Source organism: Streptomyces sp. NPDC057280 (assembly GCF_042668605.1).
Lineage (GTDB): Bacteria > Actinomycetota > Actinomycetes > Streptomycetales > Streptomycetaceae > Streptomyces.
On record NZ_JBHUYR010000001.1, the window covers coordinates 2092233 to 2322918 of the forward strand.

The window sequence follows — 230686 nt, forward strand, 5'->3', positions numbered from 1 at the left end:
TCACGGAGATCGACGTGGCCGGGCAGCGGGTCCGCGCGCGTGACGTCGATTCGGGGGCCGAGTCCTGGACGTCGTACGACAAACTCGTGATCGCGACCGGCGCCCGCCCGATCCGCCCGGAGATGCCGGGCGGCGACGCACCCGGTGTCCATGGGGTGCAGACTCTGGACGACGGTCAGGCGCTGCTCGACACGCTGGCACGCACGCGTGGCCGCAGGGCGGTGGTGGTCGGCGCCGGGTACATCGGCGTCGAGATGGCCGAGGCGCTCATCAACCGCGGCTACGAGGTGACCGTCGTCAACCGGGGCAGCGAGCCGATGTCGACGCTCGATGCGGACATGGGCCGCCTGGTGCACGAGGCGATGGAGGGCCTGGGCATCACCATGGTCAACGACGCCACGGTCACCAAGATCCTCACCGGTGAGGACGGCCGGGTGCGGGCGGTGGCCACGGAGGACGCCGAGTATCCGGCGGACGTGGTGGTGCTGGGGATCGGGGTGCGCCCGGAGACCTCGCTGGCCAAGGCGGCGGGACTGCCCGTGGGCCGGCACGACGGGCTGCTGACCGACCTGGCCCTGCGGGTGCGCGGGCACGAGAACATCTGGGCCGGCGGCGACTGCGTGGAGGTCCTCGACCTGGTCTCCGGCCAGGAGCGCCACATCGCGCTCGGCACGCACGCCAACAAGCACGGCCAGGTGATCGGCGCGAACGTGGGCGGCGGTTACGCCACCTTCCCGGGCGTGGTCGGCACGGCGGTGAGCAAGGTCTGCGACCTGGAGATCGCCCGTACCGGCCTGCGCGAGAAGGACGCGCGCAGGGCGGGCCTCCAGTACGAGGCGGTGACCATCGAGTCCACGTCCCGCGCGGGCTACTACCCCGGCGCCTCCCCCATGACGGTGAAGATGCTCGCCGAGCGCCGCACGGGGCGGCTGCTCGGGGTGCAGATCGTCGGGAGGGAGGGCGCGGGCAAGCGGGTGGACATCGCGGCGGTGGCGCTCACGGCCGGGATGACGGTGGAGCAGATGACGGCCCTGGACCTGGGCTACGCCCCGCCGTTCAGCCCCGTGTGGGACCCGGTGCTGGTGGCGGCCCGCAAGGCCGCTGCCGCGGTGCGGGCCGCGTGACGGCTACGCCGATCCGTTGATGCGTTCGATGGCCTGGCGGGTCTGCTCGGCGGGCGGCCGGGCCGGCAGGGAGGAGACGGAGGCGCTCGGGGCGGGCACCGCGGCCGGCTGCTCCCCCGCCGGTTTCGCGTGGGCCGCGGGCCGGGTGGACCGCAGCCGGTGGCTCACCGCCTCGTCCAGCGTCACCGGCCGCTGCATCTGCGTGGCGAGCCGCCCCGCGTCCTGGCCCAGCCGGGCCACGTCTTCCCAGGGCAGTCTCAGCACCACGGCGACCTCGGCCTCGCCGTCGGGCAGGGCGTGGATCGGAGGAGTAACTCGGTCGTTCATCGCCTGTTCCTCACGTTGACCCCGCGACCCGCCTTCCCCGTGCCGCGGGCAGTTGCGAAGTCATACGCACGCGCGCGTGCGGGCGTTCATCGATTCGCGGAGCGCATCGCGGGCACTACTTCCTTGTGGTCATCCCCGTCCATGACGTGAACCCGGTGCGCCGCACCCCTGTGGTGACGTACGCACTCATCGCCGCGAACGTGCTGGTCTTCCTGTACACGCCCGGCCTGGCCGGCTCCGTGGCGGGCGACAGCAGCCTGTCCCAGCTCTGTCATCTCCAGGCCTTCCTGGACCACTACGCGGCGGTACCGCAGGAGCTGATCCACCATCAGCTGCCCCGGCTGGTGCCCACCGGCGAGGTGGGTCCGGGCGGCAGGGGCTGCGTCGTCGGGCCGCCGGGCTACGACAAGTCCCCGTTCCTGTCCGTGTTCACCGCGATGTTCCTGCACGGCGGCTGGCTGCACCTGCTGGGCAACATGCTGTTCCTGCTGATCTTCGGCAACAACGTCGAGGACCGCATGGGCCATGTGCGCTTCGCGCTGTTCTACGTCGTCTGCGGCTACGCGGCGTCGTACGGCTTCGCGTTCCTCAACGCCGACTCCGCCGACCCGCTGATCGGCGCGTCCGGCGCCATCGCCGGGGTGCTGGGCGCCTATCTGGTGCTCTATCCGAAGGCCAGGGTGTGGGTGCTGGTCCCGTTCCTGGTCTTCCTGCCGCTCAGGCTGCCGGCCTGGCTGGTGCTGGGCTTCTGGTTCGCGCTGCAGGCCGTCTACTCGTCCGGCGAGGGCGTCTCCGAGGCGGGCACGGTGGCGTACGCGGCGCACGTCGTGGGCTTCCTCGTCGGCATGCTGCTGGCCTGGCCGCTGAAGGCGGGCACGACCCCGCCGCCGGAACCGCGCGGTCTGCTGTTCGGCAGGAAGGCGCGGCCCCGGCACACCTGGTAGGTCAGCGGGCCGTCTGCGTGTGGACGTACTCCACGAGCCGGGTCAGCGCGTCCGGGTCGGTGGACGGCATGACGCCGTGGCCGAGGTTGAAGACGTGGCCCTCCAGGCCCTTCGCCGTCTGAAGGACCTCGTGGGTCTTGGCCTCGACGGCCTCGGTGCCGGCGAACAGGACGGTCGGGTCGAGGTTGCCCTGGAGCGCCTTGCCGGGGCCGACGCGGCGGGCGGCCTCGTCCAGCGACACCCGGTAGTCGACGCCGACGACATCCGCGCCGGCCTCGCCCATGAGACCCAGCAGCTCGCCGGTGCCGACGCCGAAGTGGATGCGCGGGACGCCGTATCCGGAGACGGCGTCGAGCACCTTCGCGGAGGCGGCCATCACCGAGCGGCGGTAGTCGACGGGGGCGAGCGCGCCGGCCCAGGAGTCGAAGAGCTGCACCGCGGAGGCGCCCGCCTCGATCTGCACCTTCAGGAACGCGGCCGTGATGTCGGCGAGCCGGTCCAGCAGGTCGGCCCAGAGCTCCGGGTCGCCGTACATCATCGCCTTGGCGTTCTCGTACGTGCGCGACGGGCCGCCCTCGACGAGGTAACTCGCGAGGGTGAAAGGCGCGCCCGCGAATCCGATGAGGGGGGTGGTGCCGAGCTCGGCGGTCAGCAGGCCGATGGCCTCGGTGACGTAGGAGACGTCCTCGGGGGTGAGGTCGCGCAGCTGGGCCAGGTCGGCGCGGGTGCGGATCGGCTTCTCGACGACCGGGCCGACGCCGGGCTTGATGTCGAGGTCGATGCCGATGGCCTTCAGCGGGACGACGATGTCGCTGAAGTAGATCGCCGCGTCCACGCCGTGCCGCCGCACGGGCTGGAGGGTGATCTCGGTGACCAGCTCGGGCCGCATGCAGGACTCGAGCATCGGGACGCCCTCGCGGACCTTGCGGTACTCCGGCAGTGAGCGCCCGGCCTGCCGCATGAACCACACCGGCGTGTGCGGCACGGGCTCGCGCCGGCAGGCCTTGAGGAAGGCGGATTCGTACGTGGCGGACGGCGGCGTCTGGTTAGCACTCACGTCGGCAAGTTTCGCACGGCGTCCCGAGTGCCCGGTGCCCGGCGTCGGTGCCGGTTCCCCGGTGACGTGGCGCCCGTTGTCCGGGTGTCTAGGCCCGCACCGGGCCCCGCTTCCCCTTAACCTTCCGGCATGGCTGCGGCTCAAGGACGACTGTCGGACGGCACTGGCGGAATGGACGACGCGAAGGAGGGGGACCGGGATACGAGCAGCGAGGCGCCGTTGCCCTTCCGGGCCGCCGTCGACGCGCTGAGGGCCGCGCGGCTCAGGCCGCAGATCGAGGTGGAGCCGACGCGCGCCCCGCAGCGGCTCGCGCCGTTCGCGTACGCGCTGGAGGCGACGGTCGTCGACGGCGACCAGGACCTGGCGGACGGCCGGCTGGTGCTGCTGCACGACCCGGACGGGCACGACGCCTGGCGGGGTGCGTTCCGGCTGGTCACGCTGGTGCGCGCGGAGCTGGAGCCGGAGATGGCGGCCGACCCGCTGCTGCCCGAGGTGTGCTGGTCGTGGCTGACCGGTGCGCTCCAGGCGCGCGGTCTCGCGTGCGGGGAGCCGAGCGGCACGGTCACCCGGGCCGGCTCCCACTACTTCGGCGGTCTCGCCGAGCGCCCGGCGGCCTCGCAGATCGAGATCCGCGCCTCCTGGACGCCCCGCGAGGGGCTGGGCGGGGTGCCGGACACCGCGGGTCATCTGGCGGCCTGGTGCGATCTGCTCGCGCAGGTCGCGGGGCTGCCGCCGGCCGGGCCGGGCGACGCGTCGGTGGTGACGCTGCCGCAGCGGCGCGGTCCGCAGTCACGCTGACGTTTCCCCTCGGTGTCACCTTTTCGGGCGCAGGAATTTTGTCGTCACTTTGTCGATACGGCCACTTTCAGTCGAGAGTGATCCCTCGAACGAACCGATTCGTTCACCGAACGATCGACCACACGTCCGAATTGCACCAATTGTTACTCACTAGATCGTGATCATTCTCTAAAGGACTCGTGATCCGGTGCCGAAGACGACTGTGACCTTCCAAGTCGTCCCCGCACTCCAGGAGGCCTGGTGTCCGTTCTTCTCGAGCAGCCCGCAAGCCTGGTCGCCTACCGCCCGAACAAGCCCACCGCGATGGTGGTCGTGGCCGACCCGCGCGTCCGCTCCACCGTCACCCGCCACCTGTGGGCGCTCGGTGTGCGCGATGTCATCGAGGCCTCGTCCGTCGCGGAGGCTCGTCCCCGCATCGGCAACCCCCGCGACATCTGTGTCGCCGACGTCCACCTGCCCGACGGCTCCGGCCTGACCCTCCTGTCGGAGACCCGCGCGGCAGGCTGGCCCAACGGCCTCGCCCTGTCCGCCGCCGACGACATCGGCGCCGTCCGCAACGCCCTCGCGGGCGGAGTGAAGGGCTACGTCGTCACCGGCACCCGCACCAACGTCGGGCTCCCCACCCGACCCGGTGCCGCCCCCATCGGTTCCCGCGCCGCCGGGATGCACCGCCGCCCCCCGGGTGCCCCGAGCCACCCGGGCGGCTACCGCGAGCTGTCCGGCCGTGAGGTCGAGGTACTGCGGCTGGTGGCGGAGGGCCAGTCGAACAAGGCCATCGGCGTCTCGATGGGCCTGTCCGCACTGACCGTCAAGAGCCACCTCGCCCGCATCGCCCGCAAGCTCGGCACGGGCGACCGTGCCGGAATGGTGGCGGTGGCCCTGCGCACCGGCATCATCCACTGAGAATCCACTGAGCCTCCCACCGAAGATCACATCGAGGGATCCCCGCCCTCCTCGTTCAAGGACGTGAACCAGAGCTTTCACCGTACTGACTGGTTTACGACCCTCAGGCGCCCGTCGACGGAACGTTCCGTCGGCGGGCGCTGTCCATCCACAGATACCCTTGACAGGTGACCGACGCCCAAGACACCGCAGCAGACAGCTCACTGCGAACCACCGGAGGCGCCCCTCCGGACGACGGCGGATCTTCTGTTACGGGGGCGCCGAACCCTGAGGCCGTTCCGCTACTGGAACCGCGTGAAGGCATCCCGCCCGTGATCGCGGACGAGACCGCGCTCGCCGAGATGATCGCCGCGTTCGCCGCCGGCACCGGCCCCGTCGCCGTCGACGCCGAGCGCGCCTCCGGCTACCGCTACGGACAGCGGGCCTACCTCGTCCAGCTGCGCCGCGAAGGCGCCGGCAGCGCCCTGATCGACCCCGTGGCCTGCCCCGACCTGTCCGGGCTCGGCGAGGCGCTCTCCGGTGTGGAGTGGGTGCTGCACGCCGCCACCCAGGACCTGCCCTGTCTCCGCGAGATAGGCATGGTTCCGACATCGTTGTTCGACACCGAGCTGGCCGGACGGCTCGCCGGGTTCCCCCGGGTCGGGCTCGGCGCGATGGTCGAGGGCGTCCTGGGCTTCGTACTGGAGAAGGGCCACTCCGCCGTCGACTGGTCGACCCGGCCGCTGCCCGAGCCGTGGCTGCGCTACGCCGCGCTGGACGTGGAGCTCCTGGTCGATCTGCGGGACGCGCTGGAGAAGGAGCTGGACCGGCAGAGGAAGCTGGAGTGGGCGCGGCAGGAGTTCGCCGCGATCGCGGCCGCGCCGCCCGCCGAGCCGCGCAAGGACCCCTGGCGGCGCACGTCCGGGATGCACAAGGTGCGGCGGCGTCGGCAGCTGGCCGTCGTGCGGGAGCTGTGGCAGACCCGGGACCGGATCGCGCAGCGGCGGGACGTGTCGCCGGGCAAGGTGCTGTCCGACGCGGCGATCGTGGAGGCCGCGCTGTCGCTTCCGGCCAATGTGCACGTGCTGACCGGGCTGAACGGGTTCGGGCAGCGGATGGGGCGGCGGCAGCTGGAGCAGTGGCAGGCGGCCGTGGATCGCGCCAAGGCGCTGCCCGAGGCGCAGTTGCCTGCGCCTGGGCAGCCGGTGACGGGGCCCCCGCCGCCGCGCGCGTGGGCCGACAAGGATCCCGCGGCCGCGGCTCGGTTGTCTGCGGCTCGTGCGGGAGTCTCGGCGTTGGCCGAGCGGCTCAACATGCCTCAGGAGAACCTGATCACTCCGGACACGGTGCGGCGGGTTTGCTGGGAGCCGCCGAAGGTGGTGGACCTTGAGTCCGTCGGGGATGCGTTGAGTGGGCATGGGGCCCGGCCGTGGCAGGTCGAGCTTGTGGCGCCGGTTCTGGTGAGTGCGTTGTCCGCCTAGAAGCCGTAAGGGTTCGGTTGCGAGGCGGCTGCGGGTCCGTTGTGGTTGATCGCGCAGTTCCCCGCGCCCCTAGAGGCCCTTTACCTGGTCGCGCCTTTTGTGAAGCCGTTGTAGATGTAGCGCTGCAAGGCCAGGAAGACGATCAGTGTCGGCAGGATCACGACTATCGCTCCTGCCGAGATCGTTTCCCAGTGGGCGCCGTACGGGCCCTTGAAGCGGAACAGGGACGTCGAGATCACGCCAAGATCCTGGGACGGCATGTAGAGGAACGGGATGTAGAAGTCGTTGTAGACGGTGATCCCCTTCACGATCACGACCGTGGCGATGGCCGGTTTCAGGAGCGGGAAGATGATCTTTCGGTAGATCGTGAAGGCGTTGGCGCCGTCCAGGCGGGCCGATTCGTCCAGCGAGACCGGGATCGAGCGCACGAACTGCAGGAAGATGTAGATCGAGACGATGTCGGTGCCCATGGAGAGGGCGATGGGCGCCCAGAGCGTGTCGAACATGCCGAAGCCGTTGACGATCTGGAAGGTCGCGACCTGGGTCGTGACGCCGGGGACCAGCGCCGCCAGCAGGAACAGGGCCACGACCAGTTTCCTGAAGCGGAACGTGAAGCGGTCGATGGCGTACGCCGTCATCGAACCGATCAGGACCGTGCCGGCGATGGCGAAGACCAGGATGAGGGCCGTGTGGCCGAAGGCCGGGAGCATCCGGCCGTCCTGGAACGCGGTCACGTAGTTGTGGAAGTTCAGCGGGTCGTCGGGGAGGGTCAGGGCTCCGCTGCCGCCCGTCATCTCCTGCTCCGTCTTGAGCGACGCCAGGAGGACCACGCCCAGCGGGAGCAGGACGACGAGGGTCGCGAGGATCAGGGACGCGTACACGAGGGTGCGGGCCACGGCTCGGCGGGTCATACCAGGTCCACCTTGTCGTCGGGGACGAGCCGGCGCTGGAGCCAGGTCACCAGCAGGATGATCAGCAGGAGGACCAGGGCGGCGGCCGAGGCCAGGCCGGTCTTGTTGAACTGGAAGGCGAGCTTCACGGTCTGGATCACGAAGGTCTCCGTGCCGGTCGCGCCGCCCGTCATGATGTACGGGATCTCGAAGGCGGACAGGGAGCCCGACACCGAGAGGATGACCGTCAGGGTCAGCACGGGCTTGATGCCCGGCGCGATGATGTGGCGGAACTGGTGCCAGCGGTTCGCCCCGTCCAGTTCGGCCGCCTCGTACAACTCCCCCGGGATCGACTGGATCGCGCCGAGGAACAGGACGAAGTTCAGGCCCAGATAGCGCCAGATCGAGACCGCGGCCAGCGAGGAGTTGGCGGCGAACGGGGTGCCGAGCCAGGCGTGGTCGGAGTGATGGCCGAACAGGGCGAGGACCGAGTCGAGGGTGCCGCCGTCCTGGAAGAAGTAGAGGAAGACGAAGCCGATCGCCACCCCGTTGATCAGGTACGGGAAGAACAGCACGCCCTTGAAGAAGTTCCGGAAGCGGACGTCGAAGCTCAGGACGGTGGCGAAGTAGAGGGCCGCGACGATCTGGATCGCGGAGGCGGCCAGGTAGTAGCCGCTGACGAAGAAGACCTCGAACAGCTCGGGGCGGGTGAAGAGTTCGGTGTAGTTCTCCAGGCCCGTGTAGTGCAGCTCGGGGCTCACACCGTCCCAGTCGGTGAAGCTGTACGCGATCATGTTGACGATCGGCGCGTAGGTGAAGGTGATCAGGAGGGCGAGGGGGGCGATCAGGAAGATCCAGGGGGTCAGGTGGCGCCACATGCGGGCCCGGCGGGGGGCCGGAGCCGGCACCGGGTTGTCGGGCACCGGCTCCTTCGTGACGGGCGGCCGTGCGGTGGTGTCCGTCATCAGGACCCCATGGTCTTCTGGGTCTCGGTCCACTTCTGGCCCAGACCCTCCAGATAGTCGTCGAGCGAGCCCTTCTTGGCGCCGCGCGCCAGGTCGACCAACTCCTGCCGGTAGTCAGGGGTGTTGATGCCGACCTCGGACTCGGTGTCGATCGCCTTGACCTCGGCGCCCTTGCTGTCGTCCAGCTCGATGAGCTTGACGCCCTGCTCCTCGTACGGCTTCAGGACGGTCGGCATCGGCGCGTCCTTGACCGGGGAGATGGCGAGGTTGTCGTCGGCGTAGCCGGACTTGTCGGTGAACCAGTCGAGCCAGGCGCGGGCGGCTTCCTTGTGCTTCGAGTGGACGTTGACGGCCTGGTTGTAGTCCGGGCCGACCGTGGCGCAGAACCTGCCGCCGGTTTGGGCCGGGAAAGGCATGAAGCCGATGTCGTCGGGGTCCGCCCCGGCCTTCTTCGCGGCGTCCCTGAACTGGATGATCGCCCAGGTGCCGAGCCACTGCGTGGCGATCCGCCCCTTGGCCAACTGCCCTTTGGACGCTTCCCAGTTGGAGGTGGTCGGGTCCTTCTCCGCGAGGCCCTCGTGGACGATGTCGTACAGGAGCGTGTCCCCGACGCGCAGGTCGGCGCCCGCGGCCCAGGGGTCGCCCTCGGCGATCTTCGTGGTGGCCTGGGGGTCGCAGTGGACCGTGCCGTTGACGGAGGTCCAGGAGGTCAGGGGCCAGCCGGCGGCGAAGTTGGTGTAGTACGGGGTCGCGTCGGTCCTGGACTTGATCGCCTTCAGGTCCGCGAGGAACTCGTCCGGGGTGGCGGGCCAGTCGGTGACGCCGGCCTCCCGCCAGACCCGCTTGTTGTAGAGGAAGCCGGGCATCACACCGTCGGCGGTCTGGCCGTAGACCTTGCCGTCGACCGCGGTGTAGTCGGTGAACCGGTACTTCGCGCTGCGTTCCGCGACCGTGCCGAGCGAGGCGAAGAACTTGGGGTAGTCGCTCTTCTTGATGACCCCGGGGATCATCAGGACGTCGCCGTAGTTCTCCGTGTTCATACGGATCTTGACCTCGGCCTCGTAGTTCGTCAGGCCCTCGAACTCGACCTTGACCTTCGGGTAGGTCTTGTTGAACTCGGCGGCGTACCGGCCCATCGTGCCGTCCTGCACGAGGTCGGTGCGCACGGTGAGGACCTTGATGGTGCCGGTGACCTTGGCCGGGTCGTCGGGCGCTTCGGCGTCGGCGCCTTTCGAGGTGCCTGCGGTGCCGGTGCAGCCGGCGGCCAGCAGGGCCGATCCCGCGGCCAGGGCGAGGATGTGACGGCGGTTCATGTGCATCAGCTCCGTTCTCGGGACGTTCGCGGGACGGACGAGCACGTTCGGGTTGCCTTACCGGTGAGGGGGGTTGGCTGGTTCGGAACTCTGACAACGTTTTCTTAACCGGTAAAGTCCGTATCTCGCCAACGATGCCAAAGGTGTTCCCCGTACTGGACTTGATCGGTTTAGGGAGTGCGTACATGCTTCAGGCCACACCGCTCACCGAGGGATGGATCCTGCGGCACGACGGGGAGGCCTTCCCCGCCTCGGTGCCGGGCTGCGTCCACACCGACCTGCTGGCGGCCGGGGTGATCCCGGACCCTTTTCTCGGGCGGAACGAGACCGAGGTCGCGTGGGTGGGGCGGCGGGACTGGACCTACGAGACCGACCTGCGCACCGGATCGGGCCACGAGCAGACCGACCTCGTCTTCGAGGGGCTGGACACCGTCGCCGAAGTCCTGCTGGACGGGCGGGTGTTGGGGCGGACGAGGAACATGCACCGCTCGTACCGCTTCGACGTGACCGGGCTGTCGGGGCGGCTGGTGGTCCGGTTCCGGTCGGCGTACGCCGAGGCCGAGGCGGTGCGGAGCGCGCTAGGCGAGCGGCCCGCCGCCTATGACGAGCCCTTCCAGTACGTCCGCAAGATGGCCTGCTCCTTCGGCTGGGACTGGGGGCCGACGCTGGTGACGGCCGGGATGTGGCGGCCGGTGCGGCTCGAGCAGTGGTCGACGGCCCGGATCGCCCGGGTGCGGCCGCTGGTGACGGTCGAACAGGGCGTAGGGGTCGTGGAGTTGGCGGTCGAGGTGGAGCGGACCCGGGCCGAGGCGCCGCTGACCGTCGAGGCGACGGTCGCCGGGGGGCGGGTGCGCGCCGCGGTCGACGGCACCCAAGGGGTCGTACGGCTCGAAGTGCCCTCCCCGCGCCTGTGGTGGCCGCGCGGGTACGGCGAACAGCCCATGTATGACGTCGAGTTGACGCTTCTGCACGGCGACTCGGTGTTGGACGTCTGGCGGCGGCGGGTCGGCTTCCGCAGCGTCGGGCTGGACCGGTCGGCGGACGAGCACGGCACCGGGTTCACGTTCGTGGTGAACGGGGAGCGGCTCTTCGCGCGGGGTGTCAACTGGATCCCGGACGACGTCTTCCCGTCCCGGATCACCCGGGAGCGGTACCGGGAGCGGCTCACCCAGGCCGCCGACGCGGGCGTGGATCTCGTCAGGATCTGGGGCGGCGGGATCTACGAGAGCACCGACTTCTACGACGTCTGCGACGAGTTGGGGCTGCTGGTCTGGCAGGACTTCCCGTTCGCGTGCGCCGCCTATCCGGAGGAGCAGCCGCTGCGGGGCGAGGTGGAGGCCGAGGCGCGGGAGAACGTCGTACGACTGATGCCGCATCCCTCGCTCGTGCTGTGGAACGGCAACAACGAGAACCTATGGGGGTTCCGGGACTGGGGGTGGGAGGAGCGGCTCGCCGGGGCGTCGTGGGGCGAGGCGTACTACCTGGGCCTGCTGCCGCGTGTGGTGGCCGAGTTGGACCCCACGCGGCCCTACACGGCGGGCAGTCCGTGGTCCGGGTCGTGGGATCACCACCCGAATGATCCGGCGCACGGGACGCGCCACTCGTGGGAGGTGTGGAACCGGGAGGACTACGCCGCATACCGGCGTGAAGTGCCGCGATTCATGGCCGAGTTCGGCTGGCAGGCGCCGCCCGCCCATGCCACGCTGCGGCGGGCGCTGCCGGGTGAGGAGCTCGCGGCGGACTCCCCCGGCATGCTGCACCACCAGAAGGCCGACGACGGGAACGGGAAGCTGCGGCGCGGGCTGGAGCGTCATTTCGTGTACCCCGAGGGGGACTTCGACCGGTGGCACTATCTCACCCAGGTCAACCAGGCGCGGGCCGTGGCCACCGGGATCGAGCACTGGCGGGCGAACTGGCCGGTGTGTGCGGGCACGGTCGTCTGGCAGCTCAACGACTGCTGGCCGGTGACGAGTTGGGCGGCGATCGACGGGGACGGACGGGAGAAGCCGCTCTATCACGAGCTGCGGCGGCTCTACGCCGATCGGCTGCTGACGGTGCAGGGGCGGGTGTTGGCCGTCGTCAATCAGGGTGCGCAGGCGTGGGCGGGGGTGGCGCGGTTGCGGCGGATGACCGTGGAGGGGGCGGTGATCGGCGAGGCGGGGGTGGAGTTCGGCGCCGCGGCGCGGGCGGTGGCGCGTCTCGACGTACCGGAGGAGCTGATGCCCGCCGGGCCCGAGGAGTTCCTCGTCGCGGACGCGGAGGGGGTGCGGGCGTGGCATTTCCCCGCGCCTGACCGCGACATCCCCTATCCGCGGCCCGAGTTCGACGTGACGGTCACGCCGGACGGCTCGGTGACGGTCGGGGCTCGTAGCCTCCTACGGGATCTGCTGCTGCAAGCCGACCGGCTGCACCCGGACGCGCGGGCCGACCGGGGGCTCGTGACGCTGCTGCCCGGCGAACGGGTGACCATCGGGGTCAGTGGCTGGAAGACTCCCGACGCGGACGCCGCCCGCGCCGCCCTGTACTGCCTGGAGCCCTCACGATGACTGCCCAGCCGGCCTCCCGCGTCACCATCAAGGACGTCGCCGCGCGCGCCGGGGTGTCCAAGGGTGCCGTGTCCCTCGCCTTCAACCACAAGCCGGGGCTGTCCGAGGCGACCCGGGACCGGATCTTCCGGGCCGCGCGGGAGCTGGGCTGGGCGCCGAACCTCACCGCGCGGACGCTGGCGGGGTCGCGGGTGGACGTCGTGGGGCTGGCGATCTGCCGGCCCGCCCGGCTGCTCGGGCTCGAACCGTTCTACATGGAGTTCATCTCGGGGGTGGAGAGCGTCCTCACCGAGCATGCGTGCTCGCTGCTGCTGCGGCTCGTGCGGAACGTCGAGGAAGAGGTCGGACTGCAGGAGACCTGGTGGCGGGGGCGGCAGATCGGCGGGGCGATCCTCGTCGACTTCCGGCCCGACGACCCGCGGGTGGCGGCGGCCCGGCGGCTGGGGATGCCGGTGGTCGCCGTAGGGCATCCCTCGCTCACGGGTGGGCTGACGTCGGTGTGGACCGATGACGCGACGGCCGTCACGGAGGCGGTGCGGTACCTGGCGGCGCTGGGGCATCGGCGGATCGCGCGGGTGGGCGGGGCGGCGGCGCTCGGGCACACGGCGGCGCGGGGCACTGCGTTCGCTGAGGCGGCGAGGGTGTTGGGGCTGGCCGGGGCGTGGCAGGTGACGACCGACTACTCGGGGGAGGCGGGGGCGCGGGCGACTCGGTCGATGCTGACGGCCGCGCCGGACGACCGGCCGACGGCGATCGTGTACGACAACGACATCATGGCGGTGGCGGGGCTGTCGGTGGCCGCGGAGATGGGGTTGTCGGTGCCGGGCGATGTTTCCTTGCTGGCGTGGGACGACTCGCAGCTGTGCCGGCTTACCCATCCGACCTTGTCCGCGATGAGTCATGACGTGCACGGGTTCGGGGCGGATGCGGCTCGGACCTTGTTCGGGGTGATCATGGGGGATGGGGCCGAGTCGCATCCCGTGCCTACTCCGGTGCTGACGCCTCGGGGGTCCACTGCGCCGCCGTCCCGGTGAGCGCCGTTCGTGGCTGCGGGTCCGTCGTGGCTGGTCGCGCCCGGCGGCGGAGCCGCAGTTCGAGACAGTTCCACGCCCCTTCGCGGCATCACCCTGCCCCTTGTGGGAATGTGACCTTCGCCGCTCCCGCCCCCAGGACTGGGCAGCTACGTTACCCACAAGTAGCATGGGCCTGAGCGCGTGCTCAGCGCTTGCGCCGTGCAGCCGTGCAGCCGTGCCAGCAGTGCCATCCCGCATCTGGAGGAGAGCCATCGTGCCTCGTACCGTCAGGGACGTCGTCTTCGTCGACGGCGTCCGCACCCCGTTCGGCAAGGCGGGCCCGAAGGGCATCTACCACGAGACCCGCGCCGACGACCTCGTCGTGAAGGCGATCCGGGAGCTGCTGCGCCGCAACCCGGCTCTGGAGCCCGCCAAGATCGACGAGGTCGCCATCGCCGCGACCACGCAGATCGGTGACCAGGGCCTGACCATCGGCCGTACCGCCGGCATCCTGGCCGGTCTGCCGACCTCCGTGCCCGGCTACTCCATCGACCGCATGTGCGCCGGCGCCCTGACCGCCGTCACGACCGTCGCCGGTTCCGTGGCCTTCGGTGCGTACGACGTCGCCATCGCCGGCGGTGTCGAGCACATGGGCCGCCACCCCATGGGCGAGGGCGTGGACCCGAACCCGCGGTTCGTGAGCGAGAAGCTGGTCGACGAGTCCGCCCTGTTCATGGGCATGACCGCGGAGAACCTGCACGACCGCTACCCGACCATCACCAAGCAGCGCGCCGACGAGTACGCCGTGCGCTCGCAGGAGAAGGCCGCCAAGGCGTACGCCAACGGCAAGATCCAGGCCGACCTGGTGCCGATCTCGGTGCGCCGCACCAACCCGGAGGCCGGTGAGACCGGCTGGGGTCTGGTCACCGCCGACGAGCCGATGCGCCCGGGCACCACCCTGGAGAACCTCTCCGGTCTGAAGACGCCGTTCCGTGTCCACGGCCGCGTCACCGCCGGTAACGCCGCCGGTCTGAACGACGGTGCCACCGCCTCGATCATCGCCTCCGAGGACTTCGCCCGGGAGAACGACCTCCCGGTGAAGATGCGCCTCGTCTCCTACTCCTTCGCGGGCGTGGAGCCGGAGGTCATGGGCTACGGCCCGATCCCGGCCACGGAGAAGGCCCTCGCCCAGGCGGGGCTCACCATCGACGACATCGGCCTGTTCGAGATCAACGAGGCCTTCGCCGTCCAGGTGCTCGCGTTCCTGGAGCACTACGGCATCGCCGACGACGACGCGCGCGTCAACCAGTACGGCGGCGCCATCGCCTTCGGTCACCCGCTGGCCTCCTCCGGTGTGCGTCTGATGACGCAGCTGGCCCGCCAGTTCGAGGAGCAGCCGCAGGTCCGCTACGGCCTGACCACCATGTGCGTCGGCTTCGGCATGGGCGCGACGGTCATCTGGGAGAACCCGCACTTCGAGGGGGACAAGTGAGCACCACCGCTGAGCTTTTGAAGGGTGCGGCCGAGCTGTTCCCCGACGAGGTCGTGACGTCCGCGCACGTACGCCACCTCGACCTGCCGTTCGGTGCCGGGCGCTTCGCGCTCATCACCCTCGACAACGGCTTCGACCACACCAAGCCGACCACCTTCGGCCCGGCGTCGCTGGCGAACCTCAACACCGCCATCGACCAGGTCGAGAAGGAGGCCTCGGCCGGCGAGATCGTCGGTGTCGGCATCACCGGCAAGCCGTTCATCTTCGCGGTCGGCGCCGACCTCAAGGGCGTCGAGCTGCTGAAGGAGCACAAGGACGCGCTCGCCATCGGCAAGGGCGGCCACGAGGTCTTCAAGCGCCTCGCGGGCCTCGCGGTGCCGACCTTCGCGTACTACAACGGTGCCGCCATGGGCGGTGGCGTCGAGGTCGGTCTGCACTGCACGTACCGCACGGTCTCCGCGGCCCTGCCCGCCTTCTCGCTCCCCGAGGTCTTCCTCGGTCTGGTCCCCGGCTGGGGCGGCTGCACCCTGCTGCCGAACCTGATCGGCGCCGAGAAGGCCGTCTCGGTCATCATCGAGAACTCCCTCAACCAGAACAAGCAGCTCAAGGGCGCCCAGGTCTACGAACTGGGCATCGCCGACGCGCTGTTCGAGGGCGCGGACTTCCTGGAGCAGTCCCTGCTGTGGACGGCGTCCGTCCTCAAGGGCGAGATCGTCATCGACCGTCCGGTGATCGACCGCGGTGAGGCCTGGGACCAGGCCGTCGCCAAGGGCCGCTTCATCGCGGACTCCAAGGTGCACGGCGCGGCCCCGGCCGCCTACCGCGCCCTGGACATCATCGCCGCCGCCAAGAACGGCGACCTCCAGCAGGGCTACGACGCCGAGGACAAGGCGCTCGCCGACCTGATCATGGGTGGCGAACTGCGCGCCGGCATCTACGCGTTCAACCTGGTGCAGAAGCGCGGCAAGCGCCCCGCGGGCGCCCCGGACAAGTCGCTGGCCCGTCCGGTCACCAAGGTCGGCGTCGTCGGCGCGGGCCTGATGGCCTCGCAGCTGGCGCTGCTGTTCCTGCGCCGCCTCGAGGTCCCGGTCGTCCTCACGGACATCGACCAGGAGCGCGTCGACAAGGGTGTGGGCTACGTCCACGCCGAGATCGAGAAGCTGCTCGGCAAGGGCCGTATCAACCAGGACAAGGCCAACCGCCTCAAGGCCCTGGTCACCGGTGTGCTGGACAAGGCCGAGGGCTTCTCCGACGCGGACTTCATCATCGAAGCCGTGTTCGAGGAGATCGGCGTCAAGCAGACGGTGTTCGCAGAGGTCGAGGCGGTCGCCCCGGCGCACGCGATCCTCGCGACGAACACCTCGTCGCTGTCGGTGTCGGAGATGGCGTCGAAGCTGCAGCACCCCGAGCGGGTCGTCGGCTTCCACTTCTTCAACCCGGTGGCCGTGCTTCCGCTCCTGGAGATCGTCCGCGGCGAGAAGACCGACGACGCCTCGCTGGCCACGGCCTTCGCCGTCGCCAAGAAGCTGAAGAAGACCGCGGTGCTGACGAAGGACGCCCCGGCGTTCGTCGTGAACCGCATCCTCACCCGCTTCATGGGCGAGATCCAGAACGTCATCGACGAGGGCACGCCGGTCGAGGTCGCGGAGAAGGCGGTCGAGCCGCTGGGTCTGCCGATGTCGCCGCTGGTCCTGCTGGAGCTGGTCGGCCCCGCGATCGGTCTGCACGTCTCCGAGACCCTGAACCGGGCCTTCCCGGACCGCTTCACGGTCTCCCCCAACCTCGCGGCCGTCGTCAAGGCGGGCAAGCGCGGCTTCTACGTCTACGACTCCGGCAAGCCGGAGCTGGACCCCGAGGTCGCCGCGCTGCTGAAGCAGGGCGATGTCGTCCTGACCGAGGAGCAGGTGCGTGACCGCGTCCTCGACGCCGTCGCCCAGGAGATCGGGCTCATGCTCGACGAGGGTGTCGTCGCCGAGGCCCAGGACATCGACCTCTGCCTGATCACGGGCGCCGGCTGGCCCTTCCACCTGGGCGGCATCACGCCGTACCTGGACCGCGAGGGTGTCTCGGAGCGCGTGAACGGCAAGAAGTTCCTGGCGCCGGGCGTGGCGAGCGTCCCGGCGTAGCCGTCGCATTCGCTTGTGAACGGCGGTGCCCCGCAGGCCGGTCGGCCTGCGGGGCACCGGTGTTTCGGTGAGCCTGGCGGCTTGCGTCAGCGGGTGTCCTCGACGTGTACGACCTGGAGGTCGGTGCCGTCGCGGTGGCGCTTGCTGCGGCCGTGAAGGCCCACGGCGAGGTCCGACGGGTCGGCGGGCTCGTCGGAGCCGACGTAGGTGACGACGTCCGGGTGGTGGCCGGTGACCAGCCAGCCGGTGCCGTCCTTGAGCGGGTGCGTGCCGAAGTCGCCCGCGGGGCCGCCGGCGCGCACGGGACCGTACTGCCGGAGGATCTCCACGGCCTGTCCCGCGAGTTCGCCGTCGGGCTCCTTGAGCATCACGCACGTGCCGTTCTCGAACAGCACCCAGGACACCCCGGAGGGCTCCAGGATGCGCTGCCAGACCTCGACGAGGTGTTCGGTGTCGTCCACGCGGTCATGGTCGCGCACCCGGCCCCGGACGGTCATGTGAATTAGGCCGGGTTCAGGCCTCCCGCCACGCCTCCAGCGCCAGTCCCGGTTCGTCCTTGCGCCGGGTGAGCAGGAGTCCGCCGGTCGACGGGGACAACGTTGCCGCCACGACCCGTTCGTCTTCGTCGGTCGCGAGCGACACCCGTGCGTCCGACGGGAGTTGGGGCCCCGACTCCGTCCACCACGCCCCCGCGGCCTCCTGTTCCGTCGGATACGCGGCGAAGGCGACCCGGCCGCTCGACGAGCGCTGGGCGAGCAACGTGCAGTCGTGGCCGTCGAGTTCGCAGCGGACGGCGGAGACCGGGCCGGGACCGGCCGAGGCGAGGAGGGCGACGGGTTTGCCTCCCGGACGCCAGGCGCACAGCTCACCGGAGTCGTCGGTGTAGAAGAGGGTGGTGCGGCCGGCGGAGGTGGCCAGGGCGCGGAGCGTGCCCGGACGTACCGGGGTCTCGACGGCCTCCTCCAGGACCGGTGGGGTGCCCGGTTCGCCCTGCCGCCAGTACAACAGGCCCCCGGGGACGGCCGCGTACAGCTCCACGCGCCCGGACTCCCCCGTCACCGCGGCCAGATCCTCCTGTACGTCACTTCCCTTGAGGTCCCGCCACGGGTCCCATCCGCCCTTCTCCTTCTGCGCGACCATGCTCACCCCGCCGCCCTTGTTGCGGACGAACACGTGAGCGCGCCCCTCGCCGTCCACCGCGACGGCGGGCGCGCCGGTACGGTCGCCGGTCTTGTCCGGGTGGCCGATCGGCACCCAGTCGAGGGCGGCGAGCCGGGGACGGAAGTGCGTGGAGTGCACGAGCCCGGCCTCGCCAGGTTTGGTGGGCCGCCAGGAGACGAGATGGGCGTAGCCGTCGGCGCCCTGACCGACGGCCGGGCCGGGGCGGAGCTTCTGGTCGCCGCCCACCTTGCGCGCGGACGCCTCCCAGGGGCCGCCAGGGCCGAGCTCGGCCCGGCACAGGACGGCGTCGCCCGAGGGCAGATAGACACTGAGCCGGCCGTCGCGGCCGCGGAGAAGCCAGTCGCCGTTCACCGGTTCACTCTATGCGGGGGCGGGCGGGCGCCGACGGTCCGGGGGCCCGCCTGGTCGCCTGGCCACCCCCTGCCCACGCGTCTACGTTTGGCTGCATGACCGACAAGCTCACCGTCACCGTTCTCGGCACCGGCATCATGGGCGCCGCCATGGCCCGCAACCTCGCCGGGGCCGGGCACACCGTCCGCGCCTGGAACCGCACCCGCGCCAAGGCCGAGCCCCTCACCGCCGACGGCATCCGTGTCACCGACTCCCCCGCCGAGGCGGTGGAGGGCGCGGACGTCGTCCTGACCATGCTGTACGACGGCCCTGCCGCCCTGGAGGTCATGGAGGCGGCGCTGCCCGCGCTGCGCCCGGGTATGGTGTGGGCGCAGTCGACGACCGCCGGCCTCGAGGGGCTCGCCGAACTCGCCGCCTTCGCCGCCGCGCACGGCCTGGTCTTCTACGACGCCCCCGTGCTGGGCACCCGGCAGCCCGCGGAGGCCGGGCAGCTCACCGTGCTGGCGGGCGGCCCCGAGGCCCACCGGTACTCCGTGGCCCCCGTCTTCGACGCGGTCGGCGCCCGCACGGTGTGGACCGGCGAGGCGGGCAGCGCGACCCGGCTGAAGCTGGTCGCCAACAGCTGGGTGCTGGCCGCGACCGCGGCGACGGGCGAGGTGCTGGCGCTGTCCCAGGCGCTCGGCGTGGACCCGCAGGACTTCTTCGCGCTGATCGAGGGCGGCCCGCTGGACATGGGCTATCTGCGCGCCAAGGCGGGGCTGGTCCTGAACGGGCGGCTGGCCCCGGCCCAGTTCGCGGTGTCCACGGCCGCCAAGGACGCCCGCCTGATCGTGACGGCGGGCGAGGAGAACGGCGTACGCCTGGACGTGGCGGCGGCGAGCGCCGCGCGGCTGGAGCGGGCCGCGGCGCAGGGGTACGGGGACGAGGACATGGCGGCGGCCTACTACGCCAGCTTCGACGAGAAGGACGGGGACTGACACCCTGACTCCATGAACACCGATGCCCCGCTCCTCGTGATCGTCGATGCCGCCAACGTCGTCGGGTCGGTACCCGACGGCTGGTGGCGCGACCGGCGCGGCGCCGCGGAGCGGCTGCGGGACCGGCTGGCGGCGGAGGGGGTGCCGGGGCGGGAGGGGCCTGTGGAGATCGTGCTGGTGGTGGAGGGGGCGGCGCGGGGGGTGGAGTCCGTGGCGGGGGTGCGGGTGGAGTCGGCGCCGGGGAGCGGGGACGACCGGATGGTGGAGCTGGTGGCCGAGGCGGGTGGACGGCCCTGCCTGGTGGTGACCGCGGATCGGGAACTGCGGCGGCGGGTCGGGGAGTTGGGGGCGGAGGTGGCGGGGCCTCGGAGTGTGCGCGGCTAGCGCACACGTTCCGCGGCCCCGCACAGGGCGTCGTAACGCCTCGTGCGGGGCCGGGCCGGGTGATTGCGGACCGGGCTACTCCGCGCTCCCGTTCGGCTGCCCCACCCCCGTCCGCTCCCCCTTGGCCAGCCGGCTGTGCGACCGCCCGTACAGGAAGTACACGAGGAACCCGAGGACCATCCAGCCCGCGAAGCGGAGCCAGGTCTCGGTGGGCAGGTTGAGCATCAGCCACAGGGACGCCAGCACCGACAGGATCGGCAGGACCGGGACCCACGGGGTGCGGAAGGAGCGGGGCAGGTCGGGGCGGGTGCGGCGGAGGATGATGACGCCGATCGCCACGACCACGAAGGCGAACAGGGTGCCGATGTTGACCAGTTCGGCGAGTTCGCTGAGCGGGGTGAAGCCGGCGACGATCGCGATGATCACGCCGAGCAGGATGGTCGGGCGGTGCGGGGTCTTGAACCGCGGGTGGACGTGGGAGAAGAACCGGGGCAACAGACCGTCGCGGCTCATCGCGAAGAAGACGCGGGTCTGGCCCAGCAGCAGGATCATGCAGACCGTCGTCAGCCCCACCGCCGCGCCGAAGCTGATGAAGCCCGCGAACCACGGGTGTCCGATGGCCTTGAAGGCGTCGGCGAGCGGGGCCGTCACCGACAGGTCGGTGTACTTCTGCATACCGGTCACGACGATCGACACGGCGACGTAGAGCGTCGTGCAGATGAGCAGGGAGCCGAGGATGCCCCGCGGCATGTCGCGTTGCGGGTTCCTCGTCTCCTCCGCGGCCGTCGCCACCACGTCGAAGCCGATGAAGGCGAAGAAGACGACGGACGCCGCCGTGAAGATGCCCATGACGCCGAAGTTGGACGGTGCCCAGCCGAACATCAGCTGGATGAGCGGGGCTTGCAGGTCGCCGCCTGCCTCCACCGGCTGGGACTTGGGGATGAACGGGTCGTAGTTGTCGCCCTTGATGAAGAAGGCGCCCGCGATGATGACGACGAGGACCACCGTCACCTTGACGGCCACGACGATCGACGTCACGCGCGCGGACAGCTTCGTGCCGAGGACCAGGATGCCGGTCAGGACCAGGACGAGCGCCGCCGCGAGGATGTCGAAGCCGAAGCCGTCCGCGCCGTCGCGGCCGCTGAGTGCCTCCGGAAGGTGCCAGCCCGCGTTGTCCAGGAGCGAGGCGATGTAGCCCGACCAGCCGACGGCGACCACCGCCGTGCCGAGCGCGAACTCCAGGACCAGGTCCCAGCCGATGATCCAGGCGGGCAGTTCGCCCAGGGAGGCGTACGAGAAGGTGTACGCCGATCCCGCCACCGGGACGGTGGAGGCGAACTCCGCGTAGCAGAGCGCGGCGAGCGCGCAGACGACGCCGGCGACGACGAAGGCCAGGGCGACCGCCGGTCCCGCGTTGTTCTTGGCGACCGTGCCGGTCAGGACGAAGATGCCGGTGCCGATGATGACGCCGACACCGAAGACGGTCAGATCCAGCGCGGAGAGGGATTTCTTCAGCGCGTGTTCTGGTTCCTCGGTGTCCTGGATGGACTGCTCGACTCTCTTCGTCCGGAAGAGTGTGCTGCTCACGGGCGTACCTCCCACGCTGTCTCGTCCTCGACATGATCGAGAGGGGGCGTACTGCGTATGCCCCGGCGCGTGGGGATTCACGCAAATGGGCCGGTCGTACCACCCTTGACGGTGGTACGACCGGCCCATTCAGGCGTGTCAGTCGCGCGCGGGCTCCGGCTCCTCGGCCGCCGCCGCACTGCTGTACCTGCCGTCCAGCTTGGAGACCAGACCGGTGACCTGGCGGGCGATGTCCGGCGCGGTCAGACCGATCTCCGCCATCACCTCGGCGCGCGAGGCGTGGTCGAGGAAGCGCGGGGGGATGCCGAAGTCACGCAGCGGGACGTCGACGCCGGCGTCACGCAGCGCCTGCGCGATCGCCGAACCGACGCCGCCGACGCGGGAGTTGTCCTCGACCGTGACGACCACGCGGTGCCGTTCGGCGAGCGGGGCCATGGCCTCGTCCACCGGCTTGACCCAGCGCGGGTCGACGACGGTGGTGGTGATGCCCTGCTTGTCGAGGAGCGAGGCGATCTCCAGGCACATGGGGGCGAGGGCGCCCACGGAGACCAGGAGCACGTCCGGGGTGTCCGTGCCGGGCTCGCGCAGGACGTCCATGCCGCCGACGCGTCCCACGGCGGGTACGGCCGGGCCCACGGCGCCCTTCGAGAACCGTACGACGGTCGGCGCGTCGTCGACCTGGACGGCCTCGCGGAGCTGGGCGCGGACCTGGTCGGCGTCGCGCGGGGCGGCCAGCCGCAGGCCGGGGACGACCTGGAGGATCGACATGTCCCACATGCCGTTGTGGGAGGCGCCGTCGGTGCCGGTGACGCCCGCACGGTCCAGGACGAAGGTCACGCCGCACTTGTGCAGGGCGACGTCCATCAGGACCTGGTCGAAGGCGCGGTTGAGGAAGGTGGCGTAGACGGCGAAGACCGGGTGCAGGCCGCCGTGGGCCAGGCCCGCGGCCGACACCGCGCCGTGCTGCTCGGCGATGCCGACGTCGTAGATCCGGTCCGGGAAGGTGTCCGCGAACTTCTTCAGGCCGACCGGCTGGAGCATCGCCGCCGTGATGGCCACGATGTCCGCCCGCTCCTTGCCGAGCTGCACCATCTCGTCGCCGAAGACGGAGGTCCAGTCGGCGCCGGAGGCCTTGATCGGCAGGCCGGTGTCGGGGTGGATGGGGCCGATGCCGTGGAAGCGGTCGGCCTCGTCCTGGAGGGCGGGCTGGTAGCCGCGGCCCTTCTCGGTGAGGACATGGACGATGACCGGCCCGCCGAAGCGCTTGGCGCGGGCCAGCGCGGACTCCATGGCCTCGATGTCGTGGCCGTCGATGGGGCCGACGTACTTCAGGCCGAGGTCCTCGAACATGCCCTGCGGGGCGATGAAGTCCTTCAGGCCCTTCTTGGCGCCGTGCAGGGTCTCGTAGAGGGGCTTGCCGACGACCGGGGTGCGCTCCAGGAGGTCCTTGCCGCGGGCCAGGAAGCGCTCGTAGCCGTCGGTGGTGCGCAGGGTCGCGAGGTGGTTGGCGAGGCCGCCGATGGTCGGCGCGTAGGAGCGCTCGTTGTCGTTGACGACGATGACGAGCGGGCGGTCCTTGGCGTCGGCGATGTTGTTCAGCGCCTCCCAGGCCATGCCGCCGGTGAGGGCGCCGTCACCGATCACGGCGACGACGTGGTCGTCGCGTTTCTGGATCTGGTTGGCCTTCGCGAGGCCGTCGGCCCAGCCGAGGACGGTCGAGGCGTGGCTGTTCTCGATGACGTCGTGCTCGGACTCGGCCTGCGAGGGGTAGCCGGACAGGCCGCCCTTCATCTTCAGCCGGGAGAAGTCCTGCCGGCCGGTGAGCAGCTTGTGGACGTAGGACTGGTGTCCGGTGTCCCAGAGCACCTTGTCCTTCGGGGAGTCGAAGACACGGTGCAGCGCGATGGTGAGCTCGACCACGCCCAGGTTCGGGCCGAGGTGGCCGCCGGTCTTGGAGACGGCGTCGACGAGGAAGGTCCGGATCTCCTCTGCCAGCTGGTCCAGCTGCTCCAGGCTGAGCCGGTCCAGATCGCGCGGTCCCCTGATGCGGGTCAGCAGCGGCACCCGTGCCTCCTTGCAGTAGAGCTGTTGCCGGGCTTGTCGAGTCTAATGTTCCGCCTTTGCGGACGGCGCTCGGGAGGTGCGTCATACGTCACGCGATCGGCTGTACCCACGATCCATCGTTCGTACGACATGAAAACGGCCCGGCGCTGGATTTTCAGCGCCGGGCCGTTCTCGGACGTGCTAGCCGCGTCCGGCGGCCTTCTGGCTGCGACGCGACACCGAGTCGATGACCACGGCGCCGAGCAGAACGCCACCGGTGATCATGTACTGGATCGAGGTGTTCATGTTCAGCAGGTCGAGGCCGGTCTGGATCGACTGGATGACGAGCATGCCGAGCAGGGCGGACCACACGTTGCCGCGACCGCCGAACAGCGACGTACCACCGATGACGGCCGCCGCGATGGCGAGCATCAGGGTGTTGCCGCCACCGGCGTTCAGCGTCGCCGACGCCGTCTGGCCGGCGAAGAACATGCCGCCGACGGCCGCGAAGCCGCCGGAGATCGCGAACACGGTGATGCGGATCATCGGCACGTTGATACCGGCACGACGGGCCGCCTCGATGCCGCCGCCGACCGCGAAGACCTTGCGGCCGTACGTCGTACGACGCAGCACGAAGTCCACGATCACCAGCGAGGCGAGGAAGATCACCAGCGCGTTGGAGACACCGGCGGAGTTGTTCAGCACCACCGCGGCGGCGAAGGACGCCACGGCGAGCAGGCCGACGCGCAGCAGGATCTCGCTGGTCGGCCGGAACGGCACACCCGCGGCCTTGCGGCGGCGCTGGTCCATGAACGAGCCCACCAGCATGGACAGGACCGCGAGACCGGCCAGCAGGTAGGCGCCGATGATGGCCTGGTCCATGAAGAAGGAGCTCTGGCCGAGCAGCTGGATCGGGCCGCTGTCGGACGGGATGTTGATCGTGCCGCTGTCGCCGAGCAGCCACAGCATCAGACCGTTCCAGCCGAGGAAGCCGGCCAGGGTCACGACGAACGCCGGGACGCCGATCTTGGCGAAGAACCAGCCGTGCAGGGCACCGATGGCGACACCGGTCACCACGGCGAGGATCAGGGCCAGCCACTGGCCCATGCCGTGGTTGACCACGAACACCGCGAAGATCGTGGACGCCAGACCGCTGACCGAGCCGACCGACAGGTCGATCTCGCCGAGCAGCAGCACGAACACCAGGCCGATGCTCAGCATGCCGGTGGCGGCCATGAAGTAGCTGATGTTGGACAGGTTGTCCGCGCTCAGGAACAGGTCGTTCTTCACCTGGAAGATCGTCCAGATGACGATGAGGCCGACGACCACCGGCAGCGAGCCGAGCTCACCGCCCTTCACCTTGCGCTTGAACTCGGTCCAGTAGCCCTTGAGACCCTCTTCGCGGATCAGCAGGCGCGGGTCGACGACCGCGACCGGGGCGGCCGTGGGGTCGTCGGCGGGGGCGACCGTGGTCTGTTCCTCGACCACGCCGTCCGTCTTCTCTACCTTCGACGTGTCGCTCACTTTGCCGCCTCCGTGCTGCGACGCCCCGCACGACGGGTCACGGCGTTGTCCGTGGCGCCCGTGATGGCGGCGATGATCTCTTCGTGGGTGGTGTCCTTCACGGAGAAGGAACCGTTGTTCTTACCCAGGCGCAGCACGGCGACGGTGTCGGCGACAGCCTTCACGTCGGCCATGTTGTGGCTGATGAGGATGACGCCGAGGTTGCGCTCGCGCAGCCGCTCGACGAGGTCGAGGACCTGCGCGGTCTGCTCGACGCCGAGGGCGGCGGTGGGCTCGTCGAGGATGACGACCTTGGGGTCACCGATGAGGGCGCGCGCGATGGCGACGACCTGACGCTGGCCACCGGAGAGGCTCGCGATCGGGATGCGGACGCTCGGGATGCGGATGGAGAGCGTGGACAGCAGCTCGCGGGCCTTCTGCTCCATCGTGACCTCGTCGATGACGCCGCGGTGCAGCAGCTCGCGTCCGAGGTAGAGGTTGCCGACGACATCGAGGTTGTCGCACAGCGCGAGGTCCTGGTAGACCGTCGCGACGCCGAGTCCCTGGGCGTCGTGCGGCCGGTTGATGCTGACCGGCTTGCCGTCCCACTCGATGACGCCCTCATCGATGGGGTGGACACCGGCGATCGTCTTGACCAGCGTGGACTTTCCTGCGCCGTTGTCGCCGACCAGGGCGACGACTTCTCCGGCGTGGACCTCCAGTTCGACATCGGTGAGTGCCTGCACCGCACCGAATCGCTTGGAGACTCCGCGCAACGCCAGCACGGGCGTAGCGGACACGTGAACCATCTCCTTCGCCGCCTGACCGGCGGGGATGCCGCGCTTGGGGTAAGGCGCGGAGGATGTGCTCGAAGCACGATTTACTAGATGAACTTGCGCGCAGTCCGGCCGAGTTGGCAACGGGCGCGCACGGGATGTTTCCGTCCGGCGCCCGCCCCGCAGCGGGGTATGGAGGCGGGGTGGGCGCCGGAGGGGCTTGCACCTGCCGACGGGGCGTGCCGTGGCTCAGGCACGCCCCGGAAGGCGGTGGGTTACTGCAGGCCGGCCTTCTTGCACGCGGCGGCGTAGGCCGAGGTGCAGATCTGGTCGACGGTGTACAGCTTGTCCTTGACCACCGTGTCGTTGATGTTCTTCACGGTGACGGAGACCGGGGTCAGCAGCTGCGACGGGACCTTGTTGCCGGAGCCGTTGGTCATGGTCGTGGTGGCGAGGTCGCTGATGCTCTTGCCCTCGACCAGGTTGACCGCGAGCTGGGCGGCGGCGTCGGCCTCGGGCTTGAAGGCCTTGTAGACCGTGCTGGACTGGGTGCCGGCGACGATGCGCTGGATACCGGCGAGCTCGGCGTCCTGGCCCGTCAGCGGGATACCGGAGATGCCGGCGCCCTTGAGGGTGGTGGCGATACCACCGGCCATGCCGTCGTTGGCGGCGTAGACGCCCGCGATGTTCTTGGCGCCCAGCTGGGTGATGGCCGCCTTCATCTTCTGCGCGGCGACCGAGTCCTTCCACAGGCCGGACTGCTCGTAGGCGATGTCGACCTTGCCGTCGAGGACGCTGTGGGCGCCCTTCTTGAACAGCGCGGCGTTCGGGTCGGCGTCGTCACCGTTGATCATGACGACCTTGGACTTGGGGGTCGCCTTGGAGCCGAGGGCGTCCAGCAGGGCCTGGCCCTGGAGCTGGCCGACCTTCTCGTTGTCGAAGGAGACGTACGCGGAGACCGGGCCCTGGGCCAGACGGTCGTACGCGATGACCTTGACGCCCTTCTTGGTCGCGGCCTCGATCGAGGACTTGATGGCGGCCGAGTCCTGGGCGGAGATCGCGATGACCTTCACGCCCTTGGTGACCATGGTGCTGACCTGCTGGGCCTGCTTGGCGGCGTCCGCTCCGGCGTTGGCGTAGGAGACGGTGCAGTCGCTGCACAGCTCCTTGACCTTGGCCTCGAAGAACGGCTTGTCGAACTGCTCGTACCGCGTGGTGACGCTGTCGGGCAGGAGCAGGCCGATCGACTTGTTGCCCGAGCCGGAGCTGCTGCCGCCGTCGGAGTCGTTGTCGTCGCCGGCCTTGCCGCAAGCGGCGGCCGTGAGGGCGAGGGCCGAGACCAGAACGGGGACAGCCGCACGACGCATAAGCGTGTTCACTTCAGAAACCTCCCTGACGAGGCCGCGTCGTTGCGGCCGAGGTGGCTGGAAGTCAACTCGGCCACACGTGCGACGTCAAGAAGTAAATACTTAACGGGTTGGCAACGGCGGGTTTCGTTCTCTAAGTGAAGGCAGGAGCCGCTGAGTGCAGCGTGCCGTCCAAAAGGGTCGAATCACCCATCTCGCTGAGCGCGAGGGCGAGTGCTCCGAGCACCTCCGCACGGCCTCCAAGTGCCCCGGGGAGAACGGTGAGTTGACGTGCCGCGCTGGGAATGGCGTAGCGGCTGACGGACTCCCTGATGGGCCCGAGAACCAGCTCGCCCGCCTCGGCGAGATCACCGCCGAGGACCACCCTGCTCGGGTTCAGGAGATTGCAGAGATTGGCCACTCCACTGCCGATATGGCGGCCGACGTCGGCGATCACCCGACGGCAGCCAGGGTCTCCGTCCCTGGCCAGCCGCACGACGCCTTCCATCGTCAGGTCCGTGCCGTGACTGGACTGGAGGAGCGGCAGCACATAGCGCGCGGCCGCGAAGGTCTCCAGGCAGCCCCGGTTTCCACAGCGGCAGACCGGTCCGGATTCATCAAGAGTAATATGCCCGATTTCTCCCGCTGTGCCACCCGGACCCCGGTAGATCTTGCCGTCGATGACCAGACCTGCGCCGACACCGCTCGCGACCTTGATGTACGCGAGGTCCCTGACGCCCCTGCCGCTGCCCCAGACCATCTCGCCGAGGGCGCCCAGGTTGGCGTCGTTGTCGACGTGCACGGGGACGCCCAGGCGGCCTCTCAGCTCCTCGGCGGGCTTGGTGCCGATCCAGCCCGGCAGGATCGCGGAGGAGCCCAGGGAGCCGGACTCCAGGTCGATCGGGCCGGGGACGCCGAGGCCCACTCCGGCGATCTTCGACCGGTCCACGCCCGTTGCTGCGATCAGGCGGTTGACCAGCTCTTCGGCCCGGTCGAAGCCCTGTGTGGAGGAGGCGTCGACGTCCAGCGGCTCGGACTCCTCGGCGAGCACCTGGTGGGCGAGATTTCCTACGGCGACCCGTAGGTGCGTATGGCCGAAGTCGACGCCGATGACGATGCCGGCGTCGCCGCTGAGCGAGACGCTGCGGGCCCTGCGGCCACCGGCCGACGTGGGCGTGACCTCGACGGTTCCGCCGTCCTTGAGCTCGCGGACGATGTTGGAGACGGTGGCCGCGGACAGACCCGTGGTCCGTGCGATCTCCGCCTGGGTGAGCGACCCGGCCAGCCGGACGGCCCGGACGACCCGTTCCAGGTTGGCTCGGTGCAGCGACGACTGCGACCCCGGAGTCTCCACGACGACCTCCTGCGCGCGGGACCGCTTCGATGAGGCCCCGTCTATGTCCAACTAGTGAACTCTAAGCTGAGCCGTTCGGGTCGCCTCCCGTCAAGAGGTTGAACAGTATCCGGGGCTGTGGACACGCCTCGGCGCACCGTCACCTGGGGCGGGGACGGTGCGCTCACGGGCGCTCTCGGAGCGCTACTTCAAGGTCGCGGACGTAAGGCCCGCCTGCACCTGCCGCTGGAAGGACAGATAGACGACCAGCATCGGGATCATCGCGATGGTGACACCGGCGAAAAGCACCGGAAGGTCAGAGGCGTACCCCTGTTGCTGCTGGAGCTGGATGAGGCCCTGGGTGAGGACGTAGCGCTCGGGATCGTCACCGCTCTGCGGCTGCATGAGGACCGTCGGCAGGATGAACTGGTTCCACTGGCCGAGGGTGTTGAAGATGCCGACGCTGATCAGCCCCGGCTTCGCCATCGGCAGCATCACCTGGAAGAAGGTGCGGCTGTGCGAGGCGCCGTCCAGGATCGCCGCCTCGAAGACGGCCGTGGGCAGGGTCCGGAAGAAGGCGTGCATGAAGAAGACCGTGAACGGCATCGAGTAGGCGACGTACACCAGGATCAGCCCCTGGTAGGTGTTCAGCATGTCCAGCCGCTTGACCATGAAGAACAGCGGGACGAGGGCGAGGAACACCGGGAACATCGCGCCGGCCACGAAGAAGTAGTACAGGAACCGGTTGCCCCAGAACTCGTAGCGGGCCAGCACGTACGCCGCCATCGAGCCGAACAGCATCGTCAGCGGCACGGAGAAGACCAGCACGATGACGGTGTTGAGGAAGTAGTCGCCGATGCCCTTGTCCCAGGCCCGTCCGAAGACGTCCAGCGACCAGTTCTGCGGCCAGCCGAAGGCCGAGCCGCCGATCTGGCCGTCGGTCTTGAAGGAGCTCAGGACCAGCCAGAGCAGCGGCAGGATGATCAGCAGGGCCCACAGGGCGAGGAAGCCGTGCGAGAAGACGTTCAGGACGACGCCCTCGCTGCGTTCGTCGCCGGGGCGGGCCGGGGTCTTGGCCACGGGCCGCCGCACGGGGGCGTCCGCCGTCTCCTTGATGGGTGCGCTCATCGTCGTATCTCTCCCGCTCAGAACTCGACGCGGTCGCGGCGGGTGGCGCGCAGCATGACCACGGACAGGACCAGGGTGAGCAGCAGCATGACGACGCCCATCGCGCAGGCGTATCCGCTCTTGCCGAAGTACTGGAAGTTGCGCATCATCACGGTCGACATCACGTCGCTCCTGTGATCGGGACCGCCGCCGTAGGCGCCCATGTTCTGGGTCATCGAGGAGACGAGGACGAACATGTCCATCGCGACGATGCCCAGGTACACCCAGGCGGTCTGCACGCTCTCCCAGAGCAGCGGCAGGGTGATGCGGAAGAAGGACTGGTTGCGGCCTGCGCCGTCGATCAGGGCGGCCTCGTAGATGTCCTTCGGGATGGACTGCATGGCGGCGGAGAACAGCACCAGGTAGAAGCCGACGCCGTGCCAGACCACGGCGATCATCAGCATCCACAGCACCAGGTTCGGCTCGTTCAGCCATTCCATCGGGTTCTGGGCGTCGACCAGTCCGAGTTTGATCAGGATGCCGTTGAGGAGACCGCCGCCGTCACTGCGGTACACGGCGTTGAAAAGCACCGCGACGATCGCCAGTGACAGCACCTGCGGAAAGAAGTAGACGATCTTGTAGAACGACGATCCGGCGACGCCCGAGACCCCGCCGGCCCGGCTGCGTCCGCCCGCGTTCAGCATGAAGGCGAAGAACAGCGCGAGCAGGATCGTGATCGCCGGGATGAAGATCAGGAACAGGATGTTGTGCCAGATGGCCTGCATGAAGACGTCGTCGTCGAACAGCGCCTTGTAGTTGTCCAGGCCGACGAACTTGAAGGTCTGCGACTGTCCCTTCCAGTCGGTCAGCGAATAGCCGAACGTCTGGATGTACGGCCAGATCACGAAGATCAGATAGAGCGCCACGGGGACGAGAAGAAATCCCGCGACGAACCTGTGCTGCCCTTTGCGCATTGGCGTTCCCTGCCCCTGATGTCCTTTCCCGGGCCGGAGCGGATCCGGCCCGGGAAACGGCGTTGGTCAGTCCCGGTGGTTCTTCTTGGAGGCCGGGTCCTTGGCCTGCTTGTCGACCGCGGCCTGGGCGCGCTTGAGCCACTCCTTCGGCTGGATGCGCTTGGCCATCAGCTCGTTGGAGGCGGCCTCGATGGCCGCTCCCATCTCGCTGTACCAGTCGACGTACAGGTAGCGGAAGGTGTTGTCACCCGCCGCCTTGGACGCCTCCACCGTGGACTGGGTCCCCGGGCGCAGCGTGACGCTGGAGTCGACGCCGTCCTTGAGGATGGTCAGCGAGTTGGCCTCCTTGGCGAACTGCGTCGACCACTCCTTGGAGAGCATGCGCCGCATGAACTCCTTGGCACCGGCGAGGTTCTTCGCCTTGCTCGGGATGATGAAGGGCTCGCCGGAGCCGGCCCGGATCGCCTCGAAGGGCAGCTTGCTGTCGGGCAGCAGCGGCATCGGCAGGAACTTCATGTCGAAGTCCGCCGGGGTCGTCTTGAGCTGCTCGTTCTCCAGCCAGGAACCGCAGGTGATGAACGCGGCCTTGTACTGGTTCCAGCGGGTCTGCGACTCGGTGTGGGTCAGGCCGTTGGTGCCGGGCATCAACAGGCCCTTCTCCACGACCTCGTAGATCGCCTCGACGCCCGCCTGGGCCGCGTCGGAGCCGACGAAGGCCTTGGGGTCGAGGTTGTCGATCGCCTTCATGGCGTCCAGACCGCCGGTCTTGGCGATCAGGTCCATGATGGCCACGTTGATGTAGTACGGGTACTTGCCCTGGTGGGCGAGGCCACCGATGCCCTGCTTCTTGGCGTCGGTGCAGATGGCGAGGAAGTCGTCCCAGGTCTTGGGCTCCTCCCAGCCCTTCTCCTTGAAGAGCTTGCCCGAGTACCACAGGCCCCAGACCGTGTAGATGTAGTTCAGGGCGACGACCTTGCCCTCGAACGTGCCCGGGTCGAGGGTGCCGGGGATGAGGGTGTCGCGGACCTTCTTGGAGGGGTCGTCGACCGACGGGGCGTCCAGCACCTCGGCGAGGTCGAGGAGCTGGCCGTTCTTGTTGAGGACGTCGACCTTGATCTGCTGGGCGCCGGAGTCGTCCACGATGTCCGGCGGGTTGCCCGCGTTGAAGCGGGGCTGGAGCTTGCCGGTGATCTCCTGCGTCCCGGTGTGGCTGGAGGTGATGCCGAGCTTCTTCTGGAAGTCGGCCTCCCACACCTTCGCGTAGTTGTCGCCGTAGCCGCCCTTGAAGATGACGACGTCGAGCTTGCTGCCCTTCTCGGCGCCGAAGGGGTTGTCCTTGGTGGTCTTGCCCTTGGGGGTGTCGTTGCCGGAGTCGTCGTCCCCGCCCCCGCTGGCACACGCGGACAGGAAACTCATCGTGGGTACGGTGATCAAACCGAGCGCGGCGGACCGCTTGATCAGATCACGGCGGCCGACGGAGCCTTTGTCGTTCTCGGCGGAAGTGGATCCCATGCTCAAGTCCTCGCCTTCTCCAGGACTCAGGCGGTGAACCGGATCCTCGCCGGGCACCGCGATCGGGTCACGCTGGGTCGTGCAGGAAGTGCGGATCATGCAGATCGTGCGCGGGGTGCGCACGAACGGATCGGGTGAATCGCCGACAGGTATAGTCCACTTCCCGCCAGCGGAGCAAGATCGAATGCAAGGTTGGCCATTGGTCTTTTCCGAGTTGAGACCTCGCGGAAATATGTGCGAGCTGTGCGACGACGGACGGAAATATCACCGGCAATACCCCCGAACGCCCCACCCAACACCCTTGACATAGATCGCCACTTGGGCCACTACTGATCCTTGCGCATCGAACTGACAACGTTGTCCGCGATGGCGGGAGGGTGCTGGCACATGCGGCACAGACACAGTTCGGCGGTCGTTCTCATGGCCGCCTTCGCTTTGGCCATGAGTTCCCAGGGGGCCTCGGCCGCCCTGCCACAGGCGCCACCCGGCGCCGCCGGGGAGTTCGCGTCCTCCTTCGAGGCGGACGACCCCGCACCCGACTGGCTGAGCACCCCGGAGCGCGCCTCCGGCGTCGACGGCGGCTACAGCAGCGGCATCCCGGGCAATGTCACCGACCACGTCACGGACGTCCGCGCGAGCGCCGAGAACACCGGCGGCGGCGAGGTGAAGGAGAACCTCGCCGACGGTGAGGCGGTCACCAAGTGGCTGACCTTCGCCCCCACCGGCTGGGCCGAGTTCGACCTCGACAAGCCCTACAAAATCACCACATACGCCCTCACTTCGGCCAACGACTACGCCGAGCGCGACCCGAGGGACTGGACCCTTCAGGGCTCGACGGACGGCAAGGACTGGAAGACCCTCGACACCCGCTCCGGCGAGACGTTCGACGAACGGTTCCAGACGAAGTCGTACGACCTCCCGGAGCCGGCGGAGTACCCGCACTTCCGCCTGGAGATCACGGCCAACAACGGCGCCCAGGGCATCCTCCAGCTCGCCGACGTGCAGCTCTCCACGGGGGGCGGCGCCGGGCCGGTCCCGCAGGACATGCTGACGCTGGTCGACCGCGGCCCGATCGGCTCGCCGACGGCGAAGGCACGCGCCGGGTTCACCGGCAAGCGGGCGCTGCGGTACGCCGGGCGGCACACGGCGGACGGGCGGGCGTACTCGTACAACAAGGTCTACGACGTGAATGTCGCCGTCGGCCGGAACACCCGGCTGTCCTACCGCGTCTTCCCGTCGATGGCGGACGGCGACCGGGACTACGCCGCCACGAACGTGGCCGTGGACCTGGCCTTCACCGACGGCACCCGTCTGAGCGGGCTCGGGGCGACGGACCAGCACGGGTTCGGGCTGTCGCCGCAGGCCCAGGGGGCCGCGAAGGTGCTGTACGTCAACCAGTGGAACAGCGTGGCCTCGCGGATCGGGTCGGTTGCGGCCGGGAAGACCGTCGACCGGATCCTGGTGGCGTACGACTCCCCGCGCGGGCCGGCGAAGTTCCGCGGCTGGCTGGACGACGTGCGGATCGAGTCGGTCGCGCCGGAGCGGCCGAAGGCCCATCTGTCCGACTACGCGCTGACGACCCGCGGCACCAACTCCAGCGGCGGCTTCTCGCGCGGCAACAACTTCCCCGCGACGGCCGTGCCGCACGGCTTCAACTTCTGGACGCCGGTGACCAACGCGGGCTCGCTGAGCTGGCTGTACGACTACGCGCGGGGCAACAACGACGACAACCTGCCCACAATCCAGGCGTTCAGCGCGAGTCATGAGCCGAGCCCCTGGATGGGTGACCGGCAGACCTTCCAGGTGATGCCGTCGGCGGCCTCCGGCGTCCCGGAGACCGGCCGGGAGGCGCGGGAGCTGGCCTTCCGGCACGAGAACGAGACCGCGCGGCCGTACTACTACGGGGTGCGGTTCGAGAACGGCGTGAAGGCGGAGATGGCGCCGACCGACCATGCGGCGGTGCTTCGCTTCAGCTATCCCGGCGACGACGCGAGCGTCCTCTTCGACAACGTCACCGATCAGGCGGGGCTGACGCTCGACAAGGCGGCGGGGGTGATCACCGGCTACTCGGACGTGAAGTCCGGGCTGTCCACGGGCGCGACGCGGCTCTTCGTCTACGGCGTGTTCGACCAGCCGGTGACGGACGGCGCGTCGCAGGGGGTGAAGGGCTATCTGCGGTTCGACGCCCCGACAGTCACCCTGCGCCTGGCGACCTCGCTCATCAGCCTCGACCAGGCGAAGGAGAACCTGCGGCAGGAGATCCCGGACGGCACCGGCTTCGAGACCGTACGGGACCGGGCACAGCGGCAGTGGGACCGGCTGCTCGGCAAGGTGGAGGTCGAGGGCGCGACACCGGACCAGCTGACGACGCTGTACTCCAGCCTGTACCGGCTGTACCTGTATCCCAACTCGGGCTTCGAGAAGGTGGGTTCGGAGTACAAGTACGCATCCCCGTTCTCCCCCATGCCGGGACCCGACACCCCGACGCACACCGGCGCGAAGATCGTCGACGGCAAGGTGTACGTCAACAACGGCTTCTGGGACACGTACCGGACCACCTGGCCGGCGTACTCGCTCCTGACGCCCCGTCAGGCAGGCGAGCTGGTGGACGGGTTCGTGCAGCAGTACAAGGACGGAGGCTGGACCTCGCGCTGGTCCTCCCCCGGCTACGCCGACCTGATGACCGGCACCTCCTCGGACGTCGCCTTCGCCGACGCCTACGTCAAGGGTGTCGACTTCGACGCCGAGGCGGCGTACGAGGCGGCTGTGAAGAACGCGACGGTCGTGCCGCCGATGCCGGGCGTGGGCCGCAAGGGCATGGAGACCTCGCCCTTCCTCGGCTACACGAGCACCGAGACGCACGAGGGCCTGTCCTGGGCGCTGGAGGGCTACCTCAACGACTACGGCATCGCGCGGATGGGCCGGGCGCTGTACGAGAAGACGGGTGAGAAGCGGTACGCGGAGGAGTCGGCGTACTTCCTCGACCGGGCCCGGGACTACGTGAACCTCTTCGACCCGAAGGCCGGCTTCTTCCAGGGGCGGAACCGCACCGGGGACTGGCGGGTGGAGTCCTCGGCGTACGACCCGCGGGTCTGGGGGTACGACTACACCGAGACCAACGGATACGGCTACGCCTTCACCGCCCCGCAGGACTCCCGCGGACTCGCCAACCTGTACGGCGGACGGGCCGGGTTGGCGGACAAGCTCGACACGTACTTCGCCACCCCGGAGACCGCCTCCCCCGACTTCGTCGGCTCCTATGGCGGGGTCATCCACGAGATGACCGAGGCGCGGGACGTGCGGATGGGCATGTACGGGCACTCCAACCAGGTCGCCCACCATGTGACGTACATGTACGACGCGGCCGGTCAGCCGTGGAAGACCCAGCGCACCGTCCGTGAGGTGCTGTCGCGGCTGTACGTCGGCAGCGACATCGGGCAGGGGTATCACGGCGACGAGGACAACGGCGAGCAGTCGGCCTGGTACCTGTTCTCCGCGCTGGGCTTCTACCCGCTGGTGATGGGAAGCGGCGAATACGCCGTCGGCTCCCCGCTGTTCACCAAGGCGACCGTCCACCTGGACAACGGCAAGGACCTGGTGGTGCGGGCGCCGAAGAACAACTCCCGCAATGTGTACGTCCAGGGGCTGCGGGTCAACGGGCGTTCCTGGTCGTCGACTTCGCTACCGCACACGCTGCTCGCGAAGGGGGCGGTGCTCGACTTCGACATGGGTCCGCGGCCGTCGGCGTGGGGCAAGGACTCGGCGCCCGTGTCGATCACGCAGGACGACAAGGTGCCGAGCCCGCGCAGCGATGTGCTGAAGGGCGACGGGAAGCTGTTCGACGACACCTCGGCGACCGACGCCTCCGTGACCTCGGTGGACCTTCCGGTGTCCGGACCGGTCAAGGGCGTGCAGTACACGATGACGTCGGCCGGGGACCACACCAGGGCGCCGACCGGCTGGACGCTCCAGGGGTCGGACGACGGCACCACGTGGGAGACCCTCGACCGGCGGTCCGGGGAGTCCTTCGCCTGGGACCGGCAGACACGGGCGTTCACCGTGGGGTCTCCGGGTACGTACCGGAAGTACCGCCTGGTGCTCGACGGTGAGGCGGTGGTGTCGGAACTCGAACTGCTGGGCTGAGCAGGGCTGTTGGAGGAATCATGCGGGGTGTCGATCCGGCCTGGCTGCCGGACGGGGTGTTCCGGCCGATCGGCACCCGGCGGACGGTGATCCGCGGCTCGGGCCCGCTGGTGGACACGGTGTACGGCGAGCTGGCGGACGCGTGCGCGAAGTACGGGGGTGATGTCTCGCGCGAACCCGGGCCGCGCGACCTGCTGTTGGAACTCGGCGGTGCCGACGACTCCGAGGGGTTCACGTACGAACGCGGCGCCGGACGTGCCACCGTCACCGCGTCCGGTGCGCGCGGGCTGCTGTACGGCTTCTTCCATGTCGTCCGGCTCGGCGAGGAGGCGTTCCTCGGCGAGCCGGTGCGGCAGACCCATCGGCCGGCGGTGGGACTGCGCATGCTGGACCACTGGGACAACGTGGCCGTGCACCCGGTCATGGGCCAGGTGGAGCGGGGTTACGCGGGCGGCTCGCTGTTCTGGGAGGACGGCAGGGCGCGCGGAGACCTGGAGCGGGTGGCCGCGTACGGCAGGCTGCTGGCGTCCTGCGGGATCAACGCCGTGGCCGTGAACAACGTCAATGTGCACGCGGCCGAGGCACGCCTGCTGACCGACCGGATCGGTGAAGTCGCCGCGCTGGCAGGGGCGTTCAGGCGCTACGGCATCCGGACCCATCTGTCGGTCACCTTCGCGGCACCGGTCGTGCTTGGCGGGCTCGCCACCGCCGATCCGCTCGATCCGGAGGTGCGCGCGTGGTGGGCGGCGGCGACCGCGCGGGTCCACGAGGCGATCCCCGACTTCGGCGGGTATGTGGTGAAGGCCGACTCGGAGGGGCAGCCCGGCCCGTTCGCGTACGGCCGCAGTCACGCCGACGGGGCGAACATGCTGGCCGCCGCGCTGGAGCCGTACGGCGGCACCGTGCACTGGCGGGCGTTCGTCTACGACCACCACCAGGACTGGCGGGACCGCACGACTGACCGGGCACGTGCCGCGTACGACCATTTCACGCCGCTGGACGGGGAGTTCGCGGCGAACGCCGTGCTCCAGGTGAAGCACGGACCGATGGACTTCCAGGTACGCGAGCCGGTGTCGCCGCTGATCGGTGCGATGCCGGGGACGCGGCTCGCGGTGGAGTTGCAGGCCACGCAGGAGTACACCGGGCAGCAGCGGCATGTGTGCTGGCTGGGGCCGATGTGGAGCGAGGCGCTGCGGTTCGAGCCGGAAGACGGTGTGCGTGTCGGGGAGTTGGCGCGCGGCGGGCTCGTCGCCGTGTCGAACGTCGGTGACGACCCGTTCTGGACCGGGCATCCGCTGGCGCAGGCCAATCTCCACACCTTCGGGCGGCTGGCCTGGCAGCCGGACGCGGATGTCGACGGCATCCTCGACGAGTGGATCCGGCTCACCTTCGGGGCGGACGCCACGGCGGGCGTGCGGGCGGTCATGGCGGGCTCGTGGCGGACGTACGAGAAGTACACCGCTCCGCTCGGAGTGGGCTTCATGGTGCAGCCGGGGCATCACTACGGGCCGAGCGTGGACGGGTACGAGTACAGCCCGTGGGGGACCTATCACTTCGCCGACCGGGACGGCGTGGGCGTGGATCGCAGCGTGGCGTCCGGCACCGGGTTCGCGGGGCAGTACGGCAAGCGGTGGGCCGAGGTGTACGAGACGGTGGCGTCCTGCCCCGACGAGCTGCTGCTGTTCTTCCATCATGTGCCGTACGAGCATGTGCTCAAGAGCGGGAAGACCGTGATCCAGCACATCTACGACACGCACTTCGAGGGCGTGGACGAGGTGGCGGAGGCCCGGCGGAGGTGGGACGCGCTGGCCGGGGCCGTCGATCCGGTACGGCATGCGCGGGTGGCCGGGTTGTTCGAGGAGCAGCTGCGCAGTGCGCGCGAGTGGCGGGACCAGATCAACAGCTACTTCCTCCGGAAGTCCGGGGTCCCGGACCGGCACGGGCGGACTATTTACTGACAGATCTTGAGCGCCGTGCTTATGATGCCGCCGATGAAGACCTTCTCCTCGTTCGGATTGGGGGACTCGTTCGCTACAGGTGAGTGCTGATGGCAGCCCACCTCGCGAACGGGATTCCGACCCGCCTGTTGATGTGGCAGCGCGTGCGTGCGTACGCCGTGCCACCGTCCATGATCGAGACCTCGACGGTCCGGCGTACCGCCGGTGACTGGGCGGGCGCCTGCGCTGCCGCCCGGGTCGACGTCGATCTCGATCTGCGCGCCGTGCGTCGTCGTCACGGCACCGAAGTCACGGCTCAACTCCGTGCGGATCTGCGCCGGTTGGCGCCGGATCTGCTGCGCTGGCACATGCCCCGGGTCGCCCCCGACGGGCGGCTCCGGCCGGGCCTGACGCTCACCCTGGCCCGCTATCGGGGTGCCGTACCGCTGCAACTGGTGGTGCGGACGCCGCCGGCCTGGGCGGACGCCGGTCAGCGGATGGCGCTCGCGCTGTGGGAGGAGTCCGGGGACGGCGATCCCGGACCGCATCCGCATCCGCATCCCGACCGGCGTTTCCGGCTCGATCTGCATCGGCATCTGTGGGATGCGGGGCGCAGTCGCGAACTCGCGTGGCGCTCCTCATGGGGCAGGGCGCGTGGGGCCGACGACGCCGACTCCTCCTGGGCCAGGGAGCGTTGGGCCCCCGAGGCGGAGCTGATGTTCCGTGCCGACGGTCTTCCCCGCGGGGCCTTCACCGTGCGGCTCGGTCCGCGCAGTCGTACCGTGCTGGAACTCGTCGCGCCCGACGACAGTCATGTACCGACGGTGCGGCCGCTGCGGGAGCAGCCGCCTGCTCAGGAGGTCGCGGCGCTGCCGGTGCTGCCGGAAGCGGCGGCCCGGGTGCTGCCGGATCTGGAACTGGTGCGGGCCGGACTGGTCCCGGTCGACCGGCTGCATCCGCTCGTCGCCGCCGCGTTGGCGGTGCACCGCCCGGAGGTGGAGACGGCCGCCCCCGCCCCCGAGGTGCGCGATCCGCATCGCGTGGAGTGCCGGGGCCAGGTCCACCGGATCGCGCTGCGGGACGGCGTGCTGACGGCGGTCGATCACGACCCCGCCCAACTGCGCCGCGAAGAGCTGCTGGTGGTGCTCGGCGGACCGCCCCTGCCCTGCCTGCGGGCGATCGACGCCGTGCACCGGAATCCGGAGGAGCTGCCCGCGGTGCGGGAGCGGCTCGGTCACGGCGACGTCGTCGGGGCGCTGGCCGTCGTCGAGGCGCTGCTCGGTCCCGGTGCGGTGCTGCGTGACGGTCCGCTCCGGGAGGAGCTGGAGTCGGCCGCGGCCCGCCGCCTCGAGCACGGCCTCTACCGGTCGGGGCTGGTCCCCGAGCACCCCGCGGCCGAAGTGGCCGAGGAGGGGCGCCGTCCACGGCTCGACCGCCGTATCCCTCATGAGATGCGCCGCAAGCGCAACCGCCGGGCCCGGCCGCGTACCGGCCTGGCCGTCTGAACTCGACTTCCCCCTTCCTTTCGGGATCCCGTCCGGGACCCCCCTCCCACCCCTCAGGTGATGCCCATGACTTCGCACGCCCTGCTGCCCGCCAACCCCCAACTCGTCCTCGCCGACGACCTCCTGAAGCTGCTCCGGACCACCAGCACCGAGCCCCGCCCCGACGAGCAGCTCGAAGCGCTCACCCTCGCCGTCGCGGCCGACCTGCCCGTGCTGCTGTGGGGCGAGCCCGGCATCGGCAAGACCGCCGCGCTGACGCAGCTCGCCGCCTCCCTCGACCTCCCGCTGACGACCGTGATCGCCAGCGTTCACGAACCGACCGACTTCTCCGGGCTGCCCATCGTGGGCGACGACCCCGCGGTGCAGGGAGTGCCGATGGCTCCGCCGCAGTGGGCCGTGGAGCTGGTCCGGGCCGGACGGGGGCTGCTCTTCCTGGACGAACTGTCCACCGCCACCCCTGCCGTGCAGGCCGCGCTGCTGCGGGTCGTGCTGGAGCGCAGGGTCGGCGCGCTCCAGCTGCCGCCCGGGGTGCGGATCGTGGCCGCCGCGAATCCGCGGGCGTCGGCGGCGGACGGCTGGGAGCTGAGCCCGCCGCTGGCCAACCGGTTCGTGCACCTGTACTGGGTGCACGACCGGGACGTGGTGGTGCGGGGCCTCGGCGGGGTGTGGCCCCGGGCCGAGCTGCCCCGCCTGGATCCGGAGCGGCTGGCGGAGGCGGTGGCGTTCGCGCGGCGCGCGGTCTGCGGCTTCCTGCACGCCCGGCCGACGCTGATCCACCGGCTCCCGAGCACCGAGACGCGGCGCGGCGGAGCGTGGCCGTCGCCGCGCAGCTGGGAGACGGCGCTGACCCTGCTGGCCTTCGGCACGGCGGCCGGCGTCTCCCGTGAGGTGCTGGCGCTGCTGGTGCGGGGCGCGGTGGGGGACGGACCGGGCCTCGAACTGCTCGCCCACCTCGACCGGATGGACCTGCCGGACCCGGAGTCGCTGCTGGCCGACCCGCCGACGGCCGAGCTGCCCGAGCGCGGCGACCTGCGGCAGGCCGCGCTGGAGGCGGTGGTCGCGGCGGTCGGTGCCCGGCCGGAGCGGGAGCGCTGGGAGGCGGGCTGGGCGGTGCTGGTCCGGGCCATGGAGACCGGCGCCCCGGATCTGCTGGTCGCCCCGGCCAAGGCGCTGGCCGGGCTGCGGCGCGACGAGTGGGAGGTGCCGGCGGCGGTGGAACGGCTGGCCAGGGTGGTCGGCATCGCCGACCGGGCGGAGAAGTCGGTGGAGCGGGTGGAGGCCGGGCTGGGGCGGGGCCGATGACAAGGTCCGCGCCGCGTCCCGTACCGCGCCCCATGTCACCCCCTCCCCCACCGCGCCCGGTGCGGGCCACGCTGCCGCAACGGCCCGACACCGAACCAGGGGCACCTCACCTCCCCTTGGACATGGAGAAGTTGCTCGCCGCCCGTCTGCATGCCGTCAAGGTCCGCCCCTATCTCGCCGTCGCCCTCTTCGCGCTCCACGTCGTCGAGGACCGGTCCGTGCCGACGATGGCGGTCGACGCGCACTGGCGCTGCTACGTCTCCCCCGCCTTCGTGGCCCGCATGCCGGTGGAGGAGCTGGCCGGCGTGTGGGTGCACGAGGTGTCGCATCTCCTCCGGGACCACCACGGCCGGGGCGAGCGCTATGCGCGGGAGAACGAGGAGTACGGCCGCGGCGAGACGGGGGTCCCCCCGGCCGAAGGCTGGGGGAGGCTGCGCCGCAACATCGCCGCCGACTTCGAGATCAACGACGACATCTACGGCGACGGCCTGCCCCGCCCCCTCGGCGCGGTCCTGCCGTCGCTGCTGGGCCTGGACAACGACCTCCTCATGGAGGAGTACCTGCGGACGTCCTCCATGTCCGGGCTCGCCGCCGACCTGGCCTGGCTGGACTGCGGCAGCGGCGCCGACGGGCAGGCGCGGCCCTGGGAGCTGGGCGCCGAGGGGGCGAACGGGCTGACCCGGCAGCAGCGTGACGCGGTGCGCTTCCGGGTCGCCGAGGGGATCAAGGGGCGGCCCGGCGAGGCTCCGGAGGGCTGGCGGCGCTGGGCCGACGAGGCGTTCCATCCGCCGCAGCCCTGGCGGCAGTTGCTGGGCGCGGCGATCCGCTCGGCGGCGGGTGCGCCGGGGGTGGGCGAGAACCACACGTACCGCCGTCCGTCCCGCCGTTCGGCCGCCGTCCCGGGCGTGCTGCTGCCGAGTCTGCGCCGCACCCCGCCCAGGGTGTGCGTGGTGATCGACACCTCCGGTTCGGTGAGCGATGCCGAGCTGGGCAGCGCGCTGCTGGAGGTGGCGGCGATCGCGCGGGCCGTGGGCGGCCGGCGCGACCTGGTCTCGGTGATCTCCTGCGACGCGGCGGCCGGGCTCGCCGCCCCGCTCTGCCGTGCCGAGGACATCGAACTGATCGGCGGCGGAGGGACGGACCTGCGCTCCGGTTTCACCCGGGCCCTGCGTTCCCGGCCCCGCCCGGACGTGATCGTCGCGCTGACGGACGGCCAGACCCCCTGGCCGTCCGAGGCCCCGCCCTGCCGGACCGTCGTCGGGCTCTTTCCGCGCCCCGCGTCGGGCGCGGACGAGCAGGACCCGGACTACGTCCCGGACACCCCGCCGTCGTGGGCACGTGTCGTCGTCATCAACTGAGCAGCCGCAGCACGGCCACACCGAGCGGGTCGAGGGACAGGGGGTCGCCCTGCTCCGTCCGCTTGGCGGTGAGGAGGTCGGTGACCACGGCGGGGGCGGTCAAGTGGGCTGCTTCCGTCGCGTGGTTGAGGACGAAGAGGATGTGGGTGCCGTCGGGGGTGACGCGGGTCGCGGTCTCGACGGCCGGGTGGTCGGCGTACGGGCCGAGCAGGTCGTGACGGGCGAGGATGCGCCGGATCACCTGGTCGACGCCGGGCTGGTCGAGGGCGGTGGCGACGTACCAGGCCTCGCCGTCCCCGAAGGTGTTGCGGGTCACCGCCGGTGTGCCCGCGTAGAAGTCGCCGCCGTACGTGGCGACCGGCTCGGCGCCGCGCGGCTGGACGATCTCGAACACGAGGCGCGCCTCGGACCCCAACTCCGGTATGGCCTGCGTGATGTCAGGCGGCCGGGCGTCCCATTCGTCCACGCGGACGCCCATGAGCGGGGCGAGCGGGCCGGGGACGTCGGTGAGGAAGGCACGGTCGTGTGCGTCGACGCGGCCGGAGAGGAAGGTCGTCAGGACGGTACCGCCGCGCGCGGCGACGGCTTCGAGGCGGCTGGCGAGGTCGCCCTTGACCATGTGGAGGACGGGGGCGAGGACCACGTCGTACCCGGTCAGGTCGGCGGTCTGGGGTACGACGTCCACGTCGGCGCCGGCCTCGCGGGCGGCGCGGTAGTAGGCGTGGACGACCTCCTGGTACCTGACCAGCCGGGAGGGGCCGTCGGAGATCTCCAGGGCCCACCAGCTGTCCCAGTCGAAGAGCAGGGCGGTGCGGGCGGGGGTGCGGGCGCCCAGGGTCGCGCCGCCCAGGAGCTTCAACTCCCCTCCCAGATCGGCGACTTCTCTGAAGACGCGGGTGTCGTCCCGGCCCGCGTGGCCGATGACCGCCCCGTGGTACTTCTCGCAGGCGCCGCGGGAGGCCCGCAGCTGGAAGTACAGGGCGGCGTCGGCGCCGTGGGCGATCGCCTGGAAGGTGGCGAGGCGTAACTCGCCGGGCCGGCGCAGGGGGTTCACGTCCCGGCAGGCCGTCGTCGACGGGGTCTGCTCCATGAGCCAGAACGGGGCGCCGTCCTTGAGGCCGCGCATCAGGTCGTGGGCCAGGGCGGCCCAGGTGGGCGGGGCGTCGAGGGGCGGGTAGCTGTCCCAGGACGCGAAGTCGAGGTGGGGTGCCCAGCGGTGGTAGTCGAGGGGGCGAAACATGCCCATGAAGTTGGTGGTGGCGGGGGTCTCCGGGTCGTGCCGGCGGATCGCCTCCTTCTCGGCGAGGAAGCAGCCGAGCAGCGCGTCGGTGGTGAAGCGGAAGTAGTCGAGAGTGGTGCCCTGGAAGGCGGTGTGGTCGGGGCCCCGCCAGTGCTCGGTGAGAGCGCTGGGCGGTTCGATCTCGGCCCAGTCGGTGTAGCGGTGCGACCAGAAGGTGGTCCACCAGGCGTCGTTGAGGGCGTCGAGTGAGCCGTACCGGTTTCGGAGCCAGTCGCGGAAGGCGTCCGCGCACAGGTCGCAGTAACAGGCTCCGCCGTACTCGTTGTTGATGTGCCAGGCGAGCAACGCCGGGTGGTCGGCGTAGCGTTCGGCGAGACGTCCGGCCATCGCGGTGGACAGGCGACGGTACGCCGGTGAGCTGGGACAGAAGTTGTGGCGTTGGCCGTAGCGGTGCCGGCGGCCCTCGAAGTCGGTGCGGTTGACCTCGGGGTACTTCTTCGCGAGCCAGGGCGGGAGGGCGGCGGTGCCGGTGGCCAGGCAGACCTGGCGGCCCTCGGCGGCGGCGCGGTCGAGGATGCGGTCGAGGACGGTGAAGTCGTAGGTGTCCTCGGCGGGTTGGGTGAGTGACCAGGAGAAGACGCCGACGGTGAGGGTGTCGATGCCGGCCCGGGTGAAGAGGCGGTGGTCCTCGTCCCGGACGTCCGGCGGCCACTGCTCGGGGTTGTAGTCGCCGCCGTACGGAATCCTGCCGGTCATGCGGTGAAGTCCCTCTCGGTCTCGGCGATCACCGCACGGCTGCCGTGCAGCAGGGACAGCAGCAGCGGGGCGGCCAGCAGGGCGGGCAGGGCCTCGGTCAGCAGGGCGGTTCCCGCGGCGGCCAGGACGAGCAGCGAACCGGCGGCGAGGGTGGCGCGGCCGTGCCGGAACAGGAAGTACGCGGCCAGGCGGGCGGTGTCGCGGCTGCGGAAGCTGAAGAGGGAGGTCAGGACGAGCGCGTGCGCTCCCCAGAGCAGCGAACCGGCCCCGATCGCGCCGAGCAGCACCGCCCACCAGCCGGGCAGCCCGGTCGCGGTGAAGTGCGTGAGCGTGAACGCGATGACCGTGAGCCAGGCCAGCAGCGGCGCCCACAGGCGCAGCGCGGGCAGCGCGTTGAGCCGCCAGCCGCGCCGGTAGGCGCGGGCCGGGTGGAGGTCGGTGAGGTCGCGGTCGCGGTGGTGGAGGGCGTAGACGGCGGCGGAGGCGGCCGGACCGAGCGGGAGGAGGCATACGGCGGCCAGGGGGAGGTTCGACGGGTCGGCGCCCAGCAGGAGCAGGCCCGCGAGGCCGGGGCTCGCGGCGGCCAGCAGCAGGGCCTCGACGGTGAGGAGGGTGTGGATGAGGGCGGCGGCCCGGGAGAGGGAGCCGGCGCCGAAGGCGGCGGACGACGGTGTGCTCATCGCGGTTCCCCGCCGAGCAGCCGGCCCTCGTCCGTCCAGGGCGGCGCCTCGTCCACGACCGCGCTGACCTCGACCAGCGTCACCTCGTGACGGCTCAGCGTCAGGTCCAGCTCCACCCGCCCGTCCGCCACCGGCAGCCGCAGATGCCGCCGGCCGGGCTCGGCCGCCTCGTGGAGTACGTCGAGCTGGTGCGGGCGCGGTGACCGGGGGCTGCCCATGCGCTGCCAGGCCGTGCGGGCGTTGCCGTGCTCCTCGTCCACGCCGGACCGCCGTACGAAGGCCTCCCCCGCGGCCTTCAGCGGCACCGACAGTTTCAGCCGGTGCCGCTCCGGTCCCGGCGTCTGCCCGCTCGCGTCGACCGGTGCCCAGGCGAGGACGGTGACGCGGCCGTCCGTGTGCCGGGTGACCAGGTGGTCGTCGCCGCGGGCGAGGAGCTGGGTGCCCATGCGGGCCATGAACGCGTACAGGTGGTACGTCGGCTTCTTCACCTGCCGGTGGGTGAGCAGTCCGAAGCCGCCGTGGAAGAGCGCGGTCGGCGGGCCGGCTTCCTCGAACATGTCGCTGAACGTCCAGTAGGAGAAGGAGTCGACGTGGTCGCCGCCGTGGGCGAGGACGGGGGCCAGGTAGGCGGCGTGGAAGGCGGTGTCGTGGATCGGGTTGTCGGGGCGGTAGGAGGAGTTGAACTCCGTGATGTGGACCGGCAGTCCGCCGAGGCGGGTGCCCTTCAGCAGGTCCCGGGGCGTGGCGAACTGGTCCAGCAGGTCCTGTGCGGGCGCCAGCGTCTGATGGGTGCCGAAGGGCACGTGGTCCGCCGGGCCGGAGGTGTAGGCGTGCTTGGACACGAAGTCGACGGGCACGTCCCGGCGTTCGGCGAACTCGGCGAAACGGCCCAGCCAGTCGTCCGCGCCGGGCGAGAGGGACGGGCCGCCGACCTGCAACCCGGCGTCGACCTCCTTCACCGCGGCCGCCGTCACCTCGTACAGCCGGTGATACTCCTGTTCGTCCGCGTGCTCCCAGAAGATGGACAGATTCGGCTCGTTCCACACCTCGATGGGCCAGGTGCGCACCTCGTCGAGGCCGTAGCGGTCGACGAGGTGGGCGACGGTCGCGCGGACCAGGTCAGCCCACTCCTCGTAGGACCGGGGCGGGGTGACATTGCTCTTCCACCAGAAGACCGTCTGCTCGCCCGATGCCAACTCCGCCGGCATGAAGCCCAGTTCGACAAACGGCCGGATGCCGAGGTCGAGGTAGGCGTCGACGACCTGGTCGACGTAGGTGAACGAGTGGTGGACGTGCCGGCCGCCCTGCCACTCGTAGGGCCGGTGGACCGCCATGCCGTCGCTCAGCAGGCCGTGACCGCGGATGTACCGGAACCCGATCTCGTCCTGGAGCAGCCTCAGTGAGTCCTGGTAGTCGCGGCGCAGGGCGAGCTCGATGCGGCCGGTGCCGACGCAGTGACGCCAGGCGTCGGAGAGTTCGCCGGTCGGTTCGGCGGGGACGTGGATCATCCGTTCTCCTTCTTGAACCTGTCGTACGCCCTGTTGTGCAGGTCGACGAGCTGCTGGAGGTTCTTCGCCTTCAACTCGGTGACGTAGGCGTCCCACTCGGACATCGGGCGCTTGCCGAGGACGAACTTCAGGGTGTTCTGGATGGCGTGGTCCTTGAGCGGGGTGTCCCAGAGGGTCGCCTGTTCCTGCTCGACGGACTGCAGGGGGTGCGCCGGGTCGATGGGCAGCTGTTCGCGCTGGGACATCGCGTCCTGGAACTTCTTCTCGTCCGGGCCGAAGTTGGAGGAGACCAGCTCCCAGCTGCCGCCGTAGGTGAAGACGCCGTTGAAGAAGCCGAAGTCCTTCTGGAGGTCCTTCGGGGCGTCCGGGTCGGAGCCCATGAGGGAGATGCCGGGCTTCAGCTTGTACGTGCCGCCGGACTCGGTGTAAGTGACGCCCTCGACGCCCCACTTGCACAGCTTCTGGCCCTCGTCCGAGTACCAGAGCCAGTCCACGAACTGCATCATCGCGACGAAGCCGTCACTCTTGAGGGCCTTGCTGGAGACCATGATCCCGTTCTCCAGCCGGACCCCGCCGAGGACGACCGGGCCCGCCGGCCCGAGCGGCACCGGGACCATCTCGATCTTCGCGCCCTTGACCTGCTTCTCCAGGTTGTAGCGGTAGTTCTGCACCAGCTCCTGCGGGTTGGCGCTGATGACGTACGACTTCTCGGCGAGGAGTTTCTGCGTCGCCTGCTCGTCCTGCTGGGTGAAGCTCTCGGGGTCGAGGAGCTTCTCGGCGACGATCTTCCTCAGGTACTCGATCATCGCCCGGTAGTTGTCCTGGGTGGCGGTGAAGACGAACTTCTGCGTCTTGGTGTCGAAGGTGATGTTGTCGTACGCCCAGCCCGCCTTCACCCCGTACGCCTGGCCGAGGTACTGGAACAGCGCCCCGCAGGGGAACGGGGTGTTGGTGCTCCAGCGGTCGGTCCACGGGTACTTGTCGGGGTACTCCGTCTTGAGCGCCTTCAGGACCGCGTACACCTCGTCCCAGCTGGTGGGCAGGGTAAGACCCAGCCTGTCGAGGACGTCCGTGCGGAAGGAGAGGGAGTAGCCGGCCTTGGGCTTCTCGTGCAGGCCGGGCAGCAGGTAGTACTTGCCGTCGGACTGGCGTATGGAGTCGAGCTCGGGTTCGAGCTTCCACCTCTTCACCTTGTCCTGGTAGTTGGGCATCAGGTGCACGTACTCGCTGACCGGCAGGATCGCGCCGGAGGACACGAAGGCGACCTCGCCCGGGTGGTACGTCTTGGGGATCAGGAAGGGGGCGTCGCCCGCGCCGATGAGGACGCTGCGCTTCTTCTCGTAGTCGGCGAGCGGGACGTCGAGCGGCTTCAGGGTGATGCCGGTGCGCTGGGTGACCTCCTTCCAGAACAGCCAGTTGCTCTTGTACGGGTAGACCGGGTTGTTGTTGTGCAGCATCGAGAACGACAGCGGCTTGGCGGCCTTGAACTGCTGCCCGGCGCGGTACTCCTTCATCGCGCCGTTCTGTTTCTTCGAGAGGTCCTTGCCGTCGCCGCCGTCGTCGCCGCTGCCGCAGCCGGTGAGGCCGGCGAGACCGATGAAGCCGGCGGCGGCCAGGATCTGGCGCCGCGACAGCTCTCCTGCGTTCTTCACGGGAACTCCCTTGTTCCGTAGGTGAGTCGGGATGAGCTCTGGACGGCTCAGGCGAGTGGGGGGATCAGCCCTTGACCGCGCCGAGCATCACGCCCGAGACGAAGTAGCGCTGGACGAACGGGTACACGCAGAGGATCGGCAGCGAGGTGAGCACGATGGTCACCGCCTGGATGTTCGCGCCGACCTGGCTGAGCTGCTCGGTGCCGGCACCCGCGGTGGAGCCGCCGGTGGCGCCCAGGATCATGTTCCGCAGATAGACCGTGACCGGCATCAGGTCCGAGCTGTCCATGTAGAGGAACGCACTGAACCAGGAGTTCCAGAAGGACACCGAGTAGAACAGGACCATCGTCGCGACGACCGCCTTGGACAGCGGCAGCACGACTCTCAGCAGGGTGCCGTAGGTACTCAGCCCGTCGATCTGGGCGGCCTCCTCCAGCTCCCCCGGCAGACTCTCGAAGAAGGCCTTCATCACCAGCAGGTTGAAGACGCTGATCGCGTTGGGCAGGGCGATCGCCCACACGCTGTTCTTCAGGCCGAGGGTGGTGATCAGCACGTAGTTGGGGATCAGACCGCCGGTGAAGAACATGGTGAACACGGCGACGCCGACGAGCGCGGTCCGCCCCTTGAGGTGCTTCTTCGACAGGACGTACGCGTAACAGGTCGTCAGGATCATGGCGACGGCGGTGGAGACGACCGTGTAGAACACGGTGTTGCCGTAGTTCCGCCAGAACATCGAGTCCTGGAACACGATTCTGTACGTGGTGAGGTTGAACCCCTTGGGCCACAGCGTCACTTCACCGGCGCGGATCTGCCGCTCCCCGCTGAAGGACCGGGCGACGATGTTGACGAAGGGATACAGCGTCACGACCACGACGAGGCTGAGGATCACCCCGTTGACGCCCTGGAACACCCGGTGGGAGCGGCTCGGCCTCACCACAGGCTGGTCCCCACCGTGCGCCGCGAGAGCTGGTTCGCGGAGGTGATCAGGACCAGTCCGATGACCGCCTCGAACAGGCCGATGGCGGCGGCGTAGCTGAAGCTGTTGGACTCGACGCCCGTCCGGTAGACGTACGTCGAGATCACGTCGGAGGTCTGGTAGGTCAGCGGGTTGTACAGCAGCAGGACCTTCTCGAAGCCGACCGCCATGAACGTGCCGACGTTGAGAATCAGCAGCGTGATCATGGTGGGTCGGATACCGGGCAGGGTGACGTGCCAGGTCTGCCGCCAGCGGCCGGCGCCGTCGATGCGGGCGGCCTCGTACAGGTCCTCGTCGATGGTGGTGAGCGCGGCGAGGTAGAGGATCGTGCCCCAGCCGGCGGTCTGCCAGATCTCGGAGCCGACGTAGATCGTGCGGAACCACTCGGGTTCCTGGATGAACCGGATCTCCTCGTGCCCGAACCAGCCGAGCACATGGTTGACCGGGCCGTCGGTGGCGAGGATCTGGAGGGTGATGCCGGCGACGATCACGATCGACAGGAAGTGCGGCAGGTACGACACCGACTGCACGAACCGCTTCAGGGACCGCCGGCGCACCTCGTTGAGCAGCAGGGCCAGCACGATCGGCACCGGGAAGCAGAAGACGAGGGTCAGTCCGCCGAGCCAGAGCGTGTTGCGGAAGACCTGCCAGAAGGTCGGGTCGCTGAGGAACATCTCGACATAGCGCAGGCCGACCCACTGCTCGCCGAACATCGAGCCGCCGGGTTCGAAGCGCCGGAAGGCGATCACATTGCCGAGCATCGGCAGATAGCGGAAGACCAGGAAGAACAGCAGCGGCAGCACCGCCAGCGAGTACAGCTGCCAGTCGCGGCGCAGTGCCCGTCTCCAGGTGACGCGCGCGGAGGGCTTGCGCGGTGGAGCGGGGACGGGTGGGTCCTGGACGCCCGGCGGAGAGGCCGACTTGGTGGACGTGCTCATTGCTCGGTCCTCTCAGGAGAGGGGAGTTGAACCGAAACTTTCGAGCTCTTACCGGTAACTTCGCGGCAACCTAAAGGCACATGGAAAGCGCTGTCAATGGGTGTCGCAGCGGTCTTTTGAGGCATGGGTGGGGAGTTGAAGTCCCTTGGGCACGGGGTAGAACCCGTGGGCCAGATGCATTGATCTCCGCAAGTTTCCCTTTCGAGTCCGACTCCTGCGAGGTGTCCCGTGCCCGCGTTCGACCTGCCGCTGACGGAACTCGTGCGCCATCGCCCGCTCCCCGAAGAGCCCTCCGATTTCGAGGAGTTCTGGAGCGGGACCCTCAAGGAGGCCGCCCAGGAGGAGGTGTTGGTGTCGGTGCGGCCGGTGGAGACCGGCCTGCGGCTCACCGACTCCTGGGACGTGACGTTCCGGGGCTTCGCGGGCGATCCCGTGCGCGCCTGGTTCTCCCGCCCCGCCGGGGTGCCGGAACCCCTGCCCGCGGTCGTCGAGTACGCGGGCTACGGCCGTGGCCGCGGCCTCCCGCACGAGCGCCTGACCTGGGTGAACGCCGGATACGCGGTGCTGCTCATGGACAACCGCGGCCAGGGCGACCAGTACGGCAACGGCGGCGCCACCCCCGACCCGCACGCCCAGGCCCCCGGCGGCCCCGGCCCCATGACCCGCGGCCTGCTCGACCCCCGCGACCATCACTACCGTCGCCTCATCACGGACGCCGTCCGCGCGGTCAGCGCGGTCCGCGCCCTGCCCGGCGTGGACGCCTCCCGCACGGTCGCCGTCGGCAACAGCCAGGGCGGCGGCCTCGCCCTCGCCGTCGCGGGACTCGTCCCCGACCTGGCCGCGGCCCTGATCACCGCCCCGCTGCTGTGCGGCATCCGCCGCGCCCTCGATCTCACCGACGCCCACCCGTACGGCGAGATCAGCACCTACCTCTCCGTGCACCGGGACGCGGAGCAGGCCGCGTACCGCACCCTGTCCTACGTCGAGGGCATCTCCTTCGCCCGCCGCGCCCACGCCCCGGCCCACTTCGGCGTCGGCCTGCGCGACACGGTCTGCCCGCCCAGCGGCGCGTACGCCGCCTTCAACCGCTGGGCCGAACTGTCCGGCGCCGACCCGCGCAGGGAGATCCACGCCTACCCGTACAACGGCCACGAGGGCGGCGACGCGGTCCATGTGCGCCGCCAACTCGACTGGCTGGACGCGCTGTTCAGCGAGTCGCCAGCGTGAACACGTGCAGGTCGGGCTCGCGGGGCAGCCGCACACCCGCGACGGCCTTCCCCGCGGGCGCCCTGAACGGCTCGGTGACGAAGACGTACGTGGCGACCGCTTCCCGCCCGGCGCCAGGGACGTTCCGGTACGGGGTCCTCGCGACGACCTCGTTGCCGTACCGGACACTGCCGCCGCCCCCGCCGAGCGTCCAGTCGGTGAAGGAGAGGTCGACGGTGTCGGTGCTGCCGTCGGTGTAGGTGACGGTGGCACGAGCCCGCTGATCCCCGTTGACCGCGCTGCCGACGAAGGCCAACTGGCTGACAGGCTGGGCCAACTGCACGGTCTGCCCGTTCCCGGAGGCGTTGTCCGGCCGCCCGTTCGGCGAGCCGGGCCAGGTGAAACCGAGGCCGTCACCCACCCGGCCCCGCCCACCCGGGCTCAGCCCAGCCGCTGCCAGAGCTTGCCGGGAGTAGCTCCAGCCGCCGCCGTCGAAGTCGCCCTCGTCGTGGTCGCCGGAGTCGTCCGAGATCCCGGTGCCGTCGTAGGCGGCGAGGAGACTGCCGGGGGCGGCGACGGTCAGGAAGACCGGCTGCGCGTACGAGTCGACGGCGACCTCGACGTCGTAGAAGCCCTGCGGGGTGTCCTCGCCGGCGCTGAGCGTGATCTCCCGAGCCCCGTCGACGACCCTCCCCTCGGCGGGACTTGCCTCGATCCCCTCCGGCGTGTCGACTCGGAAGCGGACCTCGGGACCGGTACCGCCGCTCAGCGCGAGGGCGCGAACGGCGACCTTCGCGCTGCCGCCCGGGGCGAGCGTCACCGCGGTCGGCCCGATGCCGACCTGGTAGGGCTGCTCGCCCTCGCGGAAGGAGGGCGGGGCGGCAGCGGCGTCCGCGCCCCACGCGCGGTCGGGCGTGCCGGAGAGCGTGTAGTCGAGATGCCCGCCGTCCCGCACGAAAGCGGAGGATAGCCAAGGCCGTTCACTGGTGTGCCCGTTGACACGCAGGGAGTGGATGTACGGCGCGTCGGCGGCGGCTCCTTCCGCGCGGACGGAGATGCCGTTGCCGTCCGGGCGGTCGATCTCGATCCGCGGGAACAGCGGTGAGGCCAGGACGAGTTCGGCGCGGGAGGGGACCTGCGGATACATGCCGAGAGCGGCGAAGACGTACCAGGCGGACATCGCGCCGAGGTCGTCGTTGCCCGGGATGCCGCCCGGCTGTGTCGACCACAGCTGTCGCATGGCGGCGCGTACGGTCTCCTGGGTGCGGTAGGGGGCGCCCGCGTAGTCGTACAGGTAGGGCACGTTGATCGACGGCTCGTTGTCCAGCTCGGCCTTCTCGCCACCGCTCCCGGTGAAGGCCCAACTTCCGTCGCCGGCGTGGAAGAAGGAGTCGAGCCGAGCGCGGGCCGCTTCCCGCCCGCCCATCGCGGCGAAGAGCCCGGCCGGATTGTGCGGGACCATCCAGGTGTACTGGGCGGCCGTCCCCTCCACGAACCCGTTGCCGGTGACCGGGGTGAAGCCCGTGACCCAACTCCCGTCGTGCTTGCGGTTGGCGATGTAGCCGCCGCTCGGGTGGGCCCCGATGTTGAAGTTGTTCTGCCACCACTGGGAGCGCCCGGCGAACTCGTCGGCCACGCCCTTCTCCCTCGCCGCCTCGGCGAGTTGCGCGAGGGCGAAGTCGGCGCCGGACATCTCCAGCGTCTCCGCGGCACCGCCCCAGGCGTTGGACACGGACGGCATGTAGTGGTGCTTCAAGTAGCGGTCCAGAGACGGCCGTTGCCCCACCGACAGGGCCGGCTTCCCGGCGGCGGACAGATCCTGCGGGGTCGGTACGGTCGCCGCGCGGACCAGTGAGTCAAGCGCCCCGCGCAGGTCGAAGTCGGTACCGCCGAAGGCGTGGATGCCCGCCAGGGCGACGGCGGACGGATCACCGTTCATGACGTGCGTGCCGCTCGCGCCGTGCAGCCAGCGGTCCCAGATCCCGCCGTTCTGCTCGGCGAGTTCGTACAGCGACTGGGCGATGTCGGACCCGGTACGCGGCTGGAGGAGCGTGAGCAGCTGCACCTGGTCGCGGTAGACGTCCCAGCCGGAGAAGGTGCCGTACTGCGCCCGCCGCCCGGTCCGGTGCACCTCGCCGTCGGGGCCGCGATACCTGCGGTCGGCGTCGCTGATGACGTTCGGGTGCAGGAGGGAGTGGTACAGGGCCGTGTAGAAGGTGGTGCGTTCGGCGTCCGTGCCGCCGCCGACGCGGACGGCGGCGAGATCGTCCCGCCAGGCCCGGCGGGCCGCTTCCCGTACGTCGTCGAAGGTGCGGTACGGCGGGTTCTCCGCCGCCAGGTTCGCCTCGGCGCCCGCCCGGCTGACGTACGAGACACCGACCTTGACGTTCACCGGCCCGGCACCCGGCGCGAACTCCACGTATCCCCCGGCCCCCTTGCCGGCGACCGGCCGGCCGCCGTCGGCGAAGCCGCCGGTGCCGCCGCTCGCCGCGCGGGAACCGGGGTCGAGCCGGTCGTCCCGCCAGGTGCCGGTCGCCTTGAAGGCGCGGTCGAAGCGGGCGGTGAAGTGCAGGGTGTAGTAGGCGCGTCGGCCTTCCGGGTCGAGGTGGCCGCAGAAGTTGCCGGAGGTGACGGAGCCGGAGACGGTACGGGTCTCCGGGTCGATCTCGACCGTCGAATCCGTGGAGCCCACCTCGGAGTTGGCGGTGCGGATGAGCAACGAGGCGGGCCGGTCGGGCGGGTAGGTGAAGCGGGCCGATCCGGTGCGGGCGGTGGCGGTGAGGTCCGCGGTGACGCCGGAAGCGAGGGCGACCTTGTAGCGGCCCGGTTCGGCGGTCTCGTCGGCGTGGTCGAAGTCGGCGGCGTACACCGCGTCGCCGGTGTCGCTCGCGGGCGAGGAGGCGACCTGTCCGGCGTACGGGAAGAACGGGATGTCACCGCTGCCGCCCGCGCACCCGGTGCCGGACAGGTGGGTGAGGCTGAAGCCCCGGATGCGGGTGGCGTCGTAGTGGTAACCGCCGGGCGCCGCCGTGCGGGTGGCGTCGCCGCGGGTGTTCTCGGGGCTCCACGAGAGCATGCCGAACGGGGTGACCGCGCCGGGGAAGACGTTGCCGCCGTTGCGGGTGCCGATGAGGGGATCGACGTAGGGGGTGGGGTCGTCGACGAGCTCGGGAGGCGCGAAGGGTGTGGCGGGCGCGGCGGCGACACCGGCGAACACCATGGCCAGAGTGGCGGCAAGCATCAGGGGCTTCACGTGCGCCAGCCGTACCACGCGGGGTCACGGACAGCCGTGCGACGGCACCGCGGAGCCACTCTTACGGGTCAACCCAACTCGCTTGACTTCGCGGTCCATTGACGCGGTAAAGTGAGGTTTAGACCACTCGACAACGTTGTCCGGCCGCACGCTGTCGCCGTCATCAGCCACTCCACACCCGGGCAGGGACTCCCCCCTCGCCTGCCCGGCTCGCGGACCCGGTGGGGGTGTCCACCGGGTCCGCCCCTGAGCCCCGCCGCCGACCGCCCCCATCGCCGCCCGCCTCACTCCCGCCCGGTGGCGGTGACCTCCGCGACCACGCGTTCCGCGCGCTCCACCGGCACACCGACCGCGATGACACTCGCCACCGCGGCCCGTGCCCCGTCTCCGTCCCAGAGACCGGCCGAGACAGCCTCCAGCAGGCCGATGGTGTACGCCTCCATAGCGGCGCTGAGCGCGGGCGCGGGGAGCCGGTCGTGGAAGACGCCGGTCCGCCGGCCGCGCTCCAGGATCGCGAGAGCCGCGGCGCGGGCCGGCGCCACGGCTTCGGTCACCCGCGCCTGCCCCAGGTTCCGCATCGCCGGCGACAGCAGCAGCCGGTAGCGGTCGCCCTCCGGCCACACGGCGAGCACGAACCCGGCGAACGCGCGCTCCGGGCCCTCCGTCCCGTCGGGCCACACACGCACGCCAACCGACGAACCCGCCGCCGTCGCCTGCCCCGGTCACGCATGCATCTGATCGGCGGCGCGCGGTGCCGTCGTCCGGGCCCTTCGTCGGCGTACGTCATCGGCGCCGTCGGCGGGGTGCCGGCTTCCTCGGGTCGGGGAGTGGGTCCTCGCGGCCGCCTGCCAGTCGGCGGCGCCACCACAGGTCGGCCCGCCACTGGCGCTCCGCGGCGAAGGGGTCGGGGAGGGTGCGTCGCAGGTAGACGGCGTCCAAGTCGCTCACCACGCGCGAGAGTTCGGCGCGGGGTCGGGGAGGCAGCCGGGTGAGGACCTCGTCCAGTACGTCACGGGCGTGGCGGACGTCGTCGAAGGAGCAGCCGCGGCAGGAGCACTCCGCGTCCTGCGGATAGCGGGGTCGTCGGCCCGCCGGTCGCAGGAACTGGCGGTAGCGCCGCAGGGCCTGGTCGGTGGCGCCGGAGTACACGTAGTAGTCGGTCGGAAGGCCTTCAACGCGGGCTACCGCGAGGGTGGTTCGGGTGGAGAGGCCGTGGATGCGGGCCGGGGGCAGGCCCCATCGCGGGGCACTTGAGGGTCGGGCGGCGCGCAGCGCGCCGGGGCGCCTACGCGGCATCGCCCTTTCGGGACGCGGCCGGCACGGTCATGCGGAGCGTGAACGTCATGCCCGCCATCATGTCATCGCCGACGGACCCGGTGAGCGGCGGCTCGTGGCCCACCGGGTCCGCACGCCGGCCGGGGTTACCCGACGCGACAGGGCAACGTGGTCGCCGTATCACCGCCGGAGCCGGTCACGACGTACCCGAACGTCGCGCTCTTCCCTGGGCTCAGGGACCCGTTCCAGTCGGCGTTGTGGACCATCACGTCCTGGCCCGTGTAGGTGGCGTTGCCGTTCCAGAGGCTGTCCACCTTCTGCCCGCTCGGGAGGGTCCAGTCGACCATCCAGCCGAGCATCGGGACGTCGCCCGAGTTGGTGACGGTCACCTCGGACTGGTAGCCGCCGCTCCAACTGCCGGTCGTCCTGCGGGTGGCGGTGCAGGTGCCGGGGACCGGTTCGGTCGGGTTGCCCGGTTCGTGGATGCCGGTCACCTCGCCGTGGCCGCCGTCGAAGACGACGTCGGAGCAGGAGTAGAAGGTCTCCGCGCTGTCCGAGCGCTGCCAGACCATGTAGATGATGTGGCGGCCCGACTTGTTGGACGGAAGCTGCCCGGTCCAGGAGTAGTTGGCGTCGACCGTGCCCGGACTGCCGTGGAGCGGCGGGTGGTCGACCGAGAGGAAGGGCCGGTCCTCGATGTCGTTCCAGGTGAGGGTCTTGGTCGGGTCGAAGCCGTCCTTGGTGACGTAGACGTAGAACCAACCCGGGTGCGCGGCCCAGGCGTTGTAGGAGAAGTCGACGGTCGCGCCCGAGGTGAGGTGGGTCAACGGCCAGTCGTTGCGGGGGGCGTTGAAGCCGGTGAAGTTGGTGTTGCCGCCGCTGCACAGCTGGCCGTCCGGTACGAAGCCGCGGGTGCGGCCGGCGCCGTCCGAGCGGAGCACCGAGAACCAGTTGTAGAACGGCGTGGTGCCGCTGACGGCCTGCGCGTTCTTGCAGGCCGGGTTGACCGGCTTGATCTCACCGGTGTCGGTCAGCGCGTCCTGCCAGCAGAGGAAGGTACGGCTGGCGGGCTTCATCGGGGTGCCGTGGGCCTCCGCCTGCCCGCTGGTCGTGACGACCAGGGCGACCGCGGGGATGGTGGCGAGCAGCGAGACCAGGACGAGGAAGAGGGCTCTGGCGCGAGTCGGGAGCACTAATCGGCGACCCGGGGACGCCGCTGATTTTGTCAGGATCATGACAGTCCAGTCCGTTCCTTGAGGTACGGGCCGTGCGGATGCGTGTGCGGAGGAGCGGGGTGGGTGGTCCCCCTTCGGATGGGTTCCGGTCCACCCGCATGGGAGCGCTCCCACCCCGCCTGTGGCGGAAGTTAGCGCGAATAGGGGCGGGTGTAAACGGTTGGCGCAGGAGGGTTGTCCGAAGATGTGGCACTACTCTGCGCGTGACGGCTCGCGTGGCGCGCAGAACGCCGCCGCAACCGAGCCGTACGAGGTCGCGGCCGGCACCACGACGAACTCGTCACCGAACTGCCGTTCCCCGTCGAGATCGGCCTCGACGCGCTCCTCGGCTTCCGACCCCGCCGGCGCGGGTCACACGGGATACGCCCCCTGAAAGGCGAGCCGTGCCTCCGCCCCCTCCCCCACGGCCGTCAGCAGGTCGTCGAGGTCGAGGAACTCCTCCCACGCCGTCCGCCCGCTCGCCTCGGCCAGCGCCCCGACCACCAGGTCCTCCAGCTCCGCGACGCGCTTGTTCTTCCACGCCTTGTCGGCGAGGCTGACCAGCAGATCCTCGATCGTCACGTCCGGCGCGGTCCAGCTCGCGTGGGTGGCGGCGAAGCGGGCCAGGTGCGGGGCGATGCCGTGGCCCAACAGCAGGTCACGACCGGCGACTTCGTGCGCCGAACCGGGGCCGGAGAGTTCCGTGGTGTGCGCTGTCTTGCCTATGTCGTGCGTGGCCGCACCGAACAGCACCGCCTCGCGGTCGAGCGGGAGTTGAGGATGCTGCCGCGTCACCCACTCCACGAGGTCGTACGCCACGTCGTGCACCGCCCTCAGATGCGCGGCCAGTCGCGGCGGCGCGTCCAGCTCGCGCAGCAGCTCCGCCGCCGGGTCCGGCAGCGGGCGGAGGGGTGGGTCGCCGGGGTCGTGCAGGGCGCGGTGGAGAAGGGTCGGGGCGGTCACGCGGAAAGGGTACGGCGATCGCCGACGCCGTGCGGGCGGCCTCAGGTTCGACGTCGTGCGTCCCGAAACCGTTCGTCTCGGCATCGTGCGTCTCGGCATCGTTCGCCTCGGCATCGTGCGTCTCGGCATCGTGCGTCTCGATATCGCCGTAGGACCACGGCAGTTCAGGCGGGCGGCCGTGCGGCACGAGCGACCGCGTCTCATCGAGCCCTGGCCCCCTCCCCCGACAGCGCCAGCGGAGTCTGTGGCGCCAACGGCAGTCGTACCGTGAACTCCGTGCGTCCCGGCGTGCTTTCGACGTCGATGCGCCCGCCGTGTGCCGCCGTGATCGCCGCGACGATCGCCAGCCCGAGCCCCGAACCGCCCTCCAGCCCACCTGCCCTGGTACGGGACGCGTCGGCTCGGGTGAAGCGTTCGAAGACCGTGGGGAGCAGGGCGGGCGGGATGCCGGGGCCGTTGTCGCGGACGCGGACGGCGCAGTGGGCGCCCCTGGTGTCGACGACCGCGACGACCCTCGTGCCCGGCGGCGTGTGCACGCGTGCGTTGGCCAGGAGGTTGGCGACCACCTGGTGCAGACGGGCCTCGTCGCCGGTCACCAACGGCTCCGCGTCCAGGGTGAGTTCAAGCTGCCAGTCATGGCTGTCGCCCGCGGCCCGCGCGTCCCACACCGCCTCCGCGACCAGCGCCGCGACATCGACCTCGGCGGACTGCAGCGGGCGGCCCTCGTCCAGGCGGGCCAGCAGCAACAGGTCCTCCACCAGGACCGTCATCCGTGCCGACTCGGCCGAGACGCGCCGCCAGGCCGTGCCGGGTTCGATGCGGTCGGTGCCGCGGTTCATGAGCTCGGCGTAGCCCGCGATCGAGGCGAGCGGTGTGCGCAGTTCGTGGCTGGCGTCGGAGAGGAAGCGGCGCATGCGTTCCTCGGTGCGCAGGCGTTCGGTCAGCGACGACTCGACATGGTCGATCATGCGGTTGAGGGCGGCGCCGACCTGACCGGCCTCGCTGTCGGGGTCGGTGTCGCGTTCGGGGACGCGGGTGAGGTCGCCCACCCGGCCGCTGCCCAGCGGGGCACGGGAGACCTCGACCGCGGTCCCGGCGACGCGGCCGAGGGGGCGCAGCTGACGGCGGATGACGACCGCGCACACGCATCCGGCGGCGCTGAGCCCGACCGCCGCGATGACCGCCTCCGCGAGGACCATCCCCCGGATCATCTGCCGCACGTCGTCCATCGGGAGACCGACGAGGACCCGGATGCCGTCGCGGTCGAGCGCGGTGATCCGGTAGGTGCCGAGGCCGGGCACCGTCCGGGTGTGCATCGACCCGTCGGCCTCGATGTCCGCGAGGGCGGCGCGCTGTTCGGTGGTGAGCCGCCGGGTCGTGTTCTCCCGCGCCACGACCGCCGCGCTGACGATGTCGCCGTCGGCGTCGAGCCGCGCGGCCACCATGCCGGTCGGGTGGCCCTGTTCGTGCAGGAAGCCGAGGTCGGCGGTGAGCCGGGGTTGCAGCGCCGCGCCGCCCAGGCAGCGCTCGACGGCGTCGCCGACGCGGTCGTCCAAGTTGCCGTACAGATAGGCGCGTTGGACGAACACGGTGGTGAGCGCCATCGCCGCGCACACGGCGACCAGGGCGAGGGAGATGAACAGCAGCAGGCGCGAGCGCATCGAGCGCAGTCGCCGCCGGGCGGTCATCTGCCGTCCTCCGCCGGCCTGATGGCGTAGCCGAGGCCGCGCACGGTGTGGATCATCGGCGCCCGGCCGCGGTCGATCTTGCGGCGGAGGCTGGAGATGTAGACCTCGACGAGGTTGCCGCCGCCGTCGAAGGAGCTGCTCCAGACGTGGTCGATGATCTGCGCCTTGCTCAGCACCTGCCGCGGATGGTCCATCAGCAGGCTGAGCAGGTCGAACTCCTTGGCGGTGAGCTGGATCGGCGTGGCCGCGCGGTGCACCTCGCGGGTCTCCTCGGTGAGGACCAGGTCGCCGAGGACCCGTACGGTCGGGTCGGCGCGGGTGTGCCGGGCGTCCGCCCGGCGCAGCAGTCCGCGCAGCCGCAGCACGACCTCCTCCAGGGAGAACGGCTTGGTGACGTAGTCGTCGGCGCCGGCGCCGAGCCCGTCGAGCCGGTGCTCCAGGGCGTCGCGCGCGGTGAGCATGAGGACGGGCAGCCGCGGATTCTCGTACCGCGGGCGGCGCAGCACCTGGAGGCCGTCGAGGTCGGGGAGCATCCCGTCGAGCACGACGGCGTGCGGGGCGCAGCCGCGGGCGGCCTTCAGCGCGCTCTGTCCGTCCGCCGCCGGGTAGGCCCGCCAGCCCGCCTCCTCGACGGCCACGGAGAGCACGTCGGTGAGTGCGGGCTCGTCGTCGACGATGAGCACGCGGACGCGGCCTTTGCGGTACCCAGGGGTGCCAGTCATGTCCCGATTCTGTCCCCGTGAGCTGGGGGAATCCTGTGTTCAGCCTGAGGACCGGCGATGGGCGGGCGTCCGTGAACTGCCGAGGGCCGCACCCCTGGTGACCAGGGGTGCGGCCCTCGAGTGCCGTACTGAGCCGCTTACTTGCGGATCAGGCTGCGCAGCACGTACTGCATGATGCCGCCGTTGCGGTAGTAGTCGGCCTCACCGGGGGTGTCGATGCGGACGACCGCGTCGAACTCGACGCCCGTGTCGGTGGTGACCTTGACCGTGCTCGGGGTGGTGCCGTTGTTCAGCTCGGTCACGCCGGTGATGGTGAAGGTCTCCTCGCCGGTCAGGCCGAGGGAGTCGGCGTTCTGGCCGGCCGGGAACTGCAGCGGCAGGACGCCCATGCCGATGAGGTTCGAGCGGTGGATGCGCTCGTACGACTCGGTGATGACGGCCTTGACGCCGAGGAGCGCGGTGCCCTTGGCGGCCCAGTCGCGGGACGAGCCGGAGCCGTACTCCTTGCCGCCCAGGATGACCAGCGGGATGCCGGCGGCCTGGTAGTTCTGCGACGCGTCGTAGATGAAGGAGACCGGGCCGCCGTCCTGCGTGAAGTCGCGGGTGTAGCCGCCCTCGGTGCCCGGCGCGATCTGGTTGCGCAGGCGGATGTTGGCGAACGTACCGCGGATCATGACCTCGTGGTTGCCGCGGCGGGAGCCGTAGCTGTTGAAGTCACGACGCTCCACACCGTGCTCGGTGAGGTACTTGCCGGCCGGGGTGTCGGCCTTGATGGCACCGGCGGGCGAGATGTGGTCGGTGGTGACCGAGTCGCCGAGCTTGGCCAGGACGCGGGCGCCCGTGATGTCGGAGACCGGGGTGGTCTCCATGGTCATGCCCTCGAAGTACGGGGGCTTGCGGACGTACGTCGACTCCGGGTCCCACTCGAAGGTGTCGCCGGTCGGGATCGACAGGGCCTGCCACTGGGCGTCGCCCGCGAAGACGTCCTGGTAGGACTTGGAGAACATGTCCTCGCCGATGGCGTTGGCGACGACGTCGTTGACCTCGGCCTCGGAGGGCCAGATGTCGGCGAGGAAGACCGGCTTGCCGTCCTGGTCGGTGCCGAGGGCGTCCTTGGTGATGTCCACCTTCATGGAGCCCGCGAGGGCGTACGCGACGACCAGCGGCGGGGAGGCCAGGTAGTTCATCTTGACGTCGGGGTTGATACGGCCCTCGAAGTTGCGGTTGCCCGAGAGGACCGAGGTCACGGCCAGGTCGTGGTCGTTGACGGCCTTGGAGACCTCCTCCGGCAGCGGGCCGGAGTTGCCGATGCAGGTGGTGCAGCCGTAACCGACCAGGTTGAAGCCGACCTTGTCGAGGTAGGGGGTGAGCCCCGCCTTGTCGAAGTAGTCGGTGACGACCTTGGAGCCTGGGGCGAGGGTGGTCTTGACCCACGGCTTGCGGGTCAGGCCCTTCTCCACGGCCTTCTTCGCGACGAGCGCGGCGGCGACCATGACGTACGGGTTGGAGGTGTTGGTGCAGGAGGTGATGGCCGCGACCGTCACCGCGCCGTGGTCGAGCTCGTACGTCGAGCCGTCGGGGGCGGTCACCGTGACCGGGTTGGACGGGACGCCGTTGGGGGCGACCGCGGGGGCGTCGGAGGCCGGGAAGGACTCCTTGCCCGCCTCGTCCACGGCGTCGACGTAGTTGAGGACGTCCGACTTGAACTGCTGGGCGGCGTTCGCGAGGACGATGCGGTCCTGCGGGCGCTTCGGGCCGGCGATGGAGGGGACGACCGTGGAGAGGTCGAGCTCCAGCTTCTCGGAGAAGTCGGGCTCGGCGGCCGGGTCGAGCCAGAGGCCCTGCTCCTTGGCGTACGCCTCGACGAGCGCGAGCTGCTGCTCGGAGCGGCCGGTGAGCTTGAGGTAGTTGATCGTTTCGGCGTCGATCGGGAAGATCGCGGCGGTCGAACCGAACTCCGGCGACATGTTGCCGATGGTGGCGCGGTTGGCCAGCGAGGTGGCGGCGACGCCCTCACCGTAGAACTCGACGAACTTGCCGACGACGCCGTGCTTGCGCAGCATCTCGGTGATGGTGAGCACGAGGTCGGTGGCGGTGGTGCCCGGGGTGAGCTCACCGGTCAGCTTGAAGCCGACGACGCGCGGGATGAGCATCGAGACCGGCTGGCCGAGCATCGCGGCCTCGGCCTCGATGCCGCCGACGCCCCAGCCCAGCACACCGAGGCCGTTGACCATGGTGGTGTGCGAGTCGGTGCCGACGAGGGTGTCGGGGTAGGCCTGGCCGTTGCGCACCATGACCGTACGGGCGAGGTGCTCGATGTTGACCTGGTGGACGATGCCGGTGCCCGGGGGGACGACCTTGAAGTCGTCGAAGGCGGTCTGGCCCCAGCGCAGGAACTGGTAGCGCTCCTTGTTGCGGCCGTACTCCAGGTCGACGTTCTGCTTGAAGGCGTCGTTGGTGCCGAACTTGTCGGCGATGACGGAGTGGTCGATGACCATCTCGGCCGGGGAGAGCGGGTTGACCTTGGCCGGGTCGCCGCCGAGGGCCTTGACGGCCTCACGCATGGTGGCGAGGTCGACGACACAGGGCACGCCGGTGAAGTCCTGCATGATCACGCGGGCGGGCGTGAACTGGATCTCCTGGGACGGCTGGGCCTGGGAGTCCCAGCCGCCGAGGGCACGGATGTGGTCGGCGGTGATGTTCGCGCCGTCCTCGGTACGGAGCAGGTTCTCCAGCAGAACCTTGAGGCTGTACGGAAGGCGAGCCGAGCCTTCCACCTTGTCCAGCCGGAAGATCTCGTACGACTCGTCGCCCACCTGCAGCGTGCTGCGGGCGTCGAAGCTGTTCGCCGACACGACAGTCTCCTTCATTGATGTGCGCGTTCCCACCGCATCCTGCCGCCACGACGACTTGGCCGATCCGCTAAGGTCAGGCTAAGTTAGGTAACCCTAACCAGGGGTGGCGGCTGCGGTACGCCTCGGCAGATATCTCGATGTCGAGATAACTCTAGTACATGGGGTCGGACAGGTCATGCCCGGCCTCCGTTTGTGACGCCTCACACGACCTCTAGGCTCACCGTGTGATTATCCGGCGGGACGGCCCCTTCGGCGCGGGCAGACCCAAGCGCGTGGGGGACGACTCGTGAGCCGTGCCGAGTGGGTCGTCCGGCACCTGCCCGAGATGACGGCCGGACTCCGGCCCGCGCTGCGCGCCCACCTCATCCACACCCTGCGTCCGGACGACCTCACGGCCGCGGCCGCCATCGACGCCACCGCCCACCCGACCGGCCTGCACCTGCACGACGTCTCCCGGGACGGCATCCCGTACGTCGGCATCGAGTTGGCGGGCGACCTCGGTGCGCTCCTGCACGGCTCGCGGGTCGTCGCGTTCGGCGACACGGCGGTCGCCGCACGGCGCCGGCTCGCCGAAGAGGACGCCACCGGCAGCCGTACCGGCCTCGACGAGGTGCTCATCGGGCACTGGAGCAGCGCCCCGTACGACTACGGCGTCATGGAGACGTCCGAGTGCGAACTGCGGGAGTTGCGGACGGAGGGCGGTCAGGCGTCACGGCACCGGTACCTCGTCACCACCACCCCGGTGACATCGGTCACCTTCGAGGAGCCGGTCGAGCTCTGCCATCAGTACGCCAAGTCGGGGTAACCGACAGGTACGTTCCCAGACCCCCGGAAGGAGGCGTACGCATGCCCCTGACGTTCCGCAAGAGTTTCCGCATCCTGCCCGGCGTACGACTGAACATCAACCGGCACTCCTGGTCCATCACCACCGGCGGCGGAAAGAACGGTCCGCGCCACACTCACAGCAGCACCGGACGTCGTACGACATCGGTCGATTTGCCCGGACCTTTCGGATGGCGTCGCACCCGTACCCATAAGCGGCATTGACGGGGCATCACCCGAATGGCCCCATCAGAATGTGCCATCTCATATCTGAGATAGCCTCAACCTCATGGCAGACGATTACCTCGTACGCATCGGCAAGCTCATCCGTGACGCCCGGCAACACCGTGGCTGGACACAGTCGCAGCTCGCGGAGGCGCTCGGCACCAGCCAGAGCGCCGTCAACCGCATCGAGCGCGGCAACCAGAACATCAGCCTTGAGATGATCGCTCGAATCGGTGAAGCCCTGGAGAGCGAGATCGTCTCCCTGGGCTACGCGGGCCCGATGCACCTGCGAGTCGTCGGCGGGCGCCGGCTGTCCGGCGCCATCGACGTCAAGACCAGCAAGAACGCGTGCGTGGCACTGCTGTGCGCCTCTCTGCTCAACAAGGGGCGCACAGTGCTGCGCCGGGTCGCCCGCATCGAGGAGGTCTACCGCCTGCTGGAGGTGCTCAACTCCATCGGCGTGCGCACCCGCTGGATCAACGAGGGCGTCGACCTGGAGATCGTGCCGCCCGCCCAGCTGGACATGGCCGCGATCGACGCGGACGCGGCCCGCCGCACCCGCTCGATCATCATGTTCCTCGGCCCGCTGCTGCACCGCATGGACGCCTTCAAACTGCCGTACGCCGGTGGCTGCGACCTCGGGACGCGGACCATCGAGCCGCACATGATCGCGCTGCGCCGCTTCGGCCTCGACATCGCGGCGACCGAGGGGCTCTACCACGCGCAGGTGGACCGCTCGATCTCGCCGGACCGCCCGATCGTGCTGACCGAGCGCGGCGACACCGTGACCGAGAACGCGCTGCTGGCCGCCGCGCGGCACGACGGCGTGACGGTCATCCGCAACGCGTCCTCCAACTACATGGTCCAGGACCTCTGCTTCTTCCTGGAGGCGCTCGGCGTCAAGGTCGAGGGCATCGGCACCACCACCCTCACGGTGCACGGCATGCCGACCATCGACGTGGACGTCGACTACTCCCCCTCCGAGGACCCGGTCGAGGCGATGAGCCTGCTGGCCGCCGCGGTGGTCACGGAGTCGGAGCTGACGGTCCGCCGGGTGCCCATCGAGTTCCTGGAGATCGAGCTCGCGGTCCTGGAGGAGATGGGCCTCGACCACGACCGCACGCCGGAGTACTCCGCCGACAACGGCCGTACCCGCCTGGTCGACCTGACGGTCCGCCCGAGCAAGCTCGAAGCGCCGATCGACAAGATCCACCCGATGCCGTTCCCGGGCCTGAACATCGACAACGTCCCGTTCTTCGCGGCCATCGCGGCCTCCGCGCAGGGCAAGACGCTGATCCACGACTGGGTCTACGACAACCGTGCGATCTACCTGACGGACCTCAACCGTCTCGGCGGCCGGCTCCAGTTGCTGGACCCGCACCGCGTGCTGGTCGAGGGCCCGACCCGCTGGCGCGCCGCCGAGATGATGTGCCCGCCGGCGCTCCGCCCCGCCGTGGTCGTCCTGCTGGCGATGATGGCGGCGGAGGGCACGTCCGTGCTGCGGAACGTGTACGTCATCAACCGGGGTTACGAGGACCTCGCCGAGCGGCTCAACAGCATCGGGGCGCAGATCGAGATCTTCCGCGACATCTGAGTCGCACCGAGAACCACCGAATGCCGCCGCACCCCTTCGCGTGGGGTGCGGCGGCGTTCGTGCGTGTTGAGCCGCCGCCGCCCACCACCACATCACGAGCGTCGGCTCTTCCTCGAGCACAGCGGCATGTGACATAGTACTGGCGTGACCAAGCGACTGACCTGCGACGTCGTGGTAGTCGGAGCCGGGATGGCGGGCGCGGCCTGTGCCCTGTACGCCTCTCGTGCCGGCCTGGACGTCACCGTGGTGGACCGCGGCCCGGTGGCCGGGGGCACGACCGGTGCGGGTGAGGGCAATCTGCTGGTCTCCGACAAGGAGCCGGGGCCCGAGCTCGAACTCGCCCTGCTGTCGGGTCGGTTGTGGGGCGAACTGGCCGCCGAGCCGGGGCTGGGGGCCGCCTTCGAGTACGAACCCAAGGGTGGCGTCGTCGTCGCCTCCACACCCGAGGGGCTCACCGCCCTGGAGGGGTTCGCCGCCGGGCAACGGGCGGCCGGGGTCGAGGCGCTGAGCGTCGATGCTCATCAACTCCGTGAGCTGGAGCCGTACTTGACGCCGGACACGGCCGGTGGCGTGCTCTACCCCCAGGACGCCCAGGTGATGCCGACCCTGGCCGCCGCGCACCTCCTACGCGCTTCAGGCGCACGCCTGTTGACCGGCTGGAACGTGATCGACGTACCGCGCGGCGCCGACGGTGCCGTGCGCGGGGTGCGCACCGAGCGGGGCGAGATCCACGCGCCGACGGTCGTGAACGCGGCCGGCACCTGGGGCGGCGAACTCGCCGCGCTCGCCGGCGTGCACCTGCCCGTCCTCCCGCGGCGCGGCTTCGTCCTGGTCACCGAGCCGCTGCCGCGCCGGGTCCGGCACAAGGTGTACGCCGCCGACTATGTGGCCGACGTGGCCAGCGACTCGGCGGCGCTGCAGACCTCGCCGGTGGTGGAGGGCACGGCCGCCGGGCCGGTCCTGATCGGCGCGAGCCGGGAGCGGGTCGGCTTCGACCGCTCCTTCTCACTGCCCGCCGTACGGGCGCTGGCGGCGGGCGCGACCCGGCTGTTCCCGTTCCTGCAGGACGTCCGGGCGATGCGCACCTACCTCGGCTTCCGCCCGTACATGCCCGACCACCTGCCCGCGATCGGCCCCGATCCACGCGTCCCCGGCCTCGTCCACGCCTGTGGGCACGAGGGCGCCGGCATCGGACTCGCCACCGGGACCGGGCAGTTGATCGCCGAGGTGCTGAGCGGCAAGGCGCCCGCGCTGGATCTGACGCCGTTCCGTCCCGACCGCTTCGCGCCCACCGAGGAGGACGTGTGAACCCGCTGGAGCTGGTCCGGGCCCGTCCCGGGCCCCCGTTCACCGTCACGCTCGACGGGCGCGCGATCGAGGCGCTGCCCGGCCAGACCGTCGCCGCCGCGCTCTGGACGGCCGGGATCACCTCGTGGCGGAGCACCCGCGGCGAGGGGCGTCCGCGGGGCGTCTTCTGCGGCATCGGCGTCTGCTACGACTGCCTGGTCACCGTCAACGACCGCCCCAACCAAAGGGCTTGTCTCGTTCCGCTGAAGCCGGGCGACGCGATCCGCACACAGGAGGGGACGGGTCATGACGTCTGAACGGCTGCATCTGGCGGTGATCGGCGCCGGCCCCGCGGGGCTGGCCGCCACGCTGGCGGCCGCCCGGCACGGCCTACGGGTCACCCTCGTCGACTCGGCGCCCGAGGCGGGCGGCCAGTTCTACCGGCAGCCCGCCCGCGAGCTCCGCGCACGACACCCCGAGGCCCTGCACCACGAGTGGCGGACCTGGGAGCGACTGCGGGACGGCCTGCGGGAGCATCAACACCGGGGTTTTGTCGTGCACTTGACCGACCATCACGTCTGGCTCGTCGAGCGGCGCTCCGGTGGGTTCACCGTGCACGCGCTGCTCGGGCCGGAGGAGACCGAACCGGCCGAGGTGCGCGCGGACGCCGTACTGCTGGCCACCGGTGGCTACGAGAAGGTGCTGCCCTTCCCCGGCTGGACCCTGCCGGGTGTCGTCACCGCGGGCGGCGCGCAGGCCCTGCTCAAGGGCACCCTCTCGGTGAGCGGACGCACCGCCGTCGTCGCCGGGACCGGGCCGCTGCTCCTGCCCGTCGCCACCGGGCTCGCGGCGGCGGGCGTCCGGGTGGCGGCGCTGGTGGAGTCCGCCGACCCCCGGGACTTCGTACGACGGTCACGCGCGCTGTCCGCCCGACCCGCCAAGCTCGCCGAAGGCGCCCGGTATGCCGCCCGGTTGGCCCGGCACCGGGTGCGCACCCTGGTCCACCACACCGTGGTCGAGGCCCACGGCACGGACCGGCTGGAGGCCGTGACCGTCGCCGCGCTCGACCGCTCCGGACGGGTCCGGCCCGGCACCGGACGCCGTATCGGCTGCGACACCCTGGCCGTCGGCCACGGCATGCTGCCGCACACCGATCTCGCCCAGGGGCTGGGCTGCCGGATCGACGGGACCGCGGTGCACGTGGACGACGAGCAGCGCACCGATGTGCCGGGCGTGTGGGCGGCGGGCGAGGCCACCGGCATCGGGGGCGCGGCTCTCGCGCTCGCCGAGGGGCACATCGCCGGGCGGTCGATCGCCGCACGCCTGACGGGAGTCGAGCCGGACCCGCACGACTGGGCCGGTGCGGCGCGGGCCCGTACGGCGCTCCGGAGGTTCTTCGCCGCGCTCGACGAGGTCTGCGCGCCGCCCGCGCACTGGACCGGGCAGATCACCGACGACACGGTGGTGTGCCGCTGCGAGGAGGTGACCGGCGGCGCGATCCGCGAGGCCGTGACCGGGCTGGGCGCCGGGGACCAGCGGACCGTGAAGCTGCTGACGCGGGCCGGGATGGGCTGGTGCCAGGGGCGGATGTGCGGTTCGGCGGTGGCCGGGCTGGCCGGCTGCCCCGAGACGGCCGCACGCCGGCCGTTCGCCCGCCCGGTACCGCTGGGCGTGCTCGCCCGGGCCGGGGAGGCCCCGGAGGCCGTCCTGCCGGAGACCGACGTCTAGCCCTACATATCAGTGCCATGTCACACCCCATCAAAGGAGGGCTCCCGATGACCACCACCCCGCAGACCCGCCCCTGGCGCGGTGTCCTCGTCGCCACCGCGCTGCCGCTGGGCGACGACCTCTCCGTCGACTACGACAAGTACGCCGAGCACTGCGCCTGGCTGGTCGAGAACGGCTGCGACGGCGTCGTGCCGAACGGCTCCCTCGGCGAGTACCAGGTGCTCACCCCCGAGGAGCGCGCCAGGGTCGTCGAGACGGCCGTGGCCGCGATCGGCGGGGAGCGGGTGATGCCGGGGGTCGCCGCCTACGGCTCGGCCGAATCCCGCCGCTGGGCCGAGCAGGCGCGGGACGCCGGGTGTGCCGCGGTGATGCTGCTGCCGCCCAACGCGTACCGCGCCGACGAGCGTTCGGTGCTGGCGCACTACGCCGAGGTCGCGAAGGCGGGCGTGCCGGTGGTGGCGTACAACAACCCGATCGACACCAAGGTCGACCTGGTGCCGGAGCTGCTGGCGAAGCTGCACGGCGAGGGACACATCCAGGCCGTCAAGGAGTTCTCCGGCGATGTCCGGCGGGCCTACCAGCTCGCCGAACTCGCCCCGGAGCTGGACCTGTTGATCGGTGCCGACGACGTCCTGCTGGAGCTGGCGGTCGCCGGGGCGGTGGGCTGGGTCGCCGGCTACCCGAACGCGCTGCCGCGCGCGAGCGTCGAGCTGTACCGCGCGGCCGTCGCCGGGGACCTCGGCACCGCCAAGAAGCTCTACGAGCAACTGCACCCGTTGCTGCGCTGGGACTCCAAGGTCGAGTTCGTGCAGGCCATCAAACTGTCCATGGACATCGTCGGCCGGCACGGCGGCGCCTGCCGGCCGCCGCGGGTGCCGCTGCTGCCCGCGCAGGAGGCCACTGTGCGGACCGCCACGGAGAAGGCCGTCGCCGCCGGACTCGCGTAACCCCCGGCCCCCGCAGCTCGCGAAGGAGACCGCACCATGCGCAGCAAACTCGTCCTGCACGCCGTCGACTCGCACACCGAGGGCATGCCCACCCGGGTGATCACCGGCGGCATCGGCACGATCCCGGGCGCCACGATGAACGAGCGGCGGCTGTACTTCCGTGAACACCGCGACGACATCAAGCAGTTGCTGATGAACGAGCCGCGCGGGCACTCCGCGATGAGCGGCGCGATCCTCCAGCCGCCGACCCGCCCCGACTGCGACTGGGGCGTGGTCTACATCGAGGTCTCCGGGTACCTCCCGATGTGCGGGCACGGCACGATCGGCGTGGCGACCGTGCTCGTGGAGACCGGCATGGTCGAGGTCGTCGAGCCCGTCACCACCATCCGGCTCGACACCCCGGCGGGCCTGGTCGTCGCCGAGGTGGAGGTGGTGGACGGCGCCGCGAAGGCGGTCACGCTCCAGAACGTGCCGTCGTACTCCGTGGCCCTCGACCGCAAGATCACGCTCGCCGACGGGCGCACGGTGACCTATGACATGGCGTACGGCGGCAACTTCTACGCCATCCTGCCGCTGGAACAGTTCGGCCTGCCCTTCGATCGTGCCCGCAAGGACGAGATCCTCGCCGCCGGGCTGTCGCTCATGGCGGCGATCAACGCCGAGGAGGAGCCCGTCCACCCCGAGGACCCGTCCATCCGCGGCTGTCACCACGTTCATCTGATCGCTCCCGGCGCCACCGCCCGGCACTCCCGGCACGCCATGGCCATCCACCCCGGCTGGTTCGACCGCTCCCCCTGCGGCACCGGCACCAGTGCCCGCATGGCCCAGCTGCACGCGCGCGGTGAACTCCCCCTGCACACCGAGTTCGTGAACGAGTCCTTCATCGGCACCCGGTTCACCGGCCGCCTCCTCGGCACCGCGGAGGTCGCCGGACGCCCGGCCGTCCTGCCCAGCTTCACCGGCCGTGCCTGGATCACCGGCACCGCGCAGTACCTGCTCGACCCGTCCGACCCGTTCCCGGCCGGGTTCGTCCTCTAGACCGCGGGTCGGCCCTGTGGTGTGCCGCGTAGATACTGGTGGTGCGTGACATTGCACGCCCAAGGCGCCTCACGCCCGCACGAGGAGACTCCACACCATGGCCGCCACCCAGCCCAGCAGCCCGCCGGCCGCTCCGGCCACGCCCGCCCTGCCCACGCTCGGCGGCAAGAAGAGCAGCTACCGCGAGCGGGTCGCCGACGCGCTGCGGGCCGCGCTGATCGCCGGTGAGCTGCTGCCCGGCGCGGTGTACTCCGCGCCGGCCCTCGCCGCCCGCTTCGGCGTCTCGGCGACCCCGGTGCGCGAGGCGATGCTGGACCTGGTCAAGGAGGGCCTGGTCGACACCGTCCCCAACAAGGGGTTCCGGGTCAGCGAGGTCTCCGACCAGCAGCTCGACGAGTACACGCACGTCCGGCGGCTCGTCGAGATCCCGACCGTGGTGGGCCTGGCCGGGACCGCGGCCCCGGTCCAGCTGGAGGCGCTGCGTCCGGCGGCCCGCGAGATCGTGCGGGCCGCCGCGGCCGGTGACCTCGTCGCCTACGTCGAGGCCGACACCCGCTTCCACCTCGGCCTGCTCGCCCTCGCGGGCAACGCCCACCTCGTCGAGGTCGTCCGCGACCTGCGCGCCCGCTCCCGCCTGTACGGGCTGACCGCGCTCGTGGAGGCGGGCCGGCTGCTGGCCTCCGCCGAGGAGCACCTCGAACTCCTCGACGCGCTGATCGCCCGCGACGAGAAGGCGGTGCACGAGGTCATGACCCGCCACCTCGGCCACGTCCGCGGTCTGTGGGCGGCGCGGCAGGACGGCGGCCGCGAAGGGAGATGACGGTGACAGGGGGCGCCCCTTCGGGCACGCGGCCCGTGGCCGCCGGGCACCCCCTCGCCAACAGTCGGCGTCGGACTCAGCGCACGGACGCCTTGTCCCGCTCCGCCTCTTCCTCCTCCGCCGCCCCGGCCGCCGCACGTGCCGGCAGCTTCGCCCCCTCGATGTCGACGTCCGGTGTGACGCGGTCCAGCCAGCCCGGCAGTCCCCAGGCCCGGCGGCCGAGCAGTGCCATGGCCGCGGGCACGAGGGTCATGCGGACGACGAACGCGTCGACGAACACACCGAACGCCAGGGCGAAACCGATGGACTTGATGATCGGGTCGTGGTTGAAGACGAACCCTCCGAAGACCGCGACCATGATGAGCGCGGCGGCGCTGACGACCCGTCCGCTGCGTGCCATGCCCTGGGTCACGGCCTCGGCGGCGTCGCCGGTGTGCTCGTAGTGCTCGCGCATGCGGCTGACGAGGAACACCTCGTAGTCCATGGCCAGTCCGAACAGCACGCCGATGAGGAGGACCGGCAGGAAGCTGGTGACCGGTCCCGCGGAGGGGATGTCGAGGACGCCGTTCAGGTGGCCGTCCTGGAAGACCCAGACTGTGGCGCCCAGGGAAGCGGCGACCGACAGCAGGAAGCCCAGGGCCGCTTTCACCGGCACCAGCAGTGACCGGAAGGCGATGGTCAGCAGGATCAGCGCGAGGATCACGATGATGGCGATGAACAGCGGCAGCGCGTCGGAGAGTTTGCCCGCCACGTCGATCGCGGCGGCCGTCTGCCCGGCGATGTAGAGGGTGCCGCCCGCCTTCTCGACGGTGCCCGCGTTCTCCCGCAGCCGGTGCACCAGGTCGGTGGTGGCCTGGGCGTCGGGCCCGGTCTTCGGGACCACGGCGATGACGGCGAGGGTGGAGTCGGCGTTGGTGACGGGCGGGGCGGCGACCGCCACCCCTCGGTCGCCGGCGAGGGCCGTCCGCAGCCCGGTCACGGTGGTCGTACGGTCGCCGGCCGGGACCCCGTCGAGGTCGACGACGGCCGTCAGCGTGGCGTTGAAGCCGGGGCCGAAGCCGTCCGTCAGCAGGTCGTAGCTCTTGTGCTGGGTGCTGTCGACGGGCTGCGAGGCGTTGCTCGGCAGCCCGAGCCGCAGATCGCGGGCGGGCGCGGCGAGCGCGAGCAGGCCGATCACCCCGGCGAGCAGCACGAGCAGCGGCTTGCGGGTGACGGCCCGTCCCCAGGCCAGCCCCCAGGCGCCGGGCGTGCGTTCGCGCCCCTCGGTCCGCCGGGTCCGCGGCCGCAGCCGCTCGCCGAGGAAGCCGAGGGCGGCGGGTACGAGGCTGACGGCGACCAGCACCGCGAGCGCGACGGTGGCCGCGGCGGCCAGACCCATCACGGTCAGGAAGGGGATGCCGGTGACCGCGAGCGCGGCCAGCGCGATGATGACGGTCGCGCCGGCGAAGACGACCGCGCCACCGGCGGTGGCCACGGCACGCGCGATGGAGTCCTCGACGTCCTGGTCGGGGTCGGCGAGTTGCTCGCGGTGGCGGGAGATGATGAACAGGGCGTAGTCGATGCCGACGGCCAGCCCGATCATCAGGGCGAGGACGGTGGCGGTGGACGTCATCTCGACGTACCGGGTCATGAACTCGACGCCCAGGACGCCGATCGCCACCCCCACCAGCGCGGTGAGCAGCGGCAGCCCGGCGGCGACCAGGGAGCCCAGGGCCAGGGCGAGGACGGCGAAGGCGACGACCACACCGACGATCTCGGCGGGTCCGCCGACCTCGGTCTTGGCCTCCATCGCGGAGCCGCCGAACTCGACCTCCAGACCGGCGTCGCGGGCCTGTGCCATCGCGTCCGACAGGGTGTCCTTGGCCTCCTGCGTCACGTCGCTGGCCTGCTGTCCGAAGCGGACGTCCGCGTAGCCGATCCGCTGGTCGGCGGAGACGGTCCTGGCCTTGAACGGGTCGGCGACGTCCACCACACCGGGCACCCCGGCGGCCTTCTTCAGGCTCGCCTCCAGGGCCGCCGAGGTCTTCGGCCCGGTGAGCTTCTCGCCCTCGGGCGCCGCGAAGACGACCCGCGCGACGCCGCCCGCCGCCTCGGGGAAGTTCTCCTTCAGCATGTCCTGCGCCTGCTGCGACTCGATGCCCGGCACCGAGAACTCGGTCGTCACCTTGCCGTGCAGGGTGATCCCGAGGCCGCCGACGACGGCGAGCAGCAGCACCCAGGCCGCAACGACCCGGCCGCGGCGGCGTATCGCCCAGCGCGCCCACGTGTACAGGCGTGACGCCATGTTCGTTCTTCCCCTCGCTCGACTCATTACACCGTACGGCATTTTTACAGTCGACTGTAAAATCACCGTCAGTGGTAAAGTTCCGGCATGATGAGCGAGGGTCTGCGCGAACGGTCCAAGGCGCGGCGCAGGGAGGCGATCCTCCGCGCGGCGTACGAGCTGTTCGCCGACCGTGGCTTCGAGGCGACCACGATCGCCGACATCGCGGCGGCGGCGGAGGTCTCCCCGCGTACCGTCACGCTCTACTTCCCGTCGAAGCTGGAGCTGGCGATGTCCCACTTCGACGCGGCGGCGGACCGACTGGCCACGGCGTTGCGGGAGCGGAAAGACGGCTGGACGACCCTGGACGCGCTGGAGGCGTGGCTGCGCGCGGACTTCAGCGAGGCGGACGATCTGGACGACCTCCACGACCGCATGCTCGACCTCAACCCGCAGCTCAGGGCCGTCATCAACGTCCGCCTGACAGAGGTCATCCAGGAGGGCGCCCGCATCCTCGCCGAGGAACGCGGCGACGCGCCGGACGACTTCGGGCCCAGGATGGCAGCGGCCGCTGCCGCGGCGGTCGTCAGCGAGGTGTGCCATCACGCCCAGGAGGCGAACATCGACCGGGCGATCGCCTTCCTGCGCGCGGGACTCGCGACCCTCGACGGCGAGCCGGCCGGCTCCTGACGCGGTCCCGCGCTGCGGCAGCGGCGTCCGAAGCCGGTGGCGGCCGATGAGGTCGGAGCGGGGTCAGCCCGCGGTCGTCAACGTCACGTCCTGCTGCTGGGCCGCGTGGAAGCGGGGCAGCGGCAGGCCGCCCTGCGGGTGCAGTTCCATCACCGTGGCCTCGACGCGCGCCGCCCCGGGCTCCAGCGTCCCGGCGTCGACCTTGCCGGTGTTCTCCCAGCGGTGCTCGGCGCCGTCGCAGACGGCACGGGTGCCGCCGATGCCGTGGCGGACGGACGGGGACTTCTGTCCGACGGAGGAACTCACGAACGCCGGGCCGGTGTTGCCGAGGCAGCGGTAGGTGCCGGAGAGGGTGACGGTGCCGTCCTCGGCGAGGGTGCCGGTCGGGTCGACGGTCACGGTCTCGTAGGAGTCGGCGAGGGCGACAGGCGCGGCGGCCAGCAGGAGCAGGGTGGCGGCGGCGAGGGCGGGGCGTACGAACACGGGGATCTCCCAGGTCAGTGGAGTACGAGCAGGGGCCTCCACTGGTACCGGTCGGGCGCCTCGACGGGCGTGATCGTCACTCCTTCGGTGGCGAGTCCGCAGCGGTCTTCCGGGATCGGTCCGGGTGTTGTCCGCGTGTTGTCACGGTTGGCGCCGGGCCGTTCCGGTGAGTTCGCGACGGGAGCATGGTCTATCCATAGGGACGCCCCGTACGGAGAAGCCGGACGGACCGTCCACCCGATGTGGAGGTGCGCCATGTGTTCACACCAGCCTTCGTGCCCTGCCTCCGAAGCCAAGGGCTCGCACGTCGTGTCCGCCCACCCCGAGCAGGGGTGGAGCCTGCTGTGCGACGGCTCGATCGTGTTCGACGACAGCGGCGAGCTGCTGCCGGACGGGCGGGTCGTGGCGCCTCATCGTGTGCCCTTGGCCATGGCGGCCTGACCGCTCACGGCAGTACGGCGAAGCCGTCCAGCTCCAGCAACGCCCGTTCGTCCCAGAGCCTCACCACCCCCACCACCGCCATCGCCGGATAGTCCCGGCCCGCCAACGCCCGCCAGACACGGCCCAGTTCGGCCGCCCTGGCCCGGTACTCGGCGACATCCGTGGCGTACACCGTGACGCGGGCTAGGTCCGCCGGGGTACCGCCCGCCGCCCGCAGGGCCGCCAGCAGATTGGCCAGCGCCCGCTCGAACTGCTCGGGCAGCGTCTCCCCCACCACCTTCCCGTCGGTGTCCAGCGCCGTCTGACCGGCCAGGAAGACCACCCGCGATCCCGTCGCCACCACCGCGTGCGAGAACCCCGTCGGCGGTGACAGCTCGGGCGGATTGACGCGCTCGACGCTCATCGGTTCCCCTCCCGCTCGGCGCTCATCGGTTCCCCTCCCACGCGGCGTACAACTCCTTCGCGATGATCCCCCGTTGCACCTCGCTCGCCCCCTCGTAGATCCGCGGCGCCCGCACCTCCCGGTACAGGTGCTCCAGCAGATGCCCGCGCTGCAACGCCCGTGCGCCGTGCAGCTGGACGGCCCTGTCGACGACGTACTGCGCGGTCTCGGTGGCGAGCAGCTTCGCCATCGCGGCGCGCTTGGGGACGTCCGGGGCGCCTGCGTCGTGCGCCGACGCCGCCGCGTGGACCATGAGGCGGGCCGCGTCCGTGCGCAGGGCCAGTTCGGCGACCTCGTGGGCGACCGTCTGGAGGTCCTTCAACTTGCCGCCGAACGCGTCCCGTCCTGCGGTGTGCGCGAGGGTGGCGTCGAGGGCCGCCTGGGCCATGCCCACCGCGAAGGCGCCGACGCTGGGCCGGAAGAGGTTCAGCGTGCCCATCGCGACCCGGAAGCCGCGGTCCACCTCACCGAGGACGTCGTCGGCGGTGACGGGTACGGCGTCGAAGGCGAGGGCGCCGATGGGGTGCGGGGAGAGCATGTCGAGGGCGGTGCCGGTGAGGCCGGGGCGGTCGGCGGGGACGAGGAAGGCGGTCACACCGCGGGCGCCCGCGGCGCCTCCCGTCCTCGCGAAGACGGTGTAGAAGTCGGCCTCGGGGGCGTTGGAGATCCAGCACTTCTCGCCGGTCAGCCGCCAGCGGCCCGGGCCGTCGGGGCGGGCGGTCAGGGCCAGCGCGGCCGCGTCCGAGCCCGCCCCCGGCTCGCTCAGCGCGAACGCCGCCACCGCGCTGCCCTCGCCGACCCGCCCCAGCCAGCGGTCCCGCTGGGCCGGGGTGCCGTGGGCGTGCACCGGGTGGGCGCCCAGCCCCTGGAGGGCGAGGGCCGTCTCCGCCTCGGTGCAGGCGTACGCCAGGGACTCCCGCATCAGACAGAGGTCGAGGGCCCCGGAGGTGAACAGGCGGTCCAGCAGACCGAGTCGGCCCAGTTCCGCGATCAGCGGGCGGTTCACCTGCCCCGGCTCGCCCTTCTCCGCGAGCGGGCGCAGCCGGTCCGCGGCCAGCGCGCGCAACTCCGCACACCAGGCGGTTTGTGCCGGATCGAGCGAGAATGCGGGCATTGCCGGTCCTCTCTCTCCGCTGGCCCCTGCGGCGATCTCCTGGGCCCTTCGCCGACGATATCGCGTCCCATTGACTGTCGTCACCAAGACGATACGCTCGTTGCGCGAGCCCACCCACGACGCCCACAAGGCAAGGGGGCGAACCAGCATGAACCCGCGCCTGAACCCCTCGGCCCACGTCGACACCTTCGCGCGCGACCATCTGCCGCCCCCGGACCAGTGGCCCGAACTCGTCTTCGATCTGCCGGAGCTGCGGTACCCCGATCGGCTGAACTGTGCCGACGAGCTGCTGACCGGCCCGCCCGCTGACCGGCCCGTGTTCCACACCCCGTCCGGCGACTCGTGGACGTACGGCACCCTGCGCGCCCGTGTGGACCGCCTCGCGCATCTCCTCACCGGCGAGCTGGGCGTCGTACCCGGCCATCGCGTCCTGCTGCGCGGCCCGACCACCCCGTGGCTGGCGGCCTGCTGGCTGGCGGTGCTGAAGGCGGGGGCGGTCGCGGTCACGGTGCTGGCCCAGCAGCGGCCGCACGAGCTGGCCACGATGTGCGAGATCGCGGAGATCGGGCACGCCCTGTGCGACATCCGGGCCGTCGACGACCTCGCCAAGGCCGAGATACCGGGGCTGCGGATCACGACGTACGGCGGCGACGCCCCCGACGACCTGCTGAACCGGACGGCGCCGGACACCCCGTACCCGGCGGTGCAGACCTCCGCCGACGACGTGGCGCTGATCGCCTTCACCTCCGGCACCACCGGGCGCCCCAAGGGCTGCATGCACTTCCACCGGGACGTCCTCGCCATAGCCGACACCTTCGCCCGGCACGTGCTGCGGCCGCACGCGGACGACGTCTTCGCCGGCAGTCCCCCGCTCGGCTTCACCTTCGGGCTCGGCGGGCTCGTCGTCTTCCCGATGCGGGCGGGCGCGAGCGCGCTCCTGCTCGAACAGGCCGGTCCCAAGCAGCTGTTGCCCGCCCTCGCCGAGCACCGGGTCTCGGTGCTGTTCACCGCGCCGACCGCGTACCGCGCGATGCTCGACGAGCTGGACGGGTACGACCTCTCCGCGCTGCGCCGCTGTGTCTCCGCGGGCGAGAACCTGCCCGCCGCCACCTGGCGGGCCTGGCAGGAGCGGACCGGGCTGCGGATCATCAACGGCATCGGCGCGACCGAGCTGCTGCACATCTTCATCTCCGCCGCCGACGAGCACATACGCCCGGGGACCACCGGGGTGCCCGTACCCGGCTGGCACGCGCGCGTGGTCGACGAGGAGGGCCGCGACCGGCCGAACGGGGAACCCGGGCTGCTCGCCGTGCGCGGGCCGGTCGGGTGCCGGTACCTGGCCGATCCGCGCCAGCGCGAGTACGTGCGCTTCGGCTGGAACATCACCGGTGACACCTACGTCCGTGAGGACGACGGCTACTTCCGGTACGTCGCCCGCGCCGACGACATGATCATCTCGGCCGGGTACAACATCGCGGGCCCGGAGGTCGAGGACGCGCTGCTGAGGCATCCGGACGTGGTGGAGGCCGCGGTGGTGGGGCGTTCCGACGAGGCACGGGGGCAGGTCGTGGTGGCGTACGCGGTCGTCAAGGAGGGCGCCGAACGGGACGCCGACACCCTGCGCGCGTTCGTCAGATCGGAGCTGGCGCCGTACAAATGCCCCCGCGAGATCGTCTTCCTGGACGCGCTCCCGCGCACCGCGACCGGCAAGCTCCAGCGCTTCAGACTGCGCACCGAGGGTGACCAGCAGTGATGCCGACGACCTAAGATGATCAACGTGTCCGACCAGCATGCACCACGGTCTCTCATCGTCACGCTCTACGGCGCCTACGGCCGCTTCGTGCCCGGCCCGGTACCGGTCGCCGAGCTGATCCGGCTGCTGGCCGCGGTCGGCGTGGACGCGCCCTCCGTCAGATCCTCCGTGTCCCGGCTCAAACGCCGCGGACTGCTCGTGCCCGCACGCACGGCGCAGGGCGCGGCCGGATACGAACTCTCTCCCGAAGCCCGCCAGTTGCTGGAGGACGGCGACCGCCGCATCTACGCCGTCGCCCCGCCCGAGGACGAGGGCTGGGTCCTCGCGGTGTTCTCCGTCCCGGAGTCCGAGCGGCAGAAGCGGCACGTGCTGCGCTCCCGGCTGGCCGGCCTGGGATTCGGGACCGCGGCCCCGGGCGTGTGGCTCGCGCCCGCACGGTTGTACGAGGAGGCCCGGCACACCCTGGAGCGGCTGCGCCTCGATCCGTACGTCGACTTCTTCCGCGGCGAGCACCTCGCCTTCGCCGCCACCGCCGACGCGGTCGCCCGCTGGTGGGACCTGGCGGCGATCGCCAAGGAGCACGACGCCTTCCTCGACCGGCACGCACGCGTGCTGCAGGCCTGGGAGGACCGCGAGGACACCCCGCCCGAGGAGGCCTACCGCGACTACCTCCTCGCCCTGGACTCCTGGCGCCACCTCCCCTACATCGACCCCGGCCTGCCCGCCCGGCTGCTCCCCGAGGACTGGCCGGGCGGCCGCTCGGCGGCGGTGTTCCGCGGCCTGCACGCGCGGCTGCGGGACGCGGGGGCGGCCTTCGTGGGCGTCTGAGGGCTAAGGGAACCCTCAGGTTCCTCTGTCTCTCTTCTCAAGGTTCTTACCTAGCGTCCCTCGGGTCGCCTGTCGGTAAGGGAAGAGGACTGTTGCGCATGACCACCACGGCAAGGGCCTGTCGTCCGGCTCGGGGAGCCACCGTCTGGCTCACCGGGCTGCCGAGCGCGGGCAAGACCACCATCGCCCGCCGGCTCGGTGAGCGGCTGAGGGCCGAGGGGCATCGCGTGGAGGTCCTCGACGGCGACGAGATACGCCGCTTCCTCTCCGCGGGCCTCGGCTTCTCCCGCGAGGACCGGCACACCAACGTCCAGCGCATCGGCCTGGTCTCCGAGGTCCTCGCCCGCAACGGCGTCCTGTCCGTCGTCCCGGTCATCGCGCCCTACGCCGACAGCCGCGAGGCCGTCCGCAAACGGCACGAGGCGAGCGGGACGCCGTACATCGAGGTGCACGTCGCCACGCCGGTCGAGGTGTGCAGCGAGCGGGACGTGAAGGGGCTGTACGCCCGGCAGGCCGCGGGCGAGTTGTCGGGGCTGACCGGCGTCGACGACCCGTACGAGGCTCCGGTGGACGCGGCGCTGGTCCTTCGGACCCAGTCGCAGACCCCGCAGGAGTCGGCCGACGCGGTGTACGCCGTGCTCGCGGAGCGGGGGCTGGTGTGAGCGGCTTCGGCCTGTCCCACCTGGACGCTCTCGAGTCGGAGGCGGTGCACATCTTCCGTGAGGTGGCCGGTGAGTTCGAGCGGCCGGTGATCCTGTTCTCCGGCGGCAAGGATTCCATCGTCATGCTGCACCTGGCGCTGAAGGCGTTCGCCCCGGCGGCGATCCCCTTCTCGCTGCTGCACGTGGACACCGGGCACAACTTCCCCGAGGTCCTGGAGTACCGGGACCGCACGGTGGCCAAGCACGGGCTGCGGCTGCATGTCGCCTCCGTGCAGGACTACATCGACCGGGGCGTGCTGAAGGAGCGTGCGGACGGCACCCGCAACCCGCTCCAGACGCTGCCGCTGACCGAGAAGATCCAGGCGGAGAAGTTCGACGCCGTCTTCGGCGGCGGCCGACGGGACGAGGAGAAGGCCCGGGCCAAGGAGCGGGTGTTCTCGCTGCGCGACGAGTTCTCCCAGTGGGACCCGCGCCGGCAGCGGCCCGAGCTGTGGAACCTCTACAACGGACGGCACGCCCCCGGCGAGCACGTCCGCGTCTTCCCGCTGTCCAACTGGACCGAGCTGGACGTCTGGCAGTACATCGCCCGCGAGCGGATCGAACTCCCCGGGATCTACTTCGCGCACCGGCGTGAGGTCTTCCGGCGCGGCGGGATGTGGCTGACCGCCGGCGAGTGGGGCGGCCCGAAGGAGACGGAGACCGTCGAAAAGCGGCAGGTCCGCTACCGCACGGTCGGCGACATGTCCTGCACCGGTGCCGTGGACTCCGACGCCGTGACCCTGGAGCAGGTCATCACGGAGATCGCCGCCTCCCGGCTCACCGAGCGCGGCGCGACCCGCGCCGACGACAAGATGTCCGAGGCCGCGATGGAAGACCGCAAGCGCGAAGGGTATTTCTAGCCATGACCGTTGACACGCTGCGGTTTGCCACGGCCGGTTCCGTCGACGACGGCAAGTCCACGCTGGTCGGCCGGCTGCTGCACGACTCCAAGTCGGTCCTCACCGACCAGCTGGAGTCGATCTCCCGCACCGGCACCCCCGATCTGGCCCTCCTCACGGACGGCCTGCGCGCCGAGCGCGAGCAGGGCATCACGATCGACGTCGCCTACCGCTACTTCGCGACCCCGCGCCGCCGGTTCATCCTCGCCGACACCCCGGGCCATGTGCAGTACACCCGCAACATGGTCACCGGCGCCTCCACCGCCGAGCTGACGATCATCCTCGTCGACGCCCGCAACGGCGTGGTCGAGCAGACGCGCCGCCATGCCGCGATCGCCGCCCTGCTCCGCGTCCCGCACGTGGTCCTGGCGGTCAACAAGATGGACCTCGTCGGGTACGAGGAGAAGGAGTTCCAGCGGATCGTCGAGGAATTCGCCGGAGAAGCGGCCGAGTCGGACCTGCCCTCCTTCACACCGGTCCCCGTCTCCGCGCTCGTCGGCGACAACGTGGTGGACCGCTCGGCGCGGATGGACTGGTACGAGGGTCCGGCGCTGCTGGAGTTCCTGGAGAACGTCCCGGTCGGCGTCGGGGCCACGGACGCGCCCGCCCGTTTCCCCGTCCAGTACGTCATCCGGGACGGCGAAGTCCGCCACTACGCGGGCCAGTTGGCGTCCGGCACGCTGCGGGTCGGCGACCGGGTCACCATCCATCCGTCGGGCGTCACCTCCGAGATCACCGGCATCGACGTGCTGGGCGTCCCGGCGGAGGTGGCGTACGCGCCGCAGTCCATCGGGGTGCGCCTCGCCGACCAACGGGACGTCTCGCGCGGCGACATGATCACGGCCGGGGTCGATGTGCCGGCGCTCACCCGGGAGGTCCGGGCCGCCGTCTGCCATCTGGCCGACCGTCCGCTGCGGGTCGGTGACCGGGTGCTCGTGCGGCACACGACCCGGACCGTGAAGGCGATCGTCCAGGACCTGGGCGGAGCAGCCGAGTTGGGCGCGAACGACCTGGGCCGCATGGTGCTGCGCACGGCCGAGCCGCTCGCCCTGGACGACTACGCGGTCTCCCGGCGCACCGGTGCGTTCCTCCTGATCGACCCCGCGGACGGGGCGACACTGACGGCCGGAATGGTCGAGCTCTAGCCCGTCGACGGTTCCCTCAAGTCCCCAGCGTCAGCCGGGGCTTGGGGGCGTCCGTGCGCCCGGTCTGCGGGCGGCGGCTGCCCGCCCGGTACGGGGCCGGCCAGACGACGCCGGGTCCGTCGTACCCCTGCTCGGCGGCGGCGTGCAGGGTCCAGTGCGGGTCGTAGAGGTGGGGGCGGGCGAGGGCGCACAGGTCCGTGCGCCCGGCCAGGATCAGGGAGTTGACGTCGTCCCAGGACGAGATCGCGCCGACCGCGATCACCGGGATGCCGGTCTCGTGGCGGATCCGGTCGGCGAAGGGCGTCTGGTACGACCGCCCGAACTCCGGCCGCTCCTCGGCCACGACCTGCCCGGTCGACACGTCGATCGCGTCGACGCCGTGCGCGGCGAAGGCGCGGGCGATCTCCACGGCTTCCTCAGCGGTGGTGCCGCCCTCGGCCCAGTCGGTGGCGGAGATGCGGACGGTCATGGGCCGCTCGTCGGGCCATACGCCCCTGATGGCGTCGAAGACTTCGAGGGGGAAGCGCAGGCGCTTGGCGAGCGTGCCGCCATAGGCGTCGGTGCGGCGGTTGGTGAGCGGGGAGAGGAAGCCGGAGAGCAGATAGCCGTGCGCGCAGTGGAGTTCGAGGAGGTCGAAGCCCGCGCGGGCGGCCCGCCAGGCGGCGGCCGTGAACTGCTCACGAAGATCGGTGAGTTGCGCGCGGGTGAGCTCGCGCGGGGTCTGGCTGCCGGGCCGGTACGGCAGTGCGGACGCGGCCACCAGGGGCCAGTTGCCGTCGGGGAGCGGTTCGTCCATCCCCTCCCACATCAGCTTGGTCGAGCCCTTGCGGCCGGAGTGGCCGAGCTGCACACCGATCGCGGTGCCCGGCGCCTGCGTGTGCACGAAGTCGGTGATCCGCCGCCACCCCTCGGCCTGCTTGCCGTTGTAGAGGCCGGTGCAGCCGGGGGTGATGCGCCCCTCCTCGCTCACGCACACCATCTCGGTCATCACCAGGCCCGCGCCGCCGAGGGCCCGCGCTCCGAGGTGGACGAGATGGAAGTCGCCGGGCAGGCCGTCGGTGGCGGAGTACATGTCCATCGGCGAGACCACGACCCGGTTGCGCAGGGTCAGTCCGCGCAGCCGGAACGGCGTGAACATCGGGGGCGTGCCGGGCGGGCAGCCGAACTCGCGCTCCACCGCGCCGGTGAAGTGGGCGTCGCGCAGGCGCAGGTTGTCGTGGGTGACCCGGCGGCTGCGGGTGAGGAGGTTGAACGCGAACCGGCGTGGCGGCTGGTCCAGATAGCGGGCCAGGTCCTCGAACCACTCCAGGCTGGCGCGGGCGGCGCGCTGCGTGGAGGCGACGACGGGTTTGCGTTCGTCTTCGTAGGCCTGGAGTGCCGTGGGCAGGTCCGGTTGCTCCCCCAGACAGGCGGCGAGGGCGAGGGCGTCCTCGACGGCGAGTTTGGTGCCGGAGCCGATGGAGAAGTGCGCGGTGTGGGCGGCGTCCCCGAGCAGCACGGTGTTGCCGTGGGACCAGTGCGCGTTGACGACCGTACGGAAGGTGGTCCAGGCCGAGTTGTTGGACCGCAGCGGCCTGCCGCCGAGGGCGTCCGTGAAGATCTTGGCGCAGCGGTCGAGGGACTCCTGGGTGTCGAGCTCCGCGAAACCGGCCGCCTGCCAGACCTCTTCGCGCATCTCCACGATCACGGTGGAGGCGTCGGGCGCGTATGGGTAGCCGTGCAGCTGCATCACGCCGTGTTCGGTCTCGGCGATCTCGAAGCGGAAGGCCTCGAAGGCGAAGTCGGCGGCGAGCCAGATGTAACGGCAGCGGTGAGTGGTGATGTGGGGGCGGAAGGCCTGCCGGTACGCCTCGCGGGTGGTGCTGTTGATGCCGTCGGCGGCGATGACGAGGTCGTGGGTGTCGGCCAGGTCGGGCGGGGCCTCGGCGCGGAAGCGGAGGTCCACGCCGAGGTCGCGGCAGCGGGCGTGGAGGATCTCCAGGAGGCGTTTGCGGCCCAGGGCTGCGAAGCCGTGTCCTCCGGAGGTTTGGCGGGTTCCTCGGTGGACGATGTCGATGTCGTCCCAGCGGATGAAGTGCTGTTGGAGGGCCTCGTAGACCTGGGGGTCGGCGTGTTCTATGCCGCCCAGGGTTTCGTCGGAGAGGACGACTCCGAAACCGAAGGTGTCGTCGGGGGCGTTGCGTTCCCAGACGGTGATTTCTCGGGTGGGGTCCAGGCGTTTGAGCAACGCGGCCGCGTAGAGGCCGCCGGGACCTCCGCCGATGATCGCGATGTGCAGGGGGTGGCTGAGCGGGGATGGCGACTGCCGGCCGAATGTGGCTGGTCGCGCAGTTCCCCGCGCCCCTGGCGGCACCACCATCACCGTCCTTGCCATTTCGGAGCCCGCTTCTCCTTGAACACCCTGTGGAACTCCGCGTAATCCTCCCCGTTCATCAGCAACGCCTGCGTTGACGCGTCCAGTTCCACCGACGCCGCCAGGGGCATGTCCAGCTCCGCCGTGAGGAGGGCCTTCGTCTGGGCGTAGGCCAGGGCGGGGCCTTCGGCCAGGCGGCGGGCCAGGGTCTGGGAGGCCTCGTCCGCGCGGCCCTCGTCGGTGAGTTCGCTGATCAGACCGATGCGTTCCGCCTCCGGTGCGCGGACCTGGTCGCCCAGCATCAGCAGGCGGGTCGCGTGGCCGAGGCCGACCACCCGGGGCAGCAGGTAGGCCGCGCCCATGTCGCCGCCGGACAGGCCCACCCGCGTGAACAGGAAGGCGAACCGGGCGGTCGGGTCGGCCACCCGGAAGTCCGCGGCGAGGGCGAGGACCGCCCCCGCGCCGGCCGCCACCCCGTGCACCGCCGCGATCACCGGGAACGGACACTCCCGTACGGCCCGCACGACCTGGCCCGTCATCCGGTTGAAGTCGAGGAGCTGCGCCGTGTCCATCGCCAGGGTCGCGCCGATGATCTCGTCGACGTCGCCGCCGGAGCAGAAGCCACGCCCCTCCCCGGCCAGGACGAGGGCCCGTACCGAGCGCTCCCGGGACAGCTCGGCGAGGAGGTCGCGCAGGTCGGCGTAGGCGCCGAAGGTGAGCGCGTTGAGTTTGTCGGGGCGGGCGAGGGTGACGGTGGCGACGCCCGCGGTGAGGTCCACCCGCAGATGCTCCCAGCGGGCGGTTCGGGCGGCGGAGCCGGTGAAGGGACTCATGCGTGCGGCCTCCCCAGGTGAGGTGCGCTCTACCCGCGCTCTACGCGCTCTGCCCTTCGAAGTTATCACTCATCTTTGACTGTCGTCATGAGCCCGCGATAACGCCGTCCGGTTGTGACCCGGCCCCGTCACATCCGTCACGGCTCGTCAACAGGGCGGCAACGAGGGGAGCAGCCGTGCGAGGCGGGGCGTTGTCGGGGGTAAGCCGCCCGGTAGCGGGGCCGAAGGTCCCGCGCGGTGCCCCTCGGATGCCTCTGCCGGTCGGCGCCGTACCATTCATAAGGTTGAAAGCAGGACTGCCTGCTCATGAACGGAACCGCCTTGCAAGAACGCCCCTCAGCCTCCGCCTCCTGGCGTGTCGCGCTGCCGCACTCCGCCGCTGCGGTGCCCGTGGCGCGTGCGCTGGTGCGGACGGCGCTCGCCGATCTCGAGCACGGGGCCGACTGCGACACCGCCGAGCTGCTGACGGCCGAGCTGGTCGCGAACGCCGTCGAGCACACCGCCGGGGACTCCCCGATAGAGCTGGTCGTGGAGCTGCTGCCGCACGGCTGCCAGGTCGAGGTCCATGACCCGGACCCGGCGCCGCCCGGTGATCTGACCCGCCCGCACGGCGGGGAACCCGACCCCTGGCAGGAGCACGGACGCGGGCTGCTGCTGATCCGTGCCCTCAGCTCGTCCTGCGGGCACCGCCCCACCGAGTCCGGCAAGGCGGTGTGGTTCAGACTGCCAGTGGTTCCGCGGCAGTGGCGTCCGGCGTGACGGTGGCCTGCTTGCCGAGCCTGGAGTTCCGGCGGCCGTAACCGACGTAGAGCAGGAATCCGACCGCCAGGAACACCGCGAACTGGATCCAGGTCGTCCAGCCGGTCTCGTACATCAGGTACAGGCAGAAGCCGATGCCGAGCAGCGGGACGACCGGGTAGAGCGGCACCCGGAAGGTGCGGGCGAGGCCCGGTTCCGTGCGGCGCAGGGCGATGACCGCGATGTTGACGACCGCCATGACGGCGAGCGTGCCGATGGTGCACAGGTTGACCACCGCGTCGAGGGACGCGAAGGCCGCCGGGACGGCGAAGACGACCGCGACGATCAGGGTGCCGGCGACGGGTGTGGCGGTCTTCGGGGAGACCTTCTCGAAGACGCGCGGGATCAGCCCGTCGCGGGACATGGACATGAGGATGCGGGTCTGGCCGTACATCACGGCGAGCACGACGGACGCGATGGCGACGACCGCGCCGAAGGCGATGACCCCGCCCCCGACCGACGAGCCCGTGACCTCGTTGACGACGTACGACAGGGCGGCAGGCCGGCCGCCGACCTCGTCGCCGCCGATGGCGCCGATCGCGGCGAGGGCGACCGCGCAGTACAGCAGGGTGACCAGGCCGATGCAGACGAGGATCGCGACCGGGATGTCCCGGCGGGGGTTCTTCGCCTCCTCGCCGGCCGTGGTGATCGCGTCGAAGCCGATGTACGAGAAGAACGCGGCCGTGGTGCCCGCGCCGATGCCGCCGAGGCCGGCCGGGGAGAAGGGCGTGAGGTTGCCGTCCTTGAAGGCGGTGAACCCGATCGCGCAGAAGGCGACGAGGATCGCGAGCTTCAGCACCGCCATCGCGGCGGTGGCGCGGGCGCTCTCCCGGACACCGCGCACGAGCAGCACCGAGGCGAGCGCGATCACGATCACGGCGGGCAGGTTGATGACACCGCCGTCACCGGGGCCGGCGGACAGGTCGGCCGGGATCTGCCGTCCGATCAGGCTGTCGAGGAGCTCGTTGACGTACTGGCTCCAGCCGACCGCGACGGCCGACACGGAGACGCCGTACTCCAGGAGCAGGCACCAGCCGACGAGGAAGGCCGTGCGCTCGCCGAGACCGGCGTAGGCGAAGGAGTACGACGATCCGGAGACCGGGATCGCGCCGCCCAGCTCGGCGAAGGCGAACGCGGTGAAGACGCAGGTGATCGCGGCGAGGACGAAGGAGACGACGACGGCCGGGCCCGCCTGGGCCACCGAGTCGGACAGTCCGACGAAGATGCCGGTGCCGACGATCGCGCCGAGACCGAAGCTGATCAGCTGGAAGAGGCCCATCGTGCGACGGAGACCGTGGCCCTCGCGGTCGGTGCCGGATTCGGCGACCAGCAGGGCGGGGGACTTTCTGCGGGGCATGCGGGTGGTGCTCGTTTCTGGTGGTGCGGGGTGCGACGGGGTGGTGTCGCGGACGGCGGCTCCGGAAGGGGTGGCTCCGGGCCGCCGGACAGCATAAGGCCTGCGTAAGGCCCTCTTCTCAGCCTGTTCAGGCCAGCGTCGCCACCAGGACCGCCTTGATGGTGTGCAGCCGGTTCTCCGCCTCGTCGAAGACGACCGAGTGGGCGGACTCGAAGACCTCGTCGGTGACTTCCAGCGAGTCGAGGCCGTGCGCGTCGTAGATCTCCTGGCCCACCTTCGTGCCAAGGTCGTGGAAGGCCGGCAGGCAGTGCAGGAACTTGACGTCCGGGGTGCCGGTGGCGCGCAGCACGTCCATGGTCACGGCGTACGGCTTCAGCGCGGCGATCCGGTCGTTCCAGACCTCCTTGGGCTCGCCCATGGAGACCCAGACGTCGGTGGCGACGAAGTCGGCGCCGAGCACTCCCTCGTCCAGGGACTCGGTGAGAGTGATGCGGGCGCCGCTGTCCACGGCGAGCTGACGGGCGCGCTCGACGACGTCCCGGTCGGGCCAGTAGGTCTTCGGGGCGACGATCCGGACGTCCATGCCGAGCAGGGCGCCGGTGATCAGATAGGAGTTGCCCATGTTGAAACGGGCGTCGCCGAGGTAGGCGAAGGCGATCTGCGTGACCGGCTTGGTGCAGTGCTCGGTCATGGTGAGCACGTCGCCGAGCATCTGGGTGGGGTGCCAGTCGTCGGTGAGACCGTTGTAGACGGGGACACCGGCGTACGCGGCGAACTCCTCGACCTTCTGCTGGCTGTCCCCGCGGTACTCGATGCCGTCGTACATCCGTCCGAGCACGCGGGCGGTGTCCCGTACGGACTCCTTGTGGCCGAGCTGCGAGCCGGAGGGGTCGAGGCAGGTCGTCGAGGCGCCCTGGTCGGCGGCGGCGACCTCGAACGCGCAGCGGGTGCGCGTCGAGGTCTTCTCGAAGATCAGCGCGATGTTCTTGCCCTGGAGGTACCGCGTCTCGGTCCCGGCCTTCTTCGCGGCCTTCAGCTCCGCGGCCAGCTCGATGAGCCCGAGGAACTCCTCGGCGGTGAAGTCGAGCTCCTTGAGGAAGTGACGCCCGGCGAGGGCAGTGGGGACAGTCGCCATGGGGGCGCTCCAGAGATACGGGGGACACGAACTCCTGGAAGTCTATACGACGTCCGGCATTTATATACAGTCTGGCGTACGAATATGCGGCCGCCCGTTCTACACGGCCGCTCGCTCGACGGGACAGCTCATACAGCGCGGCCCTCCTCTCCCCCGCCCCAGCTCGCTGCCGGGGATCTCGATGACCTCGATGCCCTGCTTGCGGAGGTGGGTGTTGGTGGTGGCGTTCCGCTCGTAGGCGACCACCACGCCCGGCTCGACGGCCAGCACGTTGCAGCCGTCGTCCCACTGCTCGCGCTCGGCGGCGTGGACGTCCTGCGTGGCGGTCAGCACCCGGATCTCGCTGAGTCCCAGCGCGGCGGCGATCGCGCGGTGCATGTGCTCCGGCGGATGGTCGGTGACCTTCAGCTCCTTGTCGCCGACGCCCGGTTCGATGGTGTACGAGCGGAGCATGCCGAGCCCGGCGTACTGGGTGAAGGTGTCGCCGTCGACCATCGTCATCACGGTGTCGAGGTGCATGAAGGCGCGTCGCTTGGGCATGTCGAGCGCCACGATCGTCTGCGCCGAGCCGGCCGCGAACAGCTTGTGCGCGAGCATCTCGACGGCCTGCGGGGTGGTGCGTTCGCTCATGCCGATGAGGACGGCGCCGTTGCCGATGACGAGGACGTCCCCGCCCTCGATGGTGGACGGGTAGTCGGCCTGGCCCTCGCTCCAGATGCGGAACGTCTCGTCGCGGAAGAGGGGGTGGTGCCGGTAGATCGCCTCGAAGTGGACCGTCTCGCGCTGCCGGGCGGGCCAGCGCATGGCGTTGACCGAGACGCCGTCGTAGATCCAGGCGGAGGTGTCGCGGGTGAAGAGGTGGTTGGGCAGGGGGGCGAGCAGGAAGTCGTCGAGGTCCATGACATGGAAGCGGACGGAGACCGGCTCCTCGTGCGCGTCGAGGAACTCCCGCTTGGTCATGCCGCCGACCAGCGCCTCGGCGAGCTCGGGCGCGGGCAGCGTCTCGAAGGCGGCCCGGAGATGGTCGGTGGCGAGGACGCCGTACTCCTTCTCGTCGAAGACCCGGTCCAGGACGAGGGTGCGGGCCGCCGGGATCGCGAGGGCCTCGGTGAGCAGGTCGCCGAAGAGGTGGACGGTGACCCCGCGGTCGCGGAGCACGTCCGCGAACCCGTCGTGCTCGGCGCGCGCCCGGCGCACCCAGAGCACGTCGTCGAAGAGGAGGGCGTCCTTGTTGCTGGGGGTGAGCCTTTTGAGCTCGAGATCCGGCCGGTGCAGGATGACGCGGCGCAGCCGCCCGGCCTCGGAGTCGACATGGAATGCCATGCCTCCATCCTGACCATCGGCGACCGAATTCATCCCCTGCTTGACCACTTCCCTTTCTCGTCCTCTTGACGATAAACGGAACTCACGGTTATCGTCTTCCAGACGACAAGGGGGCTCTCGTGGCCGACATCACCCGGCGCCTGGGCTGGCGCCATCTCCGTGGCGCGCCGACCGCGCACATCCGGCACCACCGCGGCGGAAAGCTGCTGCACGACGGGCCCGGGCTGAGCTTCTGGTTCCGCGCACTGACCGCCGCCCTCTCCGAAGTTCCGGTCGACGACCGGGAGTTGGCGATGACCTTCCATGCCCGTACGTCCGACTTCCAGGACGTGACGGTGCAGTCGACGGTGACCTACCGGATCAGCGACCCGGCCCTCGCCGCCGCCCGCCTGGACTTCTCGGTCGACCCGGACACCGGCGCGTGGCGCGGCACGCCGCTGGAGCAGCTCGGCACCCTGCTGACGGAGACGGCACAGCAGCACGCCCTTGACGTCCTCGCCCGTACGTCGCTGTCGGCGGCGCTGGTGGACGGGGTGACGGCGGTCCGGGAGCGGGTCGCGGCGGGCCTGGCGGCGGAACCGCGGCTGCCGGCCACGGGCATCGAGGTGGTCGCGGTCCGGGTCGTGGCCCTGCGTCCGGAGCCGGAGGTGGAGCGGGCGCTGCGCACCCCCGCCCGTGAGCAGATCCAGCAGGAGGCCGACCGGGCGACGTACGAGCGGCGGGCGGTGGCGGTCGAGCGGGAGCGGACGATCGCCGAGAACGAACTGGCCAGCCAGATCGAACTCGCCCGGCGCGAGGAGCAGTTGGTCGAGCAGCGTGGCACGAACGCCCGCCGCGAGGCCGAGGAACACGCGGCGGCGGACGCGGTACGGGCCGGGGCGGAGGCGGCCCGGTCGGTGAAGCTCGCGGAGGCCGAGGCCGCGCGCTCGGTGAAGCTCGCCGAGGCGGAGGCCGCGCGGGCGGTGAAGCTGGGCGAGGCGGAGGCGGCCCGGTCGCTGAAGCTCGCCGAGGCCGAGGCGGCGCGTTCCGTGCAGTTGGCTCGCGCCGAGGCCGAAGGGGTGCGTGAGGTGGGTGAGGCGAAGGCCCAGGCGCAGGAGGCGTGGCTGCGCGTGCACGCCGACGTCGACGTGGCGACCCTGCACGCCCTCACCGGCACCCGGCTCGCGGAGAACCTGCCGCACATCGACAGCGTCACCATCTCGCCGGACGTCCTGACCGGCCTGCTCGCCCGGCTCGGCACCCCGCGGGACCCGGCGTGAGCCTCGCCCCACGGGTCGTCCTGGTCCACCGCACCACGGAGTACGAGGAGTTGGTGGCCCACCACGGCACCCACGGCCAGGCCGCGTTCTTCCTCTCCTCCCGCGGCCGGGACATCGAGGAACTGGCGGACCGCCACCGCCGTACCCGCGCCGCCCTGGCGGAGGTGACGGCGGCGATCCCGCTGACCTGGCGGCAGAGCCGGGTGGAGCGGCGGGATCTGGACCGCTTCCTGTTCGCGCCGGAGGACGTGGTGGTCGTGGTCGGCCAGGACGGCCTGGTCGCGAATGTCGCCAAGTACCTGGCCGGGCAGCCCGTGCTGGGCGTCGACAGCGACCCCGGCCGCAACCCCGGTGTGCTGGTGCGGCACCGGCCGTCGGAGGTGGCGCGGCTGCTGGCGGTCGCGGACCGGGAGGTCGACGAGCTGACGATGGTGGAGGCCGTGGCCGACGACACCCAGCGGCTGCTCGCCCTCAACGAGATCTATCTGGGCGCCGCCGGTCACCAGACCGCCCGCTACCGCCTGGGCCTCGACGACGACGGGGGTGCCGTCGAGGCCCAGGCCTCCTCCGGGGTGCTGGTGGGCACCGGGACCGGCGCGACCGGCTGGCTGCGGTCGGTGTGGCGGGAGCGCGGCGCCCAGCTGCGGCTCCCGGGCCCGGCCGAGGAGCGCCTGCTGTGGTTCGTCCGCGAGGCGTGGCCCTCGCCCGCCACCGGTACGTCCATGGTGGCGGGCGAGCTGACGGCCTCCGACCGGCTCCGGCTCACGGTCGAGTCCGAGCGGCTGATCGCATTCGGAGACGGCATGGAGGGTGACGCGCTGGAACTGACGTGGGGGCAGTCGGTACGGGTGGGGGTGTGCCGGGAGCGGCTGCGACTGGTGGGGTGACCGGCCCCGAGGGGCCCGGGACCCGCTGCGACTTATGGGGCGACCGGGCGCCCGAGGGGCCGGGGAAGCGGCTGAGACTGGTCGGGTGACCGGACCCCGAGAGGCCAGGGGTGGGGTGACCGGACCCCGAGAGGCCCGAGACCGGCCGAGACTGGTGGGGTGACCGGGCCCCGAGGGGCCCGGTCTCGTCACAGCCGGGGGTCCACCGGCTCCGACTCCAGCGCCAGTACCCCGAACACCGCCTCGTGGACCCGCCACAGCGGCTCGCCCTCGGCCAGGCGGTCCAGGGCCTCCAGACCGAGCGCGTACTCGCGGATCGCGAGCGAGCGCTTGTGGTTGAGGAAGCGTCCGCGCAGCCGGGCGAGGTTCTCCGGGCGGGTGTACTCCGGACCGTAGATGATCCGCAGGTACTCCCGGCCCCGGCATTTGATGCCGGGCTGCACCAGCCGTCCCTCGCCTCCCCCACTCTCGGCTTCGCTCGAGCGGGGGGACCCCCACCGCACGACCGCACCCAGCGGCTTGACGACCATGCCCTCGCCGCCGCGGCCGGTCATCTCCAGCCACCAGTCGACGCCCGCCTGGACCGACTCGGGGTCGGCCGTGTCGACGTACAGGCGTCGCGTGGTCTGCAGCAGACCGGTGCCGTCGTGCTCCACCAGCCGGTCGAGGAGGGCCAGTTGCTCGTCGTGCGGGAGGCCGGCGAGGCTGCGGCCCTGGACCGCGAGGATCTGGAACGGCGCCAGGCGGACGCCGTCGAGGCCGTCCGTGGTCCAGCAGTAGCGGCGGTACGCCTCCGTGAACGCGGCCGCGTCCGAGGCCCTCGCGCGCTGCCGGTCCAGCAACTCGCCGACGTCGACGCCCCGCGCCGCCGCGCCCTCAAGGGCGGCGACCACACCCGGGAACACCGCCCCGGACGCGGCACCGACGGCGGCGTACTGCGAGCGCAGCAGCCCCGACGCCTTCAGCGACCACGGCATCAGCTCGGCGTCCAGCAGGAGCCAGTCCGTGTCCAACTCCCGCCACAGGCCGGCCTCTTCGACCGCCGCGCGCACCCGCCCGAGGATCTCCTCGGTCACCGACTCGTCGTCGAAGAACGGCCGCCCGGTGCGGGTGTAGAGCGAACCTGTGGGCCCGTCCACGCCGAAGCGCTTGCGCGCCGCCTCCGCGTCCCGGCACACCAGCGCCACCGCCCGCGAACCCATGTGCTTCTCCTCGCACACGACCCGCGCGACCCCGTCCTCGGCGTACTGCTTGAACGCCTCGGCCGGGTGCTCCAGGTAGCCCTCGAGGTGCGACGTCGCCGTCGGTGCCATGGTCGGCGGGAGGTACGGAAGCAGCCGCGGGTCCACCGCGAACCGGCTCATGACCTCCAGCGCCGCCGCCGCGTTCTCCTCCCGGATGGCGACGCGGCCCTGGTGCCGGGTCTCGACGACCCGCCGCCCCTGCACGTCCGCCAGGTCCAGCGGCCGGCCGTCCTGCCCGCCCGGCGCCTCCGACTTCAGCGGCTTCGTCGGCTCGTACCAGACCCGCTCCGCCGGTACGTCGACCAGCTCGCGTTCCGGCCAGCGCAGCGCGGTGAGCTTGCCGCCGAAGACGGCACCGGTGTCCAGGCAGATGGTGTTGTTCAGCCAGGTGGCCTCCGGGACCGGGGTGTGGCCGTAGACCACGGCCGCCCGGCCTCGGTAGTCCTCCGCCCACGGGTAGCGCACGGGCAGCCCGAACTCGTCGGTCTCGCCGGTGGTGTCGCCGTACAGCGCGTGCGAACGCACCCGCCCCGACGTACGGCCGTGGTACTTCTCCGGCAGACCGGCGTGACAGACCACCAGCCGGCCGCCGTCGAGGACGTAGTGGCTGACGAGCCCGTCGATGAACTCCCGCACCTCGGCACGGAACTCGTCCGACTCGGTCTCCATCTGCTCGATCGTCTCGGCGAGGCCGTGGGTGTGCTGGACGTTGCGGCCCTTGAGGTAACGGCCGTACTTGTTCTCGTGGTTGCCCGGCACGCACAGCGCGTTGCCCGACTTCACCATCGACATCACGCGGCGCAGCACACCGGGGCTGTCCGGGCCGCGGTCGACGAGGTCGCCGACGAAGACCGCGGTCCGGCCCTCCGGGTGGACGCCGTCGACGTAGCCCAACTTGCCGAGCAGGGACTCCAGTTCGCTCGCGCAGCCGTGGATGTCGCCGACGATGTCGAAGGGACCCGTGAGGTGGGTCAGGTCGTTGAACCGCTTCTCGGTGACGACGCCGGCGTTCTCGACCTCCTCGACACCCCGCAGGACGTGTACCTTGCGGAAGCCCTCGCGCTCCAAGTGCCGCAGGGAGCGCCGCAGTTCGCGGATGTGCCGCTTGATGACCCGGACCGGCATGTCGGCGCGGTCGGTGCGGCCCGCGTTGCGCTCGGCGCACACCTCCTCCGGCACGTCCAGCACGATGGCGATCGGCAGCACGTCGTGCTTCTTGGCCAGGTCGATCAGCTGCTTGCGGGCGTCCGACTGCACGCTGGTGGCGTCCACGACGGTGCGCCGGCCGGCGGCGAGCCGCTTGCCGGCGATGTAGTGGAGCACGTCGAAGGCGTCCTTCGTCGCGCTCTGGTCGTTCTCGTCGTCGGAGACCAGACCGCGGCAGAAGTCCGAGGAGATCACCTCGGTGGGCTTGAAGTGCCTGCGGGCGAAGGTCGACTTGCCGGAGCCGGAGGCGCCGACGAGGACGACGAGGGAGAGGTCGGTGACGGGCAGCACCCGTCCCCGGGTCTGGGTCAGGTTCTCGGTCACGCGGCCTTCGCCTCCTTCTCCATGCGTACGGTGAACACGGCCATCTGCGTGGGCGGCCCCACCTCGGGGTCGTCGGGCCCCACCGGCACGAACTCCACGCCGTACCCGTGCCGTTCGGCCACCGACCCGGCCCAGGCCCGGAACTCCTCCCGCGTCCACTCGAAGCGGTGGTCGCCGTGCCGGACATGGCCGGCCGGGAGGGACTCCCAGCGGACGTTGTACTCGACGTTCGGAGTCGTCACGAGGACGGTCTTCGGGCGCGCGGCGCCGAACACCGCGTACTCCAGGGCGGGCAGCCGCGGCAGGTCGAGGTGCTCGATGACCTCGCTGAGCACGGCCGCGTCATAGCCCTTGAGCCGCTTGTCGGTGTAGGCCAGCGAACCCTGGACGAGCTGGACGCGCGAGGCCTGCCGCTCCCCCATGCGGTCCAGCTTCAACCGCCGGGAGGCGATGGTGAGGGCGCGCATCGACACATCGACGCCCACGATCTCGGTGAACCGCACGTCCTTGAGCAGCGCCTGCACCAACTGCCCCTGTCCGCAGCCGAGATCGAGCACGCGCGCGGCACCGGACGCCTGGAGCGCGGCGATGATCGCGTCCCGCCGCTGCACGGCGAGCGGTGTCGGCCTCGCCTCCTCCTCGGTCTCGGCCTCGACGGCGTTGTCGATCTCCTCGACCTCGCTGTCGTCGGACTCGGCGAGACGCACGAGCTCCAGTCGCTCCATGGCCTGGCGGGTCAGCGACCAGCGCCGCGAGAGGTAGCGGCTGGTGATGAGCTTCTGCTCCGGGTGCTCGGGCAGCCAGCCCTCACCGGCGCGCAGCAGCTTGTCGACCTCGTCGTCGGAGACCCAGTAGTGCTTGGCGTCGTCGAGCACGGGGAGCAGGACGTACAGGTGCCGCAGCGCCTCCGCGAGGGTCAGGGCAGCGGACTCCAGTTCGAGCCGCACATACCGCGAGTCACCCCACTCGGGGAACTGCGGGTCCAGCGCGACGGGTTCGACCCCGACGGTCCACCCCAGCGGCTCGAAGAGCCGTCGAACGAGTGCGGGGCCGCCCCTGGCCGGCAGCGCGGGCACCTCGATGCGCAGCGGCAGCGGCTGCGCGGCCCGCTCGGGGCGGGCGGTGCACACCCCACGCATGGCGCTGGAGAAGACCGCGCTGAGCGCCACGGCGAGCAGTGAAGAGGCCGCGTACGGACGGTCGTTGACGTACTGCGCGAGCGCCGCGTCGGGAGCCCCGCCGCGCCCCTTGCCCTTCCCCTTGCGCACCAGCGCCACGGCATCGACCTCCAGCATCAGCGCCGCCGTGCACCGCTCGGGCCGCGCCTCGGGGTAGAGGACATGGGCCTTGCCGTAGGAGGTGGAGAACGCCTGCGCCTTCTCGGGATGCTTGTGGAGCAGGTAGCCGAGGTCGGTGGCGGGGCGTTCCGGGGTGCCGGTGGTGGTGATCGAAAGGAACACGGGCGGGCCTCAAGTAGGGTCTGAACTGCTGATATGCACACCGTACAGACCGGACATCGGCAGCACTCGGGAATTATTCGCCTGGAGGCCTCACGTGGCAGACACCGGATCGGGCGCGGACCGCTTGGACACGACCAAGCCGCACTCGGCGCGGATGTACGACTACTTCCTCGGCGGTAAGGACAACTACCCCGTCGACGTGGCCGCCGCCGAGCAGGTGACGGCCCTCTTCCCCGCGGTGAGCGCGATGGCGCGGACCAACCGTGCGTTCATGCACCGCGCGTCCCGGCTGCTGGCCGAGCGCGGGATCCGTCAGTTCCTCGACATCGGCACCGGCATCCCGACCCGGCCGAACCTCCACCAGATCGTGCAGGGGATCGCCCCCGAGGCCCGGGTGGTGTACGCGGACAACGACCCGATCGTCCTGCGGCACGCGGAGGCGCTGCTGCACAGCACACCGGAGGGGCGGACGGCGTACGTCCAGGGCGACGTACGGGAACCGGGGAAGATCATCGCGGCGGCCCGGGAGACCCTCGACTTCACGCAGCCGATCGCGCTGTCGCTGGTTGCGCTGCTGCACCTGGTGGGGGACGAGGACACACCGGCCATGATCCTGCGCCGGCTGCTGCGCCCGCTGCCACCGGGGAGTTTCGTGACGCTCTCGCACGCGACCGGTGACTTCGATCCGGAGACCTGGGAACGGGTGGTGGAGGTGTACCGCAAGGGCGGCACCGCGGCCCAGGTCCGCTCCCGCGCAGAGTTCTCCGCTTTCTTCACGGGCCTCGAACTCCTCGACCCCGGCGTGGTGTTGGCCGCCGAGTGGCATCCCGAGCTCGGCGAACGGCAGGGCGGTACGGAGATTCCGCTGTACGTGGGGATCGGTCGCAAGCCGTGACGTGGGACCGTCCGGCGGCACGGCCCGCGCCGCCGGACGGTCTTACGACCCTCAGCTCAGCTGCGACTGCACCTGCGAGGCGATGAGCTCCAGGTGCTCGAGGTCGTCGAGGTCGAGGAGCTGGAGGTACAGGCGCCGCGAGCCGATCTCCCGGTACCGGCCGATCTTGTCGACGACCTCGGCCGGGGAGCCGGCCAGGCCGTTGGCCTTCAGCTCGGGCACCTCGCGGCCGATCGCGGCGGCGCGGCGGGCGACCTCCTGGTCGTCCTTGCCGACGCAGACGACGAGGGCGTTGGAGTACACGAGGGCGTCGGCCCCGCGGCCGGCCTCCTCGGCGGCGGCGCGGACCCGGCCGAACTGGCGCTCGCTGTCCTCGACGGAGGCGAACGGCATGTTGAACTCGTCGGCGTACTTCGCGGCCAGCCGCGGGGTACGGGTCGGGCCGTGGCCGCCGACGAGGACCGGGATCTTCTCCTGGGCGGGCTTGGGGAGGGCGGGGGAGCCGGTCAGGTCGTAGTACGTGCCGTGGAAGTCGAAGGTGTCACCCAGCTTGGTCTCCCACAGGCCGGTGACGATGGCCAGCTGCTCCTCCAGGCGGCCGAACTTCTCCTTCGGGAACGGGATGCCGTACGCCTGGTGCTCCTCCTCGAACCAGCCCGCGCCGAGGCCGAGTTCGACGCGGCCGCCGGACATCTGGTCGACCTGGGCGACCTGGATGGCGAGCACGCCGGGCAGCCGGAAGGTGCCGGCGGTCATCAGGGTGCCGAGGCGGATGCGCTTGGTCTCCCGGGCGAGTCCGGCGAGGGTGATCCAGGCGTCGGTGGGGCCGGGGAGGCCGTCGGCGGACCCCATCTTCAGATAGTGGTCGCTGCGGAAAAAGGCGTCGAAGCCGAGGTCCTCGGTGGCCTTGGCGACGGTGAGGAGGGTGTCGTAGGTCGCGCCCTGCTGGGGCTCGGTGAAGATGCGAAGATCCATACCTCCATCCTGCACGGTGCTGTCCCGGTCAACCCCACTGGTCCCTGTGGCCCCGCGCCGCCCCGGTCGGGTGAAATCCGTCAACGCGGGGCCCGGGGGCTGCCCGGGCCAGTGACCCGGCGGACGTGATGATCGTTGCTCGGGCGGAGCCGGACCGACCGGCGCCCGCGCCGGCCGGTCAGCGCCGGGCGTCAAGGTGTCGGCCTCCCGTGGAGGCCTGGGCCGAGGAGGCCGTCATGTCCGAAGAATCCGTCCCGCAGCAAGGGGGCGAAGCCGGCCGGCCGAAGGGCTTGCTGCAGCAGATGGAGGAGCTGATGGCGGCCCTCAACGCGGACCTCTCCGCCCTGGACGCGGACCTCCAGTCGGCGGGGCGGGGGGCGGAGGAGACCGAGGCCAAGTAGGGCTTCGGCGGGTGCTGTGCCGCCGGTGAGCCGGGGGCGGACCGGAGTTGCGGGGCCGCGCCGGCCGGCCTCACCCCGCCTCCCGTTCCGGTATCACCGGATCCCCCTCCGCCAGCTTGCGCAGCATGTCCCGGACGCGGTCCCGGGATTCGTCGGCCGCGTCGATCGCCTCCATGCACTGCCAGTACGTGCCCTCGTCGTCCGCCGCGCAGGCGAGGCCCACCAGGGCGATGCCCACCTCGCCGAGGAGGCCGCCGAGGTAGACGAGGGCCTGGCGGGCGTCGCCCAGTTCGGTCAGCTGGGCGGCACGGAGGTCGGCGGTGTCGAGGTCGGGGCGGTCCAGGACCCCGCAGCCCCGGCCCGCCAGCTCCGTCAACCCGAGCGCCTCGCCCCTCAGTCGGGGCGGTCCGAAGACCGCGAGTCTGCTCCCTATCGCCTGCGCCAGAGCCTGCGCCTGCCAGACCTCCGTCAGGATCTGCGGCGCGTCTCCGCTCCCCGCGAGGGCACGCCTGCTCGTCACGATGAGCCGCACCGCGTCCATGCCCTGCCCCCGTCCGCCCGAACTCCCTTGTTCACTACCCAGAGTGAAGGCCGCCGAGACGAAAAACCAGAGGAAGGCGGAAATCTGTGGACAACGAATCGATTTCGAGCCGGAATTTGACTGCGGAGAGTGAAAACGGACCGAGCGGCTCCCGACACCGCGCTCCGTCACCCTCGCGCACCCTCACGCTCGCTCCCACGCCCTCACGGCGCCGGAAACCTCCGCTCGTTGCGGTCGATCTTCGCGTCCAGCGCCGCCAGCGGATCGATCCCCAGCACCTCGCACAGTTGCAGCAGATACGCGAGGACATCGGCGACTTCGTCCGTGACCCGGTGCGCGGTGTCGGCGTCGTCCATGACCCGCGTCGACTCCTCCGGCGTCAACCACTGGAAGATCTCCACCAGTTCGGAAGCCTCCACGCTGAGCGCGGCGACGAGGTTCTTGGGGGTGTGGTACGGCTGCCAGTTCCGCGCGGCCGCGAACTCGGCCAGCCTGCGCTGCAGCCCCGCCACATCGAGATGCTCTGTCACGGCTCCAGGTGTACCACCGTGACCCCGTCCGTCCCCGCCGCCCAGCTCGCGTCGGCCGTCGTCCCGAGCAACCGGATGTGACCCCGTTCGCACATCCGGGCCGCCAGCCCCAGCAGTTGGGCCCGTTGCCGCGGGTCCAGTCTCCGGTCGACGTCGTCGGCGAGGACCGTCAGCGCCTGCATCGCCGCGGGCACCTCACCGGCCGGGTCGACCTCCAGCACCCCGGGCCCGGTGAACAGCACCAGGGCGAGGGCGAGATACCTCAACTCCCCGTCGCCCAGCCGCCCGAGCGCCGTACGCACACCGTCGCCACGGTTGAGCACCGCCCGCACCGTGCCGTCACCGAGCGGCTCGGCCAGCACGTCCGTCACCGGCCCCGCGCAGCCCTCACGCACGGCCGAGACGAACTGCGCATGCCGCCGGCCGCACTCCGCGCGGGTGCGCCCCAGCACTTCGGCGAGGTTGTCGCAGCCGCCGAGGAGCCGCCCGGCGCCGACCGGGACAGGCAGCCGCATCCGGTCGGGGCGCGGATCGCAGGCGAACACCGACCGCAGGGCGACCACCATCTGTTCGGCGGCGGCGAGCACCCGTCGCTGCCCGTCGGTCTTCCCCGCGACCCGTAACGGGAGCAGGGCGGTGCCGAGCCGGTCGTCGGGCAGCGGGGCCCGGGTCACCGGCGTGGCGCCGGCGGTGTGCCAGGCGGCCTGCACGGCACGGCGTGCGGGGTCGCGGAGCGCGGTCTCCAGCAGGACGAGGCCGCCGGACGTCAGCCGCTCGCCGACGATCCGCAGGTCGGGCTCGGCCTGGACGGCGACGTCGAGCCGTACCGGACCCTCGGGCCCGTCCGCCGTACAGCCGATCCGGAAGCCGCGCCGCCGCTGGGCGTCGGGGCGGGCCCGCTCCGGCACCCAGGCCGGCGGGTCGGCGAAGACCGCGCCGAGTTCGGCCCCGGCGCCCAGCCGGGCCAGCGCCTCGTACGCCCGCAGCGCGCTCGTCTTGCCGCTGCCGCTGGGCCCGGCGAGCAGGGTGAACGGCCCCAGCGGGAAGGCGGCGCCGCGGTGGGACGCGAACGCGGACAGCCGCAGCTCGGTGAGATGGGGGCGGAGCGAGCGGTGGTCACCGGACGCCGGGAACGCCGAGGAGGTTTCCGCGTTCCGCGCCCGTCCCTGTGACGGCACCACGGGATCGGCGGACGCCACCGGCACGGAAGACACTGAGAACGCTGAAGGCACGGCCATATCCGGACCGTAGGACTCCGGCCCGGGCCGAACCGTTCCTCCCAGGCACGCTTCCTACGATCGAGGGACCGCGCCGACTCGGAACACCCAGCCAACACCTCCGTGCCCCGGTCTCTCCGGCCCCGGCTCACATCCCCGTGGCCCGACCCGTCCGGCCCCCCAGCTCACGCCCCGGTGACCCGGCCGCCCCGGAACACCCCGGCTCACGCCCCGGTAGCCCGACCCCTCCGGCCCCCCCGCCTCACGCCCCGGTGACCCGGCCGCCCCGGAACACCCCGGCTCACGCCCCGGTAGCCCGACCCCTCCGGCCCCCCGGCTCACGTCCCGGTAGCCCGACCGCCCCAGCCCCCCGGCTCACACCATCGCGCCCCGGTCGCCCCGGAACACCCCGCTCACACCCCCGTGATCCGGCCGCCCCGGCCACTCCCGCTCACCGCCGTGACCGCCCCGGAGGCGCCCGGAAAGCGTCCCGGTGCGCCCCGCTCACACCCCCGTAGCCCCCGCCCCCTCCATCAACCCGCTCACCTCGGTGCCGGGCGGGGTCAGCAGGAACACGTTCCGGTCGACCCGGTGCATCCCGCTGGACAGCCCGAAGACGACGCCGGTGCTGAAGTCGAGGACCCGCTTGGCGACCTCGCCCTCCGCGCCGGTCAGGTCCAGCAGCACCGGGATGCCCGCCATGAGCGTCTCGGCGACCTCGCGGGCGTCCCCGAACACATTGACGCGGAGGACGACGAACCGGCGGCGCGGCTCCGTGGGCGCCTCCGGCATGGCCCGGTGGTCCACCGCGGACGGCCAGGCGTCCCGGCCGCGCAACGGAACGACCTGGGCGAGCCCTTCCCACTGTTCATCGGTGACGTCGTGGCTGTTCACCGGCTCCCCCCGAAATCGCTCGCCTTCATTGCCTGCACCAGCCAATTCTTACGCCAAGTCACCCGTTCGGCCCAACAGCGACACGGACCGCCACCGTCACACCCCCTCACATCGGGCCACGGACCGCTGTGTGGCCGACGTAACCCCTCGTGATCAAGCCGTGTGACACCGGCGTAATGGGCGATTCGTACGCTCTCGGGCATGAGCAGTCCGCCGAGGAAGGGCAGCGTGTGACCCCCACCACCCCCACGTCACAGGTGCGCTCGGTCTGCTCCTACTGCGGGGTGGGCTGCGGGATCGTGCTGGACATCGGGAGGGGGCCGGACGGCCGCCGTACCGTCCTGAAGGCCACCGGCGACAAGGCGCACCCGGCGAACGCGGGGCGGCTGTGCACCAAGGGCGCCACCACGGCCGAGATGCTCGCCGCGCCGGGCCGGCTGACCACCGCGCTGGTCCGGGACGAGCGGGGCGAGGAGCCGGTGCCCGCCCCGATGGCGGACGCGGTGTCCGAGACCGCGCGCAGGCTCCGGCAGATCATCGACACGCACGGTCCGGACGCCGTCGCCTTCTATGTCTCCGGGCAGATGAGCCTGGAGGCCCAGTACCTGGCGAACAAGCTCGCCAAGGGGTTCGTGCGGACGAACCAGATCGAGTCGAACTCCCGGCTGTGCATGGCGAGCGCCGGGGCCGGTTACAAGCTGTCGCTGGGGGCCGACGGGCCGCCGGGGTCGTACGAGGACTTCGACCGGGCCGATGTCTTCTTCGTCATCGGCTCCAACATGGCCGACTGCCACCCGATCCTCTTCCTGCGGATGATGGAGCGCGTCAAGGCGGGCGCCAAGCTGATCGTCGTCGATCCGAGGCGTACCGCGACCGCGGCGAAGGCCGATCTGTTCCTCCAGGTCAAACCGGGCACCGACCTCGCCCTCCTCAACGGTCTGCTGCACCTGCTGCTCGCGAACGGCCACACCGACCCCGACTTCATCGCCGCGCACACCGAGGGCTGGGAGGCGATGCCCGAGTTCCTCGCCGACTACGCGCCGGCGGCCGTCGCGGAGATCACGGGCCTGGCCGAGGACGACCTGCGCACCGCCGCCCGGCTGATCGGCTCGGCCGGGGAGTGGATGAGCCTGTGGACCATGGGCCTCAACCAGTCCACGCACGGCACCTGGAACACCAACGCCCTGGTCAACCTCCATCTCGCGACGGGCACCATCTGCCGTCCCGGTTCCGGCCCGTTCTCCCTCACGGGCCAGCCGAACGCGATGGGTGGCCGCGAGATGGGCTACATGGGCCCGGGCCTGCCCGGCCAGCGGTCCGTGCTCGTGGACGCCGAGCGCGCGTTCATCGAGGAGCTCTGGGAGCTGCCGCCGGGGACCGTCCGCGAGGACGGCGTCGGCAAGGGCACGATCGAGATGTTCCGGAAGATGGCCGACGGCGAGATCAAGGCCTGCTGGATCATCTGCACCAACCCGGTCGCCTCGGTCGCCAACCGCCGTACCGTCATCGAGGGCCTGGAAGCCGCCGAGTTCGTCGTCGCGCAGGACGTCTTCACCGACACGGAGACCAACGCGTACGCCGACGTCGTCCTGCCCGGCGCGATGTGGACCGAGGGCGAGGGCGTCTTCGTCAACAGCGAGCGCAACCTCACCCTCACCGCCGCCGTCGCCGACCCGCCCGGCGAGGCGATGGCGGACTGGCGGATCATCGCGGCCGTCGCCCGGGAGATGGGGTACGAGAAGGGGTTCTCGTACGACAGTGCCGAGCAGGTCTTCGAGGAGATCCGCCGCGCCTGGAACCCCGTCACGGGCTGGGACCTGCGCGGGGTGACGTACGAGCGGCTGCGCTCCACCCCCGTGCAGTGGCCTGCCGCCGCCGAGGACGGTCCCGCCCGCAACCCGATCCGCTACGTCGAGAACGGCGAGCTCCGCTTTCCGACGCCGACCGGCCGTGCCGTCTTCCACGCCCGCCCGCACCTCCCGCCCGCCGAGATGCCGGACGACGACTTCCCCTTCGTCCTCAACACCGGCCGGGTGCAGCACCAGTGGCACACGCTGACCAAGACCGGCAAGGTCGCCAAGCTCACCAAGCTGAACCCCGGGCCCTTCGTGGAGCTGCACCCCGAGGACGCGCGGGCGCTCGGCATCGCCGACGGCGACGGGGTGGAGGTGGCCTCACGGCGCGGCCGGGCGGTGTTGCCCGCGGTGGTCACCGACCGGGTCCGGCCCGGGTGCGTGTTCGCGCCGTTCCACTGGAACGACCTGTTCGGCGAGTATCTGAGCGTCAACGCGGTGACCGGCGACGCCGTCGACCCGATCTCCTTCCAGCCCGAGTTCAAGGTGTGCGCGGTGGCGCTGGCGAAGGTCCACGAACCGACACCCGCGGCCCCCACGGCCCCCGCAGGCGTCATGGTCCCGACCTCGGTCACACCGACCACCGTCCCTTCAACCTTTGTCACGCCGACCTCCGTCACCCCGGGCACCGACCCCTTCGGCCTCGCACCCGCCCCGCCACCCGTCCTCAGCGCGCGGGAGCGCCTCTACCTCACCGGCTTCCTCGCGGGCATCGGCTCCGGCGCCCCGGGCGTGCCCGTGCTCCCGCCGGACGCGCCCTTCAGCCCGGACCACGCGTTGTGGGTGAACGGCGTCCTCGCCGGCATGTACTCACGCTCGACGCCGGCACCGCAGGAGCAGCGGCCGGGCCGGGAGATCGTCGTGCTGTGGGCCTCGCAGACCGGCAACGCGGAGGACTTCGCCGGCGCGGTCGCCGACCGGCTCTCCGCGAGCGGCCACCGGGCCACCCTCGTCGGCATGGCCGACACCGATCCCGGCACTCTGCCCAAGGGCGCCGATCTGCTGCTCGTCACCAGCACCTTCGGCGACGGGGACGCTCCCGACAACGGCTCCGGCTTCTGGGAGTCGCTGGCCGCCGAGCAGGCACCGCGCCTGGACGGCGTCCGGTACTCGGTGCTGGCGTTCGGCGACTCGTCGTACGACGACTTCTGCGGCCACGGCCGCCGTCTGGACGCCCGTCTGGACGAGTTGGGCGCGGTCCGGCTCGCCCCGCGCACGGACTGCGAACCGGACTACGAGCCGACCGCGGACGCCTGGCTGGACCAGGTGCTGTCCGCGCTGGGCAGCACCGAGGCAGCGGAGCAGGCGCCGGGCACCACCGAGGCAGCGCGACTGGCGCCGGGCAGCACCGAGGCACCCCACCAGGCACCCCCGAAACCGAAGGCCCGCACGGCCAGGCCCGCGCCCACCACGGCTCGACTCGTCGGCAACCGGCTGCTGAGCCGGCCCGGCGCGGGCAAGGAGGTGCGGCGGTTCACCTTCGACACGAGCGGCACACCCCTGACGTACGAGGCGGGCGACGCGCTCGGCGTCCGCCCGGTCAACTCCCTGTCCCTGGTGGAGGAATGGCTGACGGCGACCGGCGTCGACGGCTCAACCCCGGTATCCCTCCCCGGAGTCGACGAACTCCCCTTCGCCGAGGCCCTGTACCGCCACCTGGACATCACCCGCATCACCCCCGACTTCCTCCGCTTCGTCGCCGAACACACCCGTGACGACCGCGAGTTGCGCCGTCTGCTGCGCCCCGACAACAAGGGCGGCCTGGCGCAGTGGAGTTGGGGCCGACAGGCGATCGAAGTCCTCACCGAACACCCGGTCCGGGCGAGCGCGGCGGAGTGGACGACGGTGCTCAGGACACTGCAACCCCGCCTGTACTCCATATCGTCGAGCCCCCTGGCCGACCCGCACCTGATCTCCCTCACCGTCTCCGTCGTCCGGTACGAGAACCTGCACGGCACACCGCGCGGCGGGGTCTGCTCGCCGTTCCTCGCCGACGCGGCCCCCGGCACCGAAGTGCCGGTCTTCGTGCAGTCCTCCCCGCACTTCCGCCCGCCCGCCGACGCGACCACACCCATGATCATGGTGGGCCCCGGCACCGGCGTGGCCCCGTTCGTGGGCTTCCTCCAGGAGCGCCGCGCGCTCGGCCACCGTGCCCCGAACTGGCTGTTCTTCGGCGAGCAGCACCGCGCCAGCGACTTCTACTACGAGGACGAGCTGACCGGGCTCCTCGCCGAGGGCACCCTCGCCCGCCTCGACACCGCCTTCTCCCGCGACCAGCGCCAGAAGGTGTACGTCCAGGACCGGATGCGCGAACACGGCCCCGAGCTGTGGCGGTGGCTCCAGGACGGCGCCCACTTCTACGTCTGCGGCGACGCCTCCCGCATGGCGAAGGACGTGGACCGGGCCCTCAGGGACATCGCGGTCACCCACGGCGGCCTGACCGAGGACGAGGCGAGCGCGTACGTGAAGCAGCTGGCCGCGGCCAAGCGATATGTACGGGATGTCTACTGACCGCACTTTTTTACCGGTCTCACACCGGACTCTTCACCTCCACCACCATCGCCCTCACCGGGCCCGATTACGTTCTCGTGCCGTGCACTTGGCAGACACGAAGCCGGTGACACCCGGTCGGCGGACGCAGTCGGCGGTGTCCGCCGCCCTGGAACACCCGGCGTCAGACCCTCCGGCGCAATGGCACCGCGTCCTCACCCTCCTCGCCGACATCAGCCTGTTCATCGGCACCCGCGCGGTGTGGACGCAGGCGGCCTCGCACCGCCCGGCGGTCGCCGCGGTCATCTCGGTCTGTTACGCCTCGATCCTCATCTGCGGCGTCCTGGCCCTGACGGTGCGCAGCCGGCGTGCGCTGGCCCGCCTGGACCTGCTGATCCTGCTGACGGCGGTGACCCTGACGCTGTGCGCCTGGGTGCTGCTCCACCAGGGCAGCGACGAGGCCCAGTTGACGACCCAGGCGGCCAGGGAACTGGCGGCGGGCCATCCGATGTACGGCAGGCCATGGCCCTGGCTGTTCGGCCGCACGGTCGCCCTCACCCCCACGGTCACCGGCACCTACGACCTCACGTACGGCTACCCCCCGCTCGCCCCGCTCCTGACCGCGCCCCTCCTCGGACTGGGTCACGGCGCGGCCCCGGCGACAGCGGTCAGCACCGGGGCACTGATCATCGGCGCCCTGCTGCTGTGGCGGATGCTGCCGACTCCTTGGCGCCCGGCGGCGACCATGGTCTTCCTGGGGTTCGGCATCCTCCCCCAGTACGCGAGGCTCGGTTACCCGGCGATCGTGGCCCTGGCCCTGCTGGTCCCGGTGGTGGTGGCCTGGCCGCGCATCGGACAGGGCGGCCGCCTGGGGGCGTCCGGCCTGGCACGGGCCGCCTGTCTCGGCGCGGCCTGTGCGGCACAGCAACTCCCGTGGTTCCTGGCCCCGTTCCTGTTGGCCGGCCTCTACGCCGTACGCCGGGGCGAACTGGGCCCCCGCCGGGCAGCCCTGCTCCTCCTCCGCTTCACCGGCACCGCGGCCACCGCGTGGCTCCTGCTCAACACGTACTTCATCGTCAGCGAACCGGCCGCCTGGCTCGACGGCATCGCCCTCCCCCTCACGCAGGGAGCGGTGCTGCACGGCCAGGGCCTGGTGGACGTGTCCCTGTACCTCACGAACGGCAGCGACCGTCTCGACTGGTACTCCCACGCGAGCCTGCTGCTGGCGGCGGGCCTCTTCGCCGTCTTCGTGCTCTTCGTCCGCCGCCTGGGCCCCACGGCGACGGTCCTGCCCTGGTGCGCCTTCTTCCTGGCGACGCGCTCGCAGGACGGCTACTACCTGATGATGACGCCGCTGTGGCTGGCCTCGGCGATCACGGCCCCGGCGTCGGAGTTCACGCGAGCCTGGCAGCCCCGCCTGGGCACCCGCCGCACCCGGATCACCCTCGCCGCCCTGGCCCTTACCCCGGCCCTGCTGGCCGCCACGCTCGCGGCGACGGGCGAACCACCCCTCCACATGCAGGTCACGACCCTGCACCGCTCCCGCCCGGTCGCCGCCTCCCGCCTGCACGTGACGGTCACGAACACGTCCGGGACCGCCCTCACCCCCCACTTCATGCTCACCGCAGGCCAGGGGATGAGCCGCTACTGGCGCATCGTGCGCGGCCCGACGACCCTCCCGCCGCACACCACGGCGAGCTACGACCTCAGGCCGCCCACCATCCCGTACGGCGGCCGGTACGTCATCCCCAGGGTCGGCGCGCACCTGCGCCTGCGCGCCTTCACATCCGGCCCGCAGACCCTGTCGACCGCCTACGTCAGCCTGCCGTCCGGGTGAACCGGAGCGTCGCGGACACCGTCGTGAGGCCACGGATCATGCCGAGCTGGTTCCAGCCCATGCCGAAGTGGTCCCGGTCGACGGAGAACTCGGCGTCCAGAGTGAGCGCGTCCGCGTCGGCGCCCACGAGCCGGGCGGTGAAGGACTGGGGGCGGCTGATGCCGCGCACGGTCAGCTGACCGATCACATGAACCTTGTCCCCGTCCCGCAGCTCGGCGCTGCGCACCGCGAAGGTGATCTCGGGGTGGTTGTCGCCGTCGAAGAAGTCGGCGCCCTTCAGGTGCGCGTCCCGCTTGGCGTTCTTGGTGTCCAGTGAGGCGACGTCCAGCGTCAGGGTGCCCACGGCGGACCCGTCGGCCCGCACCTCGCCCTGCCCGTTCACGGCACCGAAGGTGCCCTTAACGGTGACCAGGTTCCACATGGTCTTGTGCTTGATCCCGACGGTCGAGGCGGCGGTGTCGAGCTGCCAGGTCCCGGTCTCCACGGCAACGGTCATGGTCGTTCACTCCTGCGATGCTGTAGTTCAAATTTGGATGACAACGTCACCGTAGCCGACCATCCAAATTTGAACAACAGATACACTGAAACTCATGGCCGCCGACTCCACCACCCCCTCCGCCCCCTCCGACCACTCCGACTGTCCGTCATCCTCCGGTGACGGACTGCTCCCCCCGGAGCTGCACGCCTGGATGCTGATGCTGGCCGCGACCGGAGCCGTCGAGCAGGAGCTGCGTTCCGTGGTCAAGGAGCGGCTGGACGTCTCCCACGACGAGTTCCTGATCCTGTGCCTGCTGGCCGGACACCCCGGCGAGGCCCTGCGCATGACCCGCGTCGCCGAGCTCCTGGGCCGCCCCAAGACCCGCCTCACCTACCAGATCGCCTGCCTCCAGCACGCGGGCCTGGTCACCCGCCAGTCCGTCTGCGGCGACAAACGAGGCGTGGAGGTGGCCCTCACGGAAAAGGCCCGGGGCCTGCTGAAGGCGGCCTCCGCCCCCTTGGCCGAGACGGTGAAGGAGGGCCTGTCCCGCTTCATGGGCCCGGCCCAGTGCGAGGCGATGCGCGCCCTGATGCCGGAGGCGTAGAGAACCTCTGTGCACAAGCGCACAGCACAGGCCCACCAAGCTCCACTCTCTGCAGGCCACCGGCCGGGAGGGAGCCGTAGGGGCGCGCCGGTGTCGGGACGGCGAACGCGCGGAGGCCCGAAGGGTCGAGCACGATCGCCGTCCCGACACCGGCTGAGAGCGCCCCGTAGGCGACCTACCAGATATCGGGGGTACCCGGGCCCCATGCCCACCCTGGAATCAGCCCTCCGCCACCGCGTGAACGGCGAGGTCCGCTTCGACGCCGGTTCGCGGGCCGCCTACTCCACCGACGCCTCCAACTTCCGCCAGACCCCGATCGGCGTGGTGGTCCCCCGTACCCCCGAGGCCGCGGCCGAGGCCGTGGCCGTCGCCCGTGAGTTCGACGCCCCTGTGCTGTCCCGGGGCGGCGGCACGAGCCTCGCCGGCCAGTGCACGAACACGGCGATCGTCATCGACTGGTCGAAGTACTGCCATCGCGTCGAATCCGTGAACCCCGCCACCCGCACCTGCATCGTCCAGCCCGGCATAGTCCTGGACGACCTCAACCGCCGGCTGGCGCCCACCGGCCTCCGCTTCGGCCCGGAGCCCGCGACGCACGCCAACTGCACGATCGGCGGCATGATCGGCAACAACTCCTGCGGCGCCACGGCCCAGGCGTACGGCAAGGTCGTGGACAACATCGTCCGCCTCGAAGTGCTGCTCTACGACGGCACCCGGTTCTGGTGCGGAACGACCAGCGACGACGAGTACGCGGCCATCGAACGCCAGGGCGACCTCCGCGCCACCCTGTATCGCCGCCTACGCGCCCTTCGCGACACTCACGCCGACGAGATCCGCCGGCGCTTCCCGGACATCCCCCGCCGCGTCTCCGGCTACAACCTCGACTCCCTCCTCCCCGAGCACGGCTTCGACGTCGCGGGCCTCCTCGTCGGCAGCGAGTCGACGCTGGTGACCGTTCTGCGCGCCGAACTCGAACTGGTGCCGGTCGTCAAAGAGCAGACACTGGTCGTGCTCGGCTTCCCGGACATCGAGACGGCAGCCGACGCCGTATCCGAGATCCTGCCGTACGAGCCGATCGCCCTGGAGGGAGTCGACGCGCTGCTGATCCGGGACGAGCGCATCAAGCGGCTCAACCCCAAGGCACGCGCCGAACTCCCTGAGGGAAACGCCTATTTGATGGTCCAGTTCGGCGGGGAGACGGTCGAGGAGTCCGACGAGCGCGCACACCGGATGCTGGACGGGCTGCACGAGTCCGAGCACGATCCCACGGTCGCCTTCTTCGACGACCCCTCCCACGAACAAGAGTTGTGGCAGGTCCGCGAGTCCGGCCTCGGCGCCACCGCGCACATCCCGGGCCGCCCCGACACCTTCGAGGGCTGGGAGGACTCGGCGGTCCCGCCGGACCGGCTTGGCGACTACTTGCGTCGACTGCGGGACCTGTACCGGGAGTTCGGGTATCTGAGCGACACCGGCCCGAGCCTGTACGGCCACTTCGGACAGGGCTGCGTGCACACCCGTATCCCCTTCGACCTGTACTCCGCGGACGGCGTGGCCGCGTACCGCCAGTTCATGGAGCGGGCCGCCGATCTGGTGGCCGAGTTCGGCGGTTCGTTCTCCGGCGAGCACGGGGACGGCCAGAGCCGGGGCGAGCTGCTGCCCCGGATGTTCGGGGAGCGACTGGTGGGTGCCTTCAACGAGTTGAAGGGTGCCTTCGACCCCCTCAACCGGATGAACCCGGGGAAGGTCGTGGCCCCGTACCGCCTCGACGAGAACCTCCGCCTCGGCGCCGACTGGGCCCCGTACGCTCCCCGGGACCTGCACTTCGCCTTCCCCGACGACGGCGGCTCGTTCGCCGAGGCCGCCAACCGCTGTGTGGGCGTGGGCAAATGCCGCCAGCTCACCACCGACGGCTCGGTGATGTGCCCGTCGTACCAGGTCACCCGGGAGGAGGAGCACTCCACGCGAGGCCGGGCCCGGCTGCTGTTCGAGATGCTCGACGGTCATGGCGACAGCGCGATCCAGGACGGCTGGCGCTCGCAGGCGGTGCACGACGCACTCGATCTGTGCCTGGCCTGCAAGGGCTGCAAGCGGGACTGCCCGGCCGATGTCGACATGGCGACGTACAAGGCGGAGTTCCTGTCCCACCACTACGAGGGCCGCTGGTGGCGGCGGCCGCGCGCGCATCTGTCGATGGGCTGGCTGCCACTGCTGGCACAGGCCGTGGGCCGCTCCCGCCTGGCCCCGGCCGTGAACGCCCTCACCCACACACCCCTCCTGTCGCGCGCGGCGGTCGCCGTGGCCGGTGTCGAGAACCGCGAGCTACCGCTGTTCGCCGGCGAGACGCTCCAGCAGTGGTTCGCGCGCCACGAGCCGTACGGCGACGGCACGCGCGGGAGCGTCCTGCTGTGGCCGGACACCTTCACCAACCACTTCCATCCGCACGTCGGCCGGGCCGCCGTGACCCTCCTGGAACACGCGGGCTGGCGCGTGGAGTTGCCCACCGAACCGCTGTGCTGCGGGCTGACGTGGATCTCCACCGGCCAACTCGGCATCGCCGAGCGGGTGTTGGGCCGCACCGTACGGCAACTCGCGCCGCACGTACGGGACGGCGGGCTGGTGGTCGTGCTCGAACCGAGCTGCGCGGCGGTGTTCCGCTCGGACGCGCACGACCTGTTCCCCGGCGACCGGGACGTACGGCGGTTGCGCGATCAGACGGTGACGCTCGCGGAGCTGCTGACCGAGCACTCCCCCGGTTACGAACCCCCGCAGGTCCCGGAGCGTTCCGCGCACGCCCTGGCACAGGTGCACTGCCACCAGCACGCGGTCCTCGGCTGGGACGCCGACGCCGAACTGCTGCGCCGTGCAGGTGTCGACGCCGAACGGCTGGACTCCGGATGCTGCGGGCTGGCAGGGAACTTCGGCTTCGAGCCGGGGCATCTCGACGTCAGCGAGGCGTGCGCGGAACGCGTCCTGCTGCCGAGACTGCGGGACGCGGCACCGGAGACGGTGGTGCTGGCCGACGGCTTCAGCTGCCGCACCCAGGTGGCCGAGTTCGACAGCGGCGGCCACGAGGGCGTCCACCTCGCGGAGTTGCTGGCGGTGGGTCTGCCGGGCGGGGACGGTACCGCGTACGGCAGCGCGTACGGAGTGGCCCCGGACGCCCGCCCGACACCCCCGGACCGCCGAGCCCAGGCTCTCGCCCTGGCGGGCGGCGGCCTGGTCGCGGCGGGGGTGGTGGGGGCGGCGTTGAGGGTGGTGCGTGGGGTGCGGCGGTGAGGGCGGGGTTGCGGATGGCAGGTGCGGTACGGCGATGAGGGCGGGGTCGCGCACGGTAGGTGCGATACGGCAGTGAGGGCGGGGTTGCGGATGGCAGGTGCGGTACGGCGGTGAGGGCGGGGCCGGTCTGCTCCGCCGGACAGCGGTGCGATCCCCCACGGACCGCACCGCCGTCCCACACGCCCACCCCGCCCACCCTCAGGCGGCCGGCACAGCGCCGGCCCTCACGTCAGCGGCACCCCCACCCTCGCCCAGCCTCCGCCTCCGCCTCCGCCTCCGCCTCGGCCCCCGCCAGCAGCGCGGCCAGCGTCTCCCGCGCCCGTGCCACGCGCGAGCGCACGGTGCCCACCGGGCAGTCGCTGATCTCGGCCGCCTCCGCGTAGGGCAGGCCGAGCAGCTGGGTGAGGACGAAGGCCTCACGGCGTTCGACGGGCAGCGCGGCGAGCAGGTCGAGCAGGGCCACGCCCTCGTCGAAGCCGGGCAGACCGCGTGGCTGGGCGAGTTCGGCGGCCAGGTGCCAGTCCGGTACGTCGGAGAGGCGGGGCCGGGCGGCGGCGTAGCGGTAACCGTCGATCACGGCGCGACGGGCGATGGACAGCAGCCAGGCACGGGCCGAGGAACGCCCCTCGAACCGGTGCAGGCTCCCGAGCGCACGCAGGAACGTGTCCTGCGCGAGGTCGTCCACGGCCTGGGGATCGGCGCACAGATGGGCGACGTAGCGCAGGACGTCGCGATGCAGGGCGCGAACGAAGTGCTCGACGGCGACGGCGTCACCGCCACGGGCGGCCAGCGCCCAGGCGGTCGTGGACTCGTCCGGGGCTCGCGATTCCTCGCGCCAAACGGGCGGGGCAGGAGTGATCACCTGATGTCCTTCTCGGTCATCGGGAATTCCGGGGGTGCCGGGGATTCCGGGGATTCCGGGGATCCGAGGACTCCGGGGACTCCGGGGGCTGGGACTCCGGGGGCTCGGACTCTGAGGCCGCCAGGGCTCCCGGGGCTCCGGGGCTCCGGGGGGGCTCCAGGGGTTTCCGGGCTCCGGGACTCCGGAAACACCAGGGCTCCGGGGGCTCCAGGGCTCCGTAGACCCCAGGCAGGCTCCAGAGCTTCGGGGGCTCCAGGGCTCCGGTGGCTCCAGGGCTCCGGGGACGCTGGCACTCCGAGGGCTACCAGGCCTCAGGGGACCCCAGAGCCCCCAGATCCCCAGCCCCCAGCCCTTCGGGACCCCGAGGGCTCCCGGGGATGCCAGAGCCTCGGGGACTCCGAGGGCTCAGGGGACCCAGAACCTCCAGATCCCCAGCCCCCAGCCCTTCGCGACCCCGAGGGCTCCCGGGGATGCCAGAGCCTCGGGGACTCCGAGGGCTCAGGGGACCCAGAACCTCCAGATCCCCAGCCCCCGCCCTCAGGCCTCCGGGACTCCGGAGCGCCAGGGACTCCGAGCGCTCCCAGGAATGAGGCCCCCAGGCCTCCAGACCTCCACGCCTCCAGGCCTCCAGGCCTCCAGGCCTCCAGGCCTCGGTCTTCCAGGCATCCGGAGCCCCGGAAGTTCCCAGGGCTTCCACGGCCCCCGGGGATTCCAAGGCTTAACGGAATTCCGCGGGGTTCCGGACCTGCCGACGGTGCGCTGGCGCGCCGGCGGTGGCGGTCCGGGGTTGCGGGGAGTGGCCGTACGGCGCCGGAGCGGTCGTACGGCTGACGCCCGAGGCGCGCATGGGCGGCCTCGGGTCAGTGGCTGTCAGGCGACAGCGGTCCCCGCCGGAGGCCCCCGGGTGGTGATCGCATGGCTGAGAAGGAGGAGCCGCGGCGCCCGCTCGGAGCGGCGCCGGGGCCGGCCGGTGCGCGGCCGGTGGGCCGGCGTGGGAAGGGCGAGCAGCAGCCGCAGCGGCGCCGCGAGCCATCCGGCGACGGCCCGCAGCAGCCGGAAGGCGGCCCGTTCCCCGTACGCCAGCCACATACCGCACAGCAGCGCGGCCAGCAGGTGGGCGGCCAGCATGCCGAGCGAGGAGGAACCGGCGCCGGTGTGGCCCGCGCCCATGTGCGCCAGATCCATGAGATCCATGGAATCCATGGGCATCGAGCCAATGTGCGCGGAGCCCATGTGCATCGGGCCCATATGCCCAGCGCTCGTATGCAGAGCGCCCATGTCCATGGCGCCCATGTCGCCGGCGCCCGCCACGCCCGTCATGCCCGGCTCCGCCGCCCTCGGCTGCGCCAGCGAGAACCCCTCATGGAGTGCCGTCTGGGCGGCGACGGCGAGCCCGACCACCGTCGGCAGCCCGCGTTCCCGCCCCGCCAGGCCCCAGGCCGCGGCGCCGGTGAGGAGCGTGCCGCAGGCCAGGGCCCAGGCGGGTACGTGCCGGCCGGACATCAGGACGTGGCCCAGGGCGGCGAGCAGCACGCAGACGGCCGCGAACACCGCGGCCCGTACTGTGCGCGTTCCCCACCCTGACGTCATGGCGTCACATCCTCCCATCCCACCCCGGCGCTCCGCAGTGGCCCCAAGGGTTTTCCTGCGCTCAAGGTGCGCGACATCAAACTGGGAGGATTCCTTTTCTTGAACTATTCGTGTTTACGGGGGTAGGTTGTCCCGCATGACTGCACCCCAGCCCCCGACTCCCGCCGATGAGCTGCGCGGTGCCGGCCTGCGGGTGACGGCCGCCCGGGTCGCCCTGCTGGAGACCGTCCGCGCCGGGGACCACCTCGGCGTCGAGATGATCGCCGAGGGGGTGCGCGACCGGGTCGGCCACATATCGCTTCAGGCCGTGTACGACGCGCTCCACGCGCTGACCACGGCCGGGCTCGTCCGCCGTATCGAGCCGCCGGGCAGCCCGGCCCGGTTCGAGGGTCGTGTCGGCGACAACCACCACCACCTGGTGTGCCGTTCGTGCGGTGTCGTCGTCGACGTCGACTGCGCGGTCGGTCACGCCCCCTGTCTCACCGCGCAGGACGACCGCGGCTTCACGGTCGACGAGGCCGAGGTCATCTACTGGGGCCTGTGCCCCGCCTGTTCGTCCACGAGCAGTTCCTGAGGACCACCAGCAGTACCGAGCACCGAGCACCACCACCAGCAGTTCCTTGGCTCCAACGATCCGCCCCGTCCGGAAGGATTCCCCCATGTCTGAGAGCAACGCCGCCCCCGAGGGCAAGTGCCCCGTGGCGCACGACCGCGCCCTGCACCCCACCCAGGGCGGTGGCAACCGCCAGTGGTGGCCGGAGCGGCTCAACCTGAAGATCCTTGCCAAGAACCCCGCCGTGGCGAACCCGCTCGGTGAGGAGTTCGACTACGCGGCGGCGTTCCAGTCCCTGGACCTCGCGGCCGTGAAGCAGGACATCGCCGAGGTCCTGACGGACTCCAAGGACTGGTGGCCGGCCGACTTCGGGCACTACGGCCCGTTCATGATCCGTATGGCCTGGCACAGCGCGGGCACCTACCGCATCAGCGACGGCCGCGGCGGCGCCGGCGCCGGCCAGCAGCGCTTCGCCCCGCTGAACAGCTGGCCGGACAACGGCAACCTGGACAAGGCCCGCCGGCTGCTGTGGCCGGTGAAGAAGAAGTACGGCCAGAGCCTGTCCTGGGCCGACCTGATGATCCTCGCCGGCAACGTGGCGCTGGAGTCCATGGGCTTCGAGACCTTCGGCTTCGGCGGCGGCCGCGAGGACGTCTGGGAGTCCGAGGAGGACGTGTACTGGGGTCCCGAGAAGGTATGGCTGGACGACCAGCGCTACACCGGCGACCGTGAGCTGGAGAGCCCGCTCGGCGCGGTCCAGATGGGTCTGATCTACGTCAACCCCGAGGGCCCCAACGGCAACCCGGACCCGGTCGCCGCGGCCCGCGACATCCGTGAGACCTTCCGCCGGATGGCGATGAACGACGAGGAGACCGTCGCCCTCATCGCCGGTGGCCACACCTTCGGCAAGACCCACGGCGCCGGCCCGGCCGACAACGTCGGCGCCGACCCCGAGGCCGCCCCGATCGAGGCCCAGGGCCTCGGCTGGAAGAGCACCTACGGCACCGGCAAGGGCGGCGACGCGATCACGTCCGGCCTGGAGGTCACCTGGACCGCCACGCCGACCCAGTGGAGCAACGGGTTCTTCAAGAACCTCTTCGAGTACGAGTACGAGCTGACGACCAGCCCGGCCGGCGCCCACCAGTGGGTCGCCAAGAACGCCGAGGCGATCATCCCCGACGCCCACGACGCGTCGAAGAAGAAGCTCCCGACGATGCTCACCACCGACCTGTCGCTGCGCTTCGACCCGGTCTACGAGCAGATCTCGCGCCGCTTCTACGAGAACCCGGACCAGTTCGCGGACGCCTTCGCCCGCGCCTGGTACAAGCTGACCCACCGTGACATGGGCCCGAAGTCGCTGTACCTCGGCCCGGAGGTCCCGGAGGAGACCCTGCTGTGGCAGGACCCGCTGCCGGAGGCCGAGGGCGAGCCCATCGACGCCGCCGATGTCGCGGCGCTCAAGGCCAAGCTGCTCGACTCGGGTCTGTCGGTCTCGCAGCTGGTGTCCACCGCGTGGGCGTCGGCCTCGACGTACCGCAACAGCGACAAGCGCGGCGGCGCCAACGGTGCCCGTATCCGCCTCCAGCCGCAGGCCGGCTGGGAGGTCAACGAGCCCGACGAGCTGGCCCAGGTGCTGCGCGTCCTGGAGGGCATCCAGGCCGGGTTCAACACCGGCGCCAAGAAGGTCTCGATCGCCGACCTGATCGTCCTCGGCGGTGCCGCCGCCGTCGAGAAGGCCGCCAAGGACGCCGGGTTCGACATCGAGGTGCCGTTCGCCCCGGGTCGTGTGGACGCCACGGAGGAGCACACGGACGCGGAGTCCTTCGCCGCGCTCGAGCCCACCGCCGACGGCTTCCGCAACTACCTCGGCAAGGGCAACCGCCTCCCGGCCGAGTACCTGCTGCTCGACAAGGCGAACCTGCTGGGCCTGAGCGCCCCCGAGCTGACCGTCCTCGTCGGCGGTCTGCGCGTCCTGGGCGCCAACTACCAGAACACCGCGCACGGCGTCTTCACGAAGACCCCGGGCAAGCTGACGAACGACTTCTTCGTCAACCTGCTCGACCTGGGCCAGACCTGGACCGCCGTGTCGGAGGACCAGACGGTCTTCGAGTCCCGCGACGACGCCACCGGCGAGGTCCGGTGGACCGGTACCCGTGCCGACCTGGTCTTCGGCTCGAACTCCGAGCTGCGGGCGCTGGCCGAGGTGTACGCGAGCGACGACGCCAAGGAGAAGTTCGTGAAGGACTTCGTGGCGGCGTGGGTCAAGGTCTCCAACGCGGACCGCTTCGACCTGGTCTGATCGCTTGATCGACTGATGTGGGGCGGCCCGTACGGGTCGCCCCACACGCATGCCCGGGTCGCTAGTTCAGCGTGCGCACGGGGCTGCCGTCGAGGTAGGCGGCGATGTCCTCCACCGCTTCCCGGTAGTACGTGCGGTAGTTGTGCTCGGTGACGTAGCCGAGGTGGGGTGTGGCCAGCACGTTCGGGAGGGTGCGCAGGGGGTCGTCGGCGGGCAGCGGCTCGGTGTCGAAGACGTCGAGGCCGGCGCCGGCGATCCAGCCCTCGCGCAGCGCCCGCAGCAGGGCGGCCCGGTCGACGATCGCCGCGCGGGAGGTGTTGACCAGGAAGGCGTGCGGGCGCATGGCGCGCAGTTCCGGCTCACCGAGCAGGCCGCGGGTGCGGTCGGACAGCACGAGGTGGACGGAGACGAAGTCGCTGCGCCGCAGCAAGTCCTGCTTGCTGTCGGCCAGTTGGACCCCTTCCTCCGCCGCCCGCTCGGCGGTGAGGTGCTGGCTCCACGCCACCACCTCCATTCCGAAGGCGGTGGCCACCCTGGCGACCCGGCTGCCGATCTTGCCGAGCCCTAGCAGGCCGAGGGTGCGGCCGTGCAGGTCCTGCCCGACGGTGGACTGCCACGGCCCGCCCTCGCGCAGGGCGCGGCTCTCGGTGGTGACGTGCCGGGCGAGGCCGAGCAGGAGCGCCCAGGTGAGTTCGACGGGCGGGGTCGAACTGCTCGCCGTGCCGCAGACGGTGACGCCCTGGGCCGTGGCCGCGGCGAGGTCGATGGAGGCGTTGCGCATCCCGGTGGTCACCAGCAGCCGCAACCGGGGCAGCCGGCTCAGCAGGTCGGCGTCGAACGGGGTGCGCTCCCGCATGGCCACGACGATCTCGCAGTCGGCGAGCTCAGCGACCAACTTGTCGCGGTCGGCGATGTGTTCACGGAACGCCCGCACCTCGACCCTGCCGTCGAGGGCGCTCCAGTCGGCCAGGGTCAGGGCGGCACCCTGGTAGTCGTCCAGCACAGCGCAGTAAACGGTCATACGGCCATTCTGCCGCTCCGTGATCACCGGCCATCCGCCCCGCACCCCGTCACTCCGCCCCACGCCCCGCCGGGTGCGCCTCAGCGGTGCTCGGGATTCTCCGCCCCCGGCCGGCACCCGGCGTCCCACTGCGACCGCTGGTTGCCGTACGCGGGGACGCCCCCGGCGCGCTTCAGCAGCGCGGCGAGGTGCATGAGGTTCCAGGTCATGAACGAGGTGTTGCGGTTGGTGAAGTCGTTCTCCGGGCCGCCCGACCCGGCGTCGAGGTACGACGGTCCAGGCCCCGCCGGGCCGATCCAGCCGGCGTCGGCCTGCGGCGGGATCGTGTAGCCGAGGTGCTGGAGGCTGTAGAGGACGTTCATCGCGCAGTGCTTGACGCCGTCCTCGTTGCCGGTGATGAGACAGCCGCCGACGCGGCCGTAATAGGCGTACTGCCCTTGCGAGTTGAGCAGTGACGAGCAGGCGTAGAGCCGCTCGATCACCTTCTTCGTCACCGAGCTGTTGTCACCCAGCCAGATGGGCCCGGCGACGACCAGGATGTCCGCGGCCATCACCCGTTCGTACAGCGCGGGCCACTCGTCGACGGCGAAGCCGTGCTCGGTCATGTCCGGATAGACGCCGGGCGCGATGTCGTGGTCGACGGCACGGATCTCGGACGTGGTGACCCCGCGCGACATCATGATCTCCGCGCTCTTGTCGATCAGCCCCTGGGTGTGGCTGAGCTGCGGGGACGGCTTGAGGGTGCAGTTGATGTACAGGGCTGTCAGGTCGTCGAAGCGGTACGAGGCGTCGCCAGAGGACGCGGCTCCGGCTGTGGGTTCGTCTGTCATGCGGGCAGCGTCTCGCGTAGCTCCCGTTTTGTCCCGGTCCGGCGCGCAACCGCAGCCCCCTGGCACACGGCCGGCGGCCCTCGCCCGCGCGAGCGCCCTCGGTCAGGCGCCCTTGGTCACCGGCTCCAGAATCGCCACGCACTCCACGTGATGCGTCATCGGGAACAGATCGAACACCCGAAGCGTCCGCACCCGGTACCCCCCGTCCCGGAAGTACCCCAGATCCCGGGCCAGCGCCGCCGGATCGCAGGCCACGTACGCGATCCGTCGTGCCCCCAGCCCCGCCAGATGCTCCACCGTCTTCCGCCCCGCGCCCGCGCGGGGCGGGTCCAGGACGATGAGGTCGACCTCGGTGATCCCGGTGCGCGGCAGGACCGACTCCACCTTGCCCTGCTCGATGCGGACCCGGTCGAAGTCGGCGAGGTTGTGCCGGGCGTCCTCGACGGCCCGCTTGCCGGACTCGATGCCGAGGACCGCGCCCTTGTCGCCGAGCCGGTCGGCGAGCGCGCCCGCGAACAGGCCGACGCCGCAGTACAGGTCCAGCGCCATCTCGCCCTTGCGCGGCAGCAGCCCCTGCATGACCGCCTTGACCAGGGTGTCGGCCGCCATGGGGTGGACCTGCCAGAAGCCGCCGCTGCCCACGCGGTGCGTCCGCCCGTCGGCCCGCTCGCGCACGAAGGCACGGCCGTGGACGCGGTGGATGCCGCCGTCCTTCTCGTCGACGCGCATGACGGACACGGGCTTGTCGAGTTCGACGAGGGGGAGGCGGGCGCCCGGGCGGGGCTCCAGGATGACCATGCGGTCCTGCGAACCCGTCGCCGCGATCGCGTCCACCGACGCCATCCCGGACCAGTCCCGTGCCTCGATGCCCAGCTCGCTGACGCCGGGCGCCGCGATCATGCAGTGGTCGATCGGCTCGACCTCGTGCGAGCGGTGCCGGCGCAGGCCCGCGCGGCCGTCCGGCGTCACCGCGTACTGCACACGCGTCCGCCACGCGGGCACCTCACCGGCCGGCAGCTTGTCGCCCTCGGCCGGCATCACCGTGCCGTCCCAGCCGGCCTCCTCGGGCGTGAGCCCGGCGAGCCGCTGCAACTGCTCGGCGACGACCTCGCCCTTCAGCCTGCGCTGCGCACCCGGTTTGGCGTGCTGCCAGTCACAGCCACCGCAGCGGCCGGGACCGGCGAAGGGGCAGGGCGCCTCGATGCGGTCCTTGGACGCGTCGAGGATCTCCACGGCGTCCGCGCGCAGGAACCGCGCCCCTTCCTCGCCCTCGGTCACCCGCGCGACGACCCGCTCGCCGGGCAGCGCGTGCCGGACGAACAGGACCTGTCCCTCCGCCGTGCGCGCGATGCAGTGGCCGCCGTGGGCGACGGGGCCGACCTCGACCTCGTACGCCTCTCCCACCAGCGATTTCTTCGGTTCAGCCTGCATGGTGGGGTGACTCCAGAGAAGAGAGGGAAACGAGAGAGGACAACGAAACGAGCCGAGACAACAGCCCACCAGTCTACTTCGGCGCGGACGTCTCCTTCGCCCGCTCGTGCGCCGGCCCACGCCGCACCGCACCCGGCGCGTTCCACTCCTGCCGCTTGCGGGCCCGGTTCTTCGCGGCCTCGGAGGACTGCAGCTGGTAGGGCACCGAGGTCACCATGACGCCCGGCGTGAACAGCAGCCGGCCCTTCAGCCGCAGTGCGCTCTGGTTGTGCAGCAGGTGCTCGTACCAGTGGCCGACGACGTACTCGGGGATGATCACGGACACCGCGTCCCGCGGCGACTCCTTGCGCAGGCTCTTCACGTACTCGATGACGGGCCGGGTGATCTCGCGGTAGGGCGAGTCGAGGACCTTCAGCGGTACGTCGATCCCGCGCCGCTCCCACTCCTCGCGCAGCGCCTTGGTCTCGACCGGGTCGACGTTGACGCTGAGCGCCTCCAGGGTGTCCGAGCGCAGCAGCTTGGCGTACGCCAGCGCCCTGAGCGTCGGCCGGTGGATCTTGGAGATCAGCACCACCGAATGCACCCGGGACGGGCGGACGCTGTCGTCGCTCGGTCCCTCGGGGGCCGCGATCTCGTCGGCGACCCGGTCGTAGTGCTTACGGATGGCCGACATCGTCGCGTAGAAGATCACCATGCCGAGCAGGGCGACCCAGGCGCCGTGCGTGAACTTGGTGACGAGGACGACGACCAGCACCAGGCCGGTGAAGAAGGCGCCGAAGGCGTTGATCGCCCGGGAGCGGACCATGTGGCTTCGGGTCGCCGGGTCCTTCTCGGTGGCCAGGTGGCGGTTCCAGTGCCGGACCATGCCGGTCTGACTGAGCGTGAAGGACACGAACACGCCGACGATGTAGAGCTGGATGAGGCGCGTGGAGTCGGCGCCGTAGATCCAGACCAGCAGGCCCGCCGCGCCCGCGAGGAGCACGATGCCGTTGGAGAAGGCGAGGCGGTCGCCCCGGGTGTGCAGCTGGCGCGGCAGGTAGCGGTCCTGGGCGAGGATCGAGCCCAGCAGCGGGAAGCCGTTGTAGGCAGTGTTGGCGGCCAGGAACAGCACCAGCGCCGTCGCCGCCGCCAGCACGATGAACAGGAAGCTGCCCTTGCCGAAGACGGCCTCGGCGACCTGCGAGATGACCGGGTTCTGGACGTAGCCGGAGCCGATCGCGACACCGTCCTTCAGCAGGTCCTCGGCCGGGTTCTCGGCCATGCGGACCTTGGTCGTCATGGCGAGCGCGATGATGCCGCAGAACATGGTGACGGCCAGCAGGCCCATCATCGCGAGCGTGGTCGCCGCGTTCTTGGACTTCGGCTTGCGGAACGCCGGCACACCGTTGGAGATCGCCTCGACGCCGGTGAGCGCGGCACAGCCGGAGGAGAAGGCCCGCAGCAGCAGGAAGACCAGCGCGAAACCGGCCAGTCCCTGGTGCTCGGCCTTGATCTCGTAGCCGGCCGTCGGCGCCCGCATGGTCTCGTCGAGAACGAGCCCGCGGAACGCGCCCCAGGCAATCATGATGAAGACGCCCGCGACGAACACGTACGTCGGGATCGCGAACAGCGAGCCGGACTCCTTCACGCCGCGCAGGTTCATCAGCGTGAGCAGCACGATCACCGCGATGGCGCAGGGCACCTTGTGCTCGACGACGAAGGGGATGGCGGAGCCGAGGTTCTCGATGCCGGAGGCGATGGACACGGCGACGGTGAGGACGTAGTCGACGAGCAGCGCGCTGGCGACCGTGAGCCCGGCCTTCGGGCCGAGGTTGGTGTTGGCCACCTCGTAGTCGCCGCCGCCGCTCGGGTACGCGTGCACGTTCTGCCGGTACGAGGCGACCACGGTGAACATCAGCACGACGACCGCGACCGCGATCCAGGGGCTGAAGTGGTACGCCGACACGCCCGCGATGGACAGGACCAGCAGCACCTCGCCGGGCGCGTACGCCACGGAGGACAGCGGGTCGGAGGCGAACACGGGAAGGGCGATGCGCTTCGGCAGGAGCGTTTCCCCGAGCCGGTCACTGCGCAGTGCGCGCCCGATCAGGATCCGTTTGGGCACGTCGGTCAGTTTGGACACAACAGAGAAGCCTAAGCGTTCGAACGGGTGCTCAACCACCCGCCACCCCACATCCGCCATCGATCTGCAATCCGAGTGAAATCAGCCAACGGCCCGGCAACGGATTCCGCACCCCTCCGCGTCCTCATGCCTATATGACAAGACCCCCGCCCGTACCGCCCACGGAGGTCCCGTGCACACCACCGCAGAGCTGATCGGCGCCGCCGCCGCTCTCCTCGGCCTCGGAATCCTGACTCTTGTGAGCCTGCGCAGCATCAGCCGCCGCTGATCACGCCGAGCCCTGCACAGGGGTGCCCGGCACGGACCGCGCGTGTGTAGCTTGGTGGCCGGTCTGAGACCCTGTTAAGGCCAAGTCAACGACTCTTGACATTCGTCATTCGGAAGGACGGTCGTGCACATCGTCATCATGGGCTGCGGGCGCGTGGGTTCCGCTCTCGCCCAGACCCTGGAGCAACAGGGGCACACGGTCGCCGTGATCGACCAGGACCCCACCGCCTTCCGTCGACTGGGCTCCGGATTCGGCGGCCGCCGGGTCACCGGCGTCGGCTTCGACCAGGACACCCTGCGCGAGGCCGGCATCGAGGAGGCGGGCGCGTTCGCCGCCGTCTCCAGCGGTGACAACTCGAACATCATCGCCGCGCGCGTCGCCCGCGAGATGTTCGGCATCGAGAACGTCGCGGCCCGCATCTACGACCCGCGCCGCGCCGAGGTCTACCAGCGTCTGGGCATCCCGACGGTCGCCACGGTCCGCTGGACCGCCGACCAGATGCTCCGCCGGCTCCTCCCCTCCGGCGCCGAGCCGCTGTGGCGCGACCCCACCGGCGGCGTCCAGCTCGCCGAGGTGCACACCTCCGCCGCCTGGGTGGGCCACAAGATCAGCCGCCTCCAGGAGGAGACGGGCGTCCGCGTGGCGTTCCTGACCCGGCTGGGCGAGGCGATCCTGCCCACCTCGCAGACGGTGTTGCAGGAGGGCGACCTGGTGCACGTGATGATGCGTACCGACGAGGTCGACAAGGTCGAGGCGTCCTTCGCCAAGGGTCCCGAAGAGGAGGGCGGTCACTGATGAGGGTCGCCATTGCCGGTGCCGGTGCGGTCGGCCGCTCGATCGCGGGCGAACTGCTGGAGAACGGCCACGAGGTCCTTCTCATCGACAAGGCGCCGACCGCCATCTCGGTCGAGCGTGTCCCCCAGGCGGAGTGGCTGCTGGCCGACGCCTGCGAGATCACGTCCCTGGACGAGGCCGCGCTCCAGCGCTGCAACGTCGTGATCGCCGCGACGGGCGACGACAAGGTGAACCTGGTCGTCTCGCTCCTCGCCAAGACGGAGTACGGCGTCCCGCGCGTCGTCGCCCGGGTGAACAACCCGAAGAACGAGTGGCTCTTCAACGAGTCCTGGGGCGTTGACGTCGCCGTCTCCACCCCGCGTCTGATGTCGGCGCTGGTCGAGGAGGCGGTGAGCGTCGGCGACCTGGTCCGCCTGCTCCGCTTCAGCCACGGCGACGCGAACCTGGTCGAGCTGACCCTGCCGGAGGAGTCGGCGCTGGCCGGCACGCAGGTCGGCGACGTGGAATGGCCGCAGGACACGTCCCTGGTGACGATCATCCGCGGCACCCGCGTCCTGACCCCGTCCCGCGAGGACTCCCTGGAGGCGGGCGACGAACTCCTGTTCGTCGCCGCCCAGGCCCGCGAGGAACAGCTGGAGGACCTGCTGTCGGTCCGCCGCGAGGACGCGTCCTAGGCGGTACGACGACGAAGGGACGCCCTGAGGGTTCAGGGCGCCCCTTCGTCGTCGGGCCGAGAACTATGCCTCGCGCCGGTGCCGCGCTCCGGTCGTTTCACCGCGCTCTTCGGCCAGGGCGGCTTTCCGCTCCTCCTCCGCCTTCTCCGCCGCTTCCATCTCGGCGAAGACGTCGATCGGCGCCGGTGCCTTCGCCAGGAAGACCCACGTCAGCCAGACGGCGAGCAGGAACGGCGGGATCTTGAGGGCGACCAGGACCCAGCCGAGCTGCGCGGTGTTGGCCCACAAGTACAGCGGGAAGAGGATCGCGCACTTGGCCAGCAGGATCGCGCCCCAGGCGTAACTCGCCTTCGCGTACGCCTTCTTGCGGCCCGGGTTGCGGGTGCGCCAGGAGAGGTTCTCCTTGAACACCGGCCCGAGGATGAGGCCGATCAGCGGCACCCCGCACAGCGTCGTGATGATGTACGCGAGGCCCAGCCCGAGCGTGTACAGCATGCCCGGCAGATAGAAGTCCTTCGCGTTGCCGGTCATCATCGCGAAGACCACGCCGAAGGCCACGCCGAAGACGCCGCTGAAGGCGTGCTTGACGGTGTCCCGCATCACCAGCCGGACCACGACCAGGACCAGCGACACCGCGAGCGCGGCGATCGCGGACATGTGCAGGTCCTTGTTGATCGTGTAGATCGTGACGAAGAGCAGGCCGGGCAGCACCGTCTCGACCATGCCCCGCAGGCCTCCGAAGGCCTCGAACAGCGCGGCCTCGGTCACCGCCCGGGCGTCGTGCTGATCGGTCTCTTCGGTCGGCTTGTCGAGCGACGTCACCGGCTACTCCCTACCGAGGGGTCTCAGTTCGTACTTCGGGTTGAACAGCACCCGGCGGCCCCGGCTCATCGAGATCCGGCCCGATGCGATCAGCTTGCGCCCCGGCTCGATCCCCACGATGGAGCGCCGGCCGAGCCACACCACGTCCAGCGCGGCGGAGCCGTCGAACAGCTCGGCCTCCAGCGCCGGGACACCGGCTCTGGGACGCAGCGTGACCGTGCGCAAGGTACCAGTAACCGTCACGATCTGCCGGTCGTGGCAGTCGCCGATCTTGATGCAGCCGGCGGTCTCGGCATCCTCCCGCAGCTCCTCCGACTCCAGGTCCTCCTGGGACGTGGAGAGCCGGTCGAGCATGCGCCGGAACCGGCCCACCGGCTTCTCGGAACGCGGAACAGCACTCATATGTGAAGCGTACCGGGGTGCGCTGACACCTTCGTACCCGCGGTGCTAGCCCTCGAACCGATACCCCATCCCCGGCTCCGTGATGAAGTGCTTCGGATGCGACGGGTCCGCCTCCAGCTTGCGTCGCAGTTGCGCCATGTACACGCGCAGGTAGTTGGTCTCCGTGCCGTACGACGGCCCCCACACCTCCTGGAGCAGCTGCTTCTGGCTGACCAGGCGGCCGCTGTTGCGCACCAGCACCTCCAGCAGATGCCACTCCGTGGGGGTCAGGCGGACATCCTTGCCGCCCCGGTTGACCTTCTTCGCGGCGAGGTCGACGGTGAACTCGTCGGTCTCCACCGTGGTCACGTCGTCCTCGCCGGGGCCGACCGGCTCGGCCCGGCGGACGGCGGCCCGCAGCCGGGCCAGCAGCTCGTCCATGCCGAACGGCTTGGTGACGTAGTCGTCGGCGCCCGCGTCGAGCGCCTCGACCTTCTCGTCGGAGGAGTGCCGGGCGGACAGCACGAGGATCGGCACCCGGGTCCAGCCGCGCAGTCCGCGGATCACCTCGACGCCGTCCATGTCGGGCAGACCGAGGTCGAGCACGACCACGTCGGGGTGGCGGGCGGCGGCCAGCCGGAGGGCGGTGGCGCCGTCGTGGGCCGCGTCGACGTCGTACTTGCGGGCCTTGAGGTTGATCACGAGGGCGCGCACGATCTGCGGCTCGTCTTCGATCACGAGCACCCGGGTCATGTGGCCTGCCTTTCGGGTTGTACGAGCGGGAGTGGCCCGAGGGCCGCTTCCGCCGCTCTGAGGGTCAGCACCATGGTGAGGCCGCCACCGGGCGTGTCCTCGGCGTCGAGGGTGCCTGCCATGGCCTCGGCGAAGCCGCGGGCGACGGCCAGGCCGAGTCCGACTCCGGCGCCGCGCGGGGCGTCTCCGTAGCGCTGGAAGGGCGCGAAGATACGTTCCTTGGCCTCGTCGGGCACGCCGGGGCCGCGGTCGACCACCCGGACCTCGACCCGGTCGGCGATGGCGCTGGCGGAGACGAGGACGGGGCTGCCGGGCGGGCTGTACTTGACGGCGTTCTCCACCAGGTTGGCCACCGACCGCTCCAGCAGTCCGGCGTCGACCGCGACCATGGGCAGCGTCTCCGGGATGTCCAGCTCCACGCTGTCCTCCGGCACCCCGCCGAGCGCCATCGGCACCACCTCGTCGAGGTCGATCTCCCGGATGAGCGGGGTGACGGTCCCGGTCTGGAGGCGGGACATGTCCAGCAGGTTGCCGACGAGGTGGTCGAGCCGGTCGGCGCCCTCCTCGATGCCCTCCAGCAGCTCGGCCTGGTCCTCCTCGGACCACGCCACGTCGTCGGAGCGCAGCGAGGACACCGCGGCCTTGATCCCGGCGAGCGGGGTCCGCAGGTCGTGGCTCACGGCGGCCAGCAGGGCGGTGCGGATGCGGTTGCCCTCGGCCAGCGCACGGGCCTGGTCGGCCTCCTCCTGCAGGCGCCGCCGGTCCAGGGCGACCGCGGCCTGCGCGGCGAACGCGGCCAGCACCCGGCGGTCCTCGGCGGGCAGCACCCGCCCGGTCAGGGCGAGGGCCATGTGGTCGCCGACGGGCATGTCGACGTCGGCGTCCTCCGGCCGCTCGACGGGGCGGCCGAGACCGGCGCGGCCCGCACACGTCCACGGCTCGACGTCACTCGCCCGTTCCAGCAGCGCCGCCGACTCCATCCCGAAGGTCTCCCGGACCCGTTCCAGGAGTTCCTCCAGGCTGGTCTCGCCGCGCAGCACGTTGCCCGCGAGGAAGGACAGGATCTCCGACTCGGCCCGCAGCCGGGCCGCCTGATGCGTGCGCCGGGCGGCGAGGTCGACGACCGAGGCCACCGACACCCCGACCCCGACGAAGATCACGATGGCGACGATGTTCTTCGGGTCGGCGATGGTCCAGTGGTGCAGGGGCGGTGTGTAGAAGTAGTTCAGCAGCAGCGAGCCGACCGCGGCCGAGGCCAGCGCGGGCAGCAGTCCACCGAGCAGGGCGGCCGCCACCGTGAGGGTCAGGAACAGCAGCATGTCGTTGGCGAGGCCGAGGTGGACGGTGTTGAGCAGCACCGCGAGCACGGCGGGGCCGGCCACGCCGACCGCCCAGCCCCAGATGATCCGCGCCCGCCCGAGCCGCGCGCCCCGGGCGACGGGGAGTCCGCGTCCCTTGGCGACCTCGTCGTGGGTGACGATGTGGACGTCGAGGTCGGGCCCGGACTCCCGGGCGACCGTGGCGCCGACACCCGGCCCGAAGACGTACTGCCAGCTCTTGCGCCGGGAGGAGCCGAGCACGATCTGGGTGGCGTTGACGCCGCGCGCGAAGTCCAGCAGCGCCGCGGGGATGTCGTCGCCGATCACATGGTGGAAGGTGCCGCCGAGGTCCTCGACGAGGGTGCGCTGCACCGCGAGTTCCTTGGGCGAGGCGGAGGTCAGGCCGTCGCTGCGGGCGATGTAGACGGCGAGCACCTCGCCGCCCGCGCCCTTCTCGGCGAGCCGCGCGGCCCGGCGGATCAGTGTGCGGCCCTCGGGGCCGCCGGTCAGACCGACGACGATCCGCTCGCGCGATCCCCAGATCCTCGACACCCGGTGGTCGCTGCGGTACTGCTTCAGGTACTCGTCGACCCGATCGGCCACCCACAGCAGCGCCAGCTCGCGCAGGGCGGTGAGGTTGCCGGGGCGGAAGTAGTTCGACAGGGCGGCGTCGACCTTGTCCGGCTGGTAGATGTTGCCGTGCGCCATCCGCCGCCGCAGCGCCTCCGGCGACATGTCGACCAGCTCGACCTGGTCGGCACGGCGTACGACCTCGTCGGGGACCGTCTCCTGCTGCCGTACGCCGGTGATCGACTCGACGACGTCCCCGAGGGACTCCAGGTGCTGGATGTTGACCGTCGAGACGACATCGATGCCGGCCGCGAGCAGTTCCTCCACGTCCTGCCAGCGCTTGGCGTTGCGGGAGCCGGGGATGTTGGTGTGGGCGAGTTCGTCCACCAGGGCGACCGCGGGGGCGCGCCGCAGCACCGCGTCGACGTCCATCTCCTGGAAGACGGTCCCCCGGTACTCCAGTTCCCGGCTGGGGACCTGTTCCAGGCCGTGCAGCATCACCTCGGTGCGGGGCCGGGCGTGGTGCTCGACGTGGGCCACGACGCAGTCGGTGCCGCGCTCGATGCGCCGGTGTGCCTCGGAGAGCATCGCGTACGTCTTGCCGACGCCCGGTGCCGCACCGAGGTAGATCCGAAGCCTGCCGCGTCCCATGGGTCCCATTGTCTTCCGGTCACTGCTGCCTGCGCAGCGTCGACCTTACGGCCACCAAGTGCGGCAAAAGGGGCCGAGAGCCCCTCGGCGGACCGTCTTTGACGCAACCCTGACGGCGGCCCCGGCGCCTCTCAGACCTCGACGATCTCGCCGTCGCTCAGCTCCAGCACCCGGTCGGCCAGGTCCAGCAGGGTCGCGTCGTGCGTGGCGACGAGGGCGGTCACCTTCTCACTGCGGACGACGGCCCGCAGCAGCTCCATGACGGCGTGCCCGGTCTCGGCGTCGAGCTGGCCGGTGGGCTCGTCGGCCACGAGCAGCGAGGGGCTGTTGGCGAGGGCGCGGGCGATGGCGACGCGCTGCTGCTGGCCACCGGAGAGCTCGGTGGGCCGCTGGCCGGCGTGGTCGGCGAGGCCCACCAGGGACAGCAGCAGCTCGACGCGCTCCTCACGCGCGCGTGCGTCGGCCCGGCGCAGTCTCATGGGAACGCCGACGTTCTCGGCGGCGGTGAGGATCGGGATGAGTCCGAAGGACTGGAAGACGAAGCCGATGTGGTCCCGGCGCAGCGCCAGCAGTCCGTCCTCGTCCAGGCCGGCGAGGTCGCGCCCGCCGACCTCGACGCGCCCCCGGTCGGGTGTGTCGAGCCCGCCGACGATGTTGAGGAGCGTGGTCTTCCCGGACCCCGACCGCCCCTTGAGGGCGACGAGTTCCCCGCGCGGCACCTCCAGCGAGACCCCGCGCAGCGCGTGGACGACGCCGGCGCCGCGGCCGTAGGACTTGTGGACGTTCTCGACCCGGACCATGGTCTCGGTGACCACCTGGCTCATGTGCCCTCCCCCGTGCAGCCGACGACCGGGCGCCAGTATCACGAAGGGCGCCCGGCATGTTCAACGGTCGGTCAGCTCGGATTGTCCCCGTGGGTGAGGGTCTCCCAGGCGACGAAGAGGTTGTTGGAGCCGGCCGGGCGGTTCCGCTCGGTCAGGGTCTGGGTGTTGGTCATGGCGACGCCGAGGCGGTTGTGGAGGGCGTTGTAGCCGACCTCGGTGACCGGCCCGAGGCCGAGGTGCAGCGAGCCGCCGCACAGCCAGCTGGGCACGGCCGTCCCCAGCTCGTACTTCGCCTGGAACCCGAGCGCCTGTCGCAGCCGTTCGCCCACGTCGGTGCCGTAGAGGTCCTGTCCCTGGATGCGGCTGGTCTCGGCGATGTGGGAGATGGCGGAGATGCCGTAGCCGGTGTGCGTGAAGTCGCGGCAGGTCTCCTGGGTGAGGCCGGTGACGAAGGTGGACTGGCCCTGCCAGTAGGCGACGATCTTCGCGGTGGTGTCGAGGTTCTGGCTCGGCACGGTCTTGGGCACGGAGCCGTCGGAGGCGAGGTAGACGTAGGCGGCGGTGCGGGTGCGGAACTTCGCCATGGCCTTGTCGTACGACGTCCTGTCCTCCAGGAAGACGGAGATGCCGACGGCGGCCTCCATCATCGACAGCTCCCAATTGCCGTTGGAGTTGGAGCCGTTGATGATCTCGGGGAGGTAGACGTTGCGGAGCATCGTCGCGAAGCGGCCGGAGCCCGCCCAGCCTCCGGTGTACGTGTACTTGATGATCTCGGCGGCCTTGGGCCAGGACGAGCCGGCCCAGCCGGTCTGGAGCGGCGCGTTGCTGTTGGTGTGGTCCGTGATGGTCGCGGACCAGGCGTCCATCAGCTGGATGGCCTTCTTGGCGTACCGGTCGTCGCGGGTGATGTACCAGGCGAGGGCGTCGGTGTACGCGGCTATGGCATCCTCGCGCTCGTCGGTGCAGCCGTAGTTGGGGTTGGAGTAGGAGCCGCATTCGACGACCGCGCGGGGCTTGGGGGTGCGGTTCAGATCGGCGTACTTGCTGGCCAGCATCTGGTCGAAGGCGCCCTTCCAGGGCTGGGCGCCGGCGTTGACCTTGGTGCGGGCGAAGTCCAACTGGCTCTGGGAGACGGTGACTCCGGGGTGGGCGAAGGTGGTGGGCGCGGCGTCGGCGGGCCAGGCGAGGGCGCCGGCGACGAGAGCGGCCGCGGCTGTGAGGAGAGCGGTTCTGCGCATACGCGGGGGCCTTCCGTTCTCGTACGTGAACGTGAAGCGCCTTTGTGAACAGACGCGTTGGGCCGAGACGGTAGGTACAGACCAATGCGCCGTCAAGGGTCCGCGCACGCAAAAGGGCCGCACCCCGTCACGGGGTGCGGCCCTCTCGTACGTCTGGCTAGCGGACCTCGGTGATCTCCGGGCCGCGCTGGAGCTGGCCCATGCCGCCGGAGAAGCGGGAGCCCTCCTCCTGCTGCTGGACGCCCTCGGGGACCATCTGGGCGTCGTTCGGTAGCTTCAGGACGATCGGGTCGCGGGGCGCCATCGGGCCCTCGCCGCGGACCACGACCGTGTCCCGGAAGATCTGCTCCAGCAGACCGGCCGCCTGCGGCTGCACCGCGCCCTGGCCGGAGATCACACCGCGCAGGAACCAGCGGGGACCGTCCACACCGACGAACCGCACGACCTGGAAACCACCCGTGCCGTCCGGCAGCTGCACCGGCACCTGCGCCCGCAGCTCCCAGCCCAGCGGACCCTCGACCTCGTCGACGATGCCGCCCTGCTGGGTGATGCCGGTGGCGATCTCCTCGCGCACCTCGCCCCAGATGCCCTCGCGCTTGGGCGCGGCGAAGGCCTGCAACTGGATGGCGCTGTCGCGCAGCACGACGGTCGCCGCGACGATCGCGTCGCCCGCGACCTCGACCCGCAGCTCCATGCCGTCCACACCGGGCACGAACAGACCGCCGAGGTCCACCCGGCCCTCGCCGGGCTCGCGCACCTCGGAGTCGTCCCAGGGCCCGTCGGGCCGCGGCTCGGGCTCGAGCCTCACGCGCTCGCGCTCGCCCTCGTCGTCCGCCTCAGTGTCGACACTGTCGACGACCTGCTCGGCCTCGCCGGCCGCGCCCTCGGCGGCATCCTTCTTCTTGCGACGTCCGAACACGTCACTGTCCTTCCCGGTCGGATACGACCGAAGCGTATCGATTCCCACCCGTTGCGCCGCCGACGGCGGCCTGACCGCTTGTGCTGTTCGTACCGGCCACCGCGGCATGGCCTCCGGTGGACCCGAAGCCCCCTTCGGCGCGCACCGAGTCGGGCAGCTCCGCGACCTCCTGGAAGCTGACCCGCTCGACCTGCTGGACGACCAGTTGGGCGATCCGGTCGAAGCGCTCGAACCGCACCGCCTCGCGCGGGTCGAGATTCACCACGATCACCTTGATCTCCCCACGGTACCCGGCATCCACCGTCCCCGGGGCATTCACGAGAGCGACACCGCAGCGGGCGGCGAGACCGGATCGAGGATGCACGAAGGCCGCGTACCCCTCCGGCAGCGCGACAGACACCCCGGTGGGCAGCACGACCCGCTCGCCGGGCTTCAGTTCACAGCTCTCGGTGGTGCGCAGATCGGCTCCCGCGTCGCCGGGGTGCGCGTACGACGGAAGCGGTACGTCGGGGTCGACGCGCCGGATCAGCACGTTCACGGGTTCACGGCTCACGGGTTCACCTCGAAGGCACGGGCACGCCGGACCTGGTCCGGGTCGTTCATGGCGGCCCGGATCTCCTCCGGGCGGCCGTTGTCGATGAAGTGGTCGACCTTCACCTCGATGAAGAGCGCGTCCGCGCGGACGGCGACGGGACCCTCGGGGCCGCCGATCCGCCCGGTCGCGGTCGAGTAGATCTTGCGCCCGGCGACGGCGGTGACACGCGCCTCCAGGTACAGCACCGTGCCGACGGGGACGGGCCGCGCGAAGTCGGTCTCCAGGCGTCCGGTCACCGCGATCGTGCGCAGCAGCCAGTTCAGCGAGCCGAGCGTCTCGTCGAGCGCGGTCGCCAGCACCCCGCCGTGCGCGAGACCCGGGGCGCCCTGGTGGGCGGGGCGGACGGTGAACTCGGCGGTGACCGAGACCCCCTCGCCCGCGCGGGCCGCCAGATGCAGCCCGTGGGGCTGTGCGCCGCCGCAGCCGAAGCACTCGCCGTAGTGCGCGCCGAGCAGCTCACCGGGCGCGGGCGCGTCGGGATGACGCACCGGCGGCGCGGCGTCGGCCGGAGGCTGAAGAGCTGCGGAAGTACCACTCACAGCCGCAGACCTTACCCGCGCGTCGGCCGTGAACTAACACCGTGCCAAGCTTGGATTCATGCAGCTCTCCGCGACCCCGTACGAAGAACGCCTCACCGCGCCCCGCTCGTGGTGGCTGATCTCGTTCCTGGTGGGGGTCTCCTTCGCCCTCATCCTGCTGCCCTTCGGCACCCTGCCGCTGCTCGGCGGCCTGGTCGGCGGCACCGCGGCGGCGGCGGTCGTCGCCAGCTCCTACGGCTCGCAGCGCATCCGGATCGTGGGCGACTCGCTGATCGCCGGAGAGGCGAAGATCCCGGTCACGGCGCTGGGCGAGACGGAGATCCTGGACGCGGAGGAGGCGCGCGCCTGGCGCACGTACAAGGCCGACACCCGCGCCTTCCTGCTGCTGCGCGCCTACATCCCGACGGCGCTGCGCGTGATCGTCACCGATCCCGAGGACCCGACGCCGTACCTGTACCTGTCGACGCGTGAGCCGGAGCGGCTGGCGGAGGCGATCAGGCAGGCGCGGGAAGCCGCGTAGAACATTCGCGCCAGTGGTCACCCGACGAGCGTGGCCACGGGAATCTCACGCAACTCTTACCGGCCCAGTTCCTTGGTGATGTCCCCGACCGTGAGGGGGTCCGCGGGCGACTCCAGGGGCGGGAGTTCGGGAAGCGCGTCCCAGGGCACCTGGATCTTGCGCAGGTCCGCGCGGATGCGTCCGGCCAGCTTCCTGGTGTCCCTGCGGTTCATGACCGCGCCCACGGCCGCGCCGACCATGAACGGCATGAGGTTCGGCAGGTCCCGGACCATGCGCTTCATGATCTGCTGCCGCAGCTGGTTCTTCATGGGGCCGCTGAGGGCTGAGTTGATCGTCGACGGCTTGGTCACGTCGATGCCGCGCTCGCCCGACCAGGAGTTCAGGTAGGCGGTGCTGCGGTCCTTGAGACCGCCCGGCGGCCGCACGCCGTAGACCTCGTGGAGCTCGGCGATCAGTTTGAGCTCGATCGCCGCGACTCCGGTGATCTCCGCGGCCAGTTCCGTCGGCATCGCGGGCGGTACGGGCAGCATCGCCGCCGCGCCCACGCCGGCACCGACCGTCGCGGTGGCCGCCGCCGCGCCCGCCACGAGCTTGTCGGCGAGCTGCTCGGGCGTCAGGCCCGGGAACTGCCTGCGCAGCGCCTGGAGGTCGCGTACGGGGATTCTGGGGGCGATGTCGATGATCCGGTCGGCGAGGTACGCCAGGCCCGCCCTGGCGCGGCTGCCGCCCTTGCGGACGCCTTCCCCGACCTTTTCCCGGATGACCGCGGCCCGCCGCTTGGCGACGGGCGCGGGGTACTGCTCCGCGGACGCCGGGAGGTCACTCCGGCCGGCCGCGGGCTCGAGCGAGGCCGATCCCGTGTCGGAAGGTCCCGTACCGGAATTTCCTGTACCGGAAGTTCCGGCGCCGGATGCTCCCGTACGGGATGAGCCCCGCCCGTCGTCACGCGCGCCGTGAGGGCCGTCGGACGGCCCTTGGTCCGCTCCCACCTGGCGGGAGCGGCGCTTCCAGGGAGGGGTCGAGCCAGTCACGGCCGACCCGTCCTCAGTCGCAGTCGCGGCAGATCGGCTGACCGTTCTTCTCGCGGGCCAGCTGGCTGCGGTGGTGCACCAGGAAGCAGCTCATGCAGGTGAACTCGTCCTGCTGCTTGGGCAGGACCCGGACGGCCAGCTCCTCGTTCGAGAGGTCCGCGCCGGGCAGCTCCAGGCCTTCGGCGGCCTCGAACTCGTCGACGTCCACGGCGGAGGTCGACTTGTCGTTCCTCCTGGCCTTCAGCTCTTCAAGGCTGTCCGAGTCGACGTCGTCGTCGGTCTTGCGTGGGGTGTCGTAATCCGTTGCCATGTCGCTCTCCCCCTCTGGGTGTCTGCGGTGTCTCCAGCGCACGTAACGCGTGAGAGGCCGGACTTGTGCCCGACCCGAGGCGGAGATTTTGCCTCACATCAAGGTCTGTTACTCAATCGACACCCAACCGGACTCCTCACGAGTGATCGGCTGGGATGGCGATGGGGACCGTACACGGTCCGAATGCCGCACTTCAAAGGCGTCTCACCGTGTACTTCCCGTGATCAAGGCCCCCGAAAACCCGGACTTTCCCGGCTTTACGGCCGCATTCTTGATCACTGTCAGTAGATGGCCGGAAATTCGCCCTTGTGATCGATCACACACGGGGCGGCTCGACGAGTGCCCAGAAAATTCCGCGCAAAGCGAACATCCCCGTGTGTCGGCGACATGATCTCAGATCGGCAGGGTGACCCGCATCACGAGCCCTCCCCCTTCTCTCGGCTGTGCGTAGATGTGCCCGCCGTGCGCCCGCGCGACCGACCGCACGATCGACAGACCGAGCCCGACACCCTTGTCGCTGCCGGTCCGGTCGGCCCCTCGCAGCCGCTTGAACGGCTCGAAGAGGTTGTCGATCTCGTACGCCGGCACGACCGGCCCGGTGTTCGACACGACCAGCACCGCCTGCCCGTGCTGGATCTCGGTGGTGACCTCCACCCAGCCGTCCTCCTGGACGTTGTACCGCACGGCGTTCTGGACGAGGTTCAGCGCGATCCGCTCCAGCAGGACGCCGTTGCCCTGGACGACCGCGGACTGCCGCTCGCCGCGGATCTCGACGCCCTTGGCCTCGGCCTCCGCGTGCACCTGGTCGACGGCCTGCTCGGCGACCTCGGCGAGGTCCACCGGCTTGCGCTCGACGATCTGGTTGTCGCTGCGGGCGAGCAGCAGCAGACCCTCCACGAGCTGCTCGCTGCGCTCGTTGGTGGCCAGCAGCGTCTTGCCGAGCTGCTGGAGCTCCACGGGCGCGCCCGGGTCGGACAGATGCACCTCCAGCAGCGTGCGGTTGATCGCCAGCGGTGTTCTCAGCTCGTGCGAGGCGTTGCCGACGAAGCGCTGCTGGGCCGTGAAGGCCCGCTGGAGGCGTTCCAGCATGTCGTCGAAGGTGTCGGCTAGCTCCTTCAGCTCGTCGTCCGGTCCGTCCAGCTCGATCCGCCGCGACAGGTCCGAGCCCGCCACCGCGCGAGCGGTCCGGGTGATCCGGCCCAGTGGGGACAGGACACGGCCGGCCATGGCGTAGCCGAAGGCGAAGGCGATGATCGCGAGGCCGAGGAGAGCCAGGAGGGAGCGGCTGAGGAGGTTGTCGAGGGCGTGCTGACGCTGTTCGTTGACGCACTCGTTGAGCGCGTGGTTGAGATCGGCCGCCGGCAGCTGGGTGGAGGTGATGTTGCAGCTCTCGCTGGACACCGTGCCGCTGACGACCTTGAAGGGGAGGTCGCTGCCGACGTTCAGCGCGTTCGCCGCCAGCAGGTAGATGATCGACAGCAGCAGGATGCCCGCGATCAGGAACATCCCGCCGTACAGCAGGGTCAGCCTTATGCGGATGGTGGGACGCAGCCAGGGGAACGGGGGCTCCGCCCGGCGGGGATCCCAGGTGGGCTTGGGGGGCGCCTGGGGAGGCGCGGGGGTCGCGGCCACGGTGCGGCTCAGATCCGGTAACCCGAGCCGGGGACGGTGACGATGACAGGCGGCTCGCCGAGCTTGCGGCGCAGGGTCATGACGGTCACCCGGACGACGTTGGTGAACGGGTCGGTGTTCTCGTCCCAGGCCTTCTCCAGGAGCTGCTCCGCGGAGACGACGGCACCCTCGGAGCGCATCAGCACCTCCAGGACGGCGAACTCCTTCGGCGCGAGCTGGACCTCCTTGCCGTCGCGGAAGACCTCGCGGCGGTTCGGGTCGAGCTTGATGCCGGCGCGCTCCAGGACGGGCGGCAGCGGCACGCTGGTCCGGCGGCCGAGGGCACGCACGCGTGCCGTCAGCTCGCTGAACGCGAAGGGCTTGGGCAGATAGTCGTCGGCGCCGATCTCCAGGCCCTCGACCCGGTCGCTGACGTCGCCGGACGCGGTGAGCATCAGCACGCGCGTGGGCATGCCGAGCTCGACGATCTTGCGGCAGACGTCGTCGCCGTGGACGAGGGGGAGGTCGCGGTCGAGGACGACCACGTCGTAGTCGTTGACGCCGATGCGCTCCAGGGCGGCCGCACCGTCGTACACGACGTCGACGGCCATGGCCTCCCGGCGCAGTCCGGTGGCCACCGCATCGGCGAGCAGCTGCTCGTCCTCGACGACGAGTACGCGCACGTCGCTTGTCCTTCCTGTGTCCACCCGTGTCCACTCGCGTAGCGCTTCTCGGGCACACGGGCAGGGGTGTCGATGAGTGTGTTGGCCTCCATCCTGCCCTTTTCGGCCATAAGTCGGCTGTAAGGCGGGTGAGCACCGTCTGAACGACAGGTATGAAGCCCGGGAATGCGAGATTTTCTCGTGCGGTTGAGGTTTCCGTGGAAGGGAGCGGGGGGAGGACGGCTTTACACCCCGCGATCACGCTCTGCATGTGCCGCAGCACCATGCGGTACAGCGCAATCCGCTTTCCGCAGAGTGGGCGTGGGTGTCCGGCGCCGTCGCCGCCCAGCAGGGCAGCGCTGGGCATCTGCATTCAGGCGTGATCGTCCCTTCCGAACGGCACACCCCCGTGCCACCGACCCACGACCCAGGACGAGGGGGCGCAGCATGGACGCATTCACCGCAGGACTTCTGCAGCGCATAAGGACGACCGAGTCCGACCTGACGCGGGCTCGCGACGAGGGCGACGACTTCCTCGTCGAGGTGGAACAGGCCGAGCTCGACGACCTGCGCCGCCTGGCTTACGAGCATGGTGTGGAGGTCGGCGCGTAGCGTCTGATCTACAGCTCGGTGCCCCAGCAGCACTGCCGTACCGCCACAGCCCCCGGTGAATCCAGCACCGGGGGCTGTGTTTTCGGGTGTGGGACAAACGCCCGCCAAAGCCCCTGAGCCAACGGCACAGGCCCACCAAGGCCCACTGTCTGCGGTCCTCCGGCCGGGAGGGAGCCGAAGGGCGCGCCGGTGTCGAGAGCGCTGGGGGTACCCCCTCTGGGGGAGCGCGGAGGCCCGAAGGGCTGAGCACGACCGCGCTCTCGACACCGGCTGAAAGCGCCCGTAGGCGACCGACCCAATCAATCCCGCCAGGCGCCGAAGTCCTCCAGGAGCTGCTGGAGGGGCTCGAAGACGCCCGGGGTGGCGGCGATCGCCAGATGGTGTGCGGGGCGTTCTCCGGGGCGTCCACCGGTCAGGGCGCCCGCCTCCCGGGCGATCAGGTCGCCCGCGGCGAGGTCCCAGGGGTGCAGGCCGCGTTCGTAGTAGCCGTCCAGGCGGCCCGCCGCCACGTCGCAGAGGTCGACCGCGGCCGAGCCGCTGCGGCGGATGTCGCGGAGGAGGGGAATCAGACGCTGGGCCACCTCGGCCTGATGGGTGCGGACCTCCAGGACGTAGTTGAAGCCCGTCGAGACCAGGGCCTGGTCGAGGGGCGGTGCGGGACGGCAGGCCAGCTCGCGGTCGCCGGACCATGTCGGGCCCGTCGCCCAGGCGCCCTCGCCGCGGACCGCGTGGTACGTCTCGCCCCGCATGGGGGCGGCCACCACCCCGACGACCGTCTCTCCGTCCTGCTCGGCGGCGATGGAAACCGCCCAAGTGGGCAGGCCGTAGAGGTAGTTGACCGTGCCGTCGAGCGGGTCGATCACCCAGCGGACGCCGCTCGTGCCCTCGCTGGAGGCGCCCTCCTCGCCCAGGAAGCCGTCGTCCGGGCGGTGCGCGGAGATCAGGTCCGTGATCAGTTTCTCCGCCGCGATGTCCATCTCCGTGACCACGTCGATGGGGCTCGACTTGGTCTTCGCCACCTCCAGGTCGGCCGGGCGGCCGTCCCGGAGCAGGTCGCCCGCGCGGCGGGCCGCCTCCTGGGCGAGCTTGAGCAGTTCGGTGTGGAGGGGGTCGGTCACGGGGGTCCTCACGCGTAGGGGCTGTCGGCGCCGGCGGCGGCCGGGCGGGGGGCTCGGGCGGGGCAGCAGCCGACCGGGCACAGGTCGTGGCTCGGGCCCAGCGCGCCGAGGGCGCACGGGGTGACCTCCTGGCCGCGCTCGGTCGCCGCCCGCTCCAGGATCAGGTCCCGGACGGCCGCCGCGAAGCGCGGGTCGGCCCCGACCGTCGCCGAGCGGCGCATCGGCAGGCCCAGGTCCTCCGCCTTGGCCTTGGCCTCCGTGTCGAGGTCGTAGAGGACCTCCATGTGGTCGGAGACGAAGCCGATGGGGGCGATCACGACGGCGGGGGCACCGGCCTCGTGGCGCTCCTCCAGGTGGTCGCAGATGTCGGGCTCCAGCCACGGGATGTGCGGGGCTCCGGAGCGGGACTGGTAGACGAGCTGCCAGGGGTGGTCGATGCCCGTGCGGTCGCGGACCGCCTCGGCGATCAGGCGGGCGACCTCGAGGTGCTGCTTCACGTACGCGCCGCCCTCGCCGTGGTCCTCGACCGGGCCCGAGGTGTCCGCCGAGGCGGTCGGGATGGAGTGGGTCGAGAAGGCGAGGTGGGCGCCGTCCCGGACGTCCTCGGGGAGGTCGGCCAGGGACTGCAGGACGCCCTCGGTCATGGGCTCCAGGAAGCCCTCGTGGTTGTAGTAGTGGCGGAGCTTGTCGACCTTCGGCAGCTCCAGGCCCTCGGCCTCCAGGGCCGCGAGGGAGTCCGCGAGGTTCTCGCGGTACTGGCGGCAGCCCGAGTACGAGGCGTAGGCGCTGGTGGCGAGGACGAGGATGCGGCGGCGGCCGTCGGCGATCATCTCGCGCAGGGTGTCCGTGAGGTACGGGGCCCAGTTGCGGTTGCCCCAGTAGACCGGCAGATCCAGGCCGTGGTCGGCGAAGTCCTTGCGCAGGGCGTCGAGGAGGGCGCGGTTCTGGTCGTTGATGGGGCTCACGCCGCCGAAGAGGAAGTAGTGCTGCCCGACTTCCTTCAGGCGTTCCTTGGGGATGCCTCGCCCGCGCGTCACGTTCTCCAGGAACGGGACCACGTCGTCCGGGCCCTCGGGGCCGCCGAACGAGAGCAGGAGCAGGGCGTCGTAGGGGGTGGCATCGCGCGCGTCTGGCATGGGTCGATCCTGTCATCCGGTACTGACAGGCGGGAAACGGCGGGGTGACGGGCGGGGTTCCCGGGCCGTCCGAGCGGGTGCATTAGGGTCGCCTTACTCGTAAGCTGTATCGGCCGAGTTCGCGCCTTACTGGGCCGCCGAACCCGGAGCCGCCGAGCCGCTTCACTTCCCTTGACCGGAGACCCCCGTGCCGAGCCCCTACCGCGCCCTGTTCGCCGCCCCCGGCTCCAAGGGCTTCTCCGCCGCGGGGTTCCTCGGCCGGATGCCGCTGTCGATGATGGGCATCGGCGTGGTGACCATGGTGTCCCAGCTGACCGGGCGCTATGGCCTCGCCGGGGCGCTGTCGGCCACCATGGCGCTCGCCGCGGCGGTGGCGGGGCCGCAGGTGTCGCGGCTGGTCGACCAGTACGGGCAGCGCCGCGTGCTGCGGCCGGCGACGCTCATCGCGCTCGCCTCGGCCGCCGGGCTGCTGTGCGCCGCGCACTTCGGGTGGGCCGACTGGACGCTGTACGTCTTCAGCGCGGGCATCGGGTGCGTGCCGAGCGTCGGCGCGATGATCCGCGCGCGGTGGGCCGCCCTGTACCGGGACACCCCGCAGCTGCACACGGCGTACTCGTTCGAGTCGGTCGTCGACGAGGTGTGCTTCATCTTCGGGCCGATCATCTCCATCGGGCTGTCGACGGCCTGGTTCCCGGAGGCCGGGCCGCTGCTCGCCGCCTGCTTCCTGGCCGTGGGCGTCTTCTGGCTGACCTCGCAGCGGGCCACCGAGCCCGCGCCGCATCCGCGTGAGCGCCACGGCGAGGGAGGCGGCAGCGCCCTGCGCTCCCCCGGCCTCCAGGTCCTGGTGGCCACGTTCGTGGCGACCGGGGCGATCTTCGGGGCCGTCGACGTGGTCACCGTCGCGTTCGCCGACGAGCAGGGGCACAAGGGGGCCGCGAGCATCGTGCTCGCCCTCTACGCGGCGGGATCGTGCGTGGCGGGGCTCGTGTTCGGGCTGTTGCGCTTCAAGGGAGCCCCGGAACCTCGCTGGCTGCTGGGCATATGCGCGATGGCCGTGAGTATGATCCCCCTCCTACTGGTCGGAAACTTGCCGTTTCTGGCCGCGGCGCTGTTCGTGGCGGGTCTGTCCATCGCTCCGACGATGATCACGACGATGTCCCTGATCGAACAGCACGTACCACGCGCGCAACTGACCGAGGGCATGACCTGGATCAGCACCGGGCTCGCGGTCGGGGTCGCGCTCGGCTCCTCCGCGGCCGGCTGGGTCATCGACGCGGCCGGGGCGCAGGCCGGGTACGGGGTTCCGGCAGTGTCCGGAGCCGTCGCGGTCGCGGTCGGTTTCCTGGGGTACCGCCGGCTCAAGCGGCCGGTTCCGCGTCGGGGAGGCACGGTTGAGCACCACAGTGAGCGGCAGGAACGGCACGTGGCATAACTGGGGCGGCAATGTCGCCGCGCGTCCCGCGCGGGAGGTCACTCCGGCCTCCGTGGAGGAACTGGCGGACGCCGTCCGGCAGGCCGCCGAGGACGGGCTGAAGGTCAAGCCCGTCGGCACCGGGCACTCCTTCACGTCCATCGCGGCGACCGACGGTGTGTTGATCCGCCCTCAACTGTTGAGCGGTATCCGCAACATCGACCGGGACGCCATGACCGTCACGGTCGGGGCGGGCACCCAGCTCAAGAGGCTCAACATGGCGCTCGCGCGCGAGGGGCTCTCGCTGCGGAACATGGGCGACATCATGGAGCAGACCGTCTCCGGCGCCATCAGCACGGGGACGCACGGCACCGGTCGCGAGTCGGGGTCGATCGCCGCCCAGATCAAGGGACTTGAGCTGGTCACCGCCGACGGCTCGGTGCTCACCTGCTCCGAGAAGGAGAACCCCGAGGTCTTCGCCGCGGCCCGGATCGGCCTGGGCGCGCTCGGTATCGTCACGGCGATCACGTTCGCGGTGGAGCCGGTCTTCCTGCTCACCGCGCGTGAGGAGCCGATGCCCTTCGACAAGGTGCTCGCCGACTTCGACGAGCTGTGGGCCGAGAACGAGCACTTCGAGTTCTACTGGTTCCCGCACACCGGCAGCACCAACACCAAGCGCAACAACCGCAGCGCGGGCCCGGAGAAGCCGGTGCCGCAGTTCCAGGGCTGGATCGAGGACGAGTTCCTCTCCAACGGCGTCTTCCAGGTCGCCCAGTGGGTCGGCCGCGCGGTGCCCGGCACGATCCCGGCCATCGCCCGGATCTCCAGCAAGGCGCTGTCCGCGCGGACGTACACCGACATCCCCTACAAGGTCTTCACATCACCGCGCCGGGTGCGGTTCGTGGAGATGGAGTACGCCGTCCCGCGCGCGGCCGCGGTCGAGGTGCTGCGTGAACTGCGGGCCATGGTCGACCGTTCCGGGCTGAGGATCAGCTTCCCGGTCGAGGTGCGCACCGCGCCCGCCGACGACATCACGCTGTCCACGGCGTCGGGGCGCGACAGCGCGTACATCGCCGTCCACATGGTCAAGGGCACGCCGTACCAGGCGTACTTCACCGCCGCCGAGCGCATCTTCACCGCGCACGAGGGGCGGCCGCACTGGGGCAAGGTGCACACGCGCGACGCCGAGTACTTCTCCGGGGTCTATCCGCGCTTCGGCGAGTTCACCGAACTTCGGGATCGGCTTGATCCTGATCGGCGGTTCCAGAACGACTACTTGCGGCGGGTGCTGGGGTCGTAGTCGCCGACGGCTCGGACGCGCTCGGCGTGGGCGTCGGCGTCCCGCTGCTCTCCTTGGGGCCGGGCGTCGGCGTCGCGCCTGATCCGGGGGTGGCGCTGCTGGAGAGCGAGGTGTCGTCGGACGGGGTCGGCGAGGGCGTGGAAGTCGTCTCACCGGCGCCGGACTCGCCGGAGCCGGAAGAACCGGAAGAGCCGGAAGAGTCGCCGGACGACGTGCCCTGGCCGGTGACGGCGTCGGCGACCGTGGTGCCCTTGCCGCCGCTGAAGCTGTTGCCCGACGCCAGTTCACAGGCGGTGATGCCGGCCATGGTGACCCCGAAGACCAGGGCCGCGGCGACCAGGGGCCGCTTCCAGCTCCCGACCCGCGCGCGGTAGACGGTGCCCGCCGTGAACTCCCCCGGGCGTGGCGGCCGTTCCGGCTCCGGTGCCCCGGTGGGGCCTGTGACGTACCGGAGTTGTTCGCCGGTGCGTCGGAACAGGTGCTGGAAGACGGAGCCCCCGCAGGTGGCGACCACGCTGACGAGGCCGGCACCGAGGATCGTGCCGTACACCCCGAACCAGGAGGCGAGCTTGGCCGCCACCACGGCGGCGAGCGCGGCGCCCGCCACCTGCGGGACGTTCAGATCGATCCACTTTTCCCTGACATCGGGCCTTTCACCCATCCCGGAACCTTGCCTGCCTTTCCCGTACTTGATCAACCAACTGCACGACAAAGGGACGTACGAACGAAAACGTTTAGTTCCGTTTCTGATGATTCCGTGAAGTACGCCACGTTCAAGATCCGCAAATCCTTGCCAGGGACGGCCAAGTCCGGCCCCTTGCAGGAAGTTGGGCGGCGCGGCAATCCACGCACGTGGTCCAAATGGAGTACTGTTGCGAGCCCTGGGTCCGGTCTCCCGCCTGGGCGTCCGTGGCCTTCAAGGACCGCCTGGAGGGGGCTAGTTGCACAGGGTGACGGAGTTGGTCACTTAGCGTTGCGAATAGATAACCGTGCCATAACGGCGATCCAGGGCCCCGGCCCGACACGCCGGGCAACTCGGCAAGGTTGTGGCAGGCTGCACCCGGGCAGGCCACACTCGACTAGCGGAAGCAGCGACGCACGTGACGTCGGCAGGCACCACCCGGGAGGTCCCCATGCCCGAACTGCGTGTCGTGGCCGTCTCGAATGACGGCACACGGCTGGTGCTGAAGGCTGCGGACAGCACGGAGTACACGCTTCCGATTGACGAGCGTCTGCGCGCCGCCGTACGCGGCGACCGTCCCCGCCTCGGCCAGATCGAGATCGAGGTGGAGAGCCATCTCCGCCCCCGCGACATTCAGGCACGTATACGCGCCGGTGCGACGGCCGAAGAGGTCGCGCAGATGGCCGGCATCCCCGTCGACCGGGTGCGCCGCTTCGAGGGCCCCGTGCTCGCGGAGCGCGCCTTCATGGCCGAGCGGGCCCGCAAGACCCCCGTCCGCCGGCCCGGTGAGAACGCCGGACCACAGCTCGGCGAGGCCGTCCAGGAACGACTGCTGCTGCGCGGCGCCGACAAGGACACCGTCCAGTGGGACTCCTGGCGCCGCGACGACGGCACCTGGGAGGTCCTGCTCGTCTATCTGGTCGCGGGCGAACCGCACTCGGCGAGCTGGACCTACGACCCGCCCCGCCGGCTCGTCCAGGCCGTCGACGACGAAGCGCGCTCGCTGATCGGTGAGTCCGACGACCTCTCGGCCTCGCCGGAGCCCAGCTTTCCCTTCGTACCGCGCATCGCCCGCCTGCCGCGCGACCGGCCGCTGGACCGTTCCCTCGACCGGGAACGCCTGGGGCTGCCCGGACCGGCGCCCGAGCCGGTCGAGGAGGAGAGCGCGGGCGAGCGTGATTCGCTGACCAGCCTCCTGGAGGCGGTGCCGAGCTTCCGGGGTGACCTGGTGGTCCCGGAGCGCCCGTCGGAGACCCCCGCCCCGGTGGAGGAGCCCGCCGACGAACCCGCGGCGGAGGAGCCTCCGGCGCCCGCGGCCTCGGCCGGTTCCGCCTACGCGGACGTCCTCATGCCCCGCTCCGTGGGCGCGCACCGCGACCGCCTCGTCGGCGCCACCGACCGCCAGGCCGAGGCGGACGGCGTCCGCCCGGGCCGCCGGGCGGCGGTCCCGAGCTGGGACGAGATCGTGTTCGGTACGCGGCGGAAGAAGCAGGAGTAGCACGTCGTACGACGTCCATGAGGGCCCGCGTCGGGTGACGCGGGCCCTCATGCGTACCGTACGGCGGCTACTGCGGGTCCGGGCCCACCGCGACCGGCCGCGACGGATCCGACGACCACTCCGACCAGGAGCCCACGTACAGCGCGGCCGGGATGCCCGCGACCGCCAGCGCCAGCACCTCGTGCGCCCCGGAGACGCCGGAACCGCAGTACACGCCCACGGGGGTGTCGTCCGAGACGCCGAGGGCCTTGAAGCGGGCGTGCAGTTCCTCGGCGGGCAGGAAGCGGCCGTCCGCGGCGACGTTCTCGGTCGTGGGCGCGGACACGGCGCCCGGGATGTGTCCCCCGACCCGGTCGATGGGCTCCACCTCACCCCGGTACCGCTCCCCCGCGCGGGCGTCGAACAGGATCCCGGAACGGGCCAGAGCCGCGGCCCCGTCGGCGTCGAGGAGTTCCACCGCGCCCGGCCGCGGCACGAAGTCGCCCTCCGCCGGAGTCGGCTCGGCCGTCTCCAACGGGCCCTCCCAGGACGGCAACCCGCCGTCGAGGACCCGCACGTCCGGGTGACCCGTCCAGCGCAGCATCCACCATGCGCGGGCGGCCGCCCAGCCCTGTCCGCCGTCGTACACGATCACCGGGGTCCCGGCCGAGACACCCGCCCGGCGCATCGCGGCGCCGAAGTCGGCGACCTCGGGAAGCGGATGCCGGCCGCGCGCGCCGGGGGCCGAGGCGAGCTCCCGGTCCAGGTCAACGAAGACCGCGCCCGGAATGTGCCCGGCCGCGTACGCGGCACGGCCGTCGAAGGGCGGCTCGCCGGCCGCCTTGGCCACGCTCAGCTGCCAGCGGACGTCGAGGACCACCGGCGGGTTCGAGCCGGTCAAGTCGCTCGCGAGTTCGGATGCGGAGATGATGGCGTTCATGGCCACCATCCTTGCGCACGGGGTGGCCGCATCGTCCATGTCCGGCTACTCTGCTCCGCCGGGCAGGCCCGATCACGAGGCGTACGGGATCGGGCACATGCTGTACAGCCGATCGACATCCGTCAGCAATCGCGCAGAAAAGGACGGGTCACCGCGCACCGGGCATTCTGCGGGAAGCGGCGGAGAGCAGCGGCGCGCCCGGAGCGCGCGGCACCACGGGTGGTGCGAGCATCGGCACGGGGTTCCGGAGCATGGTGGCGACACGGCTGCCGCAAGGGGTCGAGGAGAGAGTGACGATGACCGAGGCACGGGGGTCGGCCGGCCCGAACGGCACACCCTGCTGGGTGAGTCTGATGGTGCACGGGCTGACCACGACCCAGGAGTTCTACGGCGAGCTGTTCGGCTGGGAGTTCCAACCGGGCCCGCAGCAGCTGGGCCCCTACGTGCGCGCCCTGCTGGACGGTCGTGAAGTGGCGGGAATCGGCCAACTTCCTCCGGACCGTCATCTGCCCATCGCCTGGACGCCGTACCTGGCCTCGGACGACGTGGACCTGACGGCGGAGACGGTACGGCTGTGCGGTGGCACGGTGGGAGTGGGGCCGCTGGACGCGGGGGACGCCGGGCGGCTCGCGATCGGCTCCGACCCCTCAGGCGCGGTCTTCGGCGTGTGGCAGGCGGGCGTCCACCGCGGCACCGGCATCTCCGGCGTCCCGGGCACCCCGGCCTGGCACGAACTGCTCACCTTCGAGACGGCGAGCGTCGCCAAGTTCTACGAAACGGTCTTCGGCTACGACGAGGAGCCGATCGTCTCCGCCGACCTCGACCACGTCACCCTCCAGCTCGCCGGCCACCCGGTCGCCGGCATCCACGGCGTCGGCACCTCCCTCCCCCGCGACCGGGGCCCGCACTGGATGACGTACTTCCAGGTCTCCGACACGGACGCCACCCTGGCCCTCGTCACCGCCCTGGGCGGCCACATCCTCACCCACCCCCACGACACCCCACACGGCCGCGCGGCCACGGTGTCGGACCCGGAGGGGGCACGGTTCTCGGTGGTGCAGACGACACCCTGAGGGCGGACGATGGTGACATCAGCCGCTCCGCAGCACCTGGAGGAGCGATGCGTCGTCGTACCGCACCGTTGTTGACCTGCCTGCTGGCAGCTCCTGCGCTGGCGCTGGCACCTGTTGCCGATCCGCGGGTCGGGGACACCGTGAGCCTGACGGGAACCGAGCGGGGCGAGAGGCTCGACGTCACCGTCACCAAGGTTGTCGACCCGGCTCCGACCGATCCCGACGGCTTCCAGCCGGATGCGGGGAATCACTACGTGGCCGTTCAGTTCCGTCTGAAGAACACCGGAACAGCCGTCTACAAGGACTCCCCGTCCAACGGGGCGACCGTGATCGACAAGGCCGGGCAGCGCTTCGACTCGACCCTCGGCAGTTCGGCGGCCGGTCCCGCGTTCCCCGGGAGCATCACCGTGGGTCCCGGCAAGACAGCCCTGGGCTTCATCACGTTCGAGGTCCCGGACGGGTCGCGGATCGTCACCGTCCAGTTCGCCATGGACAGCGGCTTCGCCGACGACGTGGGCGAATGGGCCGTCCCTAAACCGAGTTGACCGGCAGTACGTCCGGTGACAGTGCCGCTGCTCTCGCCGTTGCCGATGTCATGCGGCGGCGGTGGTGGCGGCGGCACAGGACCTCGTAGCCGATGGCCTCCGACTGGTTGACGTCGCCCACCACCACCTGGGCGCCCTCCACGACCATCTCGCCCCCTATCGTGCGGGCGTTGTGCGTGGCGCGGGCGCCGCACCAGCAGAGGGCCTCCACCTGGAGGACCTCGACCCGGTCGGCCAGTTCGACGAGGCGCTGGGAGCCGGGGAAGAGCTTGGAGCGGAAGTCCGTGGTGATGCCGAAGGCGTAGACGTCCAGGCCCAGGTCGTCCACCACGCGGGCGAGTTGGTCGATCTGCTCCGGCGCCAGGAACTGGGCCTCGTCGGCGATGACGTAGTCCGCGCGGCCGCCCTGGGAGAGGTGGTCGACGAGGTAGGCGTACAGGTCCTGGCCGTCCTCGACCTCGACCGCGTCCGTCACCAGGCCCAGGCGGGAGGAGAGCTTGCCCTCGCCCGCGCGGTCGTCGCGCGTGAAGATCATGCCCTGCAGGCCGCGCGCGGACCGGTTGTGCTCGATCTGGAGAGCCAGCGTCGACTTCCCGCAGTCCATCGTTCCGGAGAAGAACACCAGCTCGGGCATGGGGGGTTGAGCACCTTTCGGCAGGGGTGGGATCGGGAGGGCTTCAGGAGCGTACTTCGAGCAGCGGGACCAGCTGCTCGGCAGGGGTCATCGAACCGTGGTTGCCGACCATCGCCGACTCCTTCGGCTCCCGCTCGGACGCGATGATCAGGACGTCGTCCCGCGCGGCCGCGACCACGTCGCCGAGGCGGTCGTACACCCGCTCGTCGATGTGCGGGCCGAACCAGCCCGCCGCGATCGCCTCGTCCCGTGAGGCCACCCAGAACTGCTCGCCGAGCACCTCGCGCCAGCAGGTCAGGACGTCGTTCGCGGCACCGGGGACGGCGTACACGTGGCGCGCGCGGCCCTCGCCGCCGAGCAGGGCGACCCCGGCCCGCAGCTCCCAGTCCTCGTCGAAGTCGATGCGGTGCTGCTCGTCGAAGGGGATGTCGACCATGCCGTGGTCGGCGGTGACGTAGAGAGCGCTGTTCGCAGGGAGTTGTTCCGCGAGGCGCTGGACCAGGCGGTCCACGTGCATGAGCTGGCCGCGCCAGGTGTCGGAGTCGACGCCGAAGCGGTGGCCGGCGCCGTCGAGTTCGGCGTAGTACGTGTAGACCAGCGCGCGGTCGGCGGCGGCCAGCTGCTCGGCGGCCAGGTCCATGCGGTCCTCGCCGGACAGCCGGCCGAGGAACTTGCCGCCACTGAGGGCGACCTTGGTCAGCGGTGTGTTCTCGAAGGTCGGCGAGGACACCTGCGCGGCGTGCACCCCCGCGTCTTGGGCCAGCTGGAAGACCGTCGGGTACGGCTGCCACGCGCGCGGCTGCGTCCACGGCTGCCAGCGCAGCTGGTTCATCAGCTCGCCGGTGTCCGGGTTGCGCACGGTGTAGCCGGGCAGGCCGTGGGCGCCCGGCGGGAGCCCGGTGCCGACCGAGGCCAGGGACGTCGCGGTGGTCGCCGGGTAGCCGGCGGTCAGCGGGCGGCCGGTGCCGCCGCGGGAGCTGCCGAGGAGCGAGGCCATGAAGGGCGCCTCCTCGGGGTGCGCCCGCAGCTGCTCCCAGCCGAGGCCGTCCACCAGGAACACGCAGTTCCGGTCGGCGGGGGCCAGCTCGGTGATCGTCGCGGTCGTGCCGGGCACGCCCATGCCCGCGGCCAGCGTGGGCAGGAGGTCGGCGAGGGAGCCGCTGCCGTACTGGGGAAGGGGCGCGGAGTCCACGGCGAGTGGTTCCGGGTGGGAGTCCCAGGCGGTGGGCTGCGCCATCAGCGGGTGATGTCCGCGGTCGCCTCGGAAAGGGCCTGCGCGAAGGCGAGGGCCTGGCGCACCGTCTCCGGGCCGTCCCCGGCCTCGCTGACGCGCAGGCTGAGGTCGTCCGCCGTCGAGTTGCCCGTGTAGCCGTGGTCCGCCTCGCAGTTGGGGTCGCCGCAGGCTGCGGGCTCCAGGTCGATGCGGGAGACGGCGCCCCAGCCGATGGTCAGGACGACCTCGCGGGGCAGGGTGCCCGGCTGGTACTGCTCAGGGTTGGCGACGACGCGGCTGAGCACGACCGACGAGATCCGGCCGAGCTTGACCGACTCGGTGGAGGTGGTGGCGTACGGCGTCGGGGACGTGTTGTCGGCGGCCTGCTCGTCGGTGTGGCTGACGATGAAGCGGTGCTCGGTGAGGACGAGCACGGTCACGTGCCGCCGGACCTCGTTCTGGTCGAACGTCGTCTCCTGGTGGACCAGGTACGACCGGATGGGCTCGCCGCCCACGGCGGCCTCCACCGCCTCGGCCACGAGGGCCGGGTAGTAGCCGCTGCGCTCGATCGCCGCGCGCAGCCCCTGGGTCGTCGTACTGGTCTTGGCCATGACGTCCATCCTACGGGGGTGCACTGACTGCGAGGCACCGCTCAGGAAGGTCTCAGTACGCCGGGAGCGTCCGCGGGCCCAGGTCGTCGCGGGCGGGAGGGGGCGCCAGCCGGACGGACGCGCCGAGGACGCTCAGGCCGTGCGGGGCGACGACGACCGGCTCCAGGGTGACCGCGACGACCTCGGGGTGGTCGTCGACGAGACGGGAGACCCTGAGCAGCAGTTCTTCGAGGGCGGCGGTGTCCACGGGCGCGGAGCCACGCCAGCCGAACAGGAGCGGTGCCGTCCGGATGGACCGCACCAGGGTGGCCGCCTCCCGGTCGGTGACCGGGATCAGCCGGTGCGCGGTGTCGCCGAGCAGCTGGGAGGCGGCGCCGGCCAGCCCGAAGGAGAGCACCGCTCCGGCCGCCGGGTCGATGACGGCCCGGATGACGGTGTCCACGCCGCGCGGGGCCATCCCCTGCACGACCGGACGCAGCTCGTCCGGCGAGCCGAACAGCTCGGTCAACTCGGCGTACGCGCGGCGCAGTTGATCCTCGTCGGCGAGATCGAGCCGGACGCCGCCGAGGTCGGCGCGGTGGCGCAGGTGCGGGGCGGTGGCCTTGAGCGCGACGGGGTAGCCGAGGGTGTGCGCGGCGGCGGCCGCGTCGTCGGGGGTGGGTGCGGGGAGGGCGCGGTGGACGGGGATGCCGTACTTGCCGAGCAGGTCGCAGGTGGCGTCGGCGCCGAGCGTGAGGCCCTGCCCACGCGTGAGGAGGCCGTCGATGAGCTGGGCGGCGCCCTTCTCGTCGATGTTCTCGAACTCGGGCACCTTGCCGGGTGCGGCGGCCTCGCGCTGCCACTGGGCGTACTTCACCGCTTCGCCGAGGGCGCGGACCGCGCGTTCGGCGGCGGGGTAGGCGGGGATGAGGCGGGGGCCGGCGTCGGAGGTCTCCTCCGGGGCCTTGGCGGCGAGGCGGTCCAGGGCACGGAAGGGGTGGGTGGCGCTCGGTGTCGCGGCCTGCGGTGCCGTGCTGGTGGCGGCCGACAGGGCCTCGGCCAGTCCGCCCAGCTCGACGTGGACGACGAGGACGGGCTTGCCGGGGACCCGCTCGGCCGCCGACCGCAGCGCCTCGGCGAGGGCCGCGTCGCCGGCGGCGCCCTCCCCCACGGACGGGATCGCGGTGACGACGACGGCGTCGCAGGTGTCGTCCGCCAACGCGCGCGCGAGCGCGGCGTGGAAGTCCTGCGCCGAGGCGGCCGTCGTCAGGTCGAGCGGGGGCAGCGGCCTGAGTCCCTCGGACAGGCAGGCGTCGTAGGTGAGCAGGCCGAGCGACTCGGAGTTGCCGAGGATCGCCACGCGCGGGCCGCGCGGCAGGGGCTGGCGGGCGAGCAGCAGGCCGGTGTCGACCAGTTCGGTGATGGTGTTCACGCGGATCACGCCGGCCTGTCTCAGCAGCGCGGACACGGTCGTGCGCGGCAGCCGGGTGGCCCGTACGGCATGCCCTTGGGGGGCGGAGCCGGCGCCCTGGACGACGACGAGCGGCTTCGCGGCGGCGGTACGGCGGGCGAGGCGGGTGAACTTGCGGGGGTTGCCGATGGACTCCAGGTACATGAGGACGACGTCGGTGTCCGGGTCGTCGTACCAGTACTGGAGGACGTCGTTGCCGGAGACGTCCGCGCGGTTTCCGGAGGAGACGAACGTGGACACTCCGGTGACCCCCGTGACGCCGCCCCCGCGCCGGTGCAGGCGGGAGAGCAGGGCGATGCCGATGGCGCCGGACTGGGCGAAGAGGCCGATGCGGCCGGGGCGGGGCGTCTCGTTGGCCAAGGAGGCGTTGAGCCGGACGTCCGGGTTGGTGTTGATGACACCGAAGGCGTTGGGGCCGATGATCCGCATGCCGTACGCGCGCGCGTGCCGGACGAGTTCGCGCTGGCGCTCGCGTCCTTCGGGGCCGCTCTCGGCGTACCCGGCGGAGATCACGACGAGGCCCTGCACGCCGTGTTCGCCGCACTCGGCGACGACCTCGGGGACGTGTTCGGCGGGCACGGCGACGACCGCGAGGTCGACGGGTCCCTCGATGTCGCGCACCGAGCGGTGCGCCGGGACGCCGTCGATCTCCTTGTCGGTGAAGGCCTTGTTCACGGCGTACAGGCGGCCGGTGAAACCGGCCTCCCGGATGTTGTCGAGGATGCTGCGGCCGACCCCGCCCGGGGTGCGGCCGACGCCGACGACGGCGACCGAGCCGGGCTTCAGGAGCCGCTCCACGGACCGCCCCTCCGCGCGCTGTTCGCGCGCGTACTGCACGGCCATCGAGCGGTCGGTGGGCTCCAGGTCGAACTCCAGGCGTACGACGCCGTCCTCGAAGCTGCGCTTCTGGGTGTACCCGGCGTCCGTGAACACCTTGATCATCTTGTTGTTGGCGGGCAGCACCTCGGCGGCGAAGCGGCGGATGCCGCGCTCGCGGGCGACGGCACCGATGTGTTCGAGGAGGGCGGAGGCGACGCCGCGGCCCTGGTGGGCGTCCTGGACGAGGAAGGCGACCTCGGCCTCGTCGGACGGGGCGGACGCGGGCATTCCGTCGGCGCCGATGCGGTCGTAGCGTACGGTGGCGATGAACTCGCCGCCGACTGTGGCGGCGAGACCCACCCGGTCCACAAAGTCGTGGTGCGTGAAGCGGTGGACGTCCTTGGCGGACAGACGAGGGTAGGGCGCGAAGAAGCGGTAGTACTTCGACTCGTCCGAGACCTGCTCGTAGAAGCTGACCAGGCGATCGGCGTCATCAACGGTGATGGGGCGGATGCGCGCGGTGCCGCCGTCGCGCAGCACCACGTCGGCCTCCCAGTGGGCGGGGTACTCGTGCCGGTCCGACGAGGTCTGCATGGGCCCCAGAGTACGGCTCGCGTACGACAACGGCGCGAGGCAGTCTGTGGAGAGCGCAACAGGATCGCAGAAGGACGGAAGCCGGACCGAGGCCGCGGTCCGGCGACTCACCCCGGACGGGACGTACGACCCGATCCGGAGACACTTCACGTGTGGGAAACTGGTCTAGACAACCCTGAACACCGAAGGGCAGCATCACATGGCTGAGCGCCGCGTCAACGTCGGCTGGGCCGAGGGCCTCCACGCCCGCCCCGCTTCCATCTTCGTCCGGGCCGCCACGGCCTCCGGTATCCCCGTGACGATCGCCAAGGCCGACGGCAACCCCGTCAACGCGGCCTCCATGCTGGCGGTCCTGGGCCTCGGCGCCCAGGGCGGCGAGGAGATCGTCCTCGCGTCGGACGCCGAGGGCGCGGACGCCGCCCTCGACCGTCTGGCGAAGCTGGTCTCCGAGGGGCTCGAGGAGCTCCCCGAGACCGTCTGATTTATCGGCGCCGACTGAATCACGGCACCACTGAAGGGCTCGTCCGAGTTTATCGGGCGGGCCCTTTCAAATTCCCTCTCGCGGGCAGCAGAAATACTTCCCCGCGAATTACTGCTTCTTTGTATACGGCCCTCGTGTTAATGCCGCAGGCTCGGCATGTTTACGGGATGTTGCGAGTTCCTCACACGCTCTTGCCGATCTCCCGCGGCGCGGAATCGAAGGCGGTGCGCCGCGGTCGAGCGCTCGGTGTGCAGCGCGGTGACCGCACGCGCGCGTTCGGCGTCCCCGCGCGCCACGGCGTCGACGATCGCGCCGTGCTCCGCCCAGGACTCCACGGGGTTGGCGGGCGCCTCCACGGAGTACATCCAGGAGATCTTGTGGCGCAGCTGGGTCAGCATCGAGGTCAGCGCGGGGCTGCCGGAGGCCTGGGCGAGCGTCTCGTGGAACCAGCCGCCCAGGGAGCGCAGATCCTCGCTGTTGCCCCGCCTGGCCCGCTCCTGACCCAGCCTGACCAGGCCACGCAGGACCTTCAGGTGGGCCTCGGTGCGCCGCTGGGCGGCCCGGGAGGCGCCGAGCGGCTCCAGGAGCATCCGCATCTCCAGCAGGTCGGCGGCCTCCTGCTCGGTCGGTTCGGCGACGCACGCGCCCGCGTGCCGCCGCGTCACCACGAAGCCCTCGGCCTCCAGGGTGCGCAGGGCCTCCCGGACGGGGACACGGGAGACGCCGTAGCGGCGGGCGAGGAGTTCCTCGGTGAGGCGGCTCCCGCGCTCGTGGACACCGGAGACGATGTCGTCCCTGATCGCGGTGCATACCGAGTGCGCCGGAATACGCATGACCGACCTCCGCTTTAATCCCCGTGAAACGTCGACGATTGACGTGTGTTCAGTGACTCTATTGCAAGGAACGGGAATTTCCGATGGCGGACCGGAATCCATGGATATTTTTTGGACAGCAAGGTGCCGAAAACGGTGAAACCCCGGCTCGGTGAGCCGGGGTTCCGGGAGATCTTGCGGTCCGTCGGCGGAGGGCGGACGGTCACGCCGCGCCTCTGACGGTCACGCCGCGCCTCAGACGTTCACACCGTGCGAGCGCAGGTAGGCGACGGGGTCGATGTCCGAGCCGTACTCGGGGGTCGTCCGGGCCTCGAAGTGGAGGTGCGGGCCGGTGACGTTGCCGGTCGCGCCGGACAGGCCGATCTGCTGGCCCGGGGTGACCGTCTGGCCGACCGAGACACCGATGGACGACAGGTGACCGTACTGGGTGTACGTGCCGTCGTTCATCTTGATCACGATGTTGTTGCCGTACGACCCGCCCCAGCCGGCCTCGACGACGGTGCCGGAGCCGACCGCGTGGACGGGGGTGCCGCTGGCGGCGTGGAAGTCGACGCCGGTGTGGCTGCCGGAGGACCAGACGGCGCCGCCGGCCTTGTAGCCGGTGGAGATGTACGAGCCCGAGATCGGGGCCACGTAGGTGTTGAGGCGCTTGCGCTCGGCGGCGGCCCGGGCGGCGCGCTCCTTGGCCTCGCGCTCCTTCTTCGCCTTGGCGGCGGCCTTCTTGCGGGCCAGCTCCTCGGCCTTCTTCTGGGCGGCCTCTTCGGCGGCCTGCTCCTGGGCGGCGGCCTGGGCGTCGATCTGGTCGGCGACCGAGTCGCCGATGGTGATGACCGGGACGATGCCGGTCTGCTCGACCGCGGGCTCCGCGGCGAGGGCCGGGGCGGCGAGGGTGCCGATGACGCCGGTGGTGGTGAGGGCCGCGACTCCCGCCACGCGGGCGGTGCTGCGCTTCATCCGGCTCGGGGCACGATGCTTCCCGGTGGGGCGCGTGAACGCCATGTGGAGGCTGATCCTTTCCTTCCCTCTCGCCTACCGGGTTAGCTGACGGGTTCGGAGCAGGAAGGTCTCCTACGGACCCCCTCGCTGACGCGCGGGCGTCCGATTCACCCCAGGGACTGCGTGGGTCCCCGGCTCCCCTGGCTCGCGCCGTACGGGGACTCGGCGATGACTGTCCGGTGCCGCGGGTGCGGCGCACTGCCTGACGGACAGCCGGGATGACGCTAAGGGGGGTCACTTTCAATCCCCAAACGGATCAGGCAGTTTGTAGCACATCCCACAGGGCAAACAGGCAACCAGCCTTCAATTCATTCCTATTCGGACATTAAGGGGCCCTGGTGACGCTTCCGTCACCAGGGCCCCTTCACGCGCGCGTGCCGCTGCCGTGCTTCTACTCGGCTGTCACCACGCTGACTTCGCCGATTCCGAGGGCCTCCACGGGCTCCTTGATGGCGGCCGCGTCGCCGACCAGGATCGTCACCAGACGGTCCACCGGGAAGGCGTTGACGGCCGCCGCGGTGGCCTCGACGGTGCCGGTCGCGGCGAGCTGCCGGTACAGCGTGGCCTGGTAGTCGTCGGGCAGGTACTGCTCGACCTGGTCGGCCAGCGTGCTCGCCACGGCCGCCGCCGTCTCGTACTTGAGCGGGGCGACGCCGACGAGGTTCTGCACGGCGACGTCACGCTCGGCGTCGGTGAGCCCCTCCGCCGCGAGGGTGCGCAGCACCGTCCACAGGTCGTCCAGCGCGGGACCGGTGTTCGGGGTGTCCACGGAGCCGCTGATGGCGAGCATCGCGGCACCGGTGCCGTCCGGCGCGGACCGGAGGACCTGCCCGAACGCCCGTACGCCGTAGGTGTAGCCCTTCTCCTCGCGCAGGACGCGGTCCAGGCGGGAGGTGAGGGTGCCGCCGAGGCAGTACGTGCCGAGCACCTGCGCGGGCCACACGCGGTCGTGCCGGTCGGCGCCGATACGGCCGATCAGCAGCTGCGTCTGGACGGCGCCGGGACGGTCCACGATGACGACGCGGCCGGTGTCGTCGGCGGTGATGGCGGGCACCGGGCGCGGCTCGGCCGCGGAGCCGGTCCAGGAGCCGAGGGTGTCACCGAGCAGCCCGTCCAGGTCGACGTCGGTGAGGTCGCCGACGACCACGACGGTGCCGGTGGCCGGGCGGACGTGCTTCTCGTAGAAGGCGCGTACGGCCGCCGAGTCGATGTTCCGGACGGTCTCCTCGGTGCCCTGGCGGGGGCGCGACATGCGCAGGTCGGCCGGGAACAGCGTCCGGGAGAGCTCCTTGGCGGCCCGGCGCGAGGGGTTGGCCAGTTCGTGCGGGATCTCGTCGAGGCGGTTGGTGACGAGACGCTCGACCTCGTCGTCCGCGAACGCGGGCGCCCTGAGGGCGTCGGCGAGCAGCCCGAGCGCCTTGGGCAGGCGGGAGACGGGGACTTCGAGGCTCAGGCGGACGCCGGGGTGGTCGGCGTGCGCGTCGAGGGTGGCGCCGCAGCGCTCCAGCTCGGCGGCGAACTCCTCGGCGGAGTGCTTGTCGGTGCCCTCGGAGAAGGCGCGCGCCATGATCGTGGCGACGCCGTCCAGGCCCGCCGGTTCGGCGTCCAGGGGGGCGTCCAGGAGGACCTCGACGGCGACGACCTGCTGGCCGGGGCGGTGGCAGCGCAGCACGGTGAGGCCGTTGTGCAGCGTCCCGCGCGTGGGCGCCGGGAACGCCCAGGGCTTGGCCTCGCCCGCCTGGGGCTGGGGGTGGAATTCCATCGTGGCGAGCTCGGTCACTTGGCCGCCTCCTCGTTCTTGTCGCCGGCTTCGACGGTGGCTTCGGCCTCGGGGTCCTCGGGCGTGTCCGCGTCCTCCGCGGACTCTCCCGCGACGGGTTCGTAGACGAGCACCGCGCGGTTGTCGGGGCGCAGACGGGCCTTGGCGACCGCCTGGACCTCCTCGGCGGTGACCTCCAGGACGCGGTCGACGGCGGTGAGGGCGAGCTGCGGGTCGCCGAACAGGACGGCGTAGCGGCACAGTTCGTCGGCGCGGCCCGCGACGGTGCCGAGCCGGTCCAGCCACTCGCGCTCCAACTGGGCCTGGGCGCGCTCCATTTCCTCGGCCGTGGGGCCCTCCGCGGCGAACCGGGCGAGCTCCTCGTCGATCGCGGCCTCGATGACCGGCACCTCGACGTCACCGGACGTCTTCACGTCCAGCCAGCCCAACGAGGGCGCTCCGGCCAGCCGCAGCAGCCCGAAGCCGGCCGCGACGGCCGTACGGTCGCGGCGCACGAGCCGGTTGTAGAGGCGGGAGGACTCGCCGCCGCCGAGGACGGTCAGCGCCAGGTCGGCGGCGTCGGCCTCGCGCGTGCCGTCGTGCGGCAGCCGGTAGGCGGCCATCAACGCGCGCGCGGGGACCTCTTCCTCGACGACCTCGCGCAGCTGCTCGCCGATGATCTCGGGCAGCGAGCCGTCGCGCGGGGCGGGCTTGCCGTCGTGGGAGGCGATGGAGCCGAAGTACTTCTCCACCCAGGCGAGCGTCTGCTCGGGGTCGATGTCACCGACGACCGACAGCACCGCGTTGTTGGGCGCGTAGTACGTCCGGAAGAACGCGCGCGCGTCCTCCAGGGTGGCCGCGTCCAGATCGGCCATCGAACCGATCGGCGTGTGGTGGTAGGGGTGGCCCTCCGGGTAGGCGAGGGCGGTCAGCTTCTCGAACGCCGTGCCGTAGGGGACGTTGTCGTAGCGCTGGCGGCGCTCGTTCTTCACCACATCGCGCTGGTTCTCCATCGACTCGTCGTCGAGGGCGGCCAGCAGGGAGCCCATGCGGTCGGCCTCCAGCCAGAGGGCGAGCTCCAGCTGGTGGGCGGGCATGGTCTCGAAGTAGTTGGTGCGCTCGAAGCTGGTGGTGCCGTTCAGCGAGCCGCCCGCGCCCTGCACCAGCTCGAAGTGGCCGTTGCCCTTGACCTGGCCCGAACCCTGGAACATCAGGTGCTCGAAGAGGTGAGCGAGACCGGTGCGCCCCTTGACCTCGTGGCGCGAGCCGACGTCGTACCAGAGGCACACCGCCGCGACCGGGGTCAGGTGGTCCTCGGAGAGCACCACGCGCAGCCCATTGGCCAGGCGGTGCTCCGTTGCTGTCAGGCCCCCGGTGCCTGCCTGGTCTGTGGCCGTGTGACCCATGGGCATGTACGTCCCTTCGATCGCGGTGCGGTTGCCGTAACCGCGTTTTCCTGCCGGTCCTGCCACTGTATGCAAGCGTGTGGGGCACCGGTGGAGTTCCCGGTGGTCGTACGCCGACAGCGAGATCCCGTAGCCTGCGGTCGGGCCGCCGTGCGGCGCGGGTGAACCACCGGCGGGAGAGCTGACGTCGGGTCGTCGTCCGCGTTGTCAGTGCCGGGGTCCACAATGGTCCGCGTCAGATCCCGTTCACGCTTGAGCAAGAGTGAGCCGAAGGGACGCGAGCGACCCGTAGGCGAGCGACCAGAAAAGAGGAGCCGGCAGCGATGGCCCGCCGCAGCACGAAGACCCCGCCGCCCGACGACTCGTACGAGGAGAAGATCCTCGACATCGACGTCGTCGACGAGATGCAGGGCTCCTTCCTCGAGTACGCGTACTCGGTCATCTACTCCCGAGCCCTCCCGGACGCGCGCGACGGCCTCAAGCCGGTGCACCGGCGCATCGTCTACCAGATGAACGAGATGGGGCTGCGCCCCGACCGCGGCTATGTGAAGTGCGCCCGCGTCGTCGGCGAGGTCATGGGTAAGTTGCACCCGCACGGCGACTCGTCGATCTACGACGCCCTGGTGCGCATGGCCCAGCCCTTCTCGATGCGCGTCCCCCTGGTCGACGGCCACGGCAACTTCGGCTCGCTGGGCAACGACGACCCGCCGGCCGCCATGCGGTACACCGAGTGCCGGCAGGCGCAGGCGACGAGCCTGATGACCGAGTCGATCGACGAGGACACGGTCGACTTCGCGCCGAACTACGACGGCCAGGAGCAGGAGCCGGTGGCCCTGCCCGCCGCGTTCCCGAACCTGCTGGTCAACGGCTCGTCGGGCATCGCGGTCGGTATGGCCACGAACATGCCGCCGCACAACCTCTCCGAGGTCATCGCGGCCGCCCGCCACCTGATCCGCTATCCGAACGCGGATCTGGACACCCTGATGAAGCACGTCCCCGGCCCCGACCTGCCCACGGGCGGCCGGATCGTCGGCCTCTCCGGCATCCGGGACGCGTACGAGACGGGCCGAGGCACCTTCAAGATCCGGGCGACGGTCTCCGTGGAGACGGTGACGGCCCGCCGCAAGGGTCTGGTCATCACCGAGCTGCCCTTCACGGTCGGCCCGGAGAAGGTCATCGCCAAGATCAAGGACCTGGTCGGCTCGAAGAAGATCCAGGGCATCGCCGACGTCAAGGACCTCACCGACCGCGCGCACGGCCTGCGTCTGGTCATCGAGATCAAGAACGGCTTCGTGCCGGAGGCGGTCCTGGAGCAGCTCTACAAGCTGACGCCGATGGAGGAGTCCTTCGGCATCAACAACGTCGCGCTGGTCGACGGGCAGCCGCTGACGCTGGGCCTGAAGGAGCTCCTGGAGGTCTACCTCGACCACCGCTTCGAGGTCGTCCGCCGCCGCAGCGAGTTCCGCCGCACCAAGCGCCGCGACCGTCTGCACCTGGTCGAAGGCCTGCTGACGGCGCTGCTCGACATCGACGAGGTCATCCGCCTCATCCGGCAGAGCGAGAACTCCGCGCAGGCCAAGGAGCGCCTGATGGAGCGCTTCTCCCTGTCGGAGATCCAGACGCAGTACATCCTGGACACGCCGCTGCGCCGTCTGACCAAGTTCGACCGCATCGAGCTGGAGTCCGAGAAGGACCGGCTCAACACGGAGATCGAGGAGCTGACCGCGATCCTCGACTCGGACGCGGAGCTGCGCAAGCTGGTCTCCGCCGAACTGGCCGCGGTGGCCAAGAAGTTCGGCACCGACCGGCGTACGGTCCTGCTGGAGTCGGCGGGCGCCCCCGCGGCCGCGGTGCCGCTGCAGGTGGCGGACGACCCGTGCCGGGTGCTGCTGTCCTCGACGGGTCTGCTGGCGCGGACGGCCAACGGCGAGCCCTTCCCGGCGGACGCCGACGGCAAGCGCGTCAAGCACGACGTGATCGTCTCGGCGGTCCCGGCGACCGCGCGCGGCGAGATCGGCGCGGTGACGTCGCAGGGCCGCCTGCTGCGGATCAACGTCGTGGACCTGCCGCAGCTGCCCGAGACGGCCTCCGCCCCGAACCTCTCGGGCGGCGCTCCCCTGTCGGAGTTCGTGTCCCTGACCGACGGCGAGACGGTGGTCTGCCTGATCACCCTCGACGAGTCGTCCCCGGGCCTGGCGCTCGGCACGGAACAGGGCGTCGTGAAGCGTGTCGTCCCCGACTACCCCTCGAACAAGGAGGAGTTGGAGGTCATCACGCTCAAGGACGGCGACCGGATCGTCGGCGCGGTGGAACTGCGGACGGGCGACGAGGACCTGGTCTTCATCACGGACGACGCGCAGCTGCTCCGCTACCAGGCCGCGCAGGTCCGCCCGCAGGGCCGTCCGGCCGGCGGCATGGCGGGCATCAAGCTCGCGGACGGCGCGAAGGTCATCTCCTTCACGGCGGTGGACCCGGCGGCGGACGCGGTGGTGTTCACCATCGCGGGCTCGCGCGGCACGCTGGACGACTCGGTCCAGACGACGGCCAAGCTGACTCCGTTCGACCAGTACCCGCGCAAGGGCCGCGCGACCGGCGGCGTCCGCTGCCAGCGTTTCCTGAAGGGCGAGGACTGCCTGTCCTTCGCCTGGGCGGGCGCCGTCCCCGCGAAGGCGGCCCAGAAGAACGGCACGCCGGCCGACCTCCCGGAGATCGACCCGCGCCGTGACGGTTCGGGTGTGTCGCTGGGGAAGCCGGTGTCGGTGGTGGCGGGACCGGTCTAGGCCTCGTCCGGAGCCTCGCTCAGGCCTCTTCTTCAAAGAGCTCGGGGGTTTCGGCGGTTTCCTCCTCCGAGCCCTGTACGTAGCGCAGGACGCCCCACATGCCGTGCTCGTCGGCGGTGTGCGGGGCGTCGCTCTTGCACGCCTCCAGTTCCTTGCCGAGGGCGGGGGCGTCGATGCCGGAGCCGATGAGGACGAGCTGGGTGAGCCGGTCGTCGGAGGCGGGCCAGGGCTCGGGATAGAAGCGCAGGAACCGACCGACGGCGTGCACGGCATACCGGTTGCGCACGTCGTACGCCCCGAAGTCGACGTACCCCTTGATCCGGTACAGCCCCTCGGGCCGGCTGTCGAGGAACTGCATCAACCGACGCGGGTCGAGGGGAACTCCGGAGGCGAAGGAGAGGCTGTCGTAGCCGGTGTGCAGGTGGCCGGAGTGGCCCTCCGCGTCATGTCCGTGATGAAGGTCGTCGAAGGACAACTGCCCGATGCGTTCCTCGCCGGGCTTGCAGTCGAAGAGGAACTCGGGGTCGATACGGCCGTAGGTGGCGGGTACGACGACGGCGGTGCGGTCGGCGATGCCGTGGACCAGCTCGATGACCCGATCGCCGTCATCGGCGCGGTCGAGCTTGTTGACGACGACGAGGTCGGCGAGGGCGAGATGCCGGTCAAGCTCCGGGTGCTTCACACGGGTGTCGTCGAACTCGGCGGCGTCGACGACCTCGACGAGTCCGCCGTAGACGATGCCGGGATGCTCGCTGGCGAGCAGCATGCGCACCAGTTCCTGCGGCTCGGCGAGCCCGCTGGCCTCGATGACGATGACGTCGATGCCGGTGTCGGGCCGGGCGAGGCGTTCGAGGTAGCTGTCGAGCTCGCTCGCGTCGACGGCACAGCACAGGCAGCCGTTGCCGAGAGAGACGGTCGAGTCGCCGAGAGCGCCCGCGACGGCCATGGCATCGATCTCGATGGCACCGAAGTCGTTGACGATGGCGCCGATGCGGCTGCCTCCGCTGCGGTGGAGGAGGTGGTTGAGGAGGGTGGTCTTGCCGGAACCCAGGAATCCGGCGAGGACGACGACCGGGATCTGACGCTGACCGGGGTTCGGCTGACGCAACGTGCGACCTCCTTCGCGCTGGTACGCGCGCCGGATCGCGGTTCCGGCGCATGTACGAGGTTTGAATGCCGGACCAGGATACGAGCGGGAAGAATCACCGCGAAGTGAACGATTGTTAGCAGCACTTGCGGGGCAGACGTTGGGCATGGCGCCGGTTCGTGCGACCCTCGCTTCCTTCCGTGCGCCTCCTCTCCGCCTCCCCCGCCGATCAGAGCCGCTCGGCACCCTGGGAGACGGCAAGCGCCGCCCACCGCTCGCCGGTCCCCAACAGTCGACCCGCACCCCGACGACCGGCGGACGGCCGCCTGATTCGGGGGTTGACATGGCCACACAGAAGTTCGGGCTACGGAGGCTGATGGCCGTCGCCTCTGCCGGGGTCGGGCTGGCGGCGGGCGCCGCCGTCTCCTTGGCCGCACAGCGGCCCGCGCTCAGCGCCTTACGCACACGCGTGGAGCTTCTGGAACAGGCCGCCCAGACGCGGCACCAGACCAACTTCGCCTACCAGCAGCGCCAGCACTGGGAGTTGTTGAGCAAGGCCATGGACGATCCCGACCTGGCCGAGGTGCTGGACGCCTACAACGGCACCGTCCCGCCCAGGAAGCAGCGGCAGTTCCTCTTCGCCAACGCTCTCTACACCAACGCACTCTGCTACTACCGGATGGGCAACATCACCCACGACGAGTTCTTCGGGTTCGCCCGGAGCATGCTCCAGAACCCGGTGTTCCGCGAGTACTGGTACGCCACCCGCCCGCACCGGGCCACGCTGATCGACTCATCCGACGAGGCGAAGCTCGGACGCATGGTCGACGACCTTCTGGCCCAGTTGGAGGAAGCGGACGGCGACGAGTGGTGGGTGGTCGGGGAACCGCCGAGCGAGTAGGAGCGCTGAGCAAGTGGGCACGCTGAGCGAGTGGGTACGCTGAGCAAGTGGGACGTTTTCACCACTCCCGGCGCGCGTGGACTCCCGGTGCTCCTGCCGCTTGCGCACATCACACGGTTGGGCGGTAACAAAGCAGTAAACCGTCGCGTTGCCTCAGGTGCCAACAAGGTTGACTACTGCGCATCTTGCGGAACGGGCCTACCCCCGCCGTACCACCGTCCACGCTGCTGGTTGTCGAGGCCGTGACCCCACCCGGGCCGCATCACAACGCGCAGCACCAGTGCGCACCTGCCTCGACATCAGTAAGGAATGCCAGAACAGTGAGCCAGATCATCCGTCGGATTGGTACCCCGCCCAGCGCCAGGGGAAGCGCCACCGGTGCCAATTGCCCCGATATCTTCGAGCTCTCCGACGGAAGGTTCGCTGTCATCGGCACGGACATCACCGACGAACTCGACGTCCAGCTCCCTTCCGACGCGTCCAGAGCCGACTACGAACGCATCGTCGTGGTCACCCGCGAGACTCTCATCCACGCCAAGGCCGACATTCCCGACGCATAGTCGCCGGGGGCAGCCCCCTCCCCAGCGCGCTCACTTGCTCCGTCAGCCTGTGTTCGTTTGCCCCCGACGGTCCCAGTGCCCTGCGGTCCCCTCCGCAGGGCAGCTCGGGGCGGCACTCTGACCGCAAGGTCCCACACGAAAGGCCGACAGCCATGCGAACGACCATAGTTCGCCGTATCGGCGACTCGCCCAGTCAACGAGGCAGCATGTCAGGACAGTGCTGCCCCGACATCTTCGAGCTGAGTGACGGCAGCTTCGCCGTCGTCGGCAGAGAGGCCACGGCGGAACTCGACTCCGAACTGCCGCCGGACGCCTCGCGGGCGGACTACGAACGCATCGTCGTCATCACCCGCGAGACCCTGATCGCGGCCAAGAAGGACATCCCCGACGCGTGACCTCGCGCTCAGGCCGACACCGGGCTCGGCATCGTGCGGTGCCGAGCCCCGCACAGACGCACGCGACCGTCACACCGCCGCCGGCACCGCCACCGGCGCCCCCGGCCCCACATACCGCGCCACCGGCCGAATGATCTTCGAGTCCTCCGCCTGTTCCAGGATGTTGGCGCTCCACCCCACCACCCGCCCCGCCGCGAACGTCGGCGTGAACATCTCGCGCGGCAATCCGCACAGCTCCATGACCACGCCCGCGTAGAACTCGACGTTGGTGTGGAGTTCACGGCCGGGCTTCAGCTCGGCCAGGATCGCCTCGACTTGACGTTCGACCTCGACGGCGAAGGCGACGCGGGGGCCGCCGAAGCCTTCCGCGATCTCACGGAGCATGCGCGAGCGCGGATCTTCGGTGCGGTAGATGGCGTGACCGAAGCCCATGATGCGTTCACCGGCGAGGACCCGTTCGCGGATCCAGGGGTCGATGCGGTCGGGTGTACCGATGGCGTCAAGGGTGTCCAGCGCCCGGCTGGGAGCACCGCCGTGCAGAGGCCCTGACAGAGCTCCCACGGCGCCGACGAGACAAGCGGCGACGTCCGCCCCCGTCGAGGTGATGACACGAGCCGTGAAGGTTGATGCATTGAAACCGTGATCAATGGTTGAGATCAAGTATTGCTCGATCGCCCTCGCCTGCCGCAGCTCCGGCTCGGACCCCGTCAACATGTACAGGTAATTGGCCGCGTAGGACAGATCCTCGCGCGGCTCGACCGGCTCAAGACCCCGCCCCAACCGGTGCAGGGCTGTGAGCAGCGTCGGCACGGCCGCCGTCGCCGCGATCGCGTCCCGGCGGCGCCGGTCCGCGTCGATGTCGTACACCGGCCGGAAGCCCTGCGCCGCCCCCAGCAGCGACAGCCCCGTACGCATCCCGGCCAGCGGCCCGGACGCCGCGCTCGCCATGGCGATGGCGGGGAGTGCCGCACGGACGCCCTCCGGCAGCCGGCGCAGCGCCGCGGTCTCGGCGGCGAAGGCCGCGCTCCGCGCGGTGTCCGGCAGTTCGCCGTGGACCAGGAGATGCCAGACGTCCTCGAAGCTGCGGGTCTGCGCGAGCTCGACGGCGGAGTACTGGCGGTAGTGATAGAAGCCCTCGATCCCCCGGACGTCACCGATCTCGGTGTCGGTGACGACGACGCCCGCGAGTCCTCGCGGTACCTCGACGAGGGTGGCTGCGGCCCTGTTGACGGACATGTTTCCTCCCTGGACTTGATTCGACTGTCGATGATTGACTCATTAGCTGTCAATATTGATTGAATCAATATGCAGTCCATACGGATACGGTGTGCCCCATGCGCGATCACGAACCCGCCCCCTCCCCCCACGGGGACCGGCGACTGAGCACCAAAGAGGCCGCGGAGCTGCTGGGCGTGAAGCCCGAGACCGTGTACGCCTATGTCAGCCGCGGTCAGCTCAGCAGCCGACGCGTGCCCGGTGGCCGCGGCAGCACCTTCGACGCCAAGGAGGTGGAAACCCTCGCCCGGCGCAACAAGCGGGAGAGCGGCGGCAGTTCGGGCTCCGGCGGCGAGCTGTCGGTGCGGACCCGCATCACGCTCATCGACGAGGACCGGTACTACTTCCGGGGCGTGGACGCGACAGAGCTGGCCGCACGCCACTCCTACGAGGAGATCGCCGAGTGGCTCTGGACGGGGCGGATGCGGCCCGGCACGACGTTCACCGCCCCCGAGGCCTCCGTCGCCGTCGCCCGCCGTGCCGTGGACGCCCTGCCCGAACACGCCTCGCCCACCGACCGGTTGCGGGTCGCCGCCATCGCCGCCGCGGCCGCGGACCCGTTGCGCTTCGACCTCTCCGAGGACGCGGTGCTGGGTACCGCGCGCGTCCTGATCCCCACGCTCGTCGCCGCCCTGCCGCCGGTGCGGAGCGGCCACCGCGACGAGGGTTCGCTGGCCCAGCGGCTGTGGGCGCGGCTCAGCGGGCGCACGCCCGACGAGGCCTCCCTGCGGGTCCTCGACACCGCCCTCGGCCTGCTCGTCGACCACGACCTCGCCGCCTCCACGCTCGCGGTGCGCGTCGCGGCCTCCGCCCGGGCGCACGCCTACGCGGCCGTCTCCGCCGGGCTCGGCGTGCTCGAAGGTCCGCTCCACGGCGCGGCCAGTGGCCTCGCCCACCGGCTCCTGAACGACGTACTCGAACAAGGCGACGCGGGCCCCGTCATCGCCGACGAACTGAGGGCCGGGCGCCGTGTCCCCGGGCTCGGTCACCGGCTCTACCGCGGCGAAGACCCCCGCGCGCGTGCCTTGTTCGCCCTGCTGGAGGAGATCCCCCGGGCCGAACCCGCCCTTCTCGCGGCCCGCGACGTCGTCGCCACCACGGCCCGTCACACCCCGCTGCACGCCAACGTCGACCTGGCCCTCGCGGTGCTCACCGCCTCCTCGGGGATGCCCGCCACGGCCGGCGAGACGATCTTCGCCGTCGCCCGGACGGCGGGCTGGATCGCGCACGCCCTGGAGGAGTACGGCGAGCGCCCGCTGCGCATGCGGCCGAGCGGGCTCTATGTCGGCGCCAAGCCGCCTCAGCCCCTCCCCGAGTAGCGCTCCAGCGCGCCCGGAAGTCACCGTCGGGCAAGTCAGGTTAGGCTCACCTCTGTGAGTACGTGCTCAACCGTCTCCCGGGACCTCGACGAGCCCATCGCGGGCACCGCGGCCACCGCCAGGACCTGGCTGCTCCTGGAACAGCCCGGCCCCTGGGGCGCCCACGCGCTCACGTCGAGCCATCTGGACCCCGTGCTGGGCCGCGCTCTGGAGAGGGCCGCGAAGGGCACGGGCGTCCGGGTCGCCCTCATCCGCCGCCCCGGACGGCACGCGGACTGCGGCACACCCTCCGCGCGCCAGGTGTACGTGTCCCACACCGCCCCCGGCAGCACCTGGCTGCGCAGCGCCACGATCTGCGATCCGGAGCGCCTGCTCGACCTGGACTTCGCCGCGCTCGGCGCCGGCGACCACCGCAGTTTCGACGCGGCACTGGAGGGGCGGGCTCACACCGGGGCCCCGCTCGCCCTCGTCTGCACGAACGGCAAGCGCGACCGCTGCTGCGCCCTCCTGGGGCGGCCGCTCGCGGCCGAGCTGTCCAACTCCGGGGTCGAGGGCGTCTGGGAGGTCACCCATCTGGGTGGACATCGCTTCTCGCCGACGCTGCTCGTCCTGCCGTACGGCTACGCGTACGGCCGCGTCGGGGCCCACGCCGTCGAGGAGATCCTGCGCAGCGCCCAGGACGGCCGGATCGTCGTGGCGGGGTGCCGCGGGAGCTCGGCCTGGGAGCGACCGGGGCAGGCCGCCGAGCTGGCCGTGCGTGCGGAGGCGGACGAGCACGCGGCGGACGCGCTGGTGGTCGTGCGGACGGAGGGCGCGGCACCGCGCTGGGAGGTGACCGTCGCCCACGTGGACGGGCGCCGCTGGCGGGTCGTCGTGGCCCAGGGCGCGTCACTGCCGCCCCGCGCGGAGAGCTGCGGGACGTCGGTGCTCGGCTCGCCCGCGCGGATGGACGTGGTGGCGGTGCGGGAGTTGACCTCTCCCTCCGCGCTGGCGAGCTGAACCAGCCGAACCACGTGGTCAAGGGTCTCGTCCACTGATCAAGTGCGTTGATCAAGAGATCCATGCCCCACCCCTACGGGAGCCCGCGCCCCTCCGCGTACCGTCATGGGTATGAGCCGCCCCACTCCCCCCACTCGACGCCTCCGCCTCGGGCTGCCGCGGCGGATGTTCTCGCAGGTGCTGCTGATGCAGCTCGCGATCGCCGCGGGAGTCACGGTGCTGGCGACCGGGCTGTTCCTCGCACCGCTCAGCAACCAGCTGGACGACCAGGCCATGCGCCGGGCCCTCGCCATCGCGCAGACGACCGCCGAGCAGCCGCAGATCGCGAAGGACCTGCAGACCACGCCCTACTCGGTCGACGGGCCGGTGCAGAAGGAAGCCGAGCGGATCCGCAAGGCCACCAAGGCCGAGTACGTCGTGATCATGAACAAGGACGGCGTCCGCTGGTCGCACACCGACCCTGAGGAGATCGGCGGGAAGGTCTCGACCGACCCCGCGCGGGCGCTCGCGGGCGAGGAGGTCATGGAGATCGACGAGGGGACCCTCGGCCGCTCGGCCCGCGGCAAGGTGCCCCTGCGCGACAGCGACGGGAACATCATCGGAGCGGTCTCGGTCGGCATCGCGTACGACAGCGTCCGGGCCCGCCTGATCCACGCCATCCCGGGCCTGCTCGCCTACGCCGGCGGCGCCCTGGCCGTCGGCGCGCTGGCCGCCTGGCTGATCTCCCGGCGGGTCCAGCGGCAAACCCGGGACCTGGCCTTCTCCGACATCTCGGCGCTGCTCGCGGAGCGCGAGGCGATGCTGCACGGCATCAGGGAGGGTGTCGTCGCCCTCGACCGCACCGGCCGCGTCCGGCTCCTCAACGACGAGGCACAGCGGCTGCTGGGCATCGGCGACGAGGCCGTGGGCCGCTCCCCCGACGAGGCGCTCGGCGCGGGCCGTACGGCCGACGTGCTTGCCGGCCGGGTGACGGGCACCGACCTGCTCACCGTCCGCGGCCAGCGGGTCCTGATCGCCAACCGCATGCCCACCGACGACGGCGGCGCCGTCGCGACCCTGCGCGACCGTACGGAACTGGAGCAGCTCGGCCGCGAGCTCGACTCCACGCGCGGGCTGATCGACGCCCTGCGCGCCCAGGACCACGAGCACGCCAACCGCATGCACACACTGCTCGGACTGCTCGAACTGGAGATGTACGACGACGCCGTGGAGTTCGTCGGGGAGGTGGTCGGCGACCACCGTGCGACCGCGGAGCAGGTCACCGAGAAGATCAAGGATCCGCTGCTCGCCGCGCTGCTGGTGGGCAAGGCGACCGTCGCGGCGGAGCGCGGAGTCGCCCTGTGGATCTCGGACCGCACATGGCTCCCGGACCGGCTGATCGACCCCAGGGGCATCGTCACGGTGGTCGGCAATCTGGTCGACAACGCGCTGGACGCCGTAGGGGGCAAGCCGCACGCGCGCGTGGAGGTGGAGTTGCGCGCCGAGGGCCGTACCGCCGTTCTCAGGGTGCGCGACACGGGGCCCGGCATTCCGGCGGAGCAGCGCGAACTGGTCTTCACGGAAGGGTGGTCCACGAAGAAGCCGCCCGCGCACGGCAAGCGCGGCATCGGGCTCTCCCTGGTGCGGCGGCTGGCCGAACGGCAGGGTGGCAGCGCCGCCGTGACCGAGGCCGAGGGCGGGGGCGCGGAGTTCGTCGTCGTCCTTCCCGAGGCGCTCGCGGGGGACGATCTGGAGCCCGCGCTGACCGTTCCGGCCGCCCCCGAGGAGGAGTCGTGATGATCGAGGTCCTGGTCGTGGACGACGACACGCGGGTCGCGCGGGTCAACGCCGCCTACGTCGAGAAGGTCCCGGGCTTCCATGTGGCGGGCGAGGCGCACAGCGCGGCGGAGGCGCTGCGCCAGGTGGAACTGCTGCCCCGTGTCGACCTGGTCCTCATGGACCACTACCTGCCCGACGAGACGGGTCTGTCGGTCGTCCAGGAGATGCGCCGCCGCGGCCACCAGACCGACGTGATCATGGTGACGGCGGCCCGGGACATCACGACCGTGCAGGCCGCGATGCGCCACGGCGCGCTGCAGTACCTGGTCAAGCCGTTCGCGTTCGCGGGGCTGCGCGCCAAGCTGGAGGCGTACGCCGAGCTGCGTCGCACGCTCGACGGCGGGGGCGAGGCGGAGCAGGCGGAGGTGGACCGCATCTTCGGGGCGCTGTCCATGCCGTCCGAGCCCGACCTGCCCAAGGGCCACTCCCCCACGACCGCGGAGCTCGTCCGGCAGTCCCTGATGCACGCGGAAGGGCCGTTGTCGGCCCAGGAGATCGCCGAGCGGACGGGAGTGAGCCGGCAGACCGCCCAGCGCTATCTGAAGCTCCTGGAGCGCACCGGACGGGCCCGGCTCACGCTCAAGTACGGCGACGCGGGCCGCCCGGAACACCGTTACGTGTGGGCGACCCGCGCCTGAGGGCACGGCCCGTGGGGGCGGGGGAAGGAACCGTGCCCTCCCTCTATACGGATGCCGGCGTCGCGGACTTCAGTCGGTGACCTTGTCCACGAACTCGGTCGTGTACGTCTTGTCGAGGTCGACGTCGGCCTTCTGGACGGCGGGGTTGAACGCCTTGAGCACCTTCTCGACGGTCTCGGGGCCGTTCTTGGGCATCACCCCGTCGTCCGTGAACATCGGCAAGGTGCTCTCGATGGCCGAGGCGTAGAGGACCTTGTTGCCCTGGGAGTAGTCGGCGGGCATCTTGTCGGCGATCTCGCTCGCGCTGTGCGTGGACATCCACTTGAGTGTCTTGACGAATGCATTGACCATCTTCTGGACGGTGTCCTTGTGTGCATTCACCCACTCCGTCTGCATGTACAGACTTGACGAGGGATACGGGCCGCCGAGCGCCGCCTGCGATCCCGCGGGCGTGCGCATGTCCAGGAGAACCTTGCCCGCCTTCTTGGCCAGGATGTTCGCGACGGTCGGGTCCGTCGTCATGCCGCCGTCGATCGCGCCCTGCTGGAGCGCCGAGATGAAGGTCGGTCCGGCGCCGACGGCGACCGGGGTGAACTCGCTGACCTTCACGCCGTTCTTGACGGCGAGGTACTTGGTCAGGAAGTCGGTCGACGAGCCGAGGCCGGTGACGCCGAGCTTCTTCCCCTTGAAGTCCTTGGGCGAGGTGATGTCGTCGGCCTTCTTGGTGGACACGATCTCCACCTCGCCGGGCGCGTGCGAGAACTGCACCACGGACTCGACGTGCTTGCCCTTCACCTGGAGGTCGAGCGTGTGGTCGTAGAAGCCGACCGCGCCCTGGACCTGGCCGGAGACGAGCGCGGTCTCGGCCTGGACACCGGCGGGTTCGCTCAGGAGCTCCACGTCCAGACCCTCGGCGTCGAAGTAGCCGAGCCGCTGGGTGAGCATCGCGGGCAGGTAGATGACCTTGTCCAGGCCACCGACCATGATCTTGACCTTCGTCCCCTTGCCGTCGCCCTTGCTGCCGGAGGAGGCGGTACTGGCCGCGTCATTGGCACAGGCGGTGAGGGAGGAGAGGGCGAGCAGGCCGGCGGCGGCCATAGCGGAGTATCTGGCGGTCTTGCGCATGAGGGTTCACGTCCTTGTGAAGGGGAGGAGGCGAAGGGAGGAGCGGGAACGGCTCGGGTCAGCTGTCCGAACCCGTCGGCTTCCAGCGGAAGATGCGGCGCTCGGCGAAGGTGAGCAGCCCTTCGGCGACGAGCGCGACGACGGCGAGGATGACCATCGCGGCGTACACACCGGCCGCGTTGAACGTGCCCTGCGACTGCGCGACGAGCAGGCCGATGCCCTTCGTGGCGCCGATGTACTCGCCGACGATGGCGCCGATGAGGGCGAAGCCGAAGCTGACGTGGAGGCTGGTGAAGATCCACGACGTCGCGGACGGGATGACCACCTGAAGCGTCACCCGCCGGTCGCTCGCGCCGAGGATGCGGGCGTTGGCCACCAGGTTGCGGTCGACCTCGCGGGCACCCTGGAAGGCGTTGAAGAACACCGGGAAGAAGACGAGCACGACCGCGGACGCGACCTTGGAGGCGGGGCCGAGGCCGAACCAGATCACGAAGATGGGTGCGAGGACGATCCTGGGGATCGAGTTGAGCACCTTGATGTATGGACCAAGGACATCGGCGAGAAAGGTGATCCGCCCCAGAGCAATGCCGAACACCACACCGGCGGCCACCCCGAAGACCCAGCCGAGCAGCGCCTCGTGGAGCGTGTACCAGATCTGTTCGCCCAAGGACCCGAGCGCGGTCCCGTGTGTCACCCAGGTCCAGATCTGGTCCCAGATCTTCGAGGGCATCGAGAAGTTGAACGGATCGATGACGTCGGCACGCGCGAGCACCTCCCACAGCCCGAGGACGGTGACCAGGAGCAGCGCCCGCGAGGCCGCGACGACGATCTTGCGTCTGCGGGCGGCACGCGCGCGTGAATGGGCGCGGTCCGGCGGCGTCTTGGCCGTGTCGACGACCGGTGTGCTGAGAACCTCAGGCGACATGGGCGGCACCCCTCTCGCGCGTGATGCGGACCTCTTCGCCGAGGGACTCCCAGATCTCCCGGTAGATCTCGATGAACCGCGGCTCCAGGCGCACCGACTCGACCTTGCGCGGGCGCGGCAGGTCGATGTCGAACACGTGCTTGACGGTGGCCGGCCCGGCTGTCATCACGACGACCCGGTCGGCCAGCGCGATGGACTCCTCCAGGTCGTGGGTGACGAACACGACGGAGGCACCGGTGCCCTCCCACAGCTCCAGCAGTTCGTCCGACATCAGGGCCCGGGTCTGCACGTCGAGCGCGGAGAACGGCTCGTCCATGAGCAGGATCTCGGGATCGTTGACGAAGGTCGCGGCGAGCGCGACGCGCTTGCGCTGCCCGCCGGACAGCTGATGCGGATAACGGTCCTCGAAGGCCGACAGCCCGACCCGGGCCAGCCACTCACGCGCCTTCCGCTTCGCCTCGGCCTTCGGCACACCACGGAACCGTGGGCCCGCCATCACATTCGACAGGACCGTGCGCCAGGGAAAAGTGGCGTCCTGCTGGAAGACGAACCCGACCTTGTCCCCTACCCCGCGGACCGGTTCCCCGGCGACCACGACCTCGCCGTCGGTGGGTTCTTCGAGGCCGCTGACCAGGGTCAACGTGGTCGACTTGCCGCAGCCGGTGGGGCCGACGACGGCCACGAACTCGCCACGCCGGACCGTGAGATCAAGTCCCCGGACCGCCGTGTGCAGGCCCCCCGACGGGGTCCTGAACGTCTTGCTCGCGCCCCGCAGCTCGATGGCGGGGCTGGTGTCTGCGCTCATGGCCGGGGACGGTAGGTGCGACCCGGGTCACAGCATCAGCCTTCTGAGCGCATGCCGTTCTTTTGCTTGCAACAGCCTGTTGTGCTCGTTTTGCTCGCGCTACAACAGCGGAGCCGAAACACGGGCTTAACGCCCGCCAGGCCTTGACAGAAAGAGGCCCGATGATTGACGTCCTGGTCGTGGACGACGACTTCCGCGTTGCCGAGATCAACGCCAAGTACGTGGGAAAGGTTCCCGGTTTCCGGGTCGCCGCCCGCGCCCACACCGCCGCGCAAGCCCTGGCGACCGTCCAGCGCGGCACCATCGACCTGGTCCTGCTCGACCACTACCTGCCCGACCAGACGGGCCTCGAACTCGTGCACCGCATGCGGGAACAGGGCCACGGCACCGACGTCATCATGATCACCGCCGCGGGCGATGTCACGACCGTCCAGACCGCGATGCGCCTGGGCGCCCTGCACTACCTGGTCAAACCGTTCACCTTCGCCGCGCTGCGCTCCCGCCTCGACTCCTACGCCGCCCTGCGCCGCACCGTCGACCGTGTCGGCGGCCGCGGCGTCGCCGGCCAGGAACAGGTCGACCGGATCTTCGGCGCCCTGCGCACCACGCCCGCCCCGCCCTCACCGGGCCTTCCCAGCGGCCACTCGGAACCGACGACCGACCTCATCTGCCACGTCCTCCACCACGCCGACCACCCCCTGTCCGCCCACGAGGTCGCCGCCGAGACGGGCCTGAGCCGCTCCACCGCCCAGCGCTACCTCCGCCACCTCGAACAGGCCGGCCGCCTCCGCCTCTCCCTCAAGTACGGCGACACGGGCCGCCCGGAACACCGCTACGCGTGGGTGGCGCCGTAGGCGTACGACTGCGGCGCCGACCGTCGTACGCGGATGAGGACGCCGTACGACGATGAGGACGCGCCGTACGCCCTGTACGGGAGCCCTACGGCGATGAGGACGCGGTACGCCGACCAGGGCGCCGTGCGACGACGAGGACGCCGCCTCTATGCCGCCCCCGCACCCGTCAGCGACCGCACCTCGGTCTCCGCGTGCTTGGCCTCGTCCGCCACCTCCGCAGAGGTGACCGTGCCGAGCCAGCCGGCGACGAAGCCCAGCGGGATCGAGACGAGTCCGGGGTTCTGCAGCGGGAAGTACTGGAAGTCGACGCCCGGGAACAGCGATTCCGGGCTGCCCGACACCACGGGTGACAGCAGCACCAGCACCATCGCCGGGATCAGCCCGCCGTACACCGCCCAGACCGCGCCACGGGTGGTGAAGCCGCGCCAGAAGAGCGAGTACAGCAACACCGGCAGGTTGGCCGACGCCGCGACCGCGAAGGCGAGGCCCACCAGGAAGGCGACGTTGAGATCCCTGGCCAGCAGGCCGAGGGCGATCGCGACCACGCCGATCCCCACGGCGGCGACACGTGCCACGGCGACCTCGCTTCGGGGCTTGGCGTCCCGGCGCCGCAGGGAGGCATACAGGTCGTGGGCCACGGACGCCGAGGAGGCCAGGGTGATGCCGGCGACCACGGCCAGGATCGTGGCGAAGGCGACGGCGGCGACAATCGCGAACAGAACCGTTCCACCTGTGGAGTCCGCGCCGCCGCCCAGGTCGAGGGCCAGCAGCGGAACGGCCGTGTTCCCAGCCGCGTTGGACCCGCGCACCGCTTCCGGTCCCACGATCGCCGCCGCCCCGAACCCGAGGACGATCGTCATCAGATAGAAGCCGCCGATGAGCCCGATCGACCAGACCACCGAACGGCGTGCCGCTCGCGCGGTCGGGACGGTGTAGAAGCGCGACAGGATGTGCGGCAGCCCTGCCGTGCCGAGAACCAGGGCGAGTCCCAGGCTGATGAAGTCGAGGCGCGCGGTCCAGTCCTCGCCGTACTTCAACCCTGGCGCCAGGAACTTCTCGCCATGCCCGCTGCGTTCCGCCGCGCTGAGCAGCAGCTGGTCGAAGTCGCCGTGGAAGCGCACCAGAACGAGCACCGTCAGTGCGATGGTGCCGCCGAGGAGCATGACCGCCTTCACGATCTGGATCCAGGTGGTGGCCCGCATCCCTCCCAACGACACATAGATCACCATCAGCGCGCCGACGCCGATGACGGTCCACGTCTGCGCCGCCTCGCCTGTGCCACCGAGCAGCAGGGCCACCAGGCTCCCCGCACCCACCATCTGCGCCACCAGATACAGAACGGACACGGTGACCGAGGAGGTTCCCGCCGCGATGCGCACCGGCCGCTCGTTCATCCGCGCGGCCACCACGTCGGCCAGCGTGAACCGCCCGCAGTTGCGCACCAGCTCCGCGACGAGGAAGAGCACCACCAGCCACGCCACCAGGAAACCCACCGAGTACAGCATTCCGTCGTACCCGAAGAGCGCGATCAGCCCGGAGATACCCAGGAACGACGCCGCCGACATGTAGTCACCCGCGATGGCAAAACCATTCTCCATCGGTGAGAACAGTCGCCCGCCCGCGTAGAACTCCTCCGCGGAGCCATGCCGGTTGCGGCTCACCCACGTCGTGATCGCCAGCGTGACCGCGACGAACACGCTGAACAGCAGCAGCGCCAGCGTCTGATGATCGCCGGTCACGACGCACCACCCCGGATCCCGCGCGTCAGCTCCTGGGTGTCCCAACGCAGCTCCAACGCGGCCCGGTCCCTGCGCAGCCGGGCATGCCGGGCGTAGGCCCAGGTCAGCAGGAACGTGGTGAGGAACTGGCCCAACCCCGCGACCATCGCCACGTTCACCGCGCCCGCCACCGGCCGGGCCATCAGACCGGGCGCGGTCGTCGCGGTCACGACATACCCCACGTACCAGCCGAAGAACCCGATGAACGCCGGCACCACGAACCGCCGATACCGACTGCGCACCTCCTGGAACGCCGCGCTGCGCTGCACCTGGAGATACACATCCGCAGCCGGGTCCACGCGCTCCGCCTGCCCTGCCTCCACGGCCGACGCCGGGACGGCCGCACCCGCCCCGGCGCCCGTCGATTCGCCCCAGCCGGAGGCGAGTGCGTCGTACCAGGGATCGTCGTACCTCACCGCTGCGGGCGTCTCGAGGTAGGCCGGGTCGAACCCGTCGTGGTTTTCGGCCGCGCTTTCGGAGCCACCCCTGCCGCCGCGGGGCCGACCATTGCTTGACTGCATGCCCAAGGATGGACAGAACGGGAAGATCCCCGACTCTTCTTCCCTTCGCGCTTCACCCCATCAGGTGATTCACCCCGTGGGAGGCCGCACAAGCCCCTTCGCGTAGGCGTAACGCACCGCCTGCGCCCGGTCCTTGAGCCCGGTCTTGGCGAACATGTTGTTGATATGGGTCTTCACGGTCGCCGTGGAGACGTGCAATGTGCGGGCGATCTCCTGGTTGCTGAGCCCTTCGGCGATCAGGAGCAGCACCTCGGTCTCCCGCGCGGTGAGCCCGTCCGGGGGCTCCGCCGGCTCGGCCGGCCGGGGCTCGGGCTCCGACAACCGCTCCAGCAGCCGGCGTTGGATGCTCGGCGACAACCCGGCATCCCCGGACAGCACGCTGTGCACCGCCCGCACGATCTCGTCGCCTCCCGCGTCCTTGGTGAGATAGCCGCGCGCCCCCGCCTTGAGCGCCGGGAAGAGCGACTCGTCGTCGCCGAACGTCGTGAGCACCACCACCTGAGTCCCCGGATGTTCGGCACGGATCCGCCGGGTCGCCGCCACCCCGTCGCAGCGGGGCATGCGCAGGTCCATCAGCACCACGTCCGGAGCGAGTTCGGCGACCAGCCGCACTGCCTCGTCCCCGTCTGCTGCGGCGCCGACGACCTCGACCCCCGGCAGCAGTCCGAGCAGCATCACGATGCCCTCGCGGACGACGGTCTGGTCGTCCGCGACCACCACCCGCGCGACCTTGCCGTCGAACTCCTCCGTCATACGGGCACCTTCAGCGTCACCGTGAATCCCTCCTCGTCCGGCCCGGCGTCCAGCGAACCGCCGAGCAGTTCGGCACGCTCGCGCATGCCCAGCAGACCGTATCCGCCCCCCGTCGCGGTGAGTTCGCCCGACGATCCCCCCGAGTCCCGTACGTCCAGAGTCACTTGATGCTCCCCGTAGGCCAGCCGAAGCCGCACCTTGGCGCCCGGAGCATGTTTGCGGACGTTGGTCAGGGCCTCCTGGGCGACCCTTCGCACCGCCTGCGAGGCCTCGACCGGCAGGGCTCTGCGCTCACCCGTAATGGTGACCTCGGCTCCCGCACTCGTCTCCACGAGCTGGGCGAGGAAGTCCTCCAACGGGGTCATGTCCCCGCGCAGGGCCGACAACGCCTGTCGGGTCTCGGTGAGACCGTCCCGCGCCATGCCCCGTGCCGCCACGACCCGCTCGAGGATCTGGTCCCGGTCCGCCCCCCGCTCGATCAGCAGCCGCGCGGCCTCCAGATGCACCAGCTGCGCCGAGAGACTGTGGGCCAGCACGTCGTGGATCTCCCGGGCGATACGAGCCCGCTCCGCCAGGGCGGCCGATTCCGCCTCGGCCGCCCGCGCGGCACGCTCCTGGGCGAGCAGTCGCTGGGCGCCGCCCCGGGCCTCGGCGTCGAGGCGCAGCGTGTACCCCGCCAGGGCCAGTCCCAGGCACGTGACCACGGTCGTCAGCACATCGTCGTCATTGAAGGCTCCGTAGGCACCGAGCGCCATCACCGCGACCGGCGCGGCGACAGCCAGGGGCAGTCGCTCCAGCGCGGCGACAGCGGACGCGCACAAGATCACGAGGGCCGGTACCAGCAGCCCGGAAACCTCGGCCAGGACCGCGACACCCTGGAGCAGCCCCCATGACAGCAGCGCGGGCCAGAGCCGGTGCTGAAGCGTGGACCGGTAGAACACCCACGCCAGCAGGGCGGCGACGACGAATCCGCCGGCACCCGCGGCGATTCTCCAGCCGTGGGCAGAACTGCTCGTCAGGGCACCCCACAGCAGCAGGGAGATGAGCAGCAGCCGCACTCCCCAGGCCAGGAGGCGCCGAGGCCGTGAGAACCCCTCGCGCCCGAGCGCCTCCCGGGACGGCCAGCGTGTCCACACGTTCTCCGTCACACACGCTCCTTCCAGGCGGACCGGGGCACGGCGTCACCGTACGCCGAACCCCGTACGGAGGCCGGGCGCGGAGACTGGGCACGCCAGGCGAGGATGCCCGCGCGCACGAGCAGCGTGGCGGCCAGGGCGAGGAGCAGCGCGGACGACTCCTGGTGGATGCCGAGCGCGGCGCCGAGGGCGTAGAGGCCGACGCGGAGGGCTATGCCGACGAGCCAGACCAACCCGCTCGCTTTGGTGCTCTTGCTCCACACGGCCCCGTCTGACTCCGTCCATACGCGGGAGGTCCAGGCCCAGGCTGCGCCGGTGGCGAGACCGATGAGCAGCTCTGCCGTGAGCAGGGCGGCCGAGGCGGTGTGGTGGTGGGCGTCTATGAGGCCGGGCTCGCGCAGGGCGACGACGGCCAGCACGACCGGCAGCAGCCACCAGCGCCGCTCGGTGTCGATCCGCTGCGCGCGGAACTGGCGCGCGATCACCACGACGACAACGGCCGCGATCAGGAATCCGTCGACGAGCCCGGACATCGGTGCCTCCGTGAGCGAAAGGGGACGCTGCCGACAGCGAGCGCTGCCGACGCCTTCGACGCTACGGAAATTCGCAGGTCAGCGGATCGGCGCTGGGGTGGATCGAAGGTGGAGGCAGGGAGACGGGGGCATCCACCCCCGGGTGGAGAACTCGAAGGACCGTGGGTCCGGAGAACACGTCGGAGCAGGGCGTCCGGGCCGGGCGCAGCCGCAGAGGTCGATCCGGGCGGAACCGAGCCAGGGCCAGGACTGGGAAGAGGACTGGGCCGGCGTCGGACCCGAATCCGGTCGGGACCAGGCCGACCGCAGACCCGAACCGGGTAGGGACCAGGCCGACCGCAGACCCGGATCCGGTCGGGACCAGGCCGACCGCAGACCCGGATCCGGTCGGGACCGAACCAGCCCCCAAACCGAATCCGGTCGGGACCGGGCCCACCGCAGACCCGAACGGGTAGGGACCAGGCAGACCACAGACCCGAATCCGGTCGAGGCCAGGCAGACCACAGACCCGGATCCGGTCGGGACCGAACCAGCCCCGAAGCCGAACCCGGCCCGGAACCAACCCCGACCCCGGCCCCGGCCCAGATCAACCCAGTCCAGCCAGCCCAGCCGAGCGCGCCCAGCCCACCCCGCCCAAGCCGAGCGCAGCCCCCCTCAGCGCTACGCGTCGATACGCGACCGATCCAGCGTTGCCGCCGAGCTGGAGATGAACTCCTTGCGCGGCGCCACATCGTTGCCCATCAGCAGGTCGAAGACCTGCTCGGCGGCCTCGAGGTCGGAGAGGTTCACCCGGCGCAGGGTGCGGTGGCGCGGGTCCATGGTCGTCTCCGCCAGCTGATCGGCGTCCATCTCACCGAGACCCTTGTAGCGCTGGATGGAGTCCTTGTACCGGACGCCCTTGCTCTGGAACTCCATGAGCTTGTCGCGCAGCTCGCGGTCCGAGTACGTGTAGACGTACTTGTCCTGCCCCTTCTTGGGCTGGACGAGCTCGATGCGGTGCAGCGGCGGCACCGCGGCGAAGACCCGTCCCGCCTCGATCATCGGCCGCATGTAGCGCTGGAACAGCGTGAGCAGCAGCGTCCGGATGTGGGACCCGTCCACGTCGGCGTCGGTCATCATGATGATCTTGCCGTAGCGGGCCGCGTCGATGTCGAAGGTCCGGCCCGACCCTGCTCCTATGACCTGGATGATCGCCCCGCACTCGGCGTTCTTGAGCATGTCGGTCACGGACGACTTCTGGACGTTGAGGATCTTGCCGCGGATCGGCAGCAGCGCCTGGAACTCGGAGTTCCGGGCCAGCTTCGCCGTACCCAGTGCGGAGTCTCCCTCGACGATGAACAGCTCGCTGCGGTCGACGTCGTCACTGCGGCAGTCGGCGAGCTTGGCGGGCAGCGACGAGGACTCCAGGGCCGTCTTCCGGCGCTGCGCGTCCTTGTGCTGGCGGGCCGCGATGCGCGTCCGCGCGGCGGCGACGACCTTCTCCATGACGACCCGGGCCTGGGCCGCGGCGTCGCGCTTGGTGGAGGTCAGGAACGCCTTGAGCTCCTTGGAGATCACGGTGTTCACGATGCGGCGGGCCGCCGAGGTGCCGAGGACCTCCTTGGTCTGGCCCTCGAACTGCGGCTCGGCGAGGCGGACCGTCACGACCGCCGTGAGGCCTTCCAGGGCGTCGTCCTTGACGATGTCGTCCTCGGCGACGCGCAGCAGCTTCTTGGCGCGCAGCACCTCGAGCATGGTGCTCGTCACCGCGGTCTCGAAGCCCGCCACATGGGTACCGCCCTTGGGGGTGGCGATGATGTTCACGAACGACTTCAGGGTCGTGTCGTATCCCGTGCCCCAGCGCAGCGCGACGTCGACGTCGAGCTCGCGGGTGACCTGGGTGGGCGTCATCTGGCCGTGCTCGTCGAGGACGGGGACGGTCTCCCTGAAGGTGCCCTGGCCGGAGAAGCGGAGGACGTCGCAGACCGGCTTGTCGGTCGCCAGGTACTCGCAGAACTCGCTGATGCCGCCGTCGAAGCGGAAGGACTCCTCGCCCTTGCTGCCGCCTTCGCCGAGCCCGAACTCGTCGCGGACGACGATGGTGAGGCCGGGGACGAGGAACGCGGTCTGGCGGGCCCGCTGGTGGAGGTTCTCCAGGGAGAGCTTGGCGTCCTTGAGGAAGATCTGCCGGTCGGCCCAGTAGCGCACGCGCGTGCCGGTGCGGGTCTTGGGGATCTTCTTGGCCTTGCGCAGGCCACCTGTGGCGTCGAACTTGGCGTCGGGTCCGGCGCCGGCGAAAGCGCCGGGAACGCCGCGCCGGAAGCTGACCGCGTGGGTGTGCCCGTTGCGGTCCACCTCGACGTCCAGCCGCGCGGACAGGGCGTTCACCACGGAGGCGCCCACGCCGTGCAGACCGCCGGAGGCCGCGTAGGAGCCGCCTCCGAACTTGCCGCCGGCGTGCAGCTTGGTCATGACGACCTCGACGCCGGACAGACCGGTCTTGGGTTCGACGTCGACCGGGATGCCTCGGCCGTTGTCACGGACCTCCACCGACCCGTCGTCGTGGAGGATGACCTCGATGTGGTCGCAGTAGCCCCCGAGGGCCTCGTCCACGGAGTTGTCGATGATTTCCCACAGGCAGTGCATCAGGCCACGACTGTCGGTCGAGCCGATGTACATGCCCGGGCGCTTGCGCACGGCCTCGAGCCCCTCGAGGACGAGCAGGTGCCGCGCGGTGTAGTTGGAACCGTCCCGGTCTGCTCCTGCCAGCAGCGCTGTGGACGGCACGGACGTCTCGGCGGTCACGCGGTTCGCTCCTCGCTGAATTTCAAGTGTGGCCCTTGTGGGTAAGGGCGCGGCTTCGGCCGCCGCCAAGAGGGTACCGAGGCCTGGTAGAGCCGTTGTAACGCCACCCTCGTCGGAACTCACACTAGTCCAGAGTCGCATGCATGTTCGATCCCTTGATGGAGTGAAGTACATATCACGTTCCCTTCGGGGCATGAACCATTTAGGCTCCGGGCACGTCCTCATGAACAACCGGCAAGCCAGCCGGGAGGACCGACATCGACAGACAGCGCGAACCCGTAAGACACATAGACACGCAATACGGCACATTCGCCGCCAACCGGCAGCAGCCGGCCGGCCTCGAAAGATTTTTTTGAGGAAAAGCCCCGAGCGGGAACGTTTTAGGGCTGGTTGGATGTTGACCCTGGTACGACAGCTCGTCGAGCTAGAGAAGAGGCGACGTGACTACTGTTCTGACCCCCGCGAGCCCGTTGACGGCCGCCGATCGCTGCGACCGCTGCGGCGCCCAGGCATACCTGCGCGTCGTCCTGCTCAGCGGCGGTGAACTGCTCTTCTGCGCCCACCACGGGCGCAAGTTCGAGCCGGAACTCAAGAAGATCGCCGCTGAGATACAGGACGAGACGGAGCGACTGACCACCGTCCCGGCATCCGCCTCCGAAGAAGAGCGCTGACACCTCGCACCCACGACGAGCCAGCACCGGCACAGGCCGACATGCGGACGGCCGCCCCTGAAAGCCAGGGGCGGCCGTCCGCGCTCGTATCGACGATCACCTCGTGCGACCACCGCGGCCCGTCGGGCCCGTCGGGCCCGTCGGGCCCGTCGGCAAGCGTTCATGGCCGTCACGGCCCCTCAAGGGGCCCCTGCGAGCTTTCTCCCGCCCCCTCGCCCCACCCGAGCGTCCGTACGACGTCGGACACGCGGGTATAGACGCCAGGGCTGCCCGGTAGCGCACAACCGTTCCCCCACGACACCAGCCCGATCAGCCGCCCCTGGGCGACCAGCGGCCCACCGCTGTCCCCCTGACAGGCATCACGACCGCCTCGCTGCTCCCCGGCACAGAGCATCGACCCGGCGACATAGGCGCCGTCTCCGACGCCTGGATAGGCCCGCTCGCACAGACTGTCGGACAGCACATGGATGCGGGCGGCCCGCAGACTGTGCGCGTAGTCGCCGCCCCCTGTGACATCGCCCCAGCCGTAGACCGTCGCGTCCGTACCCGGGGCGTACGCCGGGTCACCACCGGCGGCCATGGTGATGACCGAGTCCTGCGGCAGTGGTTCGGCGAGGCTGAGCACCGCGAAGTCCCCGGCGTTGGTGGCGGGGTCGTAACCCGGGTTCACCCAGGTGTCCTGTACGCGGATCTCCTGACCCTCGTCCGAGAGCAGGTCCGTGCGGCCCGTGATGACCTTGAGATCGGGCACCCGGTCGGGCGGCGCCCCCAGGACGTCCTCACTCACACAATGGGCCGCGGTGAGCACTGTGGTCCGGCCGACGGCCGCGCCGCCGCAGAACTGTCCGGCGCGCGTACCCCCGAACCGGTCACGACTGGACAGCGCCACGGTCCACGGGCCGTCCGAGATGTCGACGGGAAATCCGCCTACGACGATGCTGTCGGCGGCCACAGGGGCGGCGGACGCCAGCGGTATGGCCCCCGCCACGGCCGCCAGGACCAGCGACCGGTTCAGCGCCCGGGCAAAAGGACGACGCATGCACATTCCTCACTCTGGGTCGGACTTGGGAAACCCAGAGTGATCCACGCCGCCGCGGCCCGCACCCGCTGGGACGAGCCCACGGCCCGCCAGCCCGGCCGGGCGCGCCCAGCACGAAGGCCCGGCTCCCTGGGCAGGGAACCGGGCCTTCGACGTCGTACGACCGCGTCCTAGTCGAGGTAGTCGCGCAGCACCTGCGAACGCGACGGGTGGCGCAGCTTCGACATGGTCTTGGACTCGATCTGGCGGATGCGCTCACGCGTCACGCCGTACACCTTGCCGATCTCGTCGAGGGTCTTCGGCTGACCGTCGGTGAGACCGAAGCGCATGGAGACGACGCCCGCCTCGCGCTCGGACAGGGTGTCGAGGACGGAGTGCAGCTGCTCCTGGAGGAGCGTGAAGCTGACCGCGTCGGCCGGGACGACCGCCTCGGAGTCCTCGATGAGGTCACCGAACTCGCTGTCGCCGTCCTCGCCCAGCGGGGTGTGCAGGGAGATGGGCTCACGGCCGTACTTCTGGACCTCGATGACCTTCTCGGGGGTCATGTCGAGTTCCTTGGCCAGCTCCTCCGGGGTGGGCTCGCGGCCCAGGTCCTGGAGCATCTGGCGCTGCACGCGCGCGAGCTTGTTGATGACCTCGACCATGTGCACCGGGATACGGATGGTGCGGGCCTGGTCGGCCATCGCGCGGGTGATCGCCTGACGGATCCACCAGGTGGCGTACGTGGAGAACTTGTAGCCCTTGGTGTAGTCGAACTTCTCGACCGCGCGGATCAGACCGAGGTTGCCCTCCTGGATGAGGTCCAGGAAGAGCATGCCGCGGCCGGTGTAGCGCTTGGCCAGGGAGACCACCAGACGGAGGTTGGCCTCCAGGAGGTGGTTCTTGGCGCGGCGGCCGTCCTCGGCAATGATCTCCAGCTCGCGCTTGAGCTTCGGGGCGAGCTTGTCGGCGTTGGACAGCTTGTCCTCGGCGAACAGACCGGCCTCGATGCGCTTGGCGAGCTCGACCTCCTGCTCGGCGTTGAGGAGCGGGACCTTGCCGATCTGCTTGAGGTAGTCCTTGACGGGGTCGGCGGTGGCGCCGGCGACGGCGACCTGCTGGGCCGGCGCGTCGTCCTCGTCGTCGTCGGAGAGGACGAAGCCCTTGCTCTCGCCGCCCTCCTCTTCCTCTTCCCCGGGCTTGATGTCCTCGAGAACCTCGTCCTCGAGAACCTCCGCGTCGTCCTTGCCGGCGGTCGTCTTCTTGGCCGTCGCCTTCTTGGCGACGGTCTTCTTCGCGACGGCCTTCTTGGCGGTCGTCGCCTTCTTGGCAGCGGCCTTCTTCACAGGAGCCTCGCCCTCGGCGGAGGCCTCGACGGCGGGCGCCGCCGGGGTGGCGGTGGCAGTGGCCTTCTTCGTGGTCACCGTCTTCGCCGCGACCGTCTTGGTGGCGGTGCGCTTGGCCGGACTCTTCGCTGCGACGCTCTTTCGGGTGCGCTTGGGCTCCGCGGCACTGACCATCAGCGTCACACCCTCTTCCTCGAGGATCTGGTTGAGGCTGCGCAGTACGTTCTTCCACTGAGTGGCCGGAATCTGGTCAGCTTCGAAGGCCCGACGCACATCGTCGCCGGCGATCTGCCCCTCAGCCTTTCCCCGCTCAATCAGAGCCATGACAGAGACGGACTCGGCGATCTCCGGCGGGAGCGTACGGGATGTGCTGGCCGACACGAACAACCTCTCGGAACGTTGGAAAACGGCTTCCGGCCCCGTCCGGGATGGACAGGAACCGACCACCGGCCGTGGAGATGGGCCGACGGTGCGGGCGGGGGCCGGGAAGATGCACAGCGCCATTCATGGCGTCCGTATTCCCTCCGCGGCTGTCACCTCTTAGGTCATCGCGTTGTTTCCACAAGCGTTACGCCCAATCTGCGTGGCCCGAGTCACACCCCGTAAGCGCTCAAAAACGGTCAGACACGGACAGAGGGAGTCACCTGCGGGCGCCGGGAGGAAGAAAACATCTTGCGAACCACCTCGCGAACCCTTCGCCCGCACCGTCGGACCCCGCAGGATTCCGAAGGATCCTGCGGGGTCCGACGGGAGGCGGCCCTTCGGCCGGACGATGCCCAGGAGGGGGAGGCACCCTCCGGCCGCGCCGCCCGCGGTGCGTGGTCAGTGCTCGCGCGGCGCCGGCACCACGCGCTCCACCTCGGGGTGGACGGTCAGCACCTGGCGCATGGCGGACTCGGCGGCCAAACCGTCGCCGATGCCGAGGGCGTCGACGATCCTGCCGTGCTGCGCCAGAGAGGCCTCGTTCGGCCGGTCGCACCCGGTGACCGGCCCGCCGGACACCTGGAGCGCGGCCGACACGATCCCGGACAGGTGCTCCAGCATGCGATTGCCCGCGACCTGGATGAGCAGCGAATGGAACTCGGCGTCCGCGCGCGAGAACGTCAGCGCGTCCCCCTGCGCCATGGCGTGCCCCATGATCTCCACCATGTCGGCGAGCCGCTGCTGCACCTCCTCGCGCCCATGACCGGCGGCGAGGCGCGCGGCGAGCGGCTCGATGGTCCAGCGCAGCTCGCTCAGCTCGCGGCGCTGGTCGTCGCGCTGCGGCCCGAAGGCCCGCCACTCGATGATGTCCGGGTCGAGGAGGTTCCAGTCGCTGACCGGGCGCACGCGCGTGCCGACGTTCGGGCGGGCGCTGACCAGGCCCTTGGCCTCCAGGACGCGGAGGGACTCACGGACGACGGTGCGGGAGACCTCGAAACGCTGGCCGATCTCCTCGGGCACCAGCGGGCGGTCGGCGCCCAGATCGCCCGAGACGATCATCTGGCCGAGCTGCTGGACGAGTTGGCCGTGCAGCCCGCGTCCACGGCTGCCCGCGGCGCGTCGGCCCACGCGGCCCAGCTCGGGCTCCGCGGCGTCCCAGGCGGAGGCTCCGAGGCGGTCTGCGGCGGGCGCATCCGCGTAGGGGTAGCGGTCGAGTTCGCCCGGGCCGGCGAGACCGGAGTCTGCGGAGCGGGCGGCGGTCATCATGGTGTGCGCAAGGGTACTCACGGATCCTTTGTCGGCGCCGTCCCCAACTCCCTTGAGGTCTTTGGTGAAAAGCACACGAAAGGGTGATCGCTCACCCCGTCGCAATTGACGCCTTATCGGAAAGAAATGGGCTTTCCCCGGGGAGTTGCGCACAGAGCGAGATCGGAAGGTCACGGACGGTCGTCATCGGACCCTGCTTCGCAGGGTCGTGAGCAGATATGCGCAGAGCAGGGCCATCAACGACAACGTCAGCGCCCCGCCCACGGGTTGGCCGATCACCCGCGCCACGCCGGACAGATAGCGCTCTCCACCGAAGGGCCACTGCAGCAGAAACGTCTGACGCAGCCGCATCGGAAACCCTGCGGCCGTCCGCACAGCCGGTCCCTCCAAGGCCTTTTGTACGAGGGGTACGACGACGACGGGTACGGCCACCACGGCGGCCAGCCCGGCCGTGGTGGACCGGAAGACGCCCGCGGCCAGCACGCCCGCCCAGGCGCAGCCCACCACGAGCCCCGTCCAACTCGCGCCCAGCGAGAACCAGTCGGCGGGAACTCGCGCGAGCTCCCGTCCGTACACGAGATAGAGCACTTCGGCGTCGCAGCCCACCGTGAGGAAGGCCAGCAGCAGCGCGGTGGCGGCGGAGACGACGAGTTTGGCCGCGAGCAGCCCCAGCCGGCGTGGCACGCTGCCGCGGTCCGCCGCCAGAGCGGGGTGGCGGAACTCGTCCCCGAAGGCGAAAGCCCCGAGCAGCCCCGCCCCGAGCGCCGCGGGCGGCAACGGCAGCTCCCGCGGCCACGCGGCCAGCAGCCGGTGCTGCGGGGTGTGACCGATGCGGGCGAGCAGTACGGCGGTCAGGGCGGACACGACCAGCACGGCGGCCCCCGTGAGAAACCCGGTCCCGACCCCGGCCGCGCGCCGCAACTCGTACCGGAGCGGGCGGAGGGGGCTGGGGGCTGAACGGACGGAGATGGGGGGTGGAAGTTCGGACGGAGCGACGGGCTTGGCGATCACCGAAGGGCGGGTGATCCGTGCGGAAGTTGACGTGACCTTGGATTCGGCGGGGGGCGAGGGCCGCGGTGCGGGGGTTGGCGTCGGCTCCGGTGGGTCCGCCAGGGGTTGCGGTACGGCGCTGAGCGCCTTCTCTTCCGGCGAAGGGCCGCCGCTCCCCTGAGCGACGGCTGCTTGAACGGGGCGGTCGGTGTCGGCCAGGCCTGTGGAGGGCGCGCCGGAAGTCTCCGGGGCATCGTCTTGCGCGGGTACGGCAGTCGCGACCGCGTCCGCCGGAAGGGTGTCGCCAGCCCGCGCGGTATCCGGGGTCGGCTCTTCGTCCCGTGGTGACGTTCCCGCCCCTGGCCCCATGTCGCCGATCTCGTCCGCGAGTTGGTGGACGAGCACGCCGTGGCGGAACGCGATCTCGCCGACGTCGGCGCAGGTGCTGCCATACACGGAGAGGCGGTTGCCGCCCTCGCGGATGACCTCGACGGAGCGGTGTGCCGTGCGTGCTTCCTTGGCGAGGAGGGCGGCGAGGCGGGTGGCGTGCGGGGTGCGGACCGCGACTCGGGGGCGCAGCCGGGTGCGGGAGAAGTCGGCGGCCTCCTGGTCGGCGACGAGTCTGCCCTGGTCGAGGGTGACGACCCGGTCGGCGGTGCGGGCGGCCTCTTTGGGGTCGGCGGTGGTGATCAGCACGGTGCCGCCCTGCGTCGCATGGGCGCGCAGCATGCCGTACAGCCACCTGCTCTCCCGGGCCGAGAGCCCCTCGGCGGGGTCGTCCAGCACGAGCGTGTGCGGGTCGGACAGCAGGGCGCAGGCCAGGCCGAGGCGGCGATCCATGCCGCGTGACAGTGTGCCGAGCCGTTCCTCGCGCAGGCTGACGAGACCGACGACCTCCAGCACCTCGTCGGCACGCCGTACCGGAACCCCTGCGGCGGCGCACAACATCCGCAGATGTCCTCGCACCGTGCGCGCCGGGTGGCCCGGCACATCGCCGAGGAGCACGCCGACTTCGCGCGAGGGATGGGCGAGCCGGTGCAGGGGGCGGCCTCTGAAGTAGGTGACGCCGCGGCCCTGTTGAAGTTCGAGCATGAGCCTGAGCGTGGTCGTCTTGCCCGACCCCGGCGCACCGAGCAGCGCGGTGACGCGGCCTGCCCGGGCTTCGAAGGAGACGTCGTCGACCGCGGGCGGAAGCTCCTTGCGGGGGTTGCTGGTCAGTCCGAAGGCCTGGATCACCCGTAGCAAGATAGCGCGCTATGTCCGTTTTTTCGGTATCGCAAGGCCCGCTCCGCAGGCGGTAGTCAGGCCTTTCGGACCAGCGTTCGCGCCCAACAACCCCTGCGGACACCGCCCGATGCCGCACCGCCGGCGAAAACCGCCCAGGTTCGCGTCACACCTCGGGGCGCAGCATCGGCGGGTTGAGGAGGGTGGCGCCGCCGGCCCGGAAGAGCTGCGCTGGCCGGCCGCCCTGCCGTGTGGTCGTACCGCCGGTGGGGACGAGGAAGCCCGGCGTCCCCGTCACCTTGCGATGGAAGTTGCGCGGATCCAGCGCCACCCCCCACACCGCTTCGTAGACGCGGCGCAGCTCGCCCACCGTGAACTCGGTGGGGCAGAACGCCGTGGCCAGCGACGAGTACTCGATCTTGGAACGGGCACGCTCCACACCGTCGGACAGGATCTGCGCATGATCGAAGGCGAGCGGCGCGACCGGTTCGCCGTCCCGGCCGTAGCCCCCTTGCTGGAGCAGTTCCTCCACCGGCGCCCAGCGCGCGTTGCTGGCGTCGCCGCCCGCCCGGGGGGCGGGCAGGTCGGGGGCGAGCGCGAGGTGCGCGACGCTGACCACCCGCATCCGAGGGTCCCGCTTGGGGTCGCCGTAGGTCGCGAGCTGCTCCAGGTGAGCACCGTTGTCCTGGGCCGGGGCGGCCGGGTCGTGAGCGTGCAGACCCGTCTCCTCGGCGAGTTCGCGGGCCGCCGCCTGCGACAGGTCCTCGTCGGCCCGTACGAAACCGCCGGGAAGCGCCCAGCGCCCCTGGAAGGGCGGTTCGCCCCTGCGCACCGTCAGCGCGCACAGGGCATGACGGCGCACGGTCAGCACGACCAGGTCCACGGTGACGGCGAAGGGCGGAAAGGCTGACGGGTCGTAGGGCATGCGGCGATCATAGTCGTCTGCCTGACGATAAACACTCCCTTCGTGGGCCGCATCGGTGGCTGATCCACTTCCGTCCGGCACGTGCTCCTCACCCGCCCCGGCATTGCCGCTGCAGCGCGTCGTACGAGGTCACACTCCCAGTTGCAGCCCGTCGGCCGCCTCTTCGACCATGGCCAGACCGAGGCGGCTGACCCGTACGGAGAACGGGGCACCCGCGATCCGCAGCCCGGTCAGGACGATCTCTCCCAGCGGCGCACTGCGCACTGGACGCAGCGTGACCGTCCCCGCCGGGGCGTCGGGGCGGATGCCCGCGAGCGTGGTCAGCAAGAGCACCCCCGAGGCCGCCGCCGTGGCCGCGGGACGGCAGGCCGCCGGGTGCGGGACGGGTGCGCTCCCGTCGGTGCGCTGCTCCCCCGCGTACATCTCGGGCAGCCGGTGACCGAAGGCCTCGGCCGCCGCGAGCATCCCCCGCAGGAGTGACGCCGCCTGTTTCTCGTACCCGGCGGCGGCCAGGCCCGCGACGGCGACCGCTGTCTCCTGCGTTCTGACGGCGCCCCCGCGGTGGCCGAACGGGTTGTACCCCGCCTCTTTCGCACCCAGCCCGCGCAGTCCCCAGCCCGAGTCCATGGCGGGCCCGCCGAGCAGTCTGGCGAGCTGTTCGGTCTGCACCTTGTCGAGCAACCCGGAGGCCAACTCACCACCAGCCAGCAGACCGGTGTCGAGGAGGTGGACGGCCGCCGCGCCGAGGTGCGGGACGGGACGGCCGTCCGGGGCACGGGCTGCCGCGGGTCGGCCGCCGCCCAGGTCGTCGATCCAGAAGTCCTCCCGGAAGGCGGCCCGCAGCTGCTGCGCCCATTGCCGCAGCCCGTCACCACCCGGTCTGCCGCAGGAGTCGAGCAGCTCGGCGCCGAGCAGGGCCGCGCGATGGGCGTGGGCCTGCGTCTCGCAGCGCTGGGGCCCGCCGGGCTGCGGATCGCACAGGTAGGGAGCGTCGCCGACGGTCGTCCGCAGCCAGGTCAGACAGCGTTCGGCGGTGGGCAGGAACTCGTCCGCCTCGGCCTCGGGCAGACCCCAACGCCGGGCTTCGGCGAGCAACACCGGGAAGAGCAGCGTGGCTTCCGTGCCGGTGCAGCTCGGGGGCAGATGCATGCCCGCGTCGCGTCTGGGCCCGGGGATCATGCCGGACTGCGGGCCCGGGCCCTGGAGCTGGGTACGAGCGAGGGTACGCAGGGTGCCTGCGGCGAGGCGGGTGCCGAGCGGCAGGGTCATGCGGGCCGCGGCCAGCGCGTCGGCCGGGGACAGACCGCAGCGCCAAGGGGCGCCGGCGGCGAGGTGGATGTCGGTGGGGTGTGCGGGGTCGCGCAGCAGCAAGGCCTGCAGATCCTCGATGCTCGTCCGCATGAGGTGCTGCGCCCTGTGGTCGTCGCCCATCGACCGGGCGGGAGCGAGGGGGCTCGTCGCCGCCCGGCCCACGGCCCGGACGGGTCCCGCGCCGTCCGGCCGGACCCGCAGCTCGACGCTCGCGCTGCTGCCCGGCGGCATGACGAACTCCCAACGCAGCAGTCCCGCCGAGGCCAGCGCATCGGCGGGCGGCGGGTCCGCCGTGACCGATGCGTTCCCGAACGGCGAGGACCAGCGCAGGCCGGAGTCATGGACGCTCGCGGGCACTTCGGGTCCCGGGCCACCGGCCGCGATGGCGCCCAGATCGGCCAGATCCGTGCCGAGGGCCACCTCGACCGGCAGGCGCAGCGGGCGAACGGCCGCGCTGTGCACGGTGATCCGCTCCGTACCGTCGGCGTGCCGGATGCGCTCGACAAGCACATCCGGGTCCGGGCCGACATGCGGGGAGGTGCGGACGGTGCCCAGGAACCGAGCGCTGTCGGCCGAGGTCATCCGCGCCTGCACCGCGAGCGGTTCACGCCCGGCCACCCGAACCTGGCAGCGCGACAGCACACGCCGACCGGCCCGGTAGAACCCCTCCAGTCCGCGACCGGTCAGCTGCCCTTGCTCCGTGGAGATGGCGAGGCCCGGGAGGGCGACGCAGATAAGGGTGGTGTGGGTGGACGGCAGATCGGCGGGACGACGGGGCGGCGGGAACTGACCGGGGGGCGGTGCGACGGAGGCACGAGGTGTCTGCCCCGTGGTGCGGGTCGGCGCCGCGGAATAGGGCGTGTGCCGGCCTGACGCCGACGGGCTCGAAGCGTACGGCTGGTCTGCCATCGGCCGACTCGGAGGATATGGCCGGTCTGAGGCCGACGGGCTTGAGGGATGCGACCGGTCTGTCATCGGCGGGCTCGGAGGACGTGACCGGTCTGAGGCCGACGGGCTTGAGGGGTGCGGCCGGTCTGCCCCCAGCGGGCTCGGAGGACGTGGCCGGTCTGAGGCCGACGGGCTTGAGGGATGCGACCGGTCTGCCACCAGCGGGCTCGGCGGATGTGGACGGTCTGTCGTCGCGGTGGACGGCGGACTGGGCTCTACGACCGGGTCCGGCTGCCGTAAGGCCGTCGGGTCCGAGGCAGAGCGGTGATCACCGGCGGTGGAGGGCGGAGTCGGCTGGTACATGGGTGGCTTCCTCTGCGCTCGGTGCGCCTCGGGCAGGTGCGGCATCGGCGGGGCTGGATTCTGAACCGTGGCGGGACTGCGAACGGGGGTCTGGCGGCAGGTCCGTCCGCGTGTTCCGCCACTCAGGTGAACGGAGCAGGGCTCCTCGGGGTCACGCCTCCGACCGCCGAACCAGACCGGATGGCGGCGGGGCCGGCCGACCGCGTCCCTGCGGGTGTGCCCCGCCCGCCGTCGCCCCCGCCCCACCGTCGCCCTCGTCCTCACCCCGCCCCCACCCTCGCCCTCGCCCTCGCCCTCGCCCTCGCCGACCATGCCCCACACGCCATCACCCAGTGCCCCCGTCCCCCGAGCCCGCAGACCGCGTACCACCACCCCCGCGCACCCCCCGGCCACTGCCGTCAACACCCTTACGAGTACGACCCGCACGAGCTGAATCGGGCCGCGTGCCGCCCTCGGATCGGGCGCCTCCCGCGGGCCGCGTGCCTCCCGCCGACACCTGCGCCGCACCCGGCCGTGCCCCTCCCGGCGACGTACCCGCCGCACCCGGCCGTGCCCCGCCCCCCGCCGAAGCACGAGACCGGGAACCCGCCCCCGGACCACGCCCCTCCCGCCCTCCCTTCGTCGAACGAGCACCGCTCGCACCCGCGTCAGCGGACCGCGTCCGGCGTCGACGACCGGCACCCGACGCGGGCTCCGAAAGCGATACAAACGAAGCAGCCTCGCCGGACCCTACGGCGGCCTCGGCCGCCTCGTCGGCTGCCATGCTTCCCGCGCCCGGCCTTTCCGGCCTGTCCGGCCTGTCCGACCTGTTCGGCCTGTCCGACCGCCCCACGCCGGCCACGGAGTCGGCGGCTCCTACAGGCTCCGCCAGTCCCCTCTCCCCGCGTTCCGACCGCAGGCAACGGCGGATCGACTCCGGGTCCAGTCCCTCGTTGCAGGCCTGGTGGAGCAGGCGCGCGAAGAGGTAATCGGGGTCCGCGCCCAGGGCCATGGCCAGGGCCTCCCTCGCCTCCAACTGATCGCCGGTCGACCATGCGACCCAACCGGCGAGGGTCAGCGGCGCCGCCGCGTGTTCGCCGTACGGCCCGACACAGCGTCGGGCGAGGGCTCGCCACAGCCGTAGGGCGGGACCTGCCGCGTCCCCTTCCATCCACTCGGCCGCGCGATCCCGGGTCGTGCGGTCCTGGAGGCCGAGGATCAGCGACGCGGCCTCGTCGTGGCCGAGCAGTTGGTCGTCACGGAGATCCGCGCTGAGGATGCCGGACACAGACGGCGCCTGCTCGAAGCGCCGCATGATCTGTTCGGCGAGCTCCAGGGTCTCCGCGGCCACACCGGCGCGACCGGCCTCGTCGAGGATCCTCGGGACAATGGCCATTCCCGCAGTGTCGAGGGCGATCTCCTGGGCCAGGGCGGCGGCGTTCTCCCAGGGCATCAGCCTGGCCCGCAACTCCCGCAGGGTGCCGCGCACTTGAAGGCCCGCGTAGGTGGCGGCCGCGGCCAGCACCGACGTGCCCGGCAGGCCCATGGACTGCCCCTCGGGCGGGCAGCACGCCTCGCTCACGCAGCAGTAGGACCAGAAGCGGCCGTCGGAGATGCACAGCGCCTCGATCACCGGCACGTCGCGGCTGCCGCACTCGACGCGCAGTTGCTGGGCGAGCGGCCGGAGTCGTTCCATCACTTCCCGGCCGGACTCTCCCCGGCCCGGCTCCTGGCAGAGGTAGGCGACCATCTGGTCGGGACGGGCTCCTCTGCGCTCGCTGCCGGTGACCAGTCCGTGGGCCAACTGCCGGGCCACGGCGGGCCAGTCGTCGGCGTTCGCGGGAATGCCGAGCCGGGCCCGGCCCCCGAAGCGGCCGCGTCCGTCCTTGTCGCGCAGGGCGACCAGGACGATGCTGTCCTCCGGCCGGTAGCCGAGCAGATAGGGCAGGGCGTCGGCCAGTTCGGCCGGGGTGCGCAGGGTCACCTGTTCGTCGCCGTGGCCGTCGTACGCGAGGGAGTCGACGCGTTCCGCCTGCTCCGGGCACTCGTCTCGCTCACCGGACTTCTTGCGGGTGCTGCTGCCCGTCGCCTCGCCGCTTGCGGGAGCCGTGGAGATGTCTGCGTCGGATGCCGTGGTTTCAGCGGTTCCGTGACTTTCAGGGGATCCGGTCGTTTCGCCGTGGTTCGTCATGCCCAGACGATCTCGCGAATCGCGGGATTCCGCTTTCGCCTGTGGATAACTCGGGCCAGGGACACGTCAATTCAACTCCGGCCAGCGGCACGTCGATCCGCGCTGTCTCACCACTGACCCTCTCCCGAGCCGCGCACGCAAAGCGTGGCCTCCGGCGACGCGACTCAGCCCGCCGCAGCAAGCACCAGAGGCAGCACCCGCTCGCTTCCGGCCCGGAGAAGCAACCGGGCCGCGACCGCCAGGGTCCACCCGGAGTCGGTGTAGTCGTCCACGAGCAGGACGGAGCCGGGCGTGCGGGCCAGCGCTTCGGCGAGCTCGTCGGAGACGGCGAAACTGCCGGACAGCGCCCTGAGCCGCTGGGCCGAGTTGCTGCGCCGAGCCGCATGCGCACCCCCCGGGCCCGTGTACGTCAGTGTGCCCAGGAACGGCAGGCGGCCGATGCCGGCGATGCCCTCGGCGAGGGAACCCACCAGGCGGGGGCGGGCCAGGGACGGTACGGCGACGACGCCCACCGGCCGGGCGGCGGCATCCGCGGCGCCGGAGGCCCACCCGCCCGGCGAGCGCGCCCAGTCGGCGAGCACAGCCACCGCGGCCCGCAGCACGTCGTCGGGGACCGGGCCGTCGGGAGCGTCCTCGGCCAGCAACGGGCGCAGCCGGTTGCCCCAGCCGATGTCGGAGAGGCGCCCCAGGGCGCGCCCGGTGGAGCACTGCTCCCTGGCCGGGATGCGGCCCTTGAGGTCGATGCCCAGCGCGGGCATCCCGGTCGGCCACATCCGGCGTGGTTCGACCTCGACGCCCGGACGGTCCAGCTCCTTCGTCGCCGCCGTCAGCGTCTCCGTCGAGACGGACGTGTCGGCCCAGGGGCCGGCGCAGTTGTCGCAGCGGCCGCAGGGGGCCGCCCCTTCGTCGTCCAGCTGGCGGCGCAGGAATTCCATCCGGCACCCGGCCGTGCTCACGTAGTCGCGCATGGCCTGCTGCTCGGCCGCGCGCTGTCGTGCGACCCAGGCGTACCGCTCGGCGTCGTACACCCATGGCTCGCCGGTGGCGATCCAGCCGCCCTTGACGCGCTTGACGGCCCCGTCGACGTCGAGGACCTTGAGCATGGTCTCCAGCCGGGTGCGCCGGAGGTCCACGACCGCCTCCAGGGCTGGCACGGACAGCGGCCGGCCCGCCTCGGCCAGCGCCGCGAGGGTCTGGCGGACCTGTGCCTCCGGGGGGAAGGCGGTGTCGGCGAAGTAGCGCCAGATGGCTTCGTCCTCCTTGCCCGGCAGGAGCAGCACATCGGCGTGGGCCACACCGCGTCCCGCGCGGCCGACCTGCTGGTAGTAGGCGATCGGCGAGGACGGCGAGCCGAGATGGATGACGAAGCCCAGGTCGGGCTTGTCGAAGCCCATGCCCAGCGCCGAGGTCGCGACGAGTGCCTTGACCCGGTTCTCCAGCAGGTCGGTCTCGGCCTGGAGCCGGTCGGCGTTCTCCGTGCGTCCCGTGTAGGAGGCGACCTGGTGGCCTCGCTGTCGCAGATGGGCGGTGGCCTCCTCGGCGGCGGCGACCGTGAGCGTGTAGATGATTCCGGAGCCCGGCAGCTCGTCCAGGTGCTCGGCGAGCCAGGCCAGGCGGTGGGCCGCGTCCGGCAGCCGGACCACGCCGAGGCGCAGGCTCTCCCGCTCCAGCGGGCCGCGCAGCACCAGTGCCTCCCCTGCGCCGGTGCCGAGTTGTTCGGCCACGTCCGCGGTGACGCGCGCGTTGGCCGTCGCGGTGGTGGCCAGCACCGGAACCCCGGGGGCCAGCTCGGTGAGCATCGCCCGCAGCCGGCGGTAGTCGGGCCGGAAGTCATGCCCCCAGTCGGAGATGCAGTGCGCCTCGTCGACCACCAGCAGACCGGTCGTGGCCGCCAGCTTGGGCAGCAACTGGTCGCGGAAGTCGACGGAGTTGAGGCGCTCGGGGCTGACCAGGAGCACATCGGTCTCGCCCCGCTCCACCTCCTCGTGGATGGTGTCCCACTCCTCGGGGTTGGCCGAGTTGATGGTGCGCGCCCTGATCCCGGCCCGCGCCGCCGACTCCACCTGGTTGCGCATGAGCGCCAGGAGCGGCGAGACGATCACCGTCGGGCCCGCGCCGCGTCGGCGCAGCAGCGCGGTGGCGACGAAGTACACCGCCGACTTGCCCCAGCCGGTGCGCTGCACCACCAGCGCGCGCCGTCGGTCCTCCACCAGCGCCGCCACCGCCTGCCACTGGTCCTCACGCAACCGCGCGGAGCCGTGCGGGGCCCCGACCAGTTCGGCGAGGACGGCATCGGCTTCGGCACGGAGCTCCAGGTTGTCCATGTCTCCATGCAACCCGATGGCACTGACAATCGGCCACTTCACAACGCGTGACACCGGGCATCCCGTGCGTCAGGCACGCGCGTGTGTCTGGCGTCGCAGGGTGAAACACCGGGTAGGGATATAAACCACACACCGTCAGATACCGGTCGGTGGCCCCAATTGCTCGTTGCCGCATTCAAGTTCGACAGGAAGAATTGAACTCCGCTCCCCGCACGGCTCGCCCGTGGTCCGGTAGGGCTCTGCTGCGGCGTGCGTTCCCCCGAATCCGACCCCGCCCGCAGTGTGGGCGCGTAGCCGAAGGGAGGACCGTGACCTTCGGATTCGCTCCGTCCTCGGCGGCATCCACGTCGACGTCTGCCGACCTGTCCGCCGCATCCAACCCGCTCACCCGTCTGCTCGAACCCGCGGAGTGGGCCGCAGCCGGGATTCCCCTGCTGCGCAATCCCCGCGAGGTCGTCAGCGGACTGCACTCCCGGCATCGTCCGACGACCGCGACGGCGATCGTCGCCGTCCTCGATGCGGACGAACGGCTGCGCGCGAGCGCCTCGTTCACGCGCCGCCCGGCACCGGCCGACGGTTGGATGTTCCGCAACGCGCTGCTCGCCCAGCTGCGCCGGGTCATCCCGCACGACCTGCGCCGCCGCACCCCCGTGCGTACGGCCGTGCTGATGTACTGCCGTGACGGCGACGCGCGTTGGACGGAGGAGGACGGCGCGTGGATGTGGGGGCTGCGCGACGCCTGCACGCTGCACGGGCTGCGCTGCGGCGCCTACATCACGCTCACCCGCGACGGCTGGCAGGTTCTCGGTGAGGGCCGCGGCGGCCGCCGGCCCAACTCCACGTCGGCGCCGGAACCTTTCGCCCTGTCCGAGGCACCGCCCCCGCTGCCGCGCACCGGCGGTGCCGCGTCAGAGGTGCTGCGCCGCGCGGCAGCCCGCTGAGACTCCGGAAGGTGCCCTGAGGCGCCTTCCGGTACGACCGACCGGTCGCCCCGTCCACGACATCCACCGACGGGGGTGCCGGGGCCATCACGGGCTCGGCACCTCGACGCCGATGCACGGGATCACTCGGCCCCGCCGTACGTTCATGTCGTACGGCGTCGTACGACATCGCAGGCGAACGTGCGGCGTCGCAGGACGCCGTACGGTGTGAAAGTCACGCATGCGAGAAACCCGAGCTCACCGGGCAGCCGCGCAGGCCCGATCACCCTCCGCTCACCGCGAGAGAGGATGGAGCCTTCCCGGAGCTGTCGCCGGACTCGGGCCGCACCGATCCCGTACACCGCAGGGAAGCACTCAGCCGCGCCGAAGCCGACCTGCGCGAGGGCACGCGCACGGACCGCTCCCAGGCGTCCGCGCACGACAAACCCCCCACCGTGCAGGAGCCGCCGCTGCGGCCCCCTCATCACCCCGGCTTCACCGGTACGGGCTCAGACGCCCGCGCCCAGCACCGAGTTGATCTGCTGCGGGTCGCCGCAGACGATCAGCAGAGCGCCGGCCCGGCTGTGGGCCAGGGGCAGAACGGTGGCGGCAACGGTGTCGGCACCGCCATTGACGGCGACCACGACGACGGGGCGGGCGGCGGCACGGCCCGCGGCGTCGGCGTCCAGGTAGAAGACGTCGTCGCCCGCGTCGTGCTGGGCCCAGTAGGAGGCTTCGCCGAAGGACAGCTCGTGGGTGGCCCACGGGTGCTGCTCGCCGGTGGTGATCACCAGCACGTCACCGGGGGCACGGCCCGAGTCCAGGAGCAGGTCCACGGCTTCCTCGGCGGCGTCGAGCGCACCGTCGGCGGAGGCCGGGATCAGCTGGATCTGCGGGGTCACCGGGGCCGGGGCGGCGGCGCGGGGCGCCGGGCTCGACGGTCCGGGCTTGGCGGCCACGTCATGCGGCGCACGCTGCACCGGAGGCGTGGGGCGGAGGGGGCCGGGACGACCGGGACGCGGGTGCGCCGCGGGCCGGGGGCCGGGTACGGGGCGGGGGGTCGGCGCGGTGCGGCCACTGGCCGGAGTGGCGCGGGGACCCTGGGCACTCTCGTGAATCTGAGGCTCCTCGGGAAGGAGAGGCATGAGCTGACTTTTATCAAACATTGGTGCGGTTCGCGTCGGCGGGTGGCACATAAGTGCGAGCGGAACGATCAGAAGTCGAAGCCGAGCTGGCCCTCGATCTCCGGAACGCGTCCGTCCGCCCAGCTGCGGACCTTCTTGAGGTGCCGCCACTGGGGCAGCGCATCAAGATACGCCCACGACAGCCGGTGGTACGGGGTGGGTCCCCGCTCCTCCAGCGCGGCCTTGTGCACGGGTGAGGGATACCCGGCATTGTCCGCAAAACCGAAGTCTGCATGGTCGATACCCAGTTCGGCCATCATTTTGTCGCGCTGAACCTTGGCGATCACCGAGGCCGCCGCGACCGCCACGCACGACTGGTCGCCCTTGATCACCGTACGGACCCGCCACGGGACCCCGAGATAGTCGTGCTTGCCGTCGAGGATCACCGCCTCGGGACGGATCGGCAGGGTCTCCAAGGCGCGGACCGCCGCCAGACGCAGGGCGGCCGTCATGCCGAGCGCGTCGATCTCCTCCGGAGAGGCGTGCCCCAGGGCGTACGACGTCACCCACGTCCGCAACTCCTCGGCAAGCTCGGTGCGTCGCTTGACGGTGAGCAGCTTGGAGTCGGTGAGGCCTCGAGGGGGCCGGCGCAGTCCGGTGATCGCCGCGCAGACGGTGACGGGGCCGGCCCACGCACCGCGCCCCACCTCGTCGACACCGGCAATGACCTTGGCTCCGGTCGTGGCGCGAAGGGAGCGCTCGACGGTGTGTGTAGGCGGTTCGTACGGCATGGCGCCCTTAGCGTACGCCGCCTGGATCACCCGGCGACACCCTGGTTCCTCGAGTGGCGTCACGGTGGGCCCGATGCCCCCTCGGCCGGCGGCCCGACGGCCCTCGCAAGGCCCCCTCAGTCACCGCTCGGCCGCAGCAGCGGAACCATGAACTGGTCGATCATCTCCTGCAGCTCCTGGTCACTCCATTCGCTTCCGCTCATCTTGGAGCGGTACATCATCATCGCCGGGATCGCGTCGAAGACATACCTGTTGGCGGCATCCGCACGGACCTCTCCCCGCTCGATTCCACGGGTGATGACCTTCCCGAGCAGCCTGAGGGTCGGCTCCACGACCCCTCCGAAGATCACACCGTGGAAGCGCTCCGCCTGAGCTTCGTCGCATTCGTGAATCACTGCGCGGAGCGCGAAGCCGGGACGCGAATACATCGCGTCGCGCGCCTGCCGACAGAGCGCGAGGAGGTCCTCGCGGAGCCCTCCAAGGTCCGGCGCCTCCTCGATCAGCGGCAGTCCGGCCTTGAGCGCGTCCGCGACGAGGTCCTCCTTGGAGGGCCAGCGGCGGTAGACCGCGGCCTTGCCGGTCTGGGCGCCCGCGGCGACACCCTCCATGGTGAGGCCCTTCCAGCCGACCGTGCTGAGCTGCTCCAGCGCGGCGTCGAGGATCGCGCGCTCGAGCACGGCGCCGCGCCGACGGAGGGAGGCCGCCTGAGCGGGGGCGGCCGTCCAGCGCGAGGTAACCATCTGAGTTTCTCCAGCGAGCAGGGGAAGCGGGGATTCCGGGGACAGGGGAAGGACGCGCGACGACGACGGGGGGACACGCCGCACACCCACAATCTAAGTGAACGCTTGCGTTCACTATGGAGGACTCACTACCGTGGACGCGACAGTGAACGCGAGCGTTCACTAACGCACTTGTGGGGGACCCATAGTGACAACCTCTCAGTTGATCAAAGATCAGAAGCCAGGTGCGGCGCGCCGGGAAGGACACCCAGGCATCGCGCTCGCCGTCATCGCGGCCTGCCAACTCATGGTGGTACTCGACGCGACGATTGTGAACATCGCACTCCCGCACATTCAAGACGCTCTGAAGTTCAGCACCACCGACCTCACCTGGGTCGTCAGCGCCTACACGCTCACCTTCGGCGGCCTGCTCCTTCTGGGCGGCCGCGCCGGCGACATCCTCGGCCGACGGCGGGTGTTCACCGCCGGCATCCTGCTGTTCACCTTCGCCTCGCTGCTCGGCGGACTCGCCCAGGAACCCTGGCAGTTGCTGGCGGCGCGCGTCCTTCAGGGCGTCGGTGGCGCGATCGCGTCGCCCACCTCGCTGGCCCTCATCACCACCACCTTCCCCGAAGGCCCCGAGCGGAACCGGGCCTTCGGAGTCTTCGCCGCCGTCTCGGCGGGCGGCGGCGCGATCGGACTGCTCGCGGGCGGCATGCTCACCGAATGGCTCGACTGGCGGTGGGTGCTCTTCGTCAACGTGCCGATCGGTGTCCTGATCGCCGTTCTCACGCCGCTGTACATCAGCGAGTCCGAACGGCACACCGGCCGCTTCGACATCGCCGGAGCACTGACCTCGACGGCCGGCATGGCTTCGCTCGTCTACGGCTTCATCCGCGCGGCGGACGAAGGCTGGCGGGACGGTCTGACGATCGGGTCCTTCGCCGCCGCGGTCGTCCTGCTGCTGTCCTTCGCGTTCATCGAGACGCGTGCGAAGGAACCGATCACCCCGCTGCGGATGTTCGCCGACCGCAACCGCTCGGGCACGTACGTGATCATGCTGAGCCTGGCCGCGGCGATGTTCGGCATGTTCTTCTACATCGTCCTCTTCGTCCAGAACGTGCTGGACTACACCCCGATCGAGGCGGGCCTCGCCTTCCTTCCGGTCACGGTCGTGATCGCGCTCGGCGCGGGGCTGTCGCAGCGGTTCCTGCCGGTGCTCGGTCCCAAGCCGTTCATGCTCGTGGGCTCGGCCCTCGCGGTGATCGGTCTGTTCTGGCAGACCCTGATCAGCTCCGACAGCACGTACGCCGGAGGCGTGCTCGGCCCGATGCTGGTGTTCGGCTTCGGCATGGGCCTGAACTTCGTCACGCTGACCATCACCGCGGTCTCCGGGGTCGCCCAGCACGAGGCGGGCGCGGCATCCGGACTGCTCAACGCCACGCAGCAGGTGGGCGGGTCGCTCGGCCTGTCCATCCTGACCACCGTGTTCGGCTCGGCCAGCAAGGACGAGGCGGAGAAGCAACTGCCCCACTTCATGGCCGACGGGACGGCGGAGCAGAAGGCGGAGTTCGCCAAGACGCACCAGCTGCCCGCGCCGTGGGGCCACGAGGTGCTCGCGCAGGGCATCTCGACGGGATTCGTCGCGGCGGCCGCGATGGCCGTACTCGCCCTGGCCACCGCTTGGCTGGTCATCCGGGTCCGCAAGAGCGACCTGGAAGCCCTCGCGGGCACGGCGGGTCCCGGGCTCGGCTGACCGGAGAGAGCTCACGCAGAGCCGTGGATGGTCGGCCCCGGACCTCCCCCGCACGACAAAGGGCGAGAACGCCGGTCCGGTCATCCACGCAGCGAGGGCCAGCAGACCCACCAGAGCCCACATCCCGTACATGTCACCCCCCGCGCCCCTCGTACGACCCTGGCCGCGTGTGCCCATGGGTCACACAGCGGATACCACGACAACGCACGATCGGTTACGCAGAGTTCCCACCCTGCACGGAGAGTTTTCGTCGCACCGGGTGATCGGCCGGACCCGCCCATCGGACGGAGATCGACACCGCTGCCGCGCGGGGCCGGCTCAGCCGGGCACCGCCATCCATTCCGGCAGCGCCTCGGTCCGCCCCACCCACTCGGCAGGCGGCGCTCCCGCCTTCCCCGAGGCGACGATGCCGCCCACGATGGCGCAGGTCGTGTCCACGTCCCCACCGACCTGGGCGGTCGACCAGAACGCCTCCTCGTAGTCACCGAGAGACCGGGCGGCCGACCAGATCGCGAACGGCACCGTGTCATGAGCCGTCGTACGCCGTCCGCAGCCCAGCACGGCCGCGACGGTGCTCGCGTCGCCGTAGTCGAGCATGTCCCTGGCGCGGCGCAGACCCGCGCCGACGGCGGACTTCGGGACGAGCGCGACGACCCCGTCGAGGAGCTCCTCCGCAGTGGGCGGGCCGCTGGGGGCCGCGACCAGCGAGGCCGCCGCGGCGACCGCCATGGCACCGACCACGGCCTCGCGATGCTGGTGCGTGGGGTAGGCGGAGATCTCCGCCTGGTGGGTCGCCTGCTCCGGGTCGTCCGCGTACCAGGCGCCCAACGGGGCGATCCGCATCGCGGCGCCGTTGCCCCAGGACCCTTGTCCGTTGAAGAGTCCGGCGGCGAGCTCACGCCAGTCGCCGCCCTCGCGGACCAGTCGCAGGAGGCGATTGACCGCCGGGCCGTAGCCGCGGTCGAAGTCGTGGTGATGGGCGAAGGACTGCGCGAGCGCGTCCTGGTCGATGCGGTGGTGGGCGGCCAGGACGGCCACCACGGAGCAGGCCATTTCGGTGTCGTCCGTCCACTGCCAGGGCTCGGACGGCAGCTCGCGGCGCTTGAGCAGCGGGTAGTTCACCGGCACGAAGAACTGTGAGCCGAGCGCGTCCCCCACCGCGAGCCCGCGCAGGCTGGACAGGGCGCGGTCCAGGCGCCCATCGGGAGAGGAGTCAGCGGTCATCGCTCTGCCACTCTATCCGGTGATCCCGTACGGTTCCGGATCTCGCCAGCGGTCAAAGGGCCGGTCAAGGGCGTACCGGCCGTCGTCACCGAGAACGAGCATCCGCATCTCGGCGTTCCCGGGATTCGACAGCGACTCGAATTCCGCCACGCTCCAGTGGAACCAGCGCATGCAGAACAGGCGCATGGCCAGGCCATGGGTCACCAGCAGGACGTTCGGTGGATGGTCGGGGGCCTCGAAGCTGCGGAAGAGACTCTCCAGGAATCCGCCGACCCGGTCGTAGACATCGGCGCCGGACTCACCCTGAGCGAAGCGGTAGAAGAAGTGACCGTACGCGTCCCGATAGGCCTTCTGCAGCTGTACGTCGTCGCGGTCCTGCCAGTTCCCCCAGTCCTGCTCGCGCAGTCGCGGCTCCTCACGCACGCGTACCTGCTCGGGGTCGAGGTGGAAGGCGCGGAAGGTCTCATGGGTGCGGCGGTACGGCGACACGTAGACGCTGACGCGTTCGCGGCCGAATATCTCGCGCAGCCGTTTGCCCGTCTCCTCCGCCTGCTGCCAGCCCCGCTCGGTCAGCGCCAACGCGTGGTCGGGCTCACGCTCGTACACGGTGTCATCAACATTGCCCGTTGACTCGCCGTGCCGGACAAGGACGATGCGCCGTGGTCGTGCCATGCCAAAACCCTAGATCGGGTCAGGCCTGAACGAGCACCCGTACGGCCTCCATACGGCGTAGGTCACACATTTCCTGCACCACAGGCCTCACAACGACTCACGCGCGGCGGGTCCGGATCTCAGACCGTCCAGGTCGGTTCGAGCTCCACGATGTCTCCGGTGAGTGCGGCCACGTCGGCCTCGAGCTGGGCCCGCAGAGCCAACCGCTCGACACGTTCCGTGCGGTACTTGCCGTGCTCGGCGGCCGACTTCCACATCGACAGGACGAGGAACTCGTGGCCCGGTGCCTCGCCGAACAGGCCGCGGATCATGCCGGGCGAGCCGGCCATCGCCGGGTTCCAGACCTTCTCCTGCATCAGCGTGAAGTGCTCGGCCCGTTCCTCGTGGACCCGGCAGTGCGCGACGCGCACCAGGTCGGCGTCGGTGAAGCGCGGCTCGAAGCCCGTCTTCACGTCGAAGCGATAGTCGAAGAGCTTGACCTGCGCGTCCTTGAACGTGCCTGACTGTGCGGATGCCAGCCGGTCGTGGGAGCGGGCCATGAAGGAGTCGTAGAACGAACGGCTCTCCCAGAAGGAGAAGATGTGCGCCACTCCGGTCCGCCCCCGGCTCCAGCCTCCGCCCTGTCCCCGAAACCCCGGCTCACCGAGTAGCCCCGCCCACTTTCGCTGCCCCCGCTCGAAGCCGCGGCGGTCCACCACGGTGCAGCGAATCCACTTGACCAGCACCGCGCCATCGTAAGGCCAGGCAGCGTGGCGTCGGTCACGCTCCGGCGTAGATCTCTCCCGCGCGGGGTGGCGAGCGCGTGGCAGGATGGACAACCGGCCCTGACCTCAAGGCAGTTCGGGCCGCGACACACGGGGAAGGGGAAGCCTGGTGAACGGCCTCAACAAGGGGATCCGCAAGGTCGAAGTCGCGCTGAAGTGGGACCCGAGTCCCGCGGGCCACGCGGCCACCGACCTCGACATCGTCGCCGCGCCCTACCCGGCGAGCGACCCGTACGGCCCCCCTGGTTACGTGGTGCACTTCGACAGCCGCTCCCCCGACGGCACCATGTACCTCAACCGGGACAGCAAGGACGGCAAGGGCTTCGGCTGGGACGAGGTCATGACGCTGGAGCTCGACCGGCTCGACAGCCGGTACGCGCGCGTGGTGGTCGGCGTCGTCATCCAGCAGCGTTCCGAGGAGCGTACGTTCGTCGGCGTGGCCAACCCGGGACTACGCATCCGTGAGGGCTACACCGTCCTGACCGAGGACGACTTCGGCACGGTGCTCGGGGCCACGGCGGCGACCGTCGCGGAGTTCGTCCGGGACGGCTCCGGGACCTGGGAGTTCCGTCCGGGCATCCATGGCTTCGAGGACGATCCCGCGGGGTTCACCTCGGCCATGGGGAAGGCGCATCAGCCCTGACCTCGCGGCCGGCGGACACGCAAGAGCACGCCGTCACGCAAGAGCACGCCGACACGCAAGGGGCGGTGGAGCCGGAACCGGCCCCACCGCCCTCACATGTCACTCACGCGTGAGCGATCAGCTGCAGCCGCTGGTCGAGCCGCAGCCCTCGCAGATGTAGCAGGAACCGGCCCGCTGCATCTTCGTACCGCAGGAGAAGCAGAGCGGGGCGTCGGCCTGGATGCCCAGCTGCATCTCCACCAGCTCGGCGCTGGTGTGGGCCTGCTTCGGGGCGGGCTTGGCCGCCTCGACCTCCGCCTTGGGCGTGGCGACGGCCTTCAGCTCCTGGGCGCGCGGCGCCGACTGGGCCAGGCCCTCGACGTCGACCTCGTCCTCGGTCGGCTCGTAGGAACCAGTCTCGAGGTGACGCTGACGCTCCTCGGCGGAGTGGATGCCGAGCGCGGAGCGCGTCTCGAACGGCAGGAAGTCCAGCGCCAGGCGGCGGAAGATGTAGTCGACGATCGACTGCGCCATCCGCACGTCCGGGTCGTCCGTCATGCCGGCCGGCTCGAAGCGCATGTTCGTGAACTTCGAGACGTACGTCTCGAGCGGCACGCCGTACTGCAGGCCGACCGAGACCGCGATGGAGAAGGCGTCCATCATGCCCGCGAGGGTGGAGCCCTGCTTCGACATCTTCAGGAAGACCTCGCCGAGACCGTCGTCCGGGTAGGAGTTGGCGGTCATGTAGCCCTCGGCGCCGCCGACCGTGAAGGACGTCGTGATGCCGGGACGGCCCTTGGGGAGGCGCTTGCGGACCGGGCGGTACTCGACGACCTTCTCGACCGTCTCGCGGATGGTCGCCTCGGCCTTGGCGGTGACCTCGGCCTTCTCCTTCTCCTTGGTCTTGGCGGAGAGGGGCTGGCCGACCTTGCAGTTGTCGCGGTAGATGGCGAGCGCCTTGACGCCCATCTTCCAGGCCTCGAAGTAGATCTCCTCGACCTCCTCGACGGTCGCCGATTCCGGCATGTTGACCGTCTTGGACAGGGCGCCGGAGATCCAGGGCTGGATCGCGGCCATCATGCGGACGTGGCCCATCGCGGAGATGGAGCGCTCGCCCATGGCGCAGTCGAAGACCTCGTAGTGCTCGTGCTTGAGGCCGGGGGCGTCGACGACATTGCCGTGCTCGGCGATGTGGGCGACGATCGCCTCGATCTGCTCCTCCTGGTAGCCCAGGCGGCGCAGGGCCTGCGGGACGGTGCCGTTGACGATCTGCATCGAGCCGCCGCCGACCAGCTTCTTGAACTTGACCAGCGCGAGGTCGGGCTCAAGGCCGGTGGTGTCGCAGGACATGGCGAGACCGATGGTGCCGGTCGGGGCGATGACGGACGCCTGCGAGTTACGGAAACCGTTCTTCTCACCGAGACGCAGCACGTCCTGCCAGGCCTCCGTGGCGGCGGCCCAGATCGGCGTGTCCAGGTCGTCCATGCGGACGGCCTTGGTGTTCTCGTCGGCGTGCTGCTTCATGACGCGCAGGTGCGGCTGCGCGTTGCGGGCGTAGCCGTCGTACGGGCCGACGACCGCGGCGAGTTCGGCGGAACGCCGGTACGACGTGCCGGTCATCAGGGAGGTGATGGCGCCGGCGAGGGCACGGCCGCCGTCGGAGTCGTAAGCGTGACCGGTCGCCATCAGCAGGGCGCCGAGGTTGGCGTAGCCGATGCCGAGCTGGCGGAACGCGCGCGTGTTCTCACCGATCTTCTGCGTCGGGAAGTCCGCGAAGCAGATGGAGATGTCCATCGCGGTGATGACGAGCTCGACGACCTTGGAGAAGCGCTCGACGTCGAAGGACTGGTGGCCCTTGCCGTCGTCCTTGAGGAACTTCATCAGGTTCAGCGAGGCGAGGTTGCAGGACGTGTTGTCCAGGTGCATGTACTCGCTGCACGGGTTCGAGCCGTTGATACGGCCGGACTCCGGGCACGTGTGCCAGTGGTTGATGGTGTCGTCGTACTGGATGCCCGGGTCGGCGCACGCCCAGGCGGCCTCGGCCATCTTGCGGAACAGGGCCTTGGCGTCGACCTCTTCGATGACCTCACCGGTCATCCGCGCGCGGAGGCCGAACTTGCCGCCCTGCTCGACGGCCTTCATGAACTCGTCGTTCACGCGGACCGAGTTGTTGGCGTTCTGGTACTGGACGGAGGTGATGTCCTCGCCGCCCAGGTCCATGTCGAAGCCCGCGTCACGCAGGGCGCGGATCTTCTCCTCTTCCTTCACCTTGGTCTCGATGAAGTCCTCGATGTCGGGGTGGTCGACGTCGAGGATGACCATCTTGGCCGCGCGGCGGGTGGCGCCACCGGACTTGATGGTGCCCGCGGAGGCGTCGGCACCGCGCATGAAGGAGACGGGCCCCGAGGCGTTGCCGCCGGAGGACAGCAGCTCCTTGGAGGAGCGGATCCGGGAGAGGTTCAGGCCGGCACCGGAGCCGCCCTTGAAGATCATGCCCTCTTCCTTGTACCAGTCGAGGATCGACTCCATGGAGTCGTCGACGGCCAGGATGAAGCAGGCGGAGACCTGCTGCGGCTGGGGCGTACCGACGTTGAACCACACCGGGCTGTTGAAGCTGAAGATCTGGTGCAGGAGGGCGTACGCCAGCTCGTGCTCGAAGATCTCGGCGTCGGCGGGCGAAGCGAAGTACTTGTAGTCCTCGCCGGCCTTCCGGTACGTCTTCACGATGCGGTCGATCAGCTGCTTGAGGCCGGTCTCGCGCTGCGGGGTGCCCACGGCACCGCGGAAGTACTTGCTGGTGACGATGTTGACCGCGTTCACCGACCAGAAGTCGGGGAACTCGACGCCACGCTGCTCGAAATTGACCGAGCCGTCGCGCCAGTTGGTCATGACGACGTCACGACGCTCCCACTGGACCTCGTCGTACGGGTGCACGCCGGGGGTGGTGTGGATGCGCTCGATACGCAGCCCCTTGGTGGCCTTGGCGCCCTTGGCTCGGGAACCTCGTGCCGGACCGCTCGCCGTCTCTGTCATGCCGCCTCCCTGGTACGGGCGAAAACGCCCTGAAGTGCCCCGATGTTCCCGTGGCACGGTGTTCTGTCTTGTATTGCGGGCACCCACTCGCTACCGCCCGCAACAGGTCTTCGTCGCCGCCGTCCGGCCGACCCGGTCTCCGACGACCGGGCCGCCCCACTGATCAGTCGGCGGCACCCGCGGGCTCGGGGACCGATACGGCCTCTCCCGACCCGCGGTCGTCTTCCTGGCTCCCCACGTCCGCGTCCCCGTCGGGACGCCCCGTCGCCTCCCTCAGTTCCGCGATCGCGGCCTCGAAGTCCTCGAGCGAGTCGAACGCCCGGTAGACGGAGGCGAATCGCAGATACGCGACGAGATCGAGCTCCTGCAACGGGCCGAGTATGGCCAGCCCCACGTCATGGGTGGTCAGCTCGGCGCTTCCGGTGGCTCGCACCGCCTCCTCGACCCGCTGGCCGAGCTGGGCGAGAGCGTCCTCGGTGACAGGCCGTCCCTGGCACGCCTTGCGCACGCCGTTGATGACCTTGGTACGACTGAAAGGCTCGGTGACTCCGGACCGCTTGACCACCATGAGCGAACACGTCTCCACGGTCGTGAAACGACGGGAGCAGTCCGGACACTGGCGGCGCCTGCGGATCGACGTGCCGTCGTCGGTCGTACGACTGTCGACGACGCGGCTGTCGGGGTGCCTGCAGAAGGGGCAGTGCATGAACTCCCAACCCTCCTCACAGCAGACTCAATAGCCTCGCTGGGGCCCATGGGCCCCTCGAAGCAGCCCCAAGCATAGGCGATCTCAGAGGCCGTGAAGACCCGGGGGACCACAACTTCTGGGCTGCTGTAGCAATCCAAGCACTAGATGTAGGGATCGTCACCGCAAACACGCCGTACGCGCGTGTTGCTCTCGTATTGGCATGTGCCGTATGCCCGAGGCGCCCCGCGGGACATGGCCGTGCACAGGCGTACCGCTGCGGCGCATGCGGAGATACCGTGGGCGCCACACGGAGAGTGCGTGGGACTCCCGCGCAGATGAGGGCCGCATCCCGGTTGACGGGACGCCGGATGGCAGACTGGGTCAACAACCCACGAGGTCATCACCCGGCGGTGAAGAGTACAACAAAGGGCCCTTTTGTCCGCCAGGCGCCGCGTTGGCTATACACCCAGGCACATGATCACGTCAGGCGAACCGGACTTTTTCACTCGAACGTGTGTTTGGCGCAACCTTTCGAAAGCAACTACCGTTGTCCAACAGGGAGACCATCGAGAGGGGCCGACGTGACCACCACCGCAGACAGTGCCACCATCACTGCCCAGGACCGCTCCCAGGGCCGACTCGAGCCGGTGCATGCGATGAACGAAGCCGTGAATCCCGAGGGACACAAGCGCTCCCTGCCGGGCCGACCTCCAGGCATCCGCGCCGACAGCTCGGGACTCACCGACCGACAGCGCCGGGTGATCGAGGTCATCAGGGACTCCGTGCAGCGGCGCGGCTACCCGCCGTCCATGCGGGAGATCGGACAGGCTGTCGGCCTCTCCAGCACCTCCTCGGTCGCACACCAGCTCATGGCACTGGAGCGCAAGGGCTTCCTGCGCCGCGACCCGCACCGCCCGCGCGCGTACGAGGTGCGCGGCTCCGACCAGGCCGCCTCCGTGCAGCCCACGGACACCGCCGGCAAGCCCGCCGCGTCGTACGTCCCCCTCGTCGGCCGCATCGCCGCCGGTGGCCCGATCCTCGCGGAGGAGTCCGTCGAGGACGTCTTCCCTCTCCCGCGCCAGCTCGTCGGTGACGGTGAGCTGTTCGTCCTCAAGGTCGTCGGCGACTCCATGATCGAGGCCGCGATCTGCGACGGCGACTGGGTCACGGTCCGCCGCCAGCCCGTCGCCGAGAACGGCGACATCGTGGCCGCCATGCTCGACGGCGAAGCCACCGTCAAGCGCTTCAAGCGCGAGGACGGCCACGTCTGGCTCCTCCCGCACAACGCGGCCTACGAGCCGATCCCCGGCGATGACGCGACCATCCTCGGCAAGGTGGTGGCGGTGCTGCGCCGCGTGTGACGGCTGCGGCGGGCAGGCCCTTTCGAGGTCCGCCCCTTGACCGGGCCCCGGGACCCCTGCGCCGGTTCCGGGGCCCAGTGCTGTGCGCGTCTTCGGACGCCTGAGGCGTGGGTTTGTCCGGCCGGTGCCGGCCGGACAAACCCACGCCCTCTCACTCCGCCTGCTTGGCCAGCGCGTCGATCGCAGCCAGCGACTTCCGGACCTGGTTACGGTCCGTCGTGTACCAGAAGTCGGGCAGTGACGCCTTCAGATAGCTCCCGTACCGCGCGGTCGCGAGTCGCTGATCCAGTACGGCCACCACACCCCGGTCCCCCGACGCCCGTACGAGACGGCCGGCGCCCTGGGCCATGAGCAGCGCCGCGTGCGTGGCGGCGACCGCCATGAAGCCGTTGCCTCCCGCGTCCTCGACGGCCTTCTGGCGGGCGCTCATCAGCGGGTCGTCGGGCCGCGGGAACGGAATCTTGTCCATGACGACCAGCTGGCAGCTGGGGCCGGGGACGTCCACGCCCTGCCAGAGCGAGAGCGTGCCGAACAGGCACGTCTTCGGGTCGGCCGCGAAGTTCTTGATCAGCTCACCGAGGGTCTCCTCGCCCTGCAGGAGGATCGGGAACTCGGGGATGCGGGAGCGCAGTTCCTCGGCGGCGAGTTGTGCGGCCCGCATCGAGGAGAACAGGCCCAGGGTGCGGCCGCCGGCCGCCTGGATGAGTTCGGTCAGTTCGTCGAGCATGTCCGCGCGGTCGCCGTCCCGCGCGGGGCGCGAGAGGTGCTTGGCCACGTACAGGATGCCCTGCTTCGGATAGTCGAAGGGCGAGCCGACGTCGACACCCTTCCACTGCGGAAGGTCGTCGCCCTCGGTGCCCTCGGGGGCCAGCCCCAGGGAGGCGCCCACGCCGTTGAAGTCGCCGCCCAGCTTCAGAGTCGCCGAGGTCAGGACGACCGAGCGGTCCGCGAACAGCTTCTCCCTGAGCAGGCCCGACACCGACATGGGGGCGACCCGCAAGGAAGCGCCGAAGCGGTCATGACGCTCGTACCAGACGACGTCCCACTCGGAGCCGTTCGTGATCCGCTCCGCCACGTCGTGCACGGTCTCCACGGAAGCCAGCGCCTGCTTGCGGACGGCGTCCTCGTCCTGGACGGACTTGTCGCGGGTGGCGCCGATCGCGGAGATGACGGTCCTGGCCGCGTCACGCAGGGCCATGAGCGCGTAGGCGAGGTCCTCCGGGATCTCCTCCAGGCGGCCCGGAAGGGCGAGCTCCATCAGCCGCTCGAAACCCTCGGCGGCGGTCTGGAGCTGGTCTGCCGCCTTTTCGTTGACGAGCTTCGCCGCGCGGCGCACCGCGCGGTTGACCTGGCCCGGCGTGAGCTCGCCGGTGGCGACGCCGGTGACCCGCGACACCAGCTCGTGCGCCTCGTCGACGATCAGCACCTCGTGCTGCGGGAGGACCGGTGCGCCCTCGATCGCGTCGATCGCGAGCAGCGCGTGATTGGTGACGACGACCTCGGCGAGCTTGGCGCGCTCACGGGCGTTCTCCGCGAAGCACTCGGCGCCGTAGGCGCACTTCGTCGCACCCAGGCACTCGCGCGACGACACCGACACCTGGGCCCAGGCCCGGTCGGAGACGCCGGGGGTCAGATCGTCCCGGTCGCCGGTCTCCGTCTCGTCCGACCAGTCGCGCAGCCGCAGCAGGTCCTGGCCCAGCTTGCTGGTGGGGGCGGCCGCCTCGAACTGGTCGAAGAGGCCCTCCTCCTCATCCTGCGGCACGCCCTCGTGCAGCCGGTGCAGACACAGATAGTTCGATCTGCCCTTGAGCATCGCGAACTCCGGTCGGCGGCGCAGCAGCGGATGCAGGGAGTCCACCGTGCGGGGCAGGTCACGCTCCACGAGCTGGCGCTGGAGGGCCAGGGTGGCGGTCGCGACGACGACTCTCTCCCCGTGCGCGAGCGCGGGCACGAGGTAGCCCAGCGACTTTCCGGTGCCGGTGCCGGCCTGAACCAGCAGATGGGAGCCGTCGTCGATCGCCTCCGCGACGGCTTCGGCCATGGTCACCTGACCGGGGCGCTCCGTGCCGCCGACGGCAGTGACGGCAGCATGCAGGAGTTCGGGGAGTGAGGGCTTCGTCATAGCGCGACCACCCTACGGCCCGGCACTGACAAACGAGTGGTCAAGGGTGAGACGAGGGGCTGGATCGGGCCTCGGTGAGGGCAGGGGCACGATCGGTCGGGGTCGCTCACGGGCGACTGGGGTCGGAATCGGTCGCTTGCGGTCAACACCGGCCGACAGTGTCGACGCATGCCGGGTTTCGGCGGAATCCGCTCGGCTGGAAAAAGCTGTCTCGCGAGTGGGAACCGGATCGACCCGAGCGGTGTACCAAAAGTGATGACGATGTGACGCGAGGTGACATCGACCGGTATCGCGTCACAGCACATCGCGCAGCGACCGGTCACGGACCATCAGCGCCGCTCGCTTCTCGGGCAGATCGACCTCGGCCGAGAAGCGGAAACCGGCGCTCAGGAAGGCGGAGACGGAGGGGATGTTGCGAAGGTCGGGTTCGGCGATGACGCGTGCGCACGCGGGCCGCTTGTCCAGCGCGAGATCGGCGACGGCTCTGAGGAGTGCGCTGCCGAGTCCTCGACCGCGGTCGGCGGCGGCTCCGATGAGGAGGTGGATTCCTGTGTCATGAGGTCGGGCGGGATAGTGGCGGGCCACGGGATCGAGGTCGGCGCGGTAGATCTCCCAGTAGCTCATGGCCGTGCCGTCCAGCATGCCGAGGCAGGGCACGCTCCGCCCGTCGCCGGAGAGCTGGGATCGCACATGGTCCTCCGTCCGGTTCTGGGGTCCGGCCAGCTCCCAGAACGCCGCGACGGCCGGGTCGTTCATCCAGCGGCCGAGCAGTGGAAGGTCCCGCTCGGCGTGTACGGGAACGAGGTGGAACACGCCCACGGGCGTGTTCACAGGGCCCCAGTCGCCCACTCCGTCGAGGAGGTCGCCGCGGTCCCGGCCTCCCACGCCGGACTGCGCCCTGCTCTCGGCACCGCCCGGTTCGGCATCGGCGTCGGCGGCCTCCTCGGCGATGAGGGCGAGGAATTCGTCGGGGAGGCGCAGGTCGAGCGTGTCCTCACAGTCCGTGCCGGAGGCCTCGACCGGACCGAGGTCGGTGCCGGCGGCTGCACCGGCGTCGGTGTTCGGGGCGGGGGCGGTGGTGGCTTTGGCGCTCGCGTCGGTGGACGGCACGGCGGCGCTCCTCTCGGGAGACGGGTCGGGGCATGTTCCTCAGGAATGAACGGACAGAAATGGCATATATGACCGATATGACCGGCGGAGTTGATCCAGCCCGGAAACGACTGGGCGGTCGGAGTGAAGGAGGTCAGGTGTGAAGGGGGTTGGCGATGGTGACGTAGACGGACTGGGTGTCGACCGGGCCGACGAGCTCGTCGAGACCGTGCAGCCGGGTCAGGAGGTTGGCCTTGCAGCGCAGGACCGGTGACTCCAGCAGGCGGGCGGGCAGCGTGGTCCGCAGCCGAGCGGGTCCGGAGGCGACATCGCCCAGGAAGCGACGGAAGGCGGCGAGCAACAGACGTTCGTCTGCCAGGCGTTGGGAGCCGAAGGCACCGATGAGCCCGAGGACGTTGTTGATGGCGAGGTAGTACGCGAAGCGTTCGTCGGTGACCTCGTCTGAGACGAACGTGTCACTGTGCTCGCCGATACCGGGCAGCCGGGCGTCGAGTTCGGCGCGCCGCGAGTCGCGGAAGTAGTAGCCCTGGTTGTCCCGGTAGCGGCCGCCGATGGGCCAGCCGTCGCCGTCCAGAAGGACCAACGTGTTCTGCTGATGTGCCTCCAGGGCGATGCCGGCCTCCGCGTCGAACCACAGCACCGGGCGGACGACCTGCTCCAGGTAGCGCAGGAACCACTCGGCGGCGACGGCACCCAAAGGTCGCCCCGTGCGGTCCGCCAGGCATGTGACGACCTCGGCCAGTCGGGACCGCATGGCCGGCGGGTCCGCGGCCTCTCCAGCACCGGCACTGGTCGGCCGGGCGGAAGGCCTTGGAGCTACGAGTCCGGCGATGCAGGAGACATCGTCGGCAGGGGTGAAGGGGTTGTGCCGGATCATCACGTCGAGGCCCGGCACAGAACTGCCGTCCGGTCCGTCGACGGCCAGCCAGGCCGGATCGCGGACGATGTCGAAGCCGGGGTGCAGGGCCTGCCACTGCGCGGAGAGTCCGCTGCGCAGCAGCCGGTGAACCTCGACGCCTCGATGGAGTTCCTTGCGGAGGTTCTGACGACGGGAGTTGGTGATGCGCAGGCCGAGCGACAGCTTGAGCATGGCGAACGAGCCGGACCGGTGGACGGTGCGTACGGAGGAGGTGGGGTGCCAGGGAGAGCCGTGTGTTCCGAGATCGCGGAGCAGTCCGGCGTCGAAGAGTGCGGCGGTCGCGGGATCGTGCCGGACTTGCCGCAACTGCCAAGGGTGCAGCGGCAGAGCCGCGTGACCGTCGGGAAGCGGGAGCCCCGATCCGGCGAGACGTGCGGTGAGTTGAGGGGCGGGAATGAGGCGCCCGCGCTCGGTCCAGGCCGAGTCGGCGGCCAGGAGGGAGGGGGAGACAGCGATCCAGTGCAAGGGGAAGGCGCCACGCAACTCGGGTGAGTACAGGCACGCTTCGGTGTCGGTCAGACCTTCGCGGCTCTTCGGTGTGGGGTGCAGGGGATGGCCGAGCACCAGAGCCTGTTCAGCCGCGAGGAACAGGTCGGGCTCGTCCGAAGGATGCTCCCTGCGCTCGCGGATGAAGGCGGCGGTCCGGCGCACGGAGTCAGCGACGCGGGCGACGAGGTCGGTGCCGTCTGTGGCTGGGGCCGCGGTGGCGGGGTGAGTTTCAGGCGTGGTGGCGGGGTGAGTTCCGGGCGGGATGGCGGAGCGAGTCTCCACCGTGGTGGCGGGATGAGATCCGGGCGTGGCGGCGGAGGCAGAGGGTGTGTCGGCGGATGCGGAGGGCGTGTTCGCCGGGGCGTCCGCCGGGCTGTCTGCCGAGCTGTCTGCCGAGGGTTCTCTCGCAAGCAGTGCGGCGAGAGTGACGGCGTTGAGAGAGGGCGATTGTTCGGCGGCGCCGGCCAGTTTCGGTGGGCCGAAGCGGTGCCAGCCCGTCGGTGACCAGTAGTGGACGGGGGCCAGCAGGGCCGTTCCGCTGGCGGGGAGCGGGATGCGGAGGGGCCCGTGGGCGGGGGCGGGGAGGTCGGCTTCGCGTACCCAACAGCGCAGCAGGTTCTCCACGGCGGCGGACTCGGCGGCCATGTACGGGTCGGGATGGTCCAAGGGGTCCGCTGTGGCGCCACGCAGCCAGCCGGCGTTCAAGTGGTGGGGTGTCGGTGGACCTGGGCGGTCCACCGGTGCGGAGGTTCCCCGTGGGCCTGTCGCAGACTGGTCGACGGAGCCTTCCACTCGCCTGGTGGTCGTCCGCTCCCCCGCGGGCTGATCTTCATCGGGCCCCGGCACCCGTGCCTGCTCACGCTCGTGCTCCTGCTCCCGCCGCCCACGGCCCTGTTCCGGGACTCGTTCCGGCGAGCGGGTCGCGGAGACGCCTGTTGGTCCAGCACCCGGCCCGGGCTCGGTCTGGTGGGGAAGCTCCATCGTGGTGCGGCCTGATGTCGGGGTGTGGCTGGGGCCTTCGGGGGTCGGGGTGGTGTTCAAGGCTGTTCCTTGTGAGCGGAGCTGGGAGGGGTGAATGTCATTGATCTGGACGATCTGGATGATCTCGCTGATGCGGTTGCAGTTGCTGCACCAGATCGCGCTCAAGCCGCTGCGCCAGCCGTCTCCGCTTCGGCTGCGGACGCTGCCCCACCCCTCTCTCCCCACGCGCAGTGTGGAGATGAGCGGCGGCTTCCACCGCGTCGGACAGGCGGTCGAGCACCGCCTCCGCCTGCTCGTCGGTGATGGTCAGCGGCGGGAGGAGCCGGACGACGTTCCCTTGGGGTCCGCCGAGCTCGACGATCAGACCGCGCCGCAGGCACTCCCGCTGTACGGCGGCGGCAAGTTCGGGAGCGGCGGGTCGAGGGCTGGCGGCGAAGCCGAACCAGCCCTCATCAGCGCCGGCCCCGCCCACACCGACGTCGACCACGCCCGCACCAGTACCGGCACCGGCACCGGCCCTCACGCCCGCACCGGCCACCTCATCCGCACAAGCACCAGCCACCCCATCCACATCGGCGCCGACACCAGCCCTCGCACCCGCACCGTGCCACCCACTCACACCCGCACCCGCACCCGCACCCGCACCCGCACCCGCACCCGCACCATGCGACGCCCACTCACCCCCCGTTCCCACCCCACGGCCCTCCACCGCACCCCACACACCCACCGCGCCTCCGTCCCCCGCCTTCTCCTCCTCCCCCTGCTCCACCATCTCCACCATCTCCACCCCAAGCATCAGCCCCCGCCCCCGCACATCCCCGATGCACTCGAACCGCCCTTGCAGGGAGCGGAGATCGGCGAGCATGCGGGCGCCCAAGAGGGAGGCGCGTTCCGCGAGGCGGTTCTCGCGGACGTGGGCGAGGGTGGCCGTTCCCGCGGCCATGGCGAGTTGGTTGCCGCGGAACGCGCCTGCGGGGGCAGTGGGTTCATGGGCACCGAGGTCGTCGCGGTAGACCACGACCGCGAGCGGGAGGCTGCCTCCGATGGCCTTGGACAGCACCATCACGTCGGGAGTGACCCCGCTGTGCTCCACGGCCCAGAAGGCACCGGTGCGGCCGACTCCCGTCCCGGTCTCGTCGGCGACGAGCGGGATGGACCGGTCGGCCGTGAGCCGGCGCAGCCGCCGCAGCCAGTCGTCCGGCGCCGGGATCACTCCGCTTTCGCTCTGCACGGGTTCGACGATCAGCCCGGCGGCGCCGGTCGCGCCCGATGCTCGATCGTCGAGGACGGATTCAGTCCAGCGGGCGGCGAGTTCGGCACCCCGTGCGCCGCCGACACCGAAAGGGCAGCGGTAGTCCTGCGGGTAGGGCAGCCGCGGGGCCCGTACGCCGACCGGGTCCCCCGCAGCCGCCTGAGCCGTGCCGGTCATGCCGTGACGGGCGCCGGTGAAGGCGAGCATCCCCGTGCGCCCGGTCGCCGCCCGGACGAGCCTGTACGCGGCCTCCACGGCATCCGTGTCGGCCGGCCCGCAGAACTGCACGCGCGCGTGGTCGGCGAGACCTGGCGGCAGGGTGCGGAACAGCTCGGTGCGGAAGGCGTCCTCGACTGGGGTCGCGAGGCCCAGGGTGTGCAGTGGCGCGCCGGAGTCGAGAACCTTGCGGATCGCCTCCAGCACGACGGGGTGGTTGTGTCCGAGGGCCAGGGTCCCGGCGCCGGAACAGCAGTCGAGGTAGCGGCGACCGTCCGCGCCCTCGATGGTCAGCCCGCGCGCCCGCACGGGCACGATCGGGAGGGCACGCGCGTAGGTGCGCGCCGCCGGCTCGCGCGCCGACTGGCGTCGCAGGATCCCCTCGGACGCGTATCCGCCGTGCAGAGCCTCGGCCACGTGTTTCCGTCCTCCCGCCGTCGTCCGACGCCCCGGCCGGGCCGAACTCCCGCCACGGGCCCGGAGGACCGCGCCCGGACAGCAGGCCCCCCACCGCTACCAACCCCGGACGCCGCACCGGGTTACGGGTTGCCTCAAGATCCTTGCCGTGACGGAACCGTTGCCGTTCCGTGGGAAGTCCCCCACAGCGAGCGCATAGTGTGTGGTGCCGTTCCAACAGGCCGTGAGAGCACACCTCCGGAGCATCCGGGGCCGGCGCGGGATCGATGCCAACCGGCTTGCGATCACACCGTGTTCGGCGTGGGCTCAGGGCCGTCGCACCAAGTTCGTTCACCTCAGGGGGAGTCAGATCATGCGATCCACAAGGCCGTCGTTCACCGCCCGCCGGGAAAGGGGCGCGCGCCGCAGAACCTCCCCCGTGCTGGCCGCCGTCGCCCTCGCGTCGGCGCTCGCGCTCACCGCCACGGCCTGCGAGTCGGGCGACGACCAGGCAGGGGGCAGCGCCTCCGCCTCGGCTTCCTCCGACGGGAAGATCACGATCCCGGACGACATCAAGGACCGGCTCAAGGAGCACGGGATCGATGTCGACAAGTGGAAGGACGGCGCCTGGAAGGACTGGAGCAAGGACGACTGGCTTCGTGAGGCCCAGGACTTCGTCAACCCGATCATCGAGGGCCTGTGGGACCCGGACCGGATGCGCGGCGCCGAGGACCCGGACGAGGGCAAGGGTGTCGACGACAGCGACATCTCCGGGGACCAGGGCGTGACCGACCCGGAGCCGGCGCCGGTGGACGCCAAGGCCGTGCCGGCTACGTACCACGACAGCGTCCCCGTGGCGGGCAAGGTGTTCTTCGACTCCCCCGAGGGCACGATGGTCTGCTCGGCGACGGTCGTGCAGGACCCGGCCAATCCCGGCAAGTCCAACATGGTGTGGACGGCGGGCCATTGCGTGCACGCGGGCAAGGAGGGCGGCTGGTACCGGAACATCGCGTTCGTGCCGTCGTACAACAACGACGCCCTGCCCACAGCGGAGTTGGAGAAGGCTTCCCGGGAGGACGTCGCTCCGTACGGTGTCTGGTGGGGTGACTGGGCGCAGACCTCGGACCAGTGGATCGAGCAGGGCGGTGAGACGGGCGGGGACGGTGCCTCGTACGACTTCGCGGTCATCCATGTGACGCCGGAGAAGGGGGGCTCGGGCAAGTCCCTGGAGGAGACCGTCGGTTCGGCTCTGCCGGTGAACTTCAACGCCCCGGCGGCGGCGAAGATCCAGAGCCTGACGGCGACGGGCTACCCGGCGGCGGCGCCGTTCGACGGCGAGACGATGTACCAGTGCCAGGACAAGCCGGGGCGGCTGTCGATCAAGGCGTCGGACCCGACGATGTACCGCATCGGCTGCACCATGACGGGTGGTTCGTCGGGCGGCGGCTGGGTCGCGACCGGTTCGGACGGCAAGCCGGCGCTGGTGTCCAACACCTCCATCGGCCCGGTGACGGCAGGCTGGCTCGCCGGACCGCGGCTGGGCGATGTGGCCAAGGGCGTGTACGACTCGGTCAGCAAGAAGTTCGCCGGTCAGTGACGCAGTTCGCGGCCGGCCACGTGACCGGCCGCCGGTGATGTGATCGCGGCCCAGTGATGATCGACGGCGGGGCGAGCCCAAGAAATCTTCACCGCCCCGCCGCCGTTCGCCCTCAACTGCACGGGCATAGTGGGGTGTCGCGCCCGAGGACACCTCTCCAGCCGTGACACGCACATGACACGCGAGCGGCCTCGGCGCGCTCGCCGGCTCAACCATCAGCGCAACCACCAGCACAACAACTGCTTCAACGGGGGTCAACGCACCATGCGTTCCACACGTACGTCCCGTACGTCTTCCACGCGGCGCCGCACCACGCTCGCCGCCACCGGTCTGGTCGCCGCCCTGGCGCTGACCGCGACGGCCTGCAACGGCTCGGACGAGGCGAGCGACAAGCCCGGGGCCACCACCTCGCAGGCGGCCGACAGCGGCAACGACAAGATCCAGATCCCGGCCGACATCGCCGACAAGCTCAAGAAGCACGGCATCGACGTCGACGACTGGAAGGACGGCGGCTGGAAGAACTGGGACAAGGACAAGTGGCTCAGTGAGGCCAAGGACTTCGTCAACCCGGTCATCGACGGCCTGTGGAAGCCGGAGCGGATGAAGTCCGCGAAGGAGGCCAACAAGACGTACTCGACGAAGGACGCCGCGGCCGACACGGGCGTCACCGACCCGGACCCGCTGCCCGTCGAGGCGTCCGCGGAGAGGACGCCGTACCACGAGAACGCGGCCCCGGTCGGCAAGATCTTCTTCGACACCCCCGAGGGGCATGCCGTCTGCTCGGGCACGGTCGTCAAGGACGTCAACCACCCCGGCAAGTCCAACCTGGTGTGGACGGCGGGCCACTGCGTGCACGCGGGTTCGGGCGGCGGCTGGTACCGGAACATCATGTTCGTCCCGGCCTACAACGACTACGGCAAGTCCGAGGCGCAGCTGACGAACTCCAACCCCACGGAGATCGCGCCGTACGGCCAGTGGTGGGCGGACTGGGCCTCCACCTCGAACGAGTGGATCGCGGGCGGCTCGGAGACCGGCGGTGACGGGGCGGCGTACGACTACTCGGTGCTGCACGTGAAGCCGGAGTCCGGCGCCAAGTCGCTGGAGGAGACGGTCGGCGCCGCGCTGGACATCGACTTCTCGGCCCCCTCCGCCACCGAGGTCGCCAAGATGGGTGCCTGGGGTTATCCGCAGGCGGCCCCGTACAACGGTCTGAAGATGTTCAAGTGCATCGACCGGCCGGGCCGTCTCTCGCTGAGCACGACGCTGCCGACGATGTACCGCATCGGCTGCACCATGACCGGCGGTTCGTCCGGCGGCGGCTGGTTCCGGGTGGTGGACGGTAAGACCAAGCTGGTCTCGAACACGTCGATCGGCCCGGCCGACAACACCTGGCTGGCGGGCCCGCAGCTGGGCGCGACCGCCGAGGCGATCTACCAGAACATGAGCAAGACGTACGGCGGCAAGTAGTCCGTACGCACGGAAGGCCCGCCCCTCACGACGAGGGGCGGGCCTTCACGCGTACCGCTGTTACGCCACCGGCGCCGGAACGTACGGCGCGAGGTCCGCCGCCAGTTCCTCGTGCACCCGCACCTTGAGCAGGGTGCCCTCCGGGGTGTGCTCCTCGGAGATCACCTCGCCCTCGGAGTGGGCGCGGGCGACGAGCTTGCCGAGCGTGTACGGCACGAGCGCCTCGATCTCGACCGAGGGCCGCGGCAGCTCGTTGTCGATGAGCGCGAGCAGTTCCGCGATGCCCTGGCCGGTACGGGCTGAGACCGCGATGGAACGCTTCTCGATCCGCATCAGCCGCTGCAGGGTCAGCGGGTCCGCCGCGTCCGCCTTGTTGATCACGACGATCTCCGGGACATCGACCGCGCCGACGTCCCTGATCACCTCGCGCACGGCGAGCAGCTGCTCCTCCGGGTTCGGGTGCGAGCCGTCCACCACGTGCAGGATCAGGTCGGACTCGCCGACCTCCTCCATGGTGGAGCGGAACGCCTCGACCAGGTGGTGCGGCAGATGCCGTACGAAGCCGACGGTGTCCGCCAGCGTGTACAGGCGCCCGCTCGGGGTCTCCGCGCGGCGGACGGTCGGGTCCAGGGTCGCGAACAGGGCGTTCTCGACCAGGACACCGGCGCCGGTCAGGCGGTTGAGGAGGGAGGACTTGCCGGCGTTGGTGTAGCCCGCGATGGCGACGGACGGCACCTTGTTGCGCTTGCGCTCCTGGCGCTTGATCTCGCGGCCGGTCTTCATCTCCGCGATCTCCCGGCGCATCTTCGCCATCTTCTCGCGGATCCGACGCCGGTCCGTCTCGATCTTGGTCTCACCGGGACCACGGGTGGCGAGACCGCCGCCCTTGCCGCCGCCCATCTGACGGGACAGCGACTGACCCCAGCCGCGGAGCCTCGGCAGCATGTACTGCATCTGCGCGAGCGCGACCTGCGCCTTGCCCTCTCGGGACTTGGCGTGCTGGGCGAAGATGTCGAGGATCAGGGCCGTACGGTCGATGACCTTGACCTTGACGACGTCTTCGAGGTGGATGAGCTGGCCCGGGCTGAGCTCACCGTCGCAGATGACGGTGTCGGCACCCGTCTCCAGGACGATGTCCCGCAGCTCGGTGGCCTTGCCGGAGCCGATGTAGGTGGCCGCGTCGGGCTTGTCGCGGCGCTGGATCACGCCGTCGAGCACGAGTGCGCCCGCGGTCTCCGCGAGGGCGGCGAGCTCCGCGAGGGAGTTCTCCGAGTCCTGCGCGGTCCCCGAGGTCCAGACGCCGACGAGCACGACCCGCTCCAGACGGAGCTGCCGGTACTCGACCTCGGTGACGTCCTCGAGCTCGGTGGAGAGGCCCGCCACGCGGCGCAGAGCCGCGCGCTCGGAGCGGTCGAACTGGTCGCCGTCCCGCTCTCCGTCGATCTCGTGGCTCCAGGCGACGTCCTCTTCCATCAGGGCATCGGCCCGAAGACCTTCGGGGTATGTGTGCGCGAAGCGCTGCGCGTCCTGGGAAAAGGATGAAGAGGAGGTCATTGGGTCCTTACGTCGTTGGGGATGCCGAGTCGGCGATCGTGACTTCGTCACTGTTCACAACGCACGAGTACCCCGGGAGATTCCCGTTGTCCCGTGCCGCGCCGACCGGACGATGGTCGCACGGGACGAGGCGTCTCGTCATCGCCTTATTCGCCCGCTGTGACCGAGCCTTATTTACCCGCTGTGGCAGAGCCTTGTCTGCCCGCTGTGACGGCCTTCCACTCCGGGTGGCCCGGCATCGGCGGGGTCTTCTCGCCGTACAGCCAGTCCTGGAAGAAGCCGGCGAGATCACGACCGGACAGTTCCGAGGCCAGCCGCACGAAATCGTCCGTCGCCGCCGTGCCGTCCTCGTGGCGGCTCACCCAGACCCGTTCCAGGCGCTCGAAGGTCTCGCGGCCGATCTCCTGGCGCAGGGCGTAGAGGGCGAGCGCGGCGCCGTCGTAGACGTTGGGGCGGAAGATGCCGATCTTCTGACCGGGGGCCGGCGCCTTGGGCGCGGCGGGCGGGCCACCGGCCGCGCGCCAGCGGTCGGAGGCGCCGTACGCCGCCTTCATCCGCGCCTCCATGGGCTTGCCGGCCTTCTCCTCGGCGTACAGGGCCTCGTACCAGGTGGCGTGCCCCTCGTTGAGCCACAGGTCGGACCACGAGGCCGGGGCGACGCTGTCGCCGAACCACTGGTGGGCCAGCTCGTGCACCATGATCGACTCGACGTACCACTGGGGGTAGGCGGGCTCGGTGAAGAGCTCTCTCTCGAAGAGAGAGAGCGTCTGCGTCTCGAGTTCGAAGCCGGTGTCGGCGTCGGCCATGAGCAGGCCGTACGTCTCGAAGGGATAGCGGCCGACCTTGCTCTCCATCCAGGAGATCTGCTCCGGGGTCTTCTTCAGCCAGGGTTCGAGCGCCTCGCGGTGCTTGGTGGGCACGACATCGCGCACCGGCAGTCCGTGCGGGCCCTCGCGGTGCACGACCGTGGAGCGGCCGATGGACACCTGGGCGAGCTCGGTGGCCATGGGGTGCTGGGTGCGGTACGTCCACGTCGTCGCCCCGGCGGCCCGGTCCACACCGGTCGGCAGCCCGTTGGCGACGGCGGTGTAGCCGTCGGGCGCGGTGACCCGAATGGTGAACATCGCCTTGTCGGAGGGGTGGTCGTTGCACGGGAAGACCAGGTGGGCGGCGTCGGCCTGGTTGGCCATGGCGAGCCCGTCGGTGGTCCGCACCCAGCCGCCGTCTCGGTCCTCGGACGACACGGGATCACTGGTGTGCTTCACGGTGATCCGCATCCAGCTGCCGCTGGGCAGCGCGTCCTCGGGCGTGACCACCAGATCCTCGTCGGCACTGGCGAACGCGGCGGGCTCCCCGTCGACCTCCACCGACTCGACCTTGCCGTGGGCGAAGTCGAGGTTGATGCGGTCGAGCGAGGTGGTCGTCCAGGCGTCGATGGTGGTGACGGCCTGGAGCGGCTCGCTGTTGGAGCCGGGATAGGTGAAGGAGAGGTCGTACGACGCCACGTCGTATCCGGGGTTGCCGAGGTGCGGGAAAAGGCGGTCGCCGACCCCGAGCGGGGCGGCGGGGGCGCTCGCGGCGACGAGGCAGACGGAGACGGCGGAGGCGAGGAGCGCGGCCGCCTTCAGCCGCCGGGGCGTCCTGGCGTGGGGGGTGAGCAGCATGCACCACCGCTACCAGCGCACCCGCGCCCTGCGGCGACGACTCGCGCCCGGCCCACCCGAACGAGTGCGGCCGAGGCGACGCCGCGGCGACCCGCCGCCGCAATAAGCCGCCGCGATCCCCCGACGCGACCCGACGCGAATCGCCGCTGCAGTCCCCCGCCACGCTCCGCTGCCGCGTCAGGCCCCCTGCGTCTGCGCCCGGCTCACGTCGTACACCCCGGGCACGTTCCGCATCGCCCGCATCAGGGCGGGCAGCAAAGCGGCGTCGGGAAGGTCGACCGTATAGGTGTGGCGGACGCGCTGCTGACTCGGGGGTTCGACCGTCGCCGAGACGATCTCGGCGCCTTCGAGCGCCATGGCCTCGGTGAGGTCCGCGAGCAGATGGGGGCGGCCGAACGATTCGGCATAGAGGGTCACCCGGCACTCGGCGGTGTCGCCCCAGCGCACCTCCACCTCCGGCCGCCCCGCGGCCTTCATGCGGGCGACCGCCGGACACTCGACGCGGTGCACGGTGACCGCTCCGCCGCGCACGGCGAAGCCGGTGACGTCGTCGGGCGGGACCGGAGTGCAGCAGCCGGCCAGGCGCACGGTCGCGCCGGGCTGGTCGACGAGGACGTCGGCGGTACGTGAGCGGGCCGGCGCGCTGTCGGCCGTACGAGGGCGGGTGCGCCGGGCGTCGACGGCGGCCGGGGCGTCGGCCGACCCGGCGGGCGCCTCAGCGGTGGCCTGGAGGCCCTCAGGGCGCTCCACCGTGCCATGCAGGCTCTCGCCCAGCCCCTCTCCGGGAGCCTCTTGGGCGGGATGCGTCGAGAGCCACCGCTGGATGGCGATCCGCGCGGCGGGTGTGTGCGCGTGCTCCAGCCACTCCCTGGAGGGCTCCGAGGCCGGGTCCTGTCCCATGAGGAGCTGGACGGTGTCGCCGTCCCGCAGAACGGTGCTCAGGGTCGCCAGGCGGCCGTTCACGCGGGCGCCGATGCACGCGTGCGCGTCCTCGCCGTACTGCGCGTACGCGGCGTCCACACAGGTCGCGCCGTCGGGCAGGCCCAGGGTGCCGCCGTCGGGGCGGAAGACGGTGATCTCGCGGTCCTGGGCGAGGTCCTCGCGCAGCGTCGACCAGAACGTGTCCGGGTCCGGCGCGGCCTCCTGCCAGTCGAGGAGCCGGGAGAGCCAGCCGGGCCGGGTCGGGTCCTCGCGTTCGCCGTCGACGGGCTCCTCCGAAGGAGGAGCGTAGGGATTGCCGAGCGCGATGACGCCGGCCTCGGCGACCTTGTGCATCTGGTGCGTGCGGATGAGGACTTCGGCGACCTGGCCGTCGGGGCGGGCGACGGCGGTGTGCAGCGACTGGTACAGGTTGAACTTCGGTACGGCGATGAAGTCCTTGAACTCCGAGACGACGGGCGTCAGACAGGTGTGGAGTTCACCGAGCACGCCGTAACAGTCCGCGTCCTCGTTCACGAGCACCAGCAGCCGGCCGAAGTCCGCGCCGCGCAACTGGCCGCGTTTCCGGGCCACTCGGTGCACGGAGACGAAGTGCCGCGGCCTGATGACGACTTCGGCCTGGATGTCGGCGTCGCGCAGGACACCGCGCACCTCGTCGGCGATCTCGGCGAGGGGGTCGTCCGCGCGGGAGGCGTTGTCGACGATCAGCTCGCGCGTGTGCTCGTACTCCTCGGGGTGCAGGATCGCGAAGACCAGGTCTTCCAGCTCGGTCTTGAGCGCCTGCACGCCGAGCCGTTCGGCGAGCGGGATGAGGACGTCGCGGGTCACCTTGGCGATGCGCGCCTGTTTCTCCGGGCGCATCACGCCGAGGGTGCGCATGTTGTGCAGCCGGTCGGCGAGTTTGATCGACATCACCCGGACGTCGCTGCCGGTGGCCTTCAGCATCTTGCGGAAGGTCTCCGGCTCGGCGGCGGCGCCGTAGTCGACCTTCTCCAGCTTCGTCACGCCGTCGACGATGTAACGCACCTCGGCGCCGAACTCCTCGCCGACCTGATCGAGCGTCACATCGGTGTCCTCGACGGTGTCGTGGAGCAGAGAGGCCGTCAAGGTCGTGGTCTCGGCGCCGAGTTCGGCGAGGATCAGGGTCACCGCGAGCGGGTGGGTGATGTACGGCTCGCCGCTCTTGCGCATCTGGCCGCGGTGCGAGGACTCGGCCAGCACCCAGGCGCGGCGCAGGGGTTCGAGGTCGGCGTCGGGGTGGTGGGCGCGGTGGGCCTCGGCTACATGGCCGATGGCGTCGGGCAGCCGGTCGCGGGCGGCCGGGCCGAGCAGGGCGGCGCGGCCCAGGCGACGCAGGTCGATCCGCGCCCGCCAGCGCGCCGCAGGCCCTGTTACCGGACCTGGGGTCGCGGGGTTCGTGGCCTCCGCACTCATGGGCACCTCCGGCTGCATTGACCGGCGGACGGGGTGCCCCAGGGCGGACACGGCACAGGGGATGGCATCGGTCCCCCGTCCGGGCCGGTGCTTGATGCTACCGAGCCCATCACGCGCGGCTGACCGCCTCTCGTCGAGCGTGAAACGGATCACCCATTCGAGCGACGGTTTTCAGGTTTACGATTTCGCGCCACCCGACCTGCGGTTCTGCGTCGTTTCGTATCACCGGTGCCGGGTGAGGCTGTGGATCCCAGCGTTCCGAACCGCCGGAACCCACCTTTCACTCGCTCAACGCGCGGCGCTTTCCAGCCATTCCCGGTCGATCTCGCCTTCGGCCACGATCACGGCCGGGCCGGTCATCTCGATCTCCCCGTCGGGCCGCTCGGTGATCACGAGGGTGCCGCCGGGCACATCGACGGTGTACGTCGCCGGGGCTCCGGTCACCGCCGGGTCGACGCCGTCCCTGCGGGCGGTGGCCACGGCGACGGCGCACGCGCCCGTGCCGCACGAACGGGTCTCGCCGGAGCCGCGCTCGTGCACCCGCAGCGCGACGTGCCGCGGGCCGCGGTCGACCACGAACTCCACGTTGACCCCGTCCGGGTAGGCGGAGGCCGGGCTGAAGGGCGGCGCGTCGTACAGGGTGCCCGCGTGGGCGAGGTCCTCGACGAAGGCCACCGCGTGCGGGTTGCCCATGTTCACGTTCCGCGCGGGCCAGCTGCGCTCGCCGACGCTCACCTGGACGTCCCCTTCGGGGAGGCGGGCCTTGCCCATCCCGACGGTGACGTCGCCGTTCTTGGCGAGGTGCACGGTCTTCACGCCCCCGCGCGTGGCGACGGCGAGGTCTCCCTCGGTCACGAGCCCGGCGTGCTGGAGGTAGCGGGCGAAGACGCGGACGCCGTTGCCGCACATCTCGGCGATGGAGCCGTCGCCGTTGCGGTAGTCCATGAACCACTCCGCCTCGGCCGCCATGTGCTGCGCCTCAGGGTGCTCGGCGGACCGCACCACGTGCAGCAGGCCGTCACCGCCGATGCCCGCGCGGCGGTCGCACAGGGCGGCGACGGCGCTCGCGGGAAGGTCGATGACGTTCTCGGGGTCCGGGACGATCACGAAGTCGTTCTCGGTGCCGTGGCCCTTGAGGAAGGCGATCCGCGTGCTCATTCCTCGATCGTACGGGGCGCCTACGACAGCCGGTCACCGGCGGCCGTACGGCGGCTCCACGCGCGCGTGGAGGTCAGCGCAGCCGCGCCACGCGGAGCACCGCCAGCGCGACCACCGCGGCCACGACCACGACGTACAGCAGCACCATCCGCCAGTCCGGACGCCGCCCGGACCCCCGCTGCGGCAGTCCCGGCCAGGTGTACCCCACCCGGCGGGCGGCCATCATGCCCCAGCCCGCCGCGCACGAGCAGATCAGCAGGCCCAGCATCGCGATCACGGCCCCGCTGTCGCCGAAGTCGAAGGCGAGCGGGAAGGCGAACATCAGGGAGCCGAGCGCGGCCAGGGACACGATCGGGGCGAGCTGCCAGATACGCATCCGGCGCTGCGGACGCAGTTCGACCTCGACCTCGGGGCCGTCGGCGAACATCTCCTCGGGCTCGGGGCCGTCGGCGATCACACCACCCTGCGTCTCGTCGGGCCCGTCGGGGCTCAGACGGTCGCCGTCCTGCTCCGTTTCACCGCCGTCGGCGGTGCGGGGCTCGGTGCTTCGTGCGGTGTCGCGAGGGCCGGCCTCCATCGCCACGCGCCCTCCCAACTCGGACTCCACTTGGTCGATCGAAGCTCGATGATGGCACGGCGCCGACGGGCCGGATGACGGCCTGAGCGTCCCGATGCCAGGACGTGATCAGGCTGTGACCGGTCGTTCGACCAACGCCAGTGCGAGCTGGGGAAGTTCTGTGAGATCCGCCGCAGCCCCACTGAGCCAGTGCACCCGTGGATCGCGCCTGAACCACGAATCCTGGCGGCGCGCGAAGCGTTTGGTGGCGCGTACGGTCTCGGCCCGGGCCTCCTCCAGCGTGCACTCTCCGGAGAGCGCCGCGAGCACCTGCTGGTACCCGAGCGCACGCGAGGCCGTGCGCCCCTCGCGCAGCCCTCGCGCCTCCAGTGTCCGCACCTCGTCGACGAGCCCCGCGTCCCACATCCGGTCGACGCGGCGGGCGATCCGCTCGTCGAGCTCGGGCCGCGTGACGTCGACGCCGATCTGGACGGTGTCGTAGACCGAGTCGTGGCCGGGGAGATTGGCGGTGAAGGGGCGGCCGGTGATCTCGATCACCTCCAGGGCCCGGACGATCCGGCGGCCGTTGCTGGGCAGGATCGCCTGCGCGGCCTCGGGGTCGGCGGCGGCCAGGCGGGCGTGCAGCGCGCCGGAGCCGCGGAGCGTGAGCTCCTCCTCCAGGCGGGCCCGGACCTCGGGGTCGGTGCCGGGGAACTCGAGGTGGTCGACGGCGCCCCGGACGTACAGCCCGGAGCCGCCGACCAGGATCGGCCAGCGCCCCTCGGCGAGCAGCGCGTCGATCCGCTCGCGGGCGAGGCGCTGGTACTCGGCGACCGACGCCGTGACGGTCACGTCCCAGATGTCGAGGAGGTGATGCGGGACGCCGCCGCGCTCCTCGGGCGTCAGCTTGGCGGTGCCGATGTCCATCCCTCGGTACAGCTGCATGGAGTCGGCGTTGACGACCTCGCCTCCGAGGCGCTGGGCCAGGAAGACGCCCAGATCGGACTTTCCGGCCGCGGTCGGTCCGACGACGGCGATGACTCGGGGGGCGGGGGGTGCGCTGCTCACCGCCCCAGTCTCGCAAACGTCGCGGAGTGGCCTCGAACGAGTTACGTGACGACACAGGTCCGGGGTCGTTGCCAGTTGCGAGGTTTTCGCCGCCGGTTCGCGGAGGCGGCACCCCGGTCGACGCAAATGGGCGCACCGGGCGACGCGGGATTTCGCCCGCACGAGTAACGTATGGAGCGGATATGGGTGTTTTCGCACGACTTCTCCGGAGGTCGAAGACTGCGGAGGAGACGTCAACCGCCGAGGCAGGGGCCGCCACGCTGACGGCCGATGCCGAGTCGGACGAGGCGACCGAGCCGGCAGCGGCGAAGGAGCCGGCCGAGGCGCAGTCGGAGGCCGCGGCCGAGCCCGGTACCGAGCCTGAGAACGGGGCCCGGACCGAGGAAGCGGCCGCGTCGACGGAGGCGAAGGCGGAGACGGACGCGGAACCGGCGACGGAGTCCGGCGAGTCCGGTGCCGCCGACGGCGTCGAGATCCCCAAGCAGCAGTCCGCTGAAGCGGCGGCCGACAGCGAGGCCGGCGAGAGCGCCCGCACGTAACTGCCCCCGCGCGGGAAGGTGAACGATGGGTCTCCTGGACAATTTGAAAGCCAAGCTCAGCCCGGCCAAGGACAAGGTCTCCGACCTCGCGCTGCAGCACGGGGACAAGATCCAGCACGGTCTCGACAAGGCCGCACAGGCCGTCGACAAGAAGACCAAGGGCAAGTACAGCGACAAGATCCACACGGGCACGGGCAAGGCCAAGGACGCCATGGACCGACTCGCGCACAAGTCTGACGGTGGTACGGGCGGCTCGACCGCGCCCCCGTCCTCGCCGCCGCCCGCTTCCTGAACGGCACATCGGCTGACGGCCGTGGAGCGACCGCTCCCGGCCGTCCGCCGTTTCATGCCCGCGTCACGGCGGCTTCGCGGCCGCGTCAGGGTGCTGCATGGCCGCGTCAGGGCAGGAGGCGGTCAGGACCAGGCCGCGACCACATACCCCACCCCGTACGGCGCGTCCTCGTACAGCAGCTGGCCGCCGAGCCCCGCCCCCTCGGCCGCGCCCGCCAGGACCTGCCAGGGGGCCCGGCCGGAGACCTTGAGCTCGTACGCCAGCTCCGCGTCCAGCGCCTCGAGAGCCGCCACGTCCACCGCGCCCAGCGCCCGCGCGACCTCCGCGTCGAAGGGTGCCGCGCGCTCGTCGAGGTAGCCGGGTGCCTTGAGCGTGCGGCAGGCGCTGGCGTCGCCCATCACCAGCATCGCCACGCGCTCGGCCCGCGCGGCGATGCCCCTTCCGACTTCAATACACCGCTCGGCCGCGAGAGGTTCCCCC

188 protein-coding genes and 1 riboswitch (2 of these 189 only partly in view) are annotated in these 230686 nt (G+C 70.8%); of the genes, 72 read left to right on the forward strand and 116 right to left on the reverse strand.

Annotated elements, in window-relative coordinates; translation table 11 throughout:
• Positions 1-1124 carry the 3' portion of an FAD-dependent oxidoreductase gene (locus ACFUO4_RS09475; RefSeq protein ID WP_383481725.1) on the forward strand. Its footprint begins 262 nt before the window's first position, so the window shows 1124 of its 1386 coding nt (coding positions 263-1386); the start codon falls outside the window, past its left edge; the stop codon is at positions 1122-1124.
• A gap of 3 nt (positions 1125-1127) precedes the next feature.
• Here the strand turns inward: ACFUO4_RS09475 and ACFUO4_RS09480 are convergent, their stop codons facing one another.
• Positions 1128-1451, reverse strand: a complete 324-nt coding sequence (locus ACFUO4_RS09480) for a hypothetical protein (protein ID WP_179143411.1) — start codon at positions 1449-1451, stop codon at positions 1128-1130.
• 125 nt (positions 1452-1576) lie between these two features.
• On the opposite strand from ACFUO4_RS09480, the gene ACFUO4_RS09485 reads away from it, so the two are divergent.
• Positions 1577-2395 (forward strand): rhomboid family intramembrane serine protease, encoded by an 819-nt coding sequence (locus ACFUO4_RS09485; protein WP_383481729.1) that lies wholly within the window; start codon positions 1577-1579, stop codon positions 2393-2395.
• A 1-nt stretch (position 2396) separates the two neighbouring features.
• On the opposite strand, the gene hemE is transcribed toward ACFUO4_RS09485, so the two are convergent.
• Positions 2397-3452: a uroporphyrinogen decarboxylase gene (gene hemE, locus ACFUO4_RS09490; protein ID WP_383481732.1), complete on the reverse strand. Its 1056-nt coding sequence runs from the start codon at positions 3450-3452 to the stop codon at positions 2397-2399.
• Between the two features lie 171 nt (positions 3453-3623).
• Between hemE and ACFUO4_RS09495 the strand changes: the two genes are divergently transcribed.
• The 3 genes from ACFUO4_RS09495 to ACFUO4_RS09505 all read left to right on the forward strand — a co-directional run bounded on the left by ACFUO4_RS09495 (position 3624) and on the right by ACFUO4_RS09505 (position 6613).
• A complete protein-coding gene (locus tag ACFUO4_RS09495; RefSeq protein WP_079309789.1) occupies positions 3624-4250 on the forward strand; it encodes a DUF3000 domain-containing protein in 627 nt (208 codons plus the stop codon).
• A gap of 240 nt (positions 4251-4490) precedes the next feature.
• A complete protein-coding gene (locus tag ACFUO4_RS09500; RefSeq protein ID WP_059195623.1) occupies positions 4491-5153 on the forward strand; it encodes a response regulator transcription factor in 663 nt (220 codons plus the stop codon).
• Between the two features lie 167 nt (positions 5154-5320).
• The gene (locus ACFUO4_RS09505; protein ID WP_383481736.1) at positions 5321-6613 is read left to right on the forward strand and encodes a ribonuclease D; all 1293 of its coding nucleotides are present in this window, start codon (positions 5321-5323) and stop codon (positions 6611-6613) included.
• Between the two features lie 80 nt (positions 6614-6693).
• Here the strand turns inward: ACFUO4_RS09505 and ACFUO4_RS09510 are convergent, their stop codons facing one another.
• From ACFUO4_RS09510 to ACFUO4_RS09520, 3 genes are read right to left on the reverse strand one after another with little or no spacing between them, the layout of a single operon-like run.
• On the reverse strand, positions 6694-7524 hold the full coding sequence (locus tag ACFUO4_RS09510) for a carbohydrate ABC transporter permease (protein ID WP_383481739.1): 831 nt from the start codon (positions 7522-7524) through the stop codon (positions 6694-6696).
• A complete protein-coding gene (locus ACFUO4_RS09515) occupies positions 7521-8468 on the reverse strand; it encodes a carbohydrate ABC transporter permease (protein WP_383481741.1) in 948 nt (315 codons plus the stop codon). Before ACFUO4_RS09515 ends, ACFUO4_RS09510 begins: the two co-directional genes overlap by 4 nt.
• A complete protein-coding gene (locus tag ACFUO4_RS09520) occupies positions 8468-9781 on the reverse strand; it encodes an extracellular solute-binding protein (protein WP_383481744.1) in 1314 nt (437 codons plus the stop codon). The genes ACFUO4_RS09515 and ACFUO4_RS09520 overlap by 1 nt, the downstream gene beginning before the upstream one ends.
• Positions 9782-9966: 185 nt before the next feature.
• Between ACFUO4_RS09520 and ACFUO4_RS09525 the strand changes: the two genes are divergently transcribed.
• The 4 genes from ACFUO4_RS09525 (at position 9967) to ACFUO4_RS09540 (ending at position 16958) form a co-directional block, all read left to right on the forward strand.
• Complete coding sequence (locus ACFUO4_RS09525) at positions 9967-12327, forward strand: glycoside hydrolase family 2 protein (protein ID WP_383481747.1); 2361 nt, start codon at positions 9967-9969, stop codon at positions 12325-12327.
• Positions 12324-13361, forward strand: coding sequence for a LacI family DNA-binding transcriptional regulator (locus ACFUO4_RS09530; protein WP_383481750.1), 1038 nt, complete (start codon positions 12324-12326; stop codon positions 13359-13361). Before ACFUO4_RS09525 ends, ACFUO4_RS09530 begins: the two co-directional genes overlap by 4 nt.
• Positions 13362-13614: 253 nt before the next feature.
• Complete coding sequence (locus ACFUO4_RS09535) at positions 13615-14832, forward strand: acetyl-CoA C-acyltransferase (RefSeq protein WP_079309794.1); 1218 nt, start codon at positions 13615-13617, stop codon at positions 14830-14832.
• On the forward strand, positions 14829-16958 hold the full coding sequence (locus ACFUO4_RS09540) for a 3-hydroxyacyl-CoA dehydrogenase NAD-binding domain-containing protein (RefSeq protein WP_079309795.1): 2130 nt from the start codon (positions 14829-14831) through the stop codon (positions 16956-16958). The genes ACFUO4_RS09535 and ACFUO4_RS09540 overlap by 4 nt, the downstream gene beginning before the upstream one ends.
• A gap of 86 nt (positions 16959-17044) precedes the next feature.
• On the opposite strand, the gene ACFUO4_RS09545 is transcribed toward ACFUO4_RS09540, so the two are convergent.
• Both ACFUO4_RS09545 and ACFUO4_RS09550 read right to left on the reverse strand, forming a co-directional pair.
• Positions 17045-17455 carry a hypothetical protein gene (locus ACFUO4_RS09545; protein WP_383481755.1) on the reverse strand — a complete coding sequence of 137 codons (411 nt, stop codon included), beginning with the start codon at positions 17453-17455 and terminating at the stop codon, positions 17045-17047.
• Between the two features lie 16 nt (positions 17456-17471).
• Positions 17472-18491: a hypothetical protein gene (locus ACFUO4_RS09550; RefSeq protein WP_383481758.1), complete on the reverse strand. Its 1020-nt coding sequence runs from the start codon at positions 18489-18491 to the stop codon at positions 17472-17474.
• 95 nt (positions 18492-18586) lie between these two features.
• Between ACFUO4_RS09550 and ACFUO4_RS09555 the strand changes: the two genes are divergently transcribed.
• Both ACFUO4_RS09555 and ACFUO4_RS09560 read left to right on the forward strand, forming a co-directional pair.
• Positions 18587-19468: an NAD(P)-dependent oxidoreductase gene (locus tag ACFUO4_RS09555; protein WP_383481761.1), complete on the forward strand. Its 882-nt coding sequence runs from the start codon at positions 18587-18589 to the stop codon at positions 19466-19468.
• A 12-nt stretch (positions 19469-19480) separates the two neighbouring features.
• Positions 19481-19852, forward strand: coding sequence for an NTP pyrophosphohydrolase (locus tag ACFUO4_RS09560; RefSeq protein WP_383481764.1), 372 nt, complete (start codon positions 19481-19483; stop codon positions 19850-19852).
• Between the two features lie 75 nt (positions 19853-19927).
• On the opposite strand, the gene ACFUO4_RS09565 is transcribed toward ACFUO4_RS09560, so the two are convergent.
• The 9 genes from ACFUO4_RS09565 to ngcE form a co-directional block, all read right to left on the reverse strand.
• Complete coding sequence (locus ACFUO4_RS09565; RefSeq protein WP_079309797.1) at positions 19928-21439, reverse strand: amino acid permease; 1512 nt, start codon at positions 21437-21439, stop codon at positions 19928-19930.
• 138 nt (positions 21440-21577) lie between these two features.
• Positions 21578-23503, reverse strand: coding sequence for a 1-deoxy-D-xylulose-5-phosphate synthase (gene dxs / locus ACFUO4_RS09570; RefSeq protein WP_079309798.1), 1926 nt, complete (start codon positions 23501-23503; stop codon positions 21578-21580).
• A gap of 180 nt (positions 23504-23683) precedes the next feature.
• A complete protein-coding gene (locus ACFUO4_RS09575) occupies positions 23684-25006 on the reverse strand; it encodes a sugar ABC transporter permease (RefSeq protein ID WP_079309799.1) in 1323 nt (440 codons plus the stop codon).
• Entirely contained in the window at positions 25003-25794 is a 792-nt protein-coding gene (locus ACFUO4_RS09580) for an ATP-binding cassette domain-containing protein (RefSeq protein ID WP_079083355.1), read from the reverse strand. Before ACFUO4_RS09580 ends, ACFUO4_RS09575 begins: the two co-directional genes overlap by 4 nt.
• 242 nt (positions 25795-26036) lie before the next feature.
• Entirely contained in the window at positions 26037-27128 is a 1092-nt protein-coding gene (locus tag ACFUO4_RS09585; protein ID WP_079309800.1) for a sugar ABC transporter substrate-binding protein, read from the reverse strand.
• Positions 27129-27261: 133 nt separating this feature from the next.
• Positions 27262-28461, reverse strand: a complete 1200-nt coding sequence (locus tag ACFUO4_RS09590) for an ROK family transcriptional regulator (RefSeq protein ID WP_059195725.1) — start codon at positions 28459-28461, stop codon at positions 27262-27264.
• Positions 28462-28644: 183 nt separating this feature from the next.
• Entirely contained in the window at positions 28645-29568 is a 924-nt protein-coding gene (locus ACFUO4_RS09595) for a carbohydrate ABC transporter permease (RefSeq protein WP_383481771.1), read from the reverse strand.
• A gap of 17 nt (positions 29569-29585) precedes the next feature.
• Positions 29586-30521 (reverse strand): carbohydrate ABC transporter permease, encoded by a 936-nt coding sequence (locus ACFUO4_RS09600; RefSeq protein WP_079309802.1) that lies wholly within the window; start codon positions 30519-30521, stop codon positions 29586-29588.
• Positions 30522-30587: 66 nt separating this feature from the next.
• Positions 30588-32033: an N-acetylglucosamine/diacetylchitobiose ABC transporter substrate-binding protein gene (ngcE, locus tag ACFUO4_RS09605; protein WP_079309803.1), complete on the reverse strand. Its 1446-nt coding sequence runs from the start codon at positions 32031-32033 to the stop codon at positions 30588-30590.
• A 435-nt stretch (positions 32034-32468) separates the two neighbouring features.
• On the opposite strand from ngcE, the gene ACFUO4_RS09610 reads away from it, so the two are divergent.
• The 5 genes from ACFUO4_RS09610 to ACFUO4_RS09630 all read left to right on the forward strand — a co-directional run bounded on the left by ACFUO4_RS09610 (position 32469) and on the right by ACFUO4_RS09630 (position 42278).
• A complete protein-coding gene (locus ACFUO4_RS09610; RefSeq protein WP_383482387.1) occupies positions 32469-36176 on the forward strand; it encodes a GH92 family glycosyl hydrolase in 3708 nt (1235 codons plus the stop codon).
• Between the two features lie 20 nt (positions 36177-36196).
• On the forward strand, positions 36197-38134 hold the full coding sequence (locus ACFUO4_RS09615; protein WP_383481775.1) for an alpha-glucuronidase: 1938 nt from the start codon (positions 36197-36199) through the stop codon (positions 38132-38134).
• A gap of 89 nt (positions 38135-38223) precedes the next feature.
• Positions 38224-39618 carry a hypothetical protein gene (locus ACFUO4_RS09620; RefSeq protein WP_079309804.1) on the forward strand — a complete coding sequence of 465 codons (1395 nt, stop codon included), beginning with the start codon at positions 38224-38226 and terminating at the stop codon, positions 39616-39618.
• A 66-nt stretch (positions 39619-39684) separates the two neighbouring features.
• Positions 39685-40920, forward strand: a complete 1236-nt coding sequence (locus ACFUO4_RS09625) for an AAA family ATPase (protein WP_383481778.1) — start codon at positions 39685-39687, stop codon at positions 40918-40920.
• Positions 40921-41042: 122 nt separating this feature from the next.
• A complete protein-coding gene (locus ACFUO4_RS09630; protein WP_383481781.1) occupies positions 41043-42278 on the forward strand; it encodes a VWA-like domain-containing protein in 1236 nt (411 codons plus the stop codon).
• Here ACFUO4_RS09630 and ACFUO4_RS09635 read toward each other — a convergent pair.
• The 6 genes from ACFUO4_RS09635 to ACFUO4_RS09660 form a co-directional block, all read right to left on the reverse strand.
• Complete coding sequence (locus ACFUO4_RS09635) at positions 42271-44274, reverse strand: beta-galactosidase (protein ID WP_383481784.1); 2004 nt, start codon at positions 44272-44274, stop codon at positions 42271-42273. The two genes, ACFUO4_RS09630 and ACFUO4_RS09635, sit on opposite strands and share 8 nt — an antisense overlap.
• Positions 44271-44954 carry a hypothetical protein gene (locus tag ACFUO4_RS09640; RefSeq protein WP_383481787.1) on the reverse strand — a complete coding sequence of 228 codons (684 nt, stop codon included), beginning with the start codon at positions 44952-44954 and terminating at the stop codon, positions 44271-44273. The genes ACFUO4_RS09635 and ACFUO4_RS09640 overlap by 4 nt, the downstream gene beginning before the upstream one ends.
• The gene (locus ACFUO4_RS09645) at positions 44951-46462 is read right to left on the reverse strand and encodes a xylan 1,4-beta-xylosidase (RefSeq protein WP_383481790.1); all 1512 of its coding nucleotides are present in this window, start codon (positions 46460-46462) and stop codon (positions 44951-44953) included. The genes ACFUO4_RS09640 and ACFUO4_RS09645 overlap by 4 nt, the downstream gene beginning before the upstream one ends.
• On the reverse strand, positions 46459-48114 hold the full coding sequence (locus tag ACFUO4_RS09650; RefSeq protein WP_383481793.1) for an extracellular solute-binding protein: 1656 nt from the start codon (positions 48112-48114) through the stop codon (positions 46459-46461). Before ACFUO4_RS09650 ends, ACFUO4_RS09645 begins: the two co-directional genes overlap by 4 nt.
• Positions 48115-48178: 64 nt before the next feature.
• Positions 48179-49051: a carbohydrate ABC transporter permease gene (locus ACFUO4_RS09655; RefSeq protein WP_383481796.1), complete on the reverse strand. Its 873-nt coding sequence runs from the start codon at positions 49049-49051 to the stop codon at positions 48179-48181.
• Positions 49045-50028 (reverse strand): ABC transporter permease, encoded by a 984-nt coding sequence (locus ACFUO4_RS09660; RefSeq protein ID WP_383481799.1) that lies wholly within the window; start codon positions 50026-50028, stop codon positions 49045-49047. Before ACFUO4_RS09660 ends, ACFUO4_RS09655 begins: the two co-directional genes overlap by 7 nt.
• A 228-nt stretch (positions 50029-50256) precedes the next feature.
• Here ACFUO4_RS09660 and ACFUO4_RS09665 point away from each other — a divergent pair, with 228 nt between their 5' ends.
• Positions 50257-51255 (forward strand): acetylxylan esterase, encoded by a 999-nt coding sequence (locus ACFUO4_RS09665; protein WP_079309812.1) that lies wholly within the window; start codon positions 50257-50259, stop codon positions 51253-51255.
• On the opposite strand, the gene ACFUO4_RS09670 is transcribed toward ACFUO4_RS09665, so the two are convergent.
• The 8 genes from ACFUO4_RS09670 to acnA all read right to left on the reverse strand — a co-directional run bounded on the left by ACFUO4_RS09670 (position 51236) and on the right by acnA (position 63204).
• Positions 51236-54475 carry a GH92 family glycosyl hydrolase gene (locus ACFUO4_RS09670; RefSeq protein WP_383481802.1) on the reverse strand — a complete coding sequence of 1080 codons (3240 nt, stop codon included), beginning with the start codon at positions 54473-54475 and terminating at the stop codon, positions 51236-51238. The genes ACFUO4_RS09665 and ACFUO4_RS09670 overlap by 20 nt on opposite strands.
• A 296-nt stretch (positions 54476-54771) precedes the next feature.
• Positions 54772-55173: a hypothetical protein gene (locus tag ACFUO4_RS09675; protein WP_383481805.1), complete on the reverse strand. Its 402-nt coding sequence runs from the start codon at positions 55171-55173 to the stop codon at positions 54772-54774.
• A gap of 97 nt (positions 55174-55270) precedes the next feature.
• Entirely contained in the window at positions 55271-55783 is a 513-nt protein-coding gene (locus ACFUO4_RS09680; RefSeq protein WP_383481808.1) for a hypothetical protein, read from the reverse strand.
• A gap of 125 nt (positions 55784-55908) precedes the next feature.
• A complete protein-coding gene (locus tag ACFUO4_RS09685) occupies positions 55909-56997 on the reverse strand; it encodes a lytic polysaccharide monooxygenase (protein ID WP_079310019.1) in 1089 nt (362 codons plus the stop codon).
• A gap of 351 nt (positions 56998-57348) precedes the next feature.
• A complete protein-coding gene (locus ACFUO4_RS09690; RefSeq protein ID WP_383481811.1) occupies positions 57349-57939 on the reverse strand; it encodes an HD domain-containing protein in 591 nt (196 codons plus the stop codon).
• A gap of 200 nt (positions 57940-58139) precedes the next feature.
• Positions 58140-59627, reverse strand: a complete 1488-nt coding sequence (locus tag ACFUO4_RS09695) for a sensor histidine kinase (RefSeq protein WP_383481814.1) — start codon at positions 59625-59627, stop codon at positions 58140-58142.
• Positions 59624-60349 (reverse strand): response regulator transcription factor, encoded by a 726-nt coding sequence (locus tag ACFUO4_RS09700; protein ID WP_383481817.1) that lies wholly within the window; start codon positions 60347-60349, stop codon positions 59624-59626. The genes ACFUO4_RS09695 and ACFUO4_RS09700 overlap by 4 nt, the downstream gene beginning before the upstream one ends.
• A gap of 137 nt (positions 60350-60486) precedes the next feature.
• Positions 60487-63204, reverse strand: a complete 2718-nt coding sequence (gene acnA / locus ACFUO4_RS09705; RefSeq protein WP_383481820.1) for an aconitate hydratase AcnA — start codon at positions 63202-63204, stop codon at positions 60487-60489.
• 286 nt (positions 63205-63490) lie between these two features.
• Between acnA and ACFUO4_RS09710 the strand changes: the two genes are divergently transcribed.
• From ACFUO4_RS09710 to ACFUO4_RS09750, 9 genes are all read left to right on the forward strand, one after another.
• Complete coding sequence (locus ACFUO4_RS09710; protein WP_383481823.1) at positions 63491-64009, forward strand: hypothetical protein; 519 nt, start codon at positions 63491-63493, stop codon at positions 64007-64009.
• 41 nt (positions 64010-64050) lie between these two features.
• Complete coding sequence (locus ACFUO4_RS09715; RefSeq protein WP_079310023.1) at positions 64051-64251, forward strand: DUF4236 domain-containing protein; 201 nt, start codon at positions 64051-64053, stop codon at positions 64249-64251.
• Positions 64252-64315: 64 nt separating this feature from the next.
• Positions 64316-65845: a helix-turn-helix domain-containing protein gene (locus ACFUO4_RS09720; protein ID WP_383481827.1), complete on the forward strand. Its 1530-nt coding sequence runs from the start codon at positions 64316-64318 to the stop codon at positions 65843-65845.
• Between the two features lie 144 nt (positions 65846-65989).
• The gene (locus tag ACFUO4_RS09725; protein WP_079310025.1) at positions 65990-67153 is read left to right on the forward strand and encodes an FAD-binding oxidoreductase; all 1164 of its coding nucleotides are present in this window, start codon (positions 65990-65992) and stop codon (positions 67151-67153) included.
• Complete coding sequence (locus ACFUO4_RS09730; protein WP_079310026.1) at positions 67150-67449, forward strand: (2Fe-2S)-binding protein; 300 nt, start codon at positions 67150-67152, stop codon at positions 67447-67449. The genes ACFUO4_RS09725 and ACFUO4_RS09730 overlap by 4 nt, the downstream gene beginning before the upstream one ends.
• Positions 67439-68860, forward strand: coding sequence for an FAD-dependent oxidoreductase (locus ACFUO4_RS09735; RefSeq protein ID WP_383481831.1), 1422 nt, complete (start codon positions 67439-67441; stop codon positions 68858-68860). The genes ACFUO4_RS09730 and ACFUO4_RS09735 overlap by 11 nt, the downstream gene beginning before the upstream one ends.
• Before the next feature lie 47 nt (positions 68861-68907).
• Entirely contained in the window at positions 68908-69807 is a 900-nt protein-coding gene (locus tag ACFUO4_RS09740) for a dihydrodipicolinate synthase family protein (RefSeq protein ID WP_383481834.1), read from the forward strand.
• Between the two features lie 36 nt (positions 69808-69843).
• Positions 69844-70845: a proline racemase family protein gene (locus ACFUO4_RS09745; protein WP_383481837.1), complete on the forward strand. Its 1002-nt coding sequence runs from the start codon at positions 69844-69846 to the stop codon at positions 70843-70845.
• Positions 70846-70942: 97 nt separating this feature from the next.
• Positions 70943-71665 (forward strand): GntR family transcriptional regulator, encoded by a 723-nt coding sequence (locus ACFUO4_RS09750; protein WP_383481840.1) that lies wholly within the window; start codon positions 70943-70945, stop codon positions 71663-71665.
• A gap of 76 nt (positions 71666-71741) precedes the next feature.
• Here ACFUO4_RS09750 and ACFUO4_RS09755 read toward each other — a convergent pair whose 3' ends face one another.
• Positions 71742-73949, reverse strand: coding sequence for an MMPL family transporter (locus ACFUO4_RS09755; RefSeq protein ID WP_383481843.1), 2208 nt, complete (start codon positions 73947-73949; stop codon positions 71742-71744).
• A gap of 87 nt (positions 73950-74036) precedes the next feature.
• Between ACFUO4_RS09755 and ACFUO4_RS09760 the strand changes: the two genes are divergently transcribed.
• Positions 74037-74618, forward strand: a complete 582-nt coding sequence (locus tag ACFUO4_RS09760) for a TetR/AcrR family transcriptional regulator (protein WP_383481846.1) — start codon at positions 74037-74039, stop codon at positions 74616-74618.
• A 63-nt stretch (positions 74619-74681) separates the two neighbouring features.
• On the opposite strand, the gene ACFUO4_RS09765 is transcribed toward ACFUO4_RS09760, so the two are convergent.
• Positions 74682-75101: a DUF6299 family protein gene (locus tag ACFUO4_RS09765; protein WP_079310032.1), complete on the reverse strand. Its 420-nt coding sequence runs from the start codon at positions 75099-75101 to the stop codon at positions 74682-74684.
• A gap of 255 nt (positions 75102-75356) precedes the next feature.
• Here ACFUO4_RS09765 and ACFUO4_RS09770 point away from each other — a divergent pair, with 255 nt between their 5' ends.
• Positions 75357-75542, forward strand: a complete 186-nt coding sequence (locus ACFUO4_RS09770; protein WP_079310055.1) for a DUF5999 family protein — start codon at positions 75357-75359, stop codon at positions 75540-75542.
• 4 nt (positions 75543-75546) lie between these two features.
• Here the strand turns inward: ACFUO4_RS09770 and ACFUO4_RS09775 are convergent, their stop codons facing one another.
• Positions 75547-75945 (reverse strand): RidA family protein, encoded by a 399-nt coding sequence (locus ACFUO4_RS09775; RefSeq protein WP_079310033.1) that lies wholly within the window; start codon positions 75943-75945, stop codon positions 75547-75549.
• Positions 75946-75967: 22 nt separating this feature from the next.
• On the reverse strand, positions 75968-77098 hold the full coding sequence (locus ACFUO4_RS09780) for an acyl-CoA dehydrogenase family protein (protein ID WP_383481851.1): 1131 nt from the start codon (positions 77096-77098) through the stop codon (positions 75968-75970).
• Between the two features lie 148 nt (positions 77099-77246).
• Between ACFUO4_RS09780 and ACFUO4_RS09785 the strand changes: the two genes are divergently transcribed.
• From ACFUO4_RS09785 to ACFUO4_RS09805, 5 genes are all read left to right on the forward strand, one after another.
• A complete protein-coding gene (locus tag ACFUO4_RS09785; protein ID WP_179143424.1) occupies positions 77247-78851 on the forward strand; it encodes an AMP-binding protein in 1605 nt (534 codons plus the stop codon).
• A gap of 15 nt (positions 78852-78866) precedes the next feature.
• Positions 78867-79679 (forward strand): PaaX family transcriptional regulator C-terminal domain-containing protein, encoded by an 813-nt coding sequence (locus ACFUO4_RS09790; RefSeq protein ID WP_079310035.1) that lies wholly within the window; start codon positions 78867-78869, stop codon positions 79677-79679.
• A 98-nt stretch (positions 79680-79777) separates the two neighbouring features.
• Entirely contained in the window at positions 79778-80341 is a 564-nt protein-coding gene (gene cysC / locus ACFUO4_RS09795; protein ID WP_079310036.1) for an adenylyl-sulfate kinase, read from the forward strand.
• Positions 80338-81240, forward strand: coding sequence for a sulfate adenylyltransferase subunit CysD (cysD, locus tag ACFUO4_RS09800; RefSeq protein WP_383481857.1), 903 nt, complete (start codon positions 80338-80340; stop codon positions 81238-81240). The genes cysC and cysD overlap by 4 nt, the downstream gene beginning before the upstream one ends.
• Before the next feature lie 2 nt (positions 81241-81242).
• Positions 81243-82424, forward strand: coding sequence for a sulfate adenylyltransferase subunit 1 (locus ACFUO4_RS09805; RefSeq protein ID WP_383481860.1), 1182 nt, complete (start codon positions 81243-81245; stop codon positions 82422-82424).
• Positions 82425-82440: 16 nt separating this feature from the next.
• Here ACFUO4_RS09805 and ACFUO4_RS09810 read toward each other — a convergent pair whose 3' ends face one another.
• Positions 82441-84798 carry a bifunctional salicylyl-CoA 5-hydroxylase/oxidoreductase gene (locus ACFUO4_RS09810; RefSeq protein WP_383481863.1) on the reverse strand — a complete coding sequence of 786 codons (2358 nt, stop codon included), beginning with the start codon at positions 84796-84798 and terminating at the stop codon, positions 82441-82443.
• The gene (locus ACFUO4_RS09815; protein ID WP_383481866.1) at positions 84783-85610 is read right to left on the reverse strand and encodes an enoyl-CoA hydratase family protein; all 828 of its coding nucleotides are present in this window, start codon (positions 85608-85610) and stop codon (positions 84783-84785) included. The genes ACFUO4_RS09810 and ACFUO4_RS09815 overlap by 16 nt, the downstream gene beginning before the upstream one ends.
• 306 nt (positions 85611-85916) lie before the next feature.
• Between ACFUO4_RS09815 and ACFUO4_RS09820 the strand changes: the two genes are divergently transcribed.
• Positions 85917-86369 carry an ATP-binding protein gene (locus ACFUO4_RS09820; RefSeq protein ID WP_079310041.1) on the forward strand — a complete coding sequence of 151 codons (453 nt, stop codon included), beginning with the start codon at positions 85917-85919 and terminating at the stop codon, positions 86367-86369.
• Here ACFUO4_RS09820 and ACFUO4_RS09825 read toward each other — a convergent pair.
• From ACFUO4_RS09825 to ACFUO4_RS09835, 3 genes are all read right to left on the reverse strand, one after another.
• Positions 86329-87765, reverse strand: coding sequence for an amino acid permease (locus tag ACFUO4_RS09825; RefSeq protein WP_383481869.1), 1437 nt, complete (start codon positions 87763-87765; stop codon positions 86329-86331). The two genes, ACFUO4_RS09820 and ACFUO4_RS09825, sit on opposite strands and share 41 nt — an antisense overlap.
• Positions 87766-87892: 127 nt before the next feature.
• The gene (argF, locus tag ACFUO4_RS09830) at positions 87893-88900 is read right to left on the reverse strand and encodes an ornithine carbamoyltransferase (RefSeq protein WP_079310043.1); all 1008 of its coding nucleotides are present in this window, start codon (positions 88898-88900) and stop codon (positions 87893-87895) included.
• A gap of 99 nt (positions 88901-88999) precedes the next feature.
• Positions 89000-90223, reverse strand: a complete 1224-nt coding sequence (locus ACFUO4_RS09835) for an arginine deiminase (RefSeq protein ID WP_383481873.1) — start codon at positions 90221-90223, stop codon at positions 89000-89002.
• A gap of 119 nt (positions 90224-90342) precedes the next feature.
• Here ACFUO4_RS09835 and ACFUO4_RS09840 point away from each other — a divergent pair, with 119 nt between their 5' ends.
• Together ACFUO4_RS09840 and ACFUO4_RS09845 are read left to right on the forward strand one after the other, a co-directional pair.
• Entirely contained in the window at positions 90343-91482 is a 1140-nt protein-coding gene (locus ACFUO4_RS09840; RefSeq protein WP_383481876.1) for an SPFH domain-containing protein, read from the forward strand.
• Positions 91479-92369: a hypothetical protein gene (locus tag ACFUO4_RS09845; protein WP_383481879.1), complete on the forward strand. Its 891-nt coding sequence runs from the start codon at positions 91479-91481 to the stop codon at positions 92367-92369. The genes ACFUO4_RS09840 and ACFUO4_RS09845 overlap by 4 nt, the downstream gene beginning before the upstream one ends.
• A 188-nt stretch (positions 92370-92557) precedes the next feature.
• Here ACFUO4_RS09845 and ACFUO4_RS09850 read toward each other — a convergent pair whose 3' ends face one another.
• Positions 92558-95143: a polynucleotide kinase-phosphatase gene (locus ACFUO4_RS09850; RefSeq protein ID WP_383481882.1), complete on the reverse strand. Its 2586-nt coding sequence runs from the start codon at positions 95141-95143 to the stop codon at positions 92558-92560.
• Positions 95140-96603, reverse strand: a complete 1464-nt coding sequence (locus ACFUO4_RS09855; protein ID WP_383481885.1) for a 3' terminal RNA ribose 2'-O-methyltransferase Hen1 — start codon at positions 96601-96603, stop codon at positions 95140-95142. Before ACFUO4_RS09855 ends, ACFUO4_RS09850 begins: the two co-directional genes overlap by 4 nt.
• A gap of 94 nt (positions 96604-96697) precedes the next feature.
• Here ACFUO4_RS09855 and ACFUO4_RS09860 point away from each other — a divergent pair, with 94 nt between their 5' ends.
• A complete protein-coding gene (locus tag ACFUO4_RS09860; protein ID WP_383481888.1) occupies positions 96698-97498 on the forward strand; it encodes an SAM-dependent methyltransferase in 801 nt (266 codons plus the stop codon).
• A 51-nt stretch (positions 97499-97549) separates the two neighbouring features.
• On the opposite strand, the gene ACFUO4_RS09865 is transcribed toward ACFUO4_RS09860, so the two are convergent.
• On the reverse strand, positions 97550-98473 hold the full coding sequence (locus ACFUO4_RS09865; protein ID WP_383481891.1) for an LLM class F420-dependent oxidoreductase: 924 nt from the start codon (positions 98471-98473) through the stop codon (positions 97550-97552).
• A gap of 236 nt (positions 98474-98709) precedes the next feature.
• Here ACFUO4_RS09865 and ACFUO4_RS09870 point away from each other — a divergent pair, with 236 nt between their 5' ends.
• Positions 98710-98874 carry a hypothetical protein gene (locus ACFUO4_RS09870; protein WP_165951269.1) on the forward strand — a complete coding sequence of 55 codons (165 nt, stop codon included), beginning with the start codon at positions 98710-98712 and terminating at the stop codon, positions 98872-98874.
• A 70-nt stretch (positions 98875-98944) separates the two neighbouring features.
• On the opposite strand, the gene ACFUO4_RS09875 is transcribed toward ACFUO4_RS09870, so the two are convergent.
• The 4 genes from ACFUO4_RS09875 to ACFUO4_RS09890 form a co-directional block, all read right to left on the reverse strand.
• Complete coding sequence (locus ACFUO4_RS09875; protein ID WP_383481894.1) at positions 98945-99415, reverse strand: DUF6099 family protein; 471 nt, start codon at positions 99413-99415, stop codon at positions 98945-98947.
• 203 nt (positions 99416-99618) lie between these two features.
• Positions 99619-99945, reverse strand: coding sequence for a nucleotide pyrophosphohydrolase (locus ACFUO4_RS09880; RefSeq protein ID WP_383481897.1), 327 nt, complete (start codon positions 99943-99945; stop codon positions 99619-99621).
• A complete protein-coding gene (locus tag ACFUO4_RS09885) occupies positions 99942-101183 on the reverse strand; it encodes an AAA family ATPase (RefSeq protein ID WP_383481900.1) in 1242 nt (413 codons plus the stop codon). Before ACFUO4_RS09885 ends, ACFUO4_RS09880 begins: the two co-directional genes overlap by 4 nt.
• 483 nt (positions 101184-101666) lie before the next feature.
• Positions 101667-102056 (reverse strand): cell division protein SepF, encoded by a 390-nt coding sequence (locus ACFUO4_RS09890; protein WP_383481903.1) that lies wholly within the window; start codon positions 102054-102056, stop codon positions 101667-101669.
• Positions 102057-102286: 230 nt separating this feature from the next.
• Here ACFUO4_RS09890 and ACFUO4_RS09895 point away from each other — a divergent pair, with 230 nt between their 5' ends.
• Both ACFUO4_RS09895 and ACFUO4_RS09900 read left to right on the forward strand, forming a co-directional pair.
• Positions 102287-106420 (forward strand): molybdopterin-dependent oxidoreductase, encoded by a 4134-nt coding sequence (locus ACFUO4_RS09895; protein ID WP_383481906.1) that lies wholly within the window; start codon positions 102287-102289, stop codon positions 106418-106420.
• 106 nt (positions 106421-106526) lie between these two features.
• Entirely contained in the window at positions 106527-108236 is a 1710-nt protein-coding gene (locus tag ACFUO4_RS09900) for a hypothetical protein (RefSeq protein ID WP_383482390.1), read from the forward strand.
• Here ACFUO4_RS09900 and ACFUO4_RS09905 read toward each other — a convergent pair.
• Entirely contained in the window at positions 108217-108732 is a 516-nt protein-coding gene (locus tag ACFUO4_RS09905; RefSeq protein WP_079310050.1) for a YceI family protein, read from the reverse strand. The genes ACFUO4_RS09900 and ACFUO4_RS09905 overlap by 20 nt on opposite strands.
• Before the next feature lie 94 nt (positions 108733-108826).
• Between ACFUO4_RS09905 and ACFUO4_RS09910 the strand changes: the two genes are divergently transcribed.
• Together ACFUO4_RS09910 and ACFUO4_RS09915 are read left to right on the forward strand one after the other, a co-directional pair.
• Positions 108827-109318, forward strand: a complete 492-nt coding sequence (locus ACFUO4_RS09910) for a MarR family winged helix-turn-helix transcriptional regulator (protein ID WP_079310051.1) — start codon at positions 108827-108829, stop codon at positions 109316-109318.
• Positions 109319-109522: 204 nt separating this feature from the next.
• Positions 109523-112594: an FAD-binding and (Fe-S)-binding domain-containing protein gene (locus tag ACFUO4_RS09915; protein ID WP_383481910.1), complete on the forward strand. Its 3072-nt coding sequence runs from the start codon at positions 109523-109525 to the stop codon at positions 112592-112594.
• A gap of 229 nt (positions 112595-112823) precedes the next feature.
• Here ACFUO4_RS09915 and ACFUO4_RS09920 read toward each other — a convergent pair whose 3' ends face one another.
• Positions 112824-113456: a sigma-70 family RNA polymerase sigma factor gene (locus ACFUO4_RS09920; protein ID WP_383481913.1), complete on the reverse strand. Its 633-nt coding sequence runs from the start codon at positions 113454-113456 to the stop codon at positions 112824-112826.
• Between the two features lie 870 nt (positions 113457-114326).
• Complete coding sequence (locus ACFUO4_RS09925) at positions 114327-115046, reverse strand: hypothetical protein (RefSeq protein ID WP_383481916.1); 720 nt, start codon at positions 115044-115046, stop codon at positions 114327-114329.
• A gap of 136 nt (positions 115047-115182) precedes the next feature.
• Here ACFUO4_RS09925 and ACFUO4_RS09930 point away from each other — a divergent pair, with 136 nt between their 5' ends.
• Together ACFUO4_RS09930 and katG are read left to right on the forward strand one after the other, a co-directional pair.
• Complete coding sequence (locus ACFUO4_RS09930; RefSeq protein WP_079309225.1) at positions 115183-115620, forward strand: Fur family transcriptional regulator; 438 nt, start codon at positions 115183-115185, stop codon at positions 115618-115620.
• Positions 115621-115705: 85 nt separating this feature from the next.
• Positions 115706-117898: a catalase/peroxidase HPI gene (gene katG, locus ACFUO4_RS09935; RefSeq protein WP_383481919.1), complete on the forward strand. Its 2193-nt coding sequence runs from the start codon at positions 115706-115708 to the stop codon at positions 117896-117898.
• A gap of 61 nt (positions 117899-117959) precedes the next feature.
• Here katG and ACFUO4_RS09940 read toward each other — a convergent pair whose 3' ends face one another.
• The 4 genes from ACFUO4_RS09940 to ACFUO4_RS09955 form a co-directional block, all read right to left on the reverse strand.
• A complete protein-coding gene (locus ACFUO4_RS09940; RefSeq protein ID WP_383481922.1) occupies positions 117960-118919 on the reverse strand; it encodes a D-2-hydroxyacid dehydrogenase family protein in 960 nt (319 codons plus the stop codon).
• Between the two features lie 80 nt (positions 118920-118999).
• The gene (locus ACFUO4_RS09945) at positions 119000-119749 is read right to left on the reverse strand and encodes a flavodoxin family protein (protein ID WP_383481925.1); all 750 of its coding nucleotides are present in this window, start codon (positions 119747-119749) and stop codon (positions 119000-119002) included.
• A gap of 102 nt (positions 119750-119851) precedes the next feature.
• Positions 119852-121180: a class I SAM-dependent RNA methyltransferase gene (locus ACFUO4_RS09950; RefSeq protein WP_383481928.1), complete on the reverse strand. Its 1329-nt coding sequence runs from the start codon at positions 121178-121180 to the stop codon at positions 119852-119854.
• Positions 121181-121253: 73 nt separating this feature from the next.
• Positions 121254-123302, reverse strand: a complete 2049-nt coding sequence (locus tag ACFUO4_RS09955; protein WP_383481931.1) for an APC family permease — start codon at positions 123300-123302, stop codon at positions 121254-121256.
• Positions 123303-123693: 391 nt separating this feature from the next.
• Between ACFUO4_RS09955 and ACFUO4_RS09960 the strand changes: the two genes are divergently transcribed.
• Both ACFUO4_RS09960 and ACFUO4_RS09965 read left to right on the forward strand, forming a co-directional pair.
• Entirely contained in the window at positions 123694-124365 is a 672-nt protein-coding gene (locus ACFUO4_RS09960; protein WP_059198617.1) for a TrkA family potassium uptake protein, read from the forward strand.
• Positions 124365-125039: a TrkA family potassium uptake protein gene (locus ACFUO4_RS09965; protein WP_059198616.1), complete on the forward strand. Its 675-nt coding sequence runs from the start codon at positions 124365-124367 to the stop codon at positions 125037-125039. The genes ACFUO4_RS09960 and ACFUO4_RS09965 overlap by 1 nt, the downstream gene beginning before the upstream one ends.
• Before the next feature lie 63 nt (positions 125040-125102).
• Here the strand turns inward: ACFUO4_RS09965 and ACFUO4_RS09970 are convergent, their stop codons facing one another.
• The 9 genes from ACFUO4_RS09970 to ACFUO4_RS10010 all read right to left on the reverse strand — a co-directional run bounded on the left by ACFUO4_RS09970 (position 125103) and on the right by ACFUO4_RS10010 (position 133650).
• Positions 125103-125861: a DUF3159 domain-containing protein gene (locus ACFUO4_RS09970; protein ID WP_383481936.1), complete on the reverse strand. Its 759-nt coding sequence runs from the start codon at positions 125859-125861 to the stop codon at positions 125103-125105.
• Between the two features lie 3 nt (positions 125862-125864).
• Positions 125865-126263: an OB-fold nucleic acid binding domain-containing protein gene (locus ACFUO4_RS09975; RefSeq protein ID WP_059198614.1), complete on the reverse strand. Its 399-nt coding sequence runs from the start codon at positions 126261-126263 to the stop codon at positions 125865-125867.
• Between the two features lie 45 nt (positions 126264-126308).
• Entirely contained in the window at positions 126309-126995 is a 687-nt protein-coding gene (locus ACFUO4_RS09980) for a response regulator (RefSeq protein WP_383481939.1), read from the reverse strand.
• On the reverse strand, positions 126992-129535 hold the full coding sequence (locus ACFUO4_RS09985) for an ATP-binding protein (RefSeq protein WP_383481942.1): 2544 nt from the start codon (positions 129533-129535) through the stop codon (positions 126992-126994). The genes ACFUO4_RS09980 and ACFUO4_RS09985 overlap by 4 nt, the downstream gene beginning before the upstream one ends.
• Before the next feature lie 131 nt (positions 129536-129666).
• Positions 129667-130359 (reverse strand): ABC transporter ATP-binding protein, encoded by a 693-nt coding sequence (locus tag ACFUO4_RS09990; RefSeq protein WP_383481945.1) that lies wholly within the window; start codon positions 130357-130359, stop codon positions 129667-129669.
• A 71-nt stretch (positions 130360-130430) separates the two neighbouring features.
• On the reverse strand, positions 130431-131597 hold the full coding sequence (locus tag ACFUO4_RS09995) for an alginate lyase family protein (RefSeq protein ID WP_383481948.1): 1167 nt from the start codon (positions 131595-131597) through the stop codon (positions 130431-130433).
• 157 nt (positions 131598-131754) lie between these two features.
• On the reverse strand, positions 131755-132516 hold the full coding sequence (locus ACFUO4_RS10000; protein WP_059198609.1) for a DUF3710 domain-containing protein: 762 nt from the start codon (positions 132514-132516) through the stop codon (positions 131755-131757).
• Between the two features lies 1 nt (position 132517).
• Positions 132518-133069 carry a dUTP diphosphatase gene (dut, locus tag ACFUO4_RS10005; RefSeq protein ID WP_383481951.1) on the reverse strand — a complete coding sequence of 184 codons (552 nt, stop codon included), beginning with the start codon at positions 133067-133069 and terminating at the stop codon, positions 132518-132520.
• Complete coding sequence (locus ACFUO4_RS10010) at positions 133066-133650, reverse strand: PaaI family thioesterase (RefSeq protein ID WP_079309232.1); 585 nt, start codon at positions 133648-133650, stop codon at positions 133066-133068. The genes dut and ACFUO4_RS10010 overlap by 4 nt, the downstream gene beginning before the upstream one ends.
• A 58-nt stretch (positions 133651-133708) precedes the next feature.
• Here ACFUO4_RS10010 and ACFUO4_RS10015 point away from each other — a divergent pair, with 58 nt between their 5' ends.
• Positions 133709-134170, forward strand: a complete 462-nt coding sequence (locus ACFUO4_RS10015) for a DUF3093 domain-containing protein (protein ID WP_079309233.1) — start codon at positions 133709-133711, stop codon at positions 134168-134170.
• 56 nt (positions 134171-134226) lie between these two features.
• Here the strand turns inward: ACFUO4_RS10015 and ACFUO4_RS10020 are convergent, their stop codons facing one another.
• The 4 genes from ACFUO4_RS10020 to ACFUO4_RS10035 form a co-directional block, all read right to left on the reverse strand.
• A complete protein-coding gene (locus tag ACFUO4_RS10020; RefSeq protein ID WP_383481958.1) occupies positions 134227-135201 on the reverse strand; it encodes a hypothetical protein in 975 nt (324 codons plus the stop codon).
• Between the two features lie 13 nt (positions 135202-135214).
• Positions 135215-135511 carry a DUF4193 domain-containing protein gene (locus ACFUO4_RS10025; protein WP_005481602.1) on the reverse strand — a complete coding sequence of 99 codons (297 nt, stop codon included), beginning with the start codon at positions 135509-135511 and terminating at the stop codon, positions 135215-135217.
• A gap of 393 nt (positions 135512-135904) precedes the next feature.
• Positions 135905-137143, reverse strand: a complete 1239-nt coding sequence (locus tag ACFUO4_RS10030; protein WP_383481961.1) for a sensor histidine kinase — start codon at positions 137141-137143, stop codon at positions 135905-135907.
• Between the two features lie 8 nt (positions 137144-137151).
• Positions 137152-137805: a response regulator transcription factor gene (locus ACFUO4_RS10035; protein WP_007385219.1), complete on the reverse strand. Its 654-nt coding sequence runs from the start codon at positions 137803-137805 to the stop codon at positions 137152-137154.
• A 426-nt stretch (positions 137806-138231) separates the two neighbouring features.
• Between ACFUO4_RS10035 and ACFUO4_RS10040 the strand changes: the two genes are divergently transcribed.
• A complete protein-coding gene (locus ACFUO4_RS10040) occupies positions 138232-138396 on the forward strand; it encodes a hypothetical protein (protein ID WP_165951272.1) in 165 nt (54 codons plus the stop codon).
• A gap of 299 nt (positions 138397-138695) precedes the next feature.
• On the opposite strand, the gene ACFUO4_RS10045 is transcribed toward ACFUO4_RS10040, so the two are convergent.
• Positions 138696-139514 (reverse strand): inositol monophosphatase family protein, encoded by an 819-nt coding sequence (locus ACFUO4_RS10045; RefSeq protein WP_079309235.1) that lies wholly within the window; start codon positions 139512-139514, stop codon positions 138696-138698.
• A gap of 8 nt (positions 139515-139522) precedes the next feature.
• Positions 139523-140650 (reverse strand): ferrochelatase, encoded by a 1128-nt coding sequence (locus ACFUO4_RS10050; protein WP_383481966.1) that lies wholly within the window; start codon positions 140648-140650, stop codon positions 139523-139525.
• Positions 140651-140837: 187 nt separating this feature from the next.
• Between ACFUO4_RS10050 and ACFUO4_RS10055 the strand changes: the two genes are divergently transcribed.
• Complete coding sequence (locus tag ACFUO4_RS10055) at positions 140838-142082, forward strand: MFS transporter (protein ID WP_383481968.1); 1245 nt, start codon at positions 140838-140840, stop codon at positions 142080-142082.
• Positions 142042-143361, forward strand: a complete 1320-nt coding sequence (locus ACFUO4_RS10060; protein ID WP_383481971.1) for a D-arabinono-1,4-lactone oxidase — start codon at positions 142042-142044, stop codon at positions 143359-143361. Before ACFUO4_RS10055 ends, ACFUO4_RS10060 begins: the two co-directional genes overlap by 41 nt.
• Here ACFUO4_RS10060 and ACFUO4_RS10065 read toward each other — a convergent pair.
• Positions 143285-144022: a hypothetical protein gene (locus tag ACFUO4_RS10065; RefSeq protein WP_383481974.1), complete on the reverse strand. Its 738-nt coding sequence runs from the start codon at positions 144020-144022 to the stop codon at positions 143285-143287. The two genes, ACFUO4_RS10060 and ACFUO4_RS10065, sit on opposite strands and share 77 nt — an antisense overlap.
• Before the next feature lie 472 nt (positions 144023-144494).
• Between ACFUO4_RS10065 and sepH the strand changes: the two genes are divergently transcribed.
• Complete coding sequence (gene sepH / locus ACFUO4_RS10070) at positions 144495-145541, forward strand: septation protein SepH (protein ID WP_383481977.1); 1047 nt, start codon at positions 144495-144497, stop codon at positions 145539-145541.
• A 67-nt stretch (positions 145542-145608) separates the two neighbouring features.
• Here the strand turns inward: sepH and ACFUO4_RS10075 are convergent, their stop codons facing one another.
• Positions 145609-146460: a sulfurtransferase gene (locus ACFUO4_RS10075; protein ID WP_383481980.1), complete on the reverse strand. Its 852-nt coding sequence runs from the start codon at positions 146458-146460 to the stop codon at positions 145609-145611.
• Between the two features lie 296 nt (positions 146461-146756).
• Between ACFUO4_RS10075 and ACFUO4_RS10080 the strand changes: the two genes are divergently transcribed.
• Positions 146757-147533 carry a VOC family protein gene (locus ACFUO4_RS10080; protein ID WP_383481983.1) on the forward strand — a complete coding sequence of 259 codons (777 nt, stop codon included), beginning with the start codon at positions 146757-146759 and terminating at the stop codon, positions 147531-147533.
• A gap of 47 nt (positions 147534-147580) precedes the next feature.
• The gene (locus tag ACFUO4_RS10085; protein WP_383481986.1) at positions 147581-148078 is read left to right on the forward strand and encodes a DUF4352 domain-containing protein; all 498 of its coding nucleotides are present in this window, start codon (positions 147581-147583) and stop codon (positions 148076-148078) included.
• On the opposite strand, the gene ACFUO4_RS10090 is transcribed toward ACFUO4_RS10085, so the two are convergent.
• From ACFUO4_RS10090 to ACFUO4_RS10105, 4 genes are read right to left on the reverse strand one after another with little or no spacing between them, the layout of a single operon-like run.
• Positions 148065-148712 (reverse strand): thymidine kinase, encoded by a 648-nt coding sequence (locus ACFUO4_RS10090; protein ID WP_079309242.1) that lies wholly within the window; start codon positions 148710-148712, stop codon positions 148065-148067. The genes ACFUO4_RS10085 and ACFUO4_RS10090 overlap by 14 nt on opposite strands.
• A 43-nt stretch (positions 148713-148755) precedes the next feature.
• Entirely contained in the window at positions 148756-149949 is a 1194-nt protein-coding gene (locus ACFUO4_RS10095) for an alkaline phosphatase family protein (protein ID WP_383481989.1), read from the reverse strand.
• Complete coding sequence (locus ACFUO4_RS10100; RefSeq protein WP_079309244.1) at positions 149949-150545, reverse strand: DUF5998 family protein; 597 nt, start codon at positions 150543-150545, stop codon at positions 149949-149951. Before ACFUO4_RS10100 ends, ACFUO4_RS10095 begins: the two co-directional genes overlap by 1 nt.
• Before the next feature lie 43 nt (positions 150546-150588).
• The gene (locus ACFUO4_RS10105) at positions 150589-153399 is read right to left on the reverse strand and encodes a GNAT family N-acetyltransferase (protein WP_383481992.1); all 2811 of its coding nucleotides are present in this window, start codon (positions 153397-153399) and stop codon (positions 150589-150591) included.
• 199 nt (positions 153400-153598) lie between these two features.
• Between ACFUO4_RS10105 and ACFUO4_RS10110 the strand changes: the two genes are divergently transcribed.
• Entirely contained in the window at positions 153599-153880 is a 282-nt protein-coding gene (locus ACFUO4_RS10110) for an HPr family phosphocarrier protein (RefSeq protein ID WP_079309245.1), read from the forward strand.
• Positions 153881-154017: 137 nt separating this feature from the next.
• Here the strand turns inward: ACFUO4_RS10110 and ACFUO4_RS10115 are convergent, their stop codons facing one another.
• The 4 genes from ACFUO4_RS10115 to ACFUO4_RS10130 all read right to left on the reverse strand — a co-directional run bounded on the left by ACFUO4_RS10115 (position 154018) and on the right by ACFUO4_RS10130 (position 158880).
• Complete coding sequence (locus ACFUO4_RS10115) at positions 154018-154713, reverse strand: GntR family transcriptional regulator (RefSeq protein ID WP_383481996.1); 696 nt, start codon at positions 154711-154713, stop codon at positions 154018-154020.
• Between the two features lie 234 nt (positions 154714-154947).
• Positions 154948-155712 (reverse strand): M23 family metallopeptidase, encoded by a 765-nt coding sequence (locus ACFUO4_RS10120; protein WP_383481998.1) that lies wholly within the window; start codon positions 155710-155712, stop codon positions 154948-154950.
• 12 nt (positions 155713-155724) lie between these two features.
• Positions 155725-155887, reverse strand: a riboswitch (cyclic di-AMP (ydaO/yuaA leader).
• Between the two features lie 213 nt (positions 155888-156100).
• Positions 156101-157489 (reverse strand): pitrilysin family protein, encoded by a 1389-nt coding sequence (locus ACFUO4_RS10125; RefSeq protein WP_079309247.1) that lies wholly within the window; start codon positions 157487-157489, stop codon positions 156101-156103.
• Positions 157486-158880, reverse strand: coding sequence for a M16 family metallopeptidase (locus ACFUO4_RS10130; RefSeq protein ID WP_383482393.1), 1395 nt, complete (start codon positions 158878-158880; stop codon positions 157486-157488). Before ACFUO4_RS10130 ends, ACFUO4_RS10125 begins: the two co-directional genes overlap by 4 nt.
• A gap of 317 nt (positions 158881-159197) precedes the next feature.
• On the opposite strand from ACFUO4_RS10130, the gene ACFUO4_RS10135 reads away from it, so the two are divergent.
• Positions 159198-161654, forward strand: coding sequence for a DNA topoisomerase (ATP-hydrolyzing) subunit A (locus ACFUO4_RS10135; RefSeq protein WP_079309249.1), 2457 nt, complete (start codon positions 159198-159200; stop codon positions 161652-161654).
• A gap of 19 nt (positions 161655-161673) precedes the next feature.
• Here the strand turns inward: ACFUO4_RS10135 and ACFUO4_RS10140 are convergent, their stop codons facing one another.
• The gene (locus ACFUO4_RS10140) at positions 161674-162762 is read right to left on the reverse strand and encodes a GTP-binding protein (protein WP_179143383.1); all 1089 of its coding nucleotides are present in this window, start codon (positions 162760-162762) and stop codon (positions 161674-161676) included.
• Between the two features lie 322 nt (positions 162763-163084).
• Here ACFUO4_RS10140 and ACFUO4_RS10145 point away from each other — a divergent pair, with 322 nt between their 5' ends.
• The 3 genes from ACFUO4_RS10145 to ACFUO4_RS10155 all read left to right on the forward strand — a co-directional run bounded on the left by ACFUO4_RS10145 (position 163085) and on the right by ACFUO4_RS10155 (position 164597).
• Positions 163085-163642 carry a DUF6082 family protein gene (locus tag ACFUO4_RS10145; protein WP_383482002.1) on the forward strand — a complete coding sequence of 186 codons (558 nt, stop codon included), beginning with the start codon at positions 163085-163087 and terminating at the stop codon, positions 163640-163642.
• A 320-nt stretch (positions 163643-163962) separates the two neighbouring features.
• Positions 163963-164202 carry a hypothetical protein gene (locus ACFUO4_RS10150; protein WP_211283922.1) on the forward strand — a complete coding sequence of 80 codons (240 nt, stop codon included), beginning with the start codon at positions 163963-163965 and terminating at the stop codon, positions 164200-164202.
• A 152-nt stretch (positions 164203-164354) separates the two neighbouring features.
• Entirely contained in the window at positions 164355-164597 is a 243-nt protein-coding gene (locus ACFUO4_RS10155) for a hypothetical protein (RefSeq protein WP_383482005.1), read from the forward strand.
• Between the two features lie 69 nt (positions 164598-164666).
• On the opposite strand, the gene ACFUO4_RS10160 is transcribed toward ACFUO4_RS10155, so the two are convergent.
• Positions 164667-165833, reverse strand: coding sequence for a citrate synthase/methylcitrate synthase (locus ACFUO4_RS10160; RefSeq protein ID WP_383482008.1), 1167 nt, complete (start codon positions 165831-165833; stop codon positions 164667-164669).
• Between the two features lie 98 nt (positions 165834-165931).
• Here ACFUO4_RS10160 and ACFUO4_RS10165 point away from each other — a divergent pair, with 98 nt between their 5' ends.
• From ACFUO4_RS10165 to ACFUO4_RS10180, 4 genes are all read left to right on the forward strand, one after another.
• Positions 165932-167191, forward strand: a complete 1260-nt coding sequence (locus ACFUO4_RS10165; RefSeq protein WP_383482011.1) for a citrate synthase — start codon at positions 165932-165934, stop codon at positions 167189-167191.
• Positions 167192-167245: 54 nt separating this feature from the next.
• Complete coding sequence (locus ACFUO4_RS10170) at positions 167246-168190, forward strand: sucrase ferredoxin (protein WP_383482014.1); 945 nt, start codon at positions 167246-167248, stop codon at positions 168188-168190.
• A gap of 105 nt (positions 168191-168295) precedes the next feature.
• The gene (locus ACFUO4_RS10175) at positions 168296-169966 is read left to right on the forward strand and encodes an ATP-binding protein (protein ID WP_383482017.1); all 1671 of its coding nucleotides are present in this window, start codon (positions 168296-168298) and stop codon (positions 169964-169966) included.
• Positions 169966-170646 (forward strand): response regulator, encoded by a 681-nt coding sequence (locus tag ACFUO4_RS10180; RefSeq protein WP_383482396.1) that lies wholly within the window; start codon positions 169966-169968, stop codon positions 170644-170646. The genes ACFUO4_RS10175 and ACFUO4_RS10180 overlap by 1 nt, the downstream gene beginning before the upstream one ends.
• A 69-nt stretch (positions 170647-170715) precedes the next feature.
• Here the strand turns inward: ACFUO4_RS10180 and ACFUO4_RS10185 are convergent, their stop codons facing one another.
• From ACFUO4_RS10185 to ACFUO4_RS10195, 3 genes are read right to left on the reverse strand one after another with little or no spacing between them, the layout of a single operon-like run.
• Positions 170716-171771, reverse strand: coding sequence for an ABC transporter substrate-binding protein (locus tag ACFUO4_RS10185; RefSeq protein ID WP_383482019.1), 1056 nt, complete (start codon positions 171769-171771; stop codon positions 170716-170718).
• Positions 171772-171829: 58 nt separating this feature from the next.
• Positions 171830-172696, reverse strand: coding sequence for an ABC transporter permease (locus tag ACFUO4_RS10190; protein ID WP_383482022.1), 867 nt, complete (start codon positions 172694-172696; stop codon positions 171830-171832).
• Positions 172686-173501 carry an ABC transporter ATP-binding protein gene (locus tag ACFUO4_RS10195; protein WP_126274750.1) on the reverse strand — a complete coding sequence of 272 codons (816 nt, stop codon included), beginning with the start codon at positions 173499-173501 and terminating at the stop codon, positions 172686-172688. The genes ACFUO4_RS10190 and ACFUO4_RS10195 overlap by 11 nt, the downstream gene beginning before the upstream one ends.
• A 161-nt stretch (positions 173502-173662) precedes the next feature.
• Between ACFUO4_RS10195 and ACFUO4_RS10200 the strand changes: the two genes are divergently transcribed.
• The gene (locus tag ACFUO4_RS10200) at positions 173663-174355 is read left to right on the forward strand and encodes a response regulator (RefSeq protein ID WP_383482025.1); all 693 of its coding nucleotides are present in this window, start codon (positions 173663-173665) and stop codon (positions 174353-174355) included.
• 146 nt (positions 174356-174501) lie between these two features.
• Here the strand turns inward: ACFUO4_RS10200 and ACFUO4_RS10205 are convergent, their stop codons facing one another.
• The 6 genes from ACFUO4_RS10205 to ACFUO4_RS10230 all read right to left on the reverse strand — a co-directional run bounded on the left by ACFUO4_RS10205 (position 174502) and on the right by ACFUO4_RS10230 (position 181860).
• The gene (locus ACFUO4_RS10205) at positions 174502-176094 is read right to left on the reverse strand and encodes a cation acetate symporter (protein WP_079309261.1); all 1593 of its coding nucleotides are present in this window, start codon (positions 176092-176094) and stop codon (positions 174502-174504) included.
• Positions 176091-176654, reverse strand: coding sequence for a DUF485 domain-containing protein (locus ACFUO4_RS10210; RefSeq protein WP_383482028.1), 564 nt, complete (start codon positions 176652-176654; stop codon positions 176091-176093). Before ACFUO4_RS10210 ends, ACFUO4_RS10205 begins: the two co-directional genes overlap by 4 nt.
• 69 nt (positions 176655-176723) lie before the next feature.
• Positions 176724-177407 carry a response regulator gene (locus tag ACFUO4_RS10215; protein ID WP_383482031.1) on the reverse strand — a complete coding sequence of 228 codons (684 nt, stop codon included), beginning with the start codon at positions 177405-177407 and terminating at the stop codon, positions 176724-176726.
• Positions 177404-178555 (reverse strand): sensor histidine kinase, encoded by a 1152-nt coding sequence (locus tag ACFUO4_RS10220; RefSeq protein WP_079309263.1) that lies wholly within the window; start codon positions 178553-178555, stop codon positions 177404-177406. The genes ACFUO4_RS10215 and ACFUO4_RS10220 overlap by 4 nt, the downstream gene beginning before the upstream one ends.
• On the reverse strand, positions 178552-179076 hold the full coding sequence (locus ACFUO4_RS10225) for a CcdC protein domain-containing protein (RefSeq protein ID WP_079309264.1): 525 nt from the start codon (positions 179074-179076) through the stop codon (positions 178552-178554). The genes ACFUO4_RS10220 and ACFUO4_RS10225 overlap by 4 nt, the downstream gene beginning before the upstream one ends.
• 660 nt (positions 179077-179736) lie before the next feature.
• Positions 179737-181860: a type IIA DNA topoisomerase subunit B gene (locus ACFUO4_RS10230; RefSeq protein ID WP_383482036.1), complete on the reverse strand. Its 2124-nt coding sequence runs from the start codon at positions 181858-181860 to the stop codon at positions 179737-179739.
• A gap of 440 nt (positions 181861-182300) precedes the next feature.
• Between ACFUO4_RS10230 and ACFUO4_RS10235 the strand changes: the two genes are divergently transcribed.
• Complete coding sequence (locus ACFUO4_RS10235) at positions 182301-182531, forward strand: hypothetical protein (RefSeq protein ID WP_079309265.1); 231 nt, start codon at positions 182301-182303, stop codon at positions 182529-182531.
• 169 nt (positions 182532-182700) lie between these two features.
• On the opposite strand, the gene ACFUO4_RS10240 is transcribed toward ACFUO4_RS10235, so the two are convergent.
• From ACFUO4_RS10240 to ACFUO4_RS10275, 8 genes are all read right to left on the reverse strand, one after another.
• Complete coding sequence (locus ACFUO4_RS10240; RefSeq protein ID WP_383482039.1) at positions 182701-183570, reverse strand: S1 family peptidase; 870 nt, start codon at positions 183568-183570, stop codon at positions 182701-182703.
• Positions 183571-183740: 170 nt separating this feature from the next.
• Positions 183741-185276, reverse strand: coding sequence for an RNA polymerase sigma factor (locus tag ACFUO4_RS10245; protein WP_079309272.1), 1536 nt, complete (start codon positions 185274-185276; stop codon positions 183741-183743).
• A 441-nt stretch (positions 185277-185717) separates the two neighbouring features.
• On the reverse strand, positions 185718-186605 hold the full coding sequence (locus tag ACFUO4_RS10250; RefSeq protein WP_383482043.1) for a FadR/GntR family transcriptional regulator: 888 nt from the start codon (positions 186603-186605) through the stop codon (positions 185718-185720).
• 162 nt (positions 186606-186767) lie between these two features.
• Positions 186768-188810 carry an ATP-binding cassette domain-containing protein gene (locus ACFUO4_RS10255; RefSeq protein ID WP_383482046.1) on the reverse strand — a complete coding sequence of 681 codons (2043 nt, stop codon included), beginning with the start codon at positions 188808-188810 and terminating at the stop codon, positions 186768-186770.
• Between the two features lie 154 nt (positions 188811-188964).
• Positions 188965-189723, reverse strand: a complete 759-nt coding sequence (locus ACFUO4_RS10260) for an NUDIX domain-containing protein (protein WP_383482049.1) — start codon at positions 189721-189723, stop codon at positions 188965-188967.
• A gap of 129 nt (positions 189724-189852) precedes the next feature.
• Positions 189853-191721: a glycogen debranching N-terminal domain-containing protein gene (locus ACFUO4_RS10265; protein WP_383482399.1), complete on the reverse strand. Its 1869-nt coding sequence runs from the start codon at positions 191719-191721 to the stop codon at positions 189853-189855.
• Between the two features lie 889 nt (positions 191722-192610).
• Positions 192611-194455, reverse strand: a complete 1845-nt coding sequence (locus ACFUO4_RS10270; protein WP_383482052.1) for a DUF4192 domain-containing protein — start codon at positions 194453-194455, stop codon at positions 192611-192613.
• 164 nt (positions 194456-194619) lie between these two features.
• Positions 194620-196779, reverse strand: a complete 2160-nt coding sequence (locus ACFUO4_RS10275) for a RecQ family ATP-dependent DNA helicase (protein ID WP_383482055.1) — start codon at positions 196777-196779, stop codon at positions 194620-194622.
• Positions 196780-197087: 308 nt separating this feature from the next.
• On the opposite strand from ACFUO4_RS10275, the gene ACFUO4_RS10280 reads away from it, so the two are divergent.
• The gene (locus tag ACFUO4_RS10280; RefSeq protein WP_383482058.1) at positions 197088-197720 is read left to right on the forward strand and encodes a hypothetical protein; all 633 of its coding nucleotides are present in this window, start codon (positions 197088-197090) and stop codon (positions 197718-197720) included.
• Positions 197721-198208: 488 nt separating this feature from the next.
• On the opposite strand, the gene ACFUO4_RS10285 is transcribed toward ACFUO4_RS10280, so the two are convergent.
• The 3 genes from ACFUO4_RS10285 to ACFUO4_RS10295 form a co-directional block, all read right to left on the reverse strand.
• On the reverse strand, positions 198209-198844 hold the full coding sequence (locus ACFUO4_RS10285) for a hypothetical protein (protein WP_383482061.1): 636 nt from the start codon (positions 198842-198844) through the stop codon (positions 198209-198211).
• Positions 198845-198912: 68 nt separating this feature from the next.
• The gene (locus tag ACFUO4_RS10290) at positions 198913-199614 is read right to left on the reverse strand and encodes a ribonuclease HII (protein WP_383482064.1); all 702 of its coding nucleotides are present in this window, start codon (positions 199612-199614) and stop codon (positions 198913-198915) included.
• 116 nt (positions 199615-199730) lie between these two features.
• Entirely contained in the window at positions 199731-200354 is a 624-nt protein-coding gene (locus ACFUO4_RS10295; RefSeq protein WP_079310138.1) for a TetR/AcrR family transcriptional regulator, read from the reverse strand.
• A gap of 187 nt (positions 200355-200541) precedes the next feature.
• On the opposite strand from ACFUO4_RS10295, the gene ACFUO4_RS10300 reads away from it, so the two are divergent.
• On the forward strand, positions 200542-202089 hold the full coding sequence (locus ACFUO4_RS10300) for an MFS transporter (RefSeq protein WP_079310139.1): 1548 nt from the start codon (positions 200542-200544) through the stop codon (positions 202087-202089).
• A gap of 318 nt (positions 202090-202407) precedes the next feature.
• On the opposite strand, the gene ACFUO4_RS10305 is transcribed toward ACFUO4_RS10300, so the two are convergent.
• From ACFUO4_RS10305 to ACFUO4_RS10315, 3 genes are all read right to left on the reverse strand, one after another.
• Entirely contained in the window at positions 202408-203313 is a 906-nt protein-coding gene (locus ACFUO4_RS10305) for an ADP-ribosylglycohydrolase family protein (protein WP_383482068.1), read from the reverse strand.
• A 12-nt stretch (positions 203314-203325) separates the two neighbouring features.
• The gene (locus tag ACFUO4_RS10310; RefSeq protein WP_079310141.1) at positions 203326-203985 is read right to left on the reverse strand and encodes a histidine phosphatase family protein; all 660 of its coding nucleotides are present in this window, start codon (positions 203983-203985) and stop codon (positions 203326-203328) included.
• A gap of 119 nt (positions 203986-204104) precedes the next feature.
• Positions 204105-204710, reverse strand: coding sequence for a YdbC family protein (locus ACFUO4_RS10315; RefSeq protein ID WP_079310142.1), 606 nt, complete (start codon positions 204708-204710; stop codon positions 204105-204107).
• Positions 204711-204858: 148 nt separating this feature from the next.
• Here ACFUO4_RS10315 and ACFUO4_RS10320 point away from each other — a divergent pair, with 148 nt between their 5' ends.
• Positions 204859-205392 (forward strand): TerD family protein, encoded by a 534-nt coding sequence (locus ACFUO4_RS10320; protein WP_383482073.1) that lies wholly within the window; start codon positions 204859-204861, stop codon positions 205390-205392.
• A 117-nt stretch (positions 205393-205509) separates the two neighbouring features.
• Here the strand turns inward: ACFUO4_RS10320 and ACFUO4_RS10325 are convergent, their stop codons facing one another.
• Together ACFUO4_RS10325 and nrdR are read right to left on the reverse strand one after the other, a co-directional pair.
• Complete coding sequence (locus ACFUO4_RS10325; protein WP_079310144.1) at positions 205510-208404, reverse strand: vitamin B12-dependent ribonucleotide reductase; 2895 nt, start codon at positions 208402-208404, stop codon at positions 205510-205512.
• Positions 208405-208567: 163 nt separating this feature from the next.
• On the reverse strand, positions 208568-209110 hold the full coding sequence (nrdR, locus tag ACFUO4_RS10330) for a transcriptional regulator NrdR (protein WP_383482076.1): 543 nt from the start codon (positions 209108-209110) through the stop codon (positions 208568-208570).
• Positions 209111-209673: 563 nt separating this feature from the next.
• Here nrdR and lexA point away from each other — a divergent pair.
• A complete protein-coding gene (gene lexA / locus ACFUO4_RS10335; protein ID WP_059198553.1) occupies positions 209674-210453 on the forward strand; it encodes a transcriptional repressor LexA in 780 nt (259 codons plus the stop codon).
• Positions 210454-210604: 151 nt separating this feature from the next.
• Here the strand turns inward: lexA and ACFUO4_RS10340 are convergent, their stop codons facing one another.
• The 4 genes from ACFUO4_RS10340 to ACFUO4_RS10355 all read right to left on the reverse strand — a co-directional run bounded on the left by ACFUO4_RS10340 (position 210605) and on the right by ACFUO4_RS10355 (position 217959).
• Positions 210605-212575 carry an ATP-dependent DNA helicase gene (locus tag ACFUO4_RS10340; protein WP_079310146.1) on the reverse strand — a complete coding sequence of 657 codons (1971 nt, stop codon included), beginning with the start codon at positions 212573-212575 and terminating at the stop codon, positions 210605-210607.
• A gap of 294 nt (positions 212576-212869) precedes the next feature.
• The gene (locus tag ACFUO4_RS10345) at positions 212870-213685 is read right to left on the reverse strand and encodes a GNAT family N-acetyltransferase (protein WP_383482081.1); all 816 of its coding nucleotides are present in this window, start codon (positions 213683-213685) and stop codon (positions 212870-212872) included.
• A 133-nt stretch (positions 213686-213818) separates the two neighbouring features.
• On the reverse strand, positions 213819-215738 hold the full coding sequence (locus ACFUO4_RS10350) for an IucA/IucC family protein (RefSeq protein WP_383482402.1): 1920 nt from the start codon (positions 215736-215738) through the stop codon (positions 213819-213821).
• A gap of 433 nt (positions 215739-216171) precedes the next feature.
• Complete coding sequence (locus tag ACFUO4_RS10355; RefSeq protein ID WP_383482084.1) at positions 216172-217959, reverse strand: aminotransferase class III-fold pyridoxal phosphate-dependent enzyme; 1788 nt, start codon at positions 217957-217959, stop codon at positions 216172-216174.
• Between the two features lie 352 nt (positions 217960-218311).
• On the opposite strand from ACFUO4_RS10355, the gene ACFUO4_RS10360 reads away from it, so the two are divergent.
• Together ACFUO4_RS10360 and ACFUO4_RS10365 are read left to right on the forward strand one after the other, a co-directional pair.
• On the forward strand, positions 218312-219535 hold the full coding sequence (locus ACFUO4_RS10360) for a trypsin-like serine peptidase (protein WP_383482087.1): 1224 nt from the start codon (positions 218312-218314) through the stop codon (positions 219533-219535).
• A gap of 264 nt (positions 219536-219799) precedes the next feature.
• The gene (locus tag ACFUO4_RS10365; RefSeq protein WP_079310170.1) at positions 219800-221002 is read left to right on the forward strand and encodes a serine protease; all 1203 of its coding nucleotides are present in this window, start codon (positions 219800-219802) and stop codon (positions 221000-221002) included.
• Positions 221003-221062: 60 nt separating this feature from the next.
• On the opposite strand, the gene hflX is transcribed toward ACFUO4_RS10365, so the two are convergent.
• From hflX to miaA, 6 genes are all read right to left on the reverse strand, one after another.
• Positions 221063-222556 carry a GTPase HflX gene (hflX, locus tag ACFUO4_RS10370; RefSeq protein ID WP_079310151.1) on the reverse strand — a complete coding sequence of 498 codons (1494 nt, stop codon included), beginning with the start codon at positions 222554-222556 and terminating at the stop codon, positions 221063-221065.
• A 170-nt stretch (positions 222557-222726) separates the two neighbouring features.
• A complete protein-coding gene (locus ACFUO4_RS10375) occupies positions 222727-224220 on the reverse strand; it encodes a M1 family metallopeptidase (RefSeq protein ID WP_383482092.1) in 1494 nt (497 codons plus the stop codon).
• A 177-nt stretch (positions 224221-224397) separates the two neighbouring features.
• Positions 224398-226593: a RelA/SpoT family protein gene (locus tag ACFUO4_RS10380; RefSeq protein WP_383482095.1), complete on the reverse strand. Its 2196-nt coding sequence runs from the start codon at positions 226591-226593 to the stop codon at positions 224398-224400.
• A 288-nt stretch (positions 226594-226881) separates the two neighbouring features.
• Positions 226882-227751: a diaminopimelate epimerase gene (dapF, locus tag ACFUO4_RS10385; protein ID WP_383482098.1), complete on the reverse strand. Its 870-nt coding sequence runs from the start codon at positions 227749-227751 to the stop codon at positions 226882-226884.
• A 73-nt stretch (positions 227752-227824) separates the two neighbouring features.
• Positions 227825-228328, reverse strand: a complete 504-nt coding sequence (locus ACFUO4_RS10390) for a hypothetical protein (protein ID WP_383482405.1) — start codon at positions 228326-228328, stop codon at positions 227825-227827.
• 108 nt (positions 228329-228436) lie between these two features.
• On the reverse strand, positions 228437-229375 hold the full coding sequence (gene miaA / locus ACFUO4_RS10395; RefSeq protein ID WP_383482101.1) for a tRNA (adenosine(37)-N6)-dimethylallyltransferase MiaA: 939 nt from the start codon (positions 229373-229375) through the stop codon (positions 228437-228439).
• 182 nt (positions 229376-229557) lie between these two features.
• Between miaA and ACFUO4_RS10400 the strand changes: the two genes are divergently transcribed.
• The gene (locus ACFUO4_RS10400) at positions 229558-229914 is read left to right on the forward strand and encodes a hypothetical protein (RefSeq protein WP_383482104.1); all 357 of its coding nucleotides are present in this window, start codon (positions 229558-229560) and stop codon (positions 229912-229914) included.
• A 25-nt stretch (positions 229915-229939) separates the two neighbouring features.
• Complete coding sequence (locus ACFUO4_RS10405) at positions 229940-230206, forward strand: antitoxin (RefSeq protein WP_079310156.1); 267 nt, start codon at positions 229940-229942, stop codon at positions 230204-230206.
• Between the two features lie 122 nt (positions 230207-230328).
• Here the strand turns inward: ACFUO4_RS10405 and ACFUO4_RS10410 are convergent, their stop codons facing one another.
• Positions 230329-230686: the 3' portion of a class III extradiol dioxygenase subunit B-like domain-containing protein gene (locus ACFUO4_RS10410; RefSeq protein WP_383482107.1), read on the reverse strand. It continues 356 nt past the right edge of the window; 358 of the gene's 714 nt are visible here — the last part of the coding sequence; its start codon lies off the right edge, out of view; it ends in the stop codon at positions 230329-230331.

Bases quoted from the DNA above. Each gene is read 5' to 3' on its own strand.
- ACFUO4_RS09480 (WP_179143411.1), bottom strand. From the start codon at position 1,451: ATGAACGACCGAGTTACTCCTCCGATCCACGCCCTGCCCGACGGCGAG.
- ACFUO4_RS09495 (WP_079309789.1), top strand. From the start codon at position 3,624: ATGGACGACGCGAAGGAGGGGGACCGGGATACGAGCAGCGAGGCGCCG.
- ACFUO4_RS09510 (WP_383481739.1), bottom strand. From the start codon at position 7,524: ATGACCCGCCGAGCCGTGGCCCGCACCCTCGTGTACGCGTCCCTGATC.
- ACFUO4_RS09515 (WP_383481741.1), bottom strand. From the start codon at position 8,468: ATGACGGACACCACCGCACGGCCGCCCGTCACGAAGGAGCCGGTGCCC.
- ACFUO4_RS09520 (WP_383481744.1), bottom strand. From the start codon at position 9,781: ATGAACCGCCGTCACATCCTCGCCCTGGCCGCGGGATCGGCCCTGCTG.
- ACFUO4_RS09525 (WP_383481747.1), top strand. From the start codon at position 9,967: ATGCTTCAGGCCACACCGCTCACCGAGGGATGGATCCTGCGGCACGAC.
- ACFUO4_RS09530 (WP_383481750.1), top strand. From the start codon at position 12,324: ATGACTGCCCAGCCGGCCTCCCGCGTCACCATCAAGGACGTCGCCGCG.
- ACFUO4_RS09545 (WP_383481755.1), bottom strand. From the start codon at position 17,455: ATGACCGTCCGGGGCCGGGTGCGCGACCATGACCGCGTGGACGACACC.
- ACFUO4_RS09555 (WP_383481761.1), top strand. From the start codon at position 18,587: ATGACCGACAAGCTCACCGTCACCGTTCTCGGCACCGGCATCATGGGC.
- ACFUO4_RS09560 (WP_383481764.1), top strand. From the start codon at position 19,481: ATGAACACCGATGCCCCGCTCCTCGTGATCGTCGATGCCGCCAACGTC.
- ACFUO4_RS09580 (WP_079083355.1), bottom strand. From the start codon at position 25,794: ATGGTTCACGTGTCCGCTACGCCCGTGCTGGCGTTGCGCGGAGTCTCC.
- ACFUO4_RS09585 (WP_079309800.1), bottom strand. From the start codon at position 27,128: ATGCGTCGTGCGGCTGTCCCCGTTCTGGTCTCGGCCCTCGCCCTCACG.
- ACFUO4_RS09595 (WP_383481771.1), bottom strand. From the start codon at position 29,568: ATGAGCGCACCCATCAAGGAGACGGCGGACGCCCCCGTGCGGCGGCCC.
- ACFUO4_RS09600 (WP_079309802.1), bottom strand. From the start codon at position 30,521: ATGCGCAAAGGGCAGCACAGGTTCGTCGCGGGATTTCTTCTCGTCCCC.
- ngcE (WP_079309803.1), bottom strand. From the start codon at position 32,033: ATGGGATCCACTTCCGCCGAGAACGACAAAGGCTCCGTCGGCCGCCGT.
- ACFUO4_RS09615 (WP_383481775.1), top strand. From the start codon at position 36,197: ATGCGGGGTGTCGATCCGGCCTGGCTGCCGGACGGGGTGTTCCGGCCG.
- ACFUO4_RS09620 (WP_079309804.1), top strand. From the start codon at position 38,224: ATGGCAGCCCACCTCGCGAACGGGATTCCGACCCGCCTGTTGATGTGG.
- ACFUO4_RS09625 (WP_383481778.1), top strand. From the start codon at position 39,685: ATGACTTCGCACGCCCTGCTGCCCGCCAACCCCCAACTCGTCCTCGCC.
- ACFUO4_RS09630 (WP_383481781.1), top strand. From the start codon at position 41,043: ATGGAGAAGTTGCTCGCCGCCCGTCTGCATGCCGTCAAGGTCCGCCCC.
- ACFUO4_RS09635 (WP_383481784.1), bottom strand. From the start codon at position 44,274: ATGACCGGCAGGATTCCGTACGGCGGCGACTACAACCCCGAGCAGTGG.
- ACFUO4_RS09640 (WP_383481787.1), bottom strand. From the start codon at position 44,954: ATGAGCACACCGTCGTCCGCCGCCTTCGGCGCCGGCTCCCTCTCCCGG.
- ACFUO4_RS09645 (WP_383481790.1), bottom strand. From the start codon at position 46,462: ATGATCCACGTCCCCGCCGAACCGACCGGCGAACTCTCCGACGCCTGG.
- ACFUO4_RS09660 (WP_383481799.1), bottom strand. From the start codon at position 50,028: ATGAGCACGTCCACCAAGTCGGCCTCTCCGCCGGGCGTCCAGGACCCA.
- ACFUO4_RS09670 (WP_383481802.1), bottom strand. From the start codon at position 54,475: ATGCTTGCCGCCACTCTGGCCATGGTGTTCGCCGGTGTCGCCGCCGCG.
- ACFUO4_RS09680 (WP_383481808.1), bottom strand. From the start codon at position 55,783: ATGCCGCGTAGGCGCCCCGGCGCGCTGCGCGCCGCCCGACCCTCAAGT.
- ACFUO4_RS09685 (WP_079310019.1), bottom strand. From the start codon at position 56,997: ATGATCCTGACAAAATCAGCGGCGTCCCCGGGTCGCCGATTAGTGCTC.
- ACFUO4_RS09695 (WP_383481814.1), bottom strand. From the start codon at position 59,627: ATGACCGCCCGGCGGCGACTGCGCTCGATGCGCTCGCGCCTGCTGCTG.
- ACFUO4_RS09700 (WP_383481817.1), bottom strand. From the start codon at position 60,349: ATGACTGGCACCCCTGGGTACCGCAAAGGCCGCGTCCGCGTGCTCATC.
- ACFUO4_RS09715 (WP_079310023.1), top strand. From the start codon at position 64,051: ATGCCCCTGACGTTCCGCAAGAGTTTCCGCATCCTGCCCGGCGTACGA.
- ACFUO4_RS09720 (WP_383481827.1), top strand. From the start codon at position 64,316: ATGGCAGACGATTACCTCGTACGCATCGGCAAGCTCATCCGTGACGCC.
- ACFUO4_RS09735 (WP_383481831.1), top strand. From the start codon at position 67,439: ATGACGTCTGAACGGCTGCATCTGGCGGTGATCGGCGCCGGCCCCGCG.
- ACFUO4_RS09740 (WP_383481834.1), top strand. From the start codon at position 68,908: ATGACCACCACCCCGCAGACCCGCCCCTGGCGCGGTGTCCTCGTCGCC.
- ACFUO4_RS09745 (WP_383481837.1), top strand. From the start codon at position 69,844: ATGCGCAGCAAACTCGTCCTGCACGCCGTCGACTCGCACACCGAGGGC.
- ACFUO4_RS09750 (WP_383481840.1), top strand. From the start codon at position 70,943: ATGGCCGCCACCCAGCCCAGCAGCCCGCCGGCCGCTCCGGCCACGCCC.
- ACFUO4_RS09755 (WP_383481843.1), bottom strand. From the start codon at position 73,949: ATGGCGTCACGCCTGTACACGTGGGCGCGCTGGGCGATACGCCGCCGC.
- ACFUO4_RS09760 (WP_383481846.1), top strand. From the start codon at position 74,037: ATGATGAGCGAGGGTCTGCGCGAACGGTCCAAGGCGCGGCGCAGGGAG.
- ACFUO4_RS09770 (WP_079310055.1), top strand. From the start codon at position 75,357: ATGTGTTCACACCAGCCTTCGTGCCCTGCCTCCGAAGCCAAGGGCTCG.
- ACFUO4_RS09775 (WP_079310033.1), bottom strand. From the start codon at position 75,945: ATGAGCGTCGAGCGCGTCAATCCGCCCGAGCTGTCACCGCCGACGGGG.
- ACFUO4_RS09780 (WP_383481851.1), bottom strand. From the start codon at position 77,098: ATGCCCGCATTCTCGCTCGATCCGGCACAAACCGCCTGGTGTGCGGAG.
- ACFUO4_RS09785 (WP_179143424.1), top strand. From the start codon at position 77,247: ATGAACCCGCGCCTGAACCCCTCGGCCCACGTCGACACCTTCGCGCGC.
- ACFUO4_RS09790 (WP_079310035.1), top strand. From the start codon at position 78,867: ATGATCAACGTGTCCGACCAGCATGCACCACGGTCTCTCATCGTCACG.
- cysC (WP_079310036.1), top strand. From the start codon at position 79,778: ATGACCACCACGGCAAGGGCCTGTCGTCCGGCTCGGGGAGCCACCGTC.
- ACFUO4_RS09805 (WP_383481860.1), top strand. From the start codon at position 81,243: ATGACCGTTGACACGCTGCGGTTTGCCACGGCCGGTTCCGTCGACGAC.
- ACFUO4_RS09810 (WP_383481863.1), bottom strand. From the start codon at position 84,798: ATGGCAAGGACGGTGATGGTGGTGCCGCCAGGGGCGCGGGGAACTGCG.
- ACFUO4_RS09815 (WP_383481866.1), bottom strand. From the start codon at position 85,610: ATGAGTCCCTTCACCGGCTCCGCCGCCCGAACCGCCCGCTGGGAGCAT.
- ACFUO4_RS09820 (WP_079310041.1), top strand. From the start codon at position 85,917: ATGAACGGAACCGCCTTGCAAGAACGCCCCTCAGCCTCCGCCTCCTGG.
- ACFUO4_RS09825 (WP_383481869.1), bottom strand. From the start codon at position 87,765: ATGCCCCGCAGAAAGTCCCCCGCCCTGCTGGTCGCCGAATCCGGCACC.
- argF (WP_079310043.1), bottom strand. From the start codon at position 88,900: ATGGCGACTGTCCCCACTGCCCTCGCCGGGCGTCACTTCCTCAAGGAG.
- ACFUO4_RS09835 (WP_383481873.1), bottom strand. From the start codon at position 90,223: ATGGCATTCCATGTCGACTCCGAGGCCGGGCGGCTGCGCCGCGTCATC.
- ACFUO4_RS09865 (WP_383481891.1), bottom strand. From the start codon at position 98,473: ATGGATCTTCGCATCTTCACCGAGCCCCAGCAGGGCGCGACCTACGAC.
- ACFUO4_RS09870 (WP_165951269.1), top strand. From the start codon at position 98,710: ATGTCCGAAGAATCCGTCCCGCAGCAAGGGGGCGAAGCCGGCCGGCCG.
- ACFUO4_RS09875 (WP_383481894.1), bottom strand. From the start codon at position 99,415: ATGGACGCGGTGCGGCTCATCGTGACGAGCAGGCGTGCCCTCGCGGGG.
- ACFUO4_RS09885 (WP_383481900.1), bottom strand. From the start codon at position 101,183: ATGGCCGTGCCTTCAGCGTTCTCAGTGTCTTCCGTGCCGGTGGCGTCC.
- ACFUO4_RS09905 (WP_079310050.1), bottom strand. From the start codon at position 108,732: ATGACCGTTGCCGTGGAGACCGGGACCTGGCAGCTCGACACCGCCGCC.
- ACFUO4_RS09910 (WP_079310051.1), top strand. From the start codon at position 108,827: ATGGCCGCCGACTCCACCACCCCCTCCGCCCCCTCCGACCACTCCGAC.
- ACFUO4_RS09915 (WP_383481910.1), top strand. From the start codon at position 109,523: ATGCCCACCCTGGAATCAGCCCTCCGCCACCGCGTGAACGGCGAGGTC.
- ACFUO4_RS09925 (WP_383481916.1), bottom strand. From the start codon at position 115,046: ATGACGTCAGGGTGGGGAACGCGCACAGTACGGGCCGCGGTGTTCGCG.
- ACFUO4_RS09930 (WP_079309225.1), top strand. From the start codon at position 115,183: ATGACTGCACCCCAGCCCCCGACTCCCGCCGATGAGCTGCGCGGTGCC.
- katG (WP_383481919.1), top strand. From the start codon at position 115,706: ATGTCTGAGAGCAACGCCGCCCCCGAGGGCAAGTGCCCCGTGGCGCAC.
- ACFUO4_RS09940 (WP_383481922.1), bottom strand. From the start codon at position 118,919: ATGACCGTTTACTGCGCTGTGCTGGACGACTACCAGGGTGCCGCCCTG.
- ACFUO4_RS09945 (WP_383481925.1), bottom strand. From the start codon at position 119,749: ATGACAGACGAACCCACAGCCGGAGCCGCGTCCTCTGGCGACGCCTCG.
- ACFUO4_RS09950 (WP_383481928.1), bottom strand. From the start codon at position 121,180: ATGCAGGCTGAACCGAAGAAATCGCTGGTGGGAGAGGCGTACGAGGTC.
- ACFUO4_RS09965 (WP_059198616.1), top strand. From the start codon at position 124,365: ATGAGGGTCGCCATTGCCGGTGCCGGTGCGGTCGGCCGCTCGATCGCG.
- ACFUO4_RS09975 (WP_059198614.1), bottom strand. From the start codon at position 126,263: ATGAGTGCTGTTCCGCGTTCCGAGAAGCCGGTGGGCCGGTTCCGGCGC.
- ACFUO4_RS09980 (WP_383481939.1), bottom strand. From the start codon at position 126,995: ATGACCCGGGTGCTCGTGATCGAAGACGAGCCGCAGATCGTGCGCGCC.
- ACFUO4_RS09985 (WP_383481942.1), bottom strand. From the start codon at position 129,535: ATGGGACGCGGCAGGCTTCGGATCTACCTCGGTGCGGCACCGGGCGTC.
- ACFUO4_RS09990 (WP_383481945.1), bottom strand. From the start codon at position 130,359: ATGAGCCAGGTGGTCACCGAGACCATGGTCCGGGTCGAGAACGTCCAC.
- ACFUO4_RS09995 (WP_383481948.1), bottom strand. From the start codon at position 131,597: ATGCGCAGAACCGCTCTCCTCACAGCCGCGGCCGCTCTCGTCGCCGGC.
- ACFUO4_RS10015 (WP_079309233.1), top strand. From the start codon at position 133,709: ATGCAGCTCTCCGCGACCCCGTACGAAGAACGCCTCACCGCGCCCCGC.
- ACFUO4_RS10025 (WP_005481602.1), bottom strand. From the start codon at position 135,511: ATGGCAACGGATTACGACACCCCACGCAAGACCGACGACGACGTCGAC.
- ACFUO4_RS10040 (WP_165951272.1), top strand. From the start codon at position 138,232: ATGGACGCATTCACCGCAGGACTTCTGCAGCGCATAAGGACGACCGAG.
- ACFUO4_RS10050 (WP_383481966.1), bottom strand. From the start codon at position 140,650: ATGCCAGACGCGCGCGATGCCACCCCCTACGACGCCCTGCTCCTGCTC.
- ACFUO4_RS10065 (WP_383481974.1), bottom strand. From the start codon at position 144,022: ATGGGTGAAAGGCCCGATGTCAGGGAAAAGTGGATCGATCTGAACGTC.
- sepH (WP_383481977.1), top strand. From the start codon at position 144,495: ATGCCCGAACTGCGTGTCGTGGCCGTCTCGAATGACGGCACACGGCTG.
- ACFUO4_RS10075 (WP_383481980.1), bottom strand. From the start codon at position 146,460: ATGAACGCCATCATCTCCGCATCCGAACTCGCGAGCGACTTGACCGGC.
- ACFUO4_RS10080 (WP_383481983.1), top strand. From the start codon at position 146,757: ATGACCGAGGCACGGGGGTCGGCCGGCCCGAACGGCACACCCTGCTGG.
- ACFUO4_RS10085 (WP_383481986.1), top strand. From the start codon at position 147,581: ATGCGTCGTCGTACCGCACCGTTGTTGACCTGCCTGCTGGCAGCTCCT.
- ACFUO4_RS10090 (WP_079309242.1), bottom strand. From the start codon at position 148,712: ATGCCCGAGCTGGTGTTCTTCTCCGGAACGATGGACTGCGGGAAGTCG.
- ACFUO4_RS10095 (WP_383481989.1), bottom strand. From the start codon at position 149,949: ATGGCGCAGCCCACCGCCTGGGACTCCCACCCGGAACCACTCGCCGTG.
- ACFUO4_RS10100 (WP_079309244.1), bottom strand. From the start codon at position 150,545: ATGGACGTCATGGCCAAGACCAGTACGACGACCCAGGGGCTGCGCGCG.
- ACFUO4_RS10105 (WP_383481992.1), bottom strand. From the start codon at position 153,399: ATGCAGACCTCGTCGGACCGGCACGAGTACCCCGCCCACTGGGAGGCC.
- ACFUO4_RS10110 (WP_079309245.1), top strand. From the start codon at position 153,599: ATGGCTGAGCGCCGCGTCAACGTCGGCTGGGCCGAGGGCCTCCACGCC.
- ACFUO4_RS10115 (WP_383481996.1), bottom strand. From the start codon at position 154,713: ATGCGTATTCCGGCGCACTCGGTATGCACCGCGATCAGGGACGACATC.
- ACFUO4_RS10120 (WP_383481998.1), bottom strand. From the start codon at position 155,712: ATGGCGTTCACGCGCCCCACCGGGAAGCATCGTGCCCCGAGCCGGATG.
- ACFUO4_RS10130 (WP_383482393.1), bottom strand. From the start codon at position 158,880: ATGCCCATGGGTCACACGGCCACAGACCAGGCAGGCACCGGGGGCCTG.
- ACFUO4_RS10135 (WP_079309249.1), top strand. From the start codon at position 159,198: ATGGCCCGCCGCAGCACGAAGACCCCGCCGCCCGACGACTCGTACGAG.
- ACFUO4_RS10145 (WP_383482002.1), top strand. From the start codon at position 163,085: ATGGCCACACAGAAGTTCGGGCTACGGAGGCTGATGGCCGTCGCCTCT.
- ACFUO4_RS10155 (WP_383482005.1), top strand. From the start codon at position 164,355: ATGCGAACGACCATAGTTCGCCGTATCGGCGACTCGCCCAGTCAACGA.
- ACFUO4_RS10160 (WP_383482008.1), bottom strand. From the start codon at position 165,833: ATGTCCGTCAACAGGGCCGCAGCCACCCTCGTCGAGGTACCGCGAGGA.
- ACFUO4_RS10165 (WP_383482011.1), top strand. From the start codon at position 165,932: ATGCGCGATCACGAACCCGCCCCCTCCCCCCACGGGGACCGGCGACTG.
- ACFUO4_RS10175 (WP_383482017.1), top strand. From the start codon at position 168,296: ATGGGTATGAGCCGCCCCACTCCCCCCACTCGACGCCTCCGCCTCGGG.
- ACFUO4_RS10180 (WP_383482396.1), top strand. From the start codon at position 169,966: ATGATCGAGGTCCTGGTCGTGGACGACGACACGCGGGTCGCGCGGGTC.
- ACFUO4_RS10185 (WP_383482019.1), bottom strand. From the start codon at position 171,771: ATGCGCAAGACCGCCAGATACTCCGCTATGGCCGCCGCCGGCCTGCTC.
- ACFUO4_RS10190 (WP_383482022.1), bottom strand. From the start codon at position 172,696: ATGTCGCCTGAGGTTCTCAGCACACCGGTCGTCGACACGGCCAAGACG.
- ACFUO4_RS10195 (WP_126274750.1), bottom strand. From the start codon at position 173,501: ATGAGCGCAGACACCAGCCCCGCCATCGAGCTGCGGGGCGCGAGCAAG.
- ACFUO4_RS10200 (WP_383482025.1), top strand. From the start codon at position 173,663: ATGATTGACGTCCTGGTCGTGGACGACGACTTCCGCGTTGCCGAGATC.
- ACFUO4_RS10210 (WP_383482028.1), bottom strand. From the start codon at position 176,654: ATGCAGTCAAGCAATGGTCGGCCCCGCGGCGGCAGGGGTGGCTCCGAA.
- ACFUO4_RS10215 (WP_383482031.1), bottom strand. From the start codon at position 177,407: ATGACGGAGGAGTTCGACGGCAAGGTCGCGCGGGTGGTGGTCGCGGAC.
- ACFUO4_RS10225 (WP_079309264.1), bottom strand. From the start codon at position 179,076: ATGTCCGGGCTCGTCGACGGATTCCTGATCGCGGCCGTTGTCGTCGTG.
- ACFUO4_RS10240 (WP_383482039.1), bottom strand. From the start codon at position 183,570: ATGCGTCGTCCTTTTGCCCGGGCGCTGAACCGGTCGCTGGTCCTGGCG.
- ACFUO4_RS10260 (WP_383482049.1), bottom strand. From the start codon at position 189,723: ATGCCCTACGACCCGTCAGCCTTTCCGCCCTTCGCCGTCACCGTGGAC.
- ACFUO4_RS10270 (WP_383482052.1), bottom strand. From the start codon at position 194,455: ATGACGAACCACGGCGAAACGACCGGATCCCCTGAAAGTCACGGAACC.
- ACFUO4_RS10275 (WP_383482055.1), bottom strand. From the start codon at position 196,779: ATGGACAACCTGGAGCTCCGTGCCGAAGCCGATGCCGTCCTCGCCGAA.
- ACFUO4_RS10285 (WP_383482061.1), bottom strand. From the start codon at position 198,844: ATGCCTCTCCTTCCCGAGGAGCCTCAGATTCACGAGAGTGCCCAGGGT.
- ACFUO4_RS10290 (WP_383482064.1), bottom strand. From the start codon at position 199,614: ATGCCGTACGAACCGCCTACACACACCGTCGAGCGCTCCCTTCGCGCC.
- ACFUO4_RS10295 (WP_079310138.1), bottom strand. From the start codon at position 200,354: ATGGTTACCTCGCGCTGGACGGCCGCCCCCGCTCAGGCGGCCTCCCTC.
- ACFUO4_RS10305 (WP_383482068.1), bottom strand. From the start codon at position 203,313: ATGACCGCTGACTCCTCTCCCGATGGGCGCCTGGACCGCGCCCTGTCC.
- ACFUO4_RS10310 (WP_079310141.1), bottom strand. From the start codon at position 203,985: ATGGCACGACCACGGCGCATCGTCCTTGTCCGGCACGGCGAGTCAACG.
- ACFUO4_RS10325 (WP_079310144.1), bottom strand. From the start codon at position 208,404: ATGACAGAGACGGCGAGCGGTCCGGCACGAGGTTCCCGAGCCAAGGGC.
- nrdR (WP_383482076.1), bottom strand. From the start codon at position 209,110: ATGCACTGCCCCTTCTGCAGGCACCCCGACAGCCGCGTCGTCGACAGT.
- ACFUO4_RS10340 (WP_079310146.1), bottom strand. From the start codon at position 212,575: ATGACGAAGCCCTCACTCCCCGAACTCCTGCATGCTGCCGTCACTGCC.
- ACFUO4_RS10350 (WP_383482402.1), bottom strand. From the start codon at position 215,738: ATGGCCGCCGAGTCCGCCGCCGTGGAGAACCTGCTGCGCTGTTGGGTA.
- ACFUO4_RS10360 (WP_383482087.1), top strand. From the start codon at position 218,312: ATGCGATCCACAAGGCCGTCGTTCACCGCCCGCCGGGAAAGGGGCGCG.
- ACFUO4_RS10365 (WP_079310170.1), top strand. From the start codon at position 219,800: ATGCGTTCCACACGTACGTCCCGTACGTCTTCCACGCGGCGCCGCACC.
- hflX (WP_079310151.1), bottom strand. From the start codon at position 222,556: ATGACCTCCTCTTCATCCTTTTCCCAGGACGCGCAGCGCTTCGCGCAC.
- ACFUO4_RS10375 (WP_383482092.1), bottom strand. From the start codon at position 224,220: ATGCTGCTCACCCCCCACGCCAGGACGCCCCGGCGGCTGAAGGCGGCC.
- ACFUO4_RS10380 (WP_383482095.1), bottom strand. From the start codon at position 226,593: ATGAGTGCGGAGGCCACGAACCCCGCGACCCCAGGTCCGGTAACAGGG.
- dapF (WP_383482098.1), bottom strand. From the start codon at position 227,751: ATGAGCACGCGGATCGCCTTCCTCAAGGGCCACGGCACCGAGAACGAC.
- ACFUO4_RS10390 (WP_383482405.1), bottom strand. From the start codon at position 228,328: ATGGAGGCCGGCCCTCGCGACACCGCACGAAGCACCGAGCCCCGCACC.
- ACFUO4_RS10400 (WP_383482104.1), top strand. From the start codon at position 229,558: ATGGGTGTTTTCGCACGACTTCTCCGGAGGTCGAAGACTGCGGAGGAG.
- ACFUO4_RS10405 (WP_079310156.1), top strand. From the start codon at position 229,940: ATGGGTCTCCTGGACAATTTGAAAGCCAAGCTCAGCCCGGCCAAGGAC.